The organism is Flectobacillus longus (assembly GCF_030056705.1).
In the GTDB taxonomy this organism is placed as follows: Bacteria; Bacteroidota; Bacteroidia; order Cytophagales; family Spirosomataceae; genus Flectobacillus; species Flectobacillus longus.
In genome coordinates, this window is sequence record NZ_JASHIC010000007.1 from 57,672 (window position 1) to 226,182 (window position 168,511).

General features: G+C 36.6%; 137 protein-coding genes, 2 tRNA genes and 1 CRISPR repeat array (1 of these 140 running past the window's edge). Of the genes, 56 read left to right on the forward strand and 83 right to left on the reverse strand.

Going from position 1 to position 168,511, the window contains the following annotated elements:
- Positions 1-1,860: the 3' portion of a phosphoribosylformylglycinamidine synthase gene (gene purL, locus QM491_RS06585; RefSeq protein WP_283326522.1), read on the forward strand. The gene continues 1,830 nt to the left of window position 1, outside the view; 1,860 of the gene's 3,690 nt are visible here — the last part of the coding sequence; its start codon lies beyond the left edge, outside the window; its stop codon occupies positions 1,858-1,860.
- Between the two features lie 1,094 nt (positions 1,861-2,954).
- Here purL and QM491_RS06590 read toward each other — a convergent pair.
- The 5 genes from QM491_RS06590 to QM491_RS06610 form a co-directional block, all read right to left on the reverse strand.
- Positions 2,955-3,548, reverse strand: coding sequence for a hypothetical protein (locus QM491_RS06590; protein ID WP_283326523.1), 594 nt, complete (start codon positions 3,546-3,548; stop codon positions 2,955-2,957).
- 167 nt (positions 3,549-3,715) lie between these two features.
- Positions 3,716-4,006, reverse strand: coding sequence for a DUF1493 family protein (locus QM491_RS06595; protein WP_283326524.1), 291 nt, complete (start codon positions 4,004-4,006; stop codon positions 3,716-3,718).
- A 111-nt stretch (positions 4,007-4,117) separates the two neighbouring features.
- Positions 4,118-4,957, reverse strand: coding sequence for a BT_3987 domain-containing protein (locus tag QM491_RS06600; protein ID WP_283326526.1), 840 nt, complete (start codon positions 4,955-4,957; stop codon positions 4,118-4,120).
- Positions 4,958-4,981: 24 nt separating this feature from the next.
- Positions 4,982-6,433, reverse strand: a complete 1,452-nt coding sequence (locus QM491_RS06605) for a SusD/RagB family nutrient-binding outer membrane lipoprotein (RefSeq protein ID WP_283326528.1) — start codon at positions 6,431-6,433, stop codon at positions 4,982-4,984.
- A gap of 25 nt (positions 6,434-6,458) precedes the next feature.
- Positions 6,459-9,659, reverse strand: a complete 3,201-nt coding sequence (locus QM491_RS06610) for a SusC/RagA family TonB-linked outer membrane protein (RefSeq protein ID WP_283326530.1) — start codon at positions 9,657-9,659, stop codon at positions 6,459-6,461.
- Between the two features lie 1,002 nt (positions 9,660-10,661).
- Here QM491_RS06610 and msrB point away from each other — a divergent pair.
- The 4 genes from msrB to QM491_RS06630 all read left to right on the forward strand — a co-directional run bounded on the left by msrB (position 10,662) and on the right by QM491_RS06630 (position 13,924).
- Positions 10,662-11,156 (forward strand): peptide-methionine (R)-S-oxide reductase MsrB, encoded by a 495-nt coding sequence (gene msrB / locus QM491_RS06615; protein WP_166553113.1) that lies wholly within the window; start codon positions 10,662-10,664, stop codon positions 11,154-11,156.
- 394 nt (positions 11,157-11,550) lie between these two features.
- Positions 11,551-12,648, forward strand: a complete 1,098-nt coding sequence (locus QM491_RS06620; protein WP_283326532.1) for a Gfo/Idh/MocA family protein — start codon at positions 11,551-11,553, stop codon at positions 12,646-12,648.
- A 60-nt stretch (positions 12,649-12,708) separates the two neighbouring features.
- The gene (locus tag QM491_RS06625; RefSeq protein ID WP_283326533.1) at positions 12,709-13,365 is read left to right on the forward strand and encodes a hypothetical protein; all 657 of its coding nucleotides are present in this window, start codon (positions 12,709-12,711) and stop codon (positions 13,363-13,365) included.
- Between the two features lie 97 nt (positions 13,366-13,462).
- Entirely contained in the window at positions 13,463-13,924 is a 462-nt protein-coding gene (locus QM491_RS06630; protein ID WP_283326535.1) for a DUF3299 domain-containing protein, read from the forward strand.
- An 85-nt stretch (positions 13,925-14,009) separates the two neighbouring features.
- On the opposite strand, the gene QM491_RS06635 is transcribed toward QM491_RS06630, so the two are convergent.
- Positions 14,010-14,297: a hypothetical protein gene (locus QM491_RS06635; RefSeq protein ID WP_283326536.1), complete on the reverse strand. Its 288-nt coding sequence runs from the start codon at positions 14,295-14,297 to the stop codon at positions 14,010-14,012.
- A 191-nt stretch (positions 14,298-14,488) separates the two neighbouring features.
- Between QM491_RS06635 and QM491_RS06640 the strand changes: the two genes are divergently transcribed.
- From QM491_RS06640 to QM491_RS06665, 6 genes are all read left to right on the forward strand, one after another.
- Positions 14,489-15,730: a sensor histidine kinase gene (locus QM491_RS06640; RefSeq protein WP_283326538.1), complete on the forward strand. Its 1,242-nt coding sequence runs from the start codon at positions 14,489-14,491 to the stop codon at positions 15,728-15,730.
- Positions 15,731-15,779: 49 nt separating this feature from the next.
- A complete protein-coding gene (locus QM491_RS06645; RefSeq protein WP_283326539.1) occupies positions 15,780-16,478 on the forward strand; it encodes a response regulator transcription factor in 699 nt (232 codons plus the stop codon).
- A 98-nt stretch (positions 16,479-16,576) separates the two neighbouring features.
- Complete coding sequence (locus QM491_RS06650; protein WP_283326541.1) at positions 16,577-16,936, forward strand: hypothetical protein; 360 nt, start codon at positions 16,577-16,579, stop codon at positions 16,934-16,936.
- A 296-nt stretch (positions 16,937-17,232) separates the two neighbouring features.
- On the forward strand, positions 17,233-18,891 hold the full coding sequence (locus QM491_RS06655) for a hypothetical protein (protein WP_283326543.1): 1,659 nt from the start codon (positions 17,233-17,235) through the stop codon (positions 18,889-18,891).
- A gap of 13 nt (positions 18,892-18,904) precedes the next feature.
- Entirely contained in the window at positions 18,905-25,057 is a 6,153-nt protein-coding gene (locus QM491_RS06660) for a hypothetical protein (protein ID WP_283326545.1), read from the forward strand.
- Positions 25,058-25,199: 142 nt separating this feature from the next.
- Entirely contained in the window at positions 25,200-27,323 is a 2,124-nt protein-coding gene (locus tag QM491_RS06665; protein ID WP_283326547.1) for a fibronectin type III domain-containing protein, read from the forward strand.
- Positions 27,324-27,435: 112 nt separating this feature from the next.
- On the opposite strand, the gene QM491_RS06670 is transcribed toward QM491_RS06665, so the two are convergent.
- Entirely contained in the window at positions 27,436-27,945 is a 510-nt protein-coding gene (locus QM491_RS06670) for a DUF1905 domain-containing protein (RefSeq protein WP_283326548.1), read from the reverse strand.
- A 718-nt stretch (positions 27,946-28,663) separates the two neighbouring features.
- Between QM491_RS06670 and QM491_RS06675 the strand changes: the two genes are divergently transcribed.
- Positions 28,664-29,200, forward strand: a complete 537-nt coding sequence (locus QM491_RS06675; protein WP_283326550.1) for a cupin domain-containing protein — start codon at positions 28,664-28,666, stop codon at positions 29,198-29,200.
- Positions 29,201-29,432: 232 nt separating this feature from the next.
- On the opposite strand, the gene QM491_RS06680 is transcribed toward QM491_RS06675, so the two are convergent.
- Both QM491_RS06680 and QM491_RS06685 read right to left on the reverse strand, forming a co-directional pair.
- Positions 29,433-30,065 carry a sialidase family protein gene (locus QM491_RS06680; protein WP_283326552.1) on the reverse strand — a complete coding sequence of 211 codons (633 nt, stop codon included), beginning with the start codon at positions 30,063-30,065 and terminating at the stop codon, positions 29,433-29,435.
- Between the two features lie 68 nt (positions 30,066-30,133).
- Positions 30,134-31,486 (reverse strand): alpha-L-fucosidase, encoded by a 1,353-nt coding sequence (locus tag QM491_RS06685; protein ID WP_283326554.1) that lies wholly within the window; start codon positions 31,484-31,486, stop codon positions 30,134-30,136.
- Between the two features lie 260 nt (positions 31,487-31,746).
- Between QM491_RS06685 and QM491_RS06690 the strand changes: the two genes are divergently transcribed.
- From QM491_RS06690 to QM491_RS06700, 3 genes are all read left to right on the forward strand, one after another.
- Positions 31,747-32,751: a fatty acid desaturase gene (locus QM491_RS06690; RefSeq protein WP_283326555.1), complete on the forward strand. Its 1,005-nt coding sequence runs from the start codon at positions 31,747-31,749 to the stop codon at positions 32,749-32,751.
- A gap of 701 nt (positions 32,752-33,452) precedes the next feature.
- Positions 33,453-34,001, forward strand: coding sequence for a hypothetical protein (locus tag QM491_RS06695; protein WP_283326557.1), 549 nt, complete (start codon positions 33,453-33,455; stop codon positions 33,999-34,001).
- A 138-nt stretch (positions 34,002-34,139) separates the two neighbouring features.
- The gene (locus QM491_RS06700) at positions 34,140-34,670 is read left to right on the forward strand and encodes a MepB family protein (protein WP_283326559.1); all 531 of its coding nucleotides are present in this window, start codon (positions 34,140-34,142) and stop codon (positions 34,668-34,670) included.
- Between the two features lie 79 nt (positions 34,671-34,749).
- Here the strand turns inward: QM491_RS06700 and QM491_RS06705 are convergent, their stop codons facing one another.
- Together QM491_RS06705 and QM491_RS06710 are read right to left on the reverse strand one after the other, a co-directional pair.
- Positions 34,750-35,895, reverse strand: coding sequence for a cysteine desulfurase family protein (locus tag QM491_RS06705; protein WP_283326561.1), 1,146 nt, complete (start codon positions 35,893-35,895; stop codon positions 34,750-34,752).
- A 374-nt stretch (positions 35,896-36,269) separates the two neighbouring features.
- Entirely contained in the window at positions 36,270-36,521 is a 252-nt protein-coding gene (locus QM491_RS06710; protein WP_283326562.1) for a hypothetical protein, read from the reverse strand.
- Between the two features lie 80 nt (positions 36,522-36,601).
- Between QM491_RS06710 and QM491_RS06715 the strand changes: the two genes are divergently transcribed.
- Positions 36,602-38,554, forward strand: coding sequence for a tetratricopeptide repeat-containing sensor histidine kinase (locus QM491_RS06715; protein WP_283326564.1), 1,953 nt, complete (start codon positions 36,602-36,604; stop codon positions 38,552-38,554).
- Positions 38,555-38,586: 32 nt separating this feature from the next.
- Here the strand turns inward: QM491_RS06715 and QM491_RS06720 are convergent, their stop codons facing one another.
- The 5 genes from QM491_RS06720 to QM491_RS06740 all read right to left on the reverse strand — a co-directional run bounded on the left by QM491_RS06720 (position 38,587) and on the right by QM491_RS06740 (position 43,957).
- Positions 38,587-40,374 (reverse strand): T3SS effector HopA1 family protein, encoded by a 1,788-nt coding sequence (locus tag QM491_RS06720; RefSeq protein ID WP_283326565.1) that lies wholly within the window; start codon positions 40,372-40,374, stop codon positions 38,587-38,589.
- On the reverse strand, positions 40,371-41,447 hold the full coding sequence (locus tag QM491_RS06725; protein ID WP_283326567.1) for a phosphotransferase family protein: 1,077 nt from the start codon (positions 41,445-41,447) through the stop codon (positions 40,371-40,373). The genes QM491_RS06720 and QM491_RS06725 overlap by 4 nt, the downstream gene beginning before the upstream one ends.
- Before the next feature lie 6 nt (positions 41,448-41,453).
- Complete coding sequence (locus QM491_RS06730) at positions 41,454-41,921, reverse strand: hypothetical protein (protein ID WP_283326569.1); 468 nt, start codon at positions 41,919-41,921, stop codon at positions 41,454-41,456.
- A gap of 40 nt (positions 41,922-41,961) precedes the next feature.
- Complete coding sequence (locus QM491_RS06735) at positions 41,962-42,618, reverse strand: response regulator (protein WP_283326571.1); 657 nt, start codon at positions 42,616-42,618, stop codon at positions 41,962-41,964.
- A gap of 280 nt (positions 42,619-42,898) precedes the next feature.
- Positions 42,899-43,957 carry a hypothetical protein gene (locus QM491_RS06740; RefSeq protein ID WP_283326572.1) on the reverse strand — a complete coding sequence of 353 codons (1,059 nt, stop codon included), beginning with the start codon at positions 43,955-43,957 and terminating at the stop codon, positions 42,899-42,901.
- A gap of 281 nt (positions 43,958-44,238) precedes the next feature.
- On the opposite strand from QM491_RS06740, the gene QM491_RS06745 reads away from it, so the two are divergent.
- The 3 genes from QM491_RS06745 to QM491_RS06755 are packed head-to-tail and all read left to right on the forward strand — an operon-like array spanning position 44,239 to position 46,943.
- On the forward strand, positions 44,239-45,549 hold the full coding sequence (locus QM491_RS06745) for a sugar porter family MFS transporter (RefSeq protein ID WP_283326573.1): 1,311 nt from the start codon (positions 44,239-44,241) through the stop codon (positions 45,547-45,549).
- 21 nt (positions 45,550-45,570) lie between these two features.
- Entirely contained in the window at positions 45,571-45,981 is a 411-nt protein-coding gene (locus QM491_RS06750; protein ID WP_283326574.1) for a VOC family protein, read from the forward strand.
- Between the two features lie 41 nt (positions 45,982-46,022).
- Positions 46,023-46,943, forward strand: coding sequence for a carbohydrate kinase family protein (locus tag QM491_RS06755; RefSeq protein WP_283326576.1), 921 nt, complete (start codon positions 46,023-46,025; stop codon positions 46,941-46,943).
- Between the two features lie 324 nt (positions 46,944-47,267).
- Here the strand turns inward: QM491_RS06755 and QM491_RS06760 are convergent, their stop codons facing one another.
- Complete coding sequence (locus QM491_RS06760; protein ID WP_283326578.1) at positions 47,268-47,648, reverse strand: rhodanese-like domain-containing protein; 381 nt, start codon at positions 47,646-47,648, stop codon at positions 47,268-47,270.
- A gap of 154 nt (positions 47,649-47,802) precedes the next feature.
- Here QM491_RS06760 and QM491_RS06765 point away from each other — a divergent pair, with 154 nt between their 5' ends.
- Entirely contained in the window at positions 47,803-48,507 is a 705-nt protein-coding gene (locus tag QM491_RS06765) for a hypothetical protein (protein WP_283326580.1), read from the forward strand.
- 113 nt (positions 48,508-48,620) lie between these two features.
- Positions 48,621-49,979: an MATE family efflux transporter gene (locus QM491_RS06770; RefSeq protein ID WP_283326582.1), complete on the forward strand. Its 1,359-nt coding sequence runs from the start codon at positions 48,621-48,623 to the stop codon at positions 49,977-49,979.
- 228 nt (positions 49,980-50,207) lie between these two features.
- Here QM491_RS06770 and QM491_RS06775 read toward each other — a convergent pair whose 3' ends face one another.
- Together QM491_RS06775 and leuS are read right to left on the reverse strand one after the other, a co-directional pair.
- The gene (locus QM491_RS06775; RefSeq protein ID WP_283326584.1) at positions 50,208-50,732 is read right to left on the reverse strand and encodes a YfiT family bacillithiol transferase; all 525 of its coding nucleotides are present in this window, start codon (positions 50,730-50,732) and stop codon (positions 50,208-50,210) included.
- 262 nt (positions 50,733-50,994) lie between these two features.
- The gene (leuS, locus tag QM491_RS06780) at positions 50,995-53,808 is read right to left on the reverse strand and encodes a leucine--tRNA ligase (RefSeq protein ID WP_283326586.1); all 2,814 of its coding nucleotides are present in this window, start codon (positions 53,806-53,808) and stop codon (positions 50,995-50,997) included.
- Between the two features lie 414 nt (positions 53,809-54,222).
- On the opposite strand from leuS, the gene QM491_RS06785 reads away from it, so the two are divergent.
- Positions 54,223-55,188, forward strand: a complete 966-nt coding sequence (locus tag QM491_RS06785) for a sulfite exporter TauE/SafE family protein (protein ID WP_166551453.1) — start codon at positions 54,223-54,225, stop codon at positions 55,186-55,188.
- A 331-nt stretch (positions 55,189-55,519) separates the two neighbouring features.
- On the forward strand, positions 55,520-56,617 hold the full coding sequence (locus QM491_RS06790) for a DUF695 domain-containing protein (RefSeq protein ID WP_283326588.1): 1,098 nt from the start codon (positions 55,520-55,522) through the stop codon (positions 56,615-56,617).
- A 56-nt stretch (positions 56,618-56,673) separates the two neighbouring features.
- Here the strand turns inward: QM491_RS06790 and QM491_RS06795 are convergent, their stop codons facing one another.
- Both QM491_RS06795 and QM491_RS06800 read right to left on the reverse strand, forming a co-directional pair.
- Positions 56,674-57,762, reverse strand: a complete 1,089-nt coding sequence (locus QM491_RS06795; protein WP_283326590.1) for a family 10 glycosylhydrolase — start codon at positions 57,760-57,762, stop codon at positions 56,674-56,676.
- Between the two features lie 238 nt (positions 57,763-58,000).
- Positions 58,001-59,065, reverse strand: coding sequence for a carbohydrate-binding family 9-like protein (locus QM491_RS06800; protein ID WP_283326592.1), 1,065 nt, complete (start codon positions 59,063-59,065; stop codon positions 58,001-58,003).
- 182 nt (positions 59,066-59,247) lie between these two features.
- On the opposite strand from QM491_RS06800, the gene QM491_RS06805 reads away from it, so the two are divergent.
- The 5 genes from QM491_RS06805 to QM491_RS06825 all read left to right on the forward strand — a co-directional run bounded on the left by QM491_RS06805 (position 59,248) and on the right by QM491_RS06825 (position 66,314).
- Positions 59,248-59,556, forward strand: a complete 309-nt coding sequence (locus QM491_RS06805) for a hypothetical protein (RefSeq protein WP_283326593.1) — start codon at positions 59,248-59,250, stop codon at positions 59,554-59,556.
- 101 nt (positions 59,557-59,657) lie between these two features.
- Positions 59,658-61,568 carry a beta-N-acetylhexosaminidase gene (locus QM491_RS06810; RefSeq protein WP_283326595.1) on the forward strand — a complete coding sequence of 637 codons (1,911 nt, stop codon included), beginning with the start codon at positions 59,658-59,660 and terminating at the stop codon, positions 61,566-61,568.
- A 196-nt stretch (positions 61,569-61,764) separates the two neighbouring features.
- Positions 61,765-63,405 carry a M14 family metallopeptidase gene (locus tag QM491_RS06815; RefSeq protein WP_283326597.1) on the forward strand — a complete coding sequence of 547 codons (1,641 nt, stop codon included), beginning with the start codon at positions 61,765-61,767 and terminating at the stop codon, positions 63,403-63,405.
- 54 nt (positions 63,406-63,459) lie between these two features.
- Positions 63,460-65,205, forward strand: coding sequence for a M14 family metallopeptidase (locus QM491_RS06820; RefSeq protein ID WP_283326599.1), 1,746 nt, complete (start codon positions 63,460-63,462; stop codon positions 65,203-65,205).
- A gap of 581 nt (positions 65,206-65,786) precedes the next feature.
- Entirely contained in the window at positions 65,787-66,314 is a 528-nt protein-coding gene (locus tag QM491_RS06825; RefSeq protein WP_283326601.1) for a L,D-transpeptidase family protein, read from the forward strand.
- Here QM491_RS06825 and QM491_RS06830 read toward each other — a convergent pair.
- The 7 genes from QM491_RS06830 to QM491_RS06860 form a co-directional block, all read right to left on the reverse strand.
- Positions 66,311-66,547, reverse strand: coding sequence for a hypothetical protein (locus QM491_RS06830; protein ID WP_283326602.1), 237 nt, complete (start codon positions 66,545-66,547; stop codon positions 66,311-66,313). The two genes, QM491_RS06825 and QM491_RS06830, sit on opposite strands and share 4 nt — an antisense overlap.
- 137 nt (positions 66,548-66,684) lie before the next feature.
- Positions 66,685-67,275, reverse strand: coding sequence for a Crp/Fnr family transcriptional regulator (locus tag QM491_RS06835; RefSeq protein WP_283326603.1), 591 nt, complete (start codon positions 67,273-67,275; stop codon positions 66,685-66,687).
- Between the two features lie 62 nt (positions 67,276-67,337).
- Positions 67,338-67,739: a hypothetical protein gene (locus QM491_RS06840; RefSeq protein WP_283326604.1), complete on the reverse strand. Its 402-nt coding sequence runs from the start codon at positions 67,737-67,739 to the stop codon at positions 67,338-67,340.
- A gap of 13 nt (positions 67,740-67,752) precedes the next feature.
- Positions 67,753-68,499 (reverse strand): Fic family protein, encoded by a 747-nt coding sequence (locus QM491_RS06845; RefSeq protein WP_283326606.1) that lies wholly within the window; start codon positions 68,497-68,499, stop codon positions 67,753-67,755.
- A 54-nt stretch (positions 68,500-68,553) separates the two neighbouring features.
- Positions 68,554-69,789, reverse strand: a complete 1,236-nt coding sequence (locus tag QM491_RS06850; RefSeq protein ID WP_283326608.1) for an alanine dehydrogenase — start codon at positions 69,787-69,789, stop codon at positions 68,554-68,556.
- Between the two features lie 85 nt (positions 69,790-69,874).
- Complete coding sequence (gene tsaE / locus QM491_RS06855) at positions 69,875-70,300, reverse strand: tRNA (adenosine(37)-N6)-threonylcarbamoyltransferase complex ATPase subunit type 1 TsaE (protein WP_283326609.1); 426 nt, start codon at positions 70,298-70,300, stop codon at positions 69,875-69,877.
- A gap of 91 nt (positions 70,301-70,391) precedes the next feature.
- Entirely contained in the window at positions 70,392-71,069 is a 678-nt protein-coding gene (locus QM491_RS06860; RefSeq protein ID WP_283326611.1) for an SDR family oxidoreductase, read from the reverse strand.
- A gap of 213 nt (positions 71,070-71,282) precedes the next feature.
- Here QM491_RS06860 and QM491_RS06865 point away from each other — a divergent pair, with 213 nt between their 5' ends.
- Complete coding sequence (locus tag QM491_RS06865) at positions 71,283-72,017, forward strand: MlaE family ABC transporter permease (RefSeq protein WP_283326612.1); 735 nt, start codon at positions 71,283-71,285, stop codon at positions 72,015-72,017.
- A 438-nt stretch (positions 72,018-72,455) separates the two neighbouring features.
- On the opposite strand, the gene QM491_RS06870 is transcribed toward QM491_RS06865, so the two are convergent.
- The 5 genes from QM491_RS06870 to QM491_RS06890 all read right to left on the reverse strand — a co-directional run bounded on the left by QM491_RS06870 (position 72,456) and on the right by QM491_RS06890 (position 76,995).
- Entirely contained in the window at positions 72,456-73,079 is a 624-nt protein-coding gene (locus QM491_RS06870) for an L-threonylcarbamoyladenylate synthase (protein ID WP_283326614.1), read from the reverse strand.
- 242 nt (positions 73,080-73,321) lie between these two features.
- Positions 73,322-74,266, reverse strand: a complete 945-nt coding sequence (locus tag QM491_RS06875) for a YihY/virulence factor BrkB family protein (protein WP_283326616.1) — start codon at positions 74,264-74,266, stop codon at positions 73,322-73,324.
- 39 nt (positions 74,267-74,305) lie between these two features.
- On the reverse strand, positions 74,306-74,716 hold the full coding sequence (locus tag QM491_RS06880; protein WP_283326618.1) for an acyl-CoA thioesterase: 411 nt from the start codon (positions 74,714-74,716) through the stop codon (positions 74,306-74,308).
- A gap of 110 nt (positions 74,717-74,826) precedes the next feature.
- Positions 74,827-75,876, reverse strand: a complete 1,050-nt coding sequence (gene mltG / locus QM491_RS06885) for an endolytic transglycosylase MltG (protein ID WP_283326620.1) — start codon at positions 75,874-75,876, stop codon at positions 74,827-74,829.
- Between the two features lie 48 nt (positions 75,877-75,924).
- Complete coding sequence (locus QM491_RS06890; RefSeq protein WP_283326622.1) at positions 75,925-76,995, reverse strand: Ldh family oxidoreductase; 1,071 nt, start codon at positions 76,993-76,995, stop codon at positions 75,925-75,927.
- Between the two features lie 144 nt (positions 76,996-77,139).
- Between QM491_RS06890 and QM491_RS06895 the strand changes: the two genes are divergently transcribed.
- From QM491_RS06895 to QM491_RS06930, 8 genes are all read left to right on the forward strand, one after another.
- Positions 77,140-77,637, forward strand: a complete 498-nt coding sequence (locus QM491_RS06895; protein ID WP_283326624.1) for a DUF4139 domain-containing protein — start codon at positions 77,140-77,142, stop codon at positions 77,635-77,637.
- Positions 77,597-78,172 carry a DUF502 domain-containing protein gene (locus QM491_RS06900; protein WP_283326626.1) on the forward strand — a complete coding sequence of 192 codons (576 nt, stop codon included), beginning with the start codon at positions 77,597-77,599 and terminating at the stop codon, positions 78,170-78,172. Before QM491_RS06895 ends, QM491_RS06900 begins: the two co-directional genes overlap by 41 nt.
- A 142-nt stretch (positions 78,173-78,314) precedes the next feature.
- Positions 78,315-79,865, forward strand: coding sequence for an FMN-binding glutamate synthase family protein (locus QM491_RS06905; protein WP_283326628.1), 1,551 nt, complete (start codon positions 78,315-78,317; stop codon positions 79,863-79,865).
- A gap of 214 nt (positions 79,866-80,079) precedes the next feature.
- Positions 80,080-80,676, forward strand: a complete 597-nt coding sequence (locus QM491_RS06910; protein WP_283326630.1) for a Crp/Fnr family transcriptional regulator — start codon at positions 80,080-80,082, stop codon at positions 80,674-80,676.
- Positions 80,677-80,829: 153 nt separating this feature from the next.
- Positions 80,830-81,351 carry an NADPH-dependent FMN reductase gene (locus QM491_RS06915; protein ID WP_283326632.1) on the forward strand — a complete coding sequence of 174 codons (522 nt, stop codon included), beginning with the start codon at positions 80,830-80,832 and terminating at the stop codon, positions 81,349-81,351.
- Between the two features lie 49 nt (positions 81,352-81,400).
- Positions 81,401-83,332: an ABC-F family ATP-binding cassette domain-containing protein gene (locus tag QM491_RS06920; protein WP_283326633.1), complete on the forward strand. Its 1,932-nt coding sequence runs from the start codon at positions 81,401-81,403 to the stop codon at positions 83,330-83,332.
- A 243-nt stretch (positions 83,333-83,575) separates the two neighbouring features.
- Positions 83,576-84,889 carry a type IX secretion system plug protein gene (locus tag QM491_RS06925; protein WP_283326635.1) on the forward strand — a complete coding sequence of 438 codons (1,314 nt, stop codon included), beginning with the start codon at positions 83,576-83,578 and terminating at the stop codon, positions 84,887-84,889.
- A gap of 72 nt (positions 84,890-84,961) precedes the next feature.
- Positions 84,962-86,299 (forward strand): OmpA family protein, encoded by a 1,338-nt coding sequence (locus QM491_RS06930; RefSeq protein ID WP_283326637.1) that lies wholly within the window; start codon positions 84,962-84,964, stop codon positions 86,297-86,299.
- 78 nt (positions 86,300-86,377) lie between these two features.
- Here QM491_RS06930 and ychF read toward each other — a convergent pair whose 3' ends face one another.
- Together ychF and QM491_RS06940 are read right to left on the reverse strand one after the other, a co-directional pair.
- Entirely contained in the window at positions 86,378-87,484 is a 1,107-nt protein-coding gene (gene ychF / locus QM491_RS06935; protein WP_283326639.1) for a redox-regulated ATPase YchF, read from the reverse strand.
- Between the two features lie 267 nt (positions 87,485-87,751).
- The gene (locus QM491_RS06940) at positions 87,752-88,069 is read right to left on the reverse strand and encodes a DUF3276 family protein (protein WP_095163185.1); all 318 of its coding nucleotides are present in this window, start codon (positions 88,067-88,069) and stop codon (positions 87,752-87,754) included.
- A gap of 248 nt (positions 88,070-88,317) precedes the next feature.
- Here QM491_RS06940 and QM491_RS06945 point away from each other — a divergent pair, with 248 nt between their 5' ends.
- The 3 genes from QM491_RS06945 (at position 88,318) to QM491_RS06955 (ending at position 90,380) form a co-directional block, all read left to right on the forward strand.
- On the forward strand, positions 88,318-88,923 hold the full coding sequence (locus QM491_RS06945; protein ID WP_283326642.1) for a septal ring lytic transglycosylase RlpA family protein: 606 nt from the start codon (positions 88,318-88,320) through the stop codon (positions 88,921-88,923).
- Positions 88,924-89,261: 338 nt separating this feature from the next.
- The gene (locus tag QM491_RS06950; RefSeq protein ID WP_283326644.1) at positions 89,262-90,161 is read left to right on the forward strand and encodes a DUF58 domain-containing protein; all 900 of its coding nucleotides are present in this window, start codon (positions 89,262-89,264) and stop codon (positions 90,159-90,161) included.
- A gap of 72 nt (positions 90,162-90,233) precedes the next feature.
- The gene (locus tag QM491_RS06955) at positions 90,234-90,380 is read left to right on the forward strand and encodes a hypothetical protein (protein ID WP_283326645.1); all 147 of its coding nucleotides are present in this window, start codon (positions 90,234-90,236) and stop codon (positions 90,378-90,380) included.
- Between the two features lie 182 nt (positions 90,381-90,562).
- Here QM491_RS06955 and QM491_RS06960 read toward each other — a convergent pair whose 3' ends face one another.
- Entirely contained in the window at positions 90,563-91,927 is a 1,365-nt protein-coding gene (locus tag QM491_RS06960) for a TlpA family protein disulfide reductase (protein ID WP_283326646.1), read from the reverse strand.
- 94 nt (positions 91,928-92,021) lie between these two features.
- Complete coding sequence (locus QM491_RS06965; RefSeq protein WP_283326647.1) at positions 92,022-93,467, reverse strand: DUF4369 domain-containing protein; 1,446 nt, start codon at positions 93,465-93,467, stop codon at positions 92,022-92,024.
- A gap of 520 nt (positions 93,468-93,987) precedes the next feature.
- On the opposite strand from QM491_RS06965, the gene QM491_RS06970 reads away from it, so the two are divergent.
- Positions 93,988-94,764 (forward strand): YdcF family protein, encoded by a 777-nt coding sequence (locus tag QM491_RS06970; protein WP_283326648.1) that lies wholly within the window; start codon positions 93,988-93,990, stop codon positions 94,762-94,764.
- 184 nt (positions 94,765-94,948) lie between these two features.
- Here QM491_RS06970 and pfkA read toward each other — a convergent pair whose 3' ends face one another.
- On the reverse strand, positions 94,949-95,920 hold the full coding sequence (gene pfkA, locus QM491_RS06975) for a 6-phosphofructokinase (RefSeq protein ID WP_283326650.1): 972 nt from the start codon (positions 95,918-95,920) through the stop codon (positions 94,949-94,951).
- A 704-nt stretch (positions 95,921-96,624) separates the two neighbouring features.
- Here pfkA and QM491_RS06980 point away from each other — a divergent pair.
- On the forward strand, positions 96,625-98,178 hold the full coding sequence (locus QM491_RS06980; RefSeq protein WP_283326652.1) for a DUF5723 family protein: 1,554 nt from the start codon (positions 96,625-96,627) through the stop codon (positions 98,176-98,178).
- A 55-nt stretch (positions 98,179-98,233) separates the two neighbouring features.
- Entirely contained in the window at positions 98,234-98,944 is a 711-nt protein-coding gene (locus tag QM491_RS06985; RefSeq protein WP_283326654.1) for a phytanoyl-CoA dioxygenase family protein, read from the forward strand.
- Between the two features lie 130 nt (positions 98,945-99,074).
- Here QM491_RS06985 and QM491_RS06990 read toward each other — a convergent pair whose 3' ends face one another.
- Positions 99,075-100,586 (reverse strand): DUF4394 domain-containing protein, encoded by a 1,512-nt coding sequence (locus QM491_RS06990; RefSeq protein WP_283326655.1) that lies wholly within the window; start codon positions 100,584-100,586, stop codon positions 99,075-99,077.
- 97 nt (positions 100,587-100,683) lie between these two features.
- Between QM491_RS06990 and QM491_RS06995 the strand changes: the two genes are divergently transcribed.
- Entirely contained in the window at positions 100,684-101,340 is a 657-nt protein-coding gene (locus QM491_RS06995; protein WP_283326657.1) for an alpha/beta hydrolase, read from the forward strand.
- 41 nt (positions 101,341-101,381) lie between these two features.
- Here QM491_RS06995 and QM491_RS07000 read toward each other — a convergent pair.
- Positions 101,382-101,468 (reverse strand) — tRNA-Leu (locus QM491_RS07000).
- A gap of 207 nt (positions 101,469-101,675) precedes the next feature.
- Positions 101,676-102,917, reverse strand: coding sequence for an ABC transporter permease (locus QM491_RS07005; RefSeq protein WP_283326659.1), 1,242 nt, complete (start codon positions 102,915-102,917; stop codon positions 101,676-101,678).
- A gap of 338 nt (positions 102,918-103,255) precedes the next feature.
- Between QM491_RS07005 and QM491_RS07010 the strand changes: the two genes are divergently transcribed.
- On the forward strand, positions 103,256-104,521 hold the full coding sequence (locus QM491_RS07010; RefSeq protein WP_283326660.1) for an asparagine synthetase B: 1,266 nt from the start codon (positions 103,256-103,258) through the stop codon (positions 104,519-104,521).
- A gap of 168 nt (positions 104,522-104,689) precedes the next feature.
- On the opposite strand, the gene QM491_RS07015 is transcribed toward QM491_RS07010, so the two are convergent.
- The 14 genes from QM491_RS07015 to QM491_RS07080 all read right to left on the reverse strand — a co-directional run bounded on the left by QM491_RS07015 (position 104,690) and on the right by QM491_RS07080 (position 125,160).
- Entirely contained in the window at positions 104,690-107,389 is a 2,700-nt protein-coding gene (locus QM491_RS07015; protein WP_283326662.1) for a family 78 glycoside hydrolase catalytic domain, read from the reverse strand.
- A gap of 655 nt (positions 107,390-108,044) precedes the next feature.
- Positions 108,045-110,435 (reverse strand): family 78 glycoside hydrolase catalytic domain, encoded by a 2,391-nt coding sequence (locus tag QM491_RS07020; protein ID WP_283326663.1) that lies wholly within the window; start codon positions 110,433-110,435, stop codon positions 108,045-108,047.
- A 206-nt stretch (positions 110,436-110,641) separates the two neighbouring features.
- Entirely contained in the window at positions 110,642-111,625 is a 984-nt protein-coding gene (locus QM491_RS07025) for a glycosyltransferase family 2 protein (RefSeq protein WP_283326665.1), read from the reverse strand.
- Positions 111,626-111,814: 189 nt separating this feature from the next.
- On the reverse strand, positions 111,815-112,630 hold the full coding sequence (locus tag QM491_RS07030) for a phytanoyl-CoA dioxygenase family protein (RefSeq protein WP_283326666.1): 816 nt from the start codon (positions 112,628-112,630) through the stop codon (positions 111,815-111,817).
- A 107-nt stretch (positions 112,631-112,737) separates the two neighbouring features.
- Positions 112,738-113,670 carry a glycoside hydrolase family protein gene (locus QM491_RS07035; protein WP_283326667.1) on the reverse strand — a complete coding sequence of 311 codons (933 nt, stop codon included), beginning with the start codon at positions 113,668-113,670 and terminating at the stop codon, positions 112,738-112,740.
- 83 nt (positions 113,671-113,753) lie between these two features.
- Complete coding sequence (locus QM491_RS07040) at positions 113,754-114,638, reverse strand: class I SAM-dependent methyltransferase (RefSeq protein ID WP_283326668.1); 885 nt, start codon at positions 114,636-114,638, stop codon at positions 113,754-113,756.
- A 30-nt stretch (positions 114,639-114,668) separates the two neighbouring features.
- Entirely contained in the window at positions 114,669-115,328 is a 660-nt protein-coding gene (locus QM491_RS07045) for an acetyltransferase (protein ID WP_283326670.1), read from the reverse strand.
- A gap of 78 nt (positions 115,329-115,406) precedes the next feature.
- Positions 115,407-116,105, reverse strand: a complete 699-nt coding sequence (locus QM491_RS07050; protein WP_283326671.1) for a WbqC family protein — start codon at positions 116,103-116,105, stop codon at positions 115,407-115,409.
- Between the two features lie 29 nt (positions 116,106-116,134).
- On the reverse strand, positions 116,135-118,222 hold the full coding sequence (locus tag QM491_RS07055) for a glycosyltransferase family 39 protein (RefSeq protein WP_283326674.1): 2,088 nt from the start codon (positions 118,220-118,222) through the stop codon (positions 116,135-116,137).
- A 26-nt stretch (positions 118,223-118,248) separates the two neighbouring features.
- Positions 118,249-119,322, reverse strand: coding sequence for a DegT/DnrJ/EryC1/StrS family aminotransferase (locus QM491_RS07060; protein ID WP_283326676.1), 1,074 nt, complete (start codon positions 119,320-119,322; stop codon positions 118,249-118,251).
- Between the two features lie 79 nt (positions 119,323-119,401).
- A complete protein-coding gene (locus QM491_RS07065) occupies positions 119,402-120,658 on the reverse strand; it encodes an ABC transporter ATP-binding protein (protein WP_283326678.1) in 1,257 nt (418 codons plus the stop codon).
- Between the two features lie 14 nt (positions 120,659-120,672).
- Positions 120,673-121,500 carry an ABC transporter permease gene (locus QM491_RS07070; protein ID WP_283326679.1) on the reverse strand — a complete coding sequence of 276 codons (828 nt, stop codon included), beginning with the start codon at positions 121,498-121,500 and terminating at the stop codon, positions 120,673-120,675.
- An 11-nt stretch (positions 121,501-121,511) separates the two neighbouring features.
- Positions 121,512-122,594, reverse strand: a complete 1,083-nt coding sequence (locus QM491_RS07075; RefSeq protein ID WP_283326680.1) for a hypothetical protein — start codon at positions 122,592-122,594, stop codon at positions 121,512-121,514.
- Between the two features lie 31 nt (positions 122,595-122,625).
- Entirely contained in the window at positions 122,626-125,160 is a 2,535-nt protein-coding gene (locus QM491_RS07080; RefSeq protein WP_283326681.1) for a polysaccharide biosynthesis/export family protein, read from the reverse strand.
- Positions 125,161-125,498: 338 nt separating this feature from the next.
- Between QM491_RS07080 and QM491_RS07085 the strand changes: the two genes are divergently transcribed.
- Positions 125,499-127,376 carry a DNA topoisomerase IV subunit B gene (locus QM491_RS07085; protein ID WP_283326683.1) on the forward strand — a complete coding sequence of 626 codons (1,878 nt, stop codon included), beginning with the start codon at positions 125,499-125,501 and terminating at the stop codon, positions 127,374-127,376.
- Positions 127,377-127,464: 88 nt separating this feature from the next.
- The gene (gene pheA / locus QM491_RS07090; protein WP_283326685.1) at positions 127,465-128,541 is read left to right on the forward strand and encodes a prephenate dehydratase; all 1,077 of its coding nucleotides are present in this window, start codon (positions 127,465-127,467) and stop codon (positions 128,539-128,541) included.
- A 38-nt stretch (positions 128,542-128,579) separates the two neighbouring features.
- On the opposite strand, the gene QM491_RS07095 is transcribed toward pheA, so the two are convergent.
- The 13 genes from QM491_RS07095 to hisG form a co-directional block, all read right to left on the reverse strand.
- Positions 128,580-129,467, reverse strand: a complete 888-nt coding sequence (locus tag QM491_RS07095) for a bestrophin family protein (protein WP_283326686.1) — start codon at positions 129,465-129,467, stop codon at positions 128,580-128,582.
- Positions 129,468-129,594: 127 nt separating this feature from the next.
- On the reverse strand, positions 129,595-131,043 hold the full coding sequence (gene sufB, locus QM491_RS07100) for a Fe-S cluster assembly protein SufB (RefSeq protein ID WP_283326688.1): 1,449 nt from the start codon (positions 131,041-131,043) through the stop codon (positions 129,595-129,597).
- Positions 131,044-131,309: 266 nt separating this feature from the next.
- Positions 131,310-131,783 carry an Lrp/AsnC ligand binding domain-containing protein gene (locus QM491_RS07105; protein WP_166551512.1) on the reverse strand — a complete coding sequence of 158 codons (474 nt, stop codon included), beginning with the start codon at positions 131,781-131,783 and terminating at the stop codon, positions 131,310-131,312.
- Between the two features lie 829 nt (positions 131,784-132,612).
- Positions 132,613-133,989, reverse strand: coding sequence for a family 43 glycosylhydrolase (locus QM491_RS07110; RefSeq protein WP_283326691.1), 1,377 nt, complete (start codon positions 133,987-133,989; stop codon positions 132,613-132,615).
- 152 nt (positions 133,990-134,141) lie between these two features.
- A complete protein-coding gene (locus QM491_RS07115; protein WP_283326692.1) occupies positions 134,142-135,392 on the reverse strand; it encodes a DUF2264 domain-containing protein in 1,251 nt (416 codons plus the stop codon).
- A 93-nt stretch (positions 135,393-135,485) separates the two neighbouring features.
- Complete coding sequence (locus tag QM491_RS07120) at positions 135,486-136,703, reverse strand: glycoside hydrolase family 88 protein (protein WP_283326694.1); 1,218 nt, start codon at positions 136,701-136,703, stop codon at positions 135,486-135,488.
- A gap of 464 nt (positions 136,704-137,167) precedes the next feature.
- Complete coding sequence (locus tag QM491_RS07125) at positions 137,168-137,638, reverse strand: hypothetical protein (protein ID WP_283326696.1); 471 nt, start codon at positions 137,636-137,638, stop codon at positions 137,168-137,170.
- Positions 137,638-137,907, reverse strand: a complete 270-nt coding sequence (locus tag QM491_RS07130) for a helix-turn-helix domain-containing protein (protein WP_283326698.1) — start codon at positions 137,905-137,907, stop codon at positions 137,638-137,640. Before QM491_RS07130 ends, QM491_RS07125 begins: the two co-directional genes overlap by 1 nt.
- Positions 137,908-138,024: 117 nt before the next feature.
- A tRNA-Ala gene (locus QM491_RS07135) sits at positions 138,025-138,101 on the reverse strand.
- A gap of 61 nt (positions 138,102-138,162) precedes the next feature.
- On the reverse strand, positions 138,163-138,693 hold the full coding sequence (locus QM491_RS07140; RefSeq protein WP_283326700.1) for a hypothetical protein: 531 nt from the start codon (positions 138,691-138,693) through the stop codon (positions 138,163-138,165).
- A 20-nt stretch (positions 138,694-138,713) separates the two neighbouring features.
- Positions 138,714-139,769: a histidinol-phosphate transaminase gene (hisC, locus tag QM491_RS07145; protein ID WP_283326701.1), complete on the reverse strand. Its 1,056-nt coding sequence runs from the start codon at positions 139,767-139,769 to the stop codon at positions 138,714-138,716.
- 154 nt (positions 139,770-139,923) lie between these two features.
- Positions 139,924-141,183 (reverse strand): histidinol dehydrogenase, encoded by a 1,260-nt coding sequence (hisD, locus tag QM491_RS07150; protein WP_283326702.1) that lies wholly within the window; start codon positions 141,181-141,183, stop codon positions 139,924-139,926.
- 107 nt (positions 141,184-141,290) lie between these two features.
- On the reverse strand, positions 141,291-142,151 hold the full coding sequence (gene hisG, locus QM491_RS07155) for an ATP phosphoribosyltransferase (protein ID WP_283326703.1): 861 nt from the start codon (positions 142,149-142,151) through the stop codon (positions 141,291-141,293).
- 387 nt (positions 142,152-142,538) lie between these two features.
- Between hisG and QM491_RS07160 the strand changes: the two genes are divergently transcribed.
- The 3 genes from QM491_RS07160 (at position 142,539) to dacB (ending at position 148,282) form a co-directional block, all read left to right on the forward strand.
- Entirely contained in the window at positions 142,539-144,416 is a 1,878-nt protein-coding gene (locus QM491_RS07160; protein ID WP_310589551.1) for a CocE/NonD family hydrolase, read from the forward strand.
- 210 nt (positions 144,417-144,626) lie between these two features.
- On the forward strand, positions 144,627-146,513 hold the full coding sequence (locus QM491_RS07165; RefSeq protein ID WP_283326704.1) for a CocE/NonD family hydrolase: 1,887 nt from the start codon (positions 144,627-144,629) through the stop codon (positions 146,511-146,513).
- 290 nt (positions 146,514-146,803) lie between these two features.
- Complete coding sequence (dacB, locus tag QM491_RS07170) at positions 146,804-148,282, forward strand: D-alanyl-D-alanine carboxypeptidase/D-alanyl-D-alanine endopeptidase (RefSeq protein WP_283326706.1); 1,479 nt, start codon at positions 146,804-146,806, stop codon at positions 148,280-148,282.
- 66 nt (positions 148,283-148,348) lie between these two features.
- Here dacB and QM491_RS07175 read toward each other — a convergent pair whose 3' ends face one another.
- The 5 genes from QM491_RS07175 to QM491_RS07195 all read right to left on the reverse strand — a co-directional run bounded on the left by QM491_RS07175 (position 148,349) and on the right by QM491_RS07195 (position 152,874).
- Entirely contained in the window at positions 148,349-149,002 is a 654-nt protein-coding gene (locus QM491_RS07175; protein ID WP_283326708.1) for a DUF2490 domain-containing protein, read from the reverse strand.
- Positions 149,003-149,072: 70 nt separating this feature from the next.
- Positions 149,073-149,690, reverse strand: a complete 618-nt coding sequence (locus QM491_RS07180; RefSeq protein WP_283326710.1) for a DUF4956 domain-containing protein — start codon at positions 149,688-149,690, stop codon at positions 149,073-149,075.
- Positions 149,650-150,459, reverse strand: a complete 810-nt coding sequence (locus QM491_RS07185; protein WP_283326712.1) for a polyphosphate polymerase domain-containing protein — start codon at positions 150,457-150,459, stop codon at positions 149,650-149,652. The genes QM491_RS07180 and QM491_RS07185 overlap by 41 nt, the downstream gene beginning before the upstream one ends.
- A complete protein-coding gene (locus QM491_RS07190) occupies positions 150,449-150,934 on the reverse strand; it encodes a hypothetical protein (protein ID WP_283326714.1) in 486 nt (161 codons plus the stop codon). Before QM491_RS07190 ends, QM491_RS07185 begins: the two co-directional genes overlap by 11 nt.
- Before the next feature lie 479 nt (positions 150,935-151,413).
- Positions 151,414-152,874 (reverse strand): CotH kinase family protein, encoded by a 1,461-nt coding sequence (locus QM491_RS07195; protein ID WP_283326715.1) that lies wholly within the window; start codon positions 152,872-152,874, stop codon positions 151,414-151,416.
- 284 nt (positions 152,875-153,158) lie between these two features.
- On the opposite strand from QM491_RS07195, the gene QM491_RS07200 reads away from it, so the two are divergent.
- The 4 genes from QM491_RS07200 (at position 153,159) to QM491_RS07215 (ending at position 156,967) form a co-directional block, all read left to right on the forward strand.
- Positions 153,159-154,244: a sensor histidine kinase gene (locus QM491_RS07200; protein ID WP_283326717.1), complete on the forward strand. Its 1,086-nt coding sequence runs from the start codon at positions 153,159-153,161 to the stop codon at positions 154,242-154,244.
- A gap of 170 nt (positions 154,245-154,414) precedes the next feature.
- Positions 154,415-155,164, forward strand: a complete 750-nt coding sequence (locus tag QM491_RS07205) for a LytR/AlgR family response regulator transcription factor (protein ID WP_283326719.1) — start codon at positions 154,415-154,417, stop codon at positions 155,162-155,164.
- Between the two features lie 140 nt (positions 155,165-155,304).
- Positions 155,305-156,204 carry a glycosyltransferase family 2 protein gene (locus tag QM491_RS07210; protein WP_283326721.1) on the forward strand — a complete coding sequence of 300 codons (900 nt, stop codon included), beginning with the start codon at positions 155,305-155,307 and terminating at the stop codon, positions 156,202-156,204.
- A gap of 151 nt (positions 156,205-156,355) precedes the next feature.
- On the forward strand, positions 156,356-156,967 hold the full coding sequence (locus QM491_RS07215; protein WP_283326722.1) for a YiiX family permuted papain-like enzyme: 612 nt from the start codon (positions 156,356-156,358) through the stop codon (positions 156,965-156,967).
- Positions 156,968-157,030: 63 nt separating this feature from the next.
- Here the strand turns inward: QM491_RS07215 and QM491_RS07220 are convergent, their stop codons facing one another.
- The 3 genes from QM491_RS07220 to QM491_RS07230 form a co-directional block, all read right to left on the reverse strand.
- Entirely contained in the window at positions 157,031-157,963 is a 933-nt protein-coding gene (locus QM491_RS07220) for an arginase family protein (protein WP_283326724.1), read from the reverse strand.
- 153 nt (positions 157,964-158,116) lie between these two features.
- Positions 158,117-158,344, reverse strand: a complete 228-nt coding sequence (locus QM491_RS07225; protein ID WP_283326726.1) for a hypothetical protein — start codon at positions 158,342-158,344, stop codon at positions 158,117-158,119.
- A gap of 157 nt (positions 158,345-158,501) precedes the next feature.
- Positions 158,502-158,810, reverse strand: a complete 309-nt coding sequence (locus QM491_RS07230; protein WP_283326728.1) for a winged helix-turn-helix transcriptional regulator — start codon at positions 158,808-158,810, stop codon at positions 158,502-158,504.
- A gap of 362 nt (positions 158,811-159,172) precedes the next feature.
- Between QM491_RS07230 and QM491_RS07235 the strand changes: the two genes are divergently transcribed.
- Entirely contained in the window at positions 159,173-160,087 is a 915-nt protein-coding gene (locus QM491_RS07235; RefSeq protein ID WP_283326730.1) for a ClpXP adapter SpxH family protein, read from the forward strand.
- Positions 160,088-160,192: 105 nt separating this feature from the next.
- On the opposite strand, the gene QM491_RS07240 is transcribed toward QM491_RS07235, so the two are convergent.
- The 3 genes from QM491_RS07240 to QM491_RS07250 form a co-directional block, all read right to left on the reverse strand.
- Positions 160,193-161,083 carry a helix-turn-helix domain-containing protein gene (locus QM491_RS07240; RefSeq protein WP_283326732.1) on the reverse strand — a complete coding sequence of 297 codons (891 nt, stop codon included), beginning with the start codon at positions 161,081-161,083 and terminating at the stop codon, positions 160,193-160,195.
- Positions 161,084-161,177: 94 nt separating this feature from the next.
- A complete protein-coding gene (locus QM491_RS07245; RefSeq protein ID WP_283326734.1) occupies positions 161,178-162,191 on the reverse strand; it encodes a zinc-binding alcohol dehydrogenase family protein in 1,014 nt (337 codons plus the stop codon).
- A 270-nt stretch (positions 162,192-162,461) separates the two neighbouring features.
- On the reverse strand, positions 162,462-163,280 hold the full coding sequence (locus QM491_RS07250; RefSeq protein WP_283326735.1) for an oxidoreductase: 819 nt from the start codon (positions 163,278-163,280) through the stop codon (positions 162,462-162,464).
- Between the two features lie 181 nt (positions 163,281-163,461).
- On the opposite strand from QM491_RS07250, the gene QM491_RS07255 reads away from it, so the two are divergent.
- Positions 163,462-164,826 carry a glycoside hydrolase family 28 protein gene (locus QM491_RS07255; protein WP_283326737.1) on the forward strand — a complete coding sequence of 455 codons (1,365 nt, stop codon included), beginning with the start codon at positions 163,462-163,464 and terminating at the stop codon, positions 164,824-164,826.
- Positions 164,827-164,944: 118 nt separating this feature from the next.
- A CRISPR array of direct repeats spans positions 164,945-165,378; the repeat unit is 30 nt; unit sequence TTTCAATTCCTACATGGTACGATTAAAGGT.
- Positions 165,379-165,593: 215 nt separating this feature from the next.
- On the opposite strand, the gene cas2 is transcribed toward QM491_RS07255, so the two are convergent.
- The 4 genes from cas2 to QM491_RS07275 form a co-directional block, all read right to left on the reverse strand.
- On the reverse strand, positions 165,594-165,857 hold the full coding sequence (gene cas2 / locus QM491_RS07260; protein WP_095163372.1) for a CRISPR-associated endonuclease Cas2: 264 nt from the start codon (positions 165,855-165,857) through the stop codon (positions 165,594-165,596).
- Positions 165,858-165,922: 65 nt separating this feature from the next.
- On the reverse strand, positions 165,923-166,927 hold the full coding sequence (gene cas1b, locus QM491_RS07265; RefSeq protein ID WP_283326740.1) for a type I-B CRISPR-associated endonuclease Cas1b: 1,005 nt from the start codon (positions 166,925-166,927) through the stop codon (positions 165,923-165,925).
- 37 nt (positions 166,928-166,964) lie between these two features.
- Positions 166,965-167,504 (reverse strand): CRISPR-associated protein Cas4, encoded by a 540-nt coding sequence (cas4, locus tag QM491_RS07270; protein ID WP_283326741.1) that lies wholly within the window; start codon positions 167,502-167,504, stop codon positions 166,965-166,967.
- Positions 167,501-168,049, reverse strand: a complete 549-nt coding sequence (locus QM491_RS07275; protein WP_283326743.1) for a transposase — start codon at positions 168,047-168,049, stop codon at positions 167,501-167,503. Before QM491_RS07275 ends, cas4 begins: the two co-directional genes overlap by 4 nt.
- Positions 168,050-168,511: the final 462 nt, after the last annotated feature.

Genomic DNA, 168,511 nt, shown 5'->3' on the forward strand with positions numbered 1-168,511 from the left:
CGTTGTGTGGGTGGACGTGTTGCCAAACAACAATGCGCTGGTCCATTGCAATTGCCTTTGAACAACGTTGGCGTAATGGCCTTGGATTTCAAAGGAAAAGATGGTATTGCCACTTCAGTAGGACACTCGCCAGTAGCAGCTATCGTTGACCCAGCAGCGGGTTCTCGTACTGCCATTGCAGAAGCATTGTCAAACATCGTTTTTGCTCCTTTGAAAGACGGTTTAAAATCGGTTTCATTGTCAGCAAACTGGATGTGGGCTTGTAAAAATGCAGGTGAAGATGCACGTTTATATGAAGCCGTAAAAGCTTGTTCTGACTTTGCAATTGAATTAGGAATCAATATTCCGACAGGAAAAGATTCCCTATCGATGAAGCAAAAATATCCAAACGATGAAGTAATCGCCCCAGGTACAGTAATCATCTCGGCAGGAGCTCATTGTTCGGACATCAACAAAGTAGTTGAGCCAGTTTTACAACGTAATGGAGGTGCTATTTACTATTTGAATTTGTCGAAAGATAGTTTGAAATTAGGCGGTAGCTCATTTGCACAAATTTTGAATAAAGTAGGCACCGAAGTTCCAACGATTCAAGATGCAGCATATTTCAAAACAGCATTTGATACTTTCCAAGATTTAATCAAAGCAGGTAAAATCGAGGCAGGTCACGACATCGGTAGCGGTGGTTTGATTACGACTTTATTAGAAATGTGTTTCGCAGATGTAAACCTTGGCGCCAACTTAGACTTGTCAGGTTTAGGTGAAAACGATACCGTAAAAGCTTTGTTCAACGAAAACATTGCCTTGGTATTCCAAGCAGACGCTTCAGTTGAGTCAGCTTTTGCAGCAAACAATATTTCTATCATTAAAATTGGTGAAGTAGTAGAAGGAAATACAGTTTCTGTAAAAAATAATGATACATCATTTGATTTCTCAGTGGCTGACTTAAGAGATGTTTGGTACAAAACTTCATTCCTTTTAGATTCAAAACAATCTAAAAACGAAACGGCTTTAGATCGCTATACCAACTACAAAAATCAACCTTTAGCTTATACATTCCCTTCACAGTTCACAGGAAAATTAACTGACCACCGTGCGATTTCAACTCGTCCGAAAGCAGCTATTATTCGTGAAAAAGGCTCAAACTCAGAGCGTGAAATGGCGAATGCGATGTATTTGGCAGGCTTTGATGTAAAAGACGTTCACATGACTGACCTTATCGCTGGTCGTGAGACATTAGAAGATATTCAGTTTATTGGTGCAGTGGGTGGTTTCTCAAACTCAGATGTTTTAGGTTCGGCAAAAGGTTGGGCTGGAGCATTCTTGTATAACGAAAAAGCTAATGCTGCCATCAAGAAATTCTTCGAACGTGAAGATACCCTTTCGGTAGGTATTTGTAACGGATGTCAGTTGTTTATGGAATTGGAATTAATCAATCCAGACCATGATACGCATGGTAAAATGCACCATAACAAATCACATAAGCACGAAAGTATCTTTACCTCAGTTACTATCCAGCAAAACAACTCAGTAATGCTTTCTACCTTAGAAGGAACTACTTTGGGTGTTTGGGTATCACACGGAGAAGGTAAGTTTGTATTACCTTATGGCGAAGAACGTTATCACATTGTTGGTAAATATGGTTATGCTGAGTATCCTGCTAATCCAAATGACTCGGATTACAATACAGCAATGATGTGCGACTCAACAGGTCGTCACTTGGTAACCATGCCACACATCGAGCGTTCAACTTTCCCTTGGAACTGGGCAAACTACCCAGCCAACCGCAAAAACGACGAAGTAAGTCCTTGGTTAGAAGCTTTTGTAAACGCAAGACTTTGGATTGAGGAGAAGAATAAGTAGAGATCCTAAATTGAAAAAGGAAGCTTTCGGGCTTCCTTTTTTTTGTATCCTATTGGACATCTAGCGCAAGCCTGAGACTTGCGCTTTCTATTTCTAAAGTTTCAAAGCTTTACTTTTGAGTCTCTATTTAGTGTAAGACTTTAGACTTCCAACAGATACGATTTATTCTTTAACTTATAGGATTAGAATCCTTAGATTATGTTAGTACTGGCTTGGAAGCCAGCACTAGCAAAGAACCCCACGAGCGCAAGTCTTAGCCTTGTGCTTTCTATTTCTCTAGTTTTAAAACTTAACCTCAGATAAGTTTAACTCTTTTACGAATAGGATTGGAATCTCTAGTTTAAGCTAGTAATGGCATGGAAGCTTGTAGCGGCGAGGTCCTGCGGAACTCTATAGACAATTTGAGATTTCAATCAAATCATAAATTTCAGTAATTCCATTCTCGGGTTCAGTACAGATTTTAAGCCCTTTATCGTATTCTGAACACATTATTCTATTTGGTATAAATCCTATATTTTTTCCATCCATCTCAAATCCGACAGTACTTATTTCCAAGTAATATTTCCGACCTTTTTTTATACTTTGACCAACATTTGAATGTCTATATACAATTTTGAAAATCTTATCTATGTTATTTTTCGCATGAATGATGCTAATCGTTTTATACTTTTTTATTTTATGAATGTAAAAAGTATCTGATTTAGTTATACTCGTTATTCCACTTTGACCATAAATATTGCATGATATGAGTATCATAATAATAGAAAATAGCTTTCTCATCGGATTCTTGGTAACGTAATCATTATAAAATCTACTTATTGAATTATCACTGTTTTTTGAAGGTCCTATTTCAACCTGTTAATTTATTTGAATACCCCACTTGCGCAAGCCTGAGACTTGCGCTTTCTGTTTCTAAAGTTTCAAAACTTTATTTTTAAGTCTCTATTTAGTGGAAGACTTTAGACTTCCAACAGATAAGATTTATTCTTTAACTTATACCTTAGATTATGTTAGTACTGGCTTGGAAGCCAGCTCTAGCAAACTACAAACAAAAAAAGTCCAAGTTTAAGACTCGGACTAGTTCCGTTAAAAATCTATTTATAAAACTGAATGCTGTAAGGTTCTTTTGTATTTTTATCTAACAGATTTATTGTTATTCTGGCTGAATACATATCGATACTTTCTCCCATTTCCTTCATGGTTACTTCCTGATTATGTAAGATTTTCTTAAATGTTTTAGGCGAATCATATTCTCTAATTGTATGATTTTGTAGAACTTGGCTTAAGCAAGTATCGTAATCGTAGTTATTAGTAATAAATGACCCCGTACGAGGAGAAATCACTACAAAGAGAAACTCATCTACATAAAAATATCCTGTGATAATCAACTTCCAAAATTTGTAATAATTTGTCTCACTCATATTCACTTCCATAAGCTTCAATATCTTACCATCTGCTTGAATAGTTTGCTTTTCTTGAAGTAAAACAATCGTTTTCTTTTTATCTATAAATTTTCCCTTATATTTTGAGTTTGTTGCATCTGCTAAATTAATGTATTGTTTGAGCGCTTTTATTGTAACAGAGTCTTTAATATCTAATAATGGAATTGTACATTGAGCAAATAAGTTGGGAGTAGAAGTAAAAAGTAGCGTGCACAATAGTGCACAAAATGAAAGGTGTTTTTTCATAAGAAAGTTTATATTAAAACTAATTTAGAGATATAATTTGTTTATTAATGTAGAAATTACCTTGTTAAGATATAAAATTTATTCTTTTCTATTTTGAATAGAATGATTTTTATTTTTAGTAAAAGCTTAAAATAAAAATCATTTGCCTAATGCCTCTGGAGAAAAATTTAGGTTAATTTTCCTTCAAGAATACCTTCAAATAGCTTAGCTATATTTAATGAACTAATTGGTTTAAAATTAGAAAAAGCTGATGGTTCGGGATAAAAATATTTAGAGAACACAAATCCATTTATTTCTACATTAAATACATTAGCATATTTTACGATTAAATCCCTACCATCGTCTCCTGTCACACCCAAATCATTTTCTAACTCGGTGGTATCTGTAATTTCCATATTAAACTCTCCAATTTCCTCCCTAATGAATTGAATAAGTTGATATTTTAGATCATTGTCCATTTTGACTGAAGAATTAAATAATTGGAATTTCAGACATCCAGATTCAAAAAAATCGGTACCGAAATATTCAGTACCGATTACAATTTAACCAATAATTATTAATAAAATTCTTTATTGTCTAGTCAATGTCTCCTTCACAATACGAGGAGCGTTTACGTTATAAGAGTAATTCAAATAGAATCTCTTCGTAGCTGGGTCGTAGTAGTTTCTAGAATAACTCTGGTCTACGTTTGGAGTTGCGCCAGACGGCTTAATCGTTACAGAATTATCTGTGTTAATGGTCAACAACATATAATATCCTGAACCACCTAAGTCACCTAACTCAGCAATTACCGTGTTGGCATTCACACTTACCAAGTCTTTTACACGGTCGATAGCACGGTCACCAGCAGTTGGGTGTGAGAATACCCCAGCAGCTTTGTAACGACCATCCCACTGGTTTTTAGCAATGATTTTGAACAATGCTGAGCCCAAACCTGAACGGATTTTGTAAGCACCTGCGTTATCTACCGTTAAACCTACTGCATAGTCAGCACCTACGATTTTGGTAGGGTCGATTGTCAACTGAACAATTTTACTAAACTCACCAGCATTGAATGTTACGTCTGTAGCTGAAAGTTTGTAAAAAGAAGTTGGCAAAGGTTTGATAGTTGTTCCATGTGCCGTGTTATATTTCGTAATCAAGGCATCATCTACCTTTAACTTCACAGTAACGGTCGATTGCAATTCAGCATTGGAAGTTACATCACGGATAATTTCCACTAAATCTGCCGTTTTGTCTCCTGCACTAAGCTCAAGACCTACATTGTTTAGTTCTGTGCCTGCAGCAGGGATTCTAACAAAGTTTGAGCCTTTTCCAGCAATTAGATCCTTTCCTTCTTCGATACAACTAGTCAGCGAAAGAAGAGAACCCATTACTAAGACATTAAATATGTTGATATATTTTTTCATTGCTTCTAGAATTAAAATGTTCATCTATTTGTCCCACCAAATTTTAGCATCCTGTGTATCACCACCTGTTAGTCTTGATACTGCTGCTTGATAATTTGTTTTGTTAAGGTTTGGCTCATTTGAACCATACACAAAACGACGAGGAATCTGCTTACTAACGTTGGTAGCTTTTGGTGTTGGAGCAAGAGCTGGAACACCTGTTCTACGCCATTCTGACCAACCGTTTGCACCATCTGGGAAGAATGAGATATAACGCTGTGTACGAACTTTAGTCAAGATATCATCATTCGTAGTTCCTAATTGAACAGAAGCATTTGACATAAAAGCATTAAACTTCGCTTGGTCAAATACACCCCATTGTTTCCAAGACATTTCAAGACCTTTGCTGTACATAGTAGAAGCACTTTCTGTTGTCCAACCTAAAGCTGCTGCTTCGGCTCTTGCCAAATAAACACTAGCTGCTGTCAAAACAAATGACGTTGCACTACCAGCTCTATAAGTAGGATTCAAGATTCTAGACCAGTCAGCGTGTGCGTTGGTATAGTTCACAGCATCATCACGAGTCAAACCATAAGGCATAGGAACCACAGTACCACTTGCATTTGGTTCGCCATAAGCATTTACACGTGCATCAGAAGTTGCGTAAAGCATATTTACGATCACATCACTAATACCATAATCTTTACGTCCGTTGTAGGTATTGTACCAAGGGCTATTGAATGTACCGCCTGGATAAGCCACTTGAGTATTGTCTTCGTTTGCATCAATCACACCACCACTAGATGCCAAGGCATCCAAAAACTGCGCTTTACCTGTAGTTGGGTCAACTTTTGATAAACGAACAGCCATGATCAAACGCAAAGAGTTAGCAAATTTTTTCCAACGTGTTAAATTACCACTATGTACAATATCGCCAGCAGGAGAAGCACCACCATCAAATTGAGCAACAGCTTCTTTCAACTCTTTAAACAAACCTGTATAGATTTCTTGTTGTGTATCGTATTTTGGTTGTGTTTTCAATTGTAATGCTTCCGAATAAGGCATGTCACCCCATTGGTCAGTCAACATCAAAAAGCGGTATGCTTTTACAATACGAGCCAAAGCGATTTGGTTATTGTTTGAACCATTTAACGCAGCATAAGCTTTGGTAGCAGGATCCGTATTGTTATTGATGATGTTTTGTAAGTCATACAATGAACCAGCATAGTTGCCATCCCAACCAATTTGTGGAATAGCATAAAGCGATGTCTCAGTGTACTGTGTTTCAGCAAAATACTGACAATATAAACCATTTCTGATTGAGCCATTGGTAGCGGGGCTATCAAAGTCCAACAATGCGTTTGTTAACAAAGCTGATGTTACTGGTGTTACAATGGCATTGGGGTTGTCGTTCATTGTTCCAAAATCCGAACAACTTGCTGTGAAAAGCATAACTGATGCAAAACCCAGCGTTTTTAGTATATTTTTACGTATCATCTTACTCTTCAATTAAAATCGTTTGTTAGAAACCTAATTTGATGTTTACACCTAATGATCTTGTGCCTGGGAACTGACCGTTTTCACCGAAAATTTGAGACATCTCTGATGGGTCAAAATCTCTGTTTTTAGTATAAATCAACCAAGGGTTACGAGCAACAATTGAAACCGTTGCGCTTTGTAACAATTTGCTTCCTTTAACTGGAATTCTATAACCAATGCTAATCTCTCTCAATTTGATAAAGTCAAGGTCATAAACGTGTTCTTCTGAAAGTTTGTTAGTAGCAAATTGGTGGAAGTAGGTATAAGCATCTACGTATTTATCTACTGCTGCACCATCGGCAGTTACACCTTGTACGTGTACACCACCACCATCAGCGATAGGGTCACGGATAGGGTTTCCTTTGTCGTTTACACCTGCTGTTCTTTCAAACAAACCTGAGAAACCACCCCAGTAATCAGACAATGAGAAATATTTACCACCTTTTGAGAATTCGATGTTAGCCGAAAGAACGAAGTCTTTGTATTGGATTTGGTTGAACCAACCACCCGTAAAGTCTGGCAATACACTACCCAAATAAGAGTTTGGAGTTACTACATACATACCATCAGCAGTCAATACTTTCTTGCCATCTTTGTAAGTGTATGCACCGCCACGGATTTGACCCCATGCTTCACCAACTTGGTGAACTACAGTACCTACACCAAATGCATCAGATGTTACAGTAATCGCATCTACACCTTCAGCTAATGCTAATACTTTTGAAGTGTTTTTAGCCCAGTTTACAGTAGTAGTCCAAGTTACATCTTTAGTTTTAACAGGAGTTGCGTTTAATGACACCTCCAAACCATGACGGTTGATTTTACCAGCGTTAATCAATTTAGAAGTAAAACCACTTGTTCCTGAGATAGGTACAGTAATGATTTCATTGATCTTGTCTTCGTTGTAGTATGTTACAGACAAACCTAATTTATCCTTCAAGAATTTCAAGTCTAAACCAAATTCATACGCAGATGACAAAGCTGGCTTGATATTAGGGTCAACAATCGTATTTGGTGTTCCCATATAAGAGTATGAACCAAATTTAGCTGATGCCAATGAGTAGTTCAATGCTAATGAATATGGACTTAAGTCAGAACCAACTTGTGCCCAGCTAGCACGAAGCTTACCGAATGATAAGGCAGGAACTGTATTGCGAATCAACTCTCCGAACACGAATGAAGTACCTACCGAAGGATATGTGTATGAGTTAGCATCTTTTGGAAGTGCTGATGAACGGTCATTACGTACAGAACCTTCCAAGAAAATGATGTCTTTGTAACCGAATGAACCACGTGCATACAAACTGCGAATTTCTTTATCTGAACGGTAAGAACTCAAAGAAGGAGTCGATGATGAGTTACTCAAAGCAAAGTAATCTGGAATAACCAAACCGTTTACAGTACCAGCCGACATTGTTCTGTAGCTATCGTGACGAATGTTACCACCAGCCAAAGCATCGATTGTAAAGTCATTGATGTGCTTATTATAAGTTGCCATCAATTCGTAGTTCATTTCATTTGGCGTGTTACCGTTGTTTACAATGTTACCATAAGTTTGGTAAGTGTTATAACCTGCTTTCAAACCTGTCTGAGTAGCCGATGTTTGAAGAATCGTTGGAACTTTAGATTCTCCAAAAGTATTACCTTGGTTGAAACGAACAAAACCTGCTACTTTCAAATTATCATTGATTTTGTAAGTCAAATTCACATCACCAAACATACGTCTTCTGTTTTCTGAAATATCTAATTTCTCGAAATACGAGTAGAAGTTATACCAGTAGTTTGCTCCGTAGAAGTTCAATGGAGAAGAAGCATAAGCACCTGGGTTATTGTGGTTCCAGCTTGCTAAAATACCTTCTGGAGAAGTCAAATCTTTCAATTCTTTCAACTTGTTCAAATCCAAATCTCTGTGGAACCAAGAGTTAAATGAACCTGAAGATTGGTTAGAATAACCATCATTAAATTGTCCTTTGATAGTGTATTCTGACAAGTTAATGTTGGCTGTTGCAGTCAAATGCTTTCCTAAATCTACTGTAGTTTGTGATGAAATATTATATTTTACACCACTTGATTTGTACATCAAACCGTTTTGGTTTTGAGCAGTAAATGAAATACGAGTAGAGTAGTTGTCTCCAGCCTTCGAGAAGTTTACGTTAGTGTTAGTAGCAAACTGACCTTGGTAGAAATCACGGATGTTGTTTGGTTGAGCTACCAAAGAAGCCGTTTTACCAGTGTATTGTGTACCTGGATACCAAGAATACCAAGGAATATACTCTTGACCTACCATACGAGGTCCCCAAGAAGCATCATCAGAATAGTCATGATAGTATTTACCATTTAATGCTTTCCACTCTTCTGGCATACCAGCTTCCCAGTTGAATTTAATCATGTCTGAAGAAGCACCACCAGCGTAAGAGTTTTGGTAACGAGGTAATACATAAACTGTTTCGTAGAAAGTACTTTGGTTCAATTCGATACCAACGCCTTTTTTCATCGTACCTTTTTTCGAAGCCATGATGATTACACCAGCATCACCACGCTGTCCATAAAGTGCTGTTGCACTTGGACCTTTCAAAACTGTTACTGATTCAACGTCATCTAAGTTTACGTCAGATGAACTTACAGGGTTACCGTCAAGGATGTAAAGTGGAGCTTTGTCGCTCAATGAACCCGCACCACGGATACGGATACTAGCATCACGACCCAATGCGACTGTTGACTGGCTACGTACCTGAATACCAGCCACTTTACCAGCTAATGCGTTGTTTAAGTTTGTCTGACGAATCGTGTTTAATTGTTCGTCTTTAACACTCTGCGCTGAGTATGCTAAAGATTTTTCTGAACGTTTTGCTCCAAGAGCAGTTACGACTACTTCTTCGATTTGTGAAGTGTTTACTTTCATTGCCACGTTGATTTGTGATTGTCCACCCACTGTTACAGTTTGAGCAGCAAAACCCACAAATGAAAATGTCAATACAGCGTCTTTTCCTACAGCAATTTTATAGGAACCATCTGCACCCGAAGTTGTACCACGAGGAGTACCTTTGATTGATATACTAACGCCAGGAAGTGGAGCACCATCTTCAGATGAGGTCACCTTCCCTGTAACTTGCCTATCTTGTGCAAACGCGTTGCCTATCTGTACAAGAAGAAATACAGTAATAAGCAGTAAGAGTTTTCTCATAATGATTATTGTTTAAATTGTTTGGTAAAAAGATTCTTAAAAGGTGGAAAAGAGATATAATTCAACTAACTGTAAGTATATACGTATTCTAGAAAGGGTATGTTCTGTTTTGAACACACACAGTTAGAATAGCATCATTTCGCATGGAAAAGATGAATATGATAGCATCAAAACCTGTTAAGTATCGTATAGACGTACTTTTCAGTGGCAATTGTTATAGAACAATGCTAAGGTTTTGAGTATTTGAGATTGAATAATAAAAGGAAAGCCTCTAAGTGTGAATTCACCCAGAAGTTGTGTTTGAATCTTGATAGTTCTCCTTTAGTTTGGCTGATTTAATAGTAAAGTTTTTCAAGCTAATTAGTCAAGTTACGTTAAAAACTATCCTTTTTTGAAGGACAATATTCAACTGGGATAAATTTAGTTTTGGTTTAAGTTTTAATCGAACACCTAAAATTAAAGAAGCTATTCACCAAAAGAAGTTTGACAAGAAGGAAAATGTATGTGATTGTTTTTCTGAAAAGTATCCATGATTTTTTTTCAGGAATTACTTTCAAATTTTGTCAAGTTTGAATCCTTATTAGTAAATATTTTGCATCTAGTAATATTTAGGAGTAAAAAATTCTGCAATTCGTTTTTTTTAGAAAATTGGACTGCTCAAAAATGACTCTTTAAAAGCAGACGGATAAATATAATAACTTATTTTAAAACATAATAAAAAAATTTAAAATTATGTTAAAAGATGTTAAAATTAAGTAGTATTTGGTCAATTTTTGATGGTAAAATTACTTATCTGCCAGAAAAACAGTGTAGTTAGTTGGTTATTAAACCTTGCAGGAAAATTTTCTATGAATTTCACATTTTACCATAATTTCAAAATTTATTTTTCTTGATTCTATTTGGCAATCTAGCCGACTTTTTAGCATTTTAAGAAGTTATTAATTGCATACAAAAACAATTTGTAGGTGTTTTTCGTAATTATTAAAACAAAACTTATCAAATATGAAAACCATATTAGTCATTTTAGGATTCATTTGTGTATTAGGGCTCGTGATAAGTCGTTCGCAAAGAAAAGAAGACGACCCGCTCAAAAACCACAAATTTGCAGTAGTCAAAACTGAGGCTGAATGGCGCAAGATTTTGACACCTGAACAATATAAAGTTACTCGCCAACGAAGTACAGAATTAGCCTGTTCGGGTGCCTACTGGAAAAACCATGAAAAAGGTATTTATAAATGTGTGTGCTGCAAACTACCTTTGTTCGACTCTAAAACAAAATTTGAATCGGGCACGGGTTGGCCATCATTTTACAAAGCCATTCACAAAGACGCTATCCTCGAAATTCCTGATGATAGTTTTGGAATGTCACGTACCGAAATTCTCTGTAGTCGTTGTGGTGCACACCTCGGACACGTATTCGACGATGGGCCAAGACCTACGGGATTGAGATATTGCCTCAACTCAGTGGCATTAGATTTTGAAAAGGATGCGAAATAAAGAATTGAGTGATTTGAGATTGAGTGAATGAGTGATTTTTAAAATTTGTATTCTAGCTGTAGAGACGTAATGCTTTACGTCTTAAGCCGCACACTATTTGGGAAAAAGTGCTCAAATGCTAGGTGTTTATTTACTGTTTATCAAAAAAGGCGTTCGAAAAATTTATTTCGAACGCCTTTTTTGATACTATATTTTAACATGACGCCGCTTTAGACGCAAAGCATTGCGTCTCTACTGCTAGAATATAGATTTTTAAAATAATCACTAAATCACTCATTCAACATTCACTAAATTCAGGATGAATCATATTTTTATTTTATCAATACACATACTGACAGATAACAATGTTGGGTTGTTAGAATAAATTGAGTTTCAAATTTTATCCCAATTAACTATGAAAAAAACACATTCATTCTTCCTGCTATTATTGCTTACATTAAGCATTTTTGCAGATGCCAGACCTATCCGTGTTGGTGTAGCTGGTATGACTCACGACCATATTAACCAAGTTTTTGGGTATATTGGCAAGCAATCAGATGTAGAAATCGTAGGATTTGCTGAACCCAACAAAGACTTGGCGATGCGTCTTCTCAAACGCCACAACCTTCCCGAATCAATGTGGTTTCCAACTTTGGAGGCGCTCATCCAACAAAAACAGCCTGAGGCTGTCTGTGCTTTTAATTCAATTTACGATCATTTGTCTGTGGTCGAATCTTGCGCACCTAAAGGTATCCATGTAATTGTCGAAAAGCCCTTGGCTGTTAATAATCAGCATTTGGCGTTGATGAAAGCATTAGTAGAAAAATATAAAATTCATTTGTTGACCAATTTCGAAACTACATGGTATGCGTCTCATGCTAAGGTTTGGGAAATGGCGAAACAAAATAAGGATTTAGGTGAAATCAAAAAGGTAGTTTTTAAAGATGGTCATAATGGTCCAATAGAAATTGGTTGCTCTAAAGAATTTACCAATTGGCTAACCGATCCTATTCAAAATGGTGGAGGTGCGGTAGTAGATTTTGGCTGTTATGGAGCCAATATCATGACTTGGCTCATGGATGGGCAAAAGCCTATTTCGGTAACAGCAGTAACCCAACAGGACAAACCTTCGGTATATCCTAAAGTTGACGACGAAGCAACTATTATTCTCAAATATCCCAATAGTCAAGCTGTGATTCAGGCCTCTTGGAACTGGCCTTTTGGAGTAAAAGATACAGAAGTTTACGGCACCTCAGGTATCGTTATTGCCAATAAAGAAGCTAAAATGAGGTATGTATTTGGGGAAGCAAACAATGCTGAAAAATGGATAGATTTAGCACCTCTTCCTGATGAGCAATCCAACGTGTTTGCATATTTGGCAGCGGTAGTCAATGGTAAAATTAAACCCGAAAAAGATTTGTCTTCTTTTGCTATCAATAGCGTTGTTGTAGAAATTCTTTCTGCTGCCAAAGAATCTGCCAAAACAGGTAAAACCATTTATTTTTCAAAATAATTTATCTAAATTTCTCTCTTGAGAAACCTTTAACTTTGATTATTGTAACTACCACCTTTTATGGATGAATTTGTAACCTTCAAAGAGTTTTCGGACGAAGAACACTTTATCGAATTTAGTCAATTCCTTGAGCAGAACAATATCAGATTTCAAACAGAAATTAGTAATGGAGCAATCGACCCAGTGAGTATGCGTTCTGTACAAAAGTTTTTTTTGGTAAAAATCGAAAAAGAAAATTTCCCCTCAGTTCAAAAGCTGATAGATAACATTGCTCAAGAAAGTATTGAGGATATTGACCCCGATCATTATCTTTTTCAGTTTTCGGACGAAGAGCTGTTTGAAATACTATCCAAAGCTGACGAGTGGTCTGAATTAGATTATAAACTTGCTCAAAAAATTCTACAAGACAGAGGACATACTCTTGATAAGGAATATCTCAAGTATCTGAAAAAAGAAAGATTGGCAACGCTAGCAAAGCCAGAACCTTCGCAAGCTAAATTTATATGGGCAGGTTATACTTTCGCCATTTTGGGCGGGGTTTTAGGTGTTGCCATGGGTTGGGGAATTTATTTTTCTCAAAAGCGACTTCCTAATGGAGAGGTCGTTTACTCCTATTCAGAAAGTGACCGCAAACATGGCAAAAAGATTATTGTCATTGGATTCATAATGATGGTTTTATTGATTCTCTTAAAAATTTTACCTCTATCCAGTGAATAGCTCATTTGGATATTTTTCTAAGAAAATGCCATCGTTTATTACTCTTTATACAAATCCTTTATATTTTTGCAACACTATTGCAAAAATATAAAGGATTATGAAAACTCTCTTTGCGTTCAGCATTTTACTTGCATCATTTTTTTCTGAAAAACTTCCTCAAAAAAGAATAAAGCAAGATTTTGATATACAAAAAATCACATGGAATGATTTAAAGGATGTGCATTTCAAAAAGAAATTTAATATCGACTTAGCGATGTTTTATTTATATCCCAATTTTGGTCCAAAGGTAACTATGCTGAATGGCAAAACCATTGAAATCAAAGGATATACGATTCCTATTGATAGCGAAGGCAACTATGTGGTATCTCAAAACCCTAATTCGATGTGCTATTTTTGTGGAAAATCTGGACCTGAATCAATGATTCAACTAAAGTTTGGAGGTAAACATCAACGATACAAGGTTGATGAGATAAGAACATTTAAGGGTATTCTCCGACTCAATGCGACTAATGTACAGGAGTTAAATTATATTCTAGAGGATGCTGAGAGAGTAGATTAGAACTTCAAGTATAGTGAATTTTAGGATTCGGACTTTTGATTTTGTTGAATAAAAGCAAAAGTCCGAATTCCTAATAGAATAAGGACTAGCAGCCAGGTTTGTCTAAACTAAAATACGGAGATGTCCATATAGCTACTTTGCTAGACGCCTTAGCATCAGCCTTAACTTTGTACTCCTGCACATCTTTTTTCTCGGCAGAAGCCGCCTTCTTGTCTTGGTCTTTGCAGTTTTCGGTTTTAGCCGATTTATCACATTTTGATTTATCACATTTTGATTTATCGCATTTCGACTTATCACATTTTCCACCTGGACATGCCAAAGATGTTGCTACAATGCCAAGTATCAAGAATCCAGAAATAATTGCTTTTTTCATGTTGTATTTGTTTAATTTGGAAGAATGAACTACACAAAATATTGAATTTGGTGAATATGATAATTTTCGTGCTATTGACCCTACAAAATTACAATATTATACTTGCTTCTTGCTGTCACTTAAGTGTTATTGACTTGTTATAAAGTTGTTAAAATCATCTTGTTTAACAAGAAGCGCTTTATCTTTACTAGATGAAAATTCAGCATAAAAATATTCCTTATATTCTGATTGCGTCTACTTTAGGTGTAATAGCCTTAGTGATTATTCAGATTATTTGGATGCGACATTCATGGCGATTGTCTGAAGAGATATTTAATCAGCGGGTCACTTCTGCGCTTTGCTCTACCCTCAAATCGTACAAAGATGGCGCCTATTGCAATGATGGCAAATGTGCGGTAGTAGATATGTCAGGCGAGACGCTCATTTCGAATATTTCGGAATTGCCACATGATATTGTCAATACAAAAGAATTTCGAGAAACATTAGATAAAAATCTAGCAAATTATCAGGTCTTTTTACCCTACCAACTTAGTCTTTCTACCAATAGTTTTTGTGCAACTGATGTATTTCAAACAGCTATTTCTTTCAAAAATCACCATGGTAACGAGTCTTACCTGAGAGTTACTTTTCCAACCAAAGAGCGATATATTTTAGGAGGTATGACTTTGATGGTGTTAGCTACATTTTTAATTGTTGGTTTTATAACGGTTGTTCTCTTGATGGTCAATTGGTCATTGATGAAACAAAAACTTTTACTTCAAACCAATGTGGATTTTTTTAATAACATGGCTCATGAGTTTCGTACTCCTCTCAGTAGTATTGGTTTAGCAGTTAATCGCTTGGCTAAGAAACATGAAGATTTAAGAGAAAATCCATTTTTAGAAGTAATCAAAAGAGAAAACACTCAATTACTCCAAGAAGTTGAACGAGTATTACACCTTGCCAAAATCGAAAACGGAGAATACATTTTAGAGAAAGAAAAGCTATCTATCGAATCTCTCATTGGCGCTTCAATAGACAGTTTGTCTATGTCCATTTCCGAAAAAAATGCACATATTACCCAAGAGGGCTTCAACAGTGAAATGTGTGTATTGGGAGACAGACAACATCTGATTAATACCTTTCGAAATCTGATTGAAAATGCCTTGAAATATAATGAAAATACACCCGAAATTCGCATTTCTGCCAAATTACAATCACAAGACATAGTCATTTCATTTGAAGATAACGGTATTGGTATTCCTGTCAGTCAGAGGAGTTTAATATTTGAAAAGTTTCAACGAGTTCATCAAAGCACTCATGCTTTTAAGGGATTTGGACTAGGTTTGGCTTACGTAAAAAATATGCTTGAGCTTCATAAAGGAAATATTCAAGTAAAAAGCGAAGATAAAAAAGGAAGCTGTTTTGAGGTATATCTACCATTGTGCATATAGAAATCCGTCTTTAGCAAAAGCTTGAAAAATTACTGATAACCACTTATCTATGATCAACACTACACACAAAATACTTTTGATTGAAGATGACCTAAGTATGGGTTTCTTATTGACCGAATTTTTGGAAGACCAAGGATTCGAAGTCAAACTATGTCGAGACGGAGAAAGTGGATATAATGCCCTCAAAAGACAAAATTACGACGTTTGCCTCCTCGATGTGATGATGCCCAAAATGGATGGTTTTACGCTAGCAACTCACTGTAAAGAGCTCAATCCAAACATGCCATTTTTGTTTATTACGGCACGCTCGTTAAAAGAAGATAAGCTAAAAGGTTTTGAACTAGGTGCAGAGGATTATATCACAAAGCCGTTTGATGAAGACGAATTACTATGCCGAATCAAGGTATTATTGCGTCGCCAGCCATCTCAATCGACAATACCACAAGCACAGAAATTTAATATAGGCACTTACATTTTTGATTATTCAAGACAAGAGCTTTGTTATCAAGATGAAACATGGCGTTTGACCGAAACAGAAAGTGAGGTATTAAAATTGCTATGTCAGAATCAAAATCAAATTTTAAAAAGAGAAGACGCTGTTGAAAAAATTTATGGCAAAAAAGATTATTTCTTAGGAAGAAGCTTTGATGTGTTTATTTCAAAATTAAGAAAAATGTTACAATATGACCCCAACATCAGTATCGACAATGTTTTTAAGGTTGGATTCATTCTTAATATTCAACAGTAATCATTCAATTTTAAGGAATACAATATAATTAAAATACTCATATTCAAATCATTACATTTTACTATCTTTACACCATCTAAACTCTAAAATTATATACTATGAAAAACTACCTACGCTTAGCCAGTTTACTCTTCATTTTTTCAATGAATGCTTGTACTGATGACGCCTCCAATACGTTACCAACCGACACATGTTTTAAGAAAGACCCTATTGCCGAACTACCTTGGCTCAAAACGGTAGTTACTCAATTTCAACAGCCCAAAAGTGGTCCATTAAAGGTTGTCTTATATGTATACAAAAGCGAGTACTACATAGCTGTCAACAATCCCCTAGTATCTTCCCCTGGGTCGTATATCTTTAATTGTAAGGGCGAAAGTATTGGCAAACTCAACATCTCCTATAATCAATTCACGGCAGATGCACTAACTGAAAAAGTATTATTGGAAGGGACATATTAGGTTATTTTCAGACTAAGAATATGTCTATAAAAAGTATCTCTTGATACTAGCTAATAATTCCGAATCGTCTTCACGCTTTCTAAGTCCATTTCTTTCAGATATAGTCTTCGCACTTCAATTGTTTGATGTGTGTAAAGGGTTATATGACTAATTCCATGAAAGATAAAAGACAAATAAAATTATTTAATATACTTATAATCACAATATTAACCAGTTAATCGGTGAGTAAAAAAGGGCATAGATTATGATGAAATATCCTCCTTATTTTGAGGTAAACAAATTTCATTGCCCTACTCATGAAAAAACTTTTCATACTACTATGCTTTTGGCAGATTCCGCTATTGGCGCAAGATTTGGGTGGTTTAAAGGGACAAAAGCCTATCACCATTTCGGGAGGTTTGAATTTAGGTTTTAATACCTATGTAAATCTTGAAGGTAGGCAGCGTCTCGACCCTTTTTCTTGGACTATTTCTGCCAGTCCTGTAATTTCGTTTTATGGTATTCAAATGCCATTCTTTTTCTTGATTAACCAACAAAGTCAGTCCTTTTCGGGACCGTTCCAACAGTTTGGAATGAGTCCATCCTACAAATGGGCGAGACTGCATTTGGGCTATCGTAACCTCAATTATTCCAATTACACACTGGCTGGACGAATGTTTTTTGGGGCGGGTATTGACCTGAATCCTGGCAAATTTCGCTTCTCTGCCATGTATGGGCGCTTTCAACAAGCAAGTTTGAGAGACACTACTCGCAATACCTTTTCGTCTTTGCCCTCTACTTTCAGACGCATGGGATATGCCGTAAAAGTAGGAGTTGGTTCTTCGCAAAACTTCATTGACCTGATTTATACCAAAGCATGGGATGAGGAAAACTCTATTAGAATTCCATCTACCGAAGGCATTACTCCCGCCGAAAACACCACGCTTGGTATTGTTTCTCAATTGACTTTTTTCAAGAAAATAACTTGGTCGACCGACCTTGGAGTCAGTGGTTATACCTCTGATATAAACGCCAAAGATTTGACAGGAACAATATCCCTCGATAGTGAATTTTTGAAGAAACTATTTTTATTAAAGCGGAGCACGCAGGTGGGTTATGCCGCCAATAGTAGCTTGAGATTTAGTTCACGCTTTGCATCCTTACAAGTACAATACCGTTTGATTTCTACCGATTATAAGTCGATGGGTGCGTACTTTTTCAACAATGATGTACAAGAAATTCTATTTTCTCCCTCCTTTTCTTTCTGGCAGGGTCGAGTAAACTTGAGTGGTAGTTATGGCATACAACAAGATAATGTTAGTAAAACCAAAGCCACTCAAACTACTCGTAACATTGGTTCACTTAATTTGTCGGTGCAACCCTCGACCAAGTTTGGGATGATGATGACCTATTCAAATTACGGCACTTTCCAAAACAACCCTGATAGAATAATTGATACGCTCAAAATCCAGCAAGTCAACCAAAGTTTGGTCGTAGCACCTCGTTTTGCATGGGGCGACAGGGTGGTAAGCCATTCGATAAACTTGATGTCGAGTTATCAAAACTCCACCGATTATAACACGGTTTCCAAACAGTTATTAGAATTCAATAACCTGTTTTTGTCTTTCAACTATTTGAGAAACAACATGAAACAGAAATTTACGATAAGCCCAGGAGGGATTTTTATCAAAAACTTTTTGTCATACGGCAATACACAATCGATGGGTGTGAGTTTGAATATTTCCAAAAACTTGAAGTCATTTTCTAATAGCTTGAATGTCAATTATAACCAAAACTATTATAAAGAAAATGCCAACGGCTATACTTTCAATGCCCGATGGAACGGACGTATCAGGCTTTCGAGCAAACAACAACTTTCGTTGAGTGCGGCATTGCTCTACAACAAAGACCTCAAATTTGAAGCAAGAAATTTCACAGAAGTATATACCCAAGCGGGCTATTCTCTTAACTTTTAAATCATTCAACGCCATGAAAAAACTTTTCCTTTTTCTGAGCTTATTGATGGGAATAGGGTTTGATTCATTGAGTCAAACCCTTAGTGGAATCAACGTTCAAACGATTTTTCCCCCACCCTATAGCCCAAGACTCAAAGATTATGCGCCCGATGGTGCCAATAACTCTTTGAGAGTAATTTTGACAAATACAACTCCCAATCCAGTCGATGTAAAGCTTTTGGGAGAAATAAAAGGACAAAACAACGGCGTACGTGCTGTTACCAAAGATTCTTATCAACCCTCCTCGCCGATAACACTCCCCGGTAATGGAGTGCCTGTGGAGGTGGAGATTTTTGGCTCTAGCCAAAACTTTTTTACTGAAAATAACATCGATATTACGGGTATCGACCCCAAATCATTGATTAGTGGCTTGATTCCTCAAGGCTTCTACGAATTCTGTATCAAGGTAGCACCCTACAATCAGCGACCTGCGATATTGAATGGCAATGAGCCTCGTGGATGTATCATGATTCCCATAACGTATATCGAGCCAGCACGCTTGACCATGCCTTTATGTGATCCAGTTACACCAATTCAATCGACTAATCCACAAAATATTGTTTTTAACTGGACTCCTTGCGTGGGCAATATTGCTGGGGCACAAATAACGTATGATTTTTACCTTGTTAGAGTGCCAGAAGGACAAAATCCCAACGACGCCATTAATAACGCTATCAATAGAAATGTAGGAAATCCGTATTCAGAAAAGGATTTAGTAGCTCCCAATCTCATTTTTGGCGCTAACTATCCCGAACTCGTCAATGGACTATATGCGTGGATGGTGGTTGCGAAAGATGCTAACGAAAAAATCTATTTACAAAATGATGGAAAAAGCGAAGTCTGCACGTTTAGAGTAGGTGCTCAGGGCGAAATGCTGGCTGCAAACAGCAGTATTGTAAAATGTAAAAATACCAAATTTCCAGCCGATTTGTTGGCCGTAAAACAAAATGACTTAGTAGGTAAAACGGTAAAGATAGGCAATTTTGACATGACGATTGACCAAGCCGTGGAATCGCCAGAGGGCTGGTCGGGGAACGGACGAATTACTTGGAATTATGTGCCATTGAAGGTGAAATTTTCAAAATTGAAAATTAATGCCGCTAATCAAGCTATTTCAGGTTTGGCAAATGGAAGTGATGAAGGTTTCCAAATGCCAGGCATTACTCCTCCCGATTTATCGACGTATAAAAATATCAGTGTAGACTATCTGAAAACATACACCAACTTGCTAACAAGCAAACTTTGGAATGACCTCAAAGGGCAAATGGCTGTTTCATTGCCTATTGGATATAGCACTGGCGCTGGTTTGATAGGGGTCAATTATTTCACAATTGCGCCAGATGGTGCCGAAATGGGGGCATTACTCAATGTCAAAATGCCAGAGGATAATTCCTTTTTGTCGATGGCTGCAACTGAGATGTGTATGTTGCCTGACAAGCTTTTTCCCAAAAATGCAGTCCTTTATTTAGTCAAAGACTTTAAAGCGCCCTATACACCAATCACGTTTAAACAAAGTCATTATCCACAAAACGATGGTACGTATGCTATTCTCGACGAAGACTCGGTTCGTCATGTGCACGTAGAAGCGGAGTTGAATCTAGGGAAAAATGTGTTGGAGTTAAATGATGAAAACGGTAATACCCTAGCTGGTGATGTCATTACACAACTCAAATTTGATTTTAACAAATGGAACGATTGGGTTGCTACAGTAACAGTTCCAACATTTGGGATTAAAGATGCAGGAGGAATTTCGGTGAAAGGTTTAGATGCGTTTTATGACCATTCTGATTTTCGAAATCCCCCCAATTTCAACCCACCAGCCGAATATGATGGTGAAAGAGGTAATACTTTCAAAGGACTATATTTGCAACGAGTAGATGTATTGTTACCTAAATCGCTAGGCGGAGGAGGAAATAACCGCCTCAGTTTTGCAGCATCTAATATGGTTTTTGATAGCGACGGACTTACTGCACGTTTTACGCCTTCACGTTATCCATTGTTGGATTATACGACAGGAAAAATGGGAAAATTGGCTTTTTCAGTAGATTCTTTTGAGGTATTGATTGTCAAAAATGCCTTGATACGTGGTAATATGGTGGGTAAAATACAATTGCCGATTAGTTCCGATGTGTTAGATTATACTTGTAACCTTCGTAATGGTATAGATTCGCTCAAAATCTTGGTAAAACCCAAACCACAAGGATACAATGTGCCAGTATTTATGGCCAATATGAAAATAGCTCCGAACTCAATTTTTGTGATTGGCTTGGTAAAAGATAAAGACCCAGAGTTCTTATTTTCACTCAATGGTACGCTAACATTAGACTCCAAACCACCACTCAATATGGTCGTGCCTGACCTGACTTTTGAGAATTTCTCACTTTCAACTTTTAAAGCCTTGGGGGGCGACGAAATTGCTGGTAGCGGGATATATCTACAAACAGGTGAATGGTATCTGGAGGGAGGACTGGCAGGAGAGCATGAAAAAGACCCAGCCAATAAAGACGTAAAAGGCGGTCCTCATGAGGATATTATAATGAGCTCAGCAGTAGCCAATGGAGGTAAAGAATCAAAAATGGGAGGTTTCCCTATTCAATTGATTCCTCCAAAATTTGTAAAAAACAATATTGGCTTAGGCTTCGAATTTGGGGTGAAAGTCATGGTAGGTGGCGACGATGCCAGCTTGGCAAATGCATCTGGAACGGTACAAGTATTAGGTAGATTAGATTTTATAAATGGAAAATTAACACCTTCCTTCAAAGGAGTATATCCTTCTCGATTTACCATTGATGGACAGTTTGGTCCTGCCAATGTTAAAGGTGAATTGAAATTTTATTATAGCGATGCAAAATATGGAACAGGCTTGAGTGGATGGGGAAAGGTAAAAATTCCGAATCTGGCAACGGTCGAATCTAATATCATTTTTGGCAATACCAATGACTATTATTATGGCTATATGGATGCTTCGGTGGTGGCAAACCCAGGCTTTGTACTAGTACCGCCACTTACCTTGACAGGTTTTGGTGGAGGTTTGTATTTTAACATGAAACAAGAGGGTACAGTAGATGCTAAAATTGCTAATAAGCCGCTCACCGACGCCGAAAAAATGGAACTGAATAATGCCCCCGGTGTGACAAAGTCGGGCTTGGTGTATTCACCACAAAAAGGTGCTTGGGGACTTAAAGCTCGTGTGTATATGTCTGTGGCTGATGCCCGCTTACTGACGGCTTCGGTGGGACTTGAAGCAGGTTTTGCTAATGGTGCACTCAACAATTTTAATGCTACGGGTTCAGTCAATATCATCTGTAAAGACGGTGTTCCCGACGATCCAACTACCTTGGTAAAAGGTTCGGTAGCTTTCAATTATTTGGCACCAGGTATTTATGACGTAAACGCAGATATTACCGCAGGCATATTAGGAACAAATGTCCAAGTGCCATTGCGTGTACACTTTGACCCACAAAATTGGCATATCAAATTAGGAGACCCTCTCGATGCTCAAAAACGTATTGCATTTAATATTTTGGACTTGAATCTACCTGTTGTAAAAGCGCATCTAGGAGCAAAATTCTATATAGCGATGGGCAACGACTTGGGTGGTTTACCAGAATTACCTGCTGAGGTAAGTAATTTTATGGGTGGAGCCAACGCCGCTGCCGACCAATACCGAAATGCTCAGTATAGTAAGGTGGCGTCCAAAACGAATGTCGGTACTGACGAAGATGGACGAGTGACCTCTGTGCCTAAGTTCTCTATATTGGTAGGCGGACAACTACAAGGTAGTTTTGACGCTACTGTCGCCATTCTTTCTGTAAATGCTTCTGCTATTTTAGGCTTTGATGCTGCCTTACAATATGGTATCGAATGCGAACAAGGTGGACAAGCACTGGGCTGGAATGGCTGGTATGCCAACGCCCAAATGTATGCCTATCTCAACGGAGGAGCCTATATTGACCTAGATTCATGGTTTGCTGCTGGACGTTTTAAGATATGTGAAGTGACGGCTGGAGCAATACTCAAAGGTGGTATTCCTAATCCGATGTGGATGAGTGGTAGGGTAAAAGTCCAAGGGAATGTGTTGGGTTTAATCAAAATAAACACAGGCTTTGATTTGGCTTTTGGTGAACAATGTACCCCTGCCAACAATAAGGATAATGGTTTGGATGGTATCGAAATTATCGGAGATATTTCTCCTGCCAATGGCGAAAATGCTGTAGAAACCGATGCACCCATTACCGTAACATTCAACACTAGCATTGGGCAAGATTATGAATTAGCAATGCCTGATAATACTGTCAAAACATTCCGTTTTAAACTAAAAGAATACAAGCTTACGTATGAAGACAGTAAAAATGGCGGTCGTCTAACCACATTCGATGGCTTCCAATCACCTGAATGGGTGAATGATAATCAGCAATTGATTTTGTCGAAAAACAAACATTTTGCCTCAACTTCCAAACATAAATTCAGTATTTCATTAGGTATTGAAGAAGTTGGAGGAAAAGGTGATAATAGTAATCGTTCCGAAGAAAAAACAGTAGAGTTTTCAACAGCTAAACAACCTGATTATATCAAGTTTAGCAATGTAAATTATACTTGGCCATTAGAAGGACAAAATTATTTCTTGAAAAATCAATTACCACAAGGAGTGATCGAAGGGCAAATTCCTGATGAAGCCTTTCGTAGCACCGTAGATGGTAGCGATTCAAAATTTAGTGCTTTGTTGGCTGGAAAATATATCTACAAGGCAGTATATATTCCGAAAGATGGTGGCGATACACTCACAACAGCGGTGTATTACGACAAACAAAATCAGGTGAAATTTGATATTCCGAACAATTTACAAAATGATAAAACCTACCGTGTCGAAATCCGTAGAATTTATCAAAGTGCTGTAGGCTCAGCCATCAATCTCAATCAGCAACTTTTGGCAAGCGCCATGGTGAAAGAGAAAGTTACAGTGGCTAAAGCCTCAGCATTTTTACGAAGCCAAGAGGACTTTTTCTATATCAACAAAAATGCCCTAAATCGTTCGGCAACTTCCTCTTCTTCAATTCCTAAATCTAAGGTAATTTATGACATTGTTTTCAAAACCAGTAAATACAGTACTATCAATGAAAAATTGGCAGCTGTAAATTTCGAAAGAGCCGAATATCGAAATACCAATAATGTTCAATCCGCGGATTACTTGGTGATGGATATAAAGCCATCGAATGGAACTGCCGAAAATTTTGACGATGCTGAGTTATATGGTTACACACGAAATGGAAAAACCCAGCCTGCCTTATTAAATGTGTCGAGTCCGATGAAAGCTGGTGTAGTCAGTTTCGATACCTATATTCAAAACGAAGTGTACACGCCTTTGGTAAATTTTGGTGCCAAAGAGATAGGTATCAACTACGGTGTTCAAGAACTGAGAAAAATTGTAGGTATTGGCACACCAGATTTAGCAGTAAGTATCCAACGCCAGTCTCTGATAGGGCAAGTTGCCTCTATTGGATCAGTTAATTTGAATGCGTCTTTCAACGGTTTGCAAACTCCTGTAAATCAACCTACTTCGAATCAGCCTGCTGCTTCTGGTGGCGTAAAAGTTGCCCTCGGTAATATCAATGCGATTGGCTCATTTTTGCGTCTGGACGATATTATTGGACCTTCATTGACTTTCTTCCCATTAGAAGACGAACCTACCAGAATGTATGCTTTTGCCTTCAAGGTTGATCAAGTTGCGTATCATGATTTTTACGCAGTCAAGAATTTTGGTGAAAATATGGTCAGAACTCGCCAAGCACTGAATGCAAGTTTAGGGAATTGGAAAAATGTCTCCTTAGGTTTTGGTTCTATTTTCGGAAATATCAACGTACAAGGAACAAGTAGAAGTTTGACCTTGAATACCTCCGCCTCTACGATGGCTCGTAACTTTAGTAATGCCGATTTGGATGTGTATAGTAACTATCAGTCAGCCAGTTATTATACCTTCAAACCACGGACAGGTGGTACAACAGCCTATATTACGCTGGAGTACAAACCTCATGCAGATGCACCAACCAATAGAGTAGAGAAGACTTTCACTTTTGGTACAGCAGCATTTATGCCATCACCAATCGTAGGAGGGTATTTTAAATTTTAAGCAAAATGGGACAACGAACGTACGCGTGTAGATTTATGGATTGAAGTTTTTGATTCTTAATTATCAAGGTTTCAAATCATTTTTATTCGTAACATCAAGTTAGTTTTTTGTCCCTTTTCGACCTACTTAAAACTCATGAGTCATGAAAAAACTAAGTTATATATTCATTTTGTTATTATCCGTTGGATTGAAAGTTCAGGCGCAAAAGTCTCTCAATCCCAAGCTACAGCTCCTTGTTCGCAATTACCAAGACTCAGTCGTATTGCGCTGGGCGCCTACCAGTGCAGCGCAATGGCTTATTGCTAGTCAAAAAGGCTATCGTGTACAGAAAACGGTTATCTCAAAAGGCTCAAGTCAAGGAATGAGTACTCTTTTGACTCCTAACAAAATTCTCCCATTGACTTTTGAAGAGGTAAAATTGCGTTATTCCAAACAAGATAGTTATGTTGGCGCTGCCGTACAGTCACTTTATAATCCCAAAGCAAGCACGACTTTTCAGCAGAGTGTAGGAGGTATTATTCAAAAAAGTAATGAACAAAATAGCCGATATGCCAGTGCTATGCTATCGGCCGATTATAGTGCTAATGCTGCTACAGTGCTTGGTTTGCGTTGGGTCGATAAGACTGCCAAAAATCCCGATGATATTATTATGTATAAAGTTTGGATAGATACCGATTCTAAATCTACTCCTAAAGCAGATACTGCGACAGTGGTACTGTTTGCCAACCAGTTTACGAAAGTATATGCGCCTATAACAGCAGGCATTTTACAAGGCGACTCACAGGTTACACTTCGCTGGTATCGCATGAGTGTGGATGGTGAGTTTTCGGGATATTTGATAGAAAGAAGTGAAGATGGAAAGAATTTTAAATCTATCACGACCAATCCTTATATCCAAACACCTGTCGACGAACATTTGCTCAAACAAGATTCTTTAACCTATAGTGGTATTACCAATCCTAGTTCTTTAATTACCTATATCGATTCCAACTTAGTCAACTATCGCAAATACTATTATCGCATCGTCGGGATTGATCCATTTGGGATATCAAGTCCCGTGTCGGATATCATGGTAGGTTCGCCAAAAGATTTTACACCACCTGCAAAACCCAAAAATGTTAAAATAAAAGTTGTAGATAATAAGGAAGTAAATATTACATGGGAAAAAACAGGTAATACCAACGACCTCAAAGGCTATGTCATAGCCAAAGGCGGCTCGGTGGCTGGTCCTTTTAATTTTGTCAAAAAAGAGGTTTTATCTACTCAAAGTCTCAGTTTTACCGATGCATCACCTGAGCCTTATACAGGGAGATATTATGTGGTTGGGGCAGTAGATACCGCTGGAAATGTAAACTACGCAATGCCAGTTGTGGCAAATATTGAGGATAGGACGCCTCCAAAAGCTCCAAATACACTCACAGCTTCGGCCACGCCACAGGGGAAAGTAGTGATAGACTGGCCCGCTAGCTCAGAACCTGATGTCGCCATCTATAAAGTGTATCGAGCATATCGTAAGGATGCCAAAAATTATACATTGCTCACGCCTTATGGCGTTCCTAATTCTGAGTACTCAGATTCTATTCCAGACAAAACATTGTTGAATCGCCAACTGTTTTATAAGATAGTTGCTGTGGATATAAGCAATAATCACTCAGAATATTCACCTGTAGTTATGGCAAAACTGCCCGATACTAATCCTCCAACGGCACCTGTTTTTCAACAAATTGTTGTGGAGAAAAGTGGGATAAAACTGTTGATTGTTCCTAGTTCGAGCGAAGATGTTTCTTTTCATACTTTATATAAAAAATCATCGAAAGGAAGTTGGGAGGTGTTGAAACAATACAATGGCTTATTAACAACCTCAATCAATTATATCGATACTGACGTAAAAAATAACCAACGCTATGAGTACAAAGTGGAGGCAGAAGATTATAGCAAACTTAAATCTAAATCGGAGTTTTCTCAATCGATTTTGTATGTTGGTGAAAATGGCATTGCCAGCGTGGAAGGATTGAAAGTAAATTATGACCCCAATCAAAAGCTTGTGACTTTAGATTGGACTTGCCGTTCAAACAACGTATCTCATTTTGTGATTTATCGTGCTGAAAACAAATCAGCACTGAGTACGTGGCAGACGGTTGAAGCAAATAGATTTTCAGAAAAACTGGATAAGACTCCAAATACCTTGGATTATGCTGTAAAAGTCTATTTTAAAGATGGAACAAGCTACAAAATGAGTAATACTGTAAGTGTACAAGCAAAATAGGTTTTTCTAACTATATTCCGATTGCTTAACAGTACACAATCATTTAAGAATTTTTACATACATGAGAAAATAAATACCCCATTCTTGCAGCCATCCAAGTTTGGGGATATTTTTAGTCATGTTTTCCTAAAATACGCCTAAATTCCTCCTTGCCGACGGGCAACTTTTTTAAATTCTCAATCATCATCAGTGCTCTTTCAACCCTCAGTTGTGGTGATTTTACTCCATCAGCATGATGAATGATATAGCGTTGCATTCCTTTGCTGAGTCCTTGGAAACGAGTATATCCTTCTGGATCAGTATCAAAAACAGCCTGTAACTCTTCTGGTACAGTTGCGCCATACTCACTGTTGTCGGGAGCTAATTGTACTTCGACTACAGAACCAATCGTTAAACCAGCCTCTTTCAATCTTTTCGTGGTTACATTAATATATGCCCAGCCTTCGCCCAAAGCAACCAGACCTGCCTGCCAAGTAATATTTTTGATTGTGCATAAAAACCGTACACCCATTTTTCCTCCCAAAGCTTGAACTACATCAGGCGGAACACTCAGATAATATACTTTGAGTGGATTGTTGCGCCCCACTTCGCTCTGAAAACGTATTGTCGAAAATGTTGTCATAATACAATTTATTTTACTCACTCTAAACTAAGTAGTGATGCAAAATAAAATTTAAGAAATTGATGAGATAAAATATTAGTAATCATAAAATTACACTCAAAACTCATCACTCACAATTCAGCACACATACTTAAGTTAGTAGGCAAAATAAAATTTAAGATTGAGCTTTGGGCTTTCAGGTAACGGCTTTCGGCGGTGGGTTTTGGAAAAAGCATGGCTGTGGTTATTAAAAAACATTTTAACACTCTTTGCCTTGTGCCTGTTGCCTAGTGACTAAACACATAACTTAAATCTTATTCTGCACGATTACTTAAAAACAAATAGTGTTTTCTCAAAAATAGAGTAACGTATTTTATGTAAGGACAATTTTAAACACATCATTTTAAGCGCTACATTCTTATATCTCTGTTCAAAAATAAGCTTTCAAAAGAAAAATTCTGTGCAGTTGAAGAGATAAAAATGATTTTTGTTAATCAAAATGCTATTTTATTTGCCGTTTAATAATTAGAAAAAACATTGTTGTTAAGTGTTTATAAATCAGTTATTTTTGAGCGCCTTAATGATATCTTTCTTTGAACTTCCGCCCAAGTCAAAGAGAGTCCTAATACATAATTCTTCTCTAATAAACATAGCTAAACAACCATTAACAAATTTTTAATACCTCTATCAGATACATTATGCCTGAGTCTGTATTCTGATGGCTTAAACCTTGGAAATTATGGTGAAGAAAGGCACAATTCTGAAAGATCGGCACAATAATACCTTCGAGTTTGTCGAAGTAAGTACCGAAACAAATGGGCATCATACCAAATTAAAAGTATGTTTACAGCCTAACCAAATGGCATTAGCGTGTCATTGTCACGAAAAATCGGACGAAATCTATGAAATTTTAGAAGGAGAACTCACATACGAAGTCAATCACAAAAAAATGATTGTATCTTCTGGTGAAACAATCATTTTGCCCAGAGCCCAAGCTCATAGACACTACAATGAGTCAGATAAGCCAGTAGTGATGTACTATACCATTACACCTTCGTACGACATTGAACCTTTGATTGAGACAATGATTACAATGTGGCAAAATGGCAAAATAAGAAATGGAAATGCTAATTTTTTGCAAAGTATGGTATGGGTAAATTACATGGAAAGTAAGATTTACTTTGAAGGTTTATCCCAAAAAACACAAAACTTTTTAGCTCATATTTTAGCACCAATTGCTTCAATTTTTGGCTACAAAAAGTTTTATCATAATTAAATAGTGTCAAAGGCACAAAGTGTGAGAGTAGATAAGTAGTTTAAGCAGAAGTCATACCTAATTTTAGGATTAGGATTATTCTCCAAGTTTTTATCAAAACAGCGGTCGGAAAATATTTTCCGACCGCTGTTTTGATAAAAACATGCTAGATATGATTCATGTGCTCAATCAACATTCACTCAATTTTATTTAACCCCAAATAACGGATATACTTTTAACAGATAACTGCTGGTTACTTATTGTCAATGACTACATTAAAAACTACGTCTTTTTCGTCTTTGATGAGTCTCTTTACTCCTTTTATTTCTAACCTATTTCTACTGAATTCTTTTAGTTCAAATAAATCAGTGTGAGTGGCACTGTAGGCATCTAAGTTTTCAATTGCTTTGCTTTCCGACCACGTTTTTCCTCCATTACTAGAATACGCATATCTCAACTGTCTGAAGTTAATCACCATATTGCCTTGAGGTTCTGCACGTTTGCTTCTGGGAGCATTATCTGTATTGTTTTTAGATGAAACATCATCACTCATTTTAAATGGATTAGGATTAGCATGTACCACAGGTTTTGTTAAAAAAACAACATATAAAGTTCCATTCGAAGTCTCAAGTATTTTGACGGGTCCCAAAACATCTAAGTTATAATCGCTTGCAACAACACTGGTGGTAATATTAGTTTTTTTATTTAATAGGTATTTTTTGACTTTTATTGATACCAAATCTGATTTCTCTTTCTCTATGGTGGCAACAAAAAGTCCTCCTTTTTTATCTAAAAAAGTACCACTTGTGTTCAAATGCTGGCTTTGAACTTTATTGGTGAGCGTTAAGATTAAGAATACGCAAAAAGAGGCAAAATATGTTTTCATGTCAGTACAAGTTAAAAAAGAAGGTGCTTGAAATTACTTTCAAACACCTTGATAACGAAGTTCTTATACTATTCTTGTGCAGAGGATTTATAAACGCCAAATTCAGCTAAATACACTTTTGCTAAAGCATCTTTGATTGTTAATCTTACTTGTGCACTTTTAGTTACAGGAAACCTTAACAAGCGCTTATGCCCTACTGTGGTACTTTCGGCTAGCTTTTGCCAAGCTTTGCCGTCCCAATATTCTACCAAAAATGCCTTAATTCTTTGTCCTTCAGCTATATTTTCTTGAATCGCAATTCTGTCAAACTCTTTTTCACCATCTAGTTGTAAAATTAAAGGCTGATTTACATCCAAGACTTTACTAGTGCTTAACTTTTTGTCAATCAAAAGCTTATGTTTTGGGCTTACTAAATTATGAGCGAATGTTTCATTTAAAATGGCTCTAAACTTCTGAATGGCGTTCACATCAGTTGTTTCTAGTAAACCATCACGATTAGGAGGTATGTTTAGCAACAACAAACTGTTTCTTCCGACCGATTGGTAATAGAGATTAACCAAGTTTTGCGGCGTTCTAACTTTGGTATTTTCTTTTTCGTGCCAAAACCACCCCGGACGAATCGAAACGTCCGTCTCGGCAGGTATCCAGTCTGGACCTTTTTCATCACCCGTATTCAAATAATGCTCATTGGCTTTCCCTGGTGCTTGTCCTGCATTATTGATAGTCGACCAACAAGTTTCGCCAGCGTTTCCTTTTTCATTTCCAACCCAACGAACATCTGGCCCTGCATCCGAAAACATCACCGCTTTAGGCTGAAGCTCACGAACCATTTTCCAATAGCCAGCAAAATCATACTCCATATTTTTAGCATTCTCACCTTTGGCACCATCAAACCAAACTTCAGCTATTTCACCATAATTAGTCAATAATTCTCTCAACTGGCTTTTGTAATAGGTATTATAGGCGTCAGTCCCGTAACTTTTTTCATGTCTATCCCAAGGAGAAAGATACACGCCAAATTTGATTCCAACAGCTTTACAAGCTTCAGAAAGCTCTTTAACGATATCCCCTTTCCCGTTTTTATAAGGACTGTTTTTGATAGAATGTTCGGTATATTTTGAAGGCCAAAGACAAAAGCCATCGTGATGCTTGGCCGTAATGATAGCAATTTTGAAGCCTCCAGCTTTCAAGGCTTTTGCCCATTGCATGGCATCCAGCTTGGTAGGATTGAAAATCGAAGGAGACTCATCGCCTTCGCCCCACTCTTTATCAGTATAGGTATTCACTGTAAAGTGCAAAAAGGCTGTAGTCTCTAATTGTTGCCAAGCCAATTGTCTGGCAGAAGGTTTGGGTAGTGTTCCAGACACTTGCCCCTGAGCGGTACAAGCTGCCAAAAGTAACGGTAATATGTATTTTTTCATGGTTGAAAATTGAGGTAGGATAAAAGTATTTTTCTCGATAGTCTTAATTCCTGTTAAAATACTCATGAATGTTGGATAAAACATAAGAAGCCAGTTCCGACAGTGATTCATATCATTGTAAAAAGCACTAAAAAAGCATTAATTCGCAAACAAATTGATAAAACGCGAAGTTCGCTATATATTTGAAAGATTTTCGTCAAAAAATCCCCGAATCTTGAAATAGTCACATTAACAATAACAACTAAACAATTACCAAACTAATGGCATATCAACAAGATTTTACCTATGTTACGGGCACAGAACCACACCGTACTCGTACACGTGAAATTGTAAAAGCTCACCCAGAAGTAAAAAAACTTATTACCAAAAACCCCATGACTTTTGTTTGGATTCTAGGCTGTGTATCAATGCAAATTGGTATGGCTTACCTAGTGAAAGACCAAGCTTGGTGGGTTATTTTGGCTGCTGCTTGGCTTATTGGTGCATTTCCAACGCATACACTTTTTGTATGTATCCATGAGGCTGCACACAACTTGATTTTCAAAAAACCATCTTGGAATGTTTATGCAGGTATCGTAGCAAACTTCCCTTCATTGGCGCCAACAGCTATTTCATTCAAAAATTACCATTTGAAACACCATGCTTTTCAAGGTGTACACGAATTAGATGCAGACTTACCAGATCACTGGGAAGCAAAATTGATTAACAACTATTTCATCGGTAAAGCATTGTGGTTGTTATTGTTCCCAATTTTCCAAGCTATTCGTACATTGCGTTGTTTAGAATTGGCTGTATTCGACCGTTGGGTAATTATGAATATTGTTTGCCAATTGGCATTTGATGCAATCATTGTATATGCAATGGGCTGGCCTGCATTAGGTTACATGGGTGCAAGTTTTATGTTCTCGGTTGGTTTACACCCACTAGGTGCTCGTTGGATTCAAGAACACTATTTGGTATTGGACAAAAACCAAGAAACATACAGCTACTATGGCGCATTGAATGGTGTTAACATGAACGTTGGATATCACAACGAACACCACGATATGCCATCAGTACCTTGGAATAACCTTCCAAAATTGAAGGCTATCGCTCCAGAATTTTATGACAACTTGAAATATCATACTTCATTTACGAAGTTGTTCTTTACTTTCTTGTTTAGCCAAGAAGTAGGGCTTTATTCACGTATCGTCCGCAAAGAAAGAGGCAAAGTTACTTTGGATGACAACTCAACACCAGATGTTCAGTTGTTACAAGGAAAGTAATATTTAGTATTAATTACAAAACCCCTCGTTTAATCTGATTAGACGAGGGGTTTTTGTTTTATGTAATACGTGGATGAAATTTAGTAAGTGTTGAAGATTGATTTTTGGGACACATATTCGAAAATCTTATATTTGTTTAATGCTGTCTTATGCTTATTATTTTCTAAATTGTTAAAATGAGACTATTACTCTTATTGGTTGAAAATGAGAAGATTTATCCTGATAATTTCTTTAATCCTGTGTATAAAATGCTCCTACGGACAGAATTATTTTGATACCGATGGTTTGAATAATACTAATAATATCTACTTGTTTACACTAAGAGAGTATTGCAAATCTATTGATTCAACCACAACTAGTGTTGTTTATGTCAGAAACGACAATTTCATTGGCGAAAATTGGCCAAGACGTATTCGTTGCTTTACTATTGTATATTTAAAGAATGAGTTTGATTATTTGGAGGCTATTCGAACAAGTAACGGACATATTATTGTGCTTGGAATAAATCCTTTCGAGTTTAAAAGTGGAGAGTTTTTTTGCAGTATAATACCATTTTTTACAACCTATAATAATAACATTTTGAACCTATCTAATAATGGAGCCCTAGTTATTTATTTTGGATATAATGACAAAAAAAAGAGATTATATTACAAATATAAAAAGCAGATAGGAATATAAGATTTAAGAGATATTTAATCTTTATGAAAACAGCACTAATACTCATTTCTATATTTTGTTTCTTTGCCTGTCATACAGAAACTACACATAAAAAGAATATTATCCTTCTTCCAAATCATAACGATACCATAATAAGATTGCAGACTCCCATTGTCACAGAAAATAAGCCTCAAGAAGATAAATATTATACATATTTTGTAATTGTGGCAGATACCAGCTTAAATTACTTTACTCTTCATAAGAAAATGTTTGAGCTGCATAGAAATTTCAATATTCCGATTGACACAATGGGACGATATTTTAATAAGGACAAAAATGTAATCGCATTACCAGATAATTCTGAAGATGAAATGTATGCAGGAGAATATTTGCCAAGGCGTTTTCCATCAAGCGATTTAAGCTTAGAGTATCTGAAGTTTTATCAAAGCCAAGCAGATAATAAAACAATAGCTTTGGTTACAGGCATATATGAATCAGAAAAAGAAGCCGATAGTGTATTGGCAGTTTTATATAAGGTCGAAAAGAAAGTCTTCAAAATAAAAGCTAAAATTTATGAAGACTGTGTACACTAGCAATAATAGAACGTTTCTCCGCTAGTGCTGGACTCCTATCCAGCATTCTCTTGTTCTAAGGATTCTATCCAAAATTTCTGCCAATCCAAGTTATCAAATAAGCTACAACTGCTCCTAAACAAAATACTGACGAAATAAATGACAACGGAAAATACCTTGATTCTGCTTAATTCTATTCATTGTGACCTGAAAATTGTAAAGGAATTGGTTTATGATAAATGTGGTTTTGATTTGACACATTTGCAGCAAAACTTGGAAAGTAAAGAATATGGAGCTTGTTCGTTTATAGTTAATGGAAAGTTAGTTCAACAACGAATTTCTAAAATTACACCAACAAAAACAGGACAATTTGTAACCATTTGGAAACGAAACGACTTCGGAATTACAGTACCTTTAGACTATTCAGACGATTTTGATTTTGTAATTATCACAACCAGAAATGATAATAACTTTGGACAATTTATTTTTCCTAAATTGGTGTTGGCTGACAATGGAATAATAACACGAAATAGCAAAGAAGGAAAACGTGGATTTAGGGTTTATCCACCTTGGGATGTTGCAACAAATAAACAAGCTGCGAAAACACAATACTGGCAAACAAAATATTTTATGGCAATTAAGAATGATGGTTTAACCGACTTCAATTTGATAAAGAAATTATTAACCTAAATAGAACAAAGAAAATATCACCGCTAGTGCTGGATTCCTATTCAGCACTCTCTTTTTCTAAGGATTCTATCCAAAATCTTTACCTCATTTTTTCAATCACCTCTACCACATGATTTATCGTAAAATCAATTTCCTCTTCAGTGGTATATTTCCCTAAACTAAAGCGTATAGAACTATAGGCCAAATCGTCGTTTATACCCATTGCTTTAAGTACGTGCGAGGGTAGTACAGAGGCAGAAGTACAAGCAGAACCAGAGGATACAGCTATATTTTTGAGATTTCCTAATAGCATTTCTCCATCTACACCACCAAAAGCAATATTCGTAACGTGTGCTAGTCTAGGGGCATTTCCTCCGTTTACAGAAGTATTTTCAAGCTTCGAAAGGATGGTTTGTTCTAATTTGCTTCTTAAAAAAGATAACTTTTCTTGATTAACTTTCATCTCTAATCTAGCCAAATCACAGGCTTTTCCTAGGCTAACTATGCCAGGTACATTAAGCGTTCCTGAGCGCATACCACGTTCGTGTTTGCCGCCATCCATTTGTGCGATTACCTTAAGTTTGGGATTGCTTCGGTTGACATACAAAGCTCCGATTCCTTTAGCTCCGTAGAGTTTATGAGCGGATAGACTCAATAGGTCAATAGGGGTATTTCGTAAATTGATGGGGAGTTTGCCAACAGCCTGAGTGGCGTCGGTATGAAAGAATACATTTTTTTCACGACAAACTTTTGCTATTTCCTCAATTGGGAAAATAACGCCTGTTTCGTTGTTGGCATACATGGCCGAGACCAATAATGTATCCGCTTCGATTGCATCAGCAATCTGTTCAGTCGTGATTAGACCCTCTGAATCAGGTAATAGAATAGTGATTCTTGCACCAAATTGCTCCAAATGTGTACACACATCTAGGACAGCCTTATGTTCGGTGGCAATGGTAATGATATGTTTTTTTTCTTTGCCAAAAGCTTCAAATAAACCTTTAATCGCCAAGTTATTTGACTCAGTAGCGCCGCTAGTAAAGACAAGGTCTTTATCTCCAGCTCCCAGTATCTTGGCAACTTGTACTCGTGCAACTGAAACAGCTTCTTCAGCTTGCCAACCGTACAAATGACTTCTTGAAGCTGCATTACCAAAGTTTTGACTAAACCATGGTAACATTTCTGCTAAAACCCTTTCATCGACAGGCGTTGTGGCATTGTAATCCAAATAAACAGGTAATTTCACGATATAAAATATTTGATAAATCTGCTTCAAAGATAAACATCTGTAGAATGACTTTTCTAAAGTAATGATACAATATTAATACAAACAAAAACAGGATATTTGTATTAAAGTGAAGCTTTTTTCCTAATGCCTATAGCTTACAGCCCAAAGCGTAACAATGCAATTTTATTTTGTATGATTATTTAGATTCATTTGCACTTTGATAACCATACTCATATTTGGGGAAGGATAGTTCAATTTTGTGTGTCAATATTTCAGGGCAAATAAAAAGGCTCTTGATGTACACAAGAACCTTTTATATTACCATAAATAAATGTAGAAAAAGTGAATAGACTCCTAAAAATTACTTATTATTAAGTAATACAAATTGAAATCTATTTCCTCATATTTACAGAACTATTAATTTGCCATCCAGCAACAATCCAGTTTTGTGGATCGATCAACACACTTGGATTCTGGAGCATCGTTTGAAGAAATGTCAGTTCCTCCAAAGATAGCTCTGAAAAGATGTATTCTTTGCCTGTCTCATCTAAAACGGTCAAGTACCCAATTTTATGAATAATGTCCCAGCCGATGGTGTATGTTTTGATTTTATTCATTAGCGTAAAAGTGGGCTTTCTTTTCATTAAAAAAAATACCATGTACTAGGTATTTTTCTTCTATATATCATAGTTTCATAGTTTTTCAACACATCCTAATCGTAATTATGAGAATTAAAATTATATTTCCTTTTCTTCTAATCAGTTTACTTTCATTTTCGAAAATAGTCAAAGTTAACTCTCCATTAGATAGTCTATATGGTCAATTAAACGAAATTTCAAAAGTAAAGAATAGCCCTAAAAATGATACTTTAAAAGCGATTCTCTTATGTAAAATTAGTTCCTACATTGTTGGTGATCAACCCACTAAAGCATACGATTTTTTAGATCAAGCAGAAAAAATAATTACACACTATAAATGGGAAAAGGGGCAAATTACTTTAAACTATTATAAAGGTTTTTACTATATCAGTATTCATCAACACATAAAAGCGACTGAGTACCTATATAGAGGCCTAAGTTTTGCCGAAAAAATGAATGATATGATAATGCTTGGACGGTGTTATTACATGCTAGGAATTAGCTACTCCAGCCTAAAAAACTTTCAAAGTGCCAAAAGTTTTACCATAAAAAGTATTAATATCTTCAAAAAGCTCAACAAGTTAGAATTGTACATAGATGGCCTTAATTACCTTGGAATACTTCTTATAGAATCAAACAAATATGCTGAGGCATTAAAATACCTAAAGATTGGTCTAGCAGAATGTAGAAAGGTGAAGCAGTCAAATTCTGAATTATATTTCTTAGAAAATATTGCCATTTGCCAAAAAAACCTTGGGCAATTAAAGGAAGCGATGGAGCTATTTTCTAAGGTTAAAATAATTCAAGATGAAGAATCATCAACAAGTGTTTCAGATAAGATTTTTACATTAGCTAACTTGGCCGAAACCAGTAGGCTATTGTTAGACTATCCTAAGGCGAATACATATTTAGTACAAGCATACAAATTAAATAAAGAGGCTAGCGAAAATGCCTACGTAAAAGAACTTTATAAGGTATCTTACAGCTATTATAAGGATGTCAAAAACTATAAAGAAGCCCTTAAATATTACGAAAAGTATATTGTTATTGAGGAAAAAACTATTTCAAACGATTTAAATAGGCAAATCAATAATTTAAAATTTGAGTATGAAAATGAGAAAAAAAGTCGACTTTTAGTCTTAGCTGATATTCAAATCAAAGAAGAACGTAAAACTAGAATTACTTTCCTAATCGGTTATTTATTACTGTTCTCTATAGGAGGATGGCTACTATATAATAGAATTCAGTTATCACGAAAAAATAAAAAAATTCAGCAACAAAACGCCATTATTATAGACGTAAATCATCAATTAGAAAACTTAAATAAAAATCTAGAAAGTATTGTAGAAGCTCGCACTCATGAGTTAAGCAATGTAAATAAAGAGCTAGTAAAGAAAAATGAAGAGATTCTGACTGCGCTTGTTGAGGGGCAAACTCTTGAAAGGAAAAGGGTAGCTGTTGAGCTTCATGATAATTTAGGGGCTATGCTCTCTGCGATGAGATGGCGACTCCAAATCTTAAACCCTGAAAAATTAAACGTAACTGAACAAAAAGTGTACAGAAGTATTTTGGATATGATGGGACAAGCATACTCAGAAATTCGACTTATTTCACATAATCTTTTACCTGTAGAATTAGAGAAAAAGGGACTCAAAGGTGCTTTAGAAAAATTAACAAATGATATTAATCTTGGGAATAAATTGAATTTAGATTTTCATATTGAGGAAGATATCAATTTAGGCAATAAAAGATTTGAGTTAGAAATTTATAGTATTTGTCTAGAACTTATAAATAATATTCTTAAACATTCTGAGGCTACAAAGGCAAATATAAGTATCTATGTTTTGGACAATGAACTAATTGTAGAAGTCTATGACAACGGAGTTGGTATGGATATAAACAATCTTAAAGCTGGAATGGGACTCAAAAATGTAATAAATAGGGTAGAATCAAATAATGGACAAGTGAAGATTATTTCTTCTCAAAGTGAGAAAACTTCTATTTTCTGTACATTTCCATACATGACTATTACCAACTAATAAGAATTACTTGGTAATAGTCATGTAGAATATCATCCAAATTTAACAACGTCTTTAAATTTACTAGGATTGTATAAAATTAAGAAAAAAAGCCCTAGGCCTGCTTTTCCTTCTAAGCCTGGACAAAGGTCGTATGTTTGATATACATTTCGCAATGGAAGGTCAAAGTTTTCGTAATTGTTGATAATTTCCTCAGCTAATTTTAAGGCATCAGCCTCGCTTATGGTTATCAAATTATCAGATTGACTTCCTATTGCCTCTCTTAATTTTGCTTCAATTGATGAAATTTCTTCTTCCTGATTATCTTTTAACTCTTCAAAATTACCTTTACTAAATAAATTTAGGCTTTTATGATGAGCTTTTATGTCAACTGAGTCTTTCTGGGACGATGGATACCACTTTGACATAAAGTCAGCAAAGAAGTTCTGTAGCTCTCCTTTATTATTAAATTTATTCCAATCGTTTCTTTGTTTAACAGTCACTATAGATTCAGCAACTCTCTCGTAGTATGAAGCATCTTCGGTGAAAGTAGCATATCGAGATAGAAATAATTTAATTAGTTCAAGATTCTTATTATTAACTAAACTAAACGATTTCTTGGTTGACGAAAAACCTTGCACGTTTACATTTGATTCTTGATATGTAATCCAAGTACAATTACTAGAATTAACCCAAACAGCTTTTTCACATAGTTCATCAGCATATTTTTTGGCAATACCCAAAAATTTTATACGATCGGAGTTCCCCCAATTAGGTATATTAATTTCTTTTTTTCTCGAAAATGTAAAAGTAGACTCTTCAATAACCTTGAAACCATAATCAAAATTTGTATTGGGGTTTCTGAAAGGCTCCGTGGTATTGATTAGTCCGCTCTCCTTAATCTTATTATTGATTATAGTGATCTGTTCATCTGTAAGTTCACCTGTAAAAAAGTCATGAAATTTATTTTGAAGAATTATGGATGCAATTATATTACATCTACTCCGACCAAAACTTATGTCTTCAATTATATTACCAACAACTTGTGAATCAGGGTCTTCTGCGAATCCAATACCTGGAAAAAGAGCTTTTGTAAATACTGGAACAGAATGCCTTAGAAGATTATAACTACTTGAACCAAAGCGAATACTAATTTCTTCGAGAATAGAAGAAATTAACAAGTAATTGTTCTGAGTAATGTAAAGAACCGCTGCATCGCTATACCTATAATTTATTAAGTTGCGCTTATATTTCAAGGAATACGGAATACCCTTTACCTCCAGCGACTCTGTTAAAAATTTGACAAATTCTTTTATCCCTCGTTTTATAGCTTTGAGATTAAAGTAAACCCTGACAATATTTTTACCAACCAAAAATAAATATTTATCGCCCATTATTGAGATTGTACCCTTCAAATTACCTTTTTTATCAGTTGAAATTTTCTTTTTAGGGGTACTTACATAATAATAATCGATACCATCAGTCAAACTCTTCTGTTTGGCTATAGCTCCACCATAGATATATTCTCCATGTACCACTTCTACATAGTGACTATCTTTTGTTAAAACAATTCCATTAGCTGTTATCTTTTCTTTAAACCAAAATTTCTCTTCATTAAAAACCTGATTATCAATCGAAAATGTCTCAACTTCTTCATCTTTGAGCCATTGATCTTTCAAGTCTCTAACACAGTTGTAGTTATAGTACAATAAATCTTCTAGCTCCAAGAGAGACGATGTATTTTTGTCTTGCACAGAATATACATTAGACCATTTATTTGTAAGTCTCTCATATTGTATGCCATCGAGTAGAGAGGCTAACTGTTTTTCAAAGATATTCATTGGACACCTAATAATTGGGTTAAAATATTAGACACGATAGCATTATTTTCGGAAGACTTTAAGATTGTTCTTAAATAAAATATTCTCCAGAAGATAAGAATTTTGGGAAGATTATGCTCTACATTTTCCTCACCAAAATACGATTTCAAAAAAACTTGAATCATGTTTTTCGCATGCGTTAATTTAGATGAGTCAACATTTGCAGAAGCTTCTATCCTATCAGTATCAAATGCCATTACATTCACAATCGAGTTCAGAAGTGTTACGACATCCCAAAAACAATCACCATAGCCAATCATTTCCCAGTCTAAGAAAAGGCAGTTGTTATCATTAAATAAAATATTACTTAGCCTTAAGTCAAAGTGAATCAACTCATTATCAACTCTTAATTGATTATATTCAATTATTAATGCGCTGATATCATTGCTTGATAACATTTTGATTTCCGCTGATAAATATTTTAAACATTCTAGGTTGCTTATACTGCATAATATATTTTCCTGTACCTTTTCATTTATCAATTCTTTGGGAATTAAAGGCACATAAACAGAAGATTGAAACTTAAATTGATTAGTTGGATACTTTTTCAATGCCTCGTGAAGGGCTCTACAATCTTTCCCTAAGACGGAGAATCTTCGAGTAACTTCTGCAATATTTTCTTCCACCTTTTTTAGAAAGACTAATCTTTTCGTGTACATTTCTAAAGTTGGGAAGTCAAAATATTTAGATACTAAAATATTCTCTGAATCAAAAAACTTTACATACTGAGGAAGTAAGTGTTTTATCTGAAAAAAATGAGAGGTAATAGAAAGCCAAAAATTTCTTTCATTTTTAATCCATTCGCTCTTCATCAAGTCAACAGGTTGTTTCAGGATAAATGATGCTGAGGAATGCTGTACAATCTGAACCAAATTTCTTGAACTCGATTGAGTTAGTTCAAAACAAGTCATATCTTGTTTTTGGTACATTTCTTTAACGATATCACAAAAAAACTCTTCCCTACTATCTGAATTAGAAATGTACCCAATCAAAAACTCAATAGTCCTATAGCTATTACTAAGGATTTGTTTCATAGCTAATTAGGGCAAAACAATAACTGTATTTCCTACGTGTGGAGGTACTGAACTCGTTGTATTATACGATGACACCCCTTTCGATATATCAAATTTTGGGTTTTGTGTAATTAGCGCTCCGTCAGAATCAAAAAAGTCTGAAACTGAAAATGTGTTTAGTTGAGGGTCATTTTTAGTTGAATAATCAACAAGGAAACATTCCGTATTTTGCAATTCGACTATATACTCTTTTGCCGCTTGACCAGATTGATTTTGTTCAAAGTCTACTTGTGAACCCAATGAATCATGGCTGATAATTGCGTCAACAGGAACATGAATTGTAAAATATTTTTCCTTTATATTGTTGCTGATTGGATTTTCTATTTGATGCGTCAATGCAACAAAATTTAATCCCAATCCAGCTTTTTGGTCGATTAACGCCTGTTCAAATGAAATAGTGGGAGTCAAAAAGAATTTTACTTTTAGTGTGCTCATAACAAAAGGGAGTTAAAAAGTGATAGTTTAGATTATTGTTTTAAGGTTCGATAAGACCATGTTTAATGGCCCATTGCATCAAGCCAATACTATTATTGACTCCAATTTTTTTCATAAGATTTCTTCGGTGAGTATGCACAGTATTTAAAGCCAAAAATAACTTCTCGCTTATTTCTATACTCGAATTGTTTTGCAATACTAATCGCATTATTTCAAGCTCACGAGGGGTTAAGGGCACCTCATCATCCAATGTCGAATAACCACTTGGATTTTCTGGATTGGGAATTTCGGCAAGCTTTTTTGCTATCTTTTCACTAAAATATTTTTGTCCACTCGAAACCACTTGTATAGCTTTCAAAAGTTCAGGTCTTTCTGCACTTTTCATTATATACGCATAAATTCCTGCTTGAAGTCCTTCTCTAATATCAGTAGCCTCTTCACTCATTGTAAGTAATATGACTTTGATTTTAGGATATTTTTCCCTCAAACGAATAGTCATATTAATCCCATTTAGCAAGGGCATCTGAAGGTCGGCGATAATAATGTCAGGTTGAGAGTTTTCAACAAAACTAAGTGCTTGCCAGCCATTATTCACTGTTCCTAAAACTTCTATGTTGTCTTGCATATCAAGGAGCATCCCAAGACTTTCGGCAACTAAAGGATGATCGTCTGCAATTAATATTTTGACAATTGCCATATTGGATTTGTGGTTTCGAGATGTATGCCAAGTATCAATTGTGATAAGTCTTGAAATCAGAAATTTGATAACATAACTTATTGGCACATAAAGTTATGTGTGATGTTTTTGATTAATAAAATTTAATAGTTACTAAAGTTGAAAACCATAATCAAGTACAAAAAATCATACTTGAGTTGTTCAAAATTCAGTTTTTAACAGATGACATCCTATACTTAACAGTAAGTATATTTCAAATAAAGAAGATATTTTCTTAGGTGTAAAAGTACTTCGGCTATTGCTAATCTATTCTCACTACTTGCTGACAATACAACTCTCTCAAGTTAGATTTGTTTACTTTGAATACCATCACAAAAGGGGAATTGTCAATCGGAAGGTTTTGCTCTACGTCGTATTTGTCGGCAATAGCTTTCCAGTTTTGACAAAGATAACTTGTCATAGAGCGAGTAGACTTGTTTTCTATTCCTGAAATAAAATAGGCTGTGATAATTCGATTGTTAGATAGTTGCACAGGGACTTTTGCCAAAAAACCTACATCAAATTCGGTATTGCTTTCATAGTAGTCACTCCAAAGTATTTGTTCCAAAATTTGATTGTAGTAACGTACTCTAAAACGTGTATTGTCTTGGTCAAACTCAATATGAGAACCAAGTTCCTGTTGTAAAGCCCATTTGACGAAATAATTAGAATAAAAACCTATTGCAAAAACGCAATCTACTTTATCCCAAGGAGCATCGGACTCTTTTAAATGATATTGACCATGGTCTAATTTTACCAAATCTTGGTCATAATGTCTTTTGGGCAATATATAATTACTTTCGTGAAACAAATCTATAATTTCGAGCAAACATTCTGTATCTCTTGAATCTACAGTCTGCTCATCGCTTCTGGGTGATTTTCCTTCAAATAAGCCACTTGGGTTTTGACGGTCTTTAGCGTCAAATATCGCCTGAATCATCCAAATTTTACTTTCTTTTTTGATGCCAAAAAAGTCTAAAAGATTCATCGAAAACTGGTCTAGATATGCTTGTGGGGTTTCATATCCCAGAAATTTCACAAACATAACCAAATAGTCTTCTTGAAAGTTAACCACTTTTTTAGTTTGCACCTCATTCATTTTTCGCCAGAGGTACATATTATTAAAAGTTGCCGAAAAGCTTAATCCCGTATTTTCTTCCATAACTGATTGGAAATAGGTTTTTTCAAGCTTTGGGTCGGTCATTTTCCAAATATGTGTTTCAGAGCCACGAAACGTTTTACCTTTCTTGGTAAGCTCCTGTTGAAGTTTGGTTTTTACTTCTGAATATAATTTTTCGCAAACGTTTTTTTCTATGTTCATCTTTATCAGACTGTTCCAATTTGTTCCGACTTATTACAAAAGTAGTACAATATATTCAAAACATTCTTACTAAAAATAGAATAAAACAAATAATTAATTACACAATCACCTTTATATTTTTGTATCCATTCTTTGATAAATACCATTGAAGCTATTGGATTTCGGCTTTGAGCTTTAGGATTATCATCTAAAAGTTCTTGTTGAACAGCAAATAGTCTTGTATAACAGTCCTAATAGCAGTAATACTATTAACGTTACTTCAATCTCTAAAAAAATAATCGATGAACAATAAACTTATACTTTGGTCAATTACTGTGGGCTTGGGAGGCTTTCTATTTGGTCTTGATACTGCTGTAATTTCGGGTGCTGAACTTGAAATTCAAAAGTTATGGAATCTTGATAGTTGGACACATGGTTTGGCGGTTGCTATTGCCTTATATGGCACTGTGATTGGTGCGGCTTTTGGCGGTATTCCTGCTGATAAGTATGGACGTAAAAACACACTTTTGTGGATTGGTATCCTGTTTTTCCTATCGTCGGTTGGGGCAGCAATTGCTTCTGGCGTAAATATGTTTATGGTTTTCCGATTTATTGGAGGTTTGAGCATCGGAGCGTCTTCGGTGGTTGCTCCTGTATATATTTCCGAAATTGCCCCACCAAAATACCGTGGTCGTATGGTAATTTCATTTCAAGCTAATATCGTTTTTGGTATCCTTATCGCCTATGTGTCAAACTATTTACTTCAAGGTGGTACCGATTCATGGCGTTGGATGTTGGGTGTTGTAGCTTTTCCGTCATTATTGTTTTCGGTTTTGATGTTATTTACCCCTGAAACACCAAGATGGTTGTTACTTTACAAAGGCGACGAAGCAAAAGCAAGAGAAGTTTTGGCTATTACAGAAGAAAACGTTTCAGCAGCAGTGAATGAGATTATGGTATCGGCCAAACAAGAAGCGTCGAGTAGTAACGATAAGCTTTTCTCAAAAAAATACTTTTTCCCTCTTTTGCTAGCCTTTTTATTCTCTTTCTTCAATCAGGCTTCGGGGATTAATGCGGTGATTTATTATGCACCTCGTATTTTTGAAATGACAGGTTTGGGCAAAGAAGGTGCCTTACTTTCAACTTCTGGCATAGGAGTTTTCAACTTGATATTTACCATTATTGGCTGGTATCTGATCGACCGTTACGGGCGCCGAGTGCTAATGTACATAGGTTCAATAGGCTATATTATTTCCCTAGCTTTGATTGCACTTGCATTTTATAATGAATCCTATGCCTACGTGCCATACTATGTTTTTGCTTTTATTGGTGCACATGCTATCGGTCAAGGTTCTGTGATTTGGGTATTTATCTCAGAGATATTTCCTAACTCGGTTCGAGCTTCGGGTATGGCTTTTGGCTCATTGACACACTGGGTATTTGCGGCATTGATTGCCAACTTCTTCCCCTATTTTGCCGACCATCTGGGTGGCGGCCCAATCTTTGCTTTTTTCAGTTTTATGATGATTTTCCAGTTGATTTATGTTTGGAAAATGATGCCAGAAACAAAAGGTGTTTCGCTCGAAGATTTGCAAAAAAGATTGATTCATTAATACAAAATCAGCGCAAAGATTATGTCATTAGCTTTAAAAAAGATACAACATATTGGTATTCCTGTCACCAATCTCGAAAAGTCAGAGGCTTTTTATCAAAGTTTGGGGTTTGAAAATGTCATGGGTTCCAACTTTGAACATCCAGCAGGAAAAGGGAAAGTAGCCATGATGCAAAGTGGTGAAATTATCATCGAAATTTATCAATTCCCTGAAACGATTTTACCCGAAATTGCCAACAGAAAAGATGGTCATGTTGACCACATTGCATTTGATGTGGAGGATATAGTCCAGACTTTTGAAACGTTAAAGGCTGGTGGATATGAGATTTTTGAAGAAGCACCAGTTTTTCTTCCTTTCTGGAAAAATGGCTGTAAATATTTCAATATCAAAGGTCCAGATGGCGAACGATTAGAGTTTAATCAAATTTTGTAAGCTACTTAAATCATTTATAAACATACTTTAATACTGTACAAATGCAACGTTATATCTGCTGTTTTGGTGAGGTCTTGTGGGATATGCTACCTTCAGGCAAACTTCCAGGTGGTGCCCCTATGAATGTGGCTACACATTTACAAAATTTGGGAATACCTGCCAAAATGATAAGCCGTGTTGGGAAGGACGACCTTGGAGCAGAAATAAAAGCATTTCTTGAAAGTAAGAATTGTACCACAGAGTGGATACAAGACGACGAGCATTTGAATACTGGCTGGGTAAAAGTGCAACTTTCTGAAAAAAATGAAGCGACTTATACGATTGTTCACCCTGTAGCGTGGGATTTTATTCAGACAAATGAAGCCACCCAACAATTGGTCAATCAAGCATCAGCCTTGGTATTTGGCACTTTGGCAAGCCGCGACCAAACTTCATATCTCACACTTTTGAATATTTTGAAAAATTTGCCTAAAGATGGTCAGATTCTAAAAGTATTCGATATTAACCTTCGTCCTCCACACTATTCAAAAAGTCTGATTGAGGAGTTTTTGCAATATGCTGACATTGTAAAACTCAATGAAGATGAACTAAAAATCGTATCAGAATGGTACGAAATAAAGGGAAGTGAAGAAAATCAGTTGCGTGAAATTAGCCATAAATTTAATCTCAAAACTTTGATTGTAACTAAAGGTGGTGATGGAGCAATACTGTTAAAATTGGAAGCCGATGGAGAAAAACATTTTTACCAACAACAAGGGTACAAAGTAGTTGTAGCTGACACTATTGGAAGTGGAGATTCATTTTTAGCAGGTTTTTTGAAAAATATCCTCGACGGAAAATCTTCAGAATATGCACTCAATTTTGCCTGTGCAATTGGAGCAGTTGTCGCTTCACACAGCGGAGCAAATCCTGCGATTACGGAAGCAGATATTGAGGGGATGATGGTAGGCGTTAGGCGTTAGTGTAAAAAAAAACTCCCTCTATCTACCCAGTTTTCAATACCTCTTTTTAAAAAACTATCCCCTAATGCCTAAACCCTAGTACCTTAAAAGATATTCTCTGAGTATAACAATAATATGGAGTTCAACTCCTTTGGGGACTTTAAACAAAGCCGCACAATTTGTCACTGAAGTCCCTACTTTATATTGTCGCATTAACCATTTATATAAATTTGATAGAGGAAAATAGGCAGTCAGTATTTGACTGCCATATCTCCAAACAAAGATTTTAATACTATCTATCCCCTTCCAACAGGACCGTAGGAAGCTCCTAGTTTCCTTCGGTTTTTATTTTATAGGAAGCCCTTCTTCAGACCAAGCTATTATTCCTCCATCGAGATTATAGACTTTCTTAAAGCCTAATTTGAGTAATTGTGAAGCAGCTCTTTTACTACGAATTCCTGACGCACAATATACAAAAGTGGCTTTATTTTTATCTAATTTCTGTAATTTACTCTCAAAGTCTGACGAACTAATATCAATCAATATCGCTCCTGCTATCATACCTCTTGCAGCTTCGCCTTGTGTACGTACATCTATGAAATTTTTCGAAGCTTGTTTATTTAACTCTTGCTGAAAACTCTTGGGTGCAAGTGTAATAATATTAGGATTTGAAGTACAGGCTAATAATGCGAAAAAGACTATCGAGATTTTAGAAAAAAGTGCCATAAGCGTATTTATTTTTAGATTTTGTTAAAAATGTGTATTCTAATGCCTAATGAGTGCAAATAAACCAGATACTAAGTTAAGTTCTTGTAACATATATCACATACATGAAAACATTAACTTTACTAAAATTGAACCTTAAGTCCAGCTCTAGTTTATGAAAAAACATATATTCCTGTCGCTATTCCTTCTTTGTGCAACTTCCAATCTGGTTGTTTCTCAAAATAGATTGTTTCATCGCTATACAGATTCTACGTTATTGGTAAGAGATGCCAATGTTGTGAGACTCAAATACCAAATTAGAATTGCTCAAAAATTAGGCAATATTTTGCCAAAAGCTAAGGCTATTTTAAACACGAGTCCCTATTTGGTGTACTGGGATAATGATTTGTTTACCGTTAATTTACCACTTTGGTCGCAGGTAATAGAGCCTCAAAAAGCATTTTTTACAGAACTCAATAAGAGTAAAAGTAAAGGAGAAGAAATGTTTGGGTTATTCTTCAATGGCTTTTATATCATCCACGAATTAGGGCATGGAACAGATGCTTATTTGACTAAAAAAGCCAATAGAAAGTATCTAGATTTCTACGAGGGAGAATATTTAGCTAATCAAATTGCCATTGCTTACTGGCAAGAAGCAGGCTATGAGAAAGAGCTACAACAATGTTATCAATATGCCTTGAAATTCACTAAGCAACTTCCTAATCCTGTGCCAAAAGGAGAAGATGCTGTGAAGTTTTTTAATACTCATTACCAACAACTGAGTAGTGATCCATACAAATATGGTTTTTATCAATTCAAACAATTTGTTGAAATTTTCGAAAAAAGACATACGCTTCATTTGGATGATTTATTGAAATAATTAGTAACCGTTTAAATCTTAGCCAAAAGTTCTTAAGTAACCTCACACCTGTGGGGTTACTTTTTTTTGTAATTTTGCAGTTCGAATTTTATCAACAACAAACCTCCGTTATTTTGAATACTTTTCTCAATCGATATAAATCTGATTTTATTGCCACTTTTAATCTTGCTCTTCCCATTATTACAGCCCAAGTTGGAGTAATGCTAATGGGTTTTGCAGACACTGTACAAGTAGGTCGAATGGCACAAGGCTCGGTACCTGCGCTGGCAGCTGCCGCCGATGCCAATGGTATTTTCTTTAATATCGCCATTGTTGGTTATATCTGCTTGCAAGTGGTAGCACCGCTTGTTTCCTCAGCTCAATCATCAAACAATCCAGGGCAATGCAAGCAATTACTACGTGCAAGTGTAGTAGTTTCGCTCATTATGAGTGTAATATGCGCCTTTCTAATAGTCTTGATTGGACTGAATATTGACTTGTTGAAACAACCCAAAGAAATCAAATCGATGACCTTGGATTTTCTTTGGATAATTACTATTTCAATTTTCCCCTCGTTTGTATTTTCTGCCATTAAAAGTTTTACAGATGGGCTTTCCCAGACCAAAGTTGCCATGCAAATTACGGTAAGTGCCTTGTTGCTCAACGTCGTTTTAAATCATTTATTAATCAATGGTTATAAAAATATTATTCCTGCACTAGGCTTAAATGGAGCTGGTTATGCAACATTGACCTCTAGGATTTATATGGCATTGGCAATCATTATTTATACCCTTCGTGATAAAGCATTCAAACCTTATTTGCAAGCCTCTACGCAAGGTCTGGATTCTATCAAAACACTTATTGGTAAGATAATGAAATTAGGAATTCCGAGCGGATTTCAGGGATTTAGTGAGGTTGCAGCCTTCTATGGCGCAGTCGTCATGATGGGTTGGATAAGTTTACCACATAAAGCTGCACACCAAGTAGCGATTGGTTTTGTATCCATGACCTTTATGGCTGCTACGGGTATAGGCGCTGCGGGAGGTATCCGTGTAGGTTCGGGTATGGGTGAAAAAAGTAAAAAAGCTATCATCGACGCAGGGACTTCTGCCCTATTGATGGGTTTGATATTTATGGGAACTTGCAGTATTATATTTTTGGTATTTAATGATTTTTTGGCGAGTTATGTCAAAGATGACCAAGTTGTAGCACTTGCGGCTGAATTGATTATTTGGGGAGGAATATTTCAGTTATTCGATGGAACACAAGCAGTTAGTGTAGGTATTTTACGAGGAATTGCGGATGTGAATGTGCCAACAATTATTACTTTTATTGCCTATTGGGTAGTAGGTTTGCCTATGTGCTATTTCTTGGGTTTTGTGTTAGATTTAAAACATATTGGTATCTGGATAGGACTTACTTCTAGTTTATTTGTTTCGGCATCCTTACTAAGCTGGCGATTTTATGCAAAAGCCAACAAGCTGTGGCATTAAAATATCATCCCTAATTTAGTGAATGTTGAATGAGTGATTTAGTGATTGTTTTAAAATCTGTATTCTAGCAGTAGAGATGCAATGCTTTGCGTCTTAAGCCGAGTCAGCCAGTATAGTAATATCAATATGCTAAATAACTTAAAATTAGACGCGAAATATTGCGTCTCTACAAATGAAATATGTAGTAAAAAATCACTCATTCGCAAATCACTAAATTAATCACATCATTTATTTCCCTAACGCCAGTTTGATATGTTCCAAATGATGTTTGGCATGCCAAGCACCCATGTCTAAGGCGTCGATAAGCTTGATATATATTTGACGAATAGGATGATAATATCCTCGCTGAAATTCTTCCTCAGACATTTGCTCGATGAGGTAGGTCCAACGGGCGTGAGTTCCTTCTATCATTTGTAATGAAAAAGTAATTGGAGCCGTTTTTGCCTCATCCATTGTTGCCCAAGCATCAATTTTAGCTACAACGCCATTAGGGTCGGTTTCAGTCAAGGCATGTTTGAAACGGATATAATGCAAAAGGTGCATATCCGCCACATGATTGATTAATTGCTGAATAGTCCAACTTCCTTCGCGATATTGTTTTTGTAAATCTTCGTGCGACAAATTTTCAGTTAAAGCACGATACTCGACAGGAATATTCTTTAAGATATTGAGTCTTTCCTGAAACTCTTCTGGTGTGTACTCACCTTTTGGCGACCATTTTCCGATGGGGAACTGTAATGCTGTAATATCCATTTTCTCAAAGTTGTTTTGTTCAGAACGTATAAAGAGCCGATTTATGATTTTCGGGCATTTCTTCTTTGTAACAAATTGTTCATCAAGAACATTTCATATCAACAAAGTAGGTGCGAATATTTAATGGAAAAGGCAGTCGAAATTAGTTTTTCGACCGCCTTTTTAACACTATATTTCAGTATGATATTTTGCTAAGACGTAAAGTATTACGTCTCTACTGATGAATATTTTTCAAAAACTACATTCATCATTCTAAATTATCCTACAACACAACGTTAACAATACGTTTTGGCACAACGATAACTTTCTTAGGTGTTTTTCCTTCAAGCCATTTTTGTACTACTTCGTTTGCCAATACGCCAGCTTCGATTTCTGAACTTGCCAAATCTACAGGGAAAGCAATGTTTGTTCTTACTTTACCATTGATAGAAATTGGGTATTCAAAACTTGATTCTACCAAGTATGAAGGCTCAAATTTAGGGAAAGAAGCCTTCGATACAGTTCCAGCTTCATGACCTAACAACGACCATAATTCTTCAGACAAGTGTGGTGTATATGAAGACATTAAGATGACTAATTGTTCCAAAATTTCCTTTTTAGAACATTTCAAAGAACCCAAGTCATTTACACAAATCATCAAACTTGAAACAACAGTATTGAACGAATAACGCTCTAAATCGTCTTCAACTTTTTTGATGGCTGTATGCAATACTTTCAACTCTTCTTTAGTAGCTTTTTCGTCCTTCACTTTCCATTTGCCCTGCTCATCATAGAACAAACGCCATACTTTTTTGATAAATCTGAAAGAACCATCGATACCATTTGTATTCCAAGGTTTTGCTTGTTCCAATGGTCCCAAGAACATTTCATACAAACGTAAGGTATCTGCTCCTACTCTATCTACCAACACATCTGGGTTTACGACATTGTATTTCGATTTTGACATTTTCTCAACCTCTACTCCACAAACATATTTGTCGCCTTCCAAGATAAATTCAGCCTCTGCAAAATCTGAACGCCAAGCTTTGAAAGCCTCAATATCCAAAATTTCGTTGTTTACGATATTCACATCTACGTGCAATGAAGTCACATCGTATTGGTCTTTCAAGCCAGCCGAAACAAAGACAGGCTTTTTACCTTCGCCATTTGAAGATTTGATACGATACACAAAGTTAGAACGACCTTGAATCATACCTTGGTTAATCAACTTTTTGGCAAATTCTTCTTCGTTTACTAAACCAATATCTTTCAAGAATTTATTCCAAAAACGACTATACAACAAGTGACCTGTAGCGTGCTCTGAACCACCAATGTACAAGTCAACTGCTTGCCAATAATCGATAGCCTCTTTGCTTGCCATTGCTTCCTCATTCTGAGCATCCATATAACGGTACCAATACCAAGATGAACCTGCCCAACCTGGCATCGTGCTCAATTCGTATTCGTATTCGCCTTTGTATTTCCATCCTTCTGCACGACCAAGTGGTGGCTCACCTGTTTCGGTTGGTAAATATTTATCGATTGAAGGTAATTCTAATGGCAATTCAGATTCTTCAATTAAATATGGCAAACCATCTTTGAAATAAACTGGTACTGGCTCGCCCCAATAACGCTGACGGCTAAATACCGCGTTGCGCAAACGGAATTGTGTTTTGCCTTTACCAATACCTCTTTCTTCTAATGATTGAACCAAAGTAGCTGTAGCCTCTTTGTATTCCATACCATTGATGATACCTGAATTGATATATTTCCCTTCTTTGGTATTGTCAGCTTGCGTTTCAATTTCTTTTTGCGCGTCCAAAATAGGAATAATTGGCAAATTGAAATGCGTAGCAAAATTCCAGTCACGTTGGTCACCTGACGGTACGCCCATTACAGCACCTGTACCATAACCAGCCAACACATAATCAGCTAAATAGATAGGTACTTTCTCGTCATTAAATGGATTGATAACGTAGCTTCCTGTAAACGCACCTGAAACACGTTTTACCTCAGACATACGATCTAGCTCTGAACGAGATTTTGCCCAATTTACATAAGCCTCAACTTCTTCTTTTTGAGCCTCTGTAGTCAAGTATGGAACATAATCGTGCTCTGGAGCAATTACCATAAAGCTTACGCCATAAATTGTATCAACACGAGTAGTAAATACCTCGATAAATTCTGGTGCTTCTTCTGATACTGTAGAACGGTCAACTTTGAAACGAACCGATGCACCTTGTGAGCGACCAATCCAGTTACGTTGTTGTTCTTTAATAGCATCTGACCAATCTACTTCATTCAAGCCATCTATCAAACGGTCGGCATACGCTGTAATACGCATAGACCATTGCTTCATTTTCTTTTGTTCAACAGGAAAACCACCACGCTCAGAAACACCGTCTTTTACCTCGTCATTTGCCAAAACAGTTCCTAATCCTGGGCACCAGTTAACTACAGATTCATCAGGGAAAGTCAAACGGTATTTCAACAACATTTCTTGTTGCTGATGACCTGACATATTATTCCAGTCCTCAGCAGTAAATACTGGAGTTTCCTCATCACAAACCGCTTTTACGGCAGTGTTTCCAGATTCTGCGAAACGTTCCACCAAAGAATCAATAGACAAAGCTCTATTGGCATCTTTGTCGTAATAATGGTTGAAAAGTTGCATAAAAATCCACTGAGTCCATTTGTAGAACTTAGGATCAGAAGTACGCACTTCTCTTGACCAGTCATAGCTAAAACCGATTTGTTTCAACTGACGGATATATGTAGCAATATTATCTTCGGTTGTAATGGCAGGATGCTGTCCCGTTTGGATAGCATATTGTTCAGCAGGCAAACCAAAAGAGTCAAAACCCATCGGGTGCAACACGTTGAAACCTTTGAGACGACGATAACGGCTCACAATATCACTTGCGATATACCCAAGCGGGTGACCTACGTGCAAACCCGCTCCTGATGGATAAGGGAACATATCCAACACATAATACTTTGGTTTTGAGTGGTCGATTTCAGTTTTGTAGGTTTGGTTTTCATCCCAAAACTGACGCCATTTTTGTTCTACTTCTCTAAAGTTGTATTCTGCAGACATTTCTATAAAATTGAATGATTGGAGCATAAAATGTAGTTAAGCATTCTGCGCTCGAAAATTTTGGCAAAATTACAGATTTTTGTCGGAATTTCCTGTAGGAGATTTTTTAGAGAATCGGTTTAAACTATTTTACCTAAAAATTTGATTTAGTATTTCTACCCTAATCATTAAAGCTTTCAAAACTCATTGTAAAGAGAAAAGAGGTTTGTGTTGAATTTTACGCGCATCTTGTGCCAAAGCGAATGATTTAACTAATTCTTGATCATAATCCCACTTAGCGGCTTCAATGCAAGGCGCAAACATTGCGTTTCAGTCGAAGGATAAAATAATTTCCCAACAAAATATTTAATCTACCATATTTGTAGAATAATAAAACTCTATTAACTTTGTAGGAAATATTGATTTTATAGACCAATGATAGAAGGCTCGACTCAAGCAGAAATTCAGGAAACAAAAACAATTGTCCCGAAAAAATCCTCTAAAAATCCATTTGAGGAAGCTATTATTAAATTATGGAAGCGTGAAAGAACCCCCGCTGAGATTGTTATTCACATCTTCAATGCCATAGCACTTATGTTGGTGGGTCATTTTTTATTTACCTATCTGACGGTTCAAAATATTACAACAGCATTTAGCGAAGTTACTTCCGATATTCTCTTTTTCATCATGGCTGGATTCATCGCCCAAATGGTTGATGGAGCATTGGGTATGGCTTATGGCGTTACGGCTTCAACGTTTTTGGCTAACGTAGGTGTTTCACCAGCAGTAATTAGTATGAGTGTACACGCCTCTGAAATCTTTACTAGTGGAGCATCTGGTTATATGCACTTGAAATTTGGGAATGTAAACTCAAAATTATTCAAGGCAGTCTTAATACCAGGTGTAATAGGTGCGATACTAGGTGCCTATTTGCTTTCAACATTATTAGAGCAATATATAGGATATGTAAAACCAGCAGTATCTATTTACACACTCTGCTTAGGTATTTTAATTATCAAAAAAGCATTAGTAAAACGTCAGGCGAAGAAAAATGTAAAAATGATTGGACCTTTAGCTTGGTTTGGTGGTTTTATGGACTCGGTAGGCGGTGGCGGCTGGGGACCGATTGTATCGTCTACACTCATCGCTTCAGGACGTCATCCTCGTTATACGATTGGTTCGGTCAACTTAGCGGAGTTCTTTATTTCTCTTTCATCCTCATTAACCTTTATTTTTGTTATTGGATTTTCACAGTGGCAGGTTATTTTAGGACTGATTTTGGGAGGGATGGTCGCTGCTCCAATCGCTGCTAAATTATCCACTAAGATACCTACCAAAGCACTTATGATTCTAGTAGGCATTGTGGTAATTCTAGCTTCGTTGAAAAAGATTATAGGATAAGAAATTTTTCAAAAACAATCGATAGATACAGCCTTCTCAGCTTAGTTGAGAAGGCTTTTTTTGTTTTATTCAACCGCTTAGTCAGAATATTGCTAAGTAGATAGACCTACTCTTGGTGATTCAAAATATTCCCACTAATTTTCCTAAACAATTGATATCCTTAATATAGCTACTTTGTTTAACTTCCTTTTTCGGCATTAAACCTGCGTTTCTTCAAAAGGTTATTAGTTTCCAAAACTTTCGAGAACACTTCTCAATTCACTTGCAAGGCAGTGTTATATCTCAAACTAATATAAAATTGCTCGGCCTTAAAATCTGATATTTATTTTTTATGAGTATTATTAAACGTTTTTTTCAGAAAAAATCTGCACCCAATAATCCTTATCAAGAGTTCTGGAATTGGTTTTCAGAGAATGAAAAAAAGTTTTTTGAAATTGTTAAAGATGGGGAAAAAATCGATGAGGCTTTTTTTGCTATTTTAAGTCCTAGATTAGAGCAATTACATAAAGGAATCTTTTTTCTTTCGGGAATGTACGACGAAGACATTGCCGAACTCATCCTCACCGCCGATGGCATTGTAAAAAACATTGTTTTCATCGAAGAACTCATTGAAGCAGCTCCAGCATTGCCTAATTGGAAAATAACGGCACTTAAGCAGGCTGTAGATATGGAAGATTGGCAAATAGGCATTGAAGATTTAATCATTAACTCTCCAAGCCTTAGTTTTTTTCCTGACGAATACCCGCAATATCCTGACGAGATTGCGATTACAATTGTGTATCAAGACTATTCAACCGAAGAACATGGTACGATTGTCTCTGGTATTTATATGTTTTTAGATAACCTTTTAGGAGAACTAAACGCTGGTGTGCAGCTAGACCAAATCAAAATTCAAGGACCAGATACTTCGCATCCCGATTTGATTCCTATTTCCAAGCTTCCTGCCTACTTGAATTGGAGAGAAAAAGAGTTTATCGAAAAATATGAATCCACCGAAATCCCCGACGATGATATTCCGCTCACGACACTTCAGGCAACTGGCGAAAATGAAATGCCTCTGATTGCGACCATCAATATGCCGCTACTCAACTGGGATGCCAAACCTTCATTTCCGTGGGTTTTGCGTTTAGAATTGCAATATAATGGTCAGCAAAACGATGGACTACCGAATGAAAGTGATTTCGAAATTTTGAATGAATTAGAGGATACTCTACTTGATAATTTGTTGGATTCAGGATTATGTTTGTACACAGGTCGACAAGTAGGTTCGAATGTATGTGAGTTTTATTTTACTTGTAAAAACTTTAGAGAACCTTCTAAAAAGGTATATGAACTTACGCCCGAAATAGAACAAAATTTCAAATTTGAATACTTTATTTATCGAGATAAATATTGGCGCTCATTTGAGCATTTTCGTGTAGCATTTTAAATAAAAAGTCCGAAGGATAATCTACTACTTCGGACTTTTCATTTTATCAAAATCAACTAAGCAGTTTTAATCGCTTCCTTCAAGGCTGATAAAACTTTTGTATCGACATTTCCAAAAAGAGAAACACCTGAAGCGCCATTTTTGAGGGCTAGCTGAATACCTTTCACAATTTCTCCTTGATTATCGAAATCTGGCAAAAATAAGCCTGCATACAAAGGAAATTTTCCATGGAGAGTTCTTACTCCTTCTTCTACAGCATCGCCAATCCAATTGACATCTTCTTTGTAGAATTTGTGATAAATCATAGGACAAACTCCTGACAAATTCCAGTTAGTCCAATCTTGACGAACGATGCGCTTTGCCACTTCTGGCGTTGGAAACACCGCCGCCGTAATAGGCTTTTTGAACGAAGCCGCCGTTGCAGACAAATGATTAACGATTCGGGTAATATTGTCATAACGGAATTTACGCCAAGAAAGATTTTGGTCTGGATTTTCTGACTTTAGAATATCAATTCCTTTTAATTCCTTAAACTTCGAGCGACAAGTATCACAGTAGCAAAAATCATATTCGGGCAACTCCTGATTTTGCTGTATGCCGTAGTTTTTCCAAAGATTTACAGGTAAAATAACGTCACAATAACGTACATAATCCAAGTGAATACCATCAACATAGGGCTTACTTAATTCTGTCTTTACAACATTTTCAAGATAAGCTTTTGTTTCTGGTTTAGACGGACACAACCAACGATAATAATCCACATACGGAGGTTTCGTCGCGCAAGAATCGCCCTTACGACTCACAGCATACATTTCAGGATGAGATTTCAATAGGCTTTCTTCACCACGGTTCATTGTCCAAATCCAACGGTGAGTTTCCAAACCTTGTTTTTTGGCAATAGTAAAATGCTTTTCGTCATCGGCTTCAAAGAAAATACCTGTAATACCACTTTCCTGAAATTCTCTATACTGCTTGGTCAGCACTTCTTCGCTAGCTTTATGATCGGGATTTATCCAAATCCAAAACTTACGTTTTGCTTTTGCTGAAGAAATTTGTACCTCACTCGATGCCTCCGCAGTAGTAGAACTACCCGCCAAAGCCAATGAGCCTAAGCCAATTTGCTTCAAAAATGTTCTTTTTTTCATAGTTTTTAAAAATTGAAAATTGGAAAAATTAAGGTTAAGGCTAGCCCACCCGTGGCGAGTGTCCCATTCGACAACGTGCGTCAGTTAAAAGCAACAAGATACACCATAAGCGTTGACTGTAGTTTAGGAAGCCAAACTAGATTCCTATGAATGGTCAGTGAGACACTGACCACGGAACGAAACTTGCTTTAGTAACCAACCAGTTGAAATTATCTTTCACCCCTTAACCTAGGTAAATTTATAAATCTCGCACTAAAAGTCTGCCATCTTGTGTGAGTGTCAGCAGTTTTTTGTTGGTCAAATCTTTTAGCAAAATCATAAATAAATGCTCCGAAGCCTCTATTTTTACTTCATACCCTTTTGGCCAATTCAAACCTAACTGACTCAGGTCAGAGGTGTATGTTTTATTTTTTCCCAAAAAAGCTTGTTGAGCGTCATATCCAGCCCAAACCCATCTTTTAGCCGTTTCGATACTTGGCAATTGGTATTGAATAGGACTTTCTGAAACCTTTTTATCAGAGAAAACCAAATATCCCCAGCGGTCAGGAATGTGCATATTAATTGCATCTTGTGGCGACCATACCCAGTTGTATTCTGGCAATACACCCGTTCCATCAGCTTTAGCTTTTCTCACATATTTACCATTTTTAATCTCGTGTTGCCATTCTACTCTTGAGAAATTGATACGCCATAGACTTAAATCTTTTGGAAATGGCACCTTCAATCCCATACCAACCGACTCAAAAGGAATGGCAATTTCGACCGTCCAAAATTTATCTTCATCTTTCGGGTTATTCACCGTTCCGTTGCAATACACCGCTGTTTTCATACCTTTTATATCCCAAGAAATAAGGGCATCGCCACCATTTCTGTACGATTTTGGCAAAAACAAATCGAAGGTATTATTAATAGGATTGACTTCTAGCTCAAAGTAGTCATGTCCGTCACCATCTGGGTCGATAAATACTTCAAAATCATTTTCCAGAAATACTACTTGGTCTTTCTTATTTTGATATGACCACAAATGTTTTTCGTTCAATTTGGCAGCAATGTACAAATACTTGTCATCCCACAACATTTTGGCTTTGGTCGCTTGCAAAGGCAAAGGTTGTTTGGCACCTTCTATGTCAACAAACTCTGTTGTCCAACTTGCTTTTTGCCAAGCTTCTTCGTCTAGTTTTCCATCAATTTTTAGATTTTGAGAGGTTTTATAGCAAACATATTGCTTAGGGAAATAGGGAACCTGCGCATAATTTTGAAAACCAATCATGCCTAAGCATAGAGTAAAAAGGAATTTTTTCATAAGATATTAATAAAGAAAATTGGAAGTGTTCTATCTAGGTTTTATACAAAATAGAATCGTACAATATTCTTATAGTTTTGTGTATTAACTATACCGAACTGTAACGATTTCCATTTTGAGTTTTGATTTCAAGATTCAGGTTTTTATATTTCAAAATGGTATAAACTCAATCAAACTTCATCATGTCGAATTTATCGCTTCATTTTGCACAAAACTTTAATCATAAATTGGATTGTAAATATTTTACCTCGATTCGTCCTCAGCGAGATATTTATCAAGTCGGTGCAGAAATAGATATTTATTGTCAAGAGTATTTTCTAAAAAAAGCAGTCATCATCAACATCCAAACACTGCCCCTTTCTGAATTAGACGATTGGACAGCTTTTCTCGATGCGGGAATGAATAGGCATGAACTGATTGCTCTACTCAAAACCTTCTATCCTGAAACCGAAGATTTACTCTTTAACGTATTACTCTTGAAAAGTTGTTAAGACTGAAAGACAATTTACAAAAGCAGACAAGACCTTGTTTATCAATCAAAAAAAAGTCATAATTTTCCTTTTTAAAATTTTATCCAAAATCCCAAAATTCTATGAAAAAACCATTATCAACCTTTAAAGCTGGAGCATTAGCCCTACTCCTCCTCGCTTCGGGAGGACTCAAAGCCCAAGACAAACCTCATAATGTGATTCCTGAGCCTGTCAAGATTAGCACCAGTAAAGGGCAATTTTTTCTAAAATCAAGTACCACTATTCTTATTCAACAAGAAGAAGCCAGAACTACAGCAGAGCTTTTGGCATCACGCTTGAACAAGGCTACAGGGTGGAATTTTATGGTAAAAAAAGGGGCACATCAGCCGAACGCAATTAGTTTTTCACTACATAAAAATCCAGTTGAAGAGCTAGGGAAAGAAGGCTATAACCTAGAAGTAGATGCCAATGGAGCTAAGGTAACTGCCAATCAAACAGGAGGCTTGTTTTATGGGATGCAAAGTATTTTACAACTATTGCCAACAGAAATCGAAAGTAACACTGCCGTTAAAAAAGACTGGACGATTCCTTTTGTCAAAATCACCGATTACCCTCGTTTTGCTTGGCGTGGTATCATGTTTGACGTGAGTCGTCATTTCTTTACCAAAGACGAAGTGAAGCGTTTTATTGATGTAATGGCTCGTCTCAAATACAACACCTTCCACTGGCACTTGACCGATGATAATGGTTGGAGAATCGAGATAAAATCATTGCCAAAACTCACCGAAGTAGGTGCTTGGCGTGTGCCACGTATTGGTAAATTTAATCAGTTGGATGCTCCAAAAGATGGCGAAGCTGCAACAGATGGCGGTTTTTATTCCCAAGAAGATATTAAAGAGGTAATCAAATACGCTTCAGACCGTAACGTAACCATCGTACCCGAAATCGATGTGCCAGGGCATAGCATGGCGGCAATTGCAGCCTATCCTGAGCTTTCTTGCAGTAAAGACCCAAAAACCAAAGTAAACCCAGGAAGTAAATTTGCGGAGTGGTATGGTAATGGTAAATTCAAGATGTTGACCGACAACACGCTGAATCCTTCTGATGAAAAAGTCTATGAATTTTTGGACAAAGTATTTACAGAAGTGGCAGCGCTTTTTCCTAATCCATATATCCATGTGGGGGGAGATGAATGTTACAAAGGTTTCTGGGAAGCCGATGCCAATTGTCAGGCGTTGATGCAGAAAGAAAACATGAAACATGTAGAGGAATTGCAAGGATATTTTATGAAGAGAGTGGAAAAAATCTTGAAAACAAAGGGTAAAAAACTTCTAGGTTGGGACGAGATTCTGGAAGGTGGTATTGCACCAGAAGCCACAGTCATGAGCTGGAGAGGCATCGAAGGCGGTATTGAAGCAGCCAAATTGGGACACAACGTAGTCATGACACCTTCACCTTATGTGTATATTGACTTTATGCAAAGTGACAGAACATTGGAGCCACCCATTTATGCAACGTTACGTTTGAAAAAATGCTATGATTTCGAACCAATTCCTGAGGGCGTAGATAGCAAATTTATCTTAGGAGGACAAGCCAACCTTTGGACCGAGGGCATTCCTACTTTGGCGTATGCTGAGTATATGACCTATCCTCGTTGCTGGGCATTATCAGAAGTATACTGGTCACCAAAAGAGAAAAAGAATTGGGATAAATTTGTTTCTAAAATGGAAAACCATTTTGACCGTGCCGATTTGGCAGGTATCAATTATGCGCGCTCAGCATACGATGCAGCTATCAAACCCAACATGAAAGATGGAAAATTGGTTGTTGAACTTGAGGCTGAAATTCCGAATTTGACGATTCACTATTCGATTGACGACACCGTTCCTAGCAAATTTAGCCCTGTGTACAAAGACCCTATTCAAGTACCAGAAGGTCCTATTACCTTACGTGTAAATACCTACCGTAATGGCAAGCCTATTGGACGAATGATTACTTTGAGTCGTGAAGAATTAGTCAAACGCTCAAAATAATTTTTCATCGTACTTTTTTCTCGATTGAGACTCTCAAACGTGTATTACATCGAATCATCTGGTTCTGATTGATGGATTTTCTGGGAATACCTGTATTTTTAGGAAAAATCACTTATCCAACCTTCATCGCAACTATATGATTCTCCTAACTCTCGAAATAAGAGAATCGTTGAAGTCGAGAAAAAAGTACTTAACAATGAAAAAAATCTTTATTCTGGCAGGGCTACTCGCTTTTTCGGGTTGCGCTTTTGCCCAAAACTCCTATCCAAATCATGCACAACTGAGTACACGCCTCAAAACCCTCAGTAGCAAATACGCAACCACTGTCAAATTAGAATCTATAGGTAAAAGCAAAGGTGGAAAAGACATTTTTGCCATAACACTTAGTAAAGGCGATGCAAGTACCAAACCTGCTATTGCTATCTTGGCAGGTGCAGATGGAACGCATTTAGCCGGAACAGAAGTAGCCTTACAACTAGCAGAAAAGTTTGTGGCTTCTGATTCGCTTGCTAAAGTTTTAGAATCAAAAACCTTCTATATCATTCCTAGCATCAATCCTGATGCACAAGAGCAATTTTCAGCAAAACTCAAATTCGAGCGTAGTGGCAACGACGTAGATACCGACGACGACCGTGATGGACGCTTAAATGAAGATCCATTTGAAGATTTGAACAACGACGGACAAATCACATGGATGCGCATAGAAGACCCAACGGGAACTTATATCATCAGCAAAGAAGACCCAAGAGTCATGGTAAAGGCCGACCCAAGCAAAGGGGAAGTTGGCAAATATATCCTCCTCAGCGAAGGTATTGACAATGACAAGGATGGTGTTTTCAATGAAGATGGAGTCGGAGGAGTTAATATCGACAAAAATGGTACTTACGACTATCCATTTTTCACACAAGGTTCGGGAGAATATGCAGCATCTGAATCAGAAACGAAAGCTTTATTAGACTTTTTGTATACTTCCAAAAATATTTACGCAGTATTTACTTTTGGTCCTGCCAACAACTTGAGCGAGGCTACGAAGTTTGATAAATCTAAAACCTTGAAACGAATTGTAACAGGTATTTTAGAAAAAGATGCTTCGGTAGGAGAACAAATTACCAAACTCTACAATACGCAAACAGGTTTGAAAGATGCACCTGCAATGCCACAAACCAAGGGAAATCTTTCCCAAACTGCCTACTATCACTACGGAAGATTAAGTTTTAGTACGCCAACATGGTGGGCGCCAAAGGTTACTACGACAAAAGATTCTACCAAGAAAGAAATAAAAGAGGTCAAAGTAAGCGACAATGAAGATATTCGTTTCTTGAAATGGGCTGATGCGCAGCAACTAAAAGGAAGTTTTGTTTCTTGGCAAAAAATCAATCATCCAGATTTCCCAAATCAAACCGTTGAAGTTGGGGGAATCGCTCCTTATGCAAAACTGAACCCTCCTATCAGTTATTTGAATGACGCCACAGATAAACATATCAAATTCTTCAAGGCATTTGCTTCTCAAATGCCAGATGTACAGATTCTTAATATAAAAACTGAATCTGTTTCTGCTGGTTTAACTCGCGTAACTGTCCAAGTAACCAATAAAGGTTTATTGCCAACTGGTTCAGAAATCGGGGATCGTGTGCGTTGGGTACAAAAGGTGCGAACAGAGGTGAAAACTTCAAGTTCACAAACGATTATTTCAGGTAAAAAAGTCAACCTTCGAGGTGCTATGTCGGCTGGTGAATCACAAGAATATAGCTGGTTGATTAGCGGTTCGGGCAATATCACCATCGAAGCTGGTAATGCTATGACAGGTATTAAAACGGTATCTGTAGCCCTGAAATAGTTTTTTATACTTCACAACGTACAATATTCAACAAATTATTTTAGCATTTTAGTCATGAAAAAATATATATCCCTATTCTTGTTGTCATGCTCGTTGGGTGCAGCAGCACAAGAAAAAACCATCAACGATGACCTCACAGGACTTCGTGCTATAGGAACCCCTGCTTCTCCAAAAGTAAAAATTAGCTGGAATCATTACAACGATTATGCGATGATTACTCGCTTTTGTCAAGATTTAGCAAAAGCATATCCAGATTTGGTAAAAGTGGAGTCTATCGGAAAATCGACTCAAGGGAAAGATATGTGGGTTTTAACAATTTCAGATTTTAAGTCTGGAAATGTAGATCGTAAGCCAGGCTTTTATATCGATGGCAATATCCACTCTAACGAGATACAAGGCACTGAAGTGGCTATGTACACGGCTTGGTATTTGGCTGAAAGTTTTAATTCGGTAGATTTTATCAAACAACTATTAAAAGATAAGGTCTTTTATATCGTTCCAACCATCAACCCAGATGCACGTGAGGATTTCTTGAAAAACCCTAATACTCCACACTCCCCTCGTTCGGGAATGTTGGCTTTTGATGATGATGGAGATGGTAAGGCAGACGAAGACAAATTTGATGACCTCGATGGCGATGGCAATATCGTAATGATGCGTCGCAAAACGCCTTACGGTCGCTGGAAGGTTGATTGTGATAATCCACAACGTATGATTCCTGCCAAGCCAGATGAAAAAGGCGAATATGAAATGCTAGGGTATGAAGGCATTGACAATGATGGCGATGGTGCTGTCAATGAAGACTTGATTGGCTATTATGACCCCAACCGTGATTGGGGCTGGAATTGGCAACCTGACTACATTCAACGAGGAGCTTTATATCATCCGGGTACTTTGGCTGAGACACGCAATGTCAAAAACTTTGTATATGCTCATTCCAATATTGCTGGAGCACAAAGTTATCATAACAATGGGGGTATGTTTTTACGTGGTCCGGGTGCAGAAGAAGACGCAGGATTTTATGTGCCTCAAGATGGTGCAGTGTATGATTATTTCGGAAAAATTGGAGAGAAAATCAATCCGGGATATAAGTACTTTGTGATTTACAAAGACCTATACACCGTTTATGGAGGCGAAATCGATTGGTTAGCTCTAGGTCGTGGGGTATTTACGTTCTCAACAGAATTGTTCACTTCTTCTAAATTATTTGGAAAACAAAGTGAAGAAGGTCGTGGTCAAAACAATGATTTTGAAGAGTTTAGCAAAACCCTCTTATTTAATGATGCCTATGTAGCTTGGAAACCGTTCAAGCATCCACAATATGGCGATATTGAAATAGGTGGACCAAAGAAAAACTATACTCGCAATCACCCTGGTTTTATGTTGGAAGAAGATGCTCATAGAAACATGGCTTTTACAGTGTTGCATGCTTCGCAGATGCCTAAATTAGAAGTGTCAGAAATTCGTCAAAAAGCATTAGCTGGCGGATTTACAGAAGTCACAGCCGTGGTTACCAACGCCAAAGTTATTCCAACTCACTCAGCACATGATTTGAAATACAAAATCGAAAGGCCAGATTATATTTCTTTGAAAAATGCTAATGTAGTAGCAGGAATGATTGTTGAAAACGAAGATATCAATTTGACAAAAGAACAAAAATACACGCCTCAAACGATTGAAGTTTCGAACATTTCAGGAATGAGTGCTGTGAAAGTTCGCTGGATTGTTAAAGGAAAACTGGATAAAGCAACCGTGGAAGTAGACAGTCAGAAAGGAGGCTTAACGAGTAAAACCTTGTAAATACACTTTCGGCTGTAAGCCGTAGGCATTAGGCTAAAAAGCTTAAATTATTTCATGAGAAATTCTTTTCAACTTTTAGCTTACATCATAAAGCCTAGTGCTTAATGCGGGTAAAATTATTTTTTAAATACCAGAGACAAAATGCGTTACATCTAATTGTGATGCTTGGCATCTAAAGTATTTTAGTATCAAAAAAGCGGTCGGAAAATATTTTCCGACCGCTTTTTTGATGAAAACTTGGAGGATAATCCCAATCTTAATATTCAGGACGACTCAGTTTCAAAAGTACATGTTGGCATATAAATTCTAACAATCGCTCATGCACTCAATCACAATTCACTCAATTAGGATAACCCATGTTTGATAAATAGTATCTCGAATCTGAATAAGCCTAAATAGCCAAAACAGTATAACACAAGTTTTTCAAAGGATAGTTACATACAAATATTCCCTTTCGACCGTTTAATAACTAGACCTCTGTATTTTTCGCTAAATAGCTATTTTTCAATCTTCTGAGAAAACCGATATACTATCTTTGTAATCAAATTTCTTCTTTTCTCTCTCTAATTCCTGCAAATTTCATGACACATCCTCTCAAAATTATCTTTCGTATTTTAGCACCTGTTCTTATTCTTGGATTAGCAATCTATCAATTTTTACCAGAAACTCCTCTTCCCAAAAATGCTCAAATTGATAGTCTGGTTGTGTATAAATCAAAGAGACAATTATTGGCTTTTTCACATGGTCAACTCCTTAAAACCTACTCAATAGCACTAGGACGACAACCCCTTGGAGCTAAAGAATATGAAGGTGATTTAAAAACGCCAGAAGGAAGTTACATAATCAATGATAAAAACCCCAAAAGTGACTATTATAAAAACTTGGGAATCTCCTATCCCAACGCAAACGACATATTACATGCCCAAAAATTGCACTGTCCAGTTGGAGGCGAAATCAAAATCCATGGTCTGAGAAATTACATGGGATTATTAGGTAAATTTCATCGATGGTTTGATTGGACTTTAGGTTGTATTGCAGTTCAAAATGCAGAAATTGATGAATTATATAATGCAGTTCCTATTGGTACACCCATTGTCATTTATCCCTAAACTTCCTCAAACTCTACAGGTTCTTTCAATACATCCTTTGTATTTGTTTTTTTACTTGTTGGAGTACTACAATTTCCTGAAGCACAACACCCAGTGTTGGTAATAGCCTGAAAAAGCACAATAGCACTTAAGCCTAAAAGTAAAAAATCCTTTTGCATAATTCCGTTTGTCAAAGCCCAAGCTCCTACAGCCAAGCGTAAAAATCTCATCAAACTCCAATCCTTTAAATTCATGTCATTACTGTTTTAAGATTCTAATATAATAAAAACTTCGTTAGGCATATACAAATATATGAACATATTTACATTTATTAAAGTTTCAAAAAAGCCCCTTTGAGAGAGCTTACTTGAAAAACAAAAAATATGTTTCTTTATGATTTAATATTATTTCTAATACGACTCAAACTATCTGGATGAATACCCAAAAAAGAAGCTAAGTCTTTTACAGGTATTAATCTTAAAGCATCTGGCTGATATGCAATTAGATTCAAATAACGTTCTTCGGCACTTTGTGAAATCAGGCTATAAGTTCGCTTTGTCTCACGAATATACAATCCCTCAGCAATTCTTCGGTGAAAACGTTCGGCATTTTTGGAGCGCTCAAGCAATTCCAAAACAGGTTGATAGCGCAGACGCATGGCTGTAACCTTCGTAACTGCCTGAATACCAATCGAAGAAGGCATCTGAGCCAAGCAAGAAGCAAAAGAGCTTACAAAATTTCCTTTAAAGCCCAAATCCACACAAATTTCTTTATCCTCCTTAAAGGAAATATATTTTACAGCACCTTCAACGATAAAATAAGTACATGATTCTACCTGTCCTATTTCGGTAAGAAATTCTTTTTTCTTAAACTGAACTTCTTCAATATGACTACGATAGAAGTCCCACTCTTCTGACGAGAAGTTTGCCAGTCTGAAGATTGCCTCTTTCACAATTTCTATTTTTTGGGGATTTACTATCATCTTTGTAAATATAACAGTGGTTTTACAGACGATTTTCTACTACTTTACTTTTAGCAAAGTGACTAATCTTCTGGATAAGGAATATACACAAAACTAGCAAAATCATTATCAAAGACAAACAAACAGCAAAACTCATCGGGGTCTTTGTAACTTGTTTCAAAAACCTCTATACTTTCTGCCGAAATAATTCCTCTTTGAACAAACTCTTCTGCCACAGTGGCATTGTAGTTCCAAGTATTTCCATTCATTTCATTGATACCAATCAATTTTGAACCAACTGGCACAACTGTACGAGAAACAGCAAAAATAGGATATTTTGAAAAACCTCTTGTTCTAATTTGATAAGAAGCTTCCTTAACAAATTCTGCCACTAAGGCGAAGTCTGTTGAAATAATGCCCAAGTACTTTCCATTCAAATCAGGAGAGTTGGGGGCATTGGATATAGCTTGATAATCTTCAATCATTGTTTTTTAAATTTTACTTTTCAAAAATTAATGCCTCTGGAAGCATTCGTAAAAAGGGAATCGATTTTTCATAATCTAAGCCCTCATAATAAATACCTAACCTTGCGAGATTCTTGTAGTAAGTATTTACGTTTTTGTAATAATATTTTTCGGATTGAATGAACCATGCACTTCTCCCCATTTTTTCAGCTAAAAACCACTTTTCTAGTAATCTAGCTAGCCGTCCATTGCCATCACTAAAAGTGTGAATATTTACAAATACTAGGTGGATAAAAGAGGCATAATAAAATACCTCATCAACAGACATTGATTCTTGCAATAACTCATCTATTTCAGTCCAAAAAGCTTTAAATTCTGTCTCGATTATTCCTAGAGGAGCTGCCTCATACTGAACTCTACCCGTTTTATGCGCCATAACAAGCATTTCGGTTTTCCTTAACGTGCCTCTTAATTTTTCGGGAAGCAAATGAGCAGATATCAACTTATGTGCCTCCAAAAAATTAGCATACGTTAAAGGATAATCTTGAGCAAACAAATAAGCATTATACAAATCATTCGGCTTTTCTGTTAGCTCAGGAAGATATTCAATTTGTAAAAGTTTGTGCTTCACAAAACTATCAACTTCAAGCTGTTCTCCTTCTATCTTAGAAGAAGACATTACAGAAACAGAAGTATAAAATGTAAAGCTATGAGGATCCAAACGTATTTGTTCTACCTCCGAAAATTCATTTGAATATCGAGATCTAACAATGATTTCCAAGTCTTCAGATATCTTGAGGTAATCAATTTGCCCATCGATATAATTTTGTTTTATTTAGAACCTAGCAGCCGCCAACAAACTTAGGTCTTTATAAGCTATTCCTAGTTTTTTTGCTATTTGAGCATTTGTCAAACTTCCTTTGTAACTATAAACACCTTTCATGAAAGCTTTGTTGGCAAAAATTGCTTCTTCTATTCCACCTGTTTTTCCTGTCTTGAGCAAAAACGAGGTAAAAATATTGCTCAACGCCTGTGTAGCAGTATGTGCCACGCGTGAAGGAATATTAGGTACGCAATAATGAATCACATCATATTTACGATAGGTAGGATTTGCTAAATCTGTCAACTCAGATGTTTCAAAACAGCCTCCTTGGTCGATACATACATCTATTAATACCGAGTCAGGTTTCATTCTCGACACCATTTCTTCAGTAATAATGCATGGTGTAAAGCCATTTTCGGCACGTAATGCTCCTATCACCACATCTGCTTGAATAATTGCTTCTGGCAAAACATGAGAATCTATAATACAAGTATAAACGTGTTGACCAATAGCATGTTTGAGACGCTGAAGTTTATAAATATCTTTATCGAAAATCTTCACATCAGCCCCCAGACTAATCGCTGTACGAGCGGCGTATTCAGAAACAGTACCAGCACCTAAAAAAACTACTTTCGTAGGTGGTACGCCTGTTATTCCTCCTAAAATTACGCCCATACCATGATTGGCGCTACTCAAACATTCGGCAGCAATCAGCATAACGGTACTTCCAGCAATTTCGGACATCGCACGAATCAAAGGCAATCCGCCTGCATTGTCTTCGATAAACTCATACGCCAATGCTGTGACCTTCTTACGATTCAGTTTCTCAAAATACTCTTTGGTTGATTTTTGCATATTGAGTGCCGAAATCAAAGTTGCTCCATGTTTTAAGTATTCGAGTTCTTCTTCCGTAAGTGGCTGAATTTTCACAATCACATCGGCTTTATACAGTTCCTCTTTCGAATAGGCAATCTGAGCACCAGCTTCGGAGTACTGAGCATCCTTAAACTTGGCGCCTTCGCCAGCACCAGTCTCAATCAAAACCTGATGGCCATTTTTTACCAAAAGCGATACTGCATCGGGGGTTAAGGAAACACGTTTTTCGAGCAGAGTAATTTCCTTTGGTAAGCCAATGAACAAGCTCTTTGCATTTTGCTTGGTCCATAACAACGCTTCTTGAGGCATCAAAGCCGTTTGAGTAAGACCTGTTTGGGCGAGTATTTCTTTAAATCCAGATTGTTTAGCCATTGCTTTATTCAACACAAGATTGGGTTAGTATAGCACGAAAATAAAGTGTTGCTTGACCTTTCCAAAATTCTATCGTGAAGGTTTACTAATTTTTTTTCAAAATAATAAGGCGACTTCCATCAGTTTGCACCGAAATCTCAATACTTAAATAATTCAAAGGCCATAAATTTTCGATTTTTGATGGCCATTCAACAAAGCAATAGTTTCCCGAGTCAAAATATTCCTCCACACCCATATCCATGGCTTCTATTTCATTTTTTAATCGATAAAAGTCAAAATGATATAGCGTTTCTCCATTTTCGGTAACATATTCATTGACAATCGAGAATGTAGGACTCTGTACATGATTGGTAACGCCCAAATGTGCACACAGTGCCTTGATAAGCGTTGTTTTCCCTGCTCCCATTTGTCCTTCGAACAACCAGACCAATTCACTTTTGCCAAATTCTATAATTTGAGTTGCTACTTCTGGTAATTGCTCCAGACTTTGATATTGAATTTGTTTTTCCATTTCTAAAATTAATTCTTCTATTTCGAGCGGCAGATTACTATTTAGTAATTTGATAATGAGCGATTTATTGAATAAAACCACTCATTATATATTAAATATCTCCCAATTGTGGGCGTAATAGAATTTCTTCCAAAACTGTACTAGCTGGCATTTTGTGGGCTGTCCAAATTACTTCAGCCACATCTTCAGAGCGCATAAAACGCTCAGTTGGCAAATCAACCCCTGCCCACGAATTGGTTAAGGTAGCTCCTGGCAAAATACTAGTGACGCGTACATTAAATGGTTTTAGCTCTTCACGCAACACCTTGCTCATACCCAAAAGCGCAAACTTTGAGATACAATAAGAACCCCCATTGGTATAAGCTGTAATACTTGCAGTAGAACAAATATTAAAAATATGACCTGAACGCAACTCAATCATCTGGTTTACAAACTGTCGTGTTAAATGATAGGCACTGTAAACATTCGTTTCAATCATTGCTTCAAGCGTTCCCTCTTCTTCATTATGAATTTGTCCCGGAATAAAAAAGCCCGTATTGTTGACCAAAATCTCTACACTTTCGGTATGTTGGCGAACAAAATCTGCAAATGCTAATACTTCGTTACGTTTTGATAAATCAGCCTTAAAAAAATATACATTTGAGAGCTCTTTTAAGGACTCATCAGCCGAACGAGCACAAGTAAACACCTGATATTGTTCTTGGGCAAATTTCTCTACGATAGCTCTTCCGATACCTTTTGTTCCGCCCGTTACTACGATTGATTTCATAAATGATTGTTTATGGTACATATATCCAATAATATCTTTACTTACACTGTTTTCATTATTCTTTTAAACAACATCAGTCACAAAAACTCTGTTCCCTTCACCGATTATTCCTACAAGGTTTGTTATCTTTGAGGGCACAGCTTAACAAAGTTGTCATAGCTACGAAAACGTAGCAACGAAGTTACTAACTTATAACGCTTAACAGAAAACGAAGTGACAAGAATAGGTAGATATTTCATTTTCATGGGGAATTTATTTAAAAATCCTGAAAAATTTAAGGTTTATTTTGATTTGGTATTTGAGGAGGCTTATGAAATTGGAATTAATTCTCTACTCATTGTTTCAATTGTTTCCTCCTTTATTGGAGCTGTAACTTGTGTGCAAACTGCTGCCAACTTATCAAATCCTTTTGTACCCAAATACATTATTAGTTTGATTGTACGAGACTCTACGATTTTGGAACTTGCACCCACCATTACTGCCATTGTTTTGGCAGGTAAAGTTGGCTCGCACATTGCCAGTCAGTTAGGAACAATGCAAATTACAGAGCAGATTGATGCTTTAGAGGTAATGGGTATAAATTCTACGTCTTACTTGGTTTTACCCAAAATCATTGGTGCGATTATTACTTTTCCAATGTTGGTAGCCTTAGCAGGATTTCTTTCTATCTATGGAGGTTATTTGGCGGGTTGGCTTTCAGGTGCTATTTCACCATCAGAGTATATTCAGGGTTTGCGTTTTGATTTTCATCCTATTTATGTACCCTTTGCGATTATCAAATCAGTGGTTTTTGCCTTTTTGATTGCTTCAATTTCAGCTTTTCAAGGATATTTTACCAAAGGTGGAGCATTAGAGGTGGGGCAGTCATCTACCAAAGCCGTGACTAATAGCTGTATTGCCGTTTTAGTAGCCGACTATTTGCTAGCACAATTACTTGTGGGAGGTTGAGATAGCCATCCTTATTTCAGTATCAAACATGAGTCATCACTAATTTAGTGATTTAGCGATTGAATGAATGAGTGATTAATTTAAAATTTGTATTCTGGCAGCTTAAGACGCAATGATTGCGTCTTAAGCTGAGTAAAATCTAACATAGTAGCATCAAAAAAGCGGTCGGAAAATATTTTCCGACCGCTTTTTTGATGAAAACTTTGAGAATAACCCCAATCTTAAAATTAGGAATGACTCATGTTTTAATACAATTTTTGGAATGATACATATTTAGACACAATGCTTTGCATCTCTACTGCTAGAATACAATTTTTAAAAATAATCACTCAATCTCAACTCACTAAATTAGGAATGACTCATGTTTAATAATGAATAATGGTGCAAAATAAAATCCAACTAACCAACAACTCATCACTCACAATTCATCACTCACAACTACAAAAACTCCTCCAGCTCACCCATTCCTTGACGAATAATTTCAAAATCATCTGTTGTTGCATCTACAATCGTTGAAGGAATATTATTACCGAATCCTCCATCTATCACTATGTCAACTACATTTTGAAATTTCTCAAAGATTAATTCTGGATCAGTTGAATATTCGACAATATCGTCTTCATCACGAATAGACGTTGTGATAATAGGATTACCTAACTCTTTGACAATCAAACGTGTTATTTCGTTATCTGGAACACGAACCCCCACTGTTTTCTTCCCTTGAGCCAATACTTTAGGAACCTTGTTGTTACCATCCAATACAAAAGTAAACGGTCCAGGCAAAGCTTTTTTCATGAGCTTAAAAGCAGCATTTGATACTTTTGCATAATCCGAAATATGACTTAAATCATAACAGATAAAAGAGAAATTGTTTTTGTTAGGTTTTATTCCTTTGATTTGACAAATGCGTTCAACGGCACGGGTATTATGAATATCACACCCCATTCCATATACCGTATCGGTAGGATAAATGATTACGCCACCGTCTTTCAGGCACGACACAATCTGGTCGATTTTTCGCATATCTGTACCTTTTTCGTACAGCTTAATAAACTCTGCCATGGTACCTCCTTCTTAAAAAATTCTGTGGATTGCGATTTAATGATTCAACAAGGTGAGAACTTGGAGTTAAAAAACAAAATAGAAAGGGTTTTTTTTAGAAAAAGTTTCTATTTTGTTTTTAGCGAAAAAAATTGGCACGATTATGGCGGAAAATTGATTATCAATGCTTAAAAGTAGGAATACTTCATTGATTTTTATGGGTTAGGGTACAAAAAGCCGTGCTTACTTTAAGTGCGGCTTTTTCACTTTTCGACCGACAAAAACTCTTCCTCACTGTCTGGTGGCACATTAATAGCATGGTCGATGCTAGCATTTATTTCAAATCCAAGAATCAATACCAATGCAATCAAATATAGCCAAACCATCAAGGCAATAAACGTACCGATTGTTCCATAAAGCCTGTTGTAAGAGGCAAAATTGGAAAGATAATACGAAAATCCATTCGTAATAATAATTGTCAAAATAGAGGCGGTAATTGATCCTACATTAATAAATTTCCATTTTTTGTGTACCGATGGTCCCCAATAATACACAATGGATATCACCAGAAAAAACAGCGCGAAAATCACAAAATAGGTCAATACCTGTAAAATATAAAAAGTAAAATTGGGATTAATAATACCTCCTTCAAAAAGCATATCCACAAATAGTCGCCCCACAATCAATACGACAATCGATACAAACAATACCATTGTCAGCAAGAAATTCATCATTACGGCTATCAATCTAGCTTTCACAAAACCTCTCTTTTCTTGTGTAGTCAGCGTTAAATTAAAGGCTCGCATCAGCGCCATTGTTCCGCTCGTAGAGGCATACAAGGCAAAGAAAAAACCGAGTGATAAAACGCCTCCTCGTGGCTTACTGATAATTTCGACTATGGTACGTTTGGCTTCCCCATAAATTCCCGCAGGCATTACATCTGAAAGCAAATTAAGAATTCTTTCGTCTAGGTTTTCGACTGGTATATAGGGAATTAATGAAAAAAGAAAAATCAATGTAGGAAAAACCGCCAAAGTAAAATTATACGCAACCGCTGCCGCACGCACGTCTATATCGAACTGAATGATTTTCTGAATCAAGATTTTCAGTACATAATAAACAGTTGCAGTAGTATTTTTTAAATGTGTTGTTTGTAAAAAATAGATTACGAGGGAGTATAACTTGGTATTTCTTAGTCGTTTGAGCATTCCAGTATCTTTTACTTTACTTCAAAAAATCTTTTAGATTTAGCCCGCAAAATAAGGTTGTAGCAATATTGTTAATTCTTTGGGGGCCTTTGTTAAGCGATTGGTTTCACGGTTTACAAAAACCAAGATAGTCTCACCTGTGTGTACTAATTTCCCTTCAGTATTGAATATCTCGTAATTGAATACAACACGTGCTGATGGCATAGTTTGTAAGCTCGTTTTGATTGTCAACATTTCGTCATAAAGCGCTGGCGCTATGTATTTAGATTTGTTTTCATACACTGGCATCATAACACCAGAATCTTCCATTTCTTTATAACTAAAGCCTAAACTTCTCAGTGCTTCTACCCTGCCTATTTCATACAAACGGGCATAGTTGCCATAATATACATAGCCCATTTGGTCGGTATCGGCATAGCGAACTCGGTATGTGAACTCGTGAATATACATAAGAATTACGAAATTTTGAGGAAATTGGATGCTTTGATTTGGTATAAAAAGCACAAAGACTACAAAGTTGCCATGTATGCCATACTTTATAGTCTTTGGGTCTTTGAGTATTATTTTTTGGTACTATGAATATTGAGTTTATTCAAAGCATCTTGATAAATACGAGCATTGTTTAAATGATCTTCGAAGCTCTCAGCAAAATTATGATAGCCTGAAAAATCTTCTTTTGCACAGAAATACATGTATTTATGGTGCTCATAATTCAAAACAGCATCAATAGATTTCAAATCTGGCAAATTGATCGGACCTGGAGGCAAACCAATTACCTTGTAAGTATTGTAAGGCGATTTGATACTTGTCAAGGTACTATTTACACGTTTAATAGTAAAATCTTGGTGTGCAAAAACCACCGTTGGATCAGCTTGTAAAGGCATTTTAGCATTCAAACGATTCATATACACCCCTGCTACTCTTGGCTTTTCATCTGGTTTTTTGGTTTCGGCTTCTACAATTGATGCCATAATTTGCGCTTGAATTGGCGTCAAACCAATGGCTGCGGCCTTTTGCTTACGCTCTTCTGTCCAGAATTTTTTGTACCAACCGTGCATTGTATCAAAAAACTCATTGGGAGTAACCGTCCAATATACTTCGTAGGTATTTGGTAAAAACATACACATGATAGTCTCATTTGTAAAACCATATTTACGGGCTACAGTACTATCATTCAGCATATTGGCAAAGGTTAATGAGTCAAATTGAAAACGATTACCAATTTTATGCACCAAATCTTTCTTTAGACGGATATTATTGAAAGTCAGACGAATGGCATCTTGACGCCCTGCACGAAGCTTTTTCAATAACTCATAATTACCCATTTCAGCCGTAATCATATAACGACCTTCGTGCACATTTTCGTGAAACTTTAGGAGTTTGGCTAAAAACTTAAATGACAGCTCATCTCTTACAATTTTATGGGTACTCAAAGAGTCCCAAACTGTCTCGAACGTGGCTCCTTTAGGAATCAACAAAGCGAAACCTTTCTTTTCATCTACCTGATAATTAGGCGTTTTGGCAATTTGCCAAACATAATAAGAGAACATCGCCGCAAACAAAGCAACTGTAATAATCAGATAGCGAATGAGTTTGTTATTCTTTTGCATTTTTGATTTGATAAGCTATTTATCGAGTTAATCTTGAGATTGCTTTCTTTAAAATTTAATTCCAAAGCGAGTTGCCAAGGCATTTAGGTCATTAACAACAGGCTCCAGCAAATTAATTCCATTGGCTTTGCGTTCAGCCTCTAGTTCACGTTCGGGGTCACCTGGAATAATCACATTTTTCCCGTCTACCGCTGGCGCTGCTTTAAAACGATTGATCCATTTGTCCATATCAGCTTTAAACTCGTCGGCAGGTCTGAATCCATCAATACGCATCGCACCCAAAAAATGTCCTGTACCTTTTCCTACTTGTTCGCCAGCAGCCATAAATCCAGCTGTAGCAAAAGGCGGAACCCAAGGACCAAAATTGGCTCCAGAAAGTACACCAGAGAAAATATCTACAATCGCACCTAAACCATATCCTTTGTGAGACCCATGTTCGCGGTCGCCACCTAATGGTAACAATGCTCCTCCGTTTTTCACTGCATTGGCATCGTCGGTCGGATTACCGTCTTTATCTTGTACCCAACCAAGTGGCGCAGGCGCACCTTTACGTTGTAAAATCTCCATTTTGCCATAAGCCACCGCTGTAGTGGCAAAATCGGCTACAAATGGAGGATTTTCAGCAGCAGGAACAGCTACTGCAATAGGGTTTGTGCCCAATAACTTTTCCTTCGAAAACGTTGGAGTCACTAGAGGTGCGGCATTTGTCATAGCCCAACCAATCATATCCTTATGCAAAGCTTTCATGGCATGATAACCCGCAATTCCGAAATGATTAGAATTTTGAACCGAAATCCAGCCAGAGCCTACTTTTTCGGCTTTTTCCATCGCAATTTCCATTGCTTTGGGTGCTACTACCAAACCTAACCCTTTGTCACCATCTATAACGGCAGTCGAAGGCGTTTCGTGTACGATTTTGATAATTGGCTTGGGATTGAGTCGACCGTTGTCATACAATCGTACATAGCCACTTAAGCGAGCGATACCATGCGAATCTACCCCTCTTAAATCGGCTGAAATCAATACCTGAGATGCTAATAAAGCATCTGCTTCGCTACATCCAATCGACAGAAAAACCTGTTGGATAAATTCTTGTAATTGTGTATATTGAAAATTCATTATCTAAAACTTTGAATATTTCTTTTGAGATTTCTGATGCAAAATTACGAATAAATGTTCGTTGAATGACTCTATTTTGAAAAATCACTGATATTAGCCATCATCCTTATTTTGAAGACCTTGAAAAATATTTTGGTAAAAATCTTGCAAAAAACTTTAAAGACGGCACTTTTCGTTCTCTTTTTTTGTACTTGTTACAGCATTCTTGCGCAAAAAAACAAGTCACTAAAGTTAAGCTCCTTCAACAAGCCTGATACACTTTCGTTGAGTGTTGAGGAAAATCTTAGAATTAAAATACGACGTGATATAAAACATCATACCAAACGGGTAGACGATGAGCTTATTCACGAATATCGCTCAATAGCTATTCGAGTATATAATCCATGGTTGAAGACTTTAAACATTGTGGTCGGCGAAACTATCCCCAATATTAAAGACACTGATCTTGTTTTTGAAATGGAAGAAAACTCAGATGCTACCGTAGATTACAACAGAAATAAACTTTTATGGGACTTTTCACTCAAACCCAAAGAAGCCAAAACAATCATTTTAAGTTATCGAGTTCATTATCCAAAAGGCAAAACCATAATAGATATAAAAAATGTCTTTCAGATTCAAACGTATAAGCGCAAAGCTTTTTAGTTATTTTGTACAAGGTCTACTGTTACTAGCACCAGTTTATATTACGGGCTATATTATTTTCAACTTACTATCTTCACTTGACGAACATTTTTACTTTCATTTTCGGGGTACAGGACTCGTTGTGCTCTTAGCCATTATTATGATTGTGGGATTTTTGGGGTCTTCATTTCTGGCAGTACCTGTGCTCAGGATTTTTGAAGAAGGACTTTCCAGATTGCCCCTAGTTGGACTTATTTATTTCTCACTCAAAGACTTAGTAGAAGCATTTGTTGGCGATAAAAAAAAGTTTAACCAGCCTGTGCTTTTTACAATCAATAAAGAAAATGGCATCAAAAAAATTGGCTTTATTACCCAAAGCGATCTAAGTTTTTTATCCCTCGACGGCGATGTAATGGTATATTGCCCACATTCTTATGCCTTTTCTGGCGAAATGATGATTGTTCCCAAAAATAGTGTTATTCATTTGGATATTCCGTCATCGGACGCCATGAAAATGATTATTTCGGGTGGCGTATCTCTTACACAAGACAAGTAAAAGTATGGTTAACACGCCTTGTAAGTTTATCTTTCTATCTTAAAACAAGCTTAGAATACACCAATGGGTTTAATAAAACAAGCACATTTGAGTAGTTTAGAGTCTTTATTCTTTTTAACCTAAAAAAATTCCAATCAACTTTATGGATTTCATTCAAAACTTACACTGGAGCGTCTGGATTGTGATACTGATTGTGGGACTGGCAATCCGTGATATTCTACAGAAAAGGCATACCATTCAACACAATTTTCCTGTGATTGGGCATATTCGCTACATGCTCGAAAAAATCGGGCCCGAATTACGCCAATACATTGTGGCCAACAACCGTGAAGAATTGCCCTTTAATCGAGGAGAGAGAGCATGGGTATATGCTTCTTCCAAAAAAGAGAATAACCTACAGGGCTTTGGTTCAGACCAAGACTTTAATTCAGTAGGGTATATCTTTATCAAACACGCTATGTTAGGGCTAAAGCTACCCAAAGAGCATCCTAACTTGAAAGACCCAAGCGCTGTGCCTTGTGCCAAAACCATTGGTGAATATCACACTCGTAAGCGTCCGTACAAACCTTATTCAATTGTGAATATTTCGGGCATGAGTTACGGTTCGCTTTCAGCAAAAGCAATCGAATCTTTAAATAAAGGAGCTATCAAATTTGGTTGCTATCACAACACAGGCGAAGGCTCATTGTCGCCCTACCATAAATTTGGGGCAGATGTAATAGTCAATATTGGTACTGCATATTTTGGTGTACGTGACGATGATGGGAATTTTTCGATGGAAAAACTCATTAAAATGACGCAGGATAATCCATTTATTCGTGCTTTAGAACTCAAACTATCTCAAGGAGCAAAACCTGGCAAAGGAGGTGTTTTGCCAGCTTCAAAAATTACCCAAGAAATTGCCGACATACGTCATATCCCAATGGGAAAAGATGTTATTTCTCCAGCATATCATTCTGCATTTTCTACTATACCCGAAATGGTAGAGTTTATCGAGCAGATGGCTCACAATACAGGTTTGCCTGTGGGTATCAAATCGGCTGTAGGTAAATTAGAAATGTGGGAAGAATTAGCACAGTATATGGTCAAAACAGGCAAAGGTCCAGATTTTATTACAATAGACGGAGGTGAAGGCGGTACTGGCGCTGCACCTCATGCTTTTGCAGACCACGTTTCGTTGCCATTTACTTTTGCTTTTAGTAAAATTTATAAAATTTTTCAACGCTATGGGCTGGCAGACAAAATCGTATTTATTGGTTCTGGAAAATTAGGTTTTCCAGAAAAAGCCATGATGGCGTTTGCTATGGGATGCGATTTAATCAATGTTGGTCGTGAGGCAATGATGTCGATTGGTTGTATTCAAGCACAAGTGTGTCATACCAACCGTTGTCCAACAGGAATTGCCACCTCAAGCAAATGGTTACAAGGGGGTATCGACCCAGCTCTAAAAAGTGAGCGTCTTTATAACTACATCAAAACGCTCAACAAAGAAATGCTCGAAATTGCCCACGCTTGTGGCTATGAGCACCCGTCACAGATGACCATGAAAGATGTAGATATGGCTATGGGTGACAATAACAAAACTCAGTCATTAGCCACCGCATTGGGTTATGACAAAACTACGATTCCTTTCAAAGGTGTGTCAGAGTTATTGGCATCACCGTTTCTTGGAGGAAATAAGGCTACAAAATAAGCATTTTCACGCAGTTGGGGGCTTCCTTCCAACTGCGTCCTTCACTCATCACTTCCTATACTTCCTTATCACAAAAAAATTGAATTTACTGACTATTTTTACGTATTTTACACTTTCATTTAGTTTTTTCATCACTGAGTAAACTTCGTTCTTTCAGATACCTTAACAACTTAGTCACACACACGTTGTATTTATAACCAGTAAATAATAATTTATGTACACCCACATTAGAGAAGTAGTTTCGCAATTCGTTTCGGACTTTACGAAGGAGGAGTTAGATTTAATAGAAAAGAATTTTTATCCAAAGAAACTAGGCAAGAATGAACATCTATTACAAGTTGGAGAAGTTGCAAAGGAGGTGTTTTTCATTAATAGGGGTATCATGAGAAACTATGTTCCAGTTGTAAACAAGGGACAAATCACAAATTATTTTGCAGAGGAAAGTATGTTTAACACTTCGGCAGTAAGCTTTTTTACACAACAACCTTCTTACGAAGCTGTACAAGCGATTGAACCTTGCGATGGTCTTGCGATTCAATTTGAAGATTTACAAAAGTTGTATGACCGTTTTCACAATTGGGAAAGATTGGGTCGATTATTTTTACAAGCCATTCTGATTCAGCAAGATTTACGTTTGCGATGGTTTATCGAGAAATCCGCTAATGAAAGATACGAAGCATTTTTGCAAACCTATCCTCATTTGATGCAACGTATCCCACAGTACCATATTGCTTCGTATTTGGGTATTACGCCAGAATCGTTAAGTAGATTGCGTTCGAGAAGCCATAAAATTTCGACAGATAAAATATGAGAAAAATCTTCTGAAATTGACAAAACTCTCTGCACTTAAACAGTTTTTGACCGCACTGTTCTTATCAACGTGCGGTCTTTTTTTTGTGAGTGAACTAAAATCTTTTTAATAGAATTAAAAAGAAAAAACACTTTGATAAAACACCCAAAAGCCTTGAAAAAAATCGTTGCCATTGTTGGCAGTGCCAGCGCTAACTCTTCTAACTTGAGTATCATCAAATATCTTGAATCTATATGCTCGTCTAAAATTGAATTTCTGATTTTTGATGACTTAAAACGTTTTTCCCACTTCGCCCCTGAGCTTTCTGTTGAAAATACACCGACTGAGATAGTTCAGTTTCGAGAATCTATCATGCAATCAGATGGAGTTATTATTTGTACACCCGAATATGTTTTTTCGATTCCGAGTGGTTTAAAAAATCTTTTAGAGTGGTCTGTATCAACCGTGATTTTTTCGGATAAACCCGTTGGTTTAATTACCGCCTCAGCCAACGGTGCTAAAGGGCATGAAGAGCTACAACTAATTTTAAGAACATTAGGGGCTTCACTTCGTGACAACACTCAGTTGTTGATTCAAGGAGTAAAAGGAAAAATAGCGCCGGAAGGAGCTATAACTCATCAGGAGACGAAGAGATTATTGGAGGATTTTATGAAAAATTTCTTAATACCGAATTAGCATACACAGCGTTATCCATCAAGTCCACAATTTCCACTATCTTTGTGATATGTTATCTATTAATAATTTATCATTCTACTTCGGGAGTCGCCCGATGTATTATGAAGCCAACTTACACATCAAACCAAAAGACAAAATCGGTTTGATTGGGGCTAACGGAACAGGGAAATCAACTCTTTTGCGCCTTATCTCAGGCGAATATCAGCCAGATGGTGGAAACATTTCAAAATCAGGCAATTGCACTATCGGGTTTTTGAATCAAGACTTACTTTCTTATCAATCCGACGAATCTATCCTTTCGGTAGCTATGCAGGCTTTCGAACGCCAGAATTTCTTGCAAAAAGAAATCGACCGTATCCTGCACAAAATGGAAACGAATTACGAGGATAGTGATGTCGATAAATTAGCGAGAGTCCAAGACGAATTTGATGCCTTGGGTGGATATACTATGCAATCCGAAGCCGAAGCGATTCTGGAAGGTTTAGGGTTTACCACTGCCGATTTGAGTCAGCCGCTACGTACTTTCTCTGGAGGTTGGCGTATGCGTGTGATGCTAGCAAAATTACTCTTGCAACGTCCTTCGCTATTGATGCTCGATGAACCTACCAACCACCTTGACTTACCGTCGATTGAGTGGGTAGAAAACTACATCAATAATTACGAAGGCGCTATTATCGTAGTATCTCACGACCGTTATTTCTTGGATAATACCGTAAATACGATTGTGGAAGTAACAGGTGCCAAGTTGATTCCTTATTCTGGGAACTATACATTTTATGTGGAAGAAAAAGCCATGAGAAATGAAATCCAGAAGGGTGCTTATGAAAATCAGCAGGCCATGATCCGTCAGACTGAGCGTTTTATCGAACGTTTTAAGTCTAAAGCTACCAAAGCTCGTCAGGTACAATCACGTGTGAAATCATTAGCTCGTTTGGATGTAATTGATGATGTGATTGATGAAGCAGCAAAAGTGAATTTCAAATTCAACTTTGGTACTCAGCCTGGGCGTTTTATCATGAACTTGGAAGATGTAAGCAAAGCTTACGGTTCCAAGCGTATTTTGAGTGGTACTAATGCAGTAATCGAACGTGGTGATAAAATTGCCTTAATTGGTGCCAACGGAAAAGGTAAATCAACCGTTTTACGAATCATTGCAGGTACCGAAAACCTCGATGGCGAACGCAAGCTCGGACATAATGTAATTGACTCCTTTTTTGCACAGCACCAACTTGAAAGTTTGGATGTCAATAATACGCTTTTGGATGAACTAAAAATGGCAGGAACTGCCAAGCTAGAAACAGAATTAAGAAGCGTTTTAGGCTGTTTCTTGTTCACTGGCGAAGATGTCTTCAAGCGTATTAAGGTACTTTCTGGAGGTGAAAAATCAAGAGTAGCTTTGGCAAAGGTTCTGATTTCAGAGGCTAACTTTTTATTGCTGGATGAACCTACCAACCACCTCGATATGATGTCGGTGAATATCTTGATTCAGGCATTACAACAATATGAAGGTAGTTATGTGGTAGTTTCGCACGACCGTTTCTTTGTTTCTGAAATTGCCAATAAAATCTGGTATATCGAAGACGAACAAATCAAGGAATACCCTGGCACTTACGATGAATACGAAATCTGGCAAGCCGAGCGACAAGCCAATGCCGCACCTGCACCAGTAGAGAAAAAAGCAGAAGCACCTAAGGTCGAAGCGAAAACTCAAGTAAGTGATTTTGCGAAAAAAGAAGCCCAGAAACAAATCAAAAAACTGAATCAAAAAGTAAGTGATTTGGAAGATAAAATTTCGAAATTAGAAGAAAAGAAAGCTGATTTGGAACATCAATTGGGTGACCCTGCAATTTATAACGATAGTGCAGCGTTAGCCAAAGCAAATGCCTCATATCACGAAGTTCAACAAAATTTAGCACAAGCCAATCAGGATTGGGAATCTGCTATGATTGAACTAGAAGAGGTAGAAGCAAGCGTAAACTAAGGAATGATTCAGAGATTGTGTAAATTGATTTGAAACAGTCGCTCAATCATAAGCAGAACTGCATCAAGGATTTTAAGAATCATCTATTTCGGATATTAGATGTTGGATTTCGGAAGTGTAACTTACTGTATTTTGTAAAAAACATAGGTATTTCATTTCCGAAATCAGAAATCCGAAATTGCTTAATAATTCGCATACGCTACTAAATCACCATTTCCTCATTTACCAATACTCCGTTTATCTATGTCCAACATTATCCTATCTGCAAAGCCTGTTTTTGGTAAACACTTACTGAAAACAGGCTTATTGCTTTTGATAAGTTTTGCAGTATTTGCCCAAAAAGGTAAAACTTTGATTTATGACAATCAGATTTATGAGCCTTATATCAAAACGCCGCTCCTCTACCCTTTTGACGGTACCAATAACGTACAGGCGACTTTGAACCCACCAGTGATTGGCCTAAACAATAATCAAAACCTCAAACTAGAATTTGATTGTTTGAACCCTGCTGTCCAAAATTTTCGTGTAAAAATCTTTCATTGTAATGCCGACTGGCAACCTTCTACCCTCAACGAAATAGAATATCTTTCTGAATACAACGATATTCCGATTTATGATTATTATAATTCTTTTGCTACCAAAACTCAGTATAATCACTTTAGTCTGGTTTTACCTAAAGTGCGTGTTTCGGGTAACTTTATCGTGATTGTGTACAAAAATCGTAATGAAAAAGATATAGTTCTGTCCAGAAGATTTCAAGTGTATGATAGTCGAGTAAGTGTAGGCGGAAAAATCGTTTTTTCTAATGTTCCCGACAAACGTCGCACGCATCAACAGGTCAACTTTGCGATTAATTATTCAGGTTACGAAATTCTTGACCCAAAAAATGACTTAAAAATAATTATTCGTCAAAACTTTCGAGATAATAAAACCCTCAAAAATCTTCAGCCTTTTATGGTTGATAATTTTAATAGAAAACTAGATTATCAGTTTTTTGATGGCGAAAATAGCATCGAAGGCATTAACGAATTTCGCTTATTTGATATTCGAAGTTCACAACAAAAATTGGTTGGCATTTCCCATATTTTTTATGGAGAAAAAGAAAATGTTTTTGAACTGTTTACCGATAAACCTCAAAATGGATTGGCTTATGTGGACACAAAAGACTTTGATGGAATGTTTGTGATTGATAATTACGAAACCAATAAAGGCGCCACCGAAGCAGACTATGTGAGGGTCAGTTTTCAATTAAAAACTGATTCATTAATCAACAAAAAAGTATATATCCTTGGAGCATATAATGATTGGAAACTCAATGAAACTAATCAAATGCACTATGTACCCGAAAATAACGCTTACGAATCTTTTATTCAGCTCAAACAAGGTATTTATAATTTTCAGTATATTACTGTAGACAATAAGGGAATTATAAACGAACGTGATATTGAAGGTAGTCATTCACAAACTGAAAACTCGTATGAAATCTTTGTTTATCATCAGTCTATAGGTGGACGAGCAGATAGTTTGGTAGGTTATTCGCTTATCAAATCAAGGTAGAATTTTAGCAACCAAAGGCACAAAACCCATTATTTATTAAGTCCAAATTCACTCAATAATTATATCCGTCTTATGAAAAAACTTCTCATTATTTTAGGATTTGTTCCATTATTCCAAAGCTGTGTTAGCATGCAACCTAGCGGAGGATATGGAGGTACAGATAGTGGAAATAGTGGTGGCAATCAATATCCAAATCAAACACCAACACCCCAAAGGTCAAATACGAGTATTAGAATCAATAATGTTCGTCTGACTAATCAATATACCATTTTGGATATGAGTTTTAGAAACTCAGACCCAACTACGCGCGACCCACAAACAGGTCGTGTGAGTACTGTCCCTATTGCCATAAGTCCAGACTCTCGTTTGCTTGCCTCAAATGGGCGAGTATTTCGTTTTGTAAAATCTGAAGGAATCACCATTGCTCCACAAATGATGCAAGTATCTGCTCAGCAAGAAGCTAATTTTAGTGTATATTATGAAAGACTAAATCCAGGGATTGAGATTTTCGATTTATTTGAGTGTGAAGATAGCAATGGAACAGAATGTTGGAATTCCTACAATATTCGAGTGAGTAACCCTGCGACTTCACAGAATTATCCGCAACAACCTAACAATACCCAGACGTATCCAAATAATACCCCGACGTATCCGAACAACACGCCAAGTTATCCTTCGAATACACCTTCGATTCCAGCACCAAGTGGCTCAAACGGCACTCCTACCAAAAAACCAAAATCAGGAAAAGTAGGTGAAGTGGACAACAGTACTAAGCCTACTGAAGCAAACACTACTTTGGTAATGGGAATTGTGCGTGATGCCAAAAGCAAAAAAGCAGTGAGTGCTACTATTAATTTTGTACAGATAAATACAAATAAAAAGATAGATTCTACCCAAAGCTTTGTGAGCACAGGGATTTATCGCTCCAATCTGCCCGCTAATCAGTCTTTTGTGATTACCGCATACGCTAGAGGCTATGCCACATTTACCGAAACAATTGATTTGAGCAAATTGGCTATTAATGGAAAACTCAATAAAGATATTTACTTAAATCCGCTGGCTGTAGGTGATAAAATCACTTTGCAAAATATCAATTTTGAACTGTCAAAATCCGATTTATTGCCTGCCTCTTATGTTGAGCTAGACAAAGTAGTGACGATGATGCAAGATTTTCCACAAATGGAAATCAGACTCGAAGGGCATACAGACGTAGTGGGCGACCCAGATGCCAATCAGGAGCTTTCAGAGGAAAGGGTTGAGTCTTGTAAGAATTATTTAGTCAAAAAAGGAATAGCACCAGCTCGTATTCAAACAATTGGTTATGGTAGTTCAAAACCCATCATCAAAAGTGGTACTGAAGAACAACGCAAAGTAAACAGACGAGTAGAAATGAGTGTTTTGAAGATGTAAATCTGAATTATTTTATAGCTAATAAAAAAGGACAGCCCATATAGGCTGTCCTTTTTACATATAACTCAAAATTATATTCTAAACATTGAAGCGGAAGTGCATAATATCACCATCTGCCACTACATATTCTTTACCTTCCACGTTCATTTTACCAGCTTCCTTACAAGCAGCTTCAGACTTATATTGCTGATAATCAGACAATTTAATTACTTCTGCACGAATGAAGCCACGTTCAAAATCAGTGTGAATAACACCTGCTGCTGCTGGTGCTTTCCATCCTTTTTGGATAGTCCATGCACGAACTTCTTTCACACCAGCTGTGAAATAAGTAATCAAGTTCAACAAGGCATAAGACGCACGAATCAATTGAGAAAGACCCGACTCTTTCAAGCCATATTCTTCCAAAAACATTTGACGTTCGTCCAAATCTTCAATTTCAGAGATTTGAGATTCAACTGAAGCACAGATTACAATTACTTGAGCATTTTCGTCAGCTACTGCTGCTTTCAACTCCTCAACGTATTCGTTTGTACCAGATTGAATCGAAGTCTCATCTACGTTTGCTACATAGATTACAGGCTTATCTGTCAACAAAAACAAATCACCAATAGCTTCTTCTTTCAAATCAGCATCTAAGTCTTGTACTGTTCTAGCTGACTTACCCATTTCCAAAGTTGACTTGTATCGACTCAAAGCTCCTACAATTTGTCTTGCTTTGGCATCACCAGCTTTGGCTGCACGTTCAAATTTCTGTAATTTTTTATCCACTGACTCAAGATCTTTCAATTGAAGTTCAAGGTCAATAATTTCTTTATCAGACACTGGGTTAACACGACCTTCAACGTGTACGATATTATCATCATTGAAACAACGTACTACGTGAATGATAGCATCAACCTCACGGATATTTGCTAAAAATTTATTACCCAAACCAGCACCTTGAGATGCACCTTTTACCAAACCTGCAATATCTACAAACTCAATTACAGTAGGTAACACACGTTGTGGATTCACCAATTGTTCGAGTACTTGAAGACGTTCATCTGGAACAGTCACTACACCTACGTTAGGCTCGATGGTACAGAAAGGATAGTTGGCCGCTTCGGCTTTATTAGAAGAAATTGCACTAAACAGAGTAGATTTTCCGACGTTCGGCAAACCTACGATACCACATTTTAAACCCATTGAAGTTTTGTTATTGATAGAGCCAAGCGAAACTAATCAGTCTTGGCGTTTTAAATTCTTTGATTTTGGAGGTGCAAAGTTACATGAATATTCCTGTAACAACAAAAAGCCTCTGAAAAATCAGAGGCTAAGTCTTTTTAGAGAGCATACTAAGTAGAAAAGGTCAATAGTGTAGCAAGTACAGCGTCTTACATAGAGCTGCTCTCTTACGATTCATCATAGCTTGGGTACACTAGAATAAATTTGACCTAGCATTCAGTTTTCTGCTTACTCCCACTTTAGTTCACTACCAAAACCTTCGTCTTCTTCACGGTTGAACTGTGAAAAATCTACATCTGGCAACAGCTCATGCTTTACATGATCTACAGCTTCTCTTAAACCTTCCAAAAACTTATCGAAGTCCTCTTTGTACAAGAACATCTTGTGTTTTTCGTAAGCAAAGCCATCATCTTTTTGGTAGCGACGACTTTCAGTGATGGTAATGTAATAGTCGTTTGAGCGAGTTGATTTCACATCGAAGAAATACGTCCTTTTCCCCGCTCTAATGCGTTTTGAAAACAATTCTTCTCTTTCTCTTTCTTCCACTGTACTATTAAAATTTAGGGTTTATGGATTGGTAAAAGTAAAAATTTTATTGATTCTAACAAAAAAATCGAATAAAATAAAATTTGCATTTTGGACTTTTAAACTAAATATTTATCAATAAAAATATAACAAAACCAATAAATATTTTTATTTTGATTCCAAAAAGCATAGATTTGTGATTAGCGTCATTTGTATGTAATAACTAACTCGTTGACGCATATTCATCAAGTATATACTAATCACTTACAATGAAGAAACAACACTTTGGAATTCTCAAGATTTCGTTGATTCTATCTGTAGCCTCCTCTGCAAGTGCACAAAAATTAGGCGACGAATCTTATGGAATTGCCTCTTTTTATGCTAATAGCTTTTATAATAAACCGACATCCACTGGAGAGATTTTGAAAGAAAATCAGTACACAGCGGCACACATGACCCTACCCTTTGGTACCATGTTGGAGGTGACAAACCTATCCAACAAACGTTTCGTGATTGTACGTATCAACGATCGTGGACCTTACAAGCCTGGCCGTATAATTGACCTCACTGAGAATCCTGCTAAGTGGCTCAAAATGAGAAAGGATGGCTTGACAAATGTGCGCCTAAAAGTTGTAGGTTTTGACGGAGATATAATGCTTGAATCTTATGATTCTTTAAGAGTAGTAGCAACACCTAAATTAGAATCTAAATATTATCAAAAGCCGATTTTACAACACTCTAAATACTACCGTTTACGAAAAAATTGGCACAAACGGAAATACCCTCATCTTAAAAAAAGACGTTTAAAAGTAAACTCTTATCTACGAAAATTAGCTAGAAATAGAAAAAACGAACAAAAAACTAAGTCAAAATAAGATACTCCTAATTAAGAGTATTACAGACATCTAGTATATTATTTCAGACAATTTCAATACGATTTTATACGTTTAGCACTTTGTTGTTAGTTGATTTTACTATAGCGAACACAGCATTGCATTATAAGATTTTTGCAGGATAAAAATTGTAAATTTTAAAGAAAATGATTTTTATCTTTATTAAACTTTTTTTAGAATTCAGGTTCATTAGGGTATTTCACTCAATTTATCTTTTTTTAATATGCCTTTTTAGACTTTTCTTCTAAATGGATATGCCATGCCAAGAAAGTTTGTAAATTGGCATAATATTGGACTACTGCCTCTTATACAACAGAATTATGGATTTAGCAAAAATCAGAGAATACGGAAATATTGAGTTCTTAGCCAAACAAATGGTTGAGGGGTTTATCACAGGTCTACATAAGTCTCCATTTCATGGCTTTTCGGTAGAATTTGCAGAACATAGACTATACAACACTGGTGAGAGTACTAGGCATATTGACTGGAAAGTTTATGCCAAAACTGACCGCATTTATACCAAACGTTATGAAGAGGAAACCAATTTACGATGTCATCTATTGATAGATACCTCTTCGTCGATGTACTATCCTGTACCAGGTTATGGTAAAATTACTTTCTCCATTATGGCAGCTGGTGCGTTGGCATATATGCTGCAAAAACAAAAAGATGCTGTTAGTTTAACGACTTTTTCTGATAAAGTAGAGATTCAAACGCCAATAAAATCAACGCCAACGCATATTCACAAGATACTTTTGGATTTACAGGAGTTGATGCAAAAACCTGATGCCTCCAAAAGCACAGGAGTCGCATCCGTGATTCATGAAATTGCAGAGAAAATTCACCGTCGTTCGTTGGTAATTCTATTTAGTGATATGTTTGACAATATTACCGAATCAGAAAAGCTGTTTTCGGCACTACAACACCTCAAACATAATATGCACGAAGTGTTAATTTTTCATGTGACCGACAAAAAAACAGAGTCGGATTTTGCTTTCGAAGACCGCCCTTACGAATTTATTGATTTAGAAACGAATGAAAAGATCAAGCTTAATCCAGCACAAGTAAAAGACGATTACCAAAAAACTTTACAAGGTTTTTATCATGACTTGAAACTCAGATGTGGGCAATACAAAATTGATTTTATTGAAGCTGATATAGCACAAGGTTTCGAACAAATTCTTTCAGCTTATTTGGTTAAACGAGCCAAAATGAGATAGCTCAACCATAAACAATACGGTATTTTACTATAATGTTTATTTCCATTTGTATATTCACAAAACTCAATGATTATGAGGAAACAAACATTTACAAAAGCTAAAAAACAAAACTGGAAACCACTAAAAAGTGTAACGCCAGTTCAAATTTCTACTAAAAATATAGAAGGGGTGAAAGTAATCGCTGCCAATACTGACTCTAAAAAATTAGTCATTGCCTAACAAAATATCTAATCTACCCTAATGTGTATTAATACAAAATAAAAATGCATTCATACACATTAGGCTGTAAGCCATAGCCATAAGGTTTACTTATTTCGTCAGAAATACTTTTTGACTTTTAGCCTAATGCATAAAGCCTAAAGCTTAATGCGGGTAAAATTATTTTAATTTTGCCCACTAACTTACTTTCCTAAATACTTCACTATGATTTGTTCCATATCCTCAATCGCTAGATTTCCCTTACCTACAACTCTTTTCTCTTTATCCAGAATATATATCGTTGGAGTATATTGGGCATCAAACTCTTGGTAAAAGCTTATTTCACCAGTTAGGTCTATTACATTAACAAAGTCGTAGGTTTGATAACGTTTGATAAACTCTCCCCAGGTATCTAAATCATTACCAAAAATTGGTGCAAATATTACTAAGCCTTTGTCGGCGTAGCGTCTTTGTAATTGTAGTAGCTGTGGCGTAAAAATCTTACAATGCGCACAATCTGCCGCATAAATATACAATATCGTACAAGGAGCTTTTTGAGCATATAAAGTCTGTTCTTTTCCAGCTAAATCTGTCAATTTTACATCTGGTATTTTACTCCCTATTAATAGTTTTTCTAGATAAAAGACTCTTTCTTTGACTAATTTGATGGTACTTTCATCCCATAGTTGTGGTTCTTGCAGATAATACTTTTTCATCATATATACAAAAACAGCATCGTGACCCATGGTTTTGCTTGTCTCGAAAAAAGCCGTTGTCTTAGTAATCAAATACTTTCTCATGGCAATATTTCGCCCAGCTTTTTCGACAACACTACGTGATAAAGCTATTAAAGAATCTATGGGTAAATAGGCCAGTGGTTCAAAATAGCTCGCTACATTTTGATAAATATAAGGTGTGCGAATCATTCGGTCGTCAGTTAAATCAAAATTGTCAAAAAAATGATTGACGAAAAACTTATTAGACCAAAGTGGGTCTTCTTCTCCATTAGGTAGCTTAGGAGCTTGAGGCAAATCCATCGGCATAGTAGCCTTTATTAGCTTGGAGGCAAAAGTACCTGCAAATGCTGTGACAAACTTTTTACGATATTGTTCTAATTCGTATTGGATAGCATACTTTTTATTCATTGAAGCTGAGTCTGATTTAGCTTCTAATGAGGCTATTTTAGCACCTTCTTTGACTATTTTCTGTTGGTAACTATAAAATAAATCGTTTTCTCTCGAACCTGTAAACTTAATAGAATTTACAATATCTTTAGCGTCTGTTTCAAAGGAGAAATGTTGTTCCACAACAAGAATATCGATACTTTTCCAACGTCCAATCATCAGATTATATAATCCAGGCTCTAAGTTTTGTTTTGCCTGAAATACCACTACTCCATTGGCATTGACTTTAGCAGAATCCTGTACATAATTTACATCTTCATAATAATAGGTTAAATAACAAACAGAATCGCGGAGGTTTTTAAATTTTGCCTCGATACGATATTGGGCAAAAAGGTGGCTAGATAAACAGACAAATAAAATGGTTAGTAAGTAAATATATTTCATAAAACTAGTGATAAGTATGGTTGAAACGGAGTTGCTAATACTGCAGCCTCCAAAAATAACAAATGGCACAGCTTGGTAGGCTGTGCCATTCGAATTATTTTTTAATATTTTGTTTTTTATGAAAATCTATAAAATCTTCGATTTGTTCAAGAGGTAACCTCTTGGCTATAATCTTTTTGTCTTTGTCCAATACATAAATTACAGGTGTAGCATATACATCAAAGAAGTTTTTAAAATCGGTATAATATTCTTCTTTGCCCGTCTGAGGATTTTTATGAATATCTATCCCGTTGATCATTGGCTCAAATTTAAACTCTTTGATAAATTTCTTCCACTTGAGCGAGCTACGGTCAATAGATGCTGCCAATACTCTGATATTTTTCTGCTTGAGAGCTGGATACATTTTCGCCAATTTTGGGGCAGATTCTCTACAATGGCTACATTCTGGGTCATAAATAAATACTACGGTATAATCAGCAGGGATACGACGAATATCAATTTCTCTTCCAAGGGTATCAGTCAAATACATATCAGGAAAAGGCTTGCCATTTAGGAGCGGTTTTACGATTGCAATTCTTTCCTTCATTTTGCGCACTGTGCTGGTATCCCATAAAGCTGGCTCTCCAATGTAGTATTTTTCGGCCATGTGAACAAAAGCACCGTCTACACCCAAAATTTTAGGATTTTCGTACGAACTTGTAATTTTATAAATCGTATAACGACGAATATCTCTACCTTTTACTTTTGCCAAGATTTTATCAGCCTCAAGCGAAATTGAATCAGCGTGTTGTACTGTCAAATCTTCGAAGTATCGTTCTAATTTCTTTTGATAAAAAGGTGTTCTCATCAAACGTTCATCGCCTAAATCAAAGTTGTCCCAAAAATGCGACTTATAGTAAGAGAACTGAAACTGATACATCGCAGCCGAATCTGCTTTTGTCACCATAGGCTTGCCATAAGCTGGCACTTCAGGTTCTTGGGCGGCTTTAATCAATTTTACTACAAAAGAACCTTTATTTTGCTCTAACCAAGTCTTTTGAAAAGTTTCAATCTCAGCTTGTTGCTTTTTAAATGCAGCCTCAGATACTACATCTTTTTTCTGGCGACGTACCGCATCTAGTTGTTTGAGTTTTTCAAACTTTGATGACATTTCTTGTTGAAATCCAAAAAACATTTCGTTTTCCTTCGAGCCAGTCACTTTCATTTTACCAATCAGATTGGTTGTATCTGTTTCAAAAGAAAAATTGGTATTACCAATCACAATATCCAAATATCTGCCTTTGGGTAAAGCAATTAAATACAAGCCTTCTGGTAATTCTTTGGTGCCTTTAAAATGAAATTGTCCATAACTATCTACTTTTGCAGTATCTTTTATTACTTGCTGATTGTACCCAAAGTAGTGCGCAAGAAATACAGTTGTATCTTTAATACCAGTAATTTTTCCTTTGATTGAAAAACTGCTGGGTGTTTGAGCAAAGCTTTGTGTACCAAACAATAGGACAAGAAGGAATAGAAAAATTTGTTTAGAATAATGCTTCATTGTATGTAATTAAGATTGAGATAACAATTTATGTAAGTTAAGATTCAGTGTCATAAGTATTAGTGCTGAATTGTGAATGTAAAATTTTAATTATCAATACTTTACATCTCAAATTCAATTTTATGGCTTTCTACTTTCAGCTATAGGCTTTCGGTAAAACATTCCCTATGAATTCAAAAAGATTTTTTGCTTAATACCTATGGCCTAGAGCGTTTTAAGGCAATTTTATTTTGCATTAATCTTTAATAAAGAACCGTTTTAAAGAATATGATAATCAGTGGACATTGAGTTTTAATATGTTTTAAAAATGTAACCAAATGCTTTTTGTACAAAATATTACAACTATAAATTGTAACATGTAAGAACAAGGGTAATTGTTGTAATATGCCTAAAGCACTTGACCATTTCGTCTATTTTGCTTTTGAATTTACAAATTTATCTAAACTTCCTTTCCAATGGCTAGGATATGTATCAAATACTTTCAAATTTATCTGTAAGACACTTTTAGCCCTATCAAACGATGTTTTTTATCCTTTCAAAACTCTTGTTTTATATATTCATGCCCATTAGTCTGATTACGATAACGCTTGTCTGGGGCATTATCACCAAATCCTTAAAGCTTAAGAAACTACTTCTTTTGACAAGCTTGGGAATTATCCTCATTTTGGGCAACAGCACGCTCGTCAATTGGGGATATCATTTATGGGAAACTCCTCCCCCAGTCAGTCCATTCGCTCAACGATACGATATTGGAATTATTATTTCAGGAGGTATGATGATGAATCGTATGAGTGCCCAAGAACAGATTTTTACAGGAAAAACTGCCGATAGATTTCTTCAACCTTTGCGAATGTATAAAAGAGGATTATTGAAAAAAATTATCATTTCGGGTGGTGATGTTAGCATTAATCCCCTCAGCAATGAACATGATTCAGAAACTGCTAAAACGCAACAAATTTTAGTAGAATTAGGGGTAAAACCCGAAGATATTTTATTGGAAACTAAAGCGCGCAATACACGAGAAAACGCCCTCTATTCTGCACAAATCATTCGTTCTTTTCCCGAAATAAAGACAAGTATCTTGTTTACCTCAGCCTTTCATGGCCGAAGAGCTATAGGTTGTTTTCAAAAAGCAGGCTTAAATACCACATTGTATAGTTGTGCAATACGAGCTGTAGACATAGGATATACGCCTGATACGCTTTTCATACCAAGTGAACAAGCCTTGGCTGAAGCTTATCAATTAATCCATGAAATAATAGGATATTGTGTATATAAAGCAATGGGGTATTGCTAAAAGAAAGGACAAAAATAATGAAGGTCACTATCAACTTTTGAGTGAAAAGTATATAGTGAAAATTCACTACCACTCTTCACCCGAAAAATTTTATTTTACAGAAAAGACTGTAAAACTTTATTTCAGTATTGCTTGGCTAGAGCTTTGGCACAATGCCATGAGCTCTAGTTTTTGATTTAGAATCTTATCGAAGAATCGATGCCATTCTTAATAAATCACTATTAATCACTTTTTTCTTTGTGATAGTATCGTGGAAAGGTGTGTAAATCAATTGATCATTTACAATACCAGCCATCACATTTTTTTGTCCGTTCAACAGACCTTCCAATGCACCAAGACCCAAACGGCTTGACAAAATACGGTCATAAGCAGTTGGACTACCTCCACGTTGAATGTGACCTAAGTTGGTTACACGAATATCAACAGGCACATCGATTGTTGCTTTGATTTTTTCTGCAACCTCAGCAGCATGACCTTCTTCGTCACCTTCTGCTACTACTACGATTGATGAAGATTTTTTTCTTTCAAAACCTGCCTTCAATACAGACACTACGTCGTCGATAGTTTGTCTTTCTTCAGGAATCAAGATAGACTCTGCTCCACCAGAAATACCAGACTGTACAGCGATATAGCCCGAATCACGACCCATAACTTCGATAAAGAAGATACGATCATGAGAATCGGCTGTGTCACGGATTTTGTCAATAGCATCCAAAGCTGTATTTACAGCAGTATCGTAACCAATTGTATAATCAGTACCATACAAATCGTTATCGATTGTACCAGGTGCACCAACAGTAGGAATTTGAAATTCGTTGAAGAAAATCTCTGCCCCTGTAAAAGTACCGTTACCACCAATCGCAATCAAACCATCGATACCATGTGCTTTTAGCTGATCATAACCTTTTTTACGACCTTCGGGAGTCATAAACTCTTTTGAGCGAGCTGATTTCAAGATAGTACCACCACGCTGAACGATGTTACTTACTGATTGAGAATTAAGAGGAATGATATCACCTTTGATCATTCCGTTGTAGCCTCGGATTACTCCGAACATCTCTAGGCCATAATGTAAACCTCCACGTACGACAGCTCTAATACAAGCGTTCATGCCCGGAGCATCACCCCCAGAGGTAAATACTGCGACTCTTTTCATATAGACAATTTATTATTTTTAGTCGGTTAAGCTAAATCCCAAATATTATTTGCTTTTTATGCAAATCACTGCAAATTTATTGCTTAAAAATGACGTTTCGAATCATTTTCGCAAAAAAATAGCGCAAACAGTTGCAAAAGCTCCAATTATATTATTTTTCCAATTTTTTGTATAATTTTTTCACTTCAAAAATAATACACTTAGAAATATCCAAGACCTCACTTAAAATTATACAACAATTTTACGAGTATTTTTTGACTCTAAAAAAAATCTCTTCATTTATCCCTAATCATTATTCGATTTATCCAAGAGTTCTTACATTTAGAAATTATCTCAAATTTCGTGTGTGTTTAGGGCATAAAATCATAGTTTTACTTTTACGAGTACAAACATTTAATCGTTTAATCAAAACGTTTTTACAAAGTAACGGACTAATTAACGAATTTTGTCTTGAATTGGAGGTTAGAATAAAATTAAATTATCAAAAAGAAACAAAAACGGCTTTATAAAATCATCATACAATAATGGTTCTTTGTTTGGAGTTTAATAATCAGTTTGTCAAAATCCAAGTTCTTTCAAAAATATTAAACTAACCTTATTAAATTTGCACCCACACTAAGCTATTATATTTTTTGTATCCCTCTCACCTTTATCCGATACCCATATAAATCAAATATTGAAACAACTCATAGGCTTTATAATACATGTTAAAAAAAATAATTACCTTACTGGGTATCTACTTTTTGCCAATTATCTCACATGCACAGCAATGGTTGGGTATTGCTAATAGTAACTATGCGGGTACGAATGCGCTGTATGTAAATCCAGCCAATGTTACCGACTCACGATATAAATTTTATTTGAATATTGCAGGTAACGACGCTTTTGCAACCAACAGTTATTTTGGGTGGAACGCTCCATATTCATATCTGTCGATGTTTACCAATAGCGTTTCTAGCACCTATCGCAATGCCAAAGGTGTGATTGTATATAAAGATGAATATTTAAGCCCCAATTCAAATCACTCTTTTGAGTCTGTTTACACACTTACCGACACACGAGGTCCTTCGGCTCTTTATACCATCAACGAAACTCGTTCGGTGGCTTTAACGACACGTGTACGTGCAGGAATGAGCGCCACTAATGTAGACAGCGACTTTGCGCAGGCAATGTATTATGGTATTGACAACATTCAACCAAGTACAGTAGGATATGATCTCAAAAATATGATGATTAATCTTAATAGTTATGCCGAAATCGGCATAAGTTATGGACAAACACTCATTGATGATGATGAAGAATATATCAAAGTAGGAATTACAGCAAAGAGATTAGCTGGAATTTATGCAGCGTATGCGCTTATCAACGAAGCTAACTATCAGATTATTCCAGACTTTAGAAACCCAACAAATAACACGCTATTAATTAACTCCCTGAAACTTCAGTATGGATATACAGATGAAGATGCCCTCAAAAATGCCAGCCCTTCATTGAGTTGGCTATTAGGAGGAGATGCCGCTGGAGGAGGATGGGGCTTAGATCTTGGTTTTGTGTATGAATATCGCCCCGATATTAACAAATATACTTACCGAGAAAAAGGAAAACGAAAACTGGATGCGAGCAAAAACAAGTACAAGTACAAATTTGGCGTATCGCTCAACGATATTGGTTATCTCAATTATAATAACCCATTTTATGCCAACAGTTGGGATTTAGCCATAAACAACACCACTTTTACGAGAGAAGATTTTAGAGGTTCAAGAGGGTTTGACGCCCTATTTAATCAAATCAATAATAAATTAGGTGCAGGGCCAGGCAATAATGAGCAAAAATTTATGACAGTTTTGCCAGCCACCCTACAAGTAACCGCTGATTATCAATTAAAACCCCACGTATATGTGGCTGGGTACTGGGTTCAGAACCTCACTAATAGTAGAGCCAGAGGTCTACGAGCACCATCCTTAATAAGCCTTACACCACGATACGAAAGAAAGTGGATAGAAGTAAGCATGCCATTGGTATTGTTTGACAATTACACCAAATTTGGCTTTGGTTTGGCAACAAGATTAGGACCAGTGTTTATAGGTACGGATAATCTCGGTTCATTATTAAATTTAGGCAAACCTAAAGGGTTTGATGCCTACTTTGGTGTAAATTTACCCATATTCAATGCTGGGCCAACATTGCCCAATTCATGTTGGTATGAAGATGAAGGCAAAAAGTCCTTTTTACAAAAATTGATGTTTTGGAAGAAGTAGACGATAAGTTAGTTAGAAAACCAAGTCTTATTTTGTAGTAAAACTACGTATGATAATGGCAACTGATACTTTCAACCAACAAGGCTTTGACTTTATTCCTCCTCTTTACTCAGAGGTGGAGATTTCTGATATTGTAAATACTATTGAGGTCAATACAAAAGATAAAGCCAACTTCAGAAGGTCGAATAACCTATTTGCTATACGTCGATTCTTGTTAGAAGTCCCTGAAATCATTCAGTTGATATTCACACAAAAGCTCGAATCAATTCTTAAGGAGTTACTTGGAGAAAATTATTTTCTTGTCAAAAGTATCTATTTCGATAAACCTACCGATTCAAATTGGTATGTGGCATATCATCAGGACTTGACAATTTCTGTCAATCAAAAAATAGAGGCTGAAGGTTTCGGTCCCTGGACGGTCAAACCCGATAATTATGCTGTGCAACCGCCCTTACCTATCTTAGAACAAATGGTGACATTGAGAATTCATTTGGATGATACTTCTGCCGAAAATGGGGCTTTGTACGTAATTCCAGAATCACACAATAAGGGTATCATAAGACCAGAGTTGATTGATTGGAGTAATACCGCTGAAAAGGTCTGTCCTGTAGAAAAAGGCGGTGTTATGCTAATGAAACCCCTACTACTCCATAGCTCAAAACGAACCACCAATCTTCAACCGAGAAAAGTCATCCATTTGGAATTTGCTAATAATGAATTACCTAATGGATTGGAATGGGCAGAAAAATGGAATTGGAAGACATAAAAAAGGTGTTAGTTTTCACTAACACCTTTTTTATCTTATATGAAGTAAGCTAAAAATCTAAATATGTTTCAGAGTAAATAAAGGAAACATTTTGCCTAATGCCTACAGCCGACCTCCTAAAGCCTAATCATCAAAATCCAGTGCCTAATGCAAAGGCTTTTACATTCACTGGTAAGTCTGCCACTTTCGTTGTTGTACCAGTCGTTAGATTGATGGTATAAAGTGCCGACGTACTGCCTACTCTCAATGCCGCATAAGCTGTGCCACTTCTACTACCAATATCAAAGCCACTAGCTGATTCAACATTGATTCCCAACGCTCCTACTTCTACTTGAGTACCGTTGTTTGGTGGATCTTGTTTGGTCAATTTATCTGTATTCACATCAATATTATACAAAATTGTAGTGGTAGCGCCTGCAAAATTATTAGTATAAGCCGATGCTGTAATTGAAGGCGTTCCTGGGTTCAATGCGCCATCTACTGCTGCAACTGCACCTGTTTCGGGATGCAGTCTCAAATTTTGACCTGTATTGCTCACACATCTGATTCTATCTACAGTCGGATTGAAATCAAACCCAAAAGATGCGCCAGATAATAAAGTAGCAAACGGTGCTGTTCCAACGACTGTTGCCGCACCCGAAGATGTGTTGAGTACATACAATCTGCTTGTACTACCCAATGCGTACAACTGACCATTGATTGGACGAAAATCTATGCCTAAAATTGATTCTCCTGTTTGCAAACCAGTAATAGCTTTTGAAACTGGCGTTCCAATATTACTTGGGTTAAATATCACTAAATTATTAGAATCGTCTACGGCATAAGCTACAGGGTTAGTTGGAATAGCCAAGCCAGTGATATTACCAGATGGAAGATTGCCAATTTTAGTGAGTTTTCCTGTCATCAAATCTACTTGATGCAACTCCCAAACATTATTTACTTTTACCGCTGTTAAAGCTTTTGTACCATCTGGATTAATATCGAATCCGCCCGAAGCTGATATATCAATTCCTAATGCCCCTACTTCTACCAAAGTACCATTATTAGGAGGGTCTTGCTTGTACAACTTATCTGTTTTTGAATCGATGTCATACAAAATCGTTGTACTCGAACCAGCGATGTTTCCAGTATAGGCTACTGATTCAATCGTTGGACTCATTCCTCCATTTATGGCACCATCAGTGGCTGCCACAGCTCCCGTTTCAGGATGAATACGTAGGTTTTGACCTGTGTTGGTGACCAAGCGAATTCTATCAACTGTTGGGTTAAAGTCTAATCCAACGGCTGTTCCACTGATTGTTGGATTAAGAGCCGTTGCACCGATGACTCTTGCCATACCTGTTTCTTGATTGATTACATAGAGACGATTCATCGTACTGACTCCATATAATTCGCCAGTTGCGGGACGAAAATCGATGGAAGTGAGTGCATCGCCCGACATCAAGCCTGTAATTGTTACATTTGCAGTGGTCATTTCTGACTGCATTGCATTGATTTTAGTTAGTTTTGTTCCGTCAACAAGAAGATAAAGGTTGACATCAGGTTTAGGAGCTGACTCCATTTCGGTTTGTTTACATGAGGACACAAAAAGTCCTGTTGACAAGCTTAGAGCCGTCAATGAAATGAGAACTGATTTTTTCATTGTTAATAAGACAAAGTAAAGTTTGTATGTTTTGTCTTAGATACGAGAGATAGGTTATTTTGGATTTGAAGGGAGAGCTTAAATTGATTAAACGGCAATGAAGAATAGAAAAATTTACCTCCTTAGTGGACTAGGTGTTGATGGTAGAGTATTCGACAACATCGATTTGAATGAATACCAGCCGCAGTTAATTGAATGGATTCCTCTTCTTAATCATGAGGATATTTCTGAGTATGCTCAACGATTATCTACACTAATAGAGCCAAAATCTGTACTCATTGGTCTTTCATTTGGAGGTATGGTAGCAATCGAAATTGCTAAATATATTTCCGTCTGTAAAATCATTTTAGTTTCTTCTGCCTCCAATTTCAGACAAATTCCATGGCTATTTCGACTATGGGATTGGAGTAAATTTATCAAAGTTCTTCCCAAAAGACTCATTCTCAAAGCTAATCCTGTAACATTTTGGTTATTTGGCATTACAAGACGACATGAAAAAATACTATTAACTCAAATCTTAGCCGACACAGACTATAATTTTCTCTTTTGGGCTGTTAGGCAAATTATACAATGGAAAAATACAGAAGTAAACTCTAAGGTTATTCATTTGCATGGCACAAAAGACCGATTGCTTCAACAACCTTTGAAAATTTCACCTGCTGAAAAATATTGGATAAAAGATGGAGGGCACTTTATGATAATCACACATTCTGATGAAATAGAAGGGATAATTAGGAAGGAATTAAAGCAATAAGGGTTAAAAACAAAAAACGGAACAAATTACTTTGTTCCGTTTGGTACCCAGAGCCGGAGTCGAACCGGCATGCCAATGAAGGCATTGGTGTTTGAGACCAACGCGTCTACCAATTCCGCCATCTGGGCTCAATTCACATCATTTTCTGTGTGATTGTGATGCAAATTTAGAGGATTAAAATTTACTGTGCAAACGCAAAATTTAAAAAAAATAAAACTTTTTTATAACATTCACCATAATCTTCTGATTATTATAGCTTTTATAAAATCATTATTTTTTCAAATAATTTTACATTTTTACGAGTTTCTGAAAAGTGCTTATATTACTGATTCATTTTATTCATATCTCAAAGATTCAATAGGGTCTAATTTTGAGGCTTTACTGGCTGGGTAAAATCCTGAAAGGATTCCTACAAAGACACAGACTGCAATACCGAGGAACATCCACAACCAAGGTACGATAAAACTTGATGTTCCAGACATGATACCGCTGGCAATTACGTTTCCAATTGGAATAGCTAAAATCAATCCTGCAAAACCACCCAACACGCATATTACAATAGCCTCAATCAGAAATTGTAAACGAATGACTTTTGGCGTAGCTCCTAATGATTTTCTGATACCGATTTCTCTTGTACGTTCTGTTACCGAAACCATCATGATATTCATCAAGGCAATTGCAGCACCAAGTAAGGTAATAAACCCGATACCAAACCCTCCAATTCGTAAAACACCTGTAATGCTTTCGGATTGTTTTACCAATGAATCTGAACGTTCGATACTGAATGAATCTTCTCTACCTAACTCATCCTGACGAACGATACGCATGGCTCCACGAGCTTCTTCCATGATATTTTCAACATCTTTGATGTTTGGAGCTGAAGTTACAATATCAAATGTCAAACTACGTCCTTGCGATAATTTACGACCTGTTTCGAGCGGCACAAAAACTACACGGTCGTCGCCTCCTCCCATAAGACTTCCTTTTTTCTCTAGTAAACCTATAATTTTAAATTTTCCACCAGAAATAGTAATTTCTTCATTAAGCGGATTGATATTTTTTTCAAAAAGCTGACTAATTACCTCTACCCCAACGATACAAACATTGGCTGCACGCTCTAAATCGCTGCTCGAAAAATCACGTCCGCTAGCGATTTTATATCCTTTCATATCCAAATAATTCTCGTCAGTACCGATAATTCTAGAGTTAGGATTCGTTTTTTTCGATTCGTACTTAATTTCTGAGTTGAATGTCACATTGGTTTTCATACCAATAATAGCTTGTTTGCCAAACAGTGCTTTATACATTTTTGCCTGACGATAGTTGATTGGTGGATAATTACGTTCTTTTTCACCTTCTTTTCTAATCCTAAAAACATCTCTATTTCGAATATCAAATGAGTTGGCGCCCAAGCCCGAAAAGCTATTATCTACAGAGCTTTGAATCCCATCAATGGCTGTTAAAATACCTACTAAAGAGGTAATACCTATGGCAATAATAAGCGCTGTCAAGACAGTTCTCAACATATTACCTTTGATAGATCGTAGGGCTTCTCGTATATTTTCAATAAAGTTCATATAATTGAAATTTAAGTTTTGTGCAATAATGAAGGTCTGACACTATTATTTTCTGAACTAAAATTTTGTAAAACAATCCTTTATCATGTCGATGTTAATTAAAGATTATTCATTACAAAACAACTTCCTTTACGAATCATGTTATGTGCTTTGGTGATTAGCACTATATTTGTAGTAAGGAATCCTTATAGAGATATACATTCGAAGGTAACATTTTCGTTGAAATATCAACTGTATTTATCCGCTTAGTAGCTTTCTGTACTTCTCTGGAGTAGTTTGGCTATAATAGTTTTATGACGTAACAAATTTAGGTCTTGTCAGACAAAATTCTCAAACCAATGAAGCGCCTTATATTTCCGTTTATCATATTTTTTCTCTTTTGCACCCGTGCATGGGCTTCGTACATCCTTATTCCGATGGACGACACCCAGAAAAATCATCTCAAAGCGTATGGCTTAGCCTACTGGGTTTTGAAAAACCACGAAACTGAAGTAGAATGGTTATTGAATTATCGTGGAGGTGCTTTTATGGTTCAACAAGCACAAAAGTTTGAAAACGAATTGGTGATTCGTGGCATTAGCTATGAAGTTATTTCGGATGGAGATGCTGCTCAAATCCGTACCGAATTGAGTAGCCCCGATGTTAATATGGACGTGGTAAAATTACAAAAACCGCCTAAAGTAGCCGTTTATTCTCCCAAAACAGCTCAACCTTGGGACGATGCTGTGACTTTGGCAATGACCTACGCTGAAATTCCGTATGACTTAATTTTTGATGAGGATGTCCTCAATAACAAACTGCCAGAATACGACTGGTTGCACTTACACCACGAAGATTTTACAGGTCAAATGGGTAAATTCTGGAACCAGAGTAGTCAGCCTTGGTATCAGGCACAATTGCGTGAGGACAAGAAAAATGCGGCTAAATATGGCTTTAACAAGGTATCTCAGTTAAAATTAGGGGTGGTCAAAAAAATTAGAGATTTTGTTGCAGGTGGAGGCTATATGTTTGCCATGTGTACTGCTACAGATACGTATGATATTGCTTTAGCTGCCGACGGACTTGATATTGTCGATGCTTTTTATGATGGCGATGGATATGACCCCAATGCTGACAAAAAACTGAACTATGCTAATACATTTGCTTTTCAAAATTTTGGCTTGGTATATCATCCTCAAGTCATCGAGTTCTCTACCATCGAGGCGTATCCTAACAATGAGCGTCCAGTAAGAGAGGATAATGACTATTTTAACTTATTTCAATTTTCAGCAAAATGGGATCCTATTCCTACGATGTTGACACAAAATCATGAAACGACTATTCATGGTTTTATGGGACAAACTACTTCTTACAAAAAGTCGTTGATTAAACCTGAGGTAACTGTTTTAGGTGAAAATCGCTCGCTAAATGAGGCTCGTTATATTCACGGAACTTTCTTAAAAGGATTCTGGACGTTTTATGGGGGTCATGACCCTGAAGATTATCAGCACTTTGTTAATGAAGAACCTACAGATTTGAATCTTCATCCCAACTCAGCAGGTTACCGTTTGATTTTGAATAATGTTCTGTTTCCTGCGGCAAAGAAAAAGAAACAAAAGACTTAATATAATTTGAAAATTTGGGGATTTGAAGATTTGAAAATATAAAAATAAATTTAAAAATGACTAAAAATTTAGAATGGGGAGATTAAAAAAAGCAGATTAAAGCATTTCTAAATCTTCCCATTTTCAAATCTTCAAATCCACACATTTTCAAATTTTCAAATCACCTAATTATCTAATTTTCATCGTAAAGGCATATTTTCCAGAGCCAAAGGTTTTAGAAATCCATTTGCCTTCTTGCTTCAAATCAGTCAAAGCTACTCCGTTATTTTTTATAGAGCTTATATCCGAAGTCGGGAAATAGACTGTTGATTCGGTATTGGCAGGTACTTCTATTTCTAGGGTTAGCAAATCTCCCTCTATTTTCCAGTTTGAAGCTATTTTACCATAAGGCGTCAAATAGCTACCTTTTGCAAAGGTTAATCCCCCTCCTAATTCTGGTTTGATAATACTTAATTTATAGCCAGCGCCATCTGCTTCTTTGGTATCTATTCCTGCAATAGTGCGATACATCCAATCGCCAACGGCACCATAGGCATAATGATTGAAAGATGTCATACCAGGGTCTTGGAAAGTACTATCTGGTTTCATCGAATCCCAACGCTCCCAAATGGTAGTTGCACCGTGCGACTTGATAGGATATAACCACGAAGGATAAGTGTCCTGCAAAAGTAATTTATAGGCTACATCATTTTGTCCATAACGTGTCAAAACTGGATTAAGAAATGGCGTTCCTAAAAAGCCAGTAGTTAGATGATATTCATACGATTTGATATTTTCAACAAGACGATTTACAGCGTTTTGGCGCAGTGACTCTGGTAACATATCAAACTGCAATGCCAAAATATAGGCGGTTTGTGTTTCTGAAATCAATCTTCCTGAAGCCGTCATAAACTCTTGCTGAAATGCTTTTTTGACTCTTTGCAATAAAGCCTCATAGTCAGCAACCTCCTCATTTTTCTGTAATACTTTAGCTGCTTTTATCATCAACTCAATATTATACGCATAAAAACATTGAGCTACTAAATACACATCAGTCACGGCTGATTTTTGTCCAATAGCACTTTTCGAATCATCAACTCTATACGACAACCAATCGGCAAATTGAAATCCCATATTCCACAGGTCATTTTTGGCTAAACCTCTCACATGGGTCAAATACGCCTTCATACTGGCATATTGGTCCTGTAAGATTTGTTTATCGCCATAAACGACATACATATTATAAGGAATAATGATGCTCGCATCTGACCAACCCGCCGCTCCTGTAACCTTGCCCAATACATTGGGTATCACAAATGGGATAGCACCATCTGGCTCTTGGTCAGCACTTACGTCTTTGAGCCATTTAGCAAAAAATTGATTTACATTAAAATTATAAGCTGCTGTTCTTGAGAATACCTCAGCATCGCCCGTCCACCCTAGGCGTTCGTCACGTTGCGGGCAATCGGTCGGAACATCCAAGAAATTACCTTTTTGTCCCCACTGAATATTTTTTTGTAATTGATTCACCATTGGATTTGAGCACTCAAAACTACCCAGCGGTTTCATGTCAGAATAAAGTGTAACAGCCGTAAAATCCTCGGGATTAATTTTACCTTCTACCCCTTCTACTTTTACATATCTAAATCCAAAAAAGGTAAAATGTGGCTCAATCGTTTGATTCGGCTCGCCACTTAACACATAATGTGCCTGAGCTTTGGCTGAACGTAGGTTTTCAAAATATGGAACCCCATGTTTATCTAACATTTCGACATGATATAGCTTAATCATCTGACCTGCTTTTCCCGAAATCTTAAACTTTACCCACCCCACTACATTTTGTCCAAAATCTAAAATTGTTTCTCCTTTCGGTGAAGTAAGTACTTTGACAGGTTTAAATGTTTCATGCTTTTTGATAGACTCATTTACGGAAGCATTCAAATAATCTGTCGCAAATGAAGCCATTTTTATATTTTGCCATTTAGAATCATCAAAATTTGCTAAATCCCAACCCTTGATTTCTTTTCTCAAATCCTGACGTTCGCCATCATATATTTCAGAAAACAAAATATGACTAGCCCTTGATTTCCAAGAATTATCCGAAACAATCCAATCCTCTGAACCATCGGCATATTTGATATGTAACTGAAACAATAAAGCAGTTTCTTTACCATATAGGTTTTTATGATTTTCCCAAGCCAACTTCGTTCTATACCAGCCACTTCCGAGTGTAACACCAACGGCATTTTTGCCCGTGCTCAATTGTTTGGTAACGTCATAGGTTTGGTACTGCAAATGCTTATTATAACTTGTCCAGCCTGGCGTCAGAAAGGTATCTCCTACCCTTTTGCCATTCAAACTTGCCTCATACAAACCTCTTGAGGTTACAAAAACTGTTGCAGATGCAATGGGCTTCTTTACCTCAAAAGTTTTTCTTAAATGTGGAACAATACCATTGACAGAATCGGCATCAATGCCCGAATTAATCCATTGTGCTTTCCATTCATCATGACGCATCAAGGCTGTTTGGAAATTGGCGGTTGCCAAGGCAGGAGTTTTCGTTTGGTTATCCCAAACTTTTACTTGCCAAGTGTACTTACTATCCGACTCTAGATTGGCACCACTGTAAGGAATTCTAAGAGAATTTTCGGAAGAAATCTTCCCTGTTGTCCAGACCAATTTCTTTCCAGAACGTACACTAATTTCGTAGGCTGTTTGCTTAACATTTTGTTTGTCCGAATTGAGTTGCCAACTAAATCGTGGCTGAGCTTTATCTATTCCAATTGGGTTGGTTAGGTTTTCGACCGTTAAATTTTGAACCGAAAGCTGCGCCCAACTACTAAAACTCATAAGTGAGGCAATCAAAAATGAAGGTAGATGATATTTCATAGGTTATTTTTCGACAGTAAAATTTGGTTTTATTGAAAAATAAAGATTATTTTTTTGAAATCTGTCTTGGTCTAGCGTATAGGGTTAGGAAAGTTTAGCGACGTTTGAGTTTGACTCTTTTATCGATTTCACGTATTCCTAACCCTTGTAAGTATTAGTGCTGAATTATGAGTTATGAATTGTGAATGTAAAATTTTAATTATCAATATATTACATCTTCAATTGATAAGCCTGTTTATTAGGATTTTTTACAGAACCCAATCTTTTTATCAGCTCCGTAGGAGCGACAGTTTGGTAGTAGTGAATCTATCTCCTGACCTAGTAAAAGAGCGCCATAGGTGCGACAGAGTTCCAGATTTTAGCTTTCTGTCGCACCTACGGCGCTCAAAAAAGGTTTTTCTCAAAATTTATTGCGACCAAACTGTCGCTCCTACGGAGCTTACACAAAGGGAAACAAGAAAATTTTCGTTTATTCAAGCTTATTTTTCTCGCTAACTTAAGTTAGTGGGAAAAATAAAATAATTTTACCCGCTTTAAAATCAAGGCTTTATGTATTAGGCTAAAAGTATTTCTCATAAAATAAGTAAATCATTTTGCCTAATGCTTACCGCTTAAAGCGTACTAATGCAAAATTGCATTAGTACTTACATGAGTACTACAATTTGAATTGGTTCTGTCCTTTTTTAAGAATCATTGTTTTCCCCTTCCACACAAAAGTTCCTTCGACTGGACTTTCTATCTGAATTTTCCATTGATTTCCAGCTTGTAGATAATCACAAACTATTTTGCCTTGAGGATGTGGCATTTCGCCTTTAATTTGGGTCAAATTACCTAAATGAGGTTCTATTTTCACTTTAGAAAAACCTTGTGCATCAGAATCAATTCCTAATATCACTCGATAAAATTCAATATTGGGACTCGCTCCCCACGCATGACAGTCTGAACGAGCGTGTTCTATTTCTGAAATTTCTGCCCATGTAGTTAATCCTAGTTCTATATTACGTTTCCAATCGCTCAACCAAGTAATATATTCATCACCTTTTCCCGCTTTTACCAAAGCTTGGTGCAAATAATATTTAAAATAAATCGAGGCTGGTGCTAAAGATTTATCATTGAGAAGTTTATCGCTTACTTGCGCATAATTATTTGAAGGTATTACACCCGTCAAAATACCAAGACTATTAGCATGTTGAGAGAATACATCTTTATCCTCTGTATCAGCCAATATCCCTTTTGAAGCATCCCAATATTTTTGTAGAATCATTTTTTTCAGTTGCAAAGCCTTCTGCGCATACATCTCAGCATAAGCCTTCATGCCCAACTGACTTTCGAGGTCGGCGGCTACTTGGTACCCCCAAAGCAATTGCAAGTCCAATATAGCAGATGCGCCATTTTTGCCATAAGGTGCTTCACCATTACTCCAGCCTTTACGGTTTTCGACCCAGTCTGTAAATACCCAATACGGAACCTTGCGTAGCGAACCTTCTGCATTTTGGTATTTTTCAAAAAACCACAAAATATTTCGTACGCCTTGCAGTTTTTCTTTGATAAAATTGGCATCGCCACGATATTTTAAATAATCCTGAAGCATACCAATATACCATAACGAAAATGTAGGTATTTGTTGGGGAGAAAAAGAAGGGTGACGGCTCAACGTAATTCCCTCTGCCATACGAGAATGTTCCATTTGATTCAAGGCATTGCGAGCCAAACGGTCATCGCCAGCATTGAAATACGATACTAACGCTTGGATACGCGCATCGCCAATATATTGTAGCTGCTCATAATACGGACAATCCATATAAGTATCTACAGCACAAAGCCTTGCAGTACGCCAACCAATATTCAAGTAAGGTTGAAAGTCGATGGTTACACTTTGTAATTGTGCTTTCTGCGTAAAAGGAAATCCTACAAAAGTGCTTGATATTTCCTTTATAGAAAGCGGTTCTGATCCTGTCTGAATCTCTAATTGGACATATCTGAATGTTCGGTAAGTCAGCGATTCGAACACCTCCGAATCTTTTCCAGAAAGCAATACGCTATCCTTTCGACCTACAATAATTTTACCCTCAATTTCATTACGATTATTTTTCAGAATCTGTCTCTTCTTCAGTGCATCAGCATCCATGAGGGCTTCAGCATAAGTCAAACCAACTTTGGTATCTTTTCCTTTTTGAAAAATAATTTTAGGAAAAGCATTGGTTAAAAAACCTTGATCAAGCAAAATTTTCACATGTGTATTAGCAGGTATTTCCCAAGACACATTTTCGAGATTCTGGCTTGCAAGCGTCACTCCTTCAACTTTTCTCACTGTACCAAAATATTGTTTTTTATATTCCATTGAAGGCAAAGTAGAAGGGACTAACATCCAATTATTAATATCTGAAATTCCTTTTGGACAAGCACCTCTCCAGCCAACTCGTTCAGCAGTAGCCCATTGAGTATCGTCAAAACTTTCTGTATTCCAGTTGGTGGGTAATGTTTTAATAAAATCCAACAATTCACCTGCACCCGCCACATAATAAGCAGGATGTCCAACGCCTTTGGCTAATGGCTGATAGGCTTGGTTCGAAAAGCTCTTCCAAGTAGGATTGGTATCCACAATCTTCTCGGCTGAGGTATTGCCTGTCAACACAAATGCGGTGCGGTGCGAAATTTGTCCTTCTGCCCTCAAATTCCCTTCGTTCCACACAATGGCAGCGATGGTATTTTTACCTTTTTTAAGATAAGGAGCAATATTTACGGTTTCGAAATTCCAATAAGACAAATCTCCTCTGGCAGGTCCTTGCGAAATGATGTTGCCATTGACATACAACTTATATCGGTTGTCTGCCGACACATGAATGGTAAAATCTGAAGGTTGTTGAGGTAGCTCAAAGTTTTTCCGAAAATGGTACACACCATACGCTTGCGGAACTGTTTGCGGAGCTGCAATCCAATAGGCTGACCACATTTTGTTAAGAATATCTGGATGAATTGTTTGGGCAGTCATAGCCCAACTCATACAGAGAAGTAAGAGGAGAATTTTTAAAGATTGTGTTTTCATTGGATAGTTTATTTACATTTTATCATAAATATAAAATAGCATGGCAAAATTCTATTTTATATTAGATTTATTCATAAATGTAAAAACCCTATTGGTTCCAACTGTCATTGTCAGTCCTTGTTCCAGAGACTCAGAATCAAAAAAAGGCTAGAAATATCACGATAGAGGTGATTTCTAGCCTTTTTTAAAGAAGAAAATATTTAATTTTATTTAGCTTTTCCTACTATTTTCATCAGTTGCCATTTTACATTGGCATATATGCCCATGATACTATGAGGAATCACATAGTTCATCATCACTTTTTTCAAATGCTCAGGCTTGTTTGGTCTCGAAAGTACTAATGACTTTAGGGCATAGTAACGTGATAAAATAGGATTATCACCATATTGTATCGAATTGGCGAGCATCAAATAATACCTAGCAACATTCTTGCGAACTCTTGTATGAAAACGGTAATCTAATTCTTGGTCAATGCCCTTATACATGCCAATACGATTGAACAAAAATTCTGCATCTTGTTTGCCATCTGTAAAACTCATACCTCCTCCATTTTTACGATAAACAGACATGACATCGTTCATGTAGTAAAATTTACCATGTTTTCCGAGCAAAATATATCTTGGAATATCGCCACTTTTAGACTCATGAAACCACTGAGGATAAGTTTTCATGATACCATGACGAAACATCACCGCAGATGTTGCCATATACCAAACTTCGTCTTCTCCTACCAAATCATCAAGCGTTGTCACAACCTTCTGATCGGGTTTGTTCACATAATCATCTGGATGTGAGCCATCTTCAAAATGAATTAAAGCATTGTGAAAACAAGCTACAAAATCTGGATTAGCATCCAAAAAATCTACTTGTTTTTGTAATTTATGAGGGTTTGTCCAATAATCATCACCATCCATAGGGGCAATATATTGTCCTTTGGCTTCTGCAAGCGTTGCCATGGTATTATTTTTCCCAAAACCACCCAAGTTTACAGGATGCAACAAAGGTTTGATTAAATGGGGATATTTCTGTTGGTACTCTCTAATAATATCGGGAGTACTGTCAGGCGATGCGTCATCTCCGACTATTACTTCGTATTCAAAATCAACTTGCTGATTAACAATACTATCCAGAGTTTGACGTATATAGTTTTCGTGCTTATATGTATGGACAATTACGCTTACTTTAATCATTGAAATGGCTATTAAGTCGCAGTACTTAGGGAAAGAGGACGTGAATAACTTAGATTTTTACCCTTTACAACTAGTACAGATTTAATTTCTTTTTATTTAAGTGGAAAGAATCATTGTAAAATCCTTTTGTTCAAAAACAAAAGACCTGTGAGGAACACTCACAGGTCGGCAAAGATACGAGGAATATTGTTAGGCAAAAAGTTGCTCTAATTGTTCTTTCTTAGGAAAATCTGGTGTTACCAAATTTTCTTCTGGCTTGTAGATATATGGCATAGGAAATCCTCTTTCTTGGAAAGTTGGCTCGGCCATATTGTTATAACGCAATTGAATCGACCAGCGGATATTCTGTGTGATATTGTCGCCAGAACGGTGTACCAAAAACGCTGAGAAAATCAACAAGTCGCCTACTTCGAAGGAAGTTTGTACATAATCTTCTTCTGGCAAGGCATCTTGAATAGAACCTGTATAGCCAGAAGTATCTGCTTGTAACAAACCAACCGTATGACTCGCAGGAATGATTTGTAAAGCACCCAAATCTGCATCGCAATCGACTAATGGGAACCACAAAACTACACTATCTAAAGACCCCTGACCAGTACGCCAGTCTTGGTGAGCACCCAATTTCCAGTGACTACCTCCTTTTGAAAGGTATCTACTATTGAATTGCATCGCAGGACGAACAGCAATGGTCGGAAACTCGTACCCAATTTCTTTCAATAGGTTTACAATACGCTCGTCTGTACCCAGACGATGCATCGAAATCAAGTGTTGTACTTGTTTACCTGTATTGACAAAAGAAGTGAAATCGGCCTGAAAATAATCAAACATCGCTTTTTCGAAAGTATCACGGTCATTAATATCCACATCGATACCTACAACACGCTTGATTTGAATCGCAAAAAGCTGTCTTGCTTCTGTATAAATTTTATTGATTTCTTCTTTTGAAAAGAAGTTTTTCAAAATCAAAAATCCGTCTTTATTGAATTGTTCTTTTGAGGCTGCCATAGCTTTGTGAAATGTTTGGCTAATTGCTTAGCAATGGGTTCAACAATGGCTCAAAATTATAGTACAGGATTTGGGATTTTTATGACAAATATCAAAAGCCTGAGTGACTATTTTTCTGAAACTGCATAGGCAAAACCTGATGCACCAAAGCCATTGCCATTGTACAACAAATATTTTTTGTCATTATGTTCATAATAGTGCGCATAATTTATCATGTTGTAGTCAAAATCTGCTGGATTTTCAGATTTTGCAATACCCACTAAATTATCTTTACGCTCCCATTTGATACCATCCAACGACTCTGCATAGCCCATTCGGTAACTCTGATCACGATTAGTACGATAGTCAACCGTATGACGATATGAGTAATACATTTTGTAAATACCATCTTCCTTGAATACACTCGGACGACCAACTGCATGTAGAAAATCGTCAAATGCCAGTACTACATCGCCAGTCGAAGTCCAGTGAATACCATCTTTTGATTCTGCATAACGACAGTCGTAGAACGGTTCTGGATAACCATGGATATACTCACATTTTTGACCAGAAATATGCCACATTCTCCAAACACCATTGTCATACATTACCGAAGGCTGTGCTGCCCAAATTGGATTATGAATCGAACGATCCATGATTGGACCACGGAACATTTTCTTGAAAGATAATCCTCCGTCATGACTTACAGCCAAACCCATCGACAAGCGATATGAGTTATGTGTGCGATTCCAACCTGTATAGTACAACCAAATATCTCCATTAGGCATATCGACAAACCAAGAAGGCATAGCTCCTGTTTCGTCATATTCGCCAGGACCACCCAATTCTAAGATAGGTTTATCATGAATACAGCGAATCTGTGTTGGGTCGTCATATTCTACATCGATAAACGTAGGACGAGACTGACCTTGAGAATCTCTAGTTGAGAAATATATTCTTAAAAAATCTTCGTGTTTGTACGCAAATGGAACCTGAGCATGTGATTGGCTATGCGCCAATGAACCGTCTGGTTTATAAACTACCCCTTTTTTAACCCACATAATACTTCTATTTTGTATGATAAACGTAGAGTTTTGTAGCCAAAATTTTGTAAAAAATTCTAACTGCAAAACTCAAAACTCTTTTACGCTTTCTTTTGCGCGTTTCTTTCAGCACGAATTCTCCAGTTATCTTCAAAATCCTTTCCTGGGATTTGAAGATTTACATTCACTTCTGGAGTTTTGTCGGTTTTCTCAAACGCCAATACGTAGTATCCAAAACCAAAAATCCAGTGTAACTCAAAATTATCAATATTTTTTGGCAGGTCTTCTAATGGTACTTGATCTGCAAACATTGGATTAGCCGACATCAAAGTTTGGTAACTTGATTGATCACGCAACCATGGAGCAACGCTTTCATCGCCTACAACTACACGACCACCCACTTTTACCACACGATTAAACTCTTCGAATGCCTCTTTGCGTTCAGAAAAAGTATTGATACCACCAAAGTGGAAAACTGCGTCAAAAGTATTGTCCTCGAAAGGCAAATACGTACCGTTGGCAATAAAATAGTTTACATCTACATCTTCTGGTTGTAGACGTTGTTTTGCTAAACGTAACATATTTGGAGACAAATCTGACAAAAATGCTTGACCTCCAGGTGCAATTGCCTTAATAATCAGCTCAGAATCTTTACCTGTACCAGCACCCACTTCCAAGACTTTCATTCCAGGCTTTAAACCAAGAAGGTTCGTCATTTTTTGGCGAACAGTAGCCTCATCAGAATTCAAAGATTCAAATACCCAAGTTACACCACGATCATAACGTTGATAAGCATCATTATAAGCTAATTGCTCTTTACGATCTTGCTCAAATAATTCTTTCGGATATGTCAAATCAACAATGTCGTTGATTTCATAAGAAATGGGTTCTTCTGTCGAAGTATTATGTAATGTATTGCCATCTTCTGCCAAAACCAAAGCAGTTTTAGTTTTAGGGCAAATAAATTTTTGTTCGTAGTTACTCATTGCGTTGCACGAATTTTTTCGTGATATGAATTATAAATTAATGTCTTTACTAGAAATTTTTGCTTTCTCAGCTGGGTTTCCCTTATAAATACTCCAAGGCTCCGTTTTCTTTCCTGTGAAGTTAGTTCCCATGGCAAACAACGTTCCTTCTGCGATATGTACACCATCACGAATGGTAGCGTTTACGCCAAAAAAGCAATAAGGCTCAACCACACAACGACCCGACAATACTACATGAGAGGTAAAATAAACGTGATCTTTTATTGTGCCATGATGTCCAATATGGTTACCGCTCCAAAGTACGACATTGTTGCCAATTGTCACAAAGGGTTGGATGGTGTTGTCTTCGAGAATAAAGCAGTTTTCGCCAATTTTGTCTGTCAAGACTGTAGCTCTTGAGCTGATATAAGATATAAATTCATATCCTAAATCTTTGGCCTCTTGATAAACTTTAGCACGAACTTGGTTCATTTTTCTTTCTGAAAGTGGAGCAAAGAACTTGTATTCATTAGTCGGATACAAAGTCGTTACTTCCTCGAAAGGTACTACTGGCAAGCCGCAAAAAGTTGGCTCTTTGATGTATTCCTTATTTACTGTAAAAGCCACAATTTCGTGGTCTGTATCAGTAGTTAAATAGTAGTGGGCGAGTTCGGCCACCAGCTCTGTTCCAAAAACAACAACTTTTGCCATAGTTCGTTTGGTTTATTTGGTCAAAAAAGCTCAACCAGTCTGGTTAGTGTATATTCAGGTAGATTTTTGCCTTGTCAATTATACCAATTCATACGAATCCAAAAATGTTTGTATTTGCTCAACAGAATTGAACATCAAAACATCAAGAATAGATAACCAAGGGACAAAGTCATTTTTTAATTGCGGATATTGAACAGGCTTACTTTTAATAAAATTTAATTGCATTCCTTTTTCTTCAAATATCTCTTTTTGATACAGCTCAATGCCTCCAATTGGATTGATATAATGATTAGCCTTTTCTTGTAGACAGATATCTAAGATACGAGTTTGTGCTTTCAAATCGGTATTTTGGTAAATCGACGAGCTAGGAATTATCTCAGTTGTAATACCCAAATACGCATTGATAAGCTTTAGATTTTCAACAATGATTTCAGAAAAAATTGTTTTTTCAAGTTCTAATGTTTGTTCTACTATGGGCTTTATTTGTTGGAAAAACGGGGCTTTTTTATAACTCTGCTCAAGCGTTTTAAACCATTTCGCTTTCCAAGCATCATCCCAGTTCACCTCTATCTCATTAATTAACTTATTCTGGCTGGCTTCTTTCAAAGGAATAGTAAAAAGGCTATCCTTGCCATTTACCAGAATTCTGTTGCGATTTATCCAGCCTCGGTTGATAAAATTCACATCGTCATAAATGACAAATTTATCTACTGCTTTAATCAATTGGAAATACCCTATATATGGAAAAATATAGGGTTGCATAATCGCTAGTTTCATATCGTAAGCTTCTTCAAAACTGAAGAACTTTATTTTAACTTTCTTAAATAGTAATCTTCTCCTTTAGTAATCATATTCTTCATAGTTGTATCTGTTCCTAATCGAATATCCCCAGGCTGAGGTTTAATTACCTTTTTGGCAAAGAATAAATATTGAGCTTCCTTCGGAATTGGTTGAACACCTTTTTCGAAAGGATTTATGGCAATCAAAGTTCGGGTCAGGTTTTTGCCCCATAGCGGATACTCAAAGTCATCGTTGATAGTAGCCAGCGCAACGGTGGCATCTTGAGGTACCAACTCATCAAACTTATGATACGCAGGTGTTATGTCAGGACGAGCCCATGTTTGAAGGTCAATTCTATCAGTATCAAAAGCAGAAGGACGCCCCAAGGCTGCAATTGGCAAGCAGCGTTCATTCAAATACACAACCAAAATGGCTGAAGCTGATGCCACTAATACAACAATTGCTGTATAGAATTTCAATAGTATAAACGACCCACTTTGTAACCTCCATTTATTGCCTTCATGAAATAACAATGTCACCAATGGAACTGCATACACGGCAGTACTAATCATATAACGACCTTTCCAAGCGTCGTAAGGTGCCGTAAAACTCAATGCTGCGAAATGCAAACAAAAGGCAACTGCCAATACGTAAAACGCAATTCCTCTACGAATCAAACCAATCAACACCAATACTACCAGCGGTAAAACAATGGCAAAGCCAAATATTCCCCAGTGAGGGTTTGCATTAAAAAACTCAAACCTTACATTATACGAAAAAGGGTTAATGGTAAAGTCCGTTTCTTCTTCGAGGCGAAGATGAAGCTTTTTCTCAACTTTCTCGATAGGTTTTCTTATTAATTGATTGACCGTTTCAAATTGTTCAACATTTCTCAATCCATCCAAATTCACCATATCAATCGAATATCTCACAACATTACGAGAGCCTTGTTTGATAAGGTTTTTCAATGTTCCTGCGCGTTCCACAGATTGGTGTTTTAATGCAGTAGGTGGTCCAATCGGGTGACCAAACAATTGGATATTTCTCAAATAACCTGTTGGTAAAGTAAACAGTACAATCCCAACGGTTAAGCCAACAACTAAGTGAGTCAATCTACCAAAGGTTCTTGACCAGAAATGTTGATAAGAGTCACCGAATTTATCAATAAATTTCGCTCTTAAATCTTCGCCAAAAACTGTATAAATAATAATCAAAAACAGCGGAGGGAAAGAAAAAACGAAAGTAATCTTATGTCCTAAAGCTATTCCGAAAGTCAATCCTGCAAGATATAAATAGCGTCTCCAATGTTTTTCTCTGTAAGTAAAAAGAAAATACACCAAACAAGCCAAATATGAACCTAACACAATATCTGTTTCGGTTGAAATTGATTGCATCATTACATCTGGCAACAACCACATTACCAAAGCGGCAAAAACGCTCGCCGTAAAGTTTTTGGTTAATCTTTCGGCAATTCCAAATACGCCAAAACCAATAATGATATAGGCTGTATGATGAATTACTTTGAACCAATTTTCGATACGACCACTCATAAGGTAATTGTAGATTTGAATCGTACAAACACTACGAGGGTAAGTATCAATATTCCAGTTTGTTCCACCAAAATGAGCCATCGAACCATGACGCATATAGTACATCAATCTGTTCAAGTGCCCAGTCATACTATCCCATTCGTTTGGAACAGTATAAAAAATCAAGAATAGATTAGTAATTTCAGTAATAACAAAAGCTCCCAAAAGTAGTCCAAAAGACCATTTTAGCCATAGAGGAAGGTTACCAAACCAGTTCCAAACCAATTGAGTTCGGCTTCCGATTAGCTCAAAGAAAGTAAATCTCTCACGTTGGTCACGACCAAATAATTTGGTAAATTGAACATAGAATATAAAAGCTGGTACAAAAACCGACAAAGCCCAAAAACGGCGATCGTCGATTTTCCCTATTTCAGAAAGCGCAAATCCTGTTAAAATAACACTACCACAAAAGGTAATGTAAGCCGTAAGTACAATATCCACCAAAGATTTCATGCAAACCCTAGAGGCTATTCTCAACACAAAGCCTATAAAACTGGCAAACAGGATTGGATAGATAAAATTCATGTCAATAATTTTAGTCAATAGAAGTATTAGAGATTTTCGTTTACGATACGTGCAATTCTGTACACATCCTCATGCGCCAAATCGTAATATAATGGCAAAGCCAATGCTCTCAAGGCAAAATCATCGGAAATAGGACAAGTACTTTCTTCAGTTACGAATTTAAGAGTACTTAATGATGGATAAAAGTATCTACGAGGCATAACTTGGTTTTCAGACAAAGCATCTCTTACTTTTAGTAAAGCAGCTTCAGATTCGAAGAAAACAGGATAATACGCATAATTTTTCACTGTTTTTAACGAAAGCTCTGGTCTAGTGAGCTTTTCCCAGTTTAGTTCTTCATCGTAAATATCAAAAATTGCCTTACGAGCAGCTATAATTTCTGGTACTTTGGGAAGATTTACCAAGCCCATAGCAGCATGAAATTCTGAGTTTTTACCATTTATACCTATTGTAAGATAATCATCACCAATATGTCCAAAGCTTCTATATCTATCTAAAAGCCAAGCGTATTCGTCATTATTGGTAATCACAGCTCCGCCTTCAACGGTATGAAATACTTTCGTAGCATGAAAGCTACAAGTACTAATATCACCAAAAGAAAGAAGTGATTTATCATCTACAGATGCTCCAAAAGCATGTGCAGCATCATAAATAAGCTTAATATTATGTTTATCTGCAATTTTTTGTAGTTCATAGACCTCACAAGGATTACCATACACGTGAGTAGCCAAAATTGCTTGTGTATTTTCGGTAATAGCAGCTTCAACTTTTTGTGGGTCTATACACAAATCTGAACGAAGAATATCGGCAAAAACAGGGGTACAGCCTTCCCAAACTACCGAATGAGAAGTTGCACAGTAAGAAAATGGTGTAGTAATAACTTCTTTGGTTACTCCTAATACTTTAAGTGCCAATTGAATAGCAATCGTACCATTTGATACAAATAAGCAATGCTTTACGCCTAAATAATCCTTAATTTTTTGTTCTAATTCACGTACCAATGGACCGTTGTTCGTGAGTTGATTTCGCTCCCAAATGCCCTTTAGGTAGGCTTCATATTCCTCATAAGGAGGTAAATATGTTTTAGTTACATTAATCATTTAGCGTAATCTGGGTATAAGTTTCAATTTTGAAGTTTCTCTTTTCTAGTAAAAACAGAAAGCTTTATTTAATTTATCATTAAATAGCGTTTTCATATTCCAATTGCATAATTGGGAATTCTATTTTTGGACGCACATATCCTGGCCATTTACCATACCAAACTGTTCCTTCACGATAATCTTCAATTTCGAAAATTAATGCTTCTTCAAAATTATAGATTACAGAGGCTGTATCTTTCACAATCATAAAAGAAAGCGAATATGAGCCATCGTTTAAAAAATCATTCGGAATTTCACACTCTGCCGATATAATTCCTTTATCAAATTTAATGGATGGAGTGCCTATATTGAATATACACTCACCTGTCAAGGAGTTTATATGAAGACTGATATTCAGGTTGGCTTGATCCATGTAGTTCCAAAACTCAATTTGAATTTTGAACGAAGTTCGAACATCCAAATGGTTTTGATTATCTAAATAATTTGGAACAAGTTTTACACTTTTCAAACGAACACGATCATTACCTGGGGCTTCACTTTGATTAGTATAAGTAACTTGTAAATCAGTTTTTTGGATTTGACTCAAGTAGTTTGACATAATAAGATTAGTCTCTCCCATCTGAATCAGTTGACCTTTTTGCATGTACATGGCTTTATTACACAAACCCTGAACTGCTGTTAGGTTATGACTTACAAACAAAATTGTACGACCAGAAGTAGAAGCGTCTTTCATTTTGCCAAGACACTTTCGTTGAAAGTCGGCATCACCAACAGCTAACACCTCATCAACAATCATAATTTCAGGCTCCAAGTGAGCCGAAATAGCAAAACCTAAACGCACATACATCCCTGACGAATATCGTTTTACAGGAGTATCTAGAAACTTTTCTACTCCAGCAAAATCTACAATAGCATCAAAATGTTTTTTGATTTCGTCACGCTTCATACCAAGAATGGCACCATTCAAAAAGATATTTTCGCGACCCGATAATTCAGGATGAAAGCCTGTACCAACTTCTAATAAGCTAGCAACACGTCCTTTAATTGTAATCTTCCCTTGAGTAGGCTCCGTAATACGGCTCAGCACTTTCAATAAGGTTGATTTTCCTGCACCGTTTGAGCCAACTACTCCAACTCTGTCTCCTTGTTCTATTTTAAAACTTACATCTTTAAGAGCCCAGAAATCCTCGTGTTCTACTTCGTCATCCTCACCTTTGGTAAAAATGTTTCGAAACGTATCTGTAATCACCTCACGAAAGGTATTGGACTTTGCATTACCTTTTTTATGATCAATGATATATCTCTTACTAACGTTTTGTGCCTCAATAACAGTCATTCTACTTCAATATTTTAAATGAAATCAACAAACGAGTTTTCTCTTTTTCTAAAGAAAACAATCGCAATAATTGTGGTTAGACAAACAAAAAGGATTGTTGGCAAAAAGCTATTCCATGTAAAATATGGATAGTTTGGAATTAAACACCAACGGAAACCTTCTATAATACTTGCTAATGGATTTAACCAAGTATAAAAAGGATACCAAGATAGATCTTTAATAGATGACGTAGAGTATGCAACTGGGCAAATAAAAAATCCATACTGAACAATCAATGGAACAATTTGCTGGAAATCACGATATTGAACATTAAGTGATGCAAAAATAATCCCTAAACTTAATGCTGCCATAAATGCAAAAAACAAAAATACAGGAACAAAAAGTATATGATAGTCTATTGAAATCCCGCTATAAATCAAAAATGGAACCAGTACAATAAAGCCTACAAGAAAATCCAATAAGGGTACTGCTATAGAGCTTAAAGGCATCAATAAACGAGGAAAATAGACCTTAGAAACCAGATTGGCATTGCCCGTTATACTGTTACTTACTTGTTGAAAAGCAGCAGCAAAAAAGTTCCAAAAAATTACTCCTGTAAATACTATAATCTTAAAATCGATACCAGATGTATCTGATATTTTGGCTACCTTATGAAACGCAAAAACAAAAACTAATACTGTCATAACTGGTCTTACAATAGCCCACGCTACTCCAATCATGGTTTGTTTATAACGAACAGTTATATCTCGAACTGCTAAAATCCATAGCAACTCTCTAAATCTAATAATGTCAGCCCAATAATGCTTTTCAGACCTTCCTGCCTCAATGACTGTTTCTTGCATTGTATAACTATTTATTTTTTCTTATCCTTTAATTTTTGAATTACATCACGTCCAGCAACAAATAATAACGCCAGTACCAAACCGATCGTACCTCCAAGTTTAATACCTTTCCCTTTCAGTGTAATATCGGCACCAATAGGTAATTCTGAATCATCTATTCTTGTAAATAAAGGGGATTCTTTTACCATTGAAAATCTTAAGTTATCAAGATTTCTTACTGCCTCTTGATACATACTTTGAAGCTGAGTAGAATTAGTATTTAGTCTTTGCTGTTCGATCAACCCTTGTTGCATAATTACTTGTTGATTTTGGTCAACAACCTGTGCATATCTTCTTTGAGTACCATACAACTGACTCTTCAACGAATCTACTCGTCGTTCCATTATACCGAGCAACTCTCTTGTTTTCTTGGTTTTTGTCTCAATATAAAAATCAGTTATTGTATTCAAAAACAAGTTTGTCCAAACATGAGATAATGTATCATTACGAGTCGTTGCTGCTAAAGTCATCAATGATGATTTTTTATTCTCATTTGCAATCGACGTCAGAGGCTCCAAAAATGATTGAAGCATTCTTACCTTTGAGCGTTCAAGTGGAGTCAATTTTTCATAATTTGAATGTTTGAATTTGAAAGTTTTCATTTCTTCATCACCTTCCCATTCATCCTCCAAACCACCACTTTTTTCAATTAAGAAGTTTCCAAAAATTACTTTTTTACCATTTATATTTACTGGAGCCAAAATAGCTCGATTATAAATATTTTTTGTTTTAAGTAATTCCAAGAAATTTTCGCCGCTAAACAACCCGTTACTTGTAGCACCACCTCCACCAAGGCCAAAAGCACTTGCTAAATCGGATAATCCTGCACCTCCTGCTGAGCTGCCATTATCCATATTGAAAACAATTTTTGAGGTATAGGTCTTAGGTTTTTTGGTAACAATGTCTACCAAATATCCTATAAGTACACCAAATATTGTCAATGCTACTATTAACTTCCAATTTGCAACGACTAAGTCTTTAAATGCAATGACTTTTTTTACTATATCTTCAAAAGAAAATTGATCTTCTGGTAATGTATTTTGAGTCTGAGACATGAGTCTAAATTAATAAATGCTATATTTTATATTATTGAATTGCACGCATTAAGGCGATAATCGTACCGATACCTGTAAGTGATGCGGTAATTGTTGAAATAATACCAAGAACTTGCTGTGATGCCATTTGTTTTTGGTTAATTCGAGGCACAACAATTTCTGACCCTGGATTAATCTTTGGATAGACATTCACCAAGCCCAATAATTTACGAGTACGATCTACAGAACCATTTGCATAAATAACATAGGAACGTTTACGTGATGAAAGTGATGTAAATCCTCCTGATTCTGAGATATAATGCTTGAATGAAGCCCCTTCAATGAATCTAGTTGAAGTCGGATATAATACTTCGCCTTGCATTCTTACTGTTTGAGGTTCTTTGGGTATGCGAAGGATATCACCATCTTGAAGTAACATATTAGATTTAGAATTTTCATTTTCTAATACGTCCACTAAATCAATACCTATTGATTCTTCGTATACCTGTTTGATTGGTTCTACCTTAACTGATGTTTCTGTATTATTATCACTCAAATCCTGAATTTGTCTTGCTTTACGCTCAACCTCTTGGTCTGTCAGTTTCACCCTTCTAATCAAAGTTGCTCCTGCCGGATACGCTTGTGCGTTCAATCCTCCAGCACGCTTAATTACATCAAGTAATTTTTCGTCTTTTCTTTCCAAGGCATAGACGCCAGGAAAAATAACCTGCCCGTCTATTGATACAAACTGTTGACGTTCATAATTTGGTGATGAACGAACAAACACTTCATCAAAAGGCTCCAAAATAAACTTAGAAGCCGATGGACTCATAGACAAGTCAGGATTAATCGAAAATTGGAATTTCTCACCAATTGTAGGTGTAATTTTAGACGGATCATCTTGTCCAATATTTTTCTTTCTACGAATAACCTCGATTCTACCTGTTGCTGCTGATTCTTTCAAGCCTCCTGCTTTTACAACCAAATCTTCCACAGTCATATTTTTAACATAAGGATATGTTCCTATTGAAGGGGTTTCGCCGCTTCCATTTGGTAATATTCCTAGAGCAGTTGATCCAGTTGGTGTTTTTTCTGCAAAACCTTCCATTGAAGTCAACTTGATTTCACCTTGAATACGTACAGTGTAGTTCTCCATCATATCCAAGCTAGAATAAACACTAATTTCATCCTCTCTTTTCAAAGGAAAATCTGGAGCTACTCCAGAAAGAATTTCTTTGTAGTTTATAGCAATATTTTCCTTAGTTAAATCGCTCTTGAGTCTAACAACCAAAATTCTATCTAAAAAAGCATCTTCCTTAAATCCATCAGCACGTTTGATGAGTTTTACAAGAGTTGAATTATCACTTAAAGAATAACGTCCCGGACGAAAAACAGCCCCTTTTAGATTGATTGCATTTTCGTATCTATCTAATAGAATCTGGTCTACAGCGACAAAATCTCCTGATTTCGGAAAAAATGAAGACAGCAAATCTCCACTTAAGTCTACTAACTTTCTTTCCTTATCAGTATATCTAGTAACTTTCAAAACACCTCTATATGCTTCAGGCAAAAATCCTCCAGCATAATCATTAATAATCATATCTAGGTTTTCATTAGGCAAAATCTCAAACATCGCAGGTTTTTTAACTTTTCCTGCAATTTCTATTCTAGCTTTATATGGTGTAACCTGAATAATATCTTGATCTTGTAATGCAATATCTTGACGTAAATTTCCAGTTGTCAATAAATCATACAAATCCACACGAGCCACAAGTTTTTTACCTCTTATAACTTTAATTTCACGAAATGTACCATTTTCGTTGGGACCTCCCGCTTGGTACAGCACATTAAATACTTTTGCCAAGGAAGATACCGCATACGTACCAGGAGCAATGACTTCTCCTATTACAGTTACTCGTATCGTTCTTATATTGCCCAAAGAAATAGTAGCAGTAGTATTTGCAGGAACACCTCCACTTGCCTTTAAACCAACATATATTTGAGACAATCTACTAACAATTCGTTTTTTTGCTTCTTCGATGGTCAAGCCACTAACAAAAATATTACCTACACGATCAACCTTAATGTTTCCATCAGGTGAAATCGGTAATGTCAGATGGCTCTCTGAATACCCATTAATATCAATTATTATTTCATCGTCAGGACCCAAAATATAATTTTTGGGAGTCGCCATTCGAGCATAAGAATCAAATGTTATTTTTGAATTATTGAAAATCGAATACCCAAAGATTTTCTTTCTTAAATTGACAGTATTGGAGTCTGCCTCATTTAAAGCCAATTCTTTCTTTTTTCTTAAAGAATCTATTTCATTTTTCTCAGCAGCTATCTCTGTGACCTTTCTTGATCCAGAGTTTTTAGTACCTGTAGCTGTAGCAGTGGTTGGACGACCAATGGATGTAGGAAGTGAAATGTTTGTAGGTATGCCAGGTATTTGTGCAAAAGAATTCAAACTCCATAAAGCAACCAATAATAAAGATATAGAGCGTAAGTTAACCGCAGACATGAATGAATGACGAGATTTTATAGCCTTCAAAACAAGATTGCTTGTGTTTTTGTGTTGTAACATGTTTTTTAATTTTGTCCTTGGGTTGATTTAAGAAGGTTTTTCCAAAAATAGTCCAAAAAACGGTACTTTTATTATTAAGATAAGTTTGAATTAAATCACAAAGTAAATGAACTTTTGGCTAAATCTCGACAATCTTAAGCAGATTAATTAGGGAGTGGACAATTAAATTAATATAGGCTTACGATTTTTAATGCTTTTTTGTAGATTTGCTAACTTCTTAATCCAAAACTATATTTTTGAGTCAACACACTTAAAATGCAAATCAAAAATATAGCCAATAAGTAATTTTAGTAACTTGTTTTGATGAAACATCAATAAACCATTCTTTCTCTAGCAGTATGTCAACAACTCCCAATAATGAGGTTCAATATACCGAAGACAGTATTCGGTCACTAGATTGGAAAGAACATATTCGTCTTCGTCCTGGTATGTATATTGGTAAGCTCGGCGATGGTTCTTCGTCAGACGACGGAATATATGTATTAGTAAAAGAAATTGTCGATAACTCTATCGATGAGCACATGATGGGTCATGGTAAGGCCATTGATGTGAAAATTTCAGACCACCGAGTAGAGGTACGTGATTATGGACGTGGTATTCCACTTGGAAAAGTAATCGACTGTGTTTCCAAAATCAACACAGGAGGAAAATATGATTCTGGAGCTTTCCAAAAATCTGTAGGTTTGAACGGGGTAGGTACAAAAGCAACCAACGCACTATCAAGCTTTTTTAGAGTACAATCATTTCGTGAAGGAAAAACAAAATGGGCAGAATTTAGTAAAGGCGAAATACTTACTGAATCAGACGGTGAACCAGAAAGTAATGCCAAAAATGGTACTCAAACCATTTTTGAACCTGATAACACTATCTTCAAAAATTACCATTTTATTCCACAATATCTGGATAATCTTTTCTGGAATTATGCTTATTTGAATGCAGGATTGTCTATCAATTTTAATGGACAAAAGTATTTTTCTCAAAAAGGTCTTTTTGATTTATTGAGTAAAAAAACAAACGAAGAAGAAAATCGCTATCCTATCATTCATCTTAAAGGAAATGATATTGAAATTGCCATGACCCATGGTAATCAATATGGCGAAGAATACTATTCGTTTGTAAACGGTCAAAATACAACTCAAGGGGGTACTCACTTGCAAGCCTTCCGTGAAGCCGTGGTTCGTACAGTACGTGATTTCTATAAAAAGGATTACGCTCCTGAAGATATCCGTGCCAGCATTGTCGCTGCCGTAGCTGTTCGTGTTCAAGAACCCGTTTTTGAATCTCAAACAAAAACAAAATTAGGGTCAATCACCATGTCCCCAGATTCTAGCTCTCAAACCGTTAGAAGTTTTGTAGGAGATTTCATTAAGACTGAGTTGGATAATTTTTTGCACAAAAACCCAACGACTGCTGAAGCACTCAAAAAGCGTATCGAACAGTCTGAGCGTGAGCGTAAAGATATTGCAGGTATCAAAAAGTTGGCGAATGAACGTGCTAAAAAAGCCAACTTACACAACAAAAAGCTTCGTGATTGTCGTGTGCATTTATCTAACGAAAAGTCCGATAATCGTTATGATTCAATGTTGTTTATCACCGAAGGTGACTCTGCAAGTGGTTCAATTACCAAATCTCGCAATGTGCAAACTCAAGCTGTGTTTAGTTTGAGAGGTAAACCGCTTAACTGCTTTGGCTTAACCAAAAAGATTGTTTATGAAAACGAAGAATTTAACCTGCTCCAACATGCCTTGAATATCGAAGATGGCTTGGAGGGTCTTCGTTATAACAAAATCATTATTGCAACCGATGCCGACGTAGATGGTATGCACATTCGTTTGCTAATGATGACATTTTTCTTGCAATTTTTCCCAGATTTGGTACGCAATGGTCATTTGTATATTTTGGAAACACCATTATTCCGTGTTCGAAACAAAAAAGAAACCATCTATTGCTATTCCGACGAAGAACGTCTTAATGCCATTCATAAATTGGGTCCAAAACCAGAAATTACACGTTTCAAAGGTTTAGGTGAGATTTCTCCAGAAGAATTTGGTAAATTTATAGGCGATAATATTCGTTTAGAACCTGTAATCCTAGAAAAGGATACAACCATTCCTAAAATTCTGACTTATTTCATGGGTAAAAATACCCCTGATCGTCAAAGATTTATTATCGACAATCTCATTATTGAAAAAGACCCTGCCGAAGCAGCAGCATAAGATATAGATTAGAGCTCAACAAATGTTGAGTTCTAATTCAAATATTTCTTTTCCTGCTCATTAGCAGAAATATCCTGTTAACCATAATATGACCCTAGAACAATTACGACAACAGATTGATGAGCTTGACAACGAAATGCTTGAGATACTCAACAAGCGCATGGAAGTTGTAAAGCATGTTGGAGAGCTTAAAAAAACGACTCAGACTGTTATTTATCGTCCCGAGCGTGAAAAACAAATCATCGACCGTCTTGCAGAAATGAGCCAAGGTTTATTGACTCGTCCTGCGATTGAGGCTATTTACCTCGAAATTTTTGCAGTATCTCGTAATCTTGAATTGCCTGAACGTATTGCTTATTTGGGTCCAGAAGGAAGCTTTACTCATCAAGCAGCCGAAAGCCGCTTTGGTGCTATGAGTGATTACTTACCTTTGCCAAGCATTCGCTCTGTTTTTGAAAGCATTGATACAGGTCGTGCGAGATTCGGTGTTGTACCTATCGAAAATAATTTGGAAGGTATCGTGAAAGAGACAATTGATTTGTTAAACGAAACGGATTTGAAAATTGTAGCCGAAGTGGTTATTCCTGTTCATTTCACTTTCGCAACCAAAGCCGAAAAATTATCTGATATCAAGCGTATTTATTCAAAAGATATTGCGTTTGGACAATGTGAAAAATTCTTGAATGAATATTTCAATGGTAAAGATGAAGAGTTTTTTGTACAAGTTGATTCAACCTCAAAAGCTGCCAAATTAGCCTCTCAAGATGAACAATCTGCTGCTGTTTGTTCTCATATTGCGGCCAAATTGTTTGATGTTCCTATATTGTTTGACAATATTCAAGATTCGTCTCAGAACAGAACAAGATTTTTTATTATTGGAAAAGATTTTGTCAACCAAAAGAGCGAGAAAGACAAAACTACCATTATTGCCAAACTCCCTGACGATGGTAAGCCAGGAACACTGGTAAGATTTCTCCAAGAGTTCGAAAATAGAGGAATTAACCTTGTAAAAATTGAATCTAGACCTGTGAAAGAAGGTGAAACATTCAACTTCTGGTTCTTGATGGAATTTGATGGGTACTTCTTAGATGAGAATGTTCAACATATCATGAAAAAACATGAATCCGACATCAAGTGGCTCGGAAGTTATGTAAAAATGGTATAATAATAAAAGCCGTTAGTTTATCGCTAACGGCTTTCTTTTTATCTTAAAACTGATTCTTCTTGAAATATTTCACCTACATGCTTTTGAATATTTTTACACATCTGTGCTAATGGTAAGTCGTTCGCATCTGTACCAAATGGATTTTCAATTTCTTCTGCAATCAGCTCTAAACTTGCTAAAACATAAAAAACAAAAACTACCACTGGAATCACGATATAACCTAGTGTAAAAACATAGCCAAAGGGCAAAGTCATTACATAAAAGAAGATAAATTTTTTCAAAAATACCGTATAAGAAAATGGAATTGGAGTATTTTTGATTCGTTCGCAAGCTCCACAAATATCCGTAAAGCTTCGAATCTCTTCGTTGATAAAAAGTAACTGCTCGCCCGAAATAATATTTTTTGCATATAATGCCTGCACTTGTTCAACTAGCAATTTGGCAATATAATTTGGCTTATGGTATTCTGATTTAATCTTATATTCAGAAATAAACAGCTCGCTATCATTTTGATGTCCTCGCAAATGACGTTTCAAGGCAAAAGCATATTCTATAATAAGGCTTTCAATTAAAGTCCTTTCTTCTTTTAACTCTTTGGGAACTACCGCTTGAATCTTGATAGCCAAATTACGTGAGGCATTTGTCAAAGCCCCCCAGTTACGTCTCCCCTCCCACCAGCGGTCATAGGCAGTGTTTGTTCTAAATACCAACAACATCGAAATCACAAAACCCAACATTCCGTGCATAGCTGGAATATTTTTGATATGCGAATTATCACTTAATTTAAAAACATCAACTTCCAAATAAGCAATCAAGCCAGAATAAGCTCCTATAGCTATCAACATAGGAAACAATTTTCTGAAGGTATCGGCTTTATGAAAGTGGAAAATAAAGGTGAACCATTCTTTTGGATTATAATTGATCATAGAGATAAGAATAATTTAGTAAAAGTTTGAATGTGAAGATAAATTTAATACTCGACGGTACAAACAAAAACAGCTTCTATCGAAAATAGAAGCTGTTTTTATATCTATTGTAATAAAATTCGATTCATTAACCTACTGAACCTTCCAGTGAGATAGCAAGAAGCTTTTGTGCTTCTACTGCAAATTCCATTGGTAATTGATTCAATACTTCTTTGGCATATCCATTCACAATTAAAGCAATAGCTGCTTCAGTAGAAATACCACGTTGATTACAATAGAAAATCTGGTCTTCACCAATCTTCGAAGTAGTCGCTTCGTGCTCTACAGTCGCTGTATTATTTTTTACTTCAATGTATGGGAAAGTATGCGCACCACAACGGTCACCCATCAACAATGAGTCACATTGAGAGAAGTTACGAGCATTTTCTGCACGTTTCATCACTTCAACTAAGCCTCTGTATGAGTTTTGAGAACGACCCGCAGAAATACCTTTTGAAACAATACGAGACTTGGTATTTTTACCAATATGTATCATTTTCGTACCTGTATCTGCTTGTTGCATATTGTTGGTAACTGCTACTGAGTAAAATTCACCGATAGAGTTATCACCTTTCAAAATCACAGAAGGGTATTTCCAAGTAATAGCCGACCCTGTTTCTACTTGAGTCCAAGAGATTTTTGAGTTTGCGCCATCACAAATACCACGTTTTGTTACGAAGTTGTAAATACCACCTTTACCGTCTTTATCACCAGGATACCAGTTTTGAACAGTAGAGTATTTAACTTCTGCATTTTCGTGTGCTACGATTTCAACTACAGCAGCATGCAATTGGTTTTCGTCACGCATTGGAGCAGTACAACCTTCTAGGTAACTTACGTAAGAAGATTCGTCAGCAACAATCAAAGTACGTTCGAATTGACCAGTACCAGCCGCATTAATACGGAAATACGTAGATAATTCCATTGGACATCTTACTCCTTTTGGAATATAACAGAATGAACCATCTGAGAATACAGCAGCGTTCAATGCCGAAAAGAAATTATCTTTTACAGGAACAACTGAGCCTAAGTATTTTTTGATTAATTCAGGATGTTCTTTAATTGCTTCAGACATTGAGCTAAAAATAATACCTTTTTCACCCAAAGTCTTTTTAAATGTAGTAGCCACTGAAACTGAGTCAATTACAGCATCTACTGCAACTCCAGAAAGGCGCTTCTGCTCATCAAGAGAGATACCTAATTTCTCGAAAGTACGACGTAACTCAGGATCAATTTCATCCAATGAATTAACAACTTTCGTTTGTTTTGGAGCTGAATAATATTTGATAGCTTGGTAGTCAACTTTTTTATAGTCAACATTAGCCCATTCTGGTTCTTGCATACCCAACCAAGTACGGTATGCGCTCAAACGCCATTCCAACATCCACTCAGGCTCGTTTTTCTTAGCCGAGATTTGACGGATAACGTCTTCATTCAAACCTGCAGGTACTTCATCTGTTTCGAAGTGACTTTCGAAACCATATTTATACTCAGAGGAGGTGATTTCTTCGAGAATGTCTATTTCTTCTTTTGCCATTGTATTTAATCTGTTACAGCAATTGGTATATCAGTGATTTTGTGCTAGACAATGGAGATAAGTTGCAAGCATGTAAAAATATCACCTAAAAAAATGATTTTTGTTAGCTTTTCAACTAATTATTGACCTTTGAATTCATTCACTGAAATAATTGGTCTACAAAAATAAACCAAAAAGCGCAAGAAAAGTTCTGTTGTTTAGAATTTTTCTAAGATGTCCCCTAATTATTCCTAATTTTTGAAGAAAAGACCACCTAAACCCTCCTTTTAAGTCGGATTAGCAAACGGAACCGAACGATTTACAGACTCCTCCAAGGATATAAATGTTTCTGTTCTCTGAATTCCTGCCACTTTTTGAATTTTGTCGTGCAATACTTCTCTGAGGTGAACGGTATCACGACAAACAATTTTGGCAAAAATAGAATAGATACCCGTGGTATAATTAATACTTACCACTTCGGGAATCTGCATGAGTTGGTCTGCTACCTCTGCATAGAGAGAACTTTTATCTAGATAAATACCTAGAAAAGCCGAAATATCCCAACCAAGCCTAGTATGGTCGACAATCAATTGGGAGCCTTTTACAATTCCCATTTCTTCCATTTTTGCCATTCGAACATGGACAGTTCCACTCGAAACGTGGATTTTTTTAGCAATTTCGGTATAGGGCATAGTAGCATCGCTCATCAAAAGCCCTAATATTTTTAAATCAACTTGGTCAATTCCTGGTACTTTTTCCATAGGTATTAATACAGTCTAAAGTTTTTATTAACAATTTCGCAAAAAATAAGGCTTTGCGAATTGCCATTTTTAACGATTCGTTAACAAAAATAGCGAATTTTTGAAAATACTATAAATTTTAACATTTTTTTATAAAATATTTGCAAAATATCTGAACACCTGTTAACTTTGCATTGTCAAGTTAAAAGAACAACGACACACACAATGTAGGGTGATGAAATTTGGCAGACGTGCCCTCCTGTCTCGGGGGTGGTGATTACGGGATAAAGTTAGTATAATGCCTATCGCAAGATAGACTGGGGTTGACCACCAGATTTTGTACTATACCTAACTACGCCGTGGAGGTTCGAGTCCTTCTCCTACAGCAATTTATCTGAAATTTTGGGGATATACGATTTGGCAAAATAAAATTTCCTGATTACCTTTATTCCCAGATTATCAGATTGACTACGAATATAAAAAAGTAGTTTTATTTGGTTTTTAGTTTGTTGATGAAGTGTAATTCAAAAAAGCAGTCTTACTGAGTCTGCTTTTTTTGTTTTTATAGCCTTTAGAACTTCCTAAAGCTCTCCTATTGAGCGTATTCAGCTCTTTTTTCATTTTATCTTCTTTGGTTAAGCCTCATTTTGATTTGCTTATTTTACAAATTTCCCAAATAATATTTCAATTTAGCAAAGCGGTACTTTCATTTCGATTTTGTCCATTTTGACAACAAAAAGGAAGAAAAGTTCTTTTGTTCCTACCGATTACTCAAATATCCCTATCTCAAAATAGAAAAACCTCAACCCAAAAGAGCCGAGGTTTTAATAAATATTCACGATGCGAGGAATTATTGGACTTTAAATTCCCAAATACCTGCAACTCCTTTCAAGAACTTAATTCTTAGATATTGAAATTTCTTGTTTAAAATATCTGTATGTGGAGATTTAATCTGAACATCATTGTGTCCACCACATTTTACCCAAGTTTTACCATCTTGCGAGCCTTCTAAGACATACGCATGACCAGCAGTTGGTTTAACAAAGTATGTTTCTACTTTCTTAATGGTTTGAGATTTTGAAAGTTTTGCCGTAAAAGTGGCTAAAGAATCATTGGCATCAGCCATCCAACGAGTACCATTTGACCAATCCGTTGCGTTGGCAGGATTGTAATATTCAGTGCGTTTGAGTGTTGCATCATAAATATGAGGCACTTTATATTCTGGCTTAGTAGAAGAAGCACTTGTTTCCTCAATTTTCAATCCTTTATCTTTAACATTCAAAGGATTTACACCTTTATTCGTCAATTTTACGGGTTTAATGGTACCATCTTCATTAAACTCCATTTTGTTAATCCAAACCTGACGATTGGTTCCTGAGCGACCAAATTCGAGATAAGTGAAGTAATAATCATCGCCAATATTAAAAACATTGCCATGACCAGGACCATAAATTTTTTCGGTGGTATCGGTTTTAGCGATAATTTCTTCTTTAGGAAATTCGTAAGGCCCAAAGGGAGAAACTTTGCTATATTGATACGCATAGGCATAATGCTCATGACCGCTCAAGGTGTACATATAGTAGTAAATACCTTTTCGTTTAAAAAAGATTGGCCCTTCAGAATAGCCATTTCTCTTAGTTTGAATCACCTGAATATCGCCATCCAATTCGGTCATGTTGGGTTTTAACTTAGCTGCACCACGTTGTGCCCAAAACAAATAAGGCGTTTTATCATCGTCAATAAAGATTTCGGCATCAATTCCTTTCGTTTTTTTAGGTCCGTCCATCAGCACAAGCGGAGCAGGAGCTTTACCTTTTTCAAAAGTATCTTCTCCGACTAATTTGAAAGGGCCTTTCGGAGACGATGCTTTTGCTACATAAATATGTGTATTGACCGTTGGGTAAAAGAAATAGTCTTTTCCTACTTTTTGGGCATAACTTGGAGCCCAAAAAAGTTGTTTGGCAGCCGATGGAAAGAATATTCCGTCAAAAGACCAATTCACCAAATCTTTAGATTGCCAAAGAACTGGAGGTCCCGAAGTCGCCAAACCTTTATCATAGCCGTCAGTTGTCGCATAACAATAAAAAGTATCTCCAAATTTCACAATACTTGGGTCTGCAACTAAATCTGGAATAATCGGATTATAATTTCGAGCGGTTTGTGCGACAGTAGCTTCTGCTATTGACAAGCACAGACCAAGTCCTAGAAGAGATTTGAATAAGTTCATTATTTGTTTATTAAAGGGATGAAATAACTTTTAGAGATTGCTCACAATCAATAAGTGTCAATTGTACACAATTATACTCAAGGTATTATTCAAAAGGGTATATAGGGTAAGTTTTCAATTCATCTTACCCTATTTAAGCGATAAATCTTCTCTTAATCAATGGCATGGTCTGGTGGAACTGGCAATCCTTGCCAAATACGCTGTGATGTCCAAGGTTGTGGGCTTGAACTCCAAAACTCGTCCGTTTCTGGCAATCCTAATGGAAGCAGAATAAAAGAACATAAATATAAACTTCCTGTAGTAATATATGAATCTGCGATTTCGGGTTGAGCGCCATAAAATCCAATTTTTAACCAACCTTTTTCGTCAAAAGTTGATTTTGATTCTGTTGTTTTCTTTAAAATTGCCGTTAAAGCTTCACGAGTTTGCGCAACACTAATTTCCTTTGGAAGATTATGCACCAGAGCCATATCTGCCAAATGATGAAAAGCGCCTCCTCTATATACCAACGACCTGCCTATTGCAGGAAATGTACCATCGGGGTTCACTAATTTTTCCTGAATATGTGCGTAACGTTGTGCACGCTCCATAATTTTTTTCCCAGCCCAATTAAAAGAAGGATTTTTTGCGCTCACCACTTGATAAATATTTACCAAAAAAGGCTGAATAACATAACTATTATAATAATCAAAATGGAATTTCTCTCCATCGCCATAAATACCATCACCCAAATACCATTGTTCAAACTGACGGTAACAATACTCAACACGGAGTATATCCCATGAATAGCCATACTTGCAGAAAAAGGCTTCAATCATACCTGAAAATAATATCCAGTTACTAAAACCTGGTTTTATATCTCTCGTTTTCACAAAAGAGTTTACCACATTTTGCTTAGTTGTAGCATCTAAATGCTCCCAAAGCCAAGGAGAGCGCACAAAAGCCAATGCCAAAAATGCGGCATCGACCAAAGGCTGTCCAGCCCCCTCGAATTTCATATAATCTTTTGCTTGAGGATTTACGGCATTAGCAACAGCTTTTACCGCCCATTGTCTGTATGTATCTCTTAGCGCAACTTCAGCAGGAGTACCACCTTCAGCATTGAGCCACGGAGCTATACCACATAATAAACGACCAAAAGCTTCGAGATACGCCACTTGCGAACGACTTGCTTTGTTGTCAATATGAGCGGATAGTTCGACAGGCATTTTAATTTTGAGGCTATCATTTGCTAAACTTTGCAAGACAGGGCGAGATAGTTGGTCAAGATGCGCAAGCCATACCTCACGCGTAGTGAGCACAGGCGCTTCGATAGCCGTTTCTTTTTTCTTTTTAGTTTTCTGTGCTGTAGCCTGATAGCTTAAAGCACAAGCCATAAGAGAGGCAAGGATAAGTTTCTTCATAGGTTTTAATAGTAAAAACTCAACTTGATTTAATATTGCTAGATAAGCTTTATTAAACCAAATTGAGTAAAAAATTGAATACAGAATTTAAGCTTATTTTTTCAATTCTTGATAGCGCTTCATTGCTTCTAAGAAATAATAATCTGCATAGGTTAGTGGCACATCAACTTCAGTATTTTGTGGAATATGACCTACACAATGTTTGATTAAAAAGCCACCATTTTTCCCATAAGTAGCTTTGTAAGGTGCGTTTGACAAGCTCCAAAGCATTTTTTCGGCAGAAGATACATAAGTTTTAGCCAAAGGAGCCTTTACATATCCTTGCAACTCTAATAATGCTGATGCCACAACCGAAGCTGCTGAAGCATCACGCAAAGCTTCTGGTTGATTTGGCGCATTGAAATCCCAGAAAGGAATTTTATCTGCTGGAAGGTTTGGATTGTTTAGATAGAAATTAGCAATCTTATTCGCCTGCTCTAAGTAAATCGGATTTTTAGTCACACGATACATCACTGTATATCCGTACAAACCCCAAGCCTGTCCACGTGCCCAAGCCGATTCATTGGCAAAACCTTGAGCTGTTTTCTTTTGTTTTACCTCACCAGTGTTAGCGTCATAATTAATCACATGATATGAACTATAATCAGGACGAAAATGGTGTTTCATCGTTGTATTCGCATGGGTTACCGCAATCTTATAATAGCTAGAATCGCCCGTTACCTCTGTTGCCCAAAACAACAATTCGAGGTTCATCATATTGTCGATAATCACCAAAAAATCATCAGGCTTTGAATCCCATGATTTAATACAGCCTACTTTTGGGTTAAAACGTGTTGCAAGAGACTTGGCAGAAGTCAGCAAAATTTCTTTATATGCTGGTTTTGGAGCAATACGATTAGCATTACCAAAACTACAAAACATCATAAAACCCAAATCATGGGTTGTGGTATTATACTTTTCCTTTTCTAGGTCTTTCAAAATACGTTCAGCTTCCTGATACGTAGCTTGGTCTTTGGTTTGTTCATAAATATAAAGCAAAGAGCCAGGGTAAAAGCCACTACACCACCAATCAGAATTACTAAACTCATAGCGGTCTGTGTTGGGAAAATACGTTTTAGGAAATTTACCAGCGTGAAGATGTTGAGCCAAAAACTGATACTGTTTTTGTGCATCGGAAAAATTTTGTTTGAATTGCTTCAACAAAAGAGGTCTTGAAATAGCTTGAGAGGCTTTTTGTGCCATACTCGTAAAACCTAACAAGCAGCAAAGGAATAAAAGAAGACTGTAGTTTTTAATAAATTGGGATTTCATGACATAAAGTTTTAAAATGTTAGAGGCTTATGCCCGAAACAATAAAGCTCAGAATAGGTAATACTTTACTCAAAGCATGAAAAAGTTTTTCAAAACTACAGAATTAAAAAGAACGTCTATCCTTGGTTGGGGTTGGGGAGAGGTGCTGTATGTAAAAGATTCATTTTAAAAATGAAAGGAGTTATTTACAAATGCCACAAGTGCCTCCATTTTTGGCGCAATGTTTACAGTATTTACAATTTTTACAGGCAGAACAATATTTAGACCCAGTACATTTTCGGGCAAGAACTGCTGCACTAGAATGAACACATATTGCCAAGACAATTAATGTTAAGATTTGAAGCGAGTATCTTTTTATCATAACGTTGGTGTGAGTGTGACTTAAGTATGAGTTTTGAGTGTAATTTTATGATTACCAGTATCTTATCTTTATTAATTTATTCAACTTAACTCTGCACGATTACTTATAAGTTAATTTGATACTGTATTCTTTTATTTCGAATAATAAGTTCAAGTTCCTCAATAGTTAATAGCACATAAGAAGAGCCTTTTTCATGTAAACTCACAAAGCAAAATCTGAATTTTTCTCCCAATATTTCTCCAAAATTAAATTCGTTCTCTGTCGCGCCAAAAAAGAAACCTTTTGGATTATTGGGTAGGTACTTTTTAGTTGTCTTTAACTCAACCAGTATCATATCTTCCAAATAGGTCTCTATTTCATCTCCATTAATCTCCTTCCCAACTAAATTTGGGATATATATCATATCAAAGGATTGAAGAAAACGATGTTCAATCTGTAGCAAATCCAGAATTTTCTTTTTAGTTGACAAGTCTATTTTGAAGAAGCCTGTATGATTTTCTATTAGGTAATTTACTCCCTCTTTCTCTGTGACATTGTTGGATAATGTCAAAGTAAATGAATGCTTTCTTGACATTATTCTTTATTTTTAAATGTGTAGGTGTGATATGAATGTTCTGGATTTAAAGAAGAGAAGTTTAACAAATCGGAAACGGTCATTTCAAAATACTTAGCAAATACAGCAATATGAGTTAATGAGATATTCCTTTCTCCTCTCTCAATCATTCCTATATAGGTTCTATGAAAGCCTGTTTCAAAAGATAGTTTTTCTTGGCTAATACCTTTTCCAGTCCTCAACTGTTTTATTCTTAGTCCAAATTCATATATTATAGTTTCATTTGTCATATGACGAAACTATACATATTGTATTCTTTGATCAACATACAATATGTATCAAAGAATAATTTAGAAGTAGCTGTTAACAAAAAACGGGTATCGCACATAAAAGTGTGATACCCGTTTTGGTGGAGAAGATGGGGCTCGAACCCACGACCTCTTGACTGCCAGTCAAGCACTCTAGCCAACTGAGCTACATCCCCATTGGAATTGATACTGCAAAGTTATCATTTCAAAATAATTTTGCAAGTACCAATTCTATTTTTAAAAATTAAGTCTTGCTCCTATACCTGCTTGTGGGTGGAAATAAAATACTGAGGGTACTAACTCTACATACGCTCCAACTTCCATGAAGATAGAAAGTGGTGAGTCTGGAGAGAAATATTCTAATCCTGCCGATCCTACTCCTCCTAATCCTGTAGCTGGAATTTCTTTTTTGTAGGCAATTCCATTGAAAGTATCGTCTACAAAATACTTTCTAGACGTAATTTGTCCTCCAAAACCATAGTAGTTTTTGAAACGACTACTTCCCATAGCATTATGCCACAAATACAAACCACTTACCGCAATACCTGAGCCATTAAAAGCACCATCTTTGTAGCTGTCTTTGACGCCCCAGATACCTCCATAAATTCCAAAATTAATTTCGATAGCATTTTTGTCATTTCTCAAGTAGTTGCGTAGACTTAGTCCTGATGGTTCTCCAATTTTACCACCTATCGCCCAGTCCTTGTTTTGAGCAAACGCACCTACAGATGCTACCATGAGTAGAAGAAACAATACTGATTTTTTCATAAAATTGTTATTTAATTGATTTATGCCTCATAAGAACGAAGATAACCCATTAAAATGGAATTTTCGTCTTTTGTTCCGACGGAGATACGCAAACAGTTGTCACACAAAATCACCTTTGAACGGTCACGAACGATTGTTTTGTTCTCAATTAAGTAATCAAATACAGCTTTTGCTTCTTTGAAACGAACCAATAGGAAGTTCGCATCTGAAGGGTAGATATGTTCAACATTTGGCAATTCGCTTAACTCTTTTTCAAGTTGAGCTCTATTTTCGTTGAGTGTAGCTACCGATTTTTTTACAAAATCTGTATTGTCTATATTCTCAATTAATAACTTTTGCGTCAAACCATTAATATTATAAGGGTATTTAATTTTGTTCAAAAGTGTAATTAATTCTTCTTGTGCAAAGGCCATTCCCAAGCGTAATGAAGCCAATCCCCAAGCTTTTGAAAAAGTCTGAAGTACCATCACGTTAGGGTATTCGTCTAAGCTTGGAATGAATGACGGCTCATCAGAAAAATCATTATATGCTTCATCGATAATAACAATACCTTGTTGGAAGTTTTCGATGATTTGTAAAATTGCCTCACGATTAATCAAGTTACCTGTTGGGTTATTCGGAGAGCAAATAAATATCAATTTTGTTTTTGAATTTATTGCCTCCAAAATCGCATCAATGTTCAATTGATAATCAGGCTTAAGCGGGATTTTCTGAATTGCCACATTATTTACTGAAGCACTCACTTCGTACATTCCGTAAGTTGGTGGTAAGATAATAATATTATCAACTTTTGGTTCACAAGTCAATCGAATAATTAAATCGATAGGTTCATCAGAACCATTTCCTAAGAAAATTTGTGTTGGACGGCAGCCTTTGATGGGAGCTAATTTTTCTTTAATCGCAAACTGATAAGGATCTGGATAACGGTTCCAGTTTTCGGGCGTTGCCGAACCAATTGGATTTTCGTTTGCATCTAAAAAAACACCTTCTTTACCTGTATATTCATCACGTGCAGAAGAGTATGGAGCAAGATTTAAGATGTGCGGACGCACGACTGAGTGTATGTCAAATTTCATAAGTTTGTTTCTTGGATTTAGTGAAATAAGTAAATTTTAGTGATTGCCTCAGCTTACGGACTGTTGGCAATACTGCCCCATTTAACAACAAAAGGTGACGCATCTCAACCGAATGAGGAGCTATCACCTAGTTTGTTGGTTCTATGACAAAAAATTATGCCAATCTTACACGAACCGCATTGGCATGGGCACGTAAAGATTCGGCTTCGGCCATTTCAATAATGGTATTACCCAAATGTTGAATGCCTTCTTTCGTAATTTTCTGAATCGTTATTTTTTTGACGAAGCTGTCCAAACTTACCCCTGAATAGGCTTTAGCAAAACCATTGGTTGGTAAAGTATGGTTGGTTCCTGAAGCATAATCTCCTGCTGATTCTGGTGTATAATTTCCTAAGAAAATAGAACCTGCGTTAAAGATTTGCTCGGATAATTCTTCTGCATTTTCGACAGACATAATCAAGTGCTCGGCAGCGTACTGGTTGAGCATATCAATCGCAACACCTTGATTTTCAACCAATACTGCTTGACTGTTTTCTAAAGCTTTAGCTGCAAACTCTGCACGAGGTAATACCGCCAATTGTTTTTCTAATTCTTGATTTACAGCCACTATTATTTTCTCTGAAGTGGACACCAACAAAACTTGTGAGTCGATACCATGCTCTGCTTGTGATAATAAATCTGCCGCTACAAAAGCTGGGTTAGCCGAATTGTCTGCCCAAACTGCTACTTCTGAGGGGCCAGCGGGCATATCGATGGCTACACCTTCTTTGTTTACAAGCATTTTGGCAGCGGTAACATATTGATTACCTGGTCCAAAAATTTTATAAACCTGAGGAATAGATTCTGTTCCGTAAGCCATGGCAGCAACTGCTTGCGCGCCACCAACTCGGAAGATTTTAGAAATACCACAAAGTTTAGCTGCGTACAAAATCGCAGGGTGATCAGAAGGCGTACATAATACAACTTCCTTGCAACCAGCTATTTGCGCAGGAACACCAAGCATCAACACCGTAGAAAATAATGGTGCTGTTCCTCCAGGGATATAGACCCCTACTTTTTCGATACCAACCGACTTGCGCCAACAAGTAACGCCAGTGGTAGTTTCGATTTTTTCAGGTGCTTGTTTTTGCGCTACGTGAAATTTGTAAATATTTTGATACGCTGCATGAATGGCGGTTTTAAGCTCTTCGCTTAATAATCCTGCTGCCGCTTCTACCTTCGAAGCATCCATTTCAAGCGTTTCTAAAGTCACTTTATCAAATTGTAATGCCAATTCAAAAAGTGCCTTGTCACCTTCTGCCTTTACTTTTTCAAGGATTGGGATGACTCTTTGTTCAATCACTGACATATCCTGTACTGGGCGAGTAAGAATCGCTTGGTAGTCGGATGGTGATGGATATTTTATAATTTTCATGCAAAAGGAATACTTTTTGCATTCAGCCTTTGGCATTCGGCTTGGGAAATTTTGAACCCATTGAGATTATTTTCAAATCTCGAAATGTCATTTGCTGAAAGCAATTATTAAAAAATCATTTTCTCGATTGGCAATACCAAAATCCCTTCAGCACCTGCATCACGAAGTTTTTCGATATTTTGCCAAAAATCCTGCTCCTCAATTACTGAATGCATTGATACCCAACCTTCGTCTGCTAATGGCAAAATTGAAGGTGCTTTCATACCCGGCAACAATTGGCGAATCAAAGCAATATTTTCTTGTTTGGTATTTAGCACAACATATTTGCGGTTTTTAGCACGTTGTACCGAGTCTATTCTAAACAAGATTTGATTAACAATGTTTTGTTTTTCTGGCGAAAGATTTGGATAGCCAATCATAATAGCTTCAGAGCGGAAAATAACCTCCACTTCTTTCAAACCATTACTCAACAAAGTACCTCCAGAGCTTACAATATCACAAACAGCATGTGCCAATCCAATACTTGGAGCGATTTCTACTGAACCAGATATTTCATGAATATGGGCAGTTACACCATTATCTTTCAAGAAGTTACCTAAAATCACTGGATAAGAAGTAGCAATACTTTTACCTTCAAGTTCCTTCACGCTATTGTAAGTTTCGCTTCGAGGAATTGCAATAGAAAGACGGCATTTTGAAAAACCGAGTAATTTTACTTCGTCTACATGTTTGCTTGTTTCGACATGAACGTTTTGTCCAACAATTCCGATATCCGCTACTCCATCTTCTACATAACCAGGAATATCGTCGTCTCTGAGAAACAAAAATTCTGCGGGAAAGTTTGAAGATGTCGCTTTTAATTTACCAGCACCATTATCAAATTTGATTCCGCACTCCTTGAAAAGATTTAGTGAATCTTCACTAAGGCGACCCGATTTTTGGACCGCAATTCTTAATACTTCGTTCATTTTCAGCATCTGAGGTTGTCCTAATAGATTGTTTTTTGGTACATTCGGCGTACTCGGGACAACATCGGGTGCAAAATTACGGAATCATGCGTAGGTTTCGACCTGTTTTGAATAAATTATGGTAAAAAATATAGATGAGGGATAAGGTATTGAGGGATCAGGCACAGAGTGACTAATTTATTTTGTCAATAAATGGACCGCTTTAAAAGTCGAACATTGCTGATTTCTATGAATCTTATGGCTTGTTACTGCTAGAAAAAAATGGCTTTTGAAGCTCATCCTTACCATTTACTCACTGTAAGCCTCTATCCTTATTCAACTTTGTGCCTTTTCTCTTTTTCTCCTAACTTTGAAAAATACTTTGTAACGCTACTTAATGATATGCTTATGAGAAATTCACTTATCTACCTCTTTTGCTTTTTATCTTTTTTTGTAAAAGCACAATCAACCTATCAGTATTCTGTTGCTCAGGATTCGGCGTATATTCGAAACAATTATGTCAAATCTGAATTCATGGTCAAAATGCGTGATGGTGTTCAGCTTTTCACACAGGTGTATGCACCCAAAGACAAATCAAAGCTGCACCCTATTATCATGCAAAGAACACCCTATTCTTGCAACCCTTATGGTACGGACAAATTCAAAAAGCGAATAGGACCTAATCCGTTTATGATTCGTGAAAATTATATTGTGGTTTATCAAGATGTACGTGGTCGTTGGGCTTCAGAAGGAAAATTTATTGAAATGACGCCACATCTTGATAAAAAATCGTCAGAGAAAGATATTGATGAATCCACGGATACGTATGATACCATCGACTGGTTAACCAAAAATATTCCAAACAATAATGGCAAAGTCGGTCAATGGGGTATCTCCTACCCTGGCTTTTTTACTTCGGCTGGTTCGGTGTCGCAACATCCTGCTTTAAAGGCCTCCTCTCCACAAGCACCAATGGCAGATTTGTGGCGTGATGATGCCTTTCATTTAGGTGCATTTATGTTGGGAGCTAATTTTGGCTTTTATAACTTTTTCCAAGCTCAAACACAACCGACTAAAAATCGTCCTGCACCGTATTTCTCGTTTGACAGTCCAGATGGTTATGATTTTTACTTGAAAATGGGTCCGACTCGTAATGCAGAAGATCAATATTACAAAAAGCGTAATGAGTACTTTCATGAAAATTTTGACCACCCTAATTTTGATGAGCATTGGCAAAAACGCAATATTTTGCCACATTTACAGAATATCAAACATGCGGTTTTAGTAGTTGGAGGTTGGTACGATGAGCAAGATTTGTACGGAACATTCAAGACTTATCAAGCCATGGAGAAACAATCTCCTAACAATGATATTCGCTTTGTGGTGGGTCCTTGGGTTCATGGAGGATGGGCAGGTGCTTCAGGACAATCATTGGCAGATGTTGAATTTGGGTCAAAAACGTCTTTATATTATCAGGAAAAAATTGAAAGCCCTTTCTTCAATCATTACCTCATAGACGAATCTTTACCTTTGAGTTTAGCCGAGGCTACCTTGTTCGAAACAGGTAGTAATCAATGGAGAAGCTTTGATACATATCCTGCAAAAAATGCACAAGAAACAGTCTTGTATTTACAAAATGGCGGAAAATTAGGTTTTACGAGACCTCAAAACGAAAACGGCGTAACGAGTTATATATCTGACCCTAGTCGCCCTGTACCATTTTCTGGCAAAATCAATGATGGCTTTTCTGCTGAATATATGGTGGAAGACCAACGATTTGCCTACCAGCGTCCAGATGTGATTAGTTTTGAAACGGATACGCTCAAAGACGATTTGACAATGGTGGGTAATATCCTAGCAAATCTGAAGGTTTCAACATCAGGAACTGATGCCGACTGGGTAGTTAAAGTTATTGACGTATATCCAAACGATACACCTAATGACCCAGCGCATCCTGATGTGGTATATGGTGGTTACCAACAACTGATTCGTAGTGAGATTATTAGAGGAAAGTATCGTAACGACTTTACAAAACCAGAAGCATTTGTCCCAGGTAAACCAACGGAAGTAAAATTAGAGCTTCAAGATGTATTACATACGTTCAAAAAGGGTCATAAAATCATGGTACAAATCCAGAGTTCATGTTTTCCTTGGGCTGATAGAAATCCTCAAAAATTTGTAAATATTTTCGAAGCAAAAGAAAGTGATTATCAAAAAGCCACCCAAAAAGTGTATCACCAAAAAGCTTATCCTTCATTTATAACTTTTGGTGTTTTGAAGAATTAAAAACCTATCTCTGATATGGATTATGCTAAGCGTCACAAGCTTGTATAAACTTCCAATATGGATTTTATACCAAGTTGTGACGCTTTTTTATTTGATTATTAATCTATCATTCATGCTTATTTCAGCTAAAAAACACACTGTATTCTCATGAAAACCGATTCTTTGTTTTAATTTTAACAAAAAACAAATCTGAATCAACACTCCTAAAACATGAAAAAACTCTTCCTTTTATTGAGCTTGTTGGTTGGTTTCACCAAAATTTCTGCTCAAAATTTGTCCGTTGCTCAACAAGACTCGGCTTTTGTGCGTGAAAACTATGTGAAATACCAATACCAAATCTCCATGCGTGATGGCGTTAAGCTTTTCACCAATGTATATGTTCCCAAAGATGCCTCTGCTAACAATAAGTATCCTATCGTCATGCAGCGTACTTGTTATGATGTAGCTCCTTATGGCAAAGATGACTATCCACAAATGCTATATTACTCTCGCCACATGATGCGTGAAAAATTCATTTTTGTAGAGCAAGATGTACGTGGTCGTTGGATGTCAGAGGGTACTTGGACAAATATGACACCACATATTGCCAATAAAAAAGCCAAAACAGACGTAAATGAGGCTTCAGACACCTATGATACGATTGATTGGTTAGTCAAGAATATTCCTAACAACAATGGTCGTGTAGGGCAATATGGTATATCCTACCCAGGTTTTTACACGATTGCAGGTGCTCTTTGTGGTCACCCAGCGCTTAAGGCTTCTTCACCACAAGCCCCAGTTTCAGATTTCTTCTTTGATGATTTCCATCATAATGGTGCATTTACGATTGGTTATGGATTGACGTTTCCTGTGTTTGGTGTTCAGCATCCAAAACCAACATCTGAGTCATGGTATGATGATTTGTTTCCAAAAAGAAATACACAGGACGGATTTGATTGGTACAAAACGCAAACACCTTTAAAAAATCTTGGGGCAAATTACAAGGATAACTTTTTCTGGCAAGAGCACGTAGACCATCCAAACTATGATGAGTTTTGGCAAAAGCGTAGTATCATTCCTCATTTGAAAAACATCAAAAACGCTCCTGCGATTATGGTTGTTGGTGGCTGGTATGATGCTGAGGATTTGTACGGACCTTTGACAATTTATAAAAACGTAGAAAAAAACAACCAGAATATCTACAATACCATCGTAATGGGTCCATTTGGACATGGAGATTGGGCAAGAGAAAGAGGTCATCACATGCACTCAAATGTATATTTTGGGGATAGCATAGCTACATTTTTCCAAAGAAATATTGAGTTAAAATTCTTCAAGCATTTCTTGAAAGGTGCAGGCGATGGTAAATCAGATTTGCCAGAAGCGTATTTGTTCGACACAGGTAAAAAACAATGGCAAGAATTTAAAGAATGGCCTGTAAAAACAGCTCAGAAAGTGAATTTCTACTTGAGTAATTCTGGAAAACTGACTGACAAAATCACTTCAGACGGGTATTCTGAATTTGTGTCTGACCCAAACAAACCTGTGCCATACACCGAAGACAACAAGCAACTTTTTGGTTTTACCCCGCGTGCATACATGAGCGAAGACCAACGTTTTGCAGGTCGTAGAACAGATGTATTGACTTTTGAAACAGATATTTTGACAGATGATGTTACATTAGGTGGTGAGATTTTAGCGAAACTTAAGGTAGCTACAACTGGCACAGATGCTGACTGGTTTGTGAAGTTGGTAGATGTATATCCTGGCGATGAACAAAATACCCCATATACTCCTAAACATATTACTCTGGCAGGTTACCAACAAATGGTGAGAAGTGAGATTATGCGTAGCCGTTTCAGAAATAGTTTTTCAAAACCAGAGCCATTAGTTCCTAACCAAATTACTGATGTGACTTTCCGCTTGCAAGATGTATTGCATACTTTCAAAAAAGGTCATAAAATTATGATTCAGGTACAATCTACAGTTTTCCCTTTGTTTGATATTAATCCTCAAAAATTCGTTGACAATATCTACAAAGCAGATGCTTCAGATTTTATTAAAGCTACTCACAAAGTGTACAACAGCAGTGCGATAGAAGTTGAGATACTGAAGTAATAATTTAGAATTTTGAGTTGTGAATTGTGAATTATCCTTATCTCAATTCAGCATTAGTATTGTACAAAGTTTGAGCTTGATCATTAAAATAGAATTGGTGTAGTGGTAACTCTTGCAGTTACCACATTCAAAATGGCAATCACAAGGGTTGCAACTACACCTCAAAAACTATGAATAAGAACTATTTTGAACAAAATAAAAACTTTCGTACAATCCTAATTCAGCATTCATTTTACAGAGGAGACTCCACTCTCCTCTGTGATTACTAGAACCACCCTTACCCTTGATTTATGAAACTACTTGCCTTACTACTAACCCATTGGTTATTTTCCTTACAAAACACTGATAGTCTAACGCTCAAATGGCAAACCCAAGTCAATCGCAGATTGGACAGCTTGAGTAATTCCCAGTTTTTACAAACAGGTATGGTTGGTATGAGCGTAAAATCTGCCAAAACGGGGAAAAATGTTATTTCTTTTCAAGCTAAAAAAAGCCTTGCTCCTGCCTCCACGATGAAGTTGCTCTCTACAGCAACCGCCTTAATGACTTTGGGTGATTCTTTTATGTACCAAACCACCTTGGAATACAGTGGAAGTATTGTCGACAGTGTACTGAACGGCAACATCTACATCAAAGGCAATGGTGACCCTTCTTTAGGCAGTTGGAGATTCAAAAATCAGCCAGATTACAAACAATTGTTGGATACTTGGGCGAGTAAAGTAAAAGCATTGGGTATCAAAAAAATCAATGGCAGAATCATGGGAGATGCGAGTTTCTTTAACGCCAACGTGATTCCTAGCACTTGGATTTGGGGCGATATGGGTAATTATTATGGTGCGGGCTGTTATGGATTGAATATCAATGAAAACCTATTTTGGGTGACCTTTCAACCAAAAGGTTATATGGAATCAGCAGGATTCGTCAAAACTGCCCCTGACCTACCCTATTTAACCAAAATCAATAAAGTCCTAACCGACCGAGCTGGTACGGGCGACCAAGTCATGATTTATTCTACGCCCTATCAAGATGCGGTATTGATGGAAGGTTTTGTGCCTCAAGGCAGCAGTTTTTCAGTAAAAGGATCTATTCCTGACCCTGCCTTTTACATGGCTTTTGCATTGGGCAAAAAATGTGAGGAGTTGGGTATTCAAATTCAAGAAGGGCCAACCTCTACCTTGGAATTAGACAAACGCTATTTAACACATAGCAAACCCAACGGTACGATGACTATTGCTACACAAAACTCTCCTAGTTTGAAAGAATTAGTGAAAGCATGTAATTATCAAAGCATCAACTTGTATGCGGAGGCTTTTTTGAAAACGCCTTCGGTATTACTCAATATGGGTAATGGCACGAGCGATGCAGTAAAAGGTTTTGAGCAAATTTGGCGAGCCAAAGGGTTGAATATGCAAGGATTGAAAATGAAAGATGGAAGTGGCTTATCTCCTAGCAATGCCGTTACTACCGATATTATGACCGATGTTTTGTCGATTATGACTACTGAAAAAAGCTTCAATTCTTATTATGAATCCATTCCAGTAGTTGGGGTATCGGGCACGGTTGCCAACCTTGCCAAGAAAAGTAAAGCCGCTGGAAATATCCATGCCAAAAGTGGTTCTATTGAAGGCGTAAGGGCTTATGCTGGCTATTTTACGGCTTCTAATGGTGAGTTATACTGTTTTTCGATTATTTTCAATAAATATGATTCTAACTACGGCAACGCTACCAAGGAGCTGGAAAAACTCATAATTATGTTGACTGACCTATAAAAGAAAAAGTTTGTGCCAGAGACATTGCTCGCACAAACTTTTTGCTAATCACGTATAGTCCGTTTACTACAATTTTAACTTGTAAGTTAACCCAATGGTATAAACATCGAGGTCGGTAGGCACGAGAGCATAATCTCTAAAAAATGTGAGTCCCACACTATTGCGTTTGTTTACGATATAATCAACGCCTGCCTTATATCTTATTTGGTCGAAGTCCTCTCCAATTTTGTAAAAAAAGTCAGCCGAAATAGACGGCGTAAATCTTGTTTTATTTGGATAGGCTAACTCAATTTTGTTTCTTAAATAACTCTTTGTTTCTTCCAACCCTGTATCTGTATCCTTAAATTGGTCTTGATAACGAAGTCGGTAACTCAATTTGAAAATGGAAATTTTTCTATCATAATCAATATTGGCATAAAACCGATGAAAAGGTTTGTAGATATAGGCATCTTCGCTTTTATCCCATTTTTGTCTTTTCGAAAATCGATAATAAGCTGAAACCTCCCAGTGTTTATTGATTTTATATCCTAATCCAAACTCTCCTACGTAAGAACCAACCGCTGTAAAATTATCCGTTGTTCTAACCTGCAAATTGGCATTGAGACTAATATGTTTATTTAGCTTTTTCTCTAACGACACTCCCGTCCACGAACGAATATCTGTTTCCTGCCCCAACATCTTTCCAGATATAAGAAGCAAGGGTAAAAGGATTTTTTTCATATTAAACTTATATGTGGTTGGCTGATTAGGTGATAATGCTGAATTATATGTTATAAATGTATATTTTCTGCTAATGATAAAAAATCGTCATTCTGGTAGCATCTTTCAGAAAGTCTATTTCGTGGATTTCGACTCTATGAACGGCTAAGCCTGTACGTGTTCTTAAATCTTGCAAAAGCTCTTCTTGTTTATCAGGCGTAATCAACTCAATACGCTCATACATAACGACCTTCGAGTATTCCTTCCGCATGATTAAGCCACTTTCGAGCAACCATGTAACAAATAAAATCAATCCATTCAATACCGATAATTCATCCCAACCACCTTTACTCACTGCCGAAATCAACCCTATGGCTATCACCATAAACAAATAGGTCATATTCTTCGCTGAAATCCCTTCGGTTCGATACCTTAGCATCGAAAACACCGCAAACAACCCAAAAGCTGCACCCATCGACATTACCACTTTATTGAGCATATAGGTCAATAAAAAGATGATAATATTGAATACAAAAAAGGTTAAAAACAGATCTGCACGGCGATAATTTTTATAATAAATCAATCTAATCAATACCAAAACAGAGAGTAAGTCTATTCCCATTCTGATAAAGAACTTGGCTGGTAATTTGTCTATCCACTGAAAACTCTCAGTAACTTGTGGTGAGGTTAGTTGTTGCAAGATGGTCATGGTGCGCCAATATTTTTGAAACTCTTCTTAAATGTTTTTTAAACTTGTTTTGCTTGATTTGGTGGTATAAACTGATGATTCCAAAACAATATTTGCTGATTCCACCCTGCTTGAGTCGATACTTGCGCATGAGGTCGATAAAAGATGATTGTCCCAATTTTTCTTGTTTTACCTCCGCAATTACCATCGCTGCATATACCTTTTGCTGCTCTTCAAATTCAAATGTCAGATTTAAGTCTATGGTCAAGCGTTCTGAACCAACTTTGCTTACCAAAGTAATACGTTGATAATTGACCCAAAGAATGCCTTTTAGAGATTCAGGGATTATATTTTGCGTAGTTTTTTGTAAAAAATCTGCACTACTCTCTTCCAAAAAATCTGTAATTTCAGGCTGTCGAATTCGAGTTTTTTTGGTTCTCCCTTTATTGTTTTTATACTTTATTTCAAAAAAAGACAAACTCGATTCCACATAATTACGAGCACGAACCTTGTAGCGATTCAATAAACCATTTTGATGGGCTTTGTAAAGTGCCAAATCATCTGTATCATAATACAAGGTTTTGTAGTTACAAAGACGATTATCTTCTATTTCCAAAATCTTGTAATAAGGCTGTGCTTCTCGAAGAATATCAGACAATAAAGCCAAGGGAATCAAATACTTTACATCTATACGATCCATCAATTTCACCCCATCCATTTGGGCTAAGGTAATTGGCTCAAACAAGCTTGCTTGGATTTGAACATCCTGCATAAACGTCTCAGAAACCATACGAATACTTTTTGATTTGAATTAATTTACCCTTCGCATCATAGGTCTTCTTTTCAGTCTTCAGTCCGTTGCCATTGATAGTATATACCGACTTGCTATCTAACTCATTGCGCTCATTGTAATGAAGTACTTCTGATTTTTCTTTGAAAGAATCATATTTGTACACTTCTCGTTCCACTTGATGATTGTTGGCGTCGACTATAGTCTCCTCTACTTTATCGTCAAACTCATTGTATTTTGAAAGCACTTTACGCTTGAGCTTTCCTGTTTTATCATATTCTATCTCCTCTAATACTTCACCTTGTTTATTAAACTTTTTATAACTGTCGTTGCGCGTAACTTCTTTGCCTCCTACATATTCTGTAATTTGTTCGGTGACAGTTTTAATCTTATTTTTCTTTACCTCTTTTTTACTTTGTGCAAAAGCAGAAAGTGTCAAAACGGAAAGAAGTACGACAATGGTGAATTGCTTCATTGTATAAAATTTAGAGATTTTATATTGGTACATAAAAGATTTTACAATATTATTCGTTGTATTTGGTCTCTCTTTTATCTATCATGACTGACTATTCTAGGAAACTGTTGCCTGCTTATTAAAAAAGATTCTAAATAATATCTATCCTTCTAAAACTATTCCGCGTATTATCAATGTACTTTACTCAAATATACACAATCTCCATTGACTATTTATGAACTTCGTTTTCGTTATAAATATTAGCGTCCATTGAAATCCTTTACAAATCACGGAAGAAATTTTGAGACCTCGACTATGGTGATGTTAGAGTGTAGAAATTGCCTTTTTATCTGTAGACTTTAACATTTCTTAACATGAATTTTATGCAAAAAATGGCGTTTTTTAGTTTAAAAACGCCATTTATCTACATAAATCCTTTAAGTTTCGACAATTGATAACATCCGTAAAATTTATCAAGTCTTTAGGTTGGTTTATTTTCATCAAGGCTTTTCTGCTAAAAACTGGTCTATTTCAGTGGCTCTTTTCACAATTTGCTTCCGCAAACTTTGAATTCCTTCCTCAAAGCTTTTCTCATTTGTCAAGTTCGAATAAGGTGCTTTTTCTTTACTGGCAGCCTGTTTTACCAAAAATGAATAATCATCGATTTGTTTGGTCAGTTTTGTAGCTTTCCAATCATTTTTCCTAAAAGCAGCTATTTCTTTCAAGTATTTAGCATAATACACGGGATCTTGTGCGATGTATGTAATCAAAACGAAATGTTTGGGGCAATCCTTCAATGATAAAGACAAACCTCTATTGGGCATTCTAAAATTTTTGGGTGGCTCTGGCATACCTTCAGGTGTAGGAAAATTGGGCTTGTCGTTGGTCGAAATTGCTTCATTGTTATCCCAAGGAATCCAGACCAAGCCACGATTTGGCGCATTGTACAAATAAAAATTATGAGCCATTGCCCCATAAGTGTCCCAATTGGTCATAGCGGTATTGATTGCCAACCATTTGATAAAGTGATTGATGTCAAAAGTTTTTTCAAGATTTGAACGCCATTGGGCAGGTGCCTTGATTCTGCTTGAATCGTTGAGAGCCGAAACAAATGCCTGAACATCTTGAAATTTCTTCTCTTTTTTAAAGTTCTTTTTCTCGAATTCTTTCTCCCTGAATCGCTGAAAAGTTGATTCGGGTTTATAAATATTCCCTGTTGAGCTACCAAATTGTGACTGTATCATGGTATCATCAATCACCTCTACCATAGTGTACACCCCTGCATATTGTACGCCATCGCCATAGTCGAGATATACCTCATAAAAAGCCGTCTGAGCCGTTGGAATGCCCGCTTGTCGGTAAATGTCGCTTGCTAGTTTTTCACGAATCAATGAATTATCATGAAAAGCGGGAGACATCGATAGTTCATGAAAACCATATAAATCCGATTTTTCATATTTATCAAAATCTAATCTAAAGGGCATTTTATATACTCCTGCACCCCACGAGCTCATTAAGCTCGAATTACCTTTGAGTCTAAAACCTATATTATTCCATTTTTTTCCCTCAAATTCTACTTGGCAAGCAACGTATCTAGGGTCTTCTGTTGTCCCAATTGGAGGAGGCATCATTTCGCCATCTCCTCCACGCTGGGGTGGAAATCTTTCTGATAGTTTGCCATCTTGTGACGTTGGTGGAAAACCCTGCTGATTGGGGCGTTCGCCATTGGGTGGTCCCATGCGAGGAAATGGAGATTTGCCAAAATCGGTTTTAAACTTTTCCTTCATGTCTATTTTGATACTATCCCAATCTGCTTTCGAAATAGAAATAGTGATTTTGTTTAGTTGGTTTTGTGGAAAAACCTTGGCGTAATCTGGTGTAGACGAAACTTGAGCTCCTCCCCATGAAAAGTTGCCCAATACAAGCAAAGGCAACAACACACATGCAAGTGTTCTTTTCATAATTTATTCAAATTGAAATGTTTAGATAATCTATTTTCCTTCTGTTCGCGTAATTAGATATGGCAACAACGAAGGCATAAACAACTGTTTTTCAAAACTATACAAATAATCTGTGAATAAATTCATAAGGTATTGGATGATAGATATAGAATGTTTATTTGTAGAAAAGTCTAATGCTCGAGCGTTTATCTACACAAAGGCGTTCTTGATAGACAGTTGGCGTAGTTTTGGGATTTTCTTACGTTAGTTCAACACTTTGTTATAATAGCACATACTTGAAAAGCATGAAAGTATTCGAAAAATATCAGTTGGTATTTCACATTGTAGGGTGGTCGTTGGTTTTCTTTTTACCAGTGCTCGTGATGCCCAATAGTTTTTATAATCGTCCTGAGTTTAGTCGATTTTTTACGGTTCAATGCTTCAATAATTTGGCATTAATGGCCGCCTTTTATATCAATTTATTGGTACTTGTTCCTAAGTTTTTGATGAAAAAACGAGGTGATATTTTTTCTGTTTATATAATTTTAGGCTTTATCATCATATTGGCTTTGCATTGGCTATGGTCTCATTATTTTCTCAAAATGCACGGCTTTGATATGGGAATGCCCAAGATGCCTCCGTCGGAATGGAAAAACAGGCCTAATAATATGCCTCGTCCACCAAGGATGTTCTTGCCATTTCCGCAATTAATGAATGCTACCTTGACCTATTTTTTCTCGATTATTTTTAGTACTTCCTTGGCATTATGGCAAGAGCGTTTGCGAAACCATGACCTACAACAGCAAATTTTGTTAGAAAAAGTAGCCGCAGAATTAGCCGTTTTAAAACTCCAGGTGAGTCCTCATTTTTTGTTCAATACGCTTAATAATATTCGTTGGTTGGCCCGCAAAAAAGCTGAAAATACAGAAGATGCCATCGTAAAGCTTTCGCAGCTATTGAGATATATGTTGTATCAATCAGAAAGTGATAAGGTACCTCTTTCACAAGAGATTGACTATCTTCAAAATTATATTGAATTACAAAAAATGCGTATCTCTGGCAAGAACTCAGCCGAGTTTTCGTACGAAGGGCCTATACACCTATACGCTATTGAGCCACTGTTATTTATACCATTGGTCGAAAATGCTTTTAAATATGGGCTACACAGTATAGAAGAATCGCATATTTTGATTAAACTTTCTGTAGAAAATAACACTCTAAGTTTTATTACTGAAAACCGTAATTTTGACCACAATTTTACAGAAGAAGACAAGACAGGCATAGGTTTACAGAATGTAAAAAAACGCTTGGCTTTACATTATCCTGAAAAACATGTATTAAAAATAACAGAAAACGGTCTTTTCATCGTTGAAGTACATATACAACTATAATCACCAGCGCCAAGGTGATGACTAAAATCAAAGCGATTTAGCTTACTTTTAACCAATAATAATACACGGCTTCATACCAAGATAAGACTATCTTCGGCTCTCTCCCCTATTTGTAATCTAATTTACCTTTATTCGTAATCGCTTAAAATCCATCAACCTTTATGAATTTTATGAAACCATCAACTCAATCTGACTATCCCACTAAACTAAAGTGTATCGCAATAGATGACGAGCCATTTGCTTTAGAAATGATTGCCGACGATATTCAGAAAGTACCATATTTGGAACTCGTAAATACTTTTTCTAGTCCATTTGAAGCTTGGGAATTGATTAATTCAGGACAAATTGATTTGGTCTTTTTAGACATTCAGATGCCAACGCTCACTGGCACACAATTTTTACGAAGCTTAATTCAGCCTCCAATGGTTATTTTTACCACTGCCTATCAGCAATACGCCATGGAAGGATATGACCTCAATGTGATTGATTATTTGCTCAAACCAATTCCGTTTGACAGATTTTTGAGAGCCACCAACAAAGCCTATGAACTGTACACATTACGTCACAAAGAGGTAGCTGAAACCCACACACCAGAAATAGACTATGTTGTAATTAATGCTGATTATAAGAAGATTAAGCTATTTTATCAAGATATTTTATTTGTAGAAGGTCTTAAAGACTATGTGAAAATCTTTACAGTAAATGACAATAAACCTATCCTTACCCGTTCAAATTTGAAGGCTATGGAAGGAAGGCTTCCTGCTCAATTTTTTTGTAGAGTACACAATTCTTACATTGTTTCTTTACAAAAAATTACGGCTTTCCAAAAATCTAAAATCGAAATTGGTCGTGTAGAGGTTCCCGTAGGAAGTAGATTTTTGCCAGCATTTGAAGAGATTTATCAGGGGCAACTTCGATAGTTTGATACTTATTTTTAATGAGTTTGTCGATAATTCTAGATAATTCGTCACAAAGTGAAGATGTGTAGACAACGTTCTAGGTAGGTTTTGTGTCTAAGTTTTTGAGCAATCAAAGTTTTACTGCCCAACTCCTAATTTCCATGAGCTTTATCAATACCTTACAAGAAAGAAACTACCCTGAAGTGGATAGCGAGAAGCGATTTTCAATTTTAATTCCTTCTTGGAACAACTTACCTTATTTGAAGCTTTGTGTTGAAAGTATCCGAAAAAATTCACAATTCGACCACCAGATTATCGTACATGTCAACGAAGGCAAAGACGGAACACTGGACTGGGTTCGTGAGCAATCTGATATTGATTATACCTACAGTGCAAATAATATTGGTATTTGTTACGCTCTGAACTATGCTGCCCAACAGGCAACCACCGATTATATTTTATACATGAACGACGATATGTATGTGTGTCCAGACTGGGATAAAGCGATTTCGGAAGAAATCAAAGCGATTGGACATCCCTATTTTTTCTTGTCGGCAACTATGATTGAACCTTATAATACCAATAACAATTGTGTCATTCATCATGATTATGGGACAGATTTGAAGTCGTTTAATGAAGCTAAACTTTTGAAAGAATACCAAACTTTCAAAAAACCAGATTGGACTGGTGCTACTTGGCCGCCCAATATTGTACATCGTGATATTTGGAATGCAGTTGGCGGATACAGCGTTGAGTTTCATCCTGGCATGTATTCAGACCCTGATTTTTCGATGAAACTTTGGAAAATGGGCATTCGATTATTCAAGGGCGTTGGCGAAAGTAAAGTATATCATTTCTCAGGTCGCTCGACAGGACGCGTAAAGAAAAACAAAGGATATTTTACTTTTATCCAAAAATGGGGAATGACATCGGGATATGTTATGACGCATTTTTTACACAAAGGGGAAGAATTCCATGGCATGCTCACCGAACCAGTCGATAATGCGGCTGCAAAAGTTAAGAATTTATTTAAGCGTGTATCAGCAAGTTTGCATGCTTAGATTTTATTGTAATCATAACCGCTCAAATATCATTTGACGAAAACACGAGACCTTTACCTATATTAAAATCTTTTTTACCTAACAAAAAGCCGAAAAATGTACATTTTTCGGCTTTTTGTTTTAATTTTCTGTAAATCAATAATTTTCTATCATGAAAGTGATTTATAGCCTTTGTTCTGCTCTATTTTTTACTTTGGGAAGCTGTGATTCCTCTACAAAAGCCTACAAAAATGGTGATATTATTTTTCAAATTTCTCTTTCGGCTCAAAGCAAAGCCATTCAGCTAGCTACACAATCTCAGTATTCGCATTGTGGTATTATTTATCAAAAAGGGAATGAGTATTTCGTATTTGAAGCAGTACAACCTGTCAAGCTTACTCCCCTCAAAGAATGGATAGCAAGAGGTGAAAACCACCACTATGTGATAAAAAGGCTCAAAAATGCCCAAAGCATTCTTTCGCCAAAAGTATTAGTCTCTATGCAAAAAGAGGGTGAAAAACTTCGAGGTAAAAAGTATGATATCTACTTTGGTTGGGACGACCAGCGTATTTACTGCTCCGAACTTATTTGGAAAATTTATAAGCGTGGCGCCAATATCGAAATTGGAAAACTTCAAAGATTAAAAGATTTTGACTTAGACAACGAAGTGGTGAGAGAAAAACTAAAAGAAAGATATGGAAAAACAATTCCGCTCAACGAAAAAGTTATTTCTCCAGCGAGCATTTTTGATGATTCTCAACTTATTGAGGTAGAACGAAATTAAAAATAGGTGTAGGGTCCAAGTTAACTAATAGTATAGTAGAGAAGTTTAGAGGTTAAACTAAGGTCAAAATCTCATTATTTCATCGTGGTCTTTTACCTCTCTGAAAATGGGACTTAAGATTTTTACAAGATTATCAATCAACCTTTGGGCATATATGCCATAAGGGTCAAGGGTTGGGTCTAATATGGTAAGTTGTATGCCTGCCACCTTCGGATGTGCCATCAAGGGTATCAAAAGTTCTCGAAGCTCATCGTACGACATTCCTCCCTGTTGGGGGCTATCGACGGCTGGCATTACTTTATGATCTAATACATCGACATCGAGATGAATCCAGAAACCATCCCATTTTTTTGCTTCTATATGCATAAAAAATAGAGAAAGTAAGGTATCTATTCCCATCTCACGGAGGTGTGACAACGGCACATATTCAATCTGCGAAGATTGTATGAGACCCACGTATTCGGGGTCCCAACATCTATTACCTATACACCAAACATTTTCTTCTTCAAAATATGGCTCTAACTGATGAATATTGGTTAGCTTATGATGGCCATGTCCCGTCACAATGGCCAAGTCCATCCCAGCGGCTCCGCCAGTTTGAGACATAGAAGGTAGCACAAAATCTGTGTGTCCATCCAAATACATCAAACCGTAATTGCCTAATTCTTTCAGCGCCAAGGCATTGCCTATCAGAATACTACAATCACCTCCAATAACAACAGGAAATGAATCTGTTGCTATAACTCTTTTGAGTTCTTGTGCCTGTACTTTAGCATACTCAACTATCTTGTAGGCATTGAGCACGCCCGAAGCCTCATCAAGTTGTGAACTATATGCAGGAGCAGCCAAATGAATAACTTGAGCAGGGTTAAGCTTGTCATACAAACCATGCTTTTTCAAATGCTGAGGCAGTTTATTTACACCTGGCTCTTTTCCTTGGGCAGACTCTTTCAGACCCAGATTAGAGGGTGATTCAATGATAATAAGGGGTTTCATAAGCCTTATATCGTTTTATATGGAACAAAGTAATCAATTCAATTGAGCTTAAGAACAGAACAATAGTAGCAAACCGATTTTAAGTAAAACAATACTTAATCCAGCACTGAGACTGCTATCGGTGAAATCAATTCATTGTTTGTCAAATAATCACTATTCAATCCATTCACAGAAATACCCCCAAGATTGCAAATGCTTAGGTATGGCTTCTATTTCTAAGTGAGGACTATCAACTCTCAAAATCCTATCACAATCCTCTAAATCGAAATTGAACTTATCATTCGGAAAAACTTCATGCAAACGCTGAAGCAATTGGGCGGCGGTCTTCGGACAACTAACCTCTGTCCGAAATATTTCTACTTGGTTTAGAGCAGTCGACATAATCACGTTTTTTATTTTTTACGTAAAAATATAGACAAATAAATTATTTTGCGAGGTTATTTATGACAAAAGTAATGGTTTTTTACGACAATCAAACAATTTGAATACTTTTTTTATTCAAAAATGAAAAATATTTATCTAAAAATAATAGACAAGGCTATTTTACGATTCCTTCGAGTTGCTGAAAGATGGGGACAAGAGAAAGCCCTTTTTCGGAGAGATTATATTCTATATGGAGTGGTTTTTCACTAATAATGACTTTGTGTAAAATACCTTCAGATTCTAATTCTTTGAGTGCAGTTGCCAATGACTGCTTGTTGGCCCCCTCAATATCTCTCAATAAGGTATTGAAACGAATAGCACCATTTACCGCAAAACGGAAAAGCTGAGGCTTCCATTTTCCTGACAATATCTTTAATAATCCTTCGGCAGGACAAGTGTTTTCGGCTTGATTTTTAGTAGTCATGTTTTTTTGACCTCTTGTTTATACAAAATTTGGTGCCCAAATTTACTGATAATTACCCGTAGGAGTACATGATATTTGTTAATAAACAAAATGGTAACTAGTGTTGGGTGTAGTTTATTGTTCTAATAAGTAGAATGTTGTAATGAGTCATAACGAGTTTTTTTGCAAAAATAATAACGACCAGACTTCAAAAATTTCGTGTATTTAATACTAAAAGCAATATCCTAAGCTAAAAACCAATTTCTTTTTGTAGTACAATTTTACCCTATTATTAAATGAACTCTCTCTTTAAAAACTTAATAATTATTGCCTTGTTAAACAGTCTTGGTGGATATACTAGCCAAGCACAAAAGAAAAATTCTATGAAAGATTCTAAATCGAATCCACTTCTGTGCGATCCCGAAACAGGAGTTTGTGAGATTGATACTTCGTCTACAACTAGTGATTTTGACTATCAATTCCAGCAAAAAAAGTTAATTAAGATTATCTATTTCACTGACCCAATTTGTTCATCTTGCTGGGGTATCGAGCCCCAACTTCGTAAGCTAAAGCTTGAATATGGTAAGTATGTTGAAATCGAATATCGTATGGGTGGGCTTTTGCCCGATTGGAGTTATAACAGCGGTGGTATTAGCAAGCCTTCTGATGTGGCACACCACTGGGATGAGGTAAGTCAGTATTACGATATGCCAATAGATGGTGATGTTTGGTTAGAAAACCCTTTATCTTCATCCTACCCTCCGTCGATTGCATTCAAAGCTGCGCAGTTACAAGACGACGCAAAAGCTCAAAAGTTTATGAGGAGAATGCGTGAAATGGTTTTTCTGGAAAAGAAAAACATTGCAGACTGGAATCAAATTAAGACGGCAGCTATTGAAGTAGGTTTGGATGCAGACAAAATTCAGCAAGATTATGCAGGAAAAGCAACAGAGCTTTTCAAAGAGGATTTGATGCTAGCTAGAAAAATGGGTGTAAGAGGTTTTCCTACATTACATGTCAATAATAGCCTCAACAATACGCAACTTATTTATGGTTTTAGACCGTACGCTGTATTTGAAAATAGCATCAGTAGTTTAGCTCCAGCAGCTTTCAAGGAGAGTTATGATAAATCTTGGGAAGCTTTATTTGCTAAGTATCCAACGCTCACTGCTAGAGAGTTTACTGAATTGAGTGGAAAATCTCGTCAAGAAAGTGAAACGTTGCTAAAGCAGTTAACGCAAGAAGGGAAACTCAAGCAGCATACTACTAAAAATGGAAGTATCTGGAGAGTGAAATAAGTATGAGGGCTGAATTTGTTACCCTCTATAAAAGCTGTAAAAGTTCCGTAGGTGCGACAGACTATCTTGAAGTCTATCGCACCTACGAAACTTTCATTAACCTACCTATCCTTTCAAGCGAAACTCCACTGGAGTAAGTCCTACCTCTTTTTTGAATAATCTGGAAAAATAAGGAGGGTTTTCAAAACCTAGCTGATAGGCTGTTTCGGCAATGGTTTTGTCTGTACCTAGTAAAAGGTTTTTGGCTTCATCAATCAAGAAAATATGGATATGTTCTAGAGCCGTTTTTCCTGTTTCTTGCTTTAATAAATCACTCAAATAACGAGCAGAAGTATGAAGTTCAGTGGCAATGGCATGAACAGAAGGTAAACCAAATTGTTGTATTTTACCACTTTCAAAATACATTCTTAATATTTTCTGAAACCTCGAAACTGTTCCTCCCGACAACTGAGTACGATTGATAAATTGCCTTTTGTAAAAACGCTGTGCATATTTAAGAATCGAGTCAAGATGTGCCAAGATAATATCCTTGCTAAATTCATCTTGGTTGTTTCGATATTCAACGCCAATTTTTTCATACAATTCCCACATAATCAACTCCTCACTTGGCGAAAGGTGTAAAGCCTCGTTGATTTCATAATCGAAATAGCCATATTTTTTGATTTCATCGTGCATAGGATGCCCCAACAAATAATCTTCATGGACATAAATCACAAAGGCTTTTTCGGAAAGTTCAACATTATTGATTTCTAAAACCTGTCGTGGCTTCACAAAAGACATAGACCCATTATCGTGGTCATATTTGGTTTTGCCATACAAAAAAGTACCCGATTTGATTTTTTTGAGCGCTATCATGTAAAAATCAGCCGTAAACTTACTATTGCCCCATGAGCATGTCGAAAGCTCCTGGCAAGTCAGCAAGCTTATCATAGGATGCTCAGGAAGCGGATAACCACTACGCTCATGCAACTCGGTGATAGTTTTGTAATGTTCCATAATGTTTTGACTTTACCAAGAAATATATCTTGTAAAATATTGATAATGAGACCAAGTCTTGAATTAGTGGATTAAAGTATTCCACAATGCCGCACTAATATTTAACCACCAATTTCCCGATAGTAGTTCCCGACTCTAATTGGGCATGTGCATTTTTGAAGGTTTCAGCACTTAGCCCTGTAAGAGTACTATTATGAGTCGAAATCAAGGTTCCCTCCTCTAACAAAGCGGAAACTCTATTCAAAATATGATGTTGTTCGATCATATCTTCGGTCTGGAAAGTTGAGCGAGTGTACATAAACTCCCAAGAAAAAGTCACGCTTTTACTTTTCAATTTGTTCAACAAAATGGGCGTACCACTTCCTGTAATGGAATTGATATGTCCTTGAGGTTTAATGAGTTCGACAACGGCATCCCAATAACCATTGATATCTACAGCATCATAAATAAAATCAACAAAATGAAAACCTGCTTGACGCACCTCATTGACCAAATCTTTGTGATTTACAACCACATCGGCACCCATTTTTTTACACCATTCTATCGTTTCAGGTCGCGAGGCCGTAGCAATTACGGTTAGACCTAATATTTTTTTTGCAAGCTGAATTGCAATAGAACCAACACCTCCAGCCCCCCCAATAATCAAAAGAGTTTTACCCTTATCTTTTTCTGAGCTTAAACGCATACGGTCAAACAAGGTTTCCCAAGACGTAAGAGCAGTCAATGGTATGGCAGCCGAAGCTTCAATAGAAAGAGACGTAGGTTTCTTGCCAACAATTCTTTCATCAACTAACTGATATTCAGCATTACTTCCAGCACGAGTGATATCTCCTGCATAATAAACCTCGTCTCCCACATTGAATAAAGATACCTCCTCACCTACAGCTTTGACGATACCGACAGCATCCCAACCGATAATTTTGGGATTCTCTAAAACAGTGTCTTTTACTGCATTTTGACGGATTTTAGTATCTACAGGATTTACAGATACTGCTTGAATTTTCACCAACAGGTCTCGTCCTGACGGATTAGGTGTTGGCGTTTCAAACTCAATAAAACTTTCTTGAGACGATATAGGCAATGAGGTTTTGAATCCGATGGCTTTCATTTTTGATGATTTTTATAAAAAATTAGAGAAAATAAGAATCGCTATAAACATTGAAACGCTGGTAAAATTAACTATAAGCTATTTAAACTTGGTACTCTTAAGGTAGCGGGTAAAATCAAAATAATTTTACCCGCTATAAGCTCTAGGTTTTATACCGTAGGCTAAAAGTTAAAAAGTATTTTTCATAAAATAATAGAAGCTTTGTGCTTGCCTAATGCCTACTGCATACAGCCTATTGCGAAATATTGCAATTTTATTCAGCACTAATACTTAATGTCCATGTGCTTTGGCACTAATTTCTTTATTTTCTTCCCAAGAAGCAAGTCGCTGTTCGTACACAGATTTTACAATTGGATAGCCCACTTTTCCTAAAATCAATCTTAAAGGAGGTTCAGGCGAAGCAATCAAATTGAGTACAGGCTCAACAGTCGCTTCAGGCTTACCATAACTATCGGGAGTACTGCCATTTCTGAAAGCCGTTTTTAAGGCGTCATAAGCTGGGATTTCCTGTGTTTGTGCGGCAGAAGCTCCTGCCCAATCAGTAGAAAAACCATTAGGCTCAATCAAGGTAACATGAATTCCAAAGGCTTTTACTTCTGTAGCTAACGTTTCGCTTAAGCCTTCAACCGCAAATTTTGATGCATTATACAAACCAAGCGTTGGTAAAGTGAATAAGCCTAAAACACTCGAAACCTGAATAATATGTCCCGACTGTTGGGCACGCATATAAGGCAATACCGCCTGAGTAACCCATAATAGTCCAAAGAAGTTTACCTCCATTTGTTGGCGAGCTTCAGCTTCAGTCGTTTCTTCGACAGCCCCAAAAAGACCATATCCCGCATTGTTGATAAGGACGTCGATACGACCAAAATGTTCGTTTGCTTTTGCAACTGTATCCAATACCTGTTCACGATTGGTGACATCTAAAGGCAAAGGTAAAATTTGCGAACCGAAAGACTCCACCAAGTCATTCAAATCATGTGTATTGCGTGCTGTAGCTACTATTTTATGACCTTGTTCTAAAAGAGCCTTTGCCCAAATTTTCCCGAATCCACGAGAAGCGCCTGTAATAAGAATTACTTTTGACATAAGAATAATTGTTTAGTTTGATAGGACAAAATTACAAGGTGAAGTTGTGCTAAGGCTTATACAGAATTCCGAAGATATGATACATTTTTACGTAGCATCATAATCAGAAGTAGAACATTATGCAACAGGACGCTTGCCTACTCAGGAGATATTATTTTCGTCCAAAATAAATCCCAATGATATGACATTCCTAAAAAACACGATTGCATTCTTGATGATATTCCTTTTTTGTAGTTTCAAAAAAAACAATCCAATTACCTTTACGACTACAACTATCAAAGCTCCTTTTGGTACAGTCAAGGTAACGGCTCCTAATTTTAGTAAATCTCCCAAATTATCAATTATCGATTTTGGTGCAGAAAAAGGAAATCAAGAAAAAACAACTCTAGCTATCTCAAAAGCCATCACAAAAGCAAATAAATTAGGAGGAGGCACGGTTATGGTACCCGCAGGAGAATGGCTGACAGGCAAAATTCATTTGAAGAGCAATGTCAATTTACATCTAGAAAAAGGGGCAACACTTTTATTTTCGGGTAATCCAACAGACTATTTACCAGCAGTACACAGCACTTGGGAAGGCATGGAATGTTATAACTATTCGCCCCTAATTTATGCCTATCAGTGCAAAAACGTAGCAATTACAGGAGAAGGGGAAGTAAAAGCACAAATGGGTACATGGAAAATTTGGTTTGCCCGACCAAAGCCACACATGGAAAGCATCAAGCGTTTGTATCTACAAGGAATCAGTTATACACCTGTTATTCAGCGCCAAATGGTAAACGACACCGCACATTTACGCCCACAATTTATACAATTTAATCGTTGCGAGAATGTATTACTCGAAGGCATTTCGATTCAGAATAGCCCCTTTTGGACCATACATCCATATCTGTGTAAAAACGTAAGTATTCGTAAAGTAAATGTGTATGCCCATGGACACAATAACGATGGCGTAGACCCCGAAATGAGTCAAAATGTATTGATAGAAAACTGTGTTTTTGATCAAGGCGATGATGCCATTGCTATCAAATCTGGACGAAATCCAGAAGGATGGAGATTAAAAACACCCTCAAAGAATATCATTATTAGAAATTGTTTAGTCAAAAATGGACATCAACTAGTAGCCATAGGAAGTGAATTATCGGGAGGCATCGAGAATGTTTGGATACAAAACTGCGAAGTAGTAGACGGTGCGAAGCTCTTTCATTTGTTATTTATCAAGACCAATGAAAGAATGGGCGGATATGTCGATAACATTTATGTAGAAAATATAAAATCAGGGAAAATCGACCAAGGTATTTTAGGAATTGAAACAGATATACTATACCAATGGCGGAATCTCGTACAGACTTTTGAAAAAAGGCTTACTCCTATCAAAAATGTATTTTTGGATAACGTACAAGCAACAGAGGTTAAATTTATTTCGAGAATCCTAGGGCAAAAAGAATTACCAATAGAAAACGTCCGACTCAAATCGGTAAAAGCCATCAAAGTAATCGACCAAGCCTCAATTCATGAAAATGTAACAAATTTCAAATCCGAATAAAGCATCAAATCCCCGCAAACGACCAGAGAAAATGAAATCTGCGGGGATTTTTTTCCATTCTGAAGAGGTACAATTAAAGGATAACTTTTATGCAAGCTACGAAAGGTTATTTGCCTCGTTTCAATTGCTACATGGCACGATTAAAGGGGGCTGAAATGGGACAACAACTCACCGTCGCCATGTTCAGGGTTTCAATTCCTACATGGTACGATTAAAGGTACATATACACAGGTTTTTCCGCTTCAAATATTTCTGTTTCAATTCCTACATGGTACGATTAAAGGTTGTAAAGCTCTGTTTCTGCTGCTGAAATATAGGTGTTATTTCAATTCCTACATGGTACGATTAAAGGTAGCATCGAGACTGGAGCCGTCTACTTTAATTTTGTTTTATTTCAATTCCTACATGGTACGATTAAAGGCTGAGATGGAAAAGACCAATCAGTTAAAAGTTGCGTTTCAATTCCTACATGGTACGATTAAAGGCTAAAACTCAAAAGTCTATCACTATTACTACATCAAGTTTCAATTCCTACATGGTACGATTAAAGGCCGTTGAAAAAGTGACCTTGGTTTGATAAAATAACACTTTTTTCATCGAAAAAACTAGAAAAAAATCGTCGATGTGTAATGATAAGATTTACCCCGTACATCGACGACTATTGATTATCAGAAACTTAACTCAAAAACCTATCTCTTTGATTGATAAAATTTCAGTATTTCAATGAACTTTTGTTAGGCTCGACGACTTGCGTATATCATTATACGTCATAAAAAATTATCCGTACTCATACGCTCTACTCCTATTATTTGCTTGTCAAGCCAACGCTCATTCCTGCTCTTAAAGATAATCAAACTATCTTCATTTTCATTCATGATTTTTCGTGCACCTATCTCTAACTCCTTCAACTTTACCTCCGTAATTTCTCCCTCAAATACCGAATTTTGAATCCAGTTTAAATACTTTCGGCAATGTTTCATCATTTTGCTTACTCGCTTTTCTCCCATATCATACACCAAAATTACATACATATAAAAGATGGTTAAATTCATAATTATATTCACTCAATCTCTCATTCACAACTCACTAATTGATATTACCACATCATTTTAAAAGGTTTGTAAGTCTCTATTCCCAAAATATGTTTGCTGAGTTTATAACATTCCAATTTTACTAGGTGCTTGTAACTGACGTTACGTCCTAATGTTCGATGTTTGAAGGTCTCTTTTAATCGTTCGTCGAATGCCTGAACAAATACCTTCTTGGCACTGTCTTTCAATACACATCTGTTGGTATCCTGCCGAAAATCGTTTGCTTGAATTTGCTTTTTGTTCAAAACACTAAAAATTGTCCTATCTACCAACAAGGGTTTGAATATTTCCGAAATATCCAATGCCAAAGAATAGCGTCGAACACCTGGCTCATGCAAAAAACTGATCGTAGGGTTCAATTGAGTATGATAAATTTGATCCAAACACATCGTATAACACATCATATTTCCAAATGAAATCAAGGCATTTACTTCGTTTTTGGGAGGTTTCTTACTACGATTCCCCATCTCAAAATCATTGATTATCGTATCAAAAGCATCATAATACGCCTGACGAATATTGCCTTCTATACCCATTAATTCATCAACCTTTTTGGCAGTTTCAATCAAAGAAACGTAATTTTCTATACGTTCCAATGAACTGGCAAGATCTTTACCCCTACTCTGGTAATATTTTAAGTTACGACTCATATTAAACGCCGCTCCATTAATCAAAGTTTGAGCAATAACCATTCGTTTTTTATCCGAAATATAGTGTTTGGTTTGCTCTACCTGCATTTTTCCTGCCAACAGATAATCTTTAGACATAAACGAGCCAGTGTAGTGCTCATAATAGTCAAAAAAATGTACCGATATATGGTTTTTACCCATAAAATTAAACAAAGCGCTATTGGCATCCAAACTTCCAAAACAGTATAAATTATCTACCGATTCAACAGGTATTGGGCGAACTTGACCTTCATTGCCATGCTCATCTATAGGTGTAAAGTATAGCGTATTATCCTTACGACTCATACGTCCAGGATTGAATAGGTAATAGGATTTTTTCATGTTGTCAAAAGGTTCATATTATGGTGTCCAAACAAGGTTATTCTTCTATTTCACCAGACCAACAAAAATCAAAATAGCTACATGAACGGCATTTGGATATAGAAAGTTTGGGTGGACAAACTTCTCGGTGAATAATCTCAGAAACATCTTTTATCCAATTTTCAATCTCCGACATTTCATCATCAAGCAATTCAACTCGTTCGGTAGTTCGAAGTTTTGGATACTCGATAATGCCATAATGCGCAGGAATACCATTTTTTCTCAATAAAAAGAGGTAAAATTTTACCTGTGCCACATGGGCTCTTTCCTTCGCATCTGACTTCTTAGTCTCATGAACAATGCCCTTTTGAGCATCAAAAAAGTCTATCTTTGCCGAAGCTCGAATACCACCATCCAACTCTGCCAAAATTTCTAATTCTTGGTTTTTCTCAGCACGCTGTGGATAGCTCTCTTCTCCAATTAGTTTACCTTCATAAACCACATCAGAAGTATGCTCCATCGTAATACCGTTGGCATGAAGCCAAAGTTTTCGATGACAAAGGTGAAAGTAATTGATAAGTGTGGCATTGATGTTCATGGTAGAAAGAATTTGTCATCTTCCCAACTTTCAGGGTTGGAATAAATATAGTTAGAGATTTTTTGAAAACTATCAGCATCCTTGATAATATGCTCCCAATAGCGTTCTTGCCATGCAAAACCCAAAGAAGGAAATAGCTCATTAATATGCTTGGTGCATACTGATTTGAAAGAACGAATTACTACCGGAATACCACTTGCTTTAGGAGAAATAGATTGATAATACATAGTCTGTTTTTTAACATTATTGACAGCCGTTTCCTTAGGTTCTCTCAGTGTACCAATGTCAATTATCCCATGAATATGATTAGGCATTACTATAAATTCACCTAAAGTTACATGAGGAAAATGCTTAGGAATTTGATACCAAAATCCTTGTACCAAGGCTCCTATACTAGATAATTTCATTTTTTTATCCTTACATTCTCCAAAGAAATGCTCCCGATTTTTTGTACAAATAGTAACAAAATACATTCCATCTCCATTATAATCCCAAGAAGTTAGCCGTGTAGATTCTATCCGATATTTGTTTTTGAATAAAGCCATATTTTCCAAATTTATAAATGTAAAACTCGTAGGGACGTTATATGTAACGTTTAAAAATATCGATGTTTAGAGATATAGAATAACAATCATACATAACTTATCCACACAAAGACCCTGCAAAATCTAATGTAGAGACGTTACAGGTAACGTTTAAAGAATATCGATGCTTAAATATATGAAAATGTCCTCTATCATAATTCAAAAACGTCACCATCAAGTAATAACCTATCTATACGAAAATTACGCAAAATATAACGTAGAGACGTTACAGGTAACGTCTAAAGAATTTCGATACCTAGAGATATGAAAACGTCCTCTGCTATAATTCAAAAACGTCACCACCAAGTAATAACCTATCTATACGAAAATTACGCAAAATATAACGTAGAGACGTTACAGGTAACGTCTAAAGAATTTCGATACCTAGAGATATGAAAACGTCCTCTGCTATAATTCAAAAAC

What these genes read in the sequence shown, in the direction of transcription:
- QM491_RS07035 (WP_283326667.1), bottom strand. Translation starts at nt 113,670, where the DNA reads ATGTGGGTTAAAAAAGGGGTAGTTTATAAACCAGACGGTTCATTGGCG.
- QM491_RS06955 (WP_283326645.1), top strand. Translation starts at nt 90,234, where the DNA reads ATGAGGAAACAAACATTTACAAAAGCTAAAAAACAAAACTGGAAACCA.
- QM491_RS07005 (WP_283326659.1), bottom strand. Translation starts at nt 102,917, where the DNA reads ATGAACTTTATTGAAAATATACGAGAAGCCCTACGATCTATCAAAGGT.
- QM491_RS06670 (WP_283326548.1), bottom strand. Translation starts at nt 27,945, where the DNA reads ATGACAACATTTTCGACAATACGTTTTCAGAGCGAAGTGGGGCGCAAC.
- QM491_RS07085 (WP_283326683.1), top strand. Translation starts at nt 125,499, where the DNA reads ATGTCAACAACTCCCAATAATGAGGTTCAATATACCGAAGACAGTATT.
- QM491_RS06775 (WP_283326584.1), bottom strand. Translation starts at nt 50,732, where the DNA reads ATGGATATTACAGCATTACAGTTCCCCATCGGAAAATGGTCGCCAAAA.
- QM491_RS06785 (WP_166551453.1), top strand. Translation starts at nt 54,223, where the DNA reads ATGATAGAAGGCTCGACTCAAGCAGAAATTCAGGAAACAAAAACAATT.
- QM491_RS07065 (WP_283326678.1), bottom strand. Translation starts at nt 120,658, where the DNA reads ATGACTGTTATTGAGGCACAAAACGTTAGTAAGAGATATATCATTGAT.
- QM491_RS07175 (WP_283326708.1), bottom strand. Translation starts at nt 149,002, where the DNA reads ATGAAAAAAATCCTTTTACCCTTGCTTCTTATATCTGGAAAGATGTTG.
- leuS (WP_283326586.1), bottom strand. Translation starts at nt 53,808, where the DNA reads ATGTCTGCAGAATACAACTTTAGAGAAGTAGAACAAAAATGGCGTCAG.
- QM491_RS06820 (WP_283326599.1), top strand. Translation starts at nt 63,460, where the DNA reads ATGAAAAAATATATATCCCTATTCTTGTTGTCATGCTCGTTGGGTGCA.
- mltG (WP_283326620.1), bottom strand. Translation starts at nt 75,876, where the DNA reads ATGCAAAAGAATAACAAACTCATTCGCTATCTGATTATTACAGTTGCT.
- QM491_RS07105 (WP_166551512.1), bottom strand. Translation starts at nt 131,783, where the DNA reads ATGGAAAAAGTACCAGGAATTGACCAAGTTGATTTAAAAATATTAGGG.
- QM491_RS06680 (WP_283326552.1), bottom strand. Translation starts at nt 30,065, where the DNA reads ATGAAAACATATTTTGCCTCTTTTTGCGTATTCTTAATCTTAACGCTC.
- QM491_RS07025 (WP_283326665.1), bottom strand. Translation starts at nt 111,625, where the DNA reads ATGATTAAAGTAAGCGTAATTGTCCATACATATAAGCACGAAAACTAT.
- QM491_RS06750 (WP_283326574.1), top strand. Translation starts at nt 45,571, where the DNA reads ATGTCATTAGCTTTAAAAAAGATACAACATATTGGTATTCCTGTCACC.
- QM491_RS07115 (WP_283326692.1), bottom strand. Translation starts at nt 135,392, where the DNA reads ATGAAGAAACTTATCCTTGCCTCTCTTATGGCTTGTGCTTTAAGCTAT.
- QM491_RS07055 (WP_283326674.1), bottom strand. Translation starts at nt 118,222, where the DNA reads ATGAATTTTATCTATCCAATCCTGTTTGCCAGTTTTATAGGCTTTGTG.
- QM491_RS06685 (WP_283326554.1), bottom strand. Translation starts at nt 31,486, where the DNA reads ATGAAAAAATACATATTACCGTTACTTTTGGCAGCTTGTACCGCTCAG.
- dacB (WP_283326706.1), top strand. Translation starts at nt 146,804, where the DNA reads ATGAAACTACTTGCCTTACTACTAACCCATTGGTTATTTTCCTTACAA.
- QM491_RS06590 (WP_283326523.1), bottom strand. Translation starts at nt 3,548, where the DNA reads ATGAAAAAACACCTTTCATTTTGTGCACTATTGTGCACGCTACTTTTT.
- QM491_RS06920 (WP_283326633.1), top strand. Translation starts at nt 81,401, where the DNA reads ATGTTATCTATTAATAATTTATCATTCTACTTCGGGAGTCGCCCGATG.
- QM491_RS07210 (WP_283326721.1), top strand. Translation starts at nt 155,305, where the DNA reads ATGAGCTTTATCAATACCTTACAAGAAAGAAACTACCCTGAAGTGGAT.
- QM491_RS07140 (WP_283326700.1), bottom strand. Translation starts at nt 138,693, where the DNA reads ATGAAAAAATCAGTATTGTTTCTTCTACTCATGGTAGCATCTGTAGGT.
- QM491_RS07200 (WP_283326717.1), top strand. Translation starts at nt 153,159, where the DNA reads ATGAAAGTATTCGAAAAATATCAGTTGGTATTTCACATTGTAGGGTGG.
- QM491_RS06610 (WP_283326530.1), bottom strand. Translation starts at nt 9,659, where the DNA reads ATGAGAAAACTCTTACTGCTTATTACTGTATTTCTTCTTGTACAGATA.
- QM491_RS06880 (WP_283326618.1), bottom strand. Translation starts at nt 74,716, where the DNA reads ATGTATATTCACGAGTTCACATACCGAGTTCGCTATGCCGATACCGAC.
- QM491_RS07070 (WP_283326679.1), bottom strand. Translation starts at nt 121,500, where the DNA reads ATGCAAGAAACAGTCATTGAGGCAGGAAGGTCTGAAAAGCATTATTGG.
- QM491_RS07250 (WP_283326735.1), bottom strand. Translation starts at nt 163,280, where the DNA reads ATGTCAAAAGTAATTCTTATTACAGGCGCTTCTCGTGGATTCGGGAAA.
- QM491_RS06835 (WP_283326603.1), bottom strand. Translation starts at nt 67,275, where the DNA reads ATGATAGTAAATCCCCAAAAAATAGAAATTGTGAAAGAGGCAATCTTC.
- QM491_RS06755 (WP_283326576.1), top strand. Translation starts at nt 46,023, where the DNA reads ATGCAACGTTATATCTGCTGTTTTGGTGAGGTCTTGTGGGATATGCTA.
- QM491_RS06630 (WP_283326535.1), top strand. Translation starts at nt 13,463, where the DNA reads ATGAAAACTCTCTTTGCGTTCAGCATTTTACTTGCATCATTTTTTTCT.
- QM491_RS07185 (WP_283326712.1), bottom strand. Translation starts at nt 150,459, where the DNA reads ATGGTTTCTGAGACGTTTATGCAGGATGTTCAAATCCAAGCAAGCTTG.
- QM491_RS06995 (WP_283326657.1), top strand. Translation starts at nt 100,684, where the DNA reads ATGAAGAATAGAAAAATTTACCTCCTTAGTGGACTAGGTGTTGATGGT.
- QM491_RS07245 (WP_283326734.1), bottom strand. Translation starts at nt 162,191, where the DNA reads ATGAAAGCCATCGGATTCAAAACCTCATTGCCTATATCGTCTCAAGAA.
- hisG (WP_283326703.1), bottom strand. Translation starts at nt 142,151, where the DNA reads ATGAACGAAGTATTAAGAATTGCGGTCCAAAAATCGGGTCGCCTTAGT.
- QM491_RS06650 (WP_283326541.1), top strand. Translation starts at nt 16,577, where the DNA reads ATGAAAAACTACCTACGCTTAGCCAGTTTACTCTTCATTTTTTCAATG.
- QM491_RS06840 (WP_283326604.1), bottom strand. Translation starts at nt 67,739, where the DNA reads ATGATTGAAGATTATCAAGCTATATCCAATGCCCCCAACTCTCCTGAT.
- QM491_RS07120 (WP_283326694.1), bottom strand. Translation starts at nt 136,703, where the DNA reads ATGAAATCCCAATTTATTAAAAACTACAGTCTTCTTTTATTCCTTTGC.
- QM491_RS07015 (WP_283326662.1), bottom strand. Translation starts at nt 107,389, where the DNA reads ATGAAATATCATCTACCTTCATTTTTGATTGCCTCACTTATGAGTTTT.
- pfkA (WP_283326650.1), bottom strand. Translation starts at nt 95,920, where the DNA reads ATGAAAAGAGTCGCAGTATTTACCTCTGGGGGTGATGCTCCGGGCATG.
- QM491_RS06890 (WP_283326622.1), bottom strand. Translation starts at nt 76,995, where the DNA reads ATGAATTTTCAATATACACAATTACAAGAATTTATCCAACAGGTTTTT.
- QM491_RS06695 (WP_283326557.1), top strand. Translation starts at nt 33,453, where the DNA reads ATGAAAACAGCACTAATACTCATTTCTATATTTTGTTTCTTTGCCTGT.
- QM491_RS06825 (WP_283326601.1), top strand. Translation starts at nt 65,787, where the DNA reads ATGACACATCCTCTCAAAATTATCTTTCGTATTTTAGCACCTGTTCTT.
- QM491_RS06945 (WP_283326642.1), top strand. Translation starts at nt 88,318, where the DNA reads ATGAAGAAACAACACTTTGGAATTCTCAAGATTTCGTTGATTCTATCT.
- QM491_RS06655 (WP_283326543.1), top strand. Translation starts at nt 17,233, where the DNA reads ATGAAAAAACTTTTCATACTACTATGCTTTTGGCAGATTCCGCTATTG.
- QM491_RS06745 (WP_283326573.1), top strand. Translation starts at nt 44,239, where the DNA reads ATGAACAATAAACTTATACTTTGGTCAATTACTGTGGGCTTGGGAGGC.
- QM491_RS07205 (WP_283326719.1), top strand. Translation starts at nt 154,415, where the DNA reads ATGAAACCATCAACTCAATCTGACTATCCCACTAAACTAAAGTGTATC.
- QM491_RS06710 (WP_283326562.1), bottom strand. Translation starts at nt 36,521, where the DNA reads ATGAAAAGAAAGCCCACTTTTACGCTAATGAATAAAATCAAAACATAC.
- QM491_RS06815 (WP_283326597.1), top strand. Translation starts at nt 61,765, where the DNA reads ATGAAAAAAATCTTTATTCTGGCAGGGCTACTCGCTTTTTCGGGTTGC.
- QM491_RS06690 (WP_283326555.1), top strand. Translation starts at nt 31,747, where the DNA reads ATGGCATATCAACAAGATTTTACCTATGTTACGGGCACAGAACCACAC.
- QM491_RS06950 (WP_283326644.1), top strand. Translation starts at nt 89,262, where the DNA reads ATGGATTTAGCAAAAATCAGAGAATACGGAAATATTGAGTTCTTAGCC.
- QM491_RS07275 (WP_283326743.1), bottom strand. Translation starts at nt 168,049, where the DNA reads ATGGCTTTATTCAAAAACAAATATCGGATAGAATCTACACGGCTAACT.
- QM491_RS06640 (WP_283326538.1), top strand. Translation starts at nt 14,489, where the DNA reads ATGAAAATTCAGCATAAAAATATTCCTTATATTCTGATTGCGTCTACT.
- QM491_RS07125 (WP_283326696.1), bottom strand. Translation starts at nt 137,638, where the DNA reads ATGTCAAGAAAGCATTCATTTACTTTGACATTATCCAACAATGTCACA.
- QM491_RS07040 (WP_283326668.1), bottom strand. Translation starts at nt 114,638, where the DNA reads ATGAGTAACTACGAACAAAAATTTATTTGCCCTAAAACTAAAACTGCT.
- msrB (WP_166553113.1), top strand. Translation starts at nt 10,662, where the DNA reads ATGAAAACCATATTAGTCATTTTAGGATTCATTTGTGTATTAGGGCTC.
- QM491_RS06965 (WP_283326647.1), bottom strand. Translation starts at nt 93,467, where the DNA reads ATGAAGCATTATTCTAAACAAATTTTTCTATTCCTTCTTGTCCTATTG.
- QM491_RS06765 (WP_283326580.1), top strand. Translation starts at nt 47,803, where the DNA reads ATGAAAAAACATATATTCCTGTCGCTATTCCTTCTTTGTGCAACTTCC.
- QM491_RS07095 (WP_283326686.1), bottom strand. Translation starts at nt 129,467, where the DNA reads ATGATCAATTATAATCCAAAAGAATGGTTCACCTTTATTTTCCACTTT.
- QM491_RS06730 (WP_283326569.1), bottom strand. Translation starts at nt 41,921, where the DNA reads ATGAGCACACTAAAAGTAAAATTCTTTTTGACTCCCACTATTTCATTT.
- QM491_RS06665 (WP_283326547.1), top strand. Translation starts at nt 25,200, where the DNA reads ATGAAAAAACTAAGTTATATATTCATTTTGTTATTATCCGTTGGATTG.
- QM491_RS06900 (WP_283326626.1), top strand. Translation starts at nt 77,597, where the DNA reads ATGTCTTTCAGATTCAAACGTATAAGCGCAAAGCTTTTTAGTTATTTT.
- QM491_RS06740 (WP_283326572.1), bottom strand. Translation starts at nt 43,957, where the DNA reads ATGAACATAGAAAAAAACGTTTGCGAAAAATTATATTCAGAAGTAAAA.
- QM491_RS06715 (WP_283326564.1), top strand. Translation starts at nt 36,602, where the DNA reads ATGAGAATTAAAATTATATTTCCTTTTCTTCTAATCAGTTTACTTTCA.
- QM491_RS06960 (WP_283326646.1), bottom strand. Translation starts at nt 91,927, where the DNA reads ATGAAATATATTTACTTACTAACCATTTTATTTGTCTGTTTATCTAGC.
- QM491_RS07060 (WP_283326676.1), bottom strand. Translation starts at nt 119,322, where the DNA reads ATGATTAATGTAACTAAAACATATTTACCTCCTTATGAGGAATATGAA.
- QM491_RS06625 (WP_283326533.1), top strand. Translation starts at nt 12,709, where the DNA reads ATGGATGAATTTGTAACCTTCAAAGAGTTTTCGGACGAAGAACACTTT.
- cas1b (WP_283326740.1), bottom strand. Translation starts at nt 166,927, where the DNA reads ATGAAAAAATCCTATTACCTATTCAATCCTGGACGTATGAGTCGTAAG.
- QM491_RS07160 (WP_310589551.1), top strand. Translation starts at nt 142,539, where the DNA reads ATGAGAAATTCACTTATCTACCTCTTTTGCTTTTTATCTTTTTTTGTA.
- QM491_RS06725 (WP_283326567.1), bottom strand. Translation starts at nt 41,447, where the DNA reads ATGAAACAAATCCTTAGTAATAGCTATAGGACTATTGAGTTTTTGATT.
- QM491_RS06860 (WP_283326611.1), bottom strand. Translation starts at nt 71,069, where the DNA reads ATGAAATCAATCGTAGTAACGGGCGGAACAAAAGGTATCGGAAGAGCT.
- QM491_RS06760 (WP_283326578.1), bottom strand. Translation starts at nt 47,648, where the DNA reads ATGGCACTTTTTTCTAAAATCTCGATAGTCTTTTTCGCATTATTAGCC.
- QM491_RS06645 (WP_283326539.1), top strand. Translation starts at nt 15,780, where the DNA reads ATGATCAACACTACACACAAAATACTTTTGATTGAAGATGACCTAAGT.
- QM491_RS07020 (WP_283326663.1), bottom strand. Translation starts at nt 110,435, where the DNA reads ATGAAAACACAATCTTTAAAAATTCTCCTCTTACTTCTCTGTATGAGT.
- QM491_RS06790 (WP_283326588.1), top strand. Translation starts at nt 55,520, where the DNA reads ATGAGTATTATTAAACGTTTTTTTCAGAAAAAATCTGCACCCAATAAT.
- QM491_RS07225 (WP_283326726.1), bottom strand. Translation starts at nt 158,344, where the DNA reads ATGTCGACTGCTCTAAACCAAGTAGAAATATTTCGGACAGAGGTTAGT.
- QM491_RS07080 (WP_283326681.1), bottom strand. Translation starts at nt 125,160, where the DNA reads ATGTTACAACACAAAAACACAAGCAATCTTGTTTTGAAGGCTATAAAA.
- hisC (WP_283326701.1), bottom strand. Translation starts at nt 139,769, where the DNA reads ATGAAATTTGACATACACTCAGTCGTGCGTCCGCACATCTTAAATCTT.
- QM491_RS07075 (WP_283326680.1), bottom strand. Translation starts at nt 122,594, where the DNA reads ATGTCTCAGACTCAAAATACATTACCAGAAGATCAATTTTCTTTTGAA.
- QM491_RS06850 (WP_283326608.1), bottom strand. Translation starts at nt 69,789, where the DNA reads ATGGCTAAACAATCTGGATTTAAAGAAATACTCGCCCAAACAGGTCTT.
- QM491_RS07235 (WP_283326730.1), top strand. Translation starts at nt 159,173, where the DNA reads ATGAAAGATTCTAAATCGAATCCACTTCTGTGCGATCCCGAAACAGGA.
- QM491_RS06905 (WP_283326628.1), top strand. Translation starts at nt 78,315, where the DNA reads ATGGATTTCATTCAAAACTTACACTGGAGCGTCTGGATTGTGATACTG.
- QM491_RS06810 (WP_283326595.1), top strand. Translation starts at nt 59,658, where the DNA reads ATGAAAAAACCATTATCAACCTTTAAAGCTGGAGCATTAGCCCTACTC.
- QM491_RS06675 (WP_283326550.1), top strand. Translation starts at nt 28,664, where the DNA reads ATGGTGAAGAAAGGCACAATTCTGAAAGATCGGCACAATAATACCTTC.
- cas4 (WP_283326741.1), bottom strand. Translation starts at nt 167,504, where the DNA reads ATGAACATCAATGCCACACTTATCAATTACTTTCACCTTTGTCATCGA.
- QM491_RS06635 (WP_283326536.1), bottom strand. Translation starts at nt 14,297, where the DNA reads ATGAAAAAAGCAATTATTTCTGGATTCTTGATACTTGGCATTGTAGCA.
- tsaE (WP_283326609.1), bottom strand. Translation starts at nt 70,300, where the DNA reads ATGGAAAAACAAATTCAATATCAAAGTCTGGAGCAATTACCAGAAGTA.
- QM491_RS06620 (WP_283326532.1), top strand. Translation starts at nt 11,551, where the DNA reads ATGAAAAAAACACATTCATTCTTCCTGCTATTATTGCTTACATTAAGC.
- QM491_RS06925 (WP_283326635.1), top strand. Translation starts at nt 83,576, where the DNA reads ATGTCCAACATTATCCTATCTGCAAAGCCTGTTTTTGGTAAACACTTA.
- QM491_RS07165 (WP_283326704.1), top strand. Translation starts at nt 144,627, where the DNA reads ATGAAAAAACTCTTCCTTTTATTGAGCTTGTTGGTTGGTTTCACCAAA.
- QM491_RS07050 (WP_283326671.1), bottom strand. Translation starts at nt 116,105, where the DNA reads ATGAAACTAGCGATTATGCAACCCTATATTTTTCCATATATAGGGTAT.
- QM491_RS06830 (WP_283326602.1), bottom strand. Translation starts at nt 66,547, where the DNA reads ATGAATTTAAAGGATTGGAGTTTGATGAGATTTTTACGCTTGGCTGTA.
- sufB (WP_283326688.1), bottom strand. Translation starts at nt 131,043, where the DNA reads ATGGCAAAAGAAGAAATAGACATTCTCGAAGAAATCACCTCCTCTGAG.
- hisD (WP_283326702.1), bottom strand. Translation starts at nt 141,183, where the DNA reads ATGAAAATTATAAAATATCCATCACCATCCGACTACCAAGCGATTCTT.
- QM491_RS06970 (WP_283326648.1), top strand. Translation starts at nt 93,988, where the DNA reads ATGTTTTTTATCCTTTCAAAACTCTTGTTTTATATATTCATGCCCATT.
- QM491_RS06720 (WP_283326565.1), bottom strand. Translation starts at nt 40,374, where the DNA reads ATGAATATCTTTGAAAAACAGTTAGCCTCTCTACTCGATGGCATACAA.
- ychF (WP_283326639.1), bottom strand. Translation starts at nt 87,484, where the DNA reads ATGGGTTTAAAATGTGGTATCGTAGGTTTGCCGAACGTCGGAAAATCT.
- QM491_RS06605 (WP_283326528.1), bottom strand. Translation starts at nt 6,433, where the DNA reads ATGATACGTAAAAATATACTAAAAACGCTGGGTTTTGCATCAGTTATG.
- QM491_RS06595 (WP_283326524.1), bottom strand. Translation starts at nt 4,006, where the DNA reads ATGGACAATGATCTAAAATATCAACTTATTCAATTCATTAGGGAGGAA.
- QM491_RS06990 (WP_283326655.1), bottom strand. Translation starts at nt 100,586, where the DNA reads ATGAAAAAATCAGTTCTCATTTCATTGACGGCTCTAAGCTTGTCAACA.
- QM491_RS07130 (WP_283326698.1), bottom strand. Translation starts at nt 137,907, where the DNA reads ATGACAAATGAAACTATAATATATGAATTTGGACTAAGAATAAAACAG.
- QM491_RS07240 (WP_283326732.1), bottom strand. Translation starts at nt 161,083, where the DNA reads ATGGAACATTACAAAACTATCACCGAGTTGCATGAGCGTAGTGGTTAT.
- QM491_RS07220 (WP_283326724.1), bottom strand. Translation starts at nt 157,963, where the DNA reads ATGAAACCCCTTATTATCATTGAATCACCCTCTAATCTGGGTCTGAAA.
- QM491_RS07110 (WP_283326691.1), bottom strand. Translation starts at nt 133,989, where the DNA reads ATGAACTTATTCAAATCTCTTCTAGGACTTGGTCTGTGCTTGTCAATA.
- pheA (WP_283326685.1), top strand. Translation starts at nt 127,465, where the DNA reads ATGACCCTAGAACAATTACGACAACAGATTGATGAGCTTGACAACGAA.
- QM491_RS06800 (WP_283326592.1), bottom strand. Translation starts at nt 59,065, where the DNA reads ATGAAAAAATTCCTTTTTACTCTATGCTTAGGCATGATTGGTTTTCAA.
- QM491_RS07190 (WP_283326714.1), bottom strand. Translation starts at nt 150,934, where the DNA reads ATGAAGCAATTCACCATTGTCGTACTTCTTTCCGTTTTGACACTTTCT.
- QM491_RS06980 (WP_283326652.1), top strand. Translation starts at nt 96,625, where the DNA reads ATGTTAAAAAAAATAATTACCTTACTGGGTATCTACTTTTTGCCAATT.
- QM491_RS07180 (WP_283326710.1), bottom strand. Translation starts at nt 149,690, where the DNA reads ATGACCATCTTGCAACAACTAACCTCACCACAAGTTACTGAGAGTTTT.
- QM491_RS07255 (WP_283326737.1), top strand. Translation starts at nt 163,462, where the DNA reads ATGACATTCCTAAAAAACACGATTGCATTCTTGATGATATTCCTTTTT.
- QM491_RS07195 (WP_283326715.1), bottom strand. Translation starts at nt 152,874, where the DNA reads ATGAAAAGAACACTTGCATGTGTGTTGTTGCCTTTGCTTGTATTGGGC.
- QM491_RS06735 (WP_283326571.1), bottom strand. Translation starts at nt 42,618, where the DNA reads ATGGCAATTGTCAAAATATTAATTGCAGACGATCATCCTTTAGTTGCC.
- cas2 (WP_095163372.1), bottom strand. Translation starts at nt 165,857, where the DNA reads ATGTATGTAATTTTGGTGTATGATATGGGAGAAAAGCGAGTAAGCAAA.
- QM491_RS06985 (WP_283326654.1), top strand. Translation starts at nt 98,234, where the DNA reads ATGGCAACTGATACTTTCAACCAACAAGGCTTTGACTTTATTCCTCCT.
- QM491_RS07045 (WP_283326670.1), bottom strand. Translation starts at nt 115,328, where the DNA reads ATGGCAAAAGTTGTTGTTTTTGGAACAGAGCTGGTGGCCGAACTCGCC.
- QM491_RS07010 (WP_283326660.1), top strand. Translation starts at nt 103,256, where the DNA reads ATGAAGCGCCTTATATTTCCGTTTATCATATTTTTTCTCTTTTGCACC.
- QM491_RS06870 (WP_283326614.1), bottom strand. Translation starts at nt 73,079, where the DNA reads ATGGCAGAGTTTATTAAGCTGTACGAAAAAGGTACAGATATGCGAAAA.
- QM491_RS06660 (WP_283326545.1), top strand. Translation starts at nt 18,905, where the DNA reads ATGAAAAAACTTTTCCTTTTTCTGAGCTTATTGATGGGAATAGGGTTT.
- QM491_RS07230 (WP_283326728.1), bottom strand. Translation starts at nt 158,810, where the DNA reads ATGACTACTAAAAATCAAGCCGAAAACACTTGTCCTGCCGAAGGATTA.
- QM491_RS06700 (WP_283326559.1), top strand. Translation starts at nt 34,140, where the DNA reads ATGACAACGGAAAATACCTTGATTCTGCTTAATTCTATTCATTGTGAC.
- QM491_RS06910 (WP_283326630.1), top strand. Translation starts at nt 80,080, where the DNA reads ATGTACACCCACATTAGAGAAGTAGTTTCGCAATTCGTTTCGGACTTT.
- QM491_RS06930 (WP_283326637.1), top strand. Translation starts at nt 84,962, where the DNA reads ATGAAAAAACTTCTCATTATTTTAGGATTTGTTCCATTATTCCAAAGC.
- QM491_RS07030 (WP_283326666.1), bottom strand. Translation starts at nt 112,630, where the DNA reads ATGGCAGCCTCAAAAGAACAATTCAATAAAGACGGATTTTTGATTTTG.
- QM491_RS06600 (WP_283326526.1), bottom strand. Translation starts at nt 4,957, where the DNA reads ATGAAAAAATATATCAACATATTTAATGTCTTAGTAATGGGTTCTCTT.
- QM491_RS06795 (WP_283326590.1), bottom strand. Translation starts at nt 57,762, where the DNA reads ATGAAAAAAAGAACATTTTTGAAGCAAATTGGCTTAGGCTCATTGGCT.
- QM491_RS07215 (WP_283326722.1), top strand. Translation starts at nt 156,356, where the DNA reads ATGAAAGTGATTTATAGCCTTTGTTCTGCTCTATTTTTTACTTTGGGA.
- QM491_RS06805 (WP_283326593.1), top strand. Translation starts at nt 59,248, where the DNA reads ATGTCGAATTTATCGCTTCATTTTGCACAAAACTTTAATCATAAATTG.
- QM491_RS06875 (WP_283326616.1), bottom strand. Translation starts at nt 74,266, where the DNA reads ATGCTCAAACGACTAAGAAATACCAAGTTATACTCCCTCGTAATCTAT.